This is a genomic window from Aliidiomarina soli, from assembly GCF_003986975.1.
Classification (GTDB): domain Bacteria; phylum Pseudomonadota; class Gammaproteobacteria; order Enterobacterales; family Alteromonadaceae; genus Aliidiomarina; species Aliidiomarina soli.
Window position 1 is genome coordinate 57,112 of the sequence record NZ_PIPO01000001.1, and the last position, 230,686, is coordinate 287,797.

General features: G+C 51.8%; 222 protein-coding genes and 8 tRNA genes (2 of these 230 running past the window's edge). 131 read left to right on the forward strand and 99 right to left on the reverse strand.

All coding sequences use genetic code 11. From position 1 onward, the window contains the following. Together CWE14_RS00295 and CWE14_RS00300 are read left to right on the forward strand one after the other, a co-directional pair. Nucleotides 1-195, forward strand: the final stretch of a protein-coding gene (locus CWE14_RS00295) for a trans-sulfuration enzyme family protein (protein WP_126797570.1). It extends 966 nt beyond the left edge of the window; only the last 195 of its 1,161 coding nucleotides appear in the window; its start codon lies beyond the left edge, outside the window; the stop codon is at nucleotides 193-195. Further along, nucleotides 185-808 carry a YigZ family protein gene (locus tag CWE14_RS00300; RefSeq protein WP_126797571.1) on the forward strand — a complete coding sequence of 208 codons (624 nt, stop codon included), beginning with the start codon at nucleotides 185-187 and terminating at the stop codon, nucleotides 806-808. Before CWE14_RS00295 ends, CWE14_RS00300 begins: the two co-directional genes overlap by 11 nt. Here CWE14_RS00300 and CWE14_RS00305 read toward each other — a convergent pair. From CWE14_RS00305 to CWE14_RS00330, 6 genes are read right to left on the reverse strand one after another with little or no spacing between them, the layout of a single operon-like run. Next, entirely contained in the window at nucleotides 752-1,390 is a 639-nt protein-coding gene (locus CWE14_RS00305; protein WP_198676499.1) for a gamma-glutamyl-gamma-aminobutyrate hydrolase family protein, read from the reverse strand. The two genes, CWE14_RS00300 and CWE14_RS00305, sit on opposite strands and share 57 nt — an antisense overlap. 59 nt (nucleotides 1,391-1,449) lie before the next feature. Further along, nucleotides 1,450-2,472 (reverse strand): amidoligase family protein, encoded by a 1,023-nt coding sequence (locus CWE14_RS00310; protein WP_126797573.1) that lies wholly within the window; start codon nucleotides 2,470-2,472, stop codon nucleotides 1,450-1,452. A gap of 20 nt (nucleotides 2,473-2,492) precedes the next feature. Next, nucleotides 2,493-3,206, reverse strand: a complete 714-nt coding sequence (locus tag CWE14_RS00315; RefSeq protein ID WP_126797574.1) for a hypothetical protein — start codon at nucleotides 3,204-3,206, stop codon at nucleotides 2,493-2,495. Nucleotides 3,207-3,236: 30 nt separating this feature from the next. Continuing rightward, nucleotides 3,237-4,637 carry a GTPase/DUF3482 domain-containing protein gene (locus CWE14_RS00320; RefSeq protein WP_126797575.1) on the reverse strand — a complete coding sequence of 467 codons (1,401 nt, stop codon included), beginning with the start codon at nucleotides 4,635-4,637 and terminating at the stop codon, nucleotides 3,237-3,239. Then, nucleotides 4,619-5,983, reverse strand: a complete 1,365-nt coding sequence (locus CWE14_RS00325) for a DUF2868 domain-containing protein (protein WP_157981755.1) — start codon at nucleotides 5,981-5,983, stop codon at nucleotides 4,619-4,621. Before CWE14_RS00325 ends, CWE14_RS00320 begins: the two co-directional genes overlap by 19 nt. Then, a complete protein-coding gene (locus CWE14_RS00330; RefSeq protein ID WP_126797577.1) occupies nucleotides 5,967-7,535 on the reverse strand; it encodes a GGDEF domain-containing protein in 1,569 nt (522 codons plus the stop codon). Before CWE14_RS00330 ends, CWE14_RS00325 begins: the two co-directional genes overlap by 17 nt. A 243-nt stretch (nucleotides 7,536-7,778) precedes the next feature. Between CWE14_RS00330 and tig the strand changes: the two genes are divergently transcribed. The 7 genes from tig (at nucleotide 7,779) to CWE14_RS00365 (ending at nucleotide 16,270) form a co-directional block, all read left to right on the forward strand. Further along, the gene (gene tig, locus CWE14_RS00335; RefSeq protein ID WP_126797578.1) at nucleotides 7,779-9,083 is read left to right on the forward strand and encodes a trigger factor; all 1,305 of its coding nucleotides are present in this window, start codon (nucleotides 7,779-7,781) and stop codon (nucleotides 9,081-9,083) included. A gap of 84 nt (nucleotides 9,084-9,167) precedes the next feature. Next, a complete protein-coding gene (gene clpP, locus CWE14_RS00340) occupies nucleotides 9,168-9,785 on the forward strand; it encodes an ATP-dependent Clp endopeptidase proteolytic subunit ClpP (RefSeq protein WP_126797579.1) in 618 nt (205 codons plus the stop codon). A gap of 45 nt (nucleotides 9,786-9,830) precedes the next feature. Then, a complete protein-coding gene (gene clpX, locus CWE14_RS00345; protein ID WP_126788403.1) occupies nucleotides 9,831-11,111 on the forward strand; it encodes an ATP-dependent protease ATP-binding subunit ClpX in 1,281 nt (426 codons plus the stop codon). A gap of 130 nt (nucleotides 11,112-11,241) precedes the next feature. Further along, a complete protein-coding gene (gene lon / locus CWE14_RS00350) occupies nucleotides 11,242-13,608 on the forward strand; it encodes an endopeptidase La (protein WP_126797580.1) in 2,367 nt (788 codons plus the stop codon). Nucleotides 13,609-13,857: 249 nt separating this feature from the next. Next, nucleotides 13,858-14,130 carry a nucleoid-associated protein HU-beta gene (hupB, locus tag CWE14_RS00355; protein WP_111569533.1) on the forward strand — a complete coding sequence of 91 codons (273 nt, stop codon included), beginning with the start codon at nucleotides 13,858-13,860 and terminating at the stop codon, nucleotides 14,128-14,130. A gap of 52 nt (nucleotides 14,131-14,182) precedes the next feature. After that, nucleotides 14,183-14,259: transfer RNA gene (locus tag CWE14_RS00360), tRNA-Asp, on the forward strand. Between the two features lie 151 nt (nucleotides 14,260-14,410). Beyond that, nucleotides 14,411-16,270: a SurA N-terminal domain-containing protein gene (locus tag CWE14_RS00365; protein ID WP_126797581.1), complete on the forward strand. Its 1,860-nt coding sequence runs from the start codon at nucleotides 14,411-14,413 to the stop codon at nucleotides 16,268-16,270. 82 nt (nucleotides 16,271-16,352) lie between these two features. Here the strand turns inward: CWE14_RS00365 and CWE14_RS00370 are convergent, their stop codons facing one another. The 6 genes from CWE14_RS00370 to CWE14_RS00395 are packed head-to-tail and all read right to left on the reverse strand — an operon-like array spanning nucleotide 16,353 to nucleotide 23,333. Next, nucleotides 16,353-18,113, reverse strand: a complete 1,761-nt coding sequence (locus tag CWE14_RS00370; RefSeq protein WP_126797582.1) for a BatD family protein — start codon at nucleotides 18,111-18,113, stop codon at nucleotides 16,353-16,355. Next, the gene (locus CWE14_RS00375; RefSeq protein WP_126797583.1) at nucleotides 18,110-19,939 is read right to left on the reverse strand and encodes a tetratricopeptide repeat protein; all 1,830 of its coding nucleotides are present in this window, start codon (nucleotides 19,937-19,939) and stop codon (nucleotides 18,110-18,112) included. The genes CWE14_RS00370 and CWE14_RS00375 overlap by 4 nt, the downstream gene beginning before the upstream one ends. Continuing rightward, nucleotides 19,939-20,949, reverse strand: coding sequence for a VWA domain-containing protein (locus tag CWE14_RS00380; protein ID WP_126797584.1), 1,011 nt, complete (start codon nucleotides 20,947-20,949; stop codon nucleotides 19,939-19,941). The genes CWE14_RS00375 and CWE14_RS00380 overlap by 1 nt, the downstream gene beginning before the upstream one ends. Beyond that, complete coding sequence (locus tag CWE14_RS00385) at nucleotides 20,949-21,416, reverse strand: DUF4381 domain-containing protein (protein WP_126797585.1); 468 nt, start codon at nucleotides 21,414-21,416, stop codon at nucleotides 20,949-20,951. Before CWE14_RS00385 ends, CWE14_RS00380 begins: the two co-directional genes overlap by 1 nt. After that, a complete protein-coding gene (locus CWE14_RS00390; RefSeq protein ID WP_126797586.1) occupies nucleotides 21,413-22,372 on the reverse strand; it encodes a DUF58 domain-containing protein in 960 nt (319 codons plus the stop codon). Before CWE14_RS00390 ends, CWE14_RS00385 begins: the two co-directional genes overlap by 4 nt. 4 nt (nucleotides 22,373-22,376) lie before the next feature. Beyond that, complete coding sequence (locus CWE14_RS00395) at nucleotides 22,377-23,333, reverse strand: AAA family ATPase (RefSeq protein WP_126797587.1); 957 nt, start codon at nucleotides 23,331-23,333, stop codon at nucleotides 22,377-22,379. Between the two features lie 187 nt (nucleotides 23,334-23,520). On the opposite strand from CWE14_RS00395, the gene fadI reads away from it, so the two are divergent. From fadI to CWE14_RS00410, 3 genes are all read left to right on the forward strand, one after another. Further along, nucleotides 23,521-24,834, forward strand: a complete 1,314-nt coding sequence (gene fadI, locus CWE14_RS00400; RefSeq protein ID WP_126797588.1) for an acetyl-CoA C-acyltransferase FadI — start codon at nucleotides 23,521-23,523, stop codon at nucleotides 24,832-24,834. 17 nt (nucleotides 24,835-24,851) lie between these two features. Further along, complete coding sequence (fadJ, locus tag CWE14_RS00405) at nucleotides 24,852-26,975, forward strand: fatty acid oxidation complex subunit alpha FadJ (RefSeq protein ID WP_126798129.1); 2,124 nt, start codon at nucleotides 24,852-24,854, stop codon at nucleotides 26,973-26,975. A gap of 130 nt (nucleotides 26,976-27,105) precedes the next feature. Beyond that, the gene (locus CWE14_RS00410) at nucleotides 27,106-27,312 is read left to right on the forward strand and encodes a hypothetical protein (RefSeq protein WP_126788393.1); all 207 of its coding nucleotides are present in this window, start codon (nucleotides 27,106-27,108) and stop codon (nucleotides 27,310-27,312) included. A 25-nt stretch (nucleotides 27,313-27,337) separates the two neighbouring features. Here CWE14_RS00410 and CWE14_RS00415 read toward each other — a convergent pair whose 3' ends face one another. The 4 genes from CWE14_RS00415 to nadK all read right to left on the reverse strand — a co-directional run bounded on the left by CWE14_RS00415 (nucleotide 27,338) and on the right by nadK (nucleotide 33,427). After that, nucleotides 27,338-30,100: an insulinase family protein gene (locus CWE14_RS00415; protein ID WP_126797589.1), complete on the reverse strand. Its 2,763-nt coding sequence runs from the start codon at nucleotides 30,098-30,100 to the stop codon at nucleotides 27,338-27,340. 129 nt (nucleotides 30,101-30,229) lie between these two features. Continuing rightward, nucleotides 30,230-30,577 (reverse strand): outer membrane protein assembly factor BamE, encoded by a 348-nt coding sequence (locus CWE14_RS00420; protein WP_198675679.1) that lies wholly within the window; start codon nucleotides 30,575-30,577, stop codon nucleotides 30,230-30,232. A 142-nt stretch (nucleotides 30,578-30,719) separates the two neighbouring features. After that, nucleotides 30,720-32,387, reverse strand: a complete 1,668-nt coding sequence (gene recN, locus CWE14_RS00425; protein WP_126797590.1) for a DNA repair protein RecN — start codon at nucleotides 32,385-32,387, stop codon at nucleotides 30,720-30,722. A gap of 149 nt (nucleotides 32,388-32,536) precedes the next feature. Next, nucleotides 32,537-33,427, reverse strand: coding sequence for an NAD(+) kinase (gene nadK, locus CWE14_RS00430; RefSeq protein ID WP_126788389.1), 891 nt, complete (start codon nucleotides 33,425-33,427; stop codon nucleotides 32,537-32,539). A 206-nt stretch (nucleotides 33,428-33,633) separates the two neighbouring features. Here nadK and grpE point away from each other — a divergent pair, with 206 nt between their 5' ends. The 10 genes from grpE to greA all read left to right on the forward strand — a co-directional run bounded on the left by grpE (nucleotide 33,634) and on the right by greA (nucleotide 48,380). Beyond that, entirely contained in the window at nucleotides 33,634-34,266 is a 633-nt protein-coding gene (gene grpE, locus CWE14_RS00435; protein WP_126797591.1) for a nucleotide exchange factor GrpE, read from the forward strand. 142 nt (nucleotides 34,267-34,408) lie between these two features. After that, nucleotides 34,409-36,334: a molecular chaperone DnaK gene (dnaK, locus tag CWE14_RS00440; RefSeq protein ID WP_126797592.1), complete on the forward strand. Its 1,926-nt coding sequence runs from the start codon at nucleotides 34,409-34,411 to the stop codon at nucleotides 36,332-36,334. Between the two features lie 93 nt (nucleotides 36,335-36,427). Continuing rightward, nucleotides 36,428-37,573 (forward strand): molecular chaperone DnaJ, encoded by a 1,146-nt coding sequence (gene dnaJ, locus CWE14_RS00445; protein ID WP_126788386.1) that lies wholly within the window; start codon nucleotides 36,428-36,430, stop codon nucleotides 37,571-37,573. 125 nt (nucleotides 37,574-37,698) lie between these two features. Beyond that, the gene (locus CWE14_RS00450) at nucleotides 37,699-38,541 is read left to right on the forward strand and encodes a M48 family metallopeptidase (RefSeq protein WP_126788385.1); all 843 of its coding nucleotides are present in this window, start codon (nucleotides 37,699-37,701) and stop codon (nucleotides 38,539-38,541) included. Nucleotides 38,542-38,640: 99 nt separating this feature from the next. Continuing rightward, the gene (locus CWE14_RS00455; RefSeq protein ID WP_126797593.1) at nucleotides 38,641-39,900 is read left to right on the forward strand and encodes a dicarboxylate/amino acid:cation symporter; all 1,260 of its coding nucleotides are present in this window, start codon (nucleotides 38,641-38,643) and stop codon (nucleotides 39,898-39,900) included. A 281-nt stretch (nucleotides 39,901-40,181) separates the two neighbouring features. After that, nucleotides 40,182-42,443 carry a TonB-dependent receptor gene (locus CWE14_RS00460; RefSeq protein ID WP_241972285.1) on the forward strand — a complete coding sequence of 754 codons (2,262 nt, stop codon included), beginning with the start codon at nucleotides 40,182-40,184 and terminating at the stop codon, nucleotides 42,441-42,443. A 103-nt stretch (nucleotides 42,444-42,546) separates the two neighbouring features. Further along, on the forward strand, nucleotides 42,547-43,362 hold the full coding sequence (gene dapB / locus CWE14_RS00465) for a 4-hydroxy-tetrahydrodipicolinate reductase (RefSeq protein ID WP_126797594.1): 816 nt from the start codon (nucleotides 42,547-42,549) through the stop codon (nucleotides 43,360-43,362). Between the two features lie 139 nt (nucleotides 43,363-43,501). Then, a complete protein-coding gene (carA, locus tag CWE14_RS00470; RefSeq protein WP_126797595.1) occupies nucleotides 43,502-44,668 on the forward strand; it encodes a glutamine-hydrolyzing carbamoyl-phosphate synthase small subunit in 1,167 nt (388 codons plus the stop codon). Nucleotides 44,669-44,679: 11 nt separating this feature from the next. Continuing rightward, nucleotides 44,680-47,907, forward strand: coding sequence for a carbamoyl-phosphate synthase large subunit (gene carB, locus CWE14_RS00475; RefSeq protein WP_126797596.1), 3,228 nt, complete (start codon nucleotides 44,680-44,682; stop codon nucleotides 47,905-47,907). After that, a complete protein-coding gene (greA, locus tag CWE14_RS00480; RefSeq protein WP_126797597.1) occupies nucleotides 47,904-48,380 on the forward strand; it encodes a transcription elongation factor GreA in 477 nt (158 codons plus the stop codon). The genes carB and greA overlap by 4 nt, the downstream gene beginning before the upstream one ends. A 53-nt stretch (nucleotides 48,381-48,433) precedes the next feature. Here greA and CWE14_RS00485 read toward each other — a convergent pair whose 3' ends face one another. Next, entirely contained in the window at nucleotides 48,434-48,709 is a 276-nt protein-coding gene (locus CWE14_RS00485) for a helix-turn-helix domain-containing protein (protein WP_126797598.1), read from the reverse strand. Between the two features lie 79 nt (nucleotides 48,710-48,788). On the opposite strand from CWE14_RS00485, the gene CWE14_RS00490 reads away from it, so the two are divergent. Further along, entirely contained in the window at nucleotides 48,789-49,319 is a 531-nt protein-coding gene (locus CWE14_RS00490) for a helix-turn-helix domain-containing protein (RefSeq protein ID WP_157981756.1), read from the forward strand. Nucleotides 49,320-49,403: 84 nt separating this feature from the next. Here the strand turns inward: CWE14_RS00490 and yhbY are convergent, their stop codons facing one another. Then, nucleotides 49,404-49,700: a ribosome assembly RNA-binding protein YhbY gene (gene yhbY / locus CWE14_RS00495; protein ID WP_126788377.1), complete on the reverse strand. Its 297-nt coding sequence runs from the start codon at nucleotides 49,698-49,700 to the stop codon at nucleotides 49,404-49,406. 126 nt (nucleotides 49,701-49,826) lie between these two features. Between yhbY and rlmE the strand changes: the two genes are divergently transcribed. The 18 genes from rlmE to CWE14_RS00585 all read left to right on the forward strand — a co-directional run bounded on the left by rlmE (nucleotide 49,827) and on the right by CWE14_RS00585 (nucleotide 69,085). Next, nucleotides 49,827-50,453 (forward strand): 23S rRNA (uridine(2552)-2'-O)-methyltransferase RlmE, encoded by a 627-nt coding sequence (gene rlmE, locus CWE14_RS00500; protein WP_126797600.1) that lies wholly within the window; start codon nucleotides 49,827-49,829, stop codon nucleotides 50,451-50,453. A gap of 54 nt (nucleotides 50,454-50,507) precedes the next feature. Further along, nucleotides 50,508-52,460: an ATP-dependent zinc metalloprotease FtsH gene (gene ftsH / locus CWE14_RS00505; RefSeq protein WP_126797601.1), complete on the forward strand. Its 1,953-nt coding sequence runs from the start codon at nucleotides 50,508-50,510 to the stop codon at nucleotides 52,458-52,460. A gap of 79 nt (nucleotides 52,461-52,539) precedes the next feature. Continuing rightward, nucleotides 52,540-53,352 carry a dihydropteroate synthase gene (gene folP, locus CWE14_RS00510; protein ID WP_126797602.1) on the forward strand — a complete coding sequence of 271 codons (813 nt, stop codon included), beginning with the start codon at nucleotides 52,540-52,542 and terminating at the stop codon, nucleotides 53,350-53,352. A 5-nt stretch (nucleotides 53,353-53,357) separates the two neighbouring features. After that, nucleotides 53,358-54,689 carry a phosphoglucosamine mutase gene (gene glmM / locus CWE14_RS00515; protein WP_126797603.1) on the forward strand — a complete coding sequence of 444 codons (1,332 nt, stop codon included), beginning with the start codon at nucleotides 53,358-53,360 and terminating at the stop codon, nucleotides 54,687-54,689. Between the two features lie 141 nt (nucleotides 54,690-54,830). Further along, nucleotides 54,831-55,571 carry a triose-phosphate isomerase gene (gene tpiA, locus CWE14_RS00520; protein ID WP_198676522.1) on the forward strand — a complete coding sequence of 247 codons (741 nt, stop codon included), beginning with the start codon at nucleotides 54,831-54,833 and terminating at the stop codon, nucleotides 55,569-55,571. 8 nt (nucleotides 55,572-55,579) lie between these two features. Beyond that, nucleotides 55,580-55,870 (forward strand): preprotein translocase subunit SecG, encoded by a 291-nt coding sequence (gene secG / locus CWE14_RS00525; protein WP_126797605.1) that lies wholly within the window; start codon nucleotides 55,580-55,582, stop codon nucleotides 55,868-55,870. Nucleotides 55,871-55,884: 14 nt separating this feature from the next. Continuing rightward, nucleotides 55,885-55,971, forward strand: a tRNA-Leu gene (locus CWE14_RS00530). Between the two features lie 61 nt (nucleotides 55,972-56,032). After that, nucleotides 56,033-56,109: transfer RNA gene (locus CWE14_RS00535), tRNA-Met, on the forward strand. A gap of 163 nt (nucleotides 56,110-56,272) precedes the next feature. Further along, nucleotides 56,273-56,701: a ribosome maturation factor RimP gene (gene rimP / locus CWE14_RS00540; protein WP_420836629.1), complete on the forward strand. Its 429-nt coding sequence runs from the start codon at nucleotides 56,273-56,275 to the stop codon at nucleotides 56,699-56,701. Nucleotides 56,702-56,725: 24 nt separating this feature from the next. Continuing rightward, a complete protein-coding gene (nusA, locus tag CWE14_RS00545; RefSeq protein WP_126797606.1) occupies nucleotides 56,726-58,231 on the forward strand; it encodes a transcription termination factor NusA in 1,506 nt (501 codons plus the stop codon). A gap of 12 nt (nucleotides 58,232-58,243) precedes the next feature. After that, the gene (gene infB, locus CWE14_RS00550; protein WP_126797607.1) at nucleotides 58,244-60,925 is read left to right on the forward strand and encodes a translation initiation factor IF-2; all 2,682 of its coding nucleotides are present in this window, start codon (nucleotides 58,244-58,246) and stop codon (nucleotides 60,923-60,925) included. Nucleotides 60,926-61,005: 80 nt separating this feature from the next. Next, complete coding sequence (gene rbfA, locus CWE14_RS00555) at nucleotides 61,006-61,401, forward strand: 30S ribosome-binding factor RbfA (RefSeq protein ID WP_126788367.1); 396 nt, start codon at nucleotides 61,006-61,008, stop codon at nucleotides 61,399-61,401. After that, on the forward strand, nucleotides 61,402-62,337 hold the full coding sequence (gene truB, locus CWE14_RS00560; protein ID WP_126797608.1) for a tRNA pseudouridine(55) synthase TruB: 936 nt from the start codon (nucleotides 61,402-61,404) through the stop codon (nucleotides 62,335-62,337). A gap of 87 nt (nucleotides 62,338-62,424) precedes the next feature. Beyond that, nucleotides 62,425-62,694: a 30S ribosomal protein S15 gene (gene rpsO, locus CWE14_RS00565; RefSeq protein ID WP_126788365.1), complete on the forward strand. Its 270-nt coding sequence runs from the start codon at nucleotides 62,425-62,427 to the stop codon at nucleotides 62,692-62,694. A gap of 150 nt (nucleotides 62,695-62,844) precedes the next feature. Continuing rightward, nucleotides 62,845-64,947, forward strand: a complete 2,103-nt coding sequence (gene pnp, locus CWE14_RS00570) for a polyribonucleotide nucleotidyltransferase (protein WP_126797609.1) — start codon at nucleotides 62,845-62,847, stop codon at nucleotides 64,945-64,947. 173 nt (nucleotides 64,948-65,120) lie between these two features. Beyond that, complete coding sequence (ggt, locus tag CWE14_RS00575) at nucleotides 65,121-66,797, forward strand: gamma-glutamyltransferase (protein ID WP_126798131.1); 1,677 nt, start codon at nucleotides 65,121-65,123, stop codon at nucleotides 66,795-66,797. 92 nt (nucleotides 66,798-66,889) lie between these two features. Then, nucleotides 66,890-67,816, forward strand: coding sequence for a lipoprotein NlpI (nlpI, locus tag CWE14_RS00580; RefSeq protein WP_157981757.1), 927 nt, complete (start codon nucleotides 66,890-66,892; stop codon nucleotides 67,814-67,816). 21 nt (nucleotides 67,817-67,837) lie between these two features. After that, complete coding sequence (locus CWE14_RS00585; RefSeq protein ID WP_126797611.1) at nucleotides 67,838-69,085, forward strand: hypothetical protein; 1,248 nt, start codon at nucleotides 67,838-67,840, stop codon at nucleotides 69,083-69,085. Nucleotides 69,086-69,154: 69 nt separating this feature from the next. On the opposite strand, the gene lipA is transcribed toward CWE14_RS00585, so the two are convergent. From lipA to CWE14_RS00690, 21 genes are all read right to left on the reverse strand, one after another. After that, on the reverse strand, nucleotides 69,155-70,120 hold the full coding sequence (gene lipA / locus CWE14_RS00590) for a lipoyl synthase (protein WP_126788361.1): 966 nt from the start codon (nucleotides 70,118-70,120) through the stop codon (nucleotides 69,155-69,157). Beyond that, nucleotides 70,104-70,766: a lipoyl(octanoyl) transferase LipB gene (gene lipB / locus CWE14_RS00595; RefSeq protein ID WP_126797612.1), complete on the reverse strand. Its 663-nt coding sequence runs from the start codon at nucleotides 70,764-70,766 to the stop codon at nucleotides 70,104-70,106. The genes lipA and lipB overlap by 17 nt, the downstream gene beginning before the upstream one ends. Nucleotides 70,767-70,856: 90 nt before the next feature. Beyond that, nucleotides 70,857-71,123 (reverse strand): DUF493 family protein YbeD, encoded by a 267-nt coding sequence (gene ybeD / locus CWE14_RS00600; RefSeq protein WP_198675691.1) that lies wholly within the window; start codon nucleotides 71,121-71,123, stop codon nucleotides 70,857-70,859. Between the two features lie 12 nt (nucleotides 71,124-71,135). Further along, nucleotides 71,136-72,302, reverse strand: coding sequence for a serine hydrolase (locus tag CWE14_RS00605; RefSeq protein ID WP_126797613.1), 1,167 nt, complete (start codon nucleotides 72,300-72,302; stop codon nucleotides 71,136-71,138). 96 nt (nucleotides 72,303-72,398) lie between these two features. After that, nucleotides 72,399-73,184 carry a septal ring lytic transglycosylase RlpA family protein gene (locus CWE14_RS00610; RefSeq protein WP_241972286.1) on the reverse strand — a complete coding sequence of 262 codons (786 nt, stop codon included), beginning with the start codon at nucleotides 73,182-73,184 and terminating at the stop codon, nucleotides 72,399-72,401. Continuing rightward, entirely contained in the window at nucleotides 73,168-74,214 is a 1,047-nt protein-coding gene (gene mltB, locus CWE14_RS00615; RefSeq protein WP_241972287.1) for a lytic murein transglycosylase B, read from the reverse strand. Before mltB ends, CWE14_RS00610 begins: the two co-directional genes overlap by 17 nt. A 31-nt stretch (nucleotides 74,215-74,245) precedes the next feature. Continuing rightward, nucleotides 74,246-75,361 carry a rod shape-determining protein RodA gene (gene rodA, locus CWE14_RS00620; protein ID WP_126798134.1) on the reverse strand — a complete coding sequence of 372 codons (1,116 nt, stop codon included), beginning with the start codon at nucleotides 75,359-75,361 and terminating at the stop codon, nucleotides 74,246-74,248. Continuing rightward, on the reverse strand, nucleotides 75,351-77,318 hold the full coding sequence (mrdA, locus tag CWE14_RS00625) for a penicillin-binding protein 2 (protein ID WP_126797614.1): 1,968 nt from the start codon (nucleotides 77,316-77,318) through the stop codon (nucleotides 75,351-75,353). Before mrdA ends, rodA begins: the two co-directional genes overlap by 11 nt. Beyond that, the gene (gene rlmH, locus CWE14_RS00630) at nucleotides 77,319-77,789 is read right to left on the reverse strand and encodes a 23S rRNA (pseudouridine(1915)-N(3))-methyltransferase RlmH (protein ID WP_126797615.1); all 471 of its coding nucleotides are present in this window, start codon (nucleotides 77,787-77,789) and stop codon (nucleotides 77,319-77,321) included. 4 nt (nucleotides 77,790-77,793) lie between these two features. Beyond that, a complete protein-coding gene (rsfS, locus tag CWE14_RS00635; protein ID WP_126788356.1) occupies nucleotides 77,794-78,114 on the reverse strand; it encodes a ribosome silencing factor in 321 nt (106 codons plus the stop codon). Nucleotides 78,115-78,196: 82 nt separating this feature from the next. After that, complete coding sequence (gene nadD, locus CWE14_RS00640; protein ID WP_126797616.1) at nucleotides 78,197-78,868, reverse strand: nicotinate-nucleotide adenylyltransferase; 672 nt, start codon at nucleotides 78,866-78,868, stop codon at nucleotides 78,197-78,199. Continuing rightward, nucleotides 78,846-79,967, reverse strand: coding sequence for a DNA polymerase III subunit delta (holA, locus tag CWE14_RS00645; RefSeq protein WP_126797617.1), 1,122 nt, complete (start codon nucleotides 79,965-79,967; stop codon nucleotides 78,846-78,848). Before holA ends, nadD begins: the two co-directional genes overlap by 23 nt. A 4-nt stretch (nucleotides 79,968-79,971) precedes the next feature. Then, the gene (locus CWE14_RS00650) at nucleotides 79,972-80,469 is read right to left on the reverse strand and encodes an LPS-assembly lipoprotein LptE (RefSeq protein WP_126797618.1); all 498 of its coding nucleotides are present in this window, start codon (nucleotides 80,467-80,469) and stop codon (nucleotides 79,972-79,974) included. A 3-nt stretch (nucleotides 80,470-80,472) separates the two neighbouring features. Continuing rightward, nucleotides 80,473-83,067, reverse strand: coding sequence for a leucine--tRNA ligase (gene leuS / locus CWE14_RS00655; RefSeq protein WP_420837087.1), 2,595 nt, complete (start codon nucleotides 83,065-83,067; stop codon nucleotides 80,473-80,475). Between the two features lie 83 nt (nucleotides 83,068-83,150). After that, nucleotides 83,151-83,354, reverse strand: coding sequence for a hypothetical protein (locus tag CWE14_RS00660; RefSeq protein WP_126797619.1), 204 nt, complete (start codon nucleotides 83,352-83,354; stop codon nucleotides 83,151-83,153). 93 nt (nucleotides 83,355-83,447) lie between these two features. Then, nucleotides 83,448-85,004 carry an apolipoprotein N-acyltransferase gene (gene lnt / locus CWE14_RS00665; RefSeq protein ID WP_126797620.1) on the reverse strand — a complete coding sequence of 519 codons (1,557 nt, stop codon included), beginning with the start codon at nucleotides 85,002-85,004 and terminating at the stop codon, nucleotides 83,448-83,450. Between the two features lie 6 nt (nucleotides 85,005-85,010). After that, nucleotides 85,011-85,889 (reverse strand): CNNM family magnesium/cobalt transport protein CorC, encoded by an 879-nt coding sequence (corC, locus tag CWE14_RS00670; RefSeq protein WP_126797621.1) that lies wholly within the window; start codon nucleotides 85,887-85,889, stop codon nucleotides 85,011-85,013. Further along, on the reverse strand, nucleotides 85,882-86,394 hold the full coding sequence (gene ybeY, locus CWE14_RS00675) for an rRNA maturation RNase YbeY (RefSeq protein WP_126797622.1): 513 nt from the start codon (nucleotides 86,392-86,394) through the stop codon (nucleotides 85,882-85,884). The genes corC and ybeY overlap by 8 nt, the downstream gene beginning before the upstream one ends. Beyond that, on the reverse strand, nucleotides 86,394-87,425 hold the full coding sequence (locus tag CWE14_RS00680) for a PhoH family protein (protein ID WP_126797623.1): 1,032 nt from the start codon (nucleotides 87,423-87,425) through the stop codon (nucleotides 86,394-86,396). The genes ybeY and CWE14_RS00680 overlap by 1 nt, the downstream gene beginning before the upstream one ends. Before the next feature lie 59 nt (nucleotides 87,426-87,484). Then, the gene (miaB, locus tag CWE14_RS00685) at nucleotides 87,485-88,930 is read right to left on the reverse strand and encodes a tRNA (N6-isopentenyl adenosine(37)-C2)-methylthiotransferase MiaB (protein WP_126797624.1); all 1,446 of its coding nucleotides are present in this window, start codon (nucleotides 88,928-88,930) and stop codon (nucleotides 87,485-87,487) included. Between the two features lie 84 nt (nucleotides 88,931-89,014). Beyond that, entirely contained in the window at nucleotides 89,015-89,872 is an 858-nt protein-coding gene (locus tag CWE14_RS00690) for a DMT family transporter (RefSeq protein WP_126797625.1), read from the reverse strand. Between the two features lie 223 nt (nucleotides 89,873-90,095). Here CWE14_RS00690 and CWE14_RS00695 point away from each other — a divergent pair, with 223 nt between their 5' ends. Continuing rightward, nucleotides 90,096-91,274, forward strand: a complete 1,179-nt coding sequence (locus tag CWE14_RS00695; protein WP_126797626.1) for an FAD-dependent oxidoreductase — start codon at nucleotides 90,096-90,098, stop codon at nucleotides 91,272-91,274. Between the two features lie 143 nt (nucleotides 91,275-91,417). Here the strand turns inward: CWE14_RS00695 and CWE14_RS00700 are convergent. The 7 genes from CWE14_RS00700 to CWE14_RS00730 all read right to left on the reverse strand — a co-directional run bounded on the left by CWE14_RS00700 (nucleotide 91,418) and on the right by CWE14_RS00730 (nucleotide 94,133). Then, nucleotides 91,418-91,504, reverse strand: a tRNA-Leu gene (locus CWE14_RS00700). 14 nt (nucleotides 91,505-91,518) lie between these two features. Continuing rightward, nucleotides 91,519-91,593: transfer RNA gene (locus tag CWE14_RS00705), tRNA-Gln, on the reverse strand. Between the two features lie 41 nt (nucleotides 91,594-91,634). Then, nucleotides 91,635-91,709, reverse strand: a tRNA-Gln gene (locus CWE14_RS00710). Between the two features lie 14 nt (nucleotides 91,710-91,723). Then, nucleotides 91,724-91,808, reverse strand: a tRNA-Leu gene (locus CWE14_RS00715). Nucleotides 91,809-91,816: 8 nt separating this feature from the next. Next, nucleotides 91,817-91,893, reverse strand: a tRNA-Met gene (locus CWE14_RS00720). A 145-nt stretch (nucleotides 91,894-92,038) separates the two neighbouring features. Continuing rightward, nucleotides 92,039-92,701: an SDR family oxidoreductase gene (locus CWE14_RS00725; RefSeq protein WP_126797627.1), complete on the reverse strand. Its 663-nt coding sequence runs from the start codon at nucleotides 92,699-92,701 to the stop codon at nucleotides 92,039-92,041. Nucleotides 92,702-92,750: 49 nt separating this feature from the next. After that, complete coding sequence (locus CWE14_RS00730; RefSeq protein WP_126797628.1) at nucleotides 92,751-94,133, reverse strand: class II fumarate hydratase; 1,383 nt, start codon at nucleotides 94,131-94,133, stop codon at nucleotides 92,751-92,753. A 224-nt stretch (nucleotides 94,134-94,357) separates the two neighbouring features. Between CWE14_RS00730 and CWE14_RS00735 the strand changes: the two genes are divergently transcribed. Then, the gene (locus CWE14_RS00735) at nucleotides 94,358-95,260 is read left to right on the forward strand and encodes an EAL domain-containing protein (protein WP_126797629.1); all 903 of its coding nucleotides are present in this window, start codon (nucleotides 94,358-94,360) and stop codon (nucleotides 95,258-95,260) included. 63 nt (nucleotides 95,261-95,323) lie between these two features. On the opposite strand, the gene ychF is transcribed toward CWE14_RS00735, so the two are convergent. The 3 genes from ychF to CWE14_RS00750 are packed head-to-tail and all read right to left on the reverse strand — an operon-like array spanning nucleotide 95,324 to nucleotide 97,691. After that, entirely contained in the window at nucleotides 95,324-96,415 is a 1,092-nt protein-coding gene (gene ychF, locus CWE14_RS00740) for a redox-regulated ATPase YchF (RefSeq protein WP_126797630.1), read from the reverse strand. 11 nt (nucleotides 96,416-96,426) lie between these two features. Beyond that, a complete protein-coding gene (pth, locus tag CWE14_RS00745) occupies nucleotides 96,427-97,020 on the reverse strand; it encodes an aminoacyl-tRNA hydrolase (protein ID WP_338022814.1) in 594 nt (197 codons plus the stop codon). Between the two features lie 20 nt (nucleotides 97,021-97,040). Then, nucleotides 97,041-97,691, reverse strand: coding sequence for a 50S ribosomal protein L25/general stress protein Ctc (locus tag CWE14_RS00750; RefSeq protein ID WP_126788341.1), 651 nt, complete (start codon nucleotides 97,689-97,691; stop codon nucleotides 97,041-97,043). Nucleotides 97,692-97,989: 298 nt separating this feature from the next. On the opposite strand from CWE14_RS00750, the gene CWE14_RS00755 reads away from it, so the two are divergent. Continuing rightward, the gene (locus CWE14_RS00755) at nucleotides 97,990-98,451 is read left to right on the forward strand and encodes a hypothetical protein (protein ID WP_126788340.1); all 462 of its coding nucleotides are present in this window, start codon (nucleotides 97,990-97,992) and stop codon (nucleotides 98,449-98,451) included. 60 nt (nucleotides 98,452-98,511) lie between these two features. Here the strand turns inward: CWE14_RS00755 and CWE14_RS00760 are convergent, their stop codons facing one another. Next, on the reverse strand, nucleotides 98,512-99,057 hold the full coding sequence (locus CWE14_RS00760) for a DUF2058 domain-containing protein (RefSeq protein ID WP_126797631.1): 546 nt from the start codon (nucleotides 99,055-99,057) through the stop codon (nucleotides 98,512-98,514). Nucleotides 99,058-99,156: 99 nt separating this feature from the next. Here CWE14_RS00760 and CWE14_RS00765 point away from each other — a divergent pair, with 99 nt between their 5' ends. Beyond that, nucleotides 99,157-100,236, forward strand: a complete 1,080-nt coding sequence (locus CWE14_RS00765; protein WP_198676502.1) for an endonuclease/exonuclease/phosphatase family protein — start codon at nucleotides 99,157-99,159, stop codon at nucleotides 100,234-100,236. A gap of 41 nt (nucleotides 100,237-100,277) precedes the next feature. Here CWE14_RS00765 and CWE14_RS00770 read toward each other — a convergent pair whose 3' ends face one another. Further along, nucleotides 100,278-101,732 carry a catalase gene (locus CWE14_RS00770; protein ID WP_126797632.1) on the reverse strand — a complete coding sequence of 485 codons (1,455 nt, stop codon included), beginning with the start codon at nucleotides 101,730-101,732 and terminating at the stop codon, nucleotides 100,278-100,280. Between the two features lie 140 nt (nucleotides 101,733-101,872). Between CWE14_RS00770 and CWE14_RS00775 the strand changes: the two genes are divergently transcribed. From CWE14_RS00775 to CWE14_RS00785, 3 genes are all read left to right on the forward strand, one after another. Further along, entirely contained in the window at nucleotides 101,873-102,298 is a 426-nt protein-coding gene (locus CWE14_RS00775; protein WP_198676503.1) for a secondary thiamine-phosphate synthase enzyme YjbQ, read from the forward strand. A gap of 69 nt (nucleotides 102,299-102,367) precedes the next feature. Beyond that, nucleotides 102,368-102,646 carry a peptidylprolyl isomerase PpiC gene (ppiC, locus tag CWE14_RS00780; protein WP_126797633.1) on the forward strand — a complete coding sequence of 93 codons (279 nt, stop codon included), beginning with the start codon at nucleotides 102,368-102,370 and terminating at the stop codon, nucleotides 102,644-102,646. Between the two features lie 79 nt (nucleotides 102,647-102,725). Next, the gene (locus tag CWE14_RS00785) at nucleotides 102,726-103,658 is read left to right on the forward strand and encodes a M14 family metallopeptidase (RefSeq protein WP_126797634.1); all 933 of its coding nucleotides are present in this window, start codon (nucleotides 102,726-102,728) and stop codon (nucleotides 103,656-103,658) included. Between the two features lie 74 nt (nucleotides 103,659-103,732). On the opposite strand, the gene CWE14_RS00790 is transcribed toward CWE14_RS00785, so the two are convergent. The 4 genes from CWE14_RS00790 to CWE14_RS00805 all read right to left on the reverse strand — a co-directional run bounded on the left by CWE14_RS00790 (nucleotide 103,733) and on the right by CWE14_RS00805 (nucleotide 106,207). Next, nucleotides 103,733-104,065, reverse strand: coding sequence for a hypothetical protein (locus CWE14_RS00790; RefSeq protein ID WP_126797635.1), 333 nt, complete (start codon nucleotides 104,063-104,065; stop codon nucleotides 103,733-103,735). Nucleotides 104,066-104,119: 54 nt separating this feature from the next. Further along, on the reverse strand, nucleotides 104,120-104,635 hold the full coding sequence (locus CWE14_RS00795) for a phage holin family protein (protein ID WP_126797636.1): 516 nt from the start codon (nucleotides 104,633-104,635) through the stop codon (nucleotides 104,120-104,122). 1 nt (nucleotide 104,636) lies between these two features. Then, nucleotides 104,637-104,957: a DUF883 family protein gene (locus CWE14_RS00800; RefSeq protein WP_126788332.1), complete on the reverse strand. Its 321-nt coding sequence runs from the start codon at nucleotides 104,955-104,957 to the stop codon at nucleotides 104,637-104,639. A gap of 200 nt (nucleotides 104,958-105,157) precedes the next feature. Then, complete coding sequence (locus CWE14_RS00805; RefSeq protein ID WP_420837093.1) at nucleotides 105,158-106,207, reverse strand: NAD(P)-dependent alcohol dehydrogenase; 1,050 nt, start codon at nucleotides 106,205-106,207, stop codon at nucleotides 105,158-105,160. 128 nt (nucleotides 106,208-106,335) lie between these two features. Here CWE14_RS00805 and CWE14_RS00810 point away from each other — a divergent pair, with 128 nt between their 5' ends. From CWE14_RS00810 to CWE14_RS00820, 3 genes are all read left to right on the forward strand, one after another. Then, nucleotides 106,336-107,343, forward strand: a complete 1,008-nt coding sequence (locus CWE14_RS00810) for an alpha/beta hydrolase (RefSeq protein WP_126797638.1) — start codon at nucleotides 106,336-106,338, stop codon at nucleotides 107,341-107,343. 112 nt (nucleotides 107,344-107,455) lie between these two features. Beyond that, a complete protein-coding gene (locus CWE14_RS00815) occupies nucleotides 107,456-107,872 on the forward strand; it encodes a hypothetical protein (RefSeq protein WP_126797639.1) in 417 nt (138 codons plus the stop codon). A gap of 31 nt (nucleotides 107,873-107,903) precedes the next feature. After that, nucleotides 107,904-109,106, forward strand: a complete 1,203-nt coding sequence (locus CWE14_RS00820) for a methyltransferase (protein WP_126797640.1) — start codon at nucleotides 107,904-107,906, stop codon at nucleotides 109,104-109,106. Between the two features lie 190 nt (nucleotides 109,107-109,296). On the opposite strand, the gene CWE14_RS00825 is transcribed toward CWE14_RS00820, so the two are convergent. The 6 genes from CWE14_RS00825 to lolB all read right to left on the reverse strand — a co-directional run bounded on the left by CWE14_RS00825 (nucleotide 109,297) and on the right by lolB (nucleotide 113,917). Further along, nucleotides 109,297-110,043 carry an NADPH-dependent F420 reductase gene (locus CWE14_RS00825; protein ID WP_126797641.1) on the reverse strand — a complete coding sequence of 249 codons (747 nt, stop codon included), beginning with the start codon at nucleotides 110,041-110,043 and terminating at the stop codon, nucleotides 109,297-109,299. A gap of 30 nt (nucleotides 110,044-110,073) precedes the next feature. Further along, nucleotides 110,074-110,916, reverse strand: coding sequence for an NADPH-dependent F420 reductase (locus CWE14_RS00830; protein WP_338022815.1), 843 nt, complete (start codon nucleotides 110,914-110,916; stop codon nucleotides 110,074-110,076). Beyond that, nucleotides 110,855-111,289 (reverse strand): MarR family winged helix-turn-helix transcriptional regulator, encoded by a 435-nt coding sequence (locus CWE14_RS00835; protein ID WP_126797643.1) that lies wholly within the window; start codon nucleotides 111,287-111,289, stop codon nucleotides 110,855-110,857. The genes CWE14_RS00830 and CWE14_RS00835 overlap by 62 nt, the downstream gene beginning before the upstream one ends. 132 nt (nucleotides 111,290-111,421) lie before the next feature. Further along, complete coding sequence (locus CWE14_RS00840; protein ID WP_126797644.1) at nucleotides 111,422-112,369, reverse strand: ribose-phosphate pyrophosphokinase; 948 nt, start codon at nucleotides 112,367-112,369, stop codon at nucleotides 111,422-111,424. A 33-nt stretch (nucleotides 112,370-112,402) separates the two neighbouring features. Further along, nucleotides 112,403-113,257, reverse strand: coding sequence for a 4-(cytidine 5'-diphospho)-2-C-methyl-D-erythritol kinase (gene ispE / locus CWE14_RS00845; protein ID WP_126797645.1), 855 nt, complete (start codon nucleotides 113,255-113,257; stop codon nucleotides 112,403-112,405). Between the two features lie 3 nt (nucleotides 113,258-113,260). Beyond that, nucleotides 113,261-113,917 carry a lipoprotein insertase outer membrane protein LolB gene (gene lolB, locus CWE14_RS00850; RefSeq protein WP_126797646.1) on the reverse strand — a complete coding sequence of 219 codons (657 nt, stop codon included), beginning with the start codon at nucleotides 113,915-113,917 and terminating at the stop codon, nucleotides 113,261-113,263. A 129-nt stretch (nucleotides 113,918-114,046) separates the two neighbouring features. On the opposite strand from lolB, the gene hemA reads away from it, so the two are divergent. From hemA to CWE14_RS00890, 8 genes are all read left to right on the forward strand, one after another. After that, a complete protein-coding gene (gene hemA, locus CWE14_RS00855; RefSeq protein WP_126797647.1) occupies nucleotides 114,047-115,294 on the forward strand; it encodes a glutamyl-tRNA reductase in 1,248 nt (415 codons plus the stop codon). Between the two features lie 62 nt (nucleotides 115,295-115,356). After that, nucleotides 115,357-116,442 carry a peptide chain release factor 1 gene (prfA, locus tag CWE14_RS00860; protein WP_126797648.1) on the forward strand — a complete coding sequence of 362 codons (1,086 nt, stop codon included), beginning with the start codon at nucleotides 115,357-115,359 and terminating at the stop codon, nucleotides 116,440-116,442. An 11-nt stretch (nucleotides 116,443-116,453) separates the two neighbouring features. Beyond that, entirely contained in the window at nucleotides 116,454-117,314 is an 861-nt protein-coding gene (prmC, locus tag CWE14_RS00865; RefSeq protein ID WP_126797649.1) for a peptide chain release factor N(5)-glutamine methyltransferase, read from the forward strand. Nucleotides 117,315-117,357: 43 nt separating this feature from the next. Next, complete coding sequence (locus CWE14_RS00870; protein ID WP_126797650.1) at nucleotides 117,358-118,851, forward strand: DUF3369 domain-containing protein; 1,494 nt, start codon at nucleotides 117,358-117,360, stop codon at nucleotides 118,849-118,851. 80 nt (nucleotides 118,852-118,931) lie between these two features. Beyond that, the gene (locus tag CWE14_RS00875) at nucleotides 118,932-119,315 is read left to right on the forward strand and encodes a SirB2 family protein (protein WP_126797651.1); all 384 of its coding nucleotides are present in this window, start codon (nucleotides 118,932-118,934) and stop codon (nucleotides 119,313-119,315) included. Between the two features lie 30 nt (nucleotides 119,316-119,345). Next, complete coding sequence (gene kdsA / locus CWE14_RS00880) at nucleotides 119,346-120,209, forward strand: 3-deoxy-8-phosphooctulonate synthase (RefSeq protein ID WP_126797652.1); 864 nt, start codon at nucleotides 119,346-119,348, stop codon at nucleotides 120,207-120,209. Nucleotides 120,210-120,321: 112 nt separating this feature from the next. After that, a complete protein-coding gene (locus CWE14_RS00885; protein WP_126797653.1) occupies nucleotides 120,322-120,972 on the forward strand; it encodes a TetR/AcrR family transcriptional regulator in 651 nt (216 codons plus the stop codon). Nucleotides 120,973-121,016: 44 nt separating this feature from the next. Then, nucleotides 121,017-123,326 carry an acyl-CoA dehydrogenase gene (locus CWE14_RS00890; RefSeq protein ID WP_126797654.1) on the forward strand — a complete coding sequence of 770 codons (2,310 nt, stop codon included), beginning with the start codon at nucleotides 121,017-121,019 and terminating at the stop codon, nucleotides 123,324-123,326. A 44-nt stretch (nucleotides 123,327-123,370) separates the two neighbouring features. Here CWE14_RS00890 and CWE14_RS00895 read toward each other — a convergent pair whose 3' ends face one another. Then, nucleotides 123,371-124,786 (reverse strand): S41 family peptidase, encoded by a 1,416-nt coding sequence (locus tag CWE14_RS00895; protein WP_126797655.1) that lies wholly within the window; start codon nucleotides 124,784-124,786, stop codon nucleotides 123,371-123,373. Nucleotides 124,787-124,910: 124 nt separating this feature from the next. Between CWE14_RS00895 and nagZ the strand changes: the two genes are divergently transcribed. Beyond that, nucleotides 124,911-125,924, forward strand: coding sequence for a beta-N-acetylhexosaminidase (nagZ, locus tag CWE14_RS00900; protein WP_126797656.1), 1,014 nt, complete (start codon nucleotides 124,911-124,913; stop codon nucleotides 125,922-125,924). Here nagZ and queC read toward each other — a convergent pair. Continuing rightward, on the reverse strand, nucleotides 125,899-126,588 hold the full coding sequence (gene queC / locus CWE14_RS00905) for a 7-cyano-7-deazaguanine synthase QueC (protein ID WP_198676523.1): 690 nt from the start codon (nucleotides 126,586-126,588) through the stop codon (nucleotides 125,899-125,901). The genes nagZ and queC overlap by 26 nt on opposite strands. 65 nt (nucleotides 126,589-126,653) lie before the next feature. Between queC and queE the strand changes: the two genes are divergently transcribed. From queE to CWE14_RS00965, 12 genes are all read left to right on the forward strand, one after another. Continuing rightward, nucleotides 126,654-127,322 (forward strand): 7-carboxy-7-deazaguanine synthase QueE, encoded by a 669-nt coding sequence (gene queE / locus CWE14_RS00910; protein WP_126797658.1) that lies wholly within the window; start codon nucleotides 126,654-126,656, stop codon nucleotides 127,320-127,322. 114 nt (nucleotides 127,323-127,436) lie between these two features. After that, nucleotides 127,437-127,697 carry a Flp family type IVb pilin gene (locus CWE14_RS00915; RefSeq protein WP_126788313.1) on the forward strand — a complete coding sequence of 87 codons (261 nt, stop codon included), beginning with the start codon at nucleotides 127,437-127,439 and terminating at the stop codon, nucleotides 127,695-127,697. Further along, nucleotides 127,687-128,904, forward strand: a complete 1,218-nt coding sequence (locus tag CWE14_RS00920; protein WP_126797659.1) for a hypothetical protein — start codon at nucleotides 127,687-127,689, stop codon at nucleotides 128,902-128,904. Before CWE14_RS00915 ends, CWE14_RS00920 begins: the two co-directional genes overlap by 11 nt. Next, nucleotides 128,901-129,560, forward strand: coding sequence for a hypothetical protein (locus CWE14_RS00925; protein WP_126797660.1), 660 nt, complete (start codon nucleotides 128,901-128,903; stop codon nucleotides 129,558-129,560). Before CWE14_RS00920 ends, CWE14_RS00925 begins: the two co-directional genes overlap by 4 nt. After that, nucleotides 129,548-130,129: a hypothetical protein gene (locus CWE14_RS00930; protein WP_126797661.1), complete on the forward strand. Its 582-nt coding sequence runs from the start codon at nucleotides 129,548-129,550 to the stop codon at nucleotides 130,127-130,129. The genes CWE14_RS00925 and CWE14_RS00930 overlap by 13 nt, the downstream gene beginning before the upstream one ends. Further along, complete coding sequence (gene cpaB, locus CWE14_RS00935; protein WP_126797662.1) at nucleotides 130,126-130,920, forward strand: Flp pilus assembly protein CpaB; 795 nt, start codon at nucleotides 130,126-130,128, stop codon at nucleotides 130,918-130,920. The genes CWE14_RS00930 and cpaB overlap by 4 nt, the downstream gene beginning before the upstream one ends. 5 nt (nucleotides 130,921-130,925) lie before the next feature. Further along, the gene (locus CWE14_RS00940; protein WP_198676504.1) at nucleotides 130,926-131,987 is read left to right on the forward strand and encodes a pilus assembly protein N-terminal domain-containing protein; all 1,062 of its coding nucleotides are present in this window, start codon (nucleotides 130,926-130,928) and stop codon (nucleotides 131,985-131,987) included. A gap of 32 nt (nucleotides 131,988-132,019) precedes the next feature. After that, nucleotides 132,020-133,306 carry a TadA family conjugal transfer-associated ATPase gene (locus CWE14_RS00945; RefSeq protein WP_198676505.1) on the forward strand — a complete coding sequence of 429 codons (1,287 nt, stop codon included), beginning with the start codon at nucleotides 132,020-132,022 and terminating at the stop codon, nucleotides 133,304-133,306. After that, nucleotides 133,296-133,955, forward strand: coding sequence for a type II secretion system F family protein (locus CWE14_RS00950; RefSeq protein WP_157981758.1), 660 nt, complete (start codon nucleotides 133,296-133,298; stop codon nucleotides 133,953-133,955). Before CWE14_RS00945 ends, CWE14_RS00950 begins: the two co-directional genes overlap by 11 nt. Then, nucleotides 133,952-134,716 carry a type II secretion system F family protein gene (locus CWE14_RS00955; RefSeq protein WP_126797666.1) on the forward strand — a complete coding sequence of 255 codons (765 nt, stop codon included), beginning with the start codon at nucleotides 133,952-133,954 and terminating at the stop codon, nucleotides 134,714-134,716. The genes CWE14_RS00950 and CWE14_RS00955 overlap by 4 nt, the downstream gene beginning before the upstream one ends. Then, entirely contained in the window at nucleotides 134,704-135,057 is a 354-nt protein-coding gene (locus tag CWE14_RS00960) for a DUF192 domain-containing protein (protein WP_126797667.1), read from the forward strand. The genes CWE14_RS00955 and CWE14_RS00960 overlap by 13 nt, the downstream gene beginning before the upstream one ends. A 5-nt stretch (nucleotides 135,058-135,062) precedes the next feature. After that, nucleotides 135,063-135,506, forward strand: a complete 444-nt coding sequence (locus tag CWE14_RS00965) for a tetratricopeptide repeat protein (RefSeq protein WP_157981759.1) — start codon at nucleotides 135,063-135,065, stop codon at nucleotides 135,504-135,506. Between the two features lie 8 nt (nucleotides 135,507-135,514). Here the strand turns inward: CWE14_RS00965 and smpB are convergent, their stop codons facing one another. Beyond that, nucleotides 135,515-135,991 carry an SsrA-binding protein SmpB gene (gene smpB / locus CWE14_RS00970; protein WP_126797669.1) on the reverse strand — a complete coding sequence of 159 codons (477 nt, stop codon included), beginning with the start codon at nucleotides 135,989-135,991 and terminating at the stop codon, nucleotides 135,515-135,517. 130 nt (nucleotides 135,992-136,121) lie between these two features. On the opposite strand from smpB, the gene CWE14_RS00975 reads away from it, so the two are divergent. Genes CWE14_RS00975 through sixA form a run of 3 tightly spaced genes read left to right on the forward strand, consistent with a single transcriptional unit; the run spans nucleotide 136,122 to nucleotide 137,424 of the window. Beyond that, a complete protein-coding gene (locus CWE14_RS00975) occupies nucleotides 136,122-136,556 on the forward strand; it encodes a type II toxin-antitoxin system RatA family toxin (protein ID WP_126788301.1) in 435 nt (144 codons plus the stop codon). Further along, nucleotides 136,556-136,897 (forward strand): RnfH family protein, encoded by a 342-nt coding sequence (locus CWE14_RS00980; RefSeq protein WP_126797670.1) that lies wholly within the window; start codon nucleotides 136,556-136,558, stop codon nucleotides 136,895-136,897. Before CWE14_RS00975 ends, CWE14_RS00980 begins: the two co-directional genes overlap by 1 nt. Before the next feature lie 11 nt (nucleotides 136,898-136,908). Further along, nucleotides 136,909-137,424, forward strand: coding sequence for a phosphohistidine phosphatase SixA (sixA, locus tag CWE14_RS00985; protein ID WP_126788299.1), 516 nt, complete (start codon nucleotides 136,909-136,911; stop codon nucleotides 137,422-137,424). A gap of 22 nt (nucleotides 137,425-137,446) precedes the next feature. Here sixA and smrB read toward each other — a convergent pair whose 3' ends face one another. Then, nucleotides 137,447-137,995: an endonuclease SmrB gene (gene smrB, locus CWE14_RS00990; RefSeq protein ID WP_157981760.1), complete on the reverse strand. Its 549-nt coding sequence runs from the start codon at nucleotides 137,993-137,995 to the stop codon at nucleotides 137,447-137,449. Between the two features lie 99 nt (nucleotides 137,996-138,094). Between smrB and prmB the strand changes: the two genes are divergently transcribed. The 6 genes from prmB to CWE14_RS01020 all read left to right on the forward strand — a co-directional run bounded on the left by prmB (nucleotide 138,095) and on the right by CWE14_RS01020 (nucleotide 145,943). Further along, the gene (gene prmB / locus CWE14_RS00995; RefSeq protein ID WP_126798138.1) at nucleotides 138,095-139,003 is read left to right on the forward strand and encodes a 50S ribosomal protein L3 N(5)-glutamine methyltransferase; all 909 of its coding nucleotides are present in this window, start codon (nucleotides 138,095-138,097) and stop codon (nucleotides 139,001-139,003) included. A gap of 30 nt (nucleotides 139,004-139,033) precedes the next feature. After that, complete coding sequence (gene aroC, locus CWE14_RS01000) at nucleotides 139,034-140,125, forward strand: chorismate synthase (RefSeq protein WP_126797671.1); 1,092 nt, start codon at nucleotides 139,034-139,036, stop codon at nucleotides 140,123-140,125. Beyond that, nucleotides 140,122-141,333, forward strand: a complete 1,212-nt coding sequence (locus tag CWE14_RS01005; RefSeq protein ID WP_126797672.1) for an MFS transporter — start codon at nucleotides 140,122-140,124, stop codon at nucleotides 141,331-141,333. The genes aroC and CWE14_RS01005 overlap by 4 nt, the downstream gene beginning before the upstream one ends. A gap of 75 nt (nucleotides 141,334-141,408) precedes the next feature. Beyond that, complete coding sequence (locus tag CWE14_RS01010; protein ID WP_126797673.1) at nucleotides 141,409-144,222, forward strand: S9 family peptidase; 2,814 nt, start codon at nucleotides 141,409-141,411, stop codon at nucleotides 144,220-144,222. Nucleotides 144,223-144,257: 35 nt separating this feature from the next. Then, complete coding sequence (locus CWE14_RS01015; RefSeq protein WP_126797674.1) at nucleotides 144,258-144,809, forward strand: elongation factor P hydroxylase; 552 nt, start codon at nucleotides 144,258-144,260, stop codon at nucleotides 144,807-144,809. Nucleotides 144,810-144,818: 9 nt separating this feature from the next. Then, entirely contained in the window at nucleotides 144,819-145,943 is a 1,125-nt protein-coding gene (locus CWE14_RS01020; RefSeq protein WP_198676525.1) for an ATP-NAD kinase family protein, read from the forward strand. Nucleotides 145,944-145,959: 16 nt separating this feature from the next. Here CWE14_RS01020 and CWE14_RS01025 read toward each other — a convergent pair whose 3' ends face one another. After that, complete coding sequence (locus tag CWE14_RS01025; protein WP_126788292.1) at nucleotides 145,960-146,280, reverse strand: 2Fe-2S iron-sulfur cluster-binding protein; 321 nt, start codon at nucleotides 146,278-146,280, stop codon at nucleotides 145,960-145,962. A gap of 94 nt (nucleotides 146,281-146,374) precedes the next feature. Here CWE14_RS01025 and gpt point away from each other — a divergent pair, with 94 nt between their 5' ends. Together gpt and CWE14_RS01035 are read left to right on the forward strand one after the other, a co-directional pair. Continuing rightward, complete coding sequence (gpt, locus tag CWE14_RS01030; RefSeq protein ID WP_126788291.1) at nucleotides 146,375-146,860, forward strand: xanthine phosphoribosyltransferase; 486 nt, start codon at nucleotides 146,375-146,377, stop codon at nucleotides 146,858-146,860. 16 nt (nucleotides 146,861-146,876) lie between these two features. Further along, on the forward strand, nucleotides 146,877-147,332 hold the full coding sequence (locus tag CWE14_RS01035; protein ID WP_157981761.1) for a thioredoxin family protein: 456 nt from the start codon (nucleotides 146,877-146,879) through the stop codon (nucleotides 147,330-147,332). Here the strand turns inward: CWE14_RS01035 and CWE14_RS01040 are convergent. The 4 genes from CWE14_RS01040 to tsaA form a co-directional block, all read right to left on the reverse strand. Continuing rightward, the gene (locus CWE14_RS01040) at nucleotides 147,329-148,819 is read right to left on the reverse strand and encodes an L-lactate permease (protein ID WP_126797677.1); all 1,491 of its coding nucleotides are present in this window, start codon (nucleotides 148,817-148,819) and stop codon (nucleotides 147,329-147,331) included. The genes CWE14_RS01035 and CWE14_RS01040 overlap by 4 nt on opposite strands. After that, a complete protein-coding gene (locus CWE14_RS01045) occupies nucleotides 148,816-149,823 on the reverse strand; it encodes a 2-hydroxyacid dehydrogenase (protein WP_126797678.1) in 1,008 nt (335 codons plus the stop codon). The genes CWE14_RS01040 and CWE14_RS01045 overlap by 4 nt, the downstream gene beginning before the upstream one ends. Nucleotides 149,824-149,948: 125 nt before the next feature. Beyond that, a complete protein-coding gene (locus CWE14_RS01050) occupies nucleotides 149,949-151,673 on the reverse strand; it encodes a proline--tRNA ligase (RefSeq protein ID WP_126797679.1) in 1,725 nt (574 codons plus the stop codon). Nucleotides 151,674-151,752: 79 nt separating this feature from the next. Continuing rightward, nucleotides 151,753-152,439 (reverse strand): tRNA (N6-threonylcarbamoyladenosine(37)-N6)-methyltransferase TrmO, encoded by a 687-nt coding sequence (gene tsaA / locus CWE14_RS01055; protein WP_126797680.1) that lies wholly within the window; start codon nucleotides 152,437-152,439, stop codon nucleotides 151,753-151,755. Between the two features lie 225 nt (nucleotides 152,440-152,664). On the opposite strand from tsaA, the gene CWE14_RS01060 reads away from it, so the two are divergent. Further along, entirely contained in the window at nucleotides 152,665-153,318 is a 654-nt protein-coding gene (locus CWE14_RS01060) for a hypothetical protein (protein WP_126797681.1), read from the forward strand. Nucleotides 153,319-153,393: 75 nt separating this feature from the next. Here CWE14_RS01060 and CWE14_RS01065 read toward each other — a convergent pair whose 3' ends face one another. From CWE14_RS01065 to CWE14_RS01110, 10 genes are all read right to left on the reverse strand, one after another. Beyond that, nucleotides 153,394-153,813, reverse strand: a complete 420-nt coding sequence (locus tag CWE14_RS01065; protein WP_126788284.1) for an H-NS family histone-like protein — start codon at nucleotides 153,811-153,813, stop codon at nucleotides 153,394-153,396. 159 nt (nucleotides 153,814-153,972) lie between these two features. Then, nucleotides 153,973-155,622, reverse strand: coding sequence for an electron transfer flavoprotein-ubiquinone oxidoreductase (locus CWE14_RS01070; protein WP_126797682.1), 1,650 nt, complete (start codon nucleotides 155,620-155,622; stop codon nucleotides 153,973-153,975). A 29-nt stretch (nucleotides 155,623-155,651) separates the two neighbouring features. Then, a complete protein-coding gene (locus CWE14_RS01075; protein WP_126797683.1) occupies nucleotides 155,652-157,868 on the reverse strand; it encodes a putative bifunctional diguanylate cyclase/phosphodiesterase in 2,217 nt (738 codons plus the stop codon). A gap of 139 nt (nucleotides 157,869-158,007) precedes the next feature. After that, the gene (locus tag CWE14_RS01080) at nucleotides 158,008-159,960 is read right to left on the reverse strand and encodes an acetoacetate--CoA ligase (RefSeq protein ID WP_126797684.1); all 1,953 of its coding nucleotides are present in this window, start codon (nucleotides 159,958-159,960) and stop codon (nucleotides 158,008-158,010) included. A gap of 123 nt (nucleotides 159,961-160,083) precedes the next feature. After that, the gene (locus CWE14_RS01085) at nucleotides 160,084-160,986 is read right to left on the reverse strand and encodes a hydroxymethylglutaryl-CoA lyase (protein WP_126797685.1); all 903 of its coding nucleotides are present in this window, start codon (nucleotides 160,984-160,986) and stop codon (nucleotides 160,084-160,086) included. Nucleotides 160,987-161,001: 15 nt separating this feature from the next. Beyond that, nucleotides 161,002-162,972 (reverse strand): acetyl/propionyl/methylcrotonyl-CoA carboxylase subunit alpha, encoded by a 1,971-nt coding sequence (locus tag CWE14_RS01090; protein WP_126797686.1) that lies wholly within the window; start codon nucleotides 162,970-162,972, stop codon nucleotides 161,002-161,004. 11 nt (nucleotides 162,973-162,983) lie between these two features. Continuing rightward, entirely contained in the window at nucleotides 162,984-163,769 is a 786-nt protein-coding gene (locus CWE14_RS01095) for an enoyl-CoA hydratase-related protein (protein ID WP_126797687.1), read from the reverse strand. Nucleotides 163,770-163,777: 8 nt separating this feature from the next. After that, nucleotides 163,778-165,385, reverse strand: a complete 1,608-nt coding sequence (locus tag CWE14_RS01100; protein WP_126797688.1) for a carboxyl transferase domain-containing protein — start codon at nucleotides 165,383-165,385, stop codon at nucleotides 163,778-163,780. A 12-nt stretch (nucleotides 165,386-165,397) separates the two neighbouring features. Continuing rightward, nucleotides 165,398-166,567, reverse strand: a complete 1,170-nt coding sequence (locus CWE14_RS01105; protein WP_126797689.1) for an isovaleryl-CoA dehydrogenase — start codon at nucleotides 166,565-166,567, stop codon at nucleotides 165,398-165,400. A gap of 53 nt (nucleotides 166,568-166,620) precedes the next feature. Then, nucleotides 166,621-167,064 carry a MerR family transcriptional regulator gene (locus CWE14_RS01110; RefSeq protein WP_126797690.1) on the reverse strand — a complete coding sequence of 148 codons (444 nt, stop codon included), beginning with the start codon at nucleotides 167,062-167,064 and terminating at the stop codon, nucleotides 166,621-166,623. A gap of 124 nt (nucleotides 167,065-167,188) precedes the next feature. Here CWE14_RS01110 and CWE14_RS01115 point away from each other — a divergent pair, with 124 nt between their 5' ends. Beyond that, nucleotides 167,189-168,370, forward strand: a complete 1,182-nt coding sequence (locus tag CWE14_RS01115) for a thiolase family protein (RefSeq protein WP_126797691.1) — start codon at nucleotides 167,189-167,191, stop codon at nucleotides 168,368-168,370. 21 nt (nucleotides 168,371-168,391) lie between these two features. Here CWE14_RS01115 and CWE14_RS01120 read toward each other — a convergent pair whose 3' ends face one another. The 5 genes from CWE14_RS01120 to CWE14_RS01140 form a co-directional block, all read right to left on the reverse strand. Then, entirely contained in the window at nucleotides 168,392-168,883 is a 492-nt protein-coding gene (locus tag CWE14_RS01120) for a hypothetical protein (RefSeq protein ID WP_126797692.1), read from the reverse strand. A 303-nt stretch (nucleotides 168,884-169,186) separates the two neighbouring features. Beyond that, the gene (locus tag CWE14_RS01125; RefSeq protein ID WP_126797693.1) at nucleotides 169,187-170,275 is read right to left on the reverse strand and encodes an OmpA family protein; all 1,089 of its coding nucleotides are present in this window, start codon (nucleotides 170,273-170,275) and stop codon (nucleotides 169,187-169,189) included. A gap of 248 nt (nucleotides 170,276-170,523) precedes the next feature. Then, nucleotides 170,524-171,387 (reverse strand): EamA family transporter, encoded by an 864-nt coding sequence (locus CWE14_RS01130; protein ID WP_126797694.1) that lies wholly within the window; start codon nucleotides 171,385-171,387, stop codon nucleotides 170,524-170,526. A gap of 5 nt (nucleotides 171,388-171,392) precedes the next feature. After that, nucleotides 171,393-171,659 (reverse strand): DUF1289 domain-containing protein, encoded by a 267-nt coding sequence (locus tag CWE14_RS01135; protein WP_126797695.1) that lies wholly within the window; start codon nucleotides 171,657-171,659, stop codon nucleotides 171,393-171,395. Between the two features lie 2 nt (nucleotides 171,660-171,661). Beyond that, nucleotides 171,662-172,567, reverse strand: coding sequence for a helix-turn-helix transcriptional regulator (locus CWE14_RS01140; protein ID WP_126797696.1), 906 nt, complete (start codon nucleotides 172,565-172,567; stop codon nucleotides 171,662-171,664). Between the two features lie 124 nt (nucleotides 172,568-172,691). Here CWE14_RS01140 and CWE14_RS01145 point away from each other — a divergent pair, with 124 nt between their 5' ends. The 9 genes from CWE14_RS01145 (at nucleotide 172,692) to rlmM (ending at nucleotide 181,428) form a co-directional block, all read left to right on the forward strand. Beyond that, nucleotides 172,692-174,185, forward strand: coding sequence for a CoA-acylating methylmalonate-semialdehyde dehydrogenase (locus CWE14_RS01145; RefSeq protein WP_126797697.1), 1,494 nt, complete (start codon nucleotides 172,692-172,694; stop codon nucleotides 174,183-174,185). Between the two features lie 14 nt (nucleotides 174,186-174,199). Then, a complete protein-coding gene (locus tag CWE14_RS01150; RefSeq protein ID WP_126797698.1) occupies nucleotides 174,200-175,357 on the forward strand; it encodes an acyl-CoA dehydrogenase family protein in 1,158 nt (385 codons plus the stop codon). A gap of 20 nt (nucleotides 175,358-175,377) precedes the next feature. Further along, nucleotides 175,378-176,502: an enoyl-CoA hydratase/isomerase family protein gene (locus CWE14_RS01155; protein ID WP_126797699.1), complete on the forward strand. Its 1,125-nt coding sequence runs from the start codon at nucleotides 175,378-175,380 to the stop codon at nucleotides 176,500-176,502. A 6-nt stretch (nucleotides 176,503-176,508) separates the two neighbouring features. Beyond that, nucleotides 176,509-177,405, forward strand: coding sequence for a 3-hydroxyisobutyrate dehydrogenase (gene mmsB / locus CWE14_RS01160; protein WP_126797700.1), 897 nt, complete (start codon nucleotides 176,509-176,511; stop codon nucleotides 177,403-177,405). 15 nt (nucleotides 177,406-177,420) lie between these two features. Then, nucleotides 177,421-178,185 carry an SDR family oxidoreductase gene (locus CWE14_RS01165; protein WP_126797701.1) on the forward strand — a complete coding sequence of 255 codons (765 nt, stop codon included), beginning with the start codon at nucleotides 177,421-177,423 and terminating at the stop codon, nucleotides 178,183-178,185. A 223-nt stretch (nucleotides 178,186-178,408) separates the two neighbouring features. After that, the gene (locus tag CWE14_RS01170; protein ID WP_126788263.1) at nucleotides 178,409-179,314 is read left to right on the forward strand and encodes a transcriptional regulator GcvA; all 906 of its coding nucleotides are present in this window, start codon (nucleotides 178,409-178,411) and stop codon (nucleotides 179,312-179,314) included. Further along, on the forward strand, nucleotides 179,304-179,954 hold the full coding sequence (locus CWE14_RS01175; protein ID WP_126797702.1) for an alpha/beta family hydrolase: 651 nt from the start codon (nucleotides 179,304-179,306) through the stop codon (nucleotides 179,952-179,954). Before CWE14_RS01170 ends, CWE14_RS01175 begins: the two co-directional genes overlap by 11 nt. After that, nucleotides 179,951-180,346, forward strand: coding sequence for a DUF423 domain-containing protein (locus CWE14_RS01180; protein ID WP_126797703.1), 396 nt, complete (start codon nucleotides 179,951-179,953; stop codon nucleotides 180,344-180,346). The genes CWE14_RS01175 and CWE14_RS01180 overlap by 4 nt, the downstream gene beginning before the upstream one ends. Before the next feature lie 2 nt (nucleotides 180,347-180,348). Next, the gene (gene rlmM / locus CWE14_RS01185) at nucleotides 180,349-181,428 is read left to right on the forward strand and encodes a 23S rRNA (cytidine(2498)-2'-O)-methyltransferase RlmM (protein WP_126797704.1); all 1,080 of its coding nucleotides are present in this window, start codon (nucleotides 180,349-180,351) and stop codon (nucleotides 181,426-181,428) included. A 90-nt stretch (nucleotides 181,429-181,518) separates the two neighbouring features. On the opposite strand, the gene CWE14_RS01190 is transcribed toward rlmM, so the two are convergent. From CWE14_RS01190 to queF, 6 genes are all read right to left on the reverse strand, one after another. After that, nucleotides 181,519-182,523, reverse strand: a complete 1,005-nt coding sequence (locus CWE14_RS01190; RefSeq protein WP_126788259.1) for an isocitrate dehydrogenase — start codon at nucleotides 182,521-182,523, stop codon at nucleotides 181,519-181,521. Between the two features lie 155 nt (nucleotides 182,524-182,678). Further along, nucleotides 182,679-183,857: a hypothetical protein gene (locus CWE14_RS01195; protein WP_126797705.1), complete on the reverse strand. Its 1,179-nt coding sequence runs from the start codon at nucleotides 183,855-183,857 to the stop codon at nucleotides 182,679-182,681. Nucleotides 183,858-183,908: 51 nt separating this feature from the next. Then, nucleotides 183,909-184,289: a DUF3192 domain-containing protein gene (locus CWE14_RS01200; RefSeq protein WP_126788257.1), complete on the reverse strand. Its 381-nt coding sequence runs from the start codon at nucleotides 184,287-184,289 to the stop codon at nucleotides 183,909-183,911. A 15-nt stretch (nucleotides 184,290-184,304) separates the two neighbouring features. Further along, nucleotides 184,305-185,663 carry a nucleotide 5'-monophosphate nucleosidase PpnN gene (gene ppnN / locus CWE14_RS01205; protein WP_126797706.1) on the reverse strand — a complete coding sequence of 453 codons (1,359 nt, stop codon included), beginning with the start codon at nucleotides 185,661-185,663 and terminating at the stop codon, nucleotides 184,305-184,307. Between the two features lie 21 nt (nucleotides 185,664-185,684). Then, on the reverse strand, nucleotides 185,685-187,178 hold the full coding sequence (locus CWE14_RS01210) for a GGDEF domain-containing protein (RefSeq protein WP_126797707.1): 1,494 nt from the start codon (nucleotides 187,176-187,178) through the stop codon (nucleotides 185,685-185,687). A gap of 83 nt (nucleotides 187,179-187,261) precedes the next feature. Further along, nucleotides 187,262-188,125, reverse strand: coding sequence for an NADPH-dependent 7-cyano-7-deazaguanine reductase QueF (gene queF / locus CWE14_RS01215; RefSeq protein WP_126797708.1), 864 nt, complete (start codon nucleotides 188,123-188,125; stop codon nucleotides 187,262-187,264). 60 nt (nucleotides 188,126-188,185) lie between these two features. Here queF and syd point away from each other — a divergent pair, with 60 nt between their 5' ends. The 4 genes from syd (at nucleotide 188,186) to CWE14_RS01235 (ending at nucleotide 190,425) form a co-directional block, all read left to right on the forward strand. Further along, nucleotides 188,186-188,764 (forward strand): SecY-interacting protein, encoded by a 579-nt coding sequence (gene syd / locus CWE14_RS01220; protein ID WP_157981762.1) that lies wholly within the window; start codon nucleotides 188,186-188,188, stop codon nucleotides 188,762-188,764. A gap of 207 nt (nucleotides 188,765-188,971) precedes the next feature. Next, entirely contained in the window at nucleotides 188,972-189,361 is a 390-nt protein-coding gene (locus CWE14_RS01225; RefSeq protein ID WP_126797710.1) for a DUF3192 domain-containing protein, read from the forward strand. Nucleotides 189,362-189,431: 70 nt separating this feature from the next. Next, entirely contained in the window at nucleotides 189,432-190,079 is a 648-nt protein-coding gene (locus tag CWE14_RS01230) for a GNAT family N-acetyltransferase (protein WP_126797711.1), read from the forward strand. Nucleotides 190,080-190,083: 4 nt separating this feature from the next. Continuing rightward, entirely contained in the window at nucleotides 190,084-190,425 is a 342-nt protein-coding gene (locus tag CWE14_RS01235) for an Mpo1-like protein (protein ID WP_126797712.1), read from the forward strand. A 22-nt stretch (nucleotides 190,426-190,447) separates the two neighbouring features. Here CWE14_RS01235 and CWE14_RS01240 read toward each other — a convergent pair whose 3' ends face one another. Then, nucleotides 190,448-190,780 (reverse strand): DUF3301 domain-containing protein, encoded by a 333-nt coding sequence (locus CWE14_RS01240; RefSeq protein WP_126797713.1) that lies wholly within the window; start codon nucleotides 190,778-190,780, stop codon nucleotides 190,448-190,450. After that, on the reverse strand, nucleotides 190,773-191,840 hold the full coding sequence (locus tag CWE14_RS01245; protein WP_126797714.1) for a DUF3549 family protein: 1,068 nt from the start codon (nucleotides 191,838-191,840) through the stop codon (nucleotides 190,773-190,775). Before CWE14_RS01245 ends, CWE14_RS01240 begins: the two co-directional genes overlap by 8 nt. A gap of 88 nt (nucleotides 191,841-191,928) precedes the next feature. Here CWE14_RS01245 and CWE14_RS01250 point away from each other — a divergent pair, with 88 nt between their 5' ends. Both CWE14_RS01250 and truC read left to right on the forward strand, forming a co-directional pair. Then, on the forward strand, nucleotides 191,929-192,273 hold the full coding sequence (locus tag CWE14_RS01250; protein WP_126797715.1) for a YqcC family protein: 345 nt from the start codon (nucleotides 191,929-191,931) through the stop codon (nucleotides 192,271-192,273). Further along, complete coding sequence (truC, locus tag CWE14_RS01255) at nucleotides 192,270-192,998, forward strand: tRNA pseudouridine(65) synthase TruC (protein ID WP_126797716.1); 729 nt, start codon at nucleotides 192,270-192,272, stop codon at nucleotides 192,996-192,998. The genes CWE14_RS01250 and truC overlap by 4 nt, the downstream gene beginning before the upstream one ends. Nucleotides 192,999-193,003: 5 nt before the next feature. Here the strand turns inward: truC and dapD are convergent, their stop codons facing one another. The 3 genes from dapD to map are packed head-to-tail and all read right to left on the reverse strand — an operon-like array spanning nucleotide 193,004 to nucleotide 197,298. Further along, a complete protein-coding gene (gene dapD / locus CWE14_RS01260) occupies nucleotides 193,004-193,828 on the reverse strand; it encodes a 2,3,4,5-tetrahydropyridine-2,6-dicarboxylate N-succinyltransferase (protein ID WP_126797717.1) in 825 nt (274 codons plus the stop codon). Nucleotides 193,829-193,857: 29 nt separating this feature from the next. Continuing rightward, nucleotides 193,858-196,503 carry a [protein-PII] uridylyltransferase gene (gene glnD / locus CWE14_RS01265; RefSeq protein ID WP_126797718.1) on the reverse strand — a complete coding sequence of 882 codons (2,646 nt, stop codon included), beginning with the start codon at nucleotides 196,501-196,503 and terminating at the stop codon, nucleotides 193,858-193,860. Between the two features lie 9 nt (nucleotides 196,504-196,512). Then, nucleotides 196,513-197,298, reverse strand: coding sequence for a type I methionyl aminopeptidase (map, locus tag CWE14_RS01270; protein WP_126797719.1), 786 nt, complete (start codon nucleotides 197,296-197,298; stop codon nucleotides 196,513-196,515). A 348-nt stretch (nucleotides 197,299-197,646) separates the two neighbouring features. On the opposite strand from map, the gene rpsB reads away from it, so the two are divergent. The 16 genes from rpsB (at nucleotide 197,647) to CWE14_RS01350 (ending at nucleotide 213,497) form a co-directional block, all read left to right on the forward strand. Beyond that, nucleotides 197,647-198,384: a 30S ribosomal protein S2 gene (gene rpsB / locus CWE14_RS01275; RefSeq protein WP_126788242.1), complete on the forward strand. Its 738-nt coding sequence runs from the start codon at nucleotides 197,647-197,649 to the stop codon at nucleotides 198,382-198,384. 80 nt (nucleotides 198,385-198,464) lie between these two features. Beyond that, entirely contained in the window at nucleotides 198,465-199,343 is an 879-nt protein-coding gene (gene tsf, locus CWE14_RS01280; protein ID WP_126788241.1) for a translation elongation factor Ts, read from the forward strand. 134 nt (nucleotides 199,344-199,477) lie between these two features. Then, nucleotides 199,478-200,203 (forward strand): UMP kinase, encoded by a 726-nt coding sequence (gene pyrH / locus CWE14_RS01285; protein WP_126797720.1) that lies wholly within the window; start codon nucleotides 199,478-199,480, stop codon nucleotides 200,201-200,203. A gap of 48 nt (nucleotides 200,204-200,251) precedes the next feature. Continuing rightward, on the forward strand, nucleotides 200,252-200,773 hold the full coding sequence (gene frr / locus CWE14_RS01290) for a ribosome recycling factor (RefSeq protein ID WP_420836627.1): 522 nt from the start codon (nucleotides 200,252-200,254) through the stop codon (nucleotides 200,771-200,773). Nucleotides 200,774-200,851: 78 nt separating this feature from the next. Continuing rightward, nucleotides 200,852-201,628 (forward strand): polyprenyl diphosphate synthase, encoded by a 777-nt coding sequence (uppS, locus tag CWE14_RS01295; RefSeq protein WP_126797721.1) that lies wholly within the window; start codon nucleotides 200,852-200,854, stop codon nucleotides 201,626-201,628. A 2-nt stretch (nucleotides 201,629-201,630) separates the two neighbouring features. Continuing rightward, nucleotides 201,631-202,509, forward strand: coding sequence for a phosphatidate cytidylyltransferase (locus tag CWE14_RS01300; protein ID WP_126797722.1), 879 nt, complete (start codon nucleotides 201,631-201,633; stop codon nucleotides 202,507-202,509). After that, nucleotides 202,506-203,702 (forward strand): 1-deoxy-D-xylulose-5-phosphate reductoisomerase, encoded by a 1,197-nt coding sequence (ispC, locus tag CWE14_RS01305; protein ID WP_126797723.1) that lies wholly within the window; start codon nucleotides 202,506-202,508, stop codon nucleotides 203,700-203,702. Before CWE14_RS01300 ends, ispC begins: the two co-directional genes overlap by 4 nt. A 2-nt stretch (nucleotides 203,703-203,704) precedes the next feature. Continuing rightward, nucleotides 203,705-205,048: a sigma E protease regulator RseP gene (gene rseP / locus CWE14_RS01310; protein WP_126797724.1), complete on the forward strand. Its 1,344-nt coding sequence runs from the start codon at nucleotides 203,705-203,707 to the stop codon at nucleotides 205,046-205,048. Nucleotides 205,049-205,080: 32 nt separating this feature from the next. Beyond that, nucleotides 205,081-207,558, forward strand: a complete 2,478-nt coding sequence (gene bamA, locus CWE14_RS01315; protein WP_126798139.1) for an outer membrane protein assembly factor BamA — start codon at nucleotides 205,081-205,083, stop codon at nucleotides 207,556-207,558. A gap of 42 nt (nucleotides 207,559-207,600) precedes the next feature. Continuing rightward, on the forward strand, nucleotides 207,601-208,107 hold the full coding sequence (locus tag CWE14_RS01320) for an OmpH/Skp family outer membrane protein (protein ID WP_241972308.1): 507 nt from the start codon (nucleotides 207,601-207,603) through the stop codon (nucleotides 208,105-208,107). Between the two features lie 3 nt (nucleotides 208,108-208,110). Continuing rightward, nucleotides 208,111-209,133, forward strand: coding sequence for a UDP-3-O-(3-hydroxymyristoyl)glucosamine N-acyltransferase (lpxD, locus tag CWE14_RS01325; protein ID WP_126797726.1), 1,023 nt, complete (start codon nucleotides 208,111-208,113; stop codon nucleotides 209,131-209,133). 54 nt (nucleotides 209,134-209,187) lie between these two features. Next, nucleotides 209,188-209,649, forward strand: coding sequence for a 3-hydroxyacyl-ACP dehydratase FabZ (gene fabZ, locus CWE14_RS01330; protein WP_126798140.1), 462 nt, complete (start codon nucleotides 209,188-209,190; stop codon nucleotides 209,647-209,649). Then, a complete protein-coding gene (gene lpxA / locus CWE14_RS01335; protein WP_126797727.1) occupies nucleotides 209,646-210,410 on the forward strand; it encodes an acyl-ACP--UDP-N-acetylglucosamine O-acyltransferase in 765 nt (254 codons plus the stop codon). Before fabZ ends, lpxA begins: the two co-directional genes overlap by 4 nt. After that, nucleotides 210,410-211,603 carry a lipid-A-disaccharide synthase gene (lpxB, locus tag CWE14_RS01340; protein WP_241972288.1) on the forward strand — a complete coding sequence of 398 codons (1,194 nt, stop codon included), beginning with the start codon at nucleotides 210,410-210,412 and terminating at the stop codon, nucleotides 211,601-211,603. The genes lpxA and lpxB overlap by 1 nt, the downstream gene beginning before the upstream one ends. A gap of 89 nt (nucleotides 211,604-211,692) precedes the next feature. Then, complete coding sequence (locus CWE14_RS01345) at nucleotides 211,693-212,667, forward strand: glutathione S-transferase family protein (RefSeq protein ID WP_126797728.1); 975 nt, start codon at nucleotides 211,693-211,695, stop codon at nucleotides 212,665-212,667. Further along, nucleotides 212,667-213,497 (forward strand): pirin family protein, encoded by an 831-nt coding sequence (locus tag CWE14_RS01350; RefSeq protein ID WP_126797729.1) that lies wholly within the window; start codon nucleotides 212,667-212,669, stop codon nucleotides 213,495-213,497. Before CWE14_RS01345 ends, CWE14_RS01350 begins: the two co-directional genes overlap by 1 nt. 31 nt (nucleotides 213,498-213,528) lie before the next feature. On the opposite strand, the gene CWE14_RS01355 is transcribed toward CWE14_RS01350, so the two are convergent. Beyond that, nucleotides 213,529-215,172, reverse strand: a complete 1,644-nt coding sequence (locus CWE14_RS01355) for a tetratricopeptide repeat-containing response regulator (protein ID WP_126797730.1) — start codon at nucleotides 215,170-215,172, stop codon at nucleotides 213,529-213,531. Nucleotides 215,173-215,403: 231 nt separating this feature from the next. Here CWE14_RS01355 and CWE14_RS01360 point away from each other — a divergent pair, with 231 nt between their 5' ends. The 7 genes from CWE14_RS01360 (at nucleotide 215,404) to lysS (ending at nucleotide 222,718) form a co-directional block, all read left to right on the forward strand. Continuing rightward, nucleotides 215,404-215,916 carry a VC2046/SO_2500 family protein gene (locus tag CWE14_RS01360; RefSeq protein WP_126797731.1) on the forward strand — a complete coding sequence of 171 codons (513 nt, stop codon included), beginning with the start codon at nucleotides 215,404-215,406 and terminating at the stop codon, nucleotides 215,914-215,916. Between the two features lie 32 nt (nucleotides 215,917-215,948). Further along, nucleotides 215,949-216,428: a methylated-DNA--[protein]-cysteine S-methyltransferase gene (locus CWE14_RS01365; protein ID WP_126797732.1), complete on the forward strand. Its 480-nt coding sequence runs from the start codon at nucleotides 215,949-215,951 to the stop codon at nucleotides 216,426-216,428. Beyond that, nucleotides 216,425-217,336, forward strand: coding sequence for a site-specific tyrosine recombinase XerD (gene xerD / locus CWE14_RS01370; protein ID WP_126797733.1), 912 nt, complete (start codon nucleotides 216,425-216,427; stop codon nucleotides 217,334-217,336). The genes CWE14_RS01365 and xerD overlap by 4 nt, the downstream gene beginning before the upstream one ends. Nucleotides 217,337-217,436: 100 nt before the next feature. Further along, the gene (gene dsbC / locus CWE14_RS01375) at nucleotides 217,437-218,189 is read left to right on the forward strand and encodes a bifunctional protein-disulfide isomerase/oxidoreductase DsbC (protein ID WP_198676506.1); all 753 of its coding nucleotides are present in this window, start codon (nucleotides 217,437-217,439) and stop codon (nucleotides 218,187-218,189) included. Between the two features lie 15 nt (nucleotides 218,190-218,204). After that, the gene (recJ, locus tag CWE14_RS01380; RefSeq protein ID WP_126797735.1) at nucleotides 218,205-219,938 is read left to right on the forward strand and encodes a single-stranded-DNA-specific exonuclease RecJ; all 1,734 of its coding nucleotides are present in this window, start codon (nucleotides 218,205-218,207) and stop codon (nucleotides 219,936-219,938) included. A gap of 108 nt (nucleotides 219,939-220,046) precedes the next feature. Beyond that, nucleotides 220,047-221,145, forward strand: a protein-coding gene (gene prfB, locus CWE14_RS01385) for a peptide chain release factor 2 (RefSeq protein WP_126788222.1) whose coding sequence is annotated in 2 segments (ribosomal slippage) — nucleotides 220,047-220,121 and nucleotides 220,123-221,145 — 1,098 coding nt in all. Because the reading frame shifts where the segments join, the coding sequence is not laid out codon by codon here. Between the two features lie 52 nt (nucleotides 221,146-221,197). Continuing rightward, nucleotides 221,198-222,718, forward strand: a complete 1,521-nt coding sequence (gene lysS / locus CWE14_RS01390) for a lysine--tRNA ligase (protein WP_126797736.1) — start codon at nucleotides 221,198-221,200, stop codon at nucleotides 222,716-222,718. Between the two features lie 62 nt (nucleotides 222,719-222,780). Here the strand turns inward: lysS and CWE14_RS01395 are convergent, their stop codons facing one another. Next, nucleotides 222,781-224,052: an APC family permease gene (locus tag CWE14_RS01395; protein WP_126797737.1), complete on the reverse strand. Its 1,272-nt coding sequence runs from the start codon at nucleotides 224,050-224,052 to the stop codon at nucleotides 222,781-222,783. A 63-nt stretch (nucleotides 224,053-224,115) separates the two neighbouring features. Between CWE14_RS01395 and CWE14_RS01400 the strand changes: the two genes are divergently transcribed. Both CWE14_RS01400 and CWE14_RS01405 read left to right on the forward strand, forming a co-directional pair. Further along, a complete protein-coding gene (locus CWE14_RS01400) occupies nucleotides 224,116-224,868 on the forward strand; it encodes an SGNH/GDSL hydrolase family protein (RefSeq protein WP_126797738.1) in 753 nt (250 codons plus the stop codon). Nucleotides 224,869-224,884: 16 nt separating this feature from the next. Then, nucleotides 224,885-225,799: a cation diffusion facilitator family transporter gene (locus CWE14_RS01405; protein ID WP_126797739.1), complete on the forward strand. Its 915-nt coding sequence runs from the start codon at nucleotides 224,885-224,887 to the stop codon at nucleotides 225,797-225,799. Here the strand turns inward: CWE14_RS01405 and CWE14_RS01410 are convergent. Continuing rightward, nucleotides 225,796-226,140, reverse strand: a complete 345-nt coding sequence (locus CWE14_RS01410) for a hypothetical protein (protein ID WP_126797740.1) — start codon at nucleotides 226,138-226,140, stop codon at nucleotides 225,796-225,798. The genes CWE14_RS01405 and CWE14_RS01410 overlap by 4 nt on opposite strands. Before the next feature lie 107 nt (nucleotides 226,141-226,247). On the opposite strand from CWE14_RS01410, the gene CWE14_RS01415 reads away from it, so the two are divergent. The 6 genes from CWE14_RS01415 to recC all read left to right on the forward strand — a co-directional run. After that, nucleotides 226,248-227,471, forward strand: a complete 1,224-nt coding sequence (locus CWE14_RS01415; protein WP_126797741.1) for a DUF418 domain-containing protein — start codon at nucleotides 226,248-226,250, stop codon at nucleotides 227,469-227,471. A 10-nt stretch (nucleotides 227,472-227,481) separates the two neighbouring features. Beyond that, nucleotides 227,482-228,009: a glutathione peroxidase gene (locus CWE14_RS01420; protein WP_198676507.1), complete on the forward strand. Its 528-nt coding sequence runs from the start codon at nucleotides 227,482-227,484 to the stop codon at nucleotides 228,007-228,009. Nucleotides 228,010-228,086: 77 nt separating this feature from the next. Continuing rightward, nucleotides 228,087-228,725: a hypothetical protein gene (locus CWE14_RS01425; RefSeq protein ID WP_241972289.1), complete on the forward strand. Its 639-nt coding sequence runs from the start codon at nucleotides 228,087-228,089 to the stop codon at nucleotides 228,723-228,725. 158 nt (nucleotides 228,726-228,883) lie between these two features. Further along, complete coding sequence (locus CWE14_RS01430; protein WP_126797743.1) at nucleotides 228,884-229,558, forward strand: hypothetical protein; 675 nt, start codon at nucleotides 228,884-228,886, stop codon at nucleotides 229,556-229,558. Next, the gene (locus CWE14_RS01435; RefSeq protein ID WP_126797744.1) at nucleotides 229,555-230,307 is read left to right on the forward strand and encodes a DUF3307 domain-containing protein; all 753 of its coding nucleotides are present in this window, start codon (nucleotides 229,555-229,557) and stop codon (nucleotides 230,305-230,307) included. Before CWE14_RS01430 ends, CWE14_RS01435 begins: the two co-directional genes overlap by 4 nt. A gap of 84 nt (nucleotides 230,308-230,391) precedes the next feature. After that, on the forward strand, nucleotides 230,392-230,686 hold the 5' end (the start) of the coding sequence (gene recC / locus CWE14_RS01440; protein WP_126797745.1) for an exodeoxyribonuclease V subunit gamma. It continues 3,233 nt past the right edge of the window; the window shows 295 of its 3,528 coding nt (coding positions 1-295); it begins with the start codon at nucleotides 230,392-230,394; its stop codon lies beyond the right edge, outside the window.

Consider the following 230,686-nt stretch of genomic DNA (forward strand, 5'->3'; position numbering starts at 1 on the left):
GCCGCACATACGCGGCTATGGAAGCGCGCCACGTCACTTGGCGGTGTTGAAAGTCTGATTGAACACCGGGCCAGTATCGAAGGCGAAAACACACCGGTACCGCTTGATTTGCTGCGTTTGTCGACAGGGATTGAGGATGCGCAGGAACTCCTGAACGACTTGCAACAGGCATTAGAAAAAGCGCATGACGTTTAAAACCGCGGCGGCATTTGTGGCTGACGAATTAGTGATTAAAAAGAGCCGCTTTATTGGTTGGGCAGCACCTGCTGCGACGCGGGAAGAAGCCTTGCAATGGGTTGCCAAAGCACAGCAGGACTATCCTGATGCGCGCCATCACTGCTGGGCTTACCTGTTGGGGCGGCCTGAGGTTGCAACGCATGCCGCTGCCAATGATGATGGTGAGCCATCGGGAACTGCCGGAAAACCGATGTTGAACGTCATTCAGCATAAGGGGATCGGCAATGTGGTGGTGATAGCGATTCGTTATTTCGGTGGTATTAAACTGGGAGCGGGCGGTTTGCTGCGGGCGTATTCGGGCACCGCGGAACGGGTGCTGTCTCAGTTACCAACTACTGAACAGCAGTCGATGACCGCGCTTGATGTTCGCTGCGATTTTGCCCACGAGCAGGTTGTGCGTCATTTTCTCGAGCAGCATCAGGGGCAACTCGTCGATATTCGATACAGCGATAGGGTGCAGATGCGGCTGGAAATACCGGATACCGCGCACCCAGCCTTTGTCGAGCTCACAGGATCACTGGGGGCGAGCATTGAGGCGCAACGTGGCGACCTTGACCAGTCGTTTGAATAAGTGCCGTTGACGGCGAATAAAAATCAGTAGTTCCGGATGCCACTGCACACCCATCAGAAAATCCTCGTCCGGGTCTTCGATAGCCTGAACGATGCCATCCAAATCACGGCCACTGACTTCAAACCCGGTGCCGACCTCGGCAATAGCCTGATTATGCAGACTGTTAATTTTACACGGACTGCAGCGGAGCAATTGATGCAGCTGGCTCGGAATACGCACAGATAAGGTTTTTAACGGCAGTATGGTCCAGCGATTCGACGTATGCTGGCGCCGGCTTTTCAGTTCCTGATGCAAACTTCCGCCGCGGCATATATTGAGCAACTGTGCACCGCGGCAAATACCGAGCAGTGGCAGGCGATGCTGTAACGCGTAGCGGATAACCTCGCCTTCGAAGGCATCACGTTCTTTGTCGTAGTTGGGGTGGACCTCAGGTTCGCCGGCGTACAGTACCGGGTCGATGTCATGTCCGCCCGTAATAACCAACCCATCTGGAGCAACCGTGGTTACATCATCACCGGGGCGCAACTGCAGCGGCTGGCCACCATAACGGCGCACAGCGAGTGCCACGCAGAATCGAGGCATCCATGCACCCCGACTGGGTCCGGTAATGGCGATAACGGGTTTGTTTGTTTTGGAAACCATCAGCAGTCAGAATTGCCCAAACTAACCAGCCACTTACGGTCTAACTGACGATGCCAGGCTCGGCCTTTTCCACTCAGTATGCGCCGCCACCATGGCGCGTTCAAAACGCGTGTGTAGGCTTTGGCACAGGCATTTAAGCGTCGTTTATCCTGAGCCAGTGCTTCGACCTGCAACCAACCGTCCCAGGCCAAATGGATCCCCCAGTCAGGTAAATGAATTTCGCAGTTTGGCAGTCGATAATGGAAAGCCGGACGCGACTTAATCAAAGGGTCGCAGGTGTATTCTTCGACCAGGTCTGCGTTGATATGAGAAAACAGCGGTAACATGTCCAGCGCCCGGTTGCGGGTTGGGTTGTCGACAAGATAATCGCGGATAAGGGTGTCGCAGTTCTCTGGCCAGTAGTCCGGCGCAAGGACTTTCTTTACGTACTTGCGGGGAAAGGGGTCGACATAGGTGGTGATGCGCCGCGTCATATTGATCGAGGCTTCTTCAAACAACCAGTCGTAGAGGCAAAGAAATGACTTAAGATAGGCTGTCAGCGTGGTCACGTCGAGCGCTGGCGTTTCCGGGTTCAATTGCATACTGAAGGCATTCAGCACCGATTCAGAGGTCCCCTTAGCGCCCGCTTTACGTAAGCGTTCAATCAGTACTTGAACTTCGGGGAGGCGTTTAATTTCTAATGGCGGACTGACCAGCTCATGGGGAACTAAAGGTTTGGAAACCATCTTAAGGAGGCTTTCGATGTCATTGCCGAAGTCCTTTTCATCTCGCTCTTCTTCGCCCATTTTTTTGAGCAGCTGAAAGTCGAGTTCAACCAGCCAGTCGCCGTCTTTATCTCCGCGCAGGTTATACTGGTAACGGCTGGTTTTTTCGATAGTGAGGTCTAGCTGAGTGGCGACTTCTTCTGCGAGCTGATCAATGGACAAACCGCTCATTTCAAGTTCAACACCGATATGACGGGGGCCACCTTCGTGGTTGACCATCACCTGCGGCATTCTGATACGTCTTTTATGAACCGCCATTAATACCTCACTCTATTGTTTTATATAGTAAAAACCTCTAGTTCAGAGCTTAGCTCAACTTTACAGTATTGCTCGGGATAATGTGCAAAAGCATCGCTCCAGTGAGCGTCTGTATAGATTTTGGTCACGCCCATGCGCAGTAAGTGAGGGACTGAGTAATAAAAGCCATTTTTTGCCTGTTGTTCACTGCACCCTGATCCGGGGTGGTGACCATAAATAGTAATTCTTTGGTCGACACCAGTGCGCTCAAAAAAACGAGCTTCGCGACGATAGAGGCGGTCGAGGTAGTTTTCCAAAATGTAACGTACCCCAGGCATCAGGTAGTTCTGATACTGTTGCGTCCAGGAGTCCTCAAGCGCACCACCGGACCATGCCACAATACTGCCCGGCCGCAAGTGTTTATCGTTGCCCGCAGTAAAAATGTAATTGGCACACGCACGCAGACATACGCCATCAACGGTCACATCCAAATCATTGCGATGAATCCAGTTACCCAGTTGCAGTGCTGCCAGGGGTTCGCCGTCCTCACTGTTAACACGCAGAGTGGTGAAGCGCTGCTGAGCGGTAAACTGTTTAATCTGGCTTATTGTATTCTGGCTAATAAAACCGTCGACGATCAGAGTATTACCGTCTGCAGCCACCGAGCTTCGCGGCGACGAGGAGGGAGTCGAGCTGCACGCCACTAATGTCAGCGACAGCATACTAAGTGAAAGTGTTGCTATCCAATTTGCCATACGCACTTTTATTATTATGATTGTGAACTCCTACTTTGACGGAATTTGCACCTTTGTCAACTGCTCGCTTAGTTTAGTGTGTAAATGCTGACGAGCTTCCGAATCGACAAAGGATGGCGCTAGCATGGCCGACCATTCCGGGTGGCTGCGGGCGCGCTGTATTAGTTCCCACAGCTGCTCCTGTTGTTGCAGACGGCTATAAAGCCGCTCACTGTCGACCGCGTCTGGCTGTGTGGCGGCATGGGCTCGCTGAGTGAGTACCTGCAACAGTTGAAGCTGGCGACTAAGCAATAATTTGAGCACTGCATCATCCACGGTGAGCTCACGATAGCCACGCCATTTCTGTTGCAGTCGTTTGCCCATATTGCGCCAACTTTGCCATAGCCCGCCGGCAGCGGCGCCAATCAGTGTCCCTGCACCCATGCTGCTACCCAGCAATAGCACGTCAATGCCAGCGCCGGCCGCAGCACCAGTGGCGGCACCACCACTGGCTTTAATACCGAATTGACGCAGGCTCTGTGGACTAAACAAGTCGAGTTCCCAGCGTCCGTTTTGAATCGCAATAGCGTCAATTTTGACACTTTCAGGAGTGAAATTATAAAGCTTCAATAAGCCGTGGACACAGCTCTGTTCACGCTGTCGCACGTGCTGCTGCAAGCTGTTGATATGCTGCTTTAAGGCGTCTTCTGCCTGCGGCGTGATACGCTCCCGCAAAGCGGCACAGTCAATCATTAACTCGGCGATAAGCTGGCAGGCATTGTGATAACGACGTGATTGAGTGCTGGCAAGGCCATGTATAAAGCGGTGCAGGTGATCGCGCCATGCAGGGAGCAGGGTTTGCAGACGCTGATAAATGGTTATTTCGCCATCCAGCTGGGGCGTTACACTATCAAATTCGACCCATGCATGCAGATTGACCCGCGCCAGGGCCTGATGCCAGGCTTCAGCGTTATGGGCTGTGCTGGCGGTAAAGTTAAGCACCGGCAGAATAGGGCGGGCACTTTTACTGAGAATGGCCAGTTCGTCCTGAAACTTGGGTAAAACCGGGTCACGGGCATCAATGACATAGAGTGCAGCATCGCTGGCTAACAGCTGAGCAATGACTTTGGCTTCCTGAGCATACTGGCCCTTTGCTTCCGGGCTGCTCAAAAATGCCTGCAACAGGGCAGGGCCGTCATGCCGGTTGGTGGCGGTTTGCAAACGTGACATATAATCAAATAAGCCAATTCCATCTTCCAGCCCCGGAGTGTCAAATAGTTCAACTTGTTCGCCATCGTCGGTACGAATGCGACCGGCCACCACCTGTTGAGTGGTGCTCGGGCTTGCTGCGACCACACCGACCAGACTGTCCCGCGCGAGCGTTCGCAGCAAAGAGGTTTTGCCCACGTTGGTGTGACCAACAATGGCTAATTTTAAAGGGTGCGAAGCCATGCTTCAGCCTCCTCTTTGTTTTGTAAGACTGGCAATTTAAGATGCTCGTCGAGACTGTCCCGCCATAGCTGAGTGCGTCCCCCCTGGGGTACAAATAACGCTAGCGGGCAGTGTGAACTGATCTCCGCCAGCAAGCGCAGACTCCCGCGGTCCGGGGTAAGGTCGGGGTTGATAGCTGCGATTATTTGGCGCGGGTGGCGGGCACTCCCGGTCAATAGCTGCTGGCGTTCTTCGCGTGAGCTGACGTTACCTAAAGGCGTTATCGGCAGTTCCGCCAGCGGTGTCTCCGGAGCCTCGTTGGCTGGCCATTCGAGGGTGAACCATGCCGGGTCGCTGTTGATTACAGAATGGTGATGAGTAGTTTGCGTTGGCAGTACCTTGATGCTGTTGTCACTGGTGTCCGTATCAGCTGACGGCACATTGGCGAGTTGCTCGCGCAGCTCACTGAAGCCAGCAAGCTGCCAGTTCACCTTTAAGTGGGCTAACCGGTAGCGGCGGTAGAGGTCGCAACCAATGAAGAGCAGGGCTCTTGGTACTATGGCGTAAAAGAACAGGCAGGCGAGTAACCAGATGGCGATTGCGCGCTGACTTGCTGCATCGCCAGTGGCGCCGAAGGTGACCAGAGGTTGCTCGAATGCAAAAAGCCCCGGCACAATATGAAGGACATCGACCAGGGTGGCCACGTTAGTTTCACTGAGTAAGGTGGTGCGCCATACAAACTGATAATCAAACCCAATAAAGCGAATCACCAGGGTGACAAAGGTGGTAGCGAGCAGCAGTAACCAGAAGCCATGAGTAACGGCCGATAAGGTGGGTCGCATCAACCCCTGGTGAAGTGCTAGACTGGTATGCGCCTGCATAATGGGAAGTAACGACGGACTACGCACCACACCAGGCAGATAGTGCAGTACCCAGGCGCCTATCCCGCCAGGCTTGCCGCGGATAAGTATGCCAGCTGCCCAGGCGATCATGAGCAGTGTATTAATTAGCAGTAAGGCTATCATCGCGTCTAATAAACTAATGGTGCGAGCGTGCTGGGGGCTGATGCTGCTGGCTAAGGTAATTCCGCTGATCACAGCGAGCAGGGCCAGAAGGCTTAGGGCTAACGCGAGTAGCCGACGATAGCGCTGAATGTCATTATCAAGAGCGAGGTCGTGGCAAAGTCGAGCCGCGCGGGTCAGTAATTTGTCATCCGGGTTGCTGCAGGTAGCCGCCATCCGTCGTGCGGCGTCGTCAGCCACGGGGCCCCAGTGCAGTTCACGCTGACGAATAATTTCAGCCTGCCAGTGGCGCAGAAACTGCCCCTCAGTGGTGGTTTGATGTGTGCGATTACTCATCTGAGTCATACAACGCCTGGCTCGGTTGCAACAGAGTACTGATAACGCAATTTCGTCCTTCCTTTTTCGCTTGGTAGAGAGCCTGGTCGGCTTGTTGTAAGAGGTTGTTAGCGAGAATCGCTGCCGATGCGGAGGGATCATCTCCGCAGTCTTCCGGTGCGCAGGCAATGCCAATACTCAGACTTAGCAAACCGCTTTCTGCAGCAGCGTGATGAATACCAAGCTGAGCCATCTTTTCCAGCAGGTGGCCGCCGCTTTCCACCGCCTGGCTTTTATTTGCGCCAGGTAATAATACAGCAAACTCTTCACCGCCAAAGCGGCAGACCAGTTCGCCACTGCGTTTAAAGTGGCTGTGTAATAAATTGGCGACGGTACGCAAGGCATCGTCACCATTTAAATGACCATAGGTGTCATTAAACGATTTAAAGTGGTCGATATCAATCATCAGCAGGCTTAGCGGTTGCTGCTGGCGCATCGAACGACGCATTTCGGTATCCAGTTCATGGTCGAACTGACGGCGGTTGGCTAAACCCGTCAGACTATCCTCACCGACCAGTTGATGTAATCGCTGGTTAGCTTCGATCAGTTGACGCTGGGTGGCGCTAAGCGCTTTCAGATATTGTTGGCTTTGCAATGCTTGGGCAATGATTTCACCCACAAGCTTAAGGCGGCGAATATCCGCTTCTGACCAATGGCGCTGGCGGGCGACCATATCGCAACCAACAAAGCCGATCAGCTGGCCGCCTGCCTGCATAGCCACACAGACGATTGAGCGAATATCTTCGCTGTCGAATAATTCACGTTCGTTGCTCGCTTCGGCTGACAATGTGGCGACATCGTGAACCACCATTAGCCCTTCTTCGCGCATGTTGGCAAAGAACCAGGGGAGATCCTCCTGCGCAATATGCTGTAGCTCGTCAAGATGGGCACTTACCCCTTCGCGGACCCATTCGTGGCTATTATGTATCTGGTCCAGGGTGGCGTTAAACTGAAAGACGTAGCAGCGGTCAGCCAGACCGAACTGGCCCATGGCTGCCAATGCGGCTTCTATATGCTGGTCGATTTGGCTGCCTTCAGCATTAATCAGCCGCGAAGAGAGTTCAGATATCAATTTATCGAATGCCAGGGTATCGCGCAGGGATAACTCAATACCTGACATGTCACCGGTTTCTGCAGACTCTATAAACAGGCGATGATCACGTGGCTGTATTAGAGCCGCGCAAACCTGCTGCTGGTTGACGCTGAAGCGAAGCGATTTCAAATGGAGCGGGAGCTGGCCGAACAGCAGATCCCGGCGGTCAATCAATTCCCCATCCAGAGCCTGTTGAATCGGGTTGGGTAACAAAGCTTCGCTGGTTTTTTTGATGCTAAGTTCAGTATCCATGGTTAGCGCCAGGGCGTTGATGTCAGCTATTGATAATTCGCCTGTATCAAGCTTCAGCAAACGCTGTGCGGCGGGGTTGCAATAAACGCGTTGGGTTGCCGTGTCAGGCTCGAGGTAGCGCCAGAGAACGCCTATGGGTAACTGCTCAATAAGGGCGTCTGAGAATGTGTTGTGCATGGTAATTGATTCCTGCTTTATGATTGTTATTGTTGACTCAGCTGTCCGAGCAGTCTGTTAAAACTACCTTAGTCCACTTCGTTGTCAATTAGCAGTATTTGTTGAGAAATTTGGCCGCAGTTCTCGACGTGAGCGGCGCAGCTGGCTATAATGTCGCGTCAATTTTTAACGTGAGCTCATCCAAGCGATTCAAATAAGCGACTCGATGAGCAGCCATCCAGGTGATGTTGAGGTAGGTTAGTAATGCAGGTTTCCGTAGAAACAACTCAAGGTTTAGAGCGCCGCGCAACGATTACAGTGCCGGCAGAAAAAATCGATAACGAAGTTAAGAAGCAGGTTCAACAAGAAGCTCGTCGTGCCCGTATCGATGGCTTCCGCCCGGGTAAAGTACCGGTAAGCGTGATTGAAAAGCGTTATGGCCAGGCCATTCGCCAGGATGTTGCGATGCAAACTATGCAGCAGCATTACGTTGAAGCGATGATTCAGGAAAAACTGAACCCAGCTGGCGCACCAAAATTTGAACCAAAAACCAACGAGAAAGGTAAAGACCTTGAGTTCGTTGCTATTTTTGAAGTGTATCCAGAAATTGAATTGAAAGATCTGGAAAAAGTTGAAGTTGAAAAGCCGGTCGCGGACGTGACTGACGCTGACGTCGACACCATGATGGATACGCTGCGTAAACAACACGCTGGCTGGAAAGAAGTGAAGCGGAAGTCAAAAGCAGATGACCGTGTCACTATCGACTTCGTGGGTAGCATTGACGGTGAAGAGTTCGAAGGCGGTAAAGCTGAAGACTTCGCACTGGAAATGGGCAAAGGCAGCATGATTCCAGGGTTTGAAGATGGCATCGTTGGCATGAAGACCGGCGAAGAAAAAACCATCGATGTAGCATTCCCGGATGACTACCACGCTGAAAACCTGAAAGGTAAGCAGGCTCAATTCGCGATTACCGTGAAGAAAGTTGAAGAGCAGGAATTGCCTGAACTGACTGACGAGTTTGTGGCTCAGTTTGGTATCACCGAAGGTGGTGTCGATGCGCTGCGCGCTGAAGTGAAGAAAAACATGGAGCGCGAACTGAAAAGCGCGGTCAATAACAAAGTTAAGCAACAGGTGATTAAAGGCTTGTTGGCTGCGAATAGCGACGTTGAAGTTCCGGCTGCACTGAAAGAGCAGGAAGTGAACACCTTACGTCAGCAGGCGCTGCAGCGTTTTGGCGACAACGCCAAGAACATGCCTGAACTGCCGGCTGAGCTATTTGAAGAGCAAGCGAAAGAACGCGCGCAGGTTGGTATTTTGCTAGGCGAAGTTATTCGCACCAACGAACTGAAAGTAGATGACGCTAAGGTCAAAGAACTGATCGAAACCACTGCGTCTGCGTATGAAGATCCGCAAGAAGTGATCGACTACTACAACACCAACGAACAGCTTATGCAGCAGGTTCGTAATATGGCGTTGGAAGAGCAGGCAGTTGAACTGATTCTGGAAAAAGCTCAGACCACTGAGAAGCAGATGAAGTTTGACGAGGTGATGAATCCGCCACAGCAATAAGCATTGCTGAATTAGTTCGGAATTGGTTTAATGGCTCGGGTGGGATTTCACTCGAGCCATTTTTATTAAGGAGCATTTCGTTTTATGCACAATTCTACCCCTGATCCAATGGGCGCATTGGTGCCTATGGTCATTGAGCAAACCTCGAAGGGTGAGCGCTCGTTTGACATTTATTCCCGGTTGCTGAAAGAGGGTGTTATTTTCCTTTGTGGCCAGGTTGAAGAACATATGGCCAACCTGATTGTGGCGCAAATGCTATTTCTGGAGTCTGAGAATCCGGAAAAAGACATTAATATCTATATTAATTCACCAGGTGGCTCGGTTACGGCCGGTATGGCGATTTATGACACCATGCAATTCATCAAAAATGATGTGAGCACTGTGTGTATGGGCCAGGCCGCCAGCATGGGCGCATTTTTACTGGCCGCAGGGACTAAAGGCAAACGCTATTGCCTGCCAAACTCGCGGGTGATGATCCACCAGCCTTTAGGCGGTTTCCAGGGCCAGGCATCGGACATAGAGATCCATGCCAGAGAAATTCTGTATATTAAAGATAAACTAAACCGTATTTTAGCTGAGCACACTGGTCAGGATGTTGAGCGGGTCGCTATGGATACCGACCGTGACAACTTTTTGAGTGCGCAGAGTGCGGTGGAATATGGTATTGTGGACTCTGTACTGACTCATCGAGGCAACAAATAGTAGTCAGGAGAATCAGTCAGCAGAGAATCAGCGCTGGAGAGTTAGATGACAGATAAAACAAGCGGCGACGGCGAGAAAGAAGGTAAAGCACTGTACTGTACCTTCTGTGGCAAAAGCCAACACGAAGTACGCAAGTTAATCGCCGGCCCTTCGGTGTTTATTTGCGACGAGTGTGTCGACCTGTGTAATGACATTCTGCGCGAGGAAATTAAAGAAATTTCTCCGCAGCGTGATGAAGATGACGTACCGACGCCGCATGACATCCGGAAGAACCTGGATGATTACGTAATTGGTCAGGACCGCGCGAAGCGAGTCCTGTCGGTGGCCGTTTATAATCACTATAAACGTTTGCTCAATTCTGGTGTGTACGAAAATGTAGAGCTTGGCAAAAGTAATATTTTGCTGATCGGGCCAACTGGTAGTGGTAAAACGCTGCTCGCAGAAACCTTAGCCCGTTTCCTCGATGTGCCTTTTACGATGGCGGATGCCACCACCCTGACCGAAGCCGGTTATGTGGGTGAGGACGTTGAGAATATTATTCAGAAGCTGCTGCAAAAATGCGATTACGACCCGAAAAAAGCGGAACGTGGTATCGTTTATATTGATGAAATCGATAAGATTTCACGCAAGTCAGATAACCCTTCGATTACCCGGGACGTATCAGGCGAAGGCGTGCAGCAGGCACTGCTTAAACTGATTGAAGGAACCATCGCATCGGTTCCTCCGCAGGGCGGACGTAAGCATCCACAACAGGAGTTCTTGCAGGTTGATACCTCTAAGATTCTGTTCGTCTGTGGTGGTGCCTTCTCAGGCCTGGACAAAGTGATCGAGCAACGTCTGGCGGTTGGTGCAGGTATTGGTTTCTCAGCGGAAGTTAAAGCGAAGAAGAGCAAACCGAGTGGCGATATTCTGGCTCAGGTTGAACCGGAAGATTTGGTCAAATACGGTCTGATTCCAGAGTTTATTGGGCGTCTGCCAGTGGTAGCCAGCCTCAATGAGCTAGATGAAGATGCGTTGGTGCAAATCTTAAAAGAGCCGAAGAACTCACTGACCAAGCAGTATGCAGCGTTGCTGGCCATGGAAGAGGTTGAACTGGAGTTTCGTGATGACGGTTTACGTGCGATAGCGCGTAAAGCATTGGCACGCAATACCGGTGCTCGTGGTCTGCGTTCTATCGTTGAGGATGTGTTGTTGGGAACCATGTATGACCTGCCATCTCAGGAAGATGTCAGTAAAGTGGTGATTGACGAAACGGTAATTAACGGTGAATCTGACCCGATTTTGATTTATGGCAACAAGAAAGATGCGAAGGCATCTGGCGAATAAGTTGAATAAATCAGCAGTTGAATGAAAAAAAGGGCCTTATTGGCCCTTTTTTTGTGCTAGCTATTGAACTTTATAGCCAAGACCTCATATTTAACATAGTAACTTTATTAGCGCCGAAATGGAGATAATGATGACAGATAAGAACAGCGAGCGCTTAAGCCTTCCTGTGCTGCCACTGCGTGATGTAGTGGTTTACCCGCATATGGTGATTCCGTTATTTGTCGGGCGGGAGAAATCGATTCGCTGCCTTGATGAAGCGATGGACCGTGATAAGCAGGTTTTCCTGGTCGCGCAAAAAGATGCCAGCGTCGATGAGCCACACGCTGAGGATATCTATCAGGTTGGTGCGGTTGCCACTATTTTACAGATGCTGAAATTACCCGATGGCACGGTAAAAGTGCTGGTTGAAGGTAAACAGCGCGGTAAAGTTGTTGAATTTGAAGACAGCGATGAGTTCTTTCAGGGTGACGTTGAACTGCTTGACGTTGCGCCTTTAGATGAGAAAGAAGAAGAAATTCTGGTCCGTTCAGCGATGAATCAGTTTGAAGGGTACGTCAAACTGAACAAGAAAATTCCTCCTGAAGTTATTACCTCGTTGCAGGGCATTGAGGATGCTGATCGCCTGGCCGATACGATGGCGGCACATATGCCATTAAAACTGGCTGACAAGCAGCATGCTCTGGAAATCATTGATGTACGCGAGCGCATTGAACATCTGATGGCGATGATGGAGGGTGAAATCGATATCCTCCAGGTGGAAAAGAAAATCCGCAGTCGTGTGAAGCAGCAGATGGAAAAGAGCCAGCGCGAGTACTACCTGAATGAGCAAATGAAAGCGATTCAGAAAGAGCTTGGTGAGAGCGAGGACGGTGTCGACGAATTTGAGCAGCTTGAACAGAAGATTGAAGATGCACAAATGCCGGAGGAAGCCCGCGACAAAACCAAAGCCGAGCTGCAGAAACTGAAAATGATGTCGCCGATGTCGGCAGAAGCGACAGTGGTGCGCGGTTATATTGACTGGATGGTATCGATTCCGTGGAAAAAACGTTCACGGGTGAAGAAAGACCTGGCCAAAGCCGAAGAAGTTCTGGATGCCGACCACTATGGTCTGGAGAAAGTTAAAGAGCGGATTATCGAGTACCTGGCGGTGCAGCAACGGACCAGTAAAGTGAAAGGGCCGATTCTATGTTTAGTCGGTCCTCCCGGCGTCGGTAAGACTTCGCTTGGCCAATCGATTGCTAAGGCGACGGGGCGCAAGTACATTCGTATGGCGCTCGGTGGGGTGCGCGATGAAGCTGAGATCCGTGGGCACCGTCGGACTTACATTGGTTCGATGCCGGGCAAACTGATCCAGAAAATGGCTAAAGTTGGGGTACGTAACCCGCTCTTCCTGTTGGATGAAATCGATAAGATGTCGTCCGATATGCGTGGCGACCCGGCTTCGGCGTTGCTTGAGGTCCTGGACCCGGAGCAAAATAGCAGCTTTAACGACCATTATCTGGAAGTTGATTACGATTTGTCTGACGTTATGTTCGTGGCCACATCAAACAGCATGAACATTCCAGCGCCATTGCTGGATCGGATGGAAGTTATCCGGCTATCCGGGTATACCGAAGATGAAAAGCTCAACATTGCCAAGCGTCATTTAGTTGAGAAACAGATGGAGCGAAATGGCTTACGCAAGAATGAACTGAAAATTGCGGATGACGCTATTACCGGAATTATTCGCTATTACACGCGTGAAGCCGGGGTGCGTAATCTGGAACGCGAAATTTCTAAACTATGCCGTAAAGCAGTTCGTAACATCTTGATTAAGAAAGATACCAAGTCGATAACCATTACCGGCAAAGAGCTTGAAGACTACCTTGGTGTGCAGCGTTTCGACTTTGGCAAAGCGGAAGAGAGCAACCAGATAGGTCAGGTGACTGGTCTTGCCTGGACCCAGGTTGGTGGTGATTTACTGACGATTGAAGCGACCAGCGTACCTGGGAAAGGCAAAACAACCTTCACCGGCTCGCTCGGCGATGTAATGAAAGAATCGATCAGCACTGCCATCACGGTGGTTCGTAGCCGTGCAGACAAGCTTGGCATCGCCGACGACTTTTATGAAAAACGTGACGTGCACGTGCATGTGCCTGAGGGCGCGACGCCGAAAGACGGACCCAGTGCCGGTATCGCTATGGTAACCGCGTTGGTGTCGTCATTGACGGCGAATCCGGTACGTTCAGATGTCGCTATGACGGGTGAAATTACCCTGCGTGGTGAAGTTCTTGCTATCGGCGGGCTGAAAGAGAAACTGCTGGCAGCCCACCGTGGTGGGATTACCCGCGTCCTGATCCCGAAGGATAATGAACGTGATTTAAAAGAAATTCCAGATAACATCAAGGGTGATTTAGACATTCACCCGGTGCAATGGATTGACCAGGTTTTACAGCTGGCATTGGAGAATAACCCGGTAAATGCAGTAAAAGTGGCGGGTGCAGGGAAGAAAAAATAGGCGAGAGGCACTTTTTTAACGAAAAACTTGTTAAAAATGCTGAAAAAGGCTTTTCATACGCAACGACTGTGATAGCCTTAGGAAAGTTACTCCAGCCCTTGCTGAGCAAGGTATAGAGGACTTTCGCAAATACTTTAGTAAAAGCACTAGTACCTTGAACTAAAGATATAAGCTTGTTATAAACTTTTCTGGCCCATTTTTTTGATGGTTCCAAGGAACTCCATAATAACAATGTAAGGGGATGATACTGTGAACAAGTCTCAGCTAATAGACAAAATTGCAGCAGATGCTGAACTCTCAAAAGCGGCTGCAGGTCGTGCTTTAGACTCGATGATCGATGCAGTAACAGAAGCTTTGAAAAATGACGACCAGGTTGCTCTGGTTGGCTTTGGTACTTTCAGCGTTCGTGAGCGTTCTGCGCGCACTGGCCGCAACCCGCAAACTGGCGAAACTATCCAGATCTCTGCTGCCAAAGTGCCTTCTTTTAAAGCTGGTAAAGCGTTAAAAGACGCCGTTAACTAAGCAAGGCAACAAAGAAATACATTAAAGGCACCCGCGAGGGTGCCTTTAATTTGGAGTGGTAGTTCAGTTGGTTAGAATACCGGCCTGTCACGCCGGGGGTCGCGGGTTCGAGTCCCGTCCACTCCGCCATTTTTGTTAGCGAAAACTGCACCCGCAGAGACTAATTGTGTTAGTATCTGGCGAGGTGACGACTTAAGAAGCGCACCGGATTCGGTGCGCTTTTTTTATAGTTAGTTTAACAAATAGCAGACAGTAATTAACCCGATAAAGAGATTGCATTATGCTCGATAGGATTCGTGAAGGTTCCAAGGGACCCGTCGCTAAAATTATCCTTTTCCTGATTATCCTTACCTTTGCCCTGACCGGGGTGAGTGGCTATTTGGGTGGAAGTGCCGACGACCATGTGGCCGAGGTGAATGGCGAAAAGATTTCACGTACGGATTTTGACCGTGCGTATCAGAATGAACGTGCTCAGATGGAAGAAGAACTTGGCGATTTTGTGGAAACGCTGTTCGCCGACGAAGCTTATATGCGCGAGTTCCGTCAGGGTGTGCTTGAACGTTTGATCGAAGAGCGTCTGGCGACTCAGTTTGCAAGTGAGCAGGGTTTTCGCCCTGGTCCACAGCAGATCCGTAATGCTATCCGCAACATGTCGGATTTTCAGATTAATGGTCAGTTCAACAATGACCGCTATGTAGCGTTGCTGACCAATGCTGGTTTTACGCCTGAGCAATTTCGCGATTACATGGTGCGCGAACTTGGCCGCACGACCTTCCTGCAAGGCGCGTTGATGTCCGAATTCATGCTCCCGAACGAGGCAGAAGCGTATCAGCGCCTTCAGAATCAACGTCGTAGCGGTGAGTACATCCGCGTACCCGCACAGAGCTACACCGATGTTGTGAGCGTTAGCGAAGATGAAATCGAAGCCTTTTATGCCGAGAACGAAGCGCGTTTTGAAACTGACGAGCGAGTTCGCGTTGACTATATTGTGCTCGAGTTTAACGACATGCTTGAGTCGGTCACGATTGATGATGCTCAGGCACGAGACTTCTATGAGCAGAATCCTGGCAATTTCCGAACGCCTGAACGTCGCGAGATTGCGCATATTCTGGTCGAAGGTAATGACGCCGATGCGCGTAGCCGGATTGAAGACATTGCCAGTCGCTTAGAGGCAGGTGAAGATTTTGCCGAGCTGGCAGCTGAGTATTCGGATGATACCTTTAGTGGACAGGATGGCGGACTGTTAGGACGCCTGGAACGCGGTATGATCGACCCCGATATCGAAGATGCAGGTTTTGCCCTGGACAATGAGGGTGATGTATCTGATATCGTTGAATCAGAGTTTGGTTTTCATTTGGTTAAATTGACCTCATTACGCCCAACTCAGCTTGACCCCTATGAAGAAGTCGCTGAAACCATTAAAGAAAATTTACGTCAGCAGGAAGCTGAGCAGCAGTACTTTACGCTGCAACAGACCCTATCACGAGTCAGCTTTGAAGCTCCTGAGAGCTTGCAGCCAGCCGCAGAAGAAACAGGCCTGGACATCCAGCGCAGCGAATGGATGGATCGTGAGGGCGTGAATGAATTTGCCGATCAGCGTTTACTAAATGCGATTTTCGATTCCGACGTGTTGCGCGACAACCTCAACAGTGAACTGGTTGAAGTCGATGAACGCAGCTACGTAGTACGTGTGAACGAGTATGAACCTGCGAGTCTGACGCCGTTGGATGACGTGCGCAGTGACATCGAACAAGCTCTGGTGATGCGTAAAGCGCGTGACGAAGCCCGTCGGGCAGCGAATGAGTTGCTGGCCCAATACCGTGCTAACGAACTGCCTGAGGGTGTTGAGGCTGAAAGCTTTAGCGACGTTTCGCGCAACGACGCAGAGTTACCAGCCGGCGTGGTTAGCCAGTTATTCCGGTTACCAGCGCCCTCTGACGATGCGGTTTCAGCAGACATCGCTGAGTTACGCGGTGGCGACTTAGCCATTGTCGCGCTGACTGACGTCATCGAAGGTGAAGTCAGTGACAATGGTGCGAGTGAACTGCGTCAGCGTTTTGAAAACCGTTACGCAGACGCTGCTTACCGTGCAATTATGGAAGCCTTGAAAGAAGACGCGAGTATTACCCGTAATCTTTAGTACTTAGTTTCTTCAGCAATAAATAAAAAAAGCTCGTGTCTTATGACACGAGCTTTTTTGTTTCCCTTGACTCCATCGTCTGCTATCGCCCGGTCGGATAAAGTGAGGGAAGGCGGTGGTTATCAGTTTGCTGTTTGTTGCGCCGGTGTAGCAGCTGAATGCTTTGCCATAGCGCATCACCCTGCTGCCACTGGCTTTGTGGCCGGTAGAGGGCCTCTTGCAAGGCGTTCAACTGGGCGGTTAGTGGCGTACTGGCGAAATAGTTGCTGACCTCATCGAGTGTTGCACAGTGACGCTCCGTGGTGCTGTTGACCCAGGCGAGTAGTGCCTGGCGTGCGGCCTGAGGCTGATTGGCACGGCAAGCAACTTTCAGTTGCTGCAGGGGCTTGCGGCTTGCAGCCGGAACCTTGTCACTGGCTTTCTGAGCCGACGGTGATGAAGGCTGACGATGTCGAGTACGCCAGTAGAACCAGGCAAAGATGAGCAGAGTCAGCAGCCATAGAATCAATAGTACGACACTGCTAATTTGCCATATAGCGTCTGCGCTAGTGCGGTCCGCATCTGGGCTGCTGACATCGGTAGAGTGCTCTGCTGCATTGTCAGTTGCACTACCAGTTGTAGAATCGGTTGCCGCGGGATCTTCAGTGGAGGAACCGTCGGCGGGCTGAGCTGAGGGAGAGGGCATTCCACCTGCCGGGGCGTGCACGGTAATTTCCCGACTTTCAATGCGCGCGGTGCGCACTTGCTCGTTGTCGACATCCCACCAGCTAACTTCGACCGCTGGCAATTCAAAGGTGCCAGCCTGTGACGGTAAAATCACCCCACGGAAGGTCGCCTGAGCGATACGTTCGCCATCGCGACTGTAGCTTTCCCGTTCGGTTCGCTCAGCGTAGTAACGCAGCCCTGTCGGATAGTCGGTGCTGATGTCGGGCAACTGCTCGTCGCGTACCCCTTGGGCTGTTAGCGTGATATGACGCGTTATGGGTTCACCAACGATGAAGCGCTGCTGGTCATTAAGCTCGTCATTCAGTACCACTTGTTTACTGGGTAACCAGCGACCATCGAAGCCGTCAACCTGCGGCTGCACATTGATTTCTATATCGGGCGCCAATGCAGTCACACTTTGTGGACGGCTAAACGAGGCAAAGCTACGTTCGCTACTGTCGCGAATTTGTCCGTCAAAGCGGCTACCACCGATGGTAATCGCACCACTACGGCGGGGGGTAATGAAATAGGTTCGTTCAATTACCCGGTAGCGTGTGCCATCGATTAACTGCTGAGTTTCTTCGTCATTACCACTTTGCTGAATATCGGCGTGTTCGATTTCCGGCGGGCTTATTGAACCGCTTTCGAGTACCTGTGCCAGGTGCAAACGAACGGTGTAACGGACTTGCTGCTGAATATAAGGATTGTCATCGTCGATGCGGGCGGTGACAAACACCGGGCCTCGCTCGTTCTCGCTCTCGCTGGCTTCAATGACCTCGAGCTGAATCGGTGAGGTGCGTTGGCCGTCTATATCGAATGCGGGGATCCGATAGCTGCCCGGGCGTCTGGCGACTAAGGTGACTTGCCAGCGTGTTTGCCGGCTCATTTGGCCCTGGATAAGTCGTGTCGAACGGTCAACTGAGGTGGCGCCGACGACGAAGTCACGCAGCAAGGTCTCATTGCGAAATGCGTTGCGTGGTAAATCATCGCTCGCGGTGATGGTCAGGGTGAATGACTCATTAACAATGACCGGATTTTTATCTACCTCAGCGTTGACGGTGAGCGCAAATGCAGAGCCGGAATGCAGCAGGGCGATCGCGAGCAGGGTTAGACTTAACCAGTATTTAGCGTGACTCACGGCTGACGGGCTCCTCTTGGTGGTTGATTATACTGGCGGCGCTCTGCCTCCAGCCGCATGCGGTTACGCAGTAGAATAGCAGGGTCGCTCTCCATCCGTCGTAACAGCTGTTCAAGCTCAGCACGCTCTTCATCGCTAAGATCATCCTCGTTTAGTCTCTCTTGATCTTCTGCAGTCGCTGGCGGCTGTCCGTCCAGCTCTGACTCATCGCTATCGCCGGGTTCGGATTCCGACGCTTGCTGCTGTTCTGACTGCTCGCTTTCTATTTCTTCTTCGGCTTCATTTTCAGGCTGCTCATCCGAAGGCGGAGACGGTGCGCTATCAGACCCTGTTTCCGGCTCATCAGATTGCTGCTGATCGTCAGACTGCCCCTGTTCGTTTTGAGCGGACTGTTCCCGCTCATCGGTTTCGCTCTGTTGCTCACCTTGCGACTCGTTTTGTTGCTGCTGTTCGCGCATTTGCTCCACGGCCGCTTTATTCTGCTCCGCTTCAGACCATCCGGGACGCTTTTCCAGGGCGCGCTGGTACGCTTCGATCGCCTCATCGAACTGACCAAGCTGGGCGAGGCTGTTGCCGCTGTTGTACCAGCGCTCGGCGCTATCGCCTGTCTCCGAATAAGCGCTTAAGGCCGCTGCGTAGTCACCTGCACGATACAGTGCATTGGCGCGCATCATGGGGTCGGGGAAAAGGGAGGCAGCCTTTTCATAATCGCCTTGCTGATAGGCTTCATCAGCACGTTGCTGTCGATTTTGAAAGGCGTTATCAAGCACGTCGCTTTGCGTCTGCTGTGCTGAGACCGGGCTGTGGAACGCTGCGAAAGGAAGGCAAAGCAGACATAGCAATGCCCCCCGACGTGCCATTAGTAAGGCGAGAGGAAGCAACAGCCAGGCCAGATAAGGGCCGCGGTCAATCCACTGGTCACTGCTCATATCATCAGCCTGCTCGCCGGCACGTTCATTCAGTGGCCCCTGGTCAACAACACGTTGAATGTCGTTGTCACCGGCTTCTACCCGCACACTCACACCTCCGGTGGCGACACTGACACGCTCAAAGAAGCGCGCGTTAAGCCGGGCCATGGTTATGCGGCCAAGGGTATCGCGAAGCATTTCGCCACTGCTTAAGCGAATGGGCGTGCTTTCGTCATCGCCGGCGATAATAGTGCTGACCCGATGCTGACGAGAGCGGAAAAACTGAGTGAGTTCCTGCAGATCATCCTGTTCCATCCCGGCTGCAAACCAATAAATTTCGCCCTGTTCAAATCCGGCATCGCGCAACATGCGGTCTGCTTCGCGCATTGCCAGTAGCGGATAATTGCCAGCCACTGGCATGATCTCTGGTGACATGGCGGGCAACATCGCCTGAATATTACCGTGGTCGTGGGTTAACGGAGATATTGCAAATGCATCGCCGGCATAGGCGATAAGGCCGATCTGTGCGTTGTCCAGCTCAGCGACAAGGTCCAAAGCCTTAAAGCGTAACCGGGTAAGCCGGTCAGGACTAATGTCGGTGGCCCGTGTATTCATGCTCATATCCATCACGATCACTGTGCCGCGTTCGGTTTGATATACCGGGGCTGGGGCTTTCTCCCATGCTGGGCCGGCCAGGGACAGGCTGGCAATCACCCAGGCGGCACAAAGTATCAGCAGTGACGCGGTGCGACGACTGCTTTCGCCGCTGGGAGCCAAAAGAACCGGCTGCAAATGAGTGGCAATGACTTTTTGCCAGCCACTGTTACGACCCAGTTGTGACCACAGCCAGGGGAGCAGGACAACAAGCCCGATTAGACTGAATAACCACCCGGGGCGGAGGAAGTGAAAGTCTTCCATTAGCGTCTCCTCGTTCGTGGCTGAGCGCGCAACTGGCGCAGGTGCAGGCCTCGTTGCAGCAGCAAGAACAGACTTAAGGTAAAAGCGACTGATAATGGCCAGTGGGCCAGAGCGGTGCGCGGGCGCATATACTGGTCGTCACCCAATACGGGTTCTAACTGGTCAATAATGTCATACGCGCGGCGCATTTCAGCCTCGTTGCGGGCCCGGAAATAGTCACCGCCAGAAACAGACGCAAGCTCATTGAGGAAGCCCTCGTCCAGTTCGGCACTGGGGTTGATGCGTCGCTCTCCAGACCAGCTTTGCACCACCATTTCGTCAGACCCGATACCAACGGTATGCACGCGGATGCCGCCATTGCGTGCGAGAGTCAGAGCTTCACGGGCATCGATAGCGCCTGAATTGATCATGCCATCGGTGAGCAGGAGGATAACGTTGTTCTCGGAATCACGTTCACGCAGGGTGCGGATGGCTAAACCTACCGCATCACCCAATGCGGTTCGCTGACCAGCCAGTCCCAGTTGAGCCTCGCGGGCGAGCTGAGCCAGCGCCGTCAGATCAGAGGTTAACGGCGAATAGACAAACGCATTGTCGGCATACACGATAAGGCCAATACGATCGCCATGGCGACGTTCGATGAATTCAGCAAGAATGTGGTGAGCGGCTTGTAAACGAGTGACCTGACGCCCATTAAGCGTCATATCGTCGGCCTGCATACTGCCCGACAAATCGAGTGCAATCATCATTTCACGCCGCTCTTGCTGCATAGGGACTGGTTCGCCAACCCATTGTGGTTGGGCGAGGGTGGCTACTAACGCAAGCCAAACCAGGCCTGGGAGCAACCAGAGACGAATTCTTCCGGGGTGCTGAACCTGCCGCGGCGAAATAAAACGCGCGGCCCTGGGCAGACTAAGCGGAATTTGTGACTGACGTTGCTCGGGGCTGACTTTACGAACTATCCAGGGTAACGGGAGCAAAAACCAGACCCACCAAAGGGCAAATTCAAACATTACGCAGCTCCTTGGCGATGCTTAGGTGGCCAGGCCGCATTCGCCCAGTCAGCAATTAGCTGCTGATACGCGGCAACCGTTGCTGCGTCGTGCGGTTGATACTGGAGTGCCTGAAACTGATTAAAGCGCGGCGCGAAAGCCGCGTGTTTTTGCGGCGGCAACTGTTCCAGCAGGAAAGCCTGCCATTGCTCAGAATGCAACGCCGCTATTTGCTGGCGTGGGTAATAGAGCAAGGCGGCCTGTTTGAGAGTCAGATTGACGGCCGACAACGAGGGTAAGGGGTGTTTAAGCTGCGCGCGCAACAGGCGCAAACCGCGACGCTGACGGGCTCGCTGTATAAGCCAGAAACACACACCGCCGAGAAGTACTATCAATAGAGTGATAAGTACCCACCAACCCCAGGCCAGAGGCCACCAACTGACGCTATAGGTATCGGCAATGTCATGTAAGCCGAGATCTGAACTCATCGCTGCAACTCCTGCCACTGCAGTGACAGTGGCTGGCTGGCATCGATCGAGGTGGTGCTGATACGCGCCTGCGCCAGAAGCTGGACCCGTTTGTCCAGCCAGGTACTGCTTTGCTGTTTATAGATAGCGTTGGTCCGTTTATCGCCTAGCCAGAACTCGCGGGTGAAGTCTTCATCTACTGCCTGAACCCTGGTTGCTTGGACCTGCGGTAATTCGTGTTCGAGCGGATCACTAAGCAAAATAGCCTGCACTGCATTGTGCTGACTAAGGGCTCGCAAGTCGCTGATCATGCTCTCGTTCAGTTGATGAAAGTCACTTAGCAAATAGACTTGAGCGCCGGTTTTAACCACCTGGCGTAAACGTTTCAGGTTGCTGGCAAACGTTCCGGCGACTGGCATTGGCCCGACTTCGTTATTCAGTTCGGTGACATGATGCAAAAAACGCAACACGCCCTTATCGCGCCCCAGTGGTTTGGCTTCGACATGGCGGCGTTGATTAAAGACCAGACCGCCGATGCGATCACCACGGTAGGCAGCTTGCCAGGCAAGCGCGGCACAGACGTGGGCGGCCTGTACCGATTTAAACAATAATTGGCTGCCAAACTGCATGCTGGGGCCTAAGTCGACAAAAAAGAACAAGGGGCGTTCTTTCTCTTCGCGGAATAACTTGGTGTGTGTTTTACCGGTGCGTGCGGTGACCCGCCAGTCGATGGCACGAATGTCATCGCCGCTTTGGTAGTGGCGCACTTCATCAAATTCCATGCCGCGGCCTTTCAGTTTACTCAGGCTACTGCCGCCACGGCCGCGGGCTGGTAGCCGGTTTTGCCGACCGAGCTGGACCGTACGCAACTGACGGTAGGCGAGAAGTTCGTCCAGACACAGGTTATGGCCGCTACTTTGTAACGCATTTAACCACTCTGTGCTGGTTTGTTGAGGCTGAATTCGCTGAATTGACATCGGTTTATGGCGCAGGCACTAATTGCAAAATGGTATCCAGAACCTTATCCGCGGTGACACCATCGGCTTCTGCCTGATAGCTAAGGATCAAGCGATGGCGCAGTACATTGTGAGCCACTGCCGCAACGTCATCAGGGGTGACAAAGTCCCGGCCCAGCAGCCAGGCACGCGCCCGGGCACAACGCTCAAGTGCTATTGAGGCACGTGGACTGACACCATACTCAATCCAGTTGGCCAGTTCGTCGCTGTATGCGGCGGGTCGGCGAGTGGCCATCACCAGCTGGACCAGATAGGTTTCTATCGATGTTTCCATGTGCAGACTCAGGGTGGCTTTACGTGCCGCGAAAATAGCATTCTGACTAAGCGGTTGCGGCATGCTGTGTTCGCCCTGAATTGATTCATTGCGGGTTAGCTGCAAAATACGCTGCTCGGTTTCTGCGTCCGGGTAATCAAGGACTAAATGCAATAAAAAACGGTCCAGTTGAGCCTCTGGTAACGGGTAGGTCCCTTCTTGCTCAATCGGGTTCTGCGTTGCCATAACGGTGAACAGGGGCGGTAACTTATAGGTTCGTTTGCCGACCGTGATTTGCCGTTCGGCCATTGCTTCAAGTAGTGCGGACTGAACTTTTGCCGGCGCCCGGTTAATTTCATCGGCCAGGATCAGGTTATGAAATAACGGACCGCGCTGGAACTTAAACTCACCAGTTTCAGGCCGGTAAATGTCGGTTCCGGTGAGGTCGGCCGGGAGTAAATCCGGGGTGAACTGGATGCGGTGGAAGTCACCTTCAATACCTTTGGCCAAAGCATTGACTGCTCGGGTTTTGGCCAGGCCTGGCGGGCCTTCAACCAATAAATGACCGTCCGCAAGGAGGGCAATGAGCAGGTGCTCAGTCAGCTCGGGCTGGCCGATAACCTGACTGTTGAGAAAGTCTCGTAATTGTCTAAAGGCGTGAACTGCCATGCTATGTCCTTCTCGTGATTGTTGCGTCTTCGTCTATTCTTATGCACACACTCTGATATTAAAGTGCCAGGATAGTTCGGGTAATAAGGTCAGTGTACCGAAAATCAATGGTTTAAATCTGCTAAATTTGACGTTAGAATCAGGGTAATAATTCGTGGTCTGACCAGTAACCGTATAGGGGAGTTCTATGTCAGCTTCAGCACAGTCGATTAAGACCGCGAACGGGGAGCGTATTGCCATCGTCGATGGTCTGCGTACACCGTTCGCAAAACAAGCCACTTATTTCCACGGCGTTCCAGCTTTGGACATGGGAAAAATGGTCGTTCAGGAGCTTATCAACCGTTCCGATTTAGATCCAGCGCTGGTTGAGCAAGTCGTATTTGGTCAGGTCGTGCAAATGCCGTCTGCGCCGAACATTGCACGGGAAATCGTGTTAGGTACCACGCTGCCGGTCACCACAGACGCGTATAGTGTTAGCCGGGCCTGCGCGACCAGTTTCCAGTCGACAGTGAATATTGCTGAAGCGATGATGGCCGGTAACATTTCGGTCGGTATTGCTGGTGGTGCAGACTCATCGTCGGTATTGCCAATTGGGGTATCCCGTAAACTGGCGCATGCGCTGGTCGACCTTAACAAAGCTCGCAGTCTGAGTGCGCGGCTGAAAATATTTAAGCGTCTGAGCTTTAAAGACCTGTTACCAGTCCCGCCTGCAATTGCTGAGTACTCAACGGGTCTGAGCATGGGCGAAACGGCTGAACAAATGGCGAAGAGCCATCAAATCAGTCGCGCGGATCAGGACAAGCTGGCTCACCGCTCGCATACCTTAGCCCACCAATCCTGGGAAGATGGCAAGCTGAGCAGAGAAGTGATGGCAGCCCATGTTGCGCCGTACACCGACTTCCTGGAGCGTGATAATACGGTTCGCTCAGACTCAAAAGAAGATGGCTATGCGAAGTTACGGCCGGTCTTTGATCGTAAACACGGGTCTGTCACAGCCGCCAATTCGACGGCTCTCACCGATGGTGCTTCAGCGGTTATCATGATGACTGAAAGCAAAGCAAAAGAGCTTGGCTACAAACCACTTGGCTATATTCGTAGCTATGCATTCAGTGCCATCGACGTTTGGGAAGACATGTTGATGGGGCCGTCGTACGCCACCCCGCTGGCACTGGAACGCGCCGGAATGCAGCTCAGTGACCTGGATTTAATTGAAATGCACGAAGCCTTCGCGGCGCAGACACTGGCCAACGTGAAAATGTTTGCCAGCAAGAAGTTCGCTGAAGAGAAGCTTGGCCGCAGTCAGGCGATTGGCGAAATTGATATGGACAAGTTCAATGTCATGGGCGGGTCACTGGCGTATGGTCATCCGTTTGCCGCGACCGGCACCCGTTTAATTACCCAAACGTTGAATGAACTGCAACGACGCGGTGGCGGCACCGCACTAACGACGGCCTGTGCAGCAGGTGGTCTGGGTGCAGCGATGATCCTGGAGACAGAATAATGAGTGAGTTAACGCAAATGGATACGCAGCAGGGCGCTTTTACTTTAACCAAGCGGGACGATGGTATCGCGATTATCACCATCGATGTGCCCGGAGAAAGTATGAACACGCTGAAGTCGAGCTTTGCAGATGAAGTAACGACGCTGCTGGATAAAATTGAAGACGACAGTGAAATAAAAGGGGTAGTCCTTATCAGCGGTAAGCCCGGGTCGTTTGTGGCGGGCGCTGATATTCGCATGATCAGTGAATGTGAGACGGCAGCCGATGCGGAGAGCCTGGCGCGCCAGGGGCAAGCGTTATTTGACCGTATCGAAGGACAGCGAATTCCGTTTATTGCCGCGGTTCATGGTGCCTGTCTCGGTGGTGGTCTTGAGCTGGCGATGGCCTGTCACGGCCGGGTTATTTCGGATTCAGCGAAGACGGTAATGGGGCTTCCAGAAGTGCAGTTGGGTCTGTTGCCAGGTTCTGGCGGCACCCAGCGGTTACCACGGATTGTCGGCGTCCAGCAGGGCTTAACGATGATGCTGACGGGTAAACAGTTGCGACCGAAGCAGGCGAAAAAGCTGGCGTTAGCGAATGACGTTGTGCCGGAGAGTATTCTTCTCGATGCGGCGATAGAGCTGGCCAAGAAAGGTAAGCCAAAGAAAGCCAAAGCGAAGCAGGGCACCATGCAAAAGGTGTTGGAAGGGCCTCTCAGTTCAGTGTTATTCAACAAAGCACGGGAACAGGCGCAGAAAAAAGCGCAGGGCAACTACCCGGCGATTGACCGCATTATCGATACCGTACGTCATGGTATGAGTAAAGGCTTCAAAGCAGGGCTTGAACTGGAAGCTAAGAACTTTGGCGAGCTCGCGATGACGGCACAGAGCAAGCAATTGCGTAATATCTTCTTTGCCACTACGGAAATGAAAAAAGAGACTGGTGCCGATGGCGTGCAGCCGGATAAAGTGAAGAAAGCTGCAGTGTTAGGTGGTGGTTTAATGGGTGGTGGTATTGCCCATGTCACGATTAGCAAAGGCAAACTGCCGGTACGACTAAAAGACATTGGTCAGGAAGGTATTAAGAACGCACTGAACTACCACTATAAGCTGCTCAAGCCTAAGGCGAAGCGCAAGATTATACGTCAGTCAGAGCTGGAAAAGCAGATGCTGATGCTGAGCGCGACGACGGATTACTCCGGTTTTAAAGATGTCGATCTGGTGGTTGAAGCGGTATTCGAGGATCTGGATCTGAAACAAAAAATGGTGGCAGACATTGAGCAGCATGCGAAGACGGAGACTATCTTTGCGACCAATACCTCGTCGTTGCCTATCACCAAGATTGCGGCGAAGGCAGAACGTCCTGAGCAGGTGATCGGTTTGCATTACTTCTCGCCGGTCGAGAAAATGCCATTGGCGGAAATTATTACCCACCCGGGAACCTCGGCGAAAACCATCGCCACTACGGTTGCGTTCGCCAAAGCACAGGGTAAAACACCTATCGTGGTGCAGGACGGTGCTGGTTTCTATGTCAACCGGATCCTGGCCCCGTATATGAACGAAGCGGCCCGTTTGCTGCTTGACGGAGAGCCGATCGAACATTTGGATAAATCGCTGGTTAAATTCGGCTTCCCGGTAGGCCCGATCACCTTGCTGGATGAGGTTGGTATTGACGTTGGAGCCAAGGTTGCGCCGATTCTGACGGACGAGTTAGGCGAACGTTTTGCCGCGCCAAATGCGTTTGATAAGTTACTGGAAGATGGTCGTAAGGGCCGTAAGACGAAGAAGGGCTTCTATAAATACGAGGGCGGCAAAAAAGGCAAGGAAGTCGACAGTAGCGTGTATCAGATACTGGGAATTTCGCCGCAGAAACGCTTGTCACAGGATGAAGTTGTTGAGCGTTGTATGTATCCGATGCTGAACGAGGCGGCCTGGTGTCTGCAGGAAGATATTATTCGCTCCCCACGGGACGGTGATATCGGCGCTATCTTTGGTATCGGCTTCCCGCCGTTCCTGGGTGGCCCATTCCGTTACATGGATAGCCTTGGTATCGAGCAGGTGGTTGAGACGTTACGCCGCCTGGAAAAAGAGCAGGGTAGCCGTTACGCGCCTTGTGAGCTGTTACAGCAGATGGCTAAGGACAAGACTCGCTTCTATGGCTAACAATGTGGGCTAACAATGTGGGCTAACATGTGAGCTAACAACACGGGTTAACAAATTAAGCGAATTGAAAAGGGCGGTGATTTCACCGCCCTTTTTTTGTACAATAAGGGCCTTAAGTAAAGGGGGTTGTATGTTAGTTCTACCCGTTATTAGTGTGTTATCCGCAGTTTACTTTTACATTCAGGCACTTAAAAACGCCATGGGTGCAAAACGCTGGTGTCTGTTAGGGCTCTTGCTGGGTCCTTTGCTACTGCCTATGTTCAATACGCATAAACGTCTACTGGGTTTGCGCGCATCCAACTGTGCCACCCCAAGCCCGGATAGCTTCCACGCCTGATTAACGTATCGGAGAAGCTAGCAGTTTATCGGTCCCGGCCTTCAGCCTGACTCTCTTCGCTTTCGCAAGTAAGCCACAGCGCAGCGGCCTGGGTAAGTAGCCGACTACTGGCAGACTCGACCAGCGTTGATAATTGCGTACTGCTCACTTTATCGGCCATAGCCTGAGCCAGGCTAAAGTCGGTATCATCAATATTAATGCTGGTCCACATCCGCTGCGCACGAACCCGTAAATTCGGGTCACGGTCTGTTAGCTGAGCAATGACGCTTTGCTTGGCGGATTGCCATACAGCATCCGGCACCTCGCTCAACTGCTCACAGAAACTGCGAATAAAATCCCGGATAGCAGTTTCCATGTCATCCAGACTGGCATGCGGGGACTGCACATAAAACAACAAGCCAGGGCGTCCATTCATAGGTACATAGCTGGTTCCTACCATGTAGCCCAGTTGCTGTTCAGTGCGCAGTTCAGAAAAGAAGCCCGGCGAGATCAGTTGATTTAACAGTAGGAAATGGGCTTTCTCATCGAGGTTGAGCGACTGCCCCTGACAGAAATAGGCAATGGCGTTGTCCGGGTGAGGCAGACGGCAATGAAACCGCTGATCACGGCCTGGCTCGAGTAGCCGCACTTCGCGCAATGGACCTTGCTGGGGACGGTTCTGTAAGCCCAGCCCCTGGGTAACCATGGTGGTTAGCTGCTGGGCGGTATCGATGGGCCAATCGCCGTGGATCAGCATAATCGCGTTCATTTGCCTGAAGATTTCCGGCATATGATGCTGAAACTTACTCGCGGTCATCGTTTTCAGCTCAGCGGCGAGGTCGGGACCAATATAGCAACCGCGCTGTAAGGTTTGGTTAAGAACCGTGAACAGATGGTTAATCGGCTTATGCCGATTGAGAGCGATCCAGTTGTGGTAGAGGTGCTGCTGAATGGCGCTGAAACGCTGTTCATCAAACTCGAAATCAGTCAGCGCTTTGATAATTTGCTGCAGCAACTCTGGTTGGCGCTGAGAAAAACCACTGACATGAATGCTGATCCCGGATTGCTGTGGATAGACATTAAACTGGATGCCAGCCACTTCTGCGTCGTAGCAGCGCTCATTTAGTTTATCCAGAACCAGTTCACACCATACCCGCGCGTGAGCGAATGCCAGGGTGTTATTTGTCGCTTCAGGCAGGACCAGTGACAGGTATATGTGTCCTTTGGGAACCCGGAAGTCAGCGTCCTGCAAGTGCCATGACTGCAATGCCGGGGCACTGGCTAAAAGTCGAGGTAATCGTGCACTTGGCTCACGCAGCGGCTGTGGTTCAACCTGTTGGGGGATAAACGGATTAGGCGAAGGGAACTGGCACAGCGGTTGGTCTGGCTCGTGATTGAGCGCGCGCAGCTGCTCGCTGCTGAACTTCTCAGCACGGTACGCTGTATCGTAGAGCGAGGTCGTCTGATTGACCGGCAGTGAATGATGAATAAGCATTAACCGGCATTGCTCAGGGCGCATGTAGTCGAGCAGGCTGGACAGCTTACTGTGGTTCATACCCTGCATCAGATAGTCGCCGGAAATAATATGCTCAGGGGCGTAATGCATCATGTTAATGGATAACTGCGACGCTAAATCAATGCTGCGGATAGCGTCTTGATAGCGATAAGACAGCGCCACCATTTGTTGCCGCTCGTGATAGTGAAAGTCTTCAATGCCTTGCTGGCGCAACGCATCGATCGCATTGAAGATAAAGTGCGCTACCTGCAAATAATTGTCTAAGCCACGCTGGGTAAGCTGAATATTAAAATTGAAGTCTTTGAAGTTACTGCCGCTGATGCCGCCTCCGGCAGACAGATCGGTAATCCAGCCCTTCGTTTTTAGCTCAGAACAGAGACTTCCAGGTCCCTCGTAGCCGAGCATATGAGCCAGTAAGCTTGTGCTTTTGAACGGGTAGTCGTCGTTGATGCCGGGCAGGGGCAAGGTGAGGATCATGCGACAGGCATTTTTTAATGGCCGCACATGTATAACGACCCCTTTTTGCGCCTCGGTGTAGAGCGGCTCACTGATGGATTCCGGCACTTGCGCGGTGTTATCCGGGGTAATCTCAGCAACGTCGCTAAAATAGGTGGAAGCCAGTTCATGAAGTTCATCTAACGATTGCGGCCCGACCAGAACCAGAGTCATGTTCGCGGCATGGTACCAGCGCTTAAAAAATGCCTGTAAATGCTGTTGCAGACTTCCATCCTGGTTTCCGACAAGAGTTTGCGCGTTGCCGACCGAGAACTTAGTAAATGGATGGTTTGGATTGGCGGTCTCTTTATGAACCTGATACAGACGGCGAAGCTCGTCATTCAGCTTCATCCGATACTCAGACTCAACCGCTTGCAGTTCTTTATCTATCCATTGTGGCGAAAAGCCGGGGGCAATGAATAAACGGGAAAAACGCTCAAGTGCCGGAGCAAAATGCTGCGGCCGAATATCAAAATGAAAGTTGCTATGTTCGGTTCCCGTCCAGGCGTTGTGCTGACCGCCATGCTGGTCAACAAAATCAGGATATTCATCAGGGTCGGGAAAAGCGTCTGTACCCATAAAGAGCATATGTTCAAGGAAGTGAGCCAGCCCCTGTACGTCTGGCGGGTCCTGAAAATGCCCCGCATTAATGGCAACAGAGGCGGCGCTGTGCAGGGCGTCAGCGTCGTGCACCAGTAATACGGACAGGCCATTGTCCAGTTCAGTAAGCTGATACTGGCGATGGTCGTTTGGACTCTTTTCTAACCTTGTGCTCGGAGAGCTATTTTCAGGCACCATAGTTTCCTTAACTAACTATCCTTGGTTAAGCCGCATTGCTCAGAAGTTGGGATCAGGCCTTTGGAAACGCTTGTGAAACCACTCTCGTACTATACGACAACAAGGTGCCTGCTGGATTTACTTTTTACATTAATCAATCAGGGGGACGTCAAACTGTTCCGGCTTGTCGAAATCACCACTGATATCAGCAAGCAGGTCATCGTCGAAGTGAACTCGGAATTCGCGCACAGTCACGTCGCCACGGCCGGGTTTCATCCGGTACATATAAACCCAGTCCTCGTTACGAAAACTATTGTCGACAACCGGAGTTCCGAGAACAAATTTAACCTGTTCACGGCTCATTCCTACACGCAGTTCATCGACGTCGCGTTGTTCAATAAAGTTTCCCTGAGGGATATTGATCTTATAGACCAAAGGGTCAATAAGCGAACATGCTGACAGACTAACAACAGCAATGGCTAGAATAAGTGCTTTCATGACGTACCACATTTTATAATGAATGGCTGGATGATAACGAAAGCGCCCGAGGTTTACTAGCCTAGCAATAGTGGCTGGCGAGATTCATCAGGCGCAATTAGATGGACTCTGCGGAAGGTAAAAAGTTCGCGCCAGTTTATGCTTAACTGGCTAAAAGTTCCTGGGCATTGGCGAGCGCTTTCTCACTCACTTCATCGCCCCCTAACAAGCGAGCAACTTCGATAATACGCTCATCCCCTTGTACCGGTACCATAATGGTTTCAGTTGAGTTTTTGCGATGGGTCTTCTCGACCCGCATTTGTTGGTGGGCCTTGGCCGCAACCTGAGGTAAGTGGGTTACACAGATAACCTGGTTTGTTTCGCCGAGACGACGTAGCAGTGAACCTACGGTGGCAGCGGTGGGGCCACTCACACCAACATCGACCTCGTCGAACATCAGCGTAGGCGTGTTGGCGCGGTGGGCGGTAATCACCTGAATAGCAAGGCTGATGCGTGACAATTCGCCGCCGGAGGCGACCTTCTGCAGTGGCTGCAATGGTTGCCCTGGGTTAGTACTGACATTAAACAGAACATGGTCAATACCTAATGTAGAGGCATGCTCAATACTGCTATCAACGCTGACCTTAAATTGGGCAGCCTTCATATTCAGCTGCTGCATGCTGTCTGTGATATTTTTAGCCAGTTTGGTGGCTGATTTTATACGTGACTGGGAAAGGCTGTTGGCCGCAGTTATGAAGGCTTGTTTGGCCTCGATCAGAGCTTCGTCAAGATGCTCGGCTTTATCGCTGCACTGTTCTATTTCAGCCAACTCCGCTTCGAGTTGCTGGCGCAGTTCAGGCAGTTGTTCAGCACTGATCTGATGTTTTTTCGCCAGTTGAATAGCGGATGTCATACGCTTCTCCAGCTGCACCAGTTCCTCTGAATCAACATCAATGTCGTCATGGTAATGACGCAACTCACGGACCGCTTCTTCAATTTGTACGCCAGCCTCAGCGAGTAAATCCACCACTGGCTGTAACGATGCGTCGACACTGGTTTGTTCGCTGAGCCGTTCGATCACCGTTTGCACCAGCGAAAAGGCATTATTGTGCTCACCGTCGAACATACAATTAATGGCAAATGCTGATTCGTCGCGCAGGGTGCTGGCGTGAGCCAGGCGCTGGTGGTCGGTTTCAATTTGCGTAAATTCGCCTTCCTGCAGGTTGAACTCCTGCAACTCTTTAACCTGGTAGCGAATCAATTGCTGACGTGCGCTCAGATGCTCAGAGCGCTCCATAATCTGTTTCTTTTCTTTGCGCAGTTGCTGCCATTCACGCCAATGTTTGCGCACTGTCTGCAGTAATGAGGAATGGTCAGCGTAGTGATCTAATAAGCGCAGCTGGTGGTCTGGCTGACTGAGCAACTGGTGCTCGTGCTGGCCGTGAATATTAACCAGTAACGGGGCCAGCCCTTTCAGCAGGCTAATAGGCGCGGGGGCTCCATTGATATAGCCTTTAGAGCGGCCTTCTTTACTCAAGGTGCGGCGTAAGATGCAGTCATGATTGTCGTCGACTTCAAGTTCATGCTCCTGCAGCCATTGTTGGGCAAGGAGATTGTTTCTGATATCAAAAACGGCACTGATTTCTGCTTTTTCGGCACCGGGTCGAACCATACTGGCTTCAGCTCTGTCACCCAGACACAAGCCAAGTGCATCAAGGGCAATGGATTTACCAGCGCCGGTTTCGCCGGTGATAGCAGTCATCCCAGCTTTTAATTCGATATTCAGGTCTTTAACTATCGCAAACTGACGAACCTGTAATTGCACTAACATAGATACGCCTCATATACGCAAAAATGAACTGTGTATTTATACAGTAACTATATACAGTGTTTATCCAGTAGTGCAAACTTTTTTCGCTGATTTCTTCAGCACTTTGCCGGCGAATCAGCGAAAGCGCACATCGAGCAGCACCTGTGGCGTCAGAAAAGACGGCTGCCCCATTTTAATTTGTTGCGCAGTACGTGGTAGTAGTTGTAACTTCGCGGATGGATCAGGCGCAGCTGACGGGGATGCTTTTCGATGACGACATCGTCGCCGGGGCGCACCGCCATGGTCACGTGGCCATCGCAGCTGACGTGCAAAGGGTCGTTGTCGTGGGCGATACGAATACGCACCTGACTGTTACCGTCGACCACAATCGGCCGACTGCTGAGAGTGTGTGGAAACATGGGGACCAGTGTCATAGCGTCCATATGAGGGGTCAGAATGGGACCGCCTGCCGACAGAGAATACGCAGTTGAACCGGTTGGCGTGGCGACGATTAGACCGTCTGAACGTTGTGAAAACATGAACTCGTCGTCAACGTACACTTCAAACTCGATCATGTGCGCAACTTTGTCGGAGTGCAATACCATTTCATTAATGGCGTTGTTGCGAGCTGCAGGCTGGCCGTCGTGACAGACACTGGCTGACAACAAATAACGAAACTCTGTTTTGTAGTCGCCTTTCAATACCTCGAGCAGTGGTTGCAGTGCATCGTCCGGATTGAGATCAGTCAGAAAGCCAAGGTTGCCGCGGTTGACGCCAATCACCCCAATTTCATACTGGCTAAGCACGCGTGCGGCCCCGAGCATATTGCCATCACCACCCACAACGACCGCCAGGTCAGCGCGTTGACCTATTTCATCAATGCTACAAAGTTCTGCGCCGGCCGGGTGGTCCAGCATTTCCCAGCTACTGTGTTCAAGCAGAATTTGGCAGCCATGTTCCAGTAGGCCATGGTAGAGCGCGATCAAGCTGTGCTGAGCCTCCGGCATGCTTGCTTTACCCATTAGACCGATACAGGTAAATGGTGGGGTAGTGACTGGCATTGGCGTCTCGCTCCTGAAGTTTGTTTCAAAGTACGTATTTTAACGGTTTAAATCAAGCATCTGCTGGTTGCGAGTGGAAAAGATGACAGTGAATATAAAAAATGGCTTGAATCGCTGCTAACTGCCCCCATTGTGTAGTTCATCCAACAACGAATAGCGTTTTAAAAATAGAGCGCCTTGTTAATCTGACGTTTAGGGAGTCATTCATGACCAAGCCAGATAATTCACAGTCAGCTGAATCGCATGATCAGCAGCAACCTCAGGATGCAGCGCCGTCATCGGAGCAGCAGGCCGATAACCAGCAGCCCAATGGTCAGGCTGATGAACAAAGCCAGCTGCAGCGCATTGGCGAACTGGAAGCGGCACTTGCTGCTGCCGAAGGCGAGGCGAGCGCACGTAAAGATGCAGCTTTGCGCGCGGCTGCCGAGGCGGAAAATGTTCGCCGTCGTGCAGCGCAGGACGTGCAAAAAGCACGTGACTTTGCGTTGGAGAAGTTTGCCGGCGAGTTACTGCCAGTGGTAGACAACCTTGAACGGGCGATGCAGTCAATGGATGCGGAAGAGGACGCGATTAAGAGTGTCCTCGAAGGCATCGATATGACTTACAAAAGTTTTCTTTCAACGCTGGAAAAGTTTGGCGTTGAAGTAGTTGACCCCGAGGGGCAACCGTTTAACCCGGAGCATCATGAGGCGATGGGCATGCAGGAAAGCGAAGAGCACGCACCGAATACAGTGATGGCGGTGATGCAAAAAGGCTACACCCTCAACGGGCGTTTATTACGTCCGGCAATGGTGATGGTGTCCCGGGCGCCAACGTCTGGTGTGAACACGACCGCCTGATCGCTGAATAAGGTCGAGAAATTTTTGTCACGGCCTTTAAAAATAAATAACCGCCCCCATTTTAAGGGTATTGAAATTTAGAGCCGTCACCCACAGTTAGGTGACAACTCAGTAGCAAATTGCAAATGAATTGGAGAACATCATGGGCAGAATTATCGGAATCGACTTAGGTACAACCAACTCGTGTGTGGCCGTACTTGATGGTGAAAAAGCGCGCGTGATTGAAAACGCGGAAGGTGATCGTACAACCCCGTCTATCGTGGCGTTTACCGAAGATGGCGAAACCCTGGTTGGCGCACCAGCGAAGCGTCAGGCTGTAACCAACCCGCAGAATACGTTGTTCGCGATTAAGCGACTGATTGGTCGTCGTTTCGAAGACGAAGAAGTCCAGCGCGATATCGGCATTATGCCGTTTGGTATTGTTAAAGCGGACAATGGCGATGCCTGGGTTGAGGTTAAGGGTGAAAAGAAAGCACCACCACAAATCTCAGCTGAAGTGCTGAAAAAAATGAAGAAGACCGCTGAGGACTACCTTGGCGAGAGCGTGACCGAAGCGGTTATTACAGTACCAGCCTACTTTAGTGACGCTCAGCGTCAGGCAACCAAAGATGCCGGCCGTATCGCAGGTCTTGATGTTAAGCGTATTATCAACGAGCCAACAGCGGCAGCGCTGGCATACGGCATGGACCGCAAGAAAGGCGACAACGTGATTGCGGTGTACGACTTAGGTGGTGGTACATTCGATATCTCAATCATCGAGATTGATGAAGTTGAAGGTGAACACACCTTTGAAGTACTGGCGACCAATGGTGATACTCACTTAGGTGGTGAAGACTTTGATAACCGCGTTATCAACTACCTGGTTGAGCAGTTCCAGAAAGATCAGGGCATTGACCTGCGTAAAGATCCACTGGCCATGCAGCGTTTGAAAGAAGCTGGTGAGAAAGCCAAAATTGAACTGTCCTCAGCCCAGCAGACTGAAGTAAATCTGCCTTATATTACGGCTGATGGAAGTGGTCCTAAGCATTTGGCTATCAAGCTGACTCGTTCGAAGCTGGAGTCACTGGTTGAAGATTTGATTAGCAAATCACTTGAGCCACTGAAGCAGGCCTTAGCGGATGCTGATCTTAAAGTAGGCGAAGTGGATGACATCATTCTGGTCGGTGGCCAGACACGGATGCCGAAAGTGCAGGAAGTGGTTACTGACTTCTTTGGTAAGTCGCCGCGTAAAGACGTTAACCCTGACGAAGCGGTAGCAGTTGGTGCTGCGATTCAGGCTGGCGTGCTGTCTGGTGAAGTGAAAGACGTACTGTTGCTGGACGTATGTCCGCTGTCGCTGGGTATCGAAACCATGGGCGGCGTGATGACCAAGCTGATTGAGAAGAACACAACGATTCCGACGAAGCAGTCGCAAACGTTCTCAACCGCGGAAGACAATCAGTCGGCAGTTACCATTCATGTGCTGCAGGGTGAACGTAAGCGCTCTGGCGATAACAAATCGTTAGGCCAGTTTAACCTGGAAGGTATTCGCTCAGCGATGCGTGGCCAACCTCAAATCGAAGTTACCTTCGATATCGACGCCGATGGTATTCTGAATGTGTCAGCGAAAGATAAAGACACTGGGAAAGAGCAGAAAATTACCATTAAGGCTTCGTCTGGTCTGAACGAAGACGAAGTTGAAAAAATGGTGCGTGACGCTGAAGCCCATGCGGAAGAAGATAAGAAATTCGAAGAAATGGTGCAGGTTCGTAACCAGGCTGACGGTCTTGTTCATGCAACCCGTAAGCAGATGGAAGAAGCTGGTGATGAGTTGTCGGAAGATGATAAAGCACCGATTGAAACTGCAATTAGTGAACTAGAAGACGCTATCAAGGAAGGCGATAAAGAGGCAATCGAAAGCAAGCAGCAAGCGCTGATTGAAGCCTCGGCCAAATTGATGGAAATCGCCCAGCAGAAAGCGCAGCAACAAGGCGCGGATGCGGGTGCCGATGCTGACGCTGCAAACAACGCTGCAGATGACGTAGTTGATGCAGAGTTCGAAGAAGTGAAAGACGACGACAAGAAATAAGCTTGTTGGCGAGGTAACTTCTGATGGCACGGGCGTTGGCGAAAGCGGCGCCCGTGTGTTTGTAAACAGCAAGGTGACAGAGAAGACGTAGTTATGGCAAAAGCGGATTATTATGAAATCCTTGGCGTAGGCAAAGACGCGAACGAACGTGATATTAAAAAAGCCTACAAGCGTATGGCAATGAAATATCATCCCGACCGCACCAAGGGTGACAAAGAGTTAGAGGCTAAATTCAAAGATGTGAAAGAAGCCTACGAAATACTGAGTGACTCTGCTAAGCGCCAGGCATATGACCAGTATGGCCATGCCGCGTTTGATCAGTCACGAGGTGGCGGCGCTGGCGCAGGTGCTGGTGGTGCTGACTTCTCAGATATCTTTGGCGATGTATTTGGCGACATTTTTGGTGGCGGACGGCGTGGCGGCGGTGGCCCCCGGGCTAGTCGTGGCGCAGACTTGCGCTACAACCTGGAAATGTCACTGGAAGAAGCGGTTCGCGGTAAAACCGTCGAACTGGAAATTCCAGCATTGACCGAATGTGGCGACTGCCACGGCAGTGGCGCGGCAAAAGGTTCTAAGGCTGAAACCTGTGATTACTGTCATGGTGCTGGCCAGATTCAGATGCGTCAGGGCTTTTTCGCAGTGCAACAAGCTTGCCCACAGTGTGGTGGCCGCGGAAAAGTCATTAAAAACCCGTGCCGCACATGCCATGGTGAAGGACGCGTTGAAAAAAGCAAAACGCTGAATGTGAAAATACCTGCCGGTGTTGATACCGGTGACCGGATTCGCTTGAGCGGTGAAGGGGAAGCGGGCGAGCATGGAGCGCCTGCGGGTGACCTGTACGTTCAGGTACACGTTCGCGAGCACAGTATTTTCAAGCGTGACGGTAGCAATTTATATTGCGAAGTTCCGATTAGCTTTACCCATGCGGCGATCGGTGGGGAAGTTGAAGTGCCGACTTTAGATGGCAAAGTTAAACTTAAAATCCCGACCGAAACCCAGACTGGACGTATGTTCCGTTTGCGTGGCAAAGGCGTTAAGTCAGTCCGCAATGGGGTCACTGGTGACTTGATCTGTAAAGCGGTAGTTGAAACGCCGGTCAATCTGTCAGAGAAACAAAAAGAGCTGTTGCGTAGCCTCGATGAGTCAATGGGTAAAGGCGATGAAGCCGCCCGTTACCGGCCAAAAGAGCGCGGTTTTTTTGATGGTGTAAAAAAGTTCTTTGATGACTTAACCAGTTAATCTAAGTGGTGAATGCCACGGTGATTATAAACCGGCAGTTTATAAAAGGAGCAGTTTACTGCTCCTTTTTACTTTTTAAGGGTTTATCATATACTTCAGACACGGCTTAAACGTGAAGGATTAGCATGAAATCTATTGTCTCTAAACTTACTGTTTCGGTGCTCGCGCTCGGTATTGTGGCAGCTTGCAGTACCTCACCGACCGGACGGTCACAGCTGAACCTGTTGTCGTCATCACAACTGAATCAAATGGGTGCTGACTCCTGGAATGAAATTCGCCAGCAGGAAGCGCTTTTGCAGGACGCCGAGGCCGACCGCTATATTCAGTGTATTACCGATGCCTTGGTCGAAGTCCTGCCAGAGGAGTACCAGATTGACAGCTGGGAAGTCGAGATCTTTGATTCGGAGATGGTCAATGCGTTTGCCTTGCCTGGTGGCTACATTGGAATGTATGTCGGCATGATGCGGCTGGCTGATAACCAGCATCAACTGGCTGCAGTCATGGGCCATGAAATCGGCCATGTGATGGCGGAGCACAGTAATGAGCGGGTGTCACAAAACCTGCTGGTTACCGCAGGCTTGCTGGGCGCTGATTTTGCCTTTGCTGACCGCTCTCCGCAGCAGCGCAGCCTCATTATGGCGGGGCTTGGTATTGGCGCCCAGGTCGGCTATATGCTGCCGTACAGCCGCCGGCACGAGTCTGAGGCCGACGAAATAGGTATGGAGCTAATGGCGGATGCAGGTTTTGACCCGAAGGAAGCGCCAAAACTGTGGCAAAACATGCAGGCGCTTGGTAGCGGAGGGACACCGGAAATGCTATCGACTCACCCATCGCCGGGCTCACGTATTGATGCCCTCAACGAACAGCTGCCCTCAGTGATGCCAGCTTATGAAGCTCGTCTGGCGGAGCGTGCGGCGCCGACCTGTAAGGCACCGGAGTGGGCCCACAAAGAAAAGCCTGAAGCCTGAACTTTTAGTTATATCAAAGAACAACACGTGCTTGTTGCAAAGCCGCCGCCTGACTTAAGGTGGCGGCTTTGTTGTGTTTGATAACTAAGGAAAAGGCTCATGTTAAAAGCCTGGTTGGCAATTCCATTCTGGCAGCGTGTGCTGGGCGGTTTTTTACTGGGTGCTGCACTGGGTGTTTTTAGTCCCGCCAGTGGCATCGCGATGCAGCCTTTTGGGCAGCTGTTTATACAGGCCATTCAGATGCTGGTGGTGCCGCTGATTTTTTGCGCCATTGTCAGCGCTATTACTAGCTTGCAGCAGCATCACAACATGGCACGGCTGGCCAGCAAAACGGTCTTTCTTTTTGTGCTGACCGCATTGATAGCCAGCATTATCGGTCTGGCGGTGGGAACCTGGGTCGATCTGGCACCGGCTATGGAACTGACTGCTAGTGAGGTGGTTGAGCGTGATATTCCTCCGTTTAGCCAGATCCTGCTGAATCTGGTACCGAGCAATCCGTTTGCGGCTATGGTGGAAGGAAAGGTACTGCAGATTATTGTGTTTGCAGTGCTGGTCGGCATCGCCATCAACCAGCTTGCAGAAAAGGCGGAGCCTGCGCGGGCCTTTTTCCAGTCGGGTGCAGAGATTATGTTTCAGATCACCCGTCTGGTACTGGAGTTAACCCCGCTGGGTGTCTTCGGGTTAATGGCCTGGGTGGTCGGCTCCTTTGGTTTGGAAACCCTGTTACCTTTGGGTAAGTTTATTTTTGCAATGTATCTGGCCTGCATCATTCATATCGTGCTGACGTATGGCTTGCTGGTGCGCTACGGGGCGAAACTCAAGCCGTGGCAGTTTCTGAAGGCGATTTTTCCGACTCAGGTGGTCGCCTATTCGACATCCAGTAGTTACGGGACGCTGCCTTCGACCCATAGCACCGTCACTGAACGCTTGGGTGTGGATAAACATTATGCGAGTTTTTCATTGCCGTTAGGGGCCACCATTAACATGGACGGGTGTGGCGGTATTTACCCGGCAATCGCCGCTATTTTCATTGCCCAGTTGTATGGGATCCCGCTGGGTGTGGTCGAATACGGAATTATTATGGTCACCGCTACGATTGCGGCCATCGGTACTGCGGGAGTACCTGGTTCGGCGATGGTTATGCTGACGGTTACCCTGACCGCGGTTGGCCTGCCACTGGAAGGAATTGCCTTTATAGCAGCGGTAGATCGTTTGATTGATATGATGCGAACCGCCACCAATGTGACTGGTGATATGGTGGTCACCAGCGTCGTTGCACGATCTGAAGGGTTGATTGATGACTCGGTTGAGCCCAATGCAAAGGCGTTGCAGTTAACAGCTGTCAAAGAAAGCAGCTAATTTATAAATCGTATATGGAAACCGAGCAACAAGGAGTCATGGAGCTCTGATAATCTTGTTGCAAATTGAAACCCGCGGTTTGAAGTGACCCCCAATAGTTGGACATTCCAATTACTGGGGGTTTTTTTATGTGAATTTTATCTACTGCAGGGTGACGTCTGTCACCGGTTACACGAGCCTTTTTACTTTGCTGATATTGATAATCATTATCATCTTGTGTATTGTATTTTTATTTTCAGAACTGGATCGAGAATAAAACCATGTCGCATTTAAGCTTAGTTATGAATGTATTAGCTGCCAGTAGTGGTGTGATGATGCTGATCAGTACCGTGTCGCTGGCCGACGAGCAAGAGCAAACGGAAAGAGAGAACACCACGATTGAAGTCATTACGGTACAAGGGGAAAAACGCAATCGCTCATTGCAGGAAACCACCAGTAGTGTTGCGGTAACCACTGCGCAGCGAATTGAACAGGAGAATTTGGTGGGGCTATCTGACGTACTTAGCCGCACGGTGAATGTCTCACAGATGTACGGTGAGCGTGGATACACGATTCGCGGAATCAGTGATGAATCGAGTTCGGCCAATCCACTGTCCACGATATACGTCGATGGTGCCGCTATTCCAGGTCAAATCAATGATGCGGGTCCGACTGATCTATGGGATATAGCGCAAGTGGAAGTTCTTCGTGGCCCACAATCGACAGTGCAGGGAGAAAATTCACTAGCTGGCGCGATTATTCTGCGTACTCAGGATCCGACCATGGATTGGTCGGGCAAAGTCCGCGGGCAATGGTCTGATCCCAGCGATCGGCGGATTGCATTTGCAGGAGGTGGTCCATTGCTGGATCAGCAGCTGGCATTTCGGGTGGCGGTCGAGAAACGTGATTTTGACGGCTTTATCTACAACCCAACCCGTGATACTCAAGAAGACCCCAAAGACTCTATAGTCAGCCGTTTTAAATTGTTGTGGACCCCTGATTTCCTGCCGGGATTAACCGCTCGTTTATCGCTGATGCGCGATGATCGTGAGGGTCCGTATATGTTTAATTATGCGCGCATTGATAGCGATGATTTTTATGATAACCGGATAAATACTTCTGACCGACCGAATACTTCCGATATTACGACCGATATTCAGACTCTGGAAGTCGACTATGTGATTAATCCACATTGGTCCTTGTCGTCGGTAAGTTCTGGAGCGGACTCTGAGGCACTGCGTTATTTTGATATTGATTTGACTGCAGAAGATATCTCTCACGGGATGTTCGATGAAGAATTTAGTAATCGCTCCCAAGAGTTCCGTCTGCACTTTGAATACCCCGCTGTCAGTGGCTTAATGGGGGCGTATTGGTCGTCCCGTGAAATTGACACTCATGCCGACCGAATGACTACTTTACCGACCCCAGTTAATACTATCGTTAATGTACTTGAGGGTGCTGGAGTTCCTCCCGCCACAGCGAATCAATTTGCAAATCAGTACGCTCAGGCACTTCCCGACATTCCGGTGGCTTACCTGAGTGACGGGGTTAGTGAATCGACGAACCGTTCTGTATTTGCAGATATTGAATATCGACTGGTTGATGATGTGGCGTTGCTGGCTGGTTTTCGTTATGACAATGAGGATTATGTTTTTCAGTCGACTACCACTGCGGACTTTGCGGGCGTTTTGCCTGACCCTGGTAGTTATGGCGCAACAGGCTCTTCTGCCTATGGTTTGATTACTGGTATTAATAATGCTGTTTTAGATATGGTGGATCGTGCGGGTAGCGAGACGCCCGTTAGTAAACGAGACTTCAGTGCTTTTTTACCTAAGTTGGGAATACGCTGGGATTACGCTGAGAATGACTCACTGGCATTGACTGTGCAACGTGCTTACCGGTCAGGTGGCAGTGCTTTCAACCTGGCACGTGGCGATGTGTTTGCCTATGAACCTGAGTTTACTACCAATTATGAAATGGCCTGGCGTAGTCGCTTAGAAAACAATCTGTTTATCAGTAGTAACCTGTACTACGTAGACTGGACGGATAAACAAGTGAACGCGCAATTTGGACTGAATGCCTATGATTCGCATACAGTAAACGCTGGTAAAGCGCATTTATATGGAATTGAATTGGAAGCTCGTCAATACGTTAATAAGTATCTCGACTGGTATGCATCTTACGCTTATTCGCGCACCCAATACGATGAATTTGAAACGGTAGCAGGCGCAACGATAACTGATCATGCAGGCACTGAATTTATCTTTGCACCTAAACATACAGCAGCGCTAGGACTAAATGCTTATTGGGGACAAAACTGGACGGTGAATGTGAACGCGAACTATCGCAGCGACGCATTGATGAACACGGGTGATGATCAGAGAGCCTCATCGCGGACTGTTTTTAATAGCAAGCTAAGCTACGAAACACTGGACTGGTCAGTGTATGTATTCGCTAATAATTTGTTCGATAAAGAATATATCGAGTATCAACGACTTAATATTCCATATGCTGTTCTCGGTGCTCCACGTGAAATAGGAATTGGTGCCCAGTACGAGTTTTAATATCGCGGCTCGACGGAGCGGTTGACCTATCCTGGGTTGTAGGTGCATAGCATCAGTCAGACTGGTAAACTAGCGCTCTTCAATATAATCAGGTGAAGTCATAGTGAGTAATAGCGTCAAGATAGCCGTTTTAGGTGCTTCCGGTCGAATGGGCCAGCAATTGATTAAAGCCATCCTGGCGGATGCAGAGTGTCAACTGGTAGCAGCAGTGACTCATCGTCAGTCATCGTCACTAGGGAAAGATGTAGGGAGTCTGATTGGTATGGCGGACGTTGGCCTCACCGTTACCCATGACCTGACGGCTGCCGCAACGGCAGCAGATGTCCTGGTGGATTTCTCATTGCCACAGGCGCTGGCAGATAATCTGACAGTAGCCAGGCAGAGTGGAACTCCGATTGTTGTTTGTACAACAGGTTTAAATGAGCAACAAAACCAGGATTTACAGCTGGCAGCCGAACAAACTGCGGTACTGTATGCGGCAAACACCAGTCTCGGTGTTAATTTATTACGTGAGTTAGTCCGCACTGCCAGCAAGGCCTTGGGGGCAAAAGCAGATATTGAAATCCTTGAGGCTCATCATACTGCCAAGCGCGATGCTCCCTCAGGCACTGCACTTGCGTTGGGAGTCGCGGCCGCTGAGGGTCGTAATCAGGTCTTCAGTGACGTCGCTGAATATCAGCGTAATTATAACGACCAGCCTCATCAACCGGGCAGTATTGGCTTTGCTACTTTACGCGCTGGCGACATTGTTGGTGAACACACGGTGTTCCTGGTTTTGGGAGGCGAACGACTGGAACTTACTCACCGCGTGGCAGATCGCAAAACTTTCGCCGAAGGGGCGCTGAACGCGGCAATCTGGTTAAAGGGGCAAAAGGCAGGCTTTTATAGCATGAACCACGTCCTTGGGCTGGACGCATAGCGCATAATTCTGTAGACTATTTACAATTTGTCGGGCGCATAAGAATTACGTGGTCGCGCAAAGAAACTTATGCATAGTTCATGCAAAACGGGGGAGTCAACTTATTGATTTACCCGTTTTTTTATGTTCGGAGGTTACCTTGAGCATTATTGCGAGAAAAGCCGCGCGGAAAGCGATTCTGGTTCTCGCTGACGGCTCCGTTTTCCATGGCACTGCCATTGGAGCGACGGGACAAGCCGTTGGTGAAGTAGTTTTTAATACGGCCATGAGTGGCTACCAAGAAATTTTAACAGACCCCTCCTACGCAGAACAGATCGTTACCCTGACTTATCCCCACATTGGCAATTACGGCACCAACGCCGAAGATATCGAATCTGACAAAGTATGGGCCAAAGCACTGGTCATCCGCGACCTTCCTCTTCTCGCCAGCAACTTCCGCTCTGAACAATCCTTAAGTGACTATTTAAAAGCGAATCAGGTGGTTGGTATTGCTGATATCGATACCCGTCGTTTAACCAACCTGTTGCGCTCAAAAGGCTCAATGAATGGTTGTGTGGTCGCTGTGGAGAGTGGTGCAGAGGCGGACGTAGAGCAGGCATTAGCGGCTGCAAAGAGCTTCCCGGGCTTAAAAGGCATGGATCTGGCGAAAGAAGCGAGCTGTAAAGCCGCGCACCCGTGGACCGAAACCAGTTGGAAGTTGGGCAGTGGTTACGGTAAGCAAACCAATACTGATTTCCATGTGGTCGCCTATGACTACGGGGTTAAGCTGAATATTCTGCGCATGCTGGCAGACCGTGGTTGTCGTGTCACCGTGGTACCGGCACAGACTTCTGCTGAAGATGTGCTGGCGATGAATCCGGACGGCGTGTTCTTGTCCAACGGCCCGGGTGACCCGTCGGCCTGTGACTACGCAGTGACTGCGATTAAAACCTTGCTAAGTAAAAACATTCCGTTATTTGGTATCTGCCTTGGCCATCAGTTGCTGGCGCTGGCAATGGGCGCTAAGACCGTCAAGATGCCGCATGGTCACCATGGTGCCAACCACCCGGTACTCGACATCGAGAAGGGCGTGGTTATGATCACCAGCCAGAACCATGGCTTCGCGGTTGACGAAGAGACGTTGCCGGCAACCTTAAAGGCGACTCATAAGTCGCTGTTTGATGGCACGCTGCAGGGGATTCAGGCAACAGACCAGCCCGCGTTTGGCTTCCAGGGACACCCGGAAGCGAGCCCGGGGCCGCATGATGCGGAGTCGTTGTTTGATAACTTCATTGATTTAATGCAGACCCACCAGGTTACCCAATAGGAGTTGCTGGCATGCCAAAACGTACAGATATAAAAAGTATCCTGATTATCGGTGCTGGCCCTATTGTGATTGGCCAGGCCTGTGAATTTGATTACTCCGGCGCGCAGGCATGTAAAGCCCTGCGTGAAGAGGGGTACCGGGTAATTCTGGTGAACTCGAACCCGGCTACGATCATGACTGACCCGGAAATGGCGGATGTAACCTACATCGAACCTATTCATTGGGAAGTGGTTGAGAAAATCATCCAGATTGAAAAGCCTGATGCGATTTTACCGACCATGGGTGGTCAGACAGCGTTGAACTGTGCGCTGGAGCTGGATGAAAACGGCGTGCTGGAAAAGTACGGCGTGGAAATGATTGGCGCGACTGCCGATGCGATAGATAAAGCAGAAGACCGTGACCGCTTTGATAAAGCAATGAAGTCGATTGGCTTAGAAACGCCGCAGGCAGAAATTGCGACCAGCATGGAACAGGCGTTCGATGTGCTGGAACGGGTTGGATTCCCAGCCATCATCCGTCCGTCGTTTACCATGGGCGGCAGTGGTGGCGGTATTGCCTATAACCGTGACGAATTTGAAGAAATCTGTTTGCGTGGCCTTAAGCTCTCGCGCACCAATGAGCTGCTGATCGATAAATCGCTGATTGGTTGGAAAGAGTACGAGATGGAAGTGGTTCGTGACAAAAATGATAATTGCATCATTGTGTGTACGATTGAGAACTTCGATCCTATGGGTGTGCATACTGGTGACTCTATTACAGTCGCACCGGCACAGACCCTGACCGATAAAGAATTTCAGATTATGCGTAATGCGGCGATGGCTGTATTGCGTGAGATCGGTGTCGAAACGGGCGGCTCCAATGTCCAGTTTGGGGTGAACCCGGATACTGGCGACATGGTCATTATTGAAATGAACCCACGGGTCAGCCGTTCCTCTGCGTTGGCCTCGAAAGCGACAGGTTTCCCAATTGCTAAAGTGGCGGCGAAACTGGCAGTTGGCTACACCCTGGATGAACTGGCGAACGAAATTACCGGTGGTGTAACGCCAGCCTCATTTGAACCGTCGATTGATTACGTTGTGACTAAAATTCCACGTTTCAACTTCGAAAAGTTTGCCGGCGCCAATGACCGTCTGAACACGCAAATGAAATCAGTGGGTGAGGTCATGGCGATTGGTCGTAACCAGCAAGAGTCGTTGCAAAAAGCCTTGCGTGGCCTTGAACTTGGCTACAGTGGCTTTGACTCACTGGTTGATCTGAAGGACCGTGACGCGTCCAGAGCGACGATTATCCGCGAACTGAAAGAACCGGGTGCTGAGCGTATCTGGTACATCGGTGATGCGTTCCGCTTCGGCATGAGCGTCGATGAGGTCTTTGAACTGACTAAAATTGACCGCTGGTACCTGGTTCAAATTGAAGAAATCATTCAACTTGAACAGGAAATCTCTGAGATCGGACTGTCAGCGCTGGATGCCGATAGTTTGCGTTTACTCAAACGCAAAGGTTTCGCTGACGAGCGCCTCGCCTATTTGCTGGGTGTCAGTGAACAGGAAGTGCGTAAGCGCCGTGAATACTTCAAGATTTTCCCAGTGTACAAGCGGGTTGATACCTGTGCGGCTGAATTTGCTTCAGAAACCGCGTATATGTACTCAACCTATGATGAAGAGTGCGAAGCGCGGCCCACTGACAGAGAGAAAATCATGGTCATTGGCGGTGGTCCGAACCGGATCGGCCAGGGCATCGAGTTTGACTACTGCTGTGTGCACGCAGCGTTGGCCATGCGTGAAGATGGTTATGAAACCATTATGGTCAACTGCAACCCGGAAACCGTGTCCACCGACTTCGATACCTCAGACCGTCTGTACTTTGAACCTATCACCCTCGAAGATGTGCTCGAAATCGTGCGTATCGAGAAGCCTAAGGGCGTTATCGTGCAGTATGGTGGGCAGACCCCTCTGAAGCTGGCGCGTGCGCTGGAAGCGAATGGGGTGCCAATCATTGGGACATCACCGGACTCGATTGACCGGGCAGAAGACCGTAAGCGGTTCCAGAGTGCGGTTGAACGTTTAGGCCTGAAGCAACCAGAAAACTCCACGGTGACGAATTTCGATGAAGCGATGACTGAGTCGCGTCGGATTGGATACCCATTGGTGGTGCGCCCATCCTATGTACTGGGTGGCCGGGCAATGGAAATTGTTTATGACGAGCAGGATCTGCGCCGTTATCTGACCGAAGCGGTGAAGGTATCAAATGACGCACCTGTACTGCTGGATCGCTTCCTTGATAACGCTGTCGAAGTTGATATCGACGCTATCTGTGATGGCGAAACCGTGCTGATTGGTGGCATTATGCAGCATATCGAAGAAGCTGGTGTGCACTCCGGTGACTCAGCCTGTTCGTTGCCACCGTATTCACTGAGTGATGTGATTCAGGCACGGCTTAGAGAACAGGTACGTAAACTGGCTTTTGAGCTGAATGTTCGTGGCTTGATGAACACTCAGTTTGCAGTTAAAGAAGATGATATTTACCTGATTGAAGTCAATCCGCGGGCGGCACGGACGGTGCCATTTGTATCGAAAGCCACCGGGGTGCCACTGGCCAAAGTTGCAGCGCGGGTCATGGCCGGTCAAAGCCTTAAACAACAGGGCTATACCAAAGAAGTGATTCCGCCGTACTACTCGGTCAAAGAAGTGGTGGTGCCGTTCGCTAAATTCCCGGGTGTGGATCCAATCCGCGGTCCGGAAATGCGCTCAACCGGCGAAGTTATGGGTGTCGGTGAGAGTTTTGAAGAAGCCTATGCCAAGGCGAACCTTGGTGCAGGGCAGGCATTACCGCGTAAAGGAAAAGCATTATTGTCAGTGCGCGAAGCTGATAAGAAACGGGTCTCTGATTTGGCCCGTGGCTTATTATCGCTCGGCTTTGATGTCGAAGCGACGCGGGGCACCGGCGCCTATTTGCAGGAACAGGGTATCAAGTGTTCCATTGTCAATAAGCTGCAGGAAGGACGCCCGAATATTGTCGATTCGATAAAGAATGGCGAATACAGCTATATCATTAATACGGTGGAAGGTCGTCAGGCAATTGCTGACTCTGTCTACATTCGACGTGAAGCACTATTGAATAATGTGATCTACACCACCACGTTGAATGCAGGCTTTGCTACAGTTAAGGCACACACCGTGAATGACAGAGCGCGGGTTAGCTCTGTTCAGGATTTACATAAGAGGGTTACGGAAGGATGAATCAGATCCCAATGACTGTGGACGGCGCGGAAGCGCTGCGCACTGAATTAAGACGTTTAAAACATGAGGACCGCCCACGCATTATTCAGGCGATAGCGGATGCCCGTGAGCACGGTGACTTAAAAGAGAATGCTGAATACCATGCTGCACGTGAACAGCAAGGGTTTTGTGAAGGACGGATTCAGGAAATTGAAGCCAAACTGTCCAATGCTCAGATCATCGATGTGAAGAAAATGCCAAATACCGGCAAGATCGTATTCGGCGTTACGGTGACACTCTACAACACCAGCACTGATAAAGAAGTGCGCTATAAAATAGTCGGTGACGATGAAGCAGATATTAAAAATAATCTGATTTCGGTCAACTCACCGCTGGCGCGCGCGATGATAGGTAAACAGGCTGACGACACCGCGGTGGTGACAACGCCCAGTGGTGAAGTAGAGTACGAAGTGGTTGCTGTTGAGTACCTGTAGACAATCATTGTAACCAAGTAAAAAACCCGCATATTGATGCGGGTTTTTTTGTTTTAGTCTTGCGCGAGTTTTGCTTTGAGTTCGGCACGCTTCGCCGCCCGTTGGTCAACGGACGGGTCAGTAACACCATGATAGGCGGGGATATCCGGGAATACCGTCTCTACAGGGATGCCGAGTGCTTTAGCAATAGCATGCGCCACCAGTGCCGAGCGAGCCTTGCGTGAAACCACCTTGGATACCAGAGACGGGCTCTTGCCAATGACTTCAGCGAGTAGACTGAAGTCATAACCTTTGTCCGCAAGTCCCTTTTTTATTTGATCTTTTTGCATTTATGTAATTACATATGAGTTCAAAGTGAGTTCACAAATGAATTCACTCGAATATAAAATAATGTTCAAACGAAAACTTATGACAAATAAAACACAAGCCCCCAGTAAAAGCAAGGTTGTCGAGCCGACACTGGACGAATACATGGAGCGTTTAAGCCGTTTGTCAGGTGAGAGCAAACCCGCAGCTATTCTTCGTTGGATGGGGGTGAGTGCGTCCAGTTACTCAAACTGGAAACGGCGGGGCACTATCCCGTATAAAACGCTGGTCAATGTGTTAATCGAACGGCGTATTTCGCTGAACTGGTTTTTTGCCCCCTATGCCAAGCTTGAAGTGCCGGTGATCAGGGATGCAACGCTACAGGAAGGTACTCAGACGTATCTGCAGCGGCAGCAGCTGGAAAAAGGCTCAGAACGCGAACAGGTGATTAAGGCGTACAGTGATTGTCGGGCTATTCTTCAGCGTAATAATGCGCAGCCGAGTGAAAACAATATGCGCCTGATGATCGACTTGTATCTTGCTGTCGGTGAACGAGTGGTGCAAAAAGAAATGGTACTGGAACAACTGGCGCAGAGCTTATCGACCATTGACAATAACGCGGATGACGCCTGATGGGTGCGCGGTAGAGCAGACTATGGGTGTAACGAAGAGATCGTAGCGAAGAAGCCCCAGACCTGAATCGGCCGGGGCAACAGACTAACCGCGTGGAAGTTTAATGACAGGCTCTTCTGCCGGGCGATAGAGGACCAGCGTCTTACCTATGGTCTGCACAAATGCAGCCTCAGTTTCACGACAAATTGCTTCAGCAACTGCGTTACGGGTCTCACGGTCATCGGCAGGTACTTTAACCTTGATCAGTTCATGATGCGCTAACGCACCGTCAATTTCAGCCACCACACCTTCGGTGAGGCCATTCGCACCCATCAATACCACTGGCTTCAATGGGTGGGCTAACCCCTTCAAATACTGTTTTTGCTTGTTGGATAAGTTCATGCAGTGTCGTTTCCTGTTAATTTACCTGGGAAATGGCCTGCGAATTACCGGTTTCCCTTGAATTTAAGGTATTCTAACGCCATCTAGTGATGTGAGCCAGCGATAGAAGAGGTCTTTAGTACCGAAATGGGAAAAAAACGGACAGCCAGCAGTCAACGCTGGCTAAAAGAGCACTTTGATGACAAGTATGTGCAGCAGGCGCAGAAGCGCGGGTTGCGTTCCCGTGCCGTGTTTAAACTGGAAGAAGTGCAGCAGCGCGACAAAGTATTAAAGCCAGGGCAGACCGTGGTTGACCTGGGCGCGGCGCCGGGTGGCTGGTCTCAGCTGGTGGTTGATGTGCAGCAAGGTAACGGTCAGGTGATTGCATGCGACATCCTGCCGATGGATCCGATTGCCGGCGTCGACTTTCTCGAAGGTGACTTTCGCGACGAACTGGTTTTGAATGCATTGTTAAACCGGATTGGCGGCGCTAACGTAGATGTATTGTTGTCTGATATGGCGCCCAATATGAGTGGCAACCAGACCGTTGATCAGGCCCGTTCGATGTATTTAGTAGAGCTGGCACTGGATATGTGTAAGCACGTGTTAAAACCGAATGGAAGTTTTGTGGTCAAAGTATTTCAAGGTGAAGGGTTCGATCCGTTTCTGGCCGATGTCAGAGCGGCTTTCAAGACTGTTAAAGTACGCAAACCAGATTCGTCACGGGCAAGGTCCCGCGAGGTCTTCCTGGTGGCGACAGGGTACAAATTATAGTAGGCTTGGCTACCAAGGCTATTTAAAAGCGAACAAGGTAATGAGGTAACAGCGTTGAGCGATATGGCGAAAAATTTAATCCTCTGGTTAGTCATCGCGGTGGTGCTAATGAGCGTCTTTCAGGGTTTCAGCCCAGGGACAGGTAGTACACCGACATATGACTACACCACATTCGTGCGTGAAGTAAACCAGGGCCAGATCCGTGAAGTGACGATTGATGGTCGGGTCATTACGGGCGTCGATAGCAGCAACCAGCCGTTTAAAACTGTTATGCCAATGCAGGATCAGAAGCTGGTTGATGAACTGATCGAACGTAATGTCACCATGAACGTGAAAGAGCCAGAGAGTCCAAGTATTCTTGGCACTATCTTTATTTCCTGGTTCCCGATGCTGTTACTGATCGGTGTGTGGATTTTCTTCATGCGTCAGATGCAAGGCGGTGGCGGTCGTGGGGCGATGTCCTTTGGCAAAAGCAAAGCCAAACTAATGGGCGAAGACCAGGTCAAAACCACGCTTGCTGACGTGGCAGGCTGTGACGAAGCGAAGGAAGAAGTCGGCGAACTGGTTGATTACCTGCGCGACCCGACCAAGTTCCAGAAACTTGGTGGCCGTATTCCGACCGGCGTACTTATGGTTGGTCCTCCGGGTACCGGTAAGACCTTGCTGGCGAAAGCAGTTGCCGGTGAAGCAAAAGTCCCATTCTTTACTATTTCAGGTTCTGATTTCGTAGAAATGTTTGTCGGTGTCGGTGCCTCTCGTGTCCGTGACATGTTTGAGCAGGCGAAGAAGTCAGCACCTTGTATTATCTTTATCGATGAAATTGACGCGGTTGGCCGTCAGCGTGGCGCAGGCCTGGGTGGCGGTCACGATGAGCGTGAGCAGACCCTGAACCAGATGCTGGTTGAGATGGATGGCTTCGAAGGCCATGAAGGCATTATCGTCATTGCTGCCACCAACCGTCCGGATGTGCTTGACCCTGCGTTATTACGACCTGGTCGTTTTGACCGTCAGGTGACCGTTGGACTGCCCGATATTCGCGGTCGTGAACATATTCTTAAAGTTCATATGCGTAAAGTCCCGCTTGGGGACGATGTTGAACCAGGGGTAATTGCCCGTGGTACACCAGGCTTTTCCGGGGCAGATCTGGCGAACCTGGTCAACGAAGCAGCTTTATTTGCTGCGCGTGAAGACAAACGCACCGTGAGTATGAGTGAGTTTGAGAAAGCTAAAGATAAGATTCTGATGGGCTCCGAGCGCAAGTCAATGGTGATGAGCGAGTCAGAAAAAGAAATGACTGCGTATCATGAAGCAGGCCACGCCATTGTTGGGCGTATGGTGCCAGAGCATGACCCTGTTTATAAAGTGTCTATTATTCCGCGTGGCAGAGCGTTGGGTGTGACCATGTACCTGCCTGAGCAGGACCGGGTCAGCCATAGTAAGCAACATCTGGAAAGTATGTTGTCGAGCCTGTTTGGTGGACGTATTGCGGAGCAGGTGATTTATGGCGATGACAGAGTCACCACCGGCGCGTCGAATGACATTGAACGGGCTACCGATATTGCCCGTAAAATGGTCACCCAGTGGGGCTTGTCGAGCAAGATGGGGCCGCTGTTGTACGCAGAAGAAGAAGGTCAGGTATTTCTTGGCCGCTCGGTTGCACAGAATAAGCAGATGTCCGATGAAACCATGCGTTCTATCGATGCTGAGATCCGCTCGGTTATTGACCGCAACTACTCTCGTGCGAAGCAGATCCTGGAAGAGAACGTGGATATTCTGCATGCAATGAAAGACGCATTGATGAAGTATGAAACCATTGATGCAGCGCAAATTGATGATCTGATGGCCCGTCGTGAAGTGCGTCAACCACAGGACTGGCAGGACGTTGATAGCGGAACACCGCCTTCAGGCCCGACCTCAAGCGATGGTAAAGAGAAGCCTCGCGGTAAGTCGGAACACCCCGATGGGTCGCTGGATTTAGATAATCCGGACGGCTCTCCGGCGAAATAATTATCAAGCCCCGTTTTGCGGGGCTTTTTTTTGACAGTTTTTTATAGTGATTGATGGTACTTCGACAACGAGATAGCGCATGCGAGATAAACAGACGTTAACAGCGGTAATGGGCATACTGAACGTGACCCCGGATTCATTTTCCGATGGTGGACAATTTAGTCATATCGACGACGCATTGCGGCGTACCGAGCGCATGCTCGATGAAGGGGCGAGCTGGATTGATGTCGGCGGAGAATCAACCCGACCGGGTGCGAAGGATGTCGAACTGAACCAGGAGCTGGACCGGGTAATTCCAGTTATAGACGCTATTCGGCAACGTTTTGATACCCGTATTTCCATTGATACCAGCAAAGCGGGTGTAATGCGCGAAGCGGTCAACGCGGGTGCAGCTATGATTAACGATATTCGTGCACTGCGCGAACCCGGCGCGCTGGAGGCGGCTGCCGAGAGTAAGGCACTGGTGTGCTTGATGCACATGCAGGGACAGCCGCGCAGCATGCAGGAGGCACCGGATTATGATGATGTGATGTGTGAGGTCAAAGACTTTTTGCAGCAACGTATGGAAGCCTGTCAGCAGCAGGGTATTGAGAAAGAGCGTCTGCTGCTTGACCCCGGCTTCGGTTTTGGTAAGACTGTGCGTCACAATTATCAACTGCTACAACGCCTACAGGCGTTCCACGAACTGAATGTGCCGCTGTTGATCGGCCTGTCGAGAAAGTCGATGCTTGGGGCAGTGACGGGTCGCAGCGTCGATGAGCGCCTCGCCGCGAGCATTGCCGGGGCGACCATTGCGTCGATGAAAGGGGCGCAGATTATTCGTGTACATGATGTAGCAGCCACCGTGGACGCCATTAAGGTGGTTCAGGCGACGTTAACCGGGGAGTATTAGTTACAATGGGGAAGTATTTTGGTACAGACGGGATCCGCGGCCGGGTCGGTAGCGAGCTGGTGGCACCGGATTTTGTCCTCAAATTAGGCTGGGCTGCCGGTAAGGTGCTGGCCGCCGAAGGGAACACCAAGGTGTTGATTGGGAAAGACACGCGGATTTCTGGTTATATGCTGGAGTCTGCGTTAGAAGCCGGTCTTGCAGCAGCAGGCGTCGATGTCGAGCTGTTAGGACCTATGCCAACGCCTGCAGTCGCGTATTTGACCCGTACATTTCGCGCCTCGGCGGGGATTGTGATCAGCGCTTCACACAATCCATATTACGACAACGGCATTAAATTTTTCTCCGATACCGGGCATAAGCTTTCCGACCAACTGGAAGCATCGATTGAGGCCATGATTGACCAGCCGATGGCCTGTGTCGACTCAGAACAGCTGGGCCGCGCGTCGCGTATTACCGATGCCCCGGGTCGCTATATTGAATTTTGTAAGAGCGTCTGTCCGGGTGATATTTCATTTACCGGGATCAAAATGGTGGTCGACTGCGCACATGGAGCGACCTATCACATTGCTGGCAATGTATTTCGTGAGCTAGGCGCTGAAGTAATTGAAATTGGGGCCAAGCCGGACGGGCTGAATATTAACCAGGACTGCGGTGCAACCAACTTAAAGGCACTTAGCGAAGCCGTTGTAAGCCACAAAGCACAGCTTGGTGTAGCGCTCGATGGGGATGGTGACCGGATTATGATGATTGACGCTCAGGGGCGAACCATCGACGGTGACGAGATTGTTTTTGCATTGGCGCGCGAAGCCATGCTGGCGGGCCACCTGGATGGCGGCGTGGTCGGCACGCTGATGAGCAATATGGGGCTGGAGCTGGCGCTGAAAGACCTGGGTATTCCTTTTGTCCGGGCCAAAGTTGGCGACCGCCATGTGATGGAAGCTTTGCGTGAAAATGGCTGGAGCATCGGCGGCGAGAATTCTGGCCACGTGATTAATTTACAGTACCACAGCACCGGCGATGGCATTATTGCCGGTGTGCAAATGCTCACCGCGATGGTACGCAAGAATTGCCAGCTGCGTGATTTACTTGAAGGCATGCACAAACTGCCGCAGCAGTTGGTGAACGTGAAGTACAGCGGCGACCAGGATCCATTGCAGGCTGATAATGTGAAATCTGCGGTGGAGGAAGTCGAGCAGGCATTAGCTGGTCAGGGACGGGTTTTATTGCGTAAATCCGGCACCGAGCCACTGATCCGGGTCATGGTCGAAGGCAACAATGAAAAAGCCGTTCGTGCCTTTGCCCAACAGATCGCTTCAGAAGTCAGTGCAGCGAGCTAAGTAGTTAATCGCAAAGTAGTTAACTATTTACTTGCCGGGTGATTAAAGCGTGTCCAAAGACACGCTTTTTTTAAGCGCGGTGCTTGTAACTTCTGGTGAGGTTAGGTACTATCAGCGCCGCTTTGAACAAGGGATGCGAAAATCATGCGACAGTCGTTAGTGATTGCAAACTGGAAGTTAAACGGCAACCTTAAGCTGGTCGATGACATGGTCTCGGCGCTTGCTTCGGCTCGCTGTTCAGCCGATGTGGTTATTTGCCCTCCAGCACCGTATCTGGCAGCCCTTGAAACAGCCACGCAGCGCCTCAATATTGAAGTTGGCGGACAAAACTGCAGTGTTTATAGCAACGGGGCGTATACCGGTGAAATCGCAGCTGAGATGCTGGCTGAAGTCGGTTGTAAATATGTCCTGCTAGGTCACTCAGAGCGTCGTGCTTTATTTGCTGAAGACGACACGCTGATAGCAAAAAAGGTTCAACTCGCTCAGCAGGCCGGTCTTACCGCTGTGTTGTGTGTCGGGGAAACTTTGCAGCAGCGTGAAGCGGGAAAGACGCTGGATGTGGTAAAAGCGCAGTTGAGTGCAGTACTCAACGATGTTGATTTTAATCGCCTGGTGGTGGCATACGAACCTGTATGGGCCATCGGCACTGGTGAAACAGCAACGCCTGAGCAAGCTCAGGAGGTCCATGCAGCCATTCGCCAGTATGTGGCAACCTTTAATACCGATGCGGCAAGCAAATTAGCCTTGCTGTACGGTGGTAGTGTTAAGCCTGAGAACGCCGAGATCCTGTTTGCACAGGATGATATTGATGGCGGCCTTATCGGTGGTGCCAGTCTGAATACAGACCAGTTCCTCGCTATTTGTAGCGCAGTGAAAGGATAACGAGACTTATGTACGAGATTTTTTTAGTATTGTATTTACTTTGTGCTATCGCGTTGATCGCTTTAATTCTGATGCAACGTGGTAAAGGCGCTGACATGGGGGCGTCCTTTGGCTCTGGTGGGTCGAACACCGTATTCGGTTCTGCTGGTTCGGGCAATTTTTTAACCCGCACTACAACTATTCTGGCAGTGGCTTTCTTCCTGCTTAGCCTGATCCTTGGCAACCTGGCTTCCGGAACGGGCCCAGTAGAAGAAGACTGGAACGATTTAAGTGTTCCAACATTGCCGGATGACATGTAAGTAAGAAAAAATTTGCCGAAGTGGTGGAATTGGTAGACACGCCATCTTGAGGGGGTGGTGCTCTTCTGAGCGTACGAGTTCAAGTCTCGTCTTCGGCACCAAATCAAATACCCTATGGTATTGAAGAAATATGCCATTTTAGTATAATGGTAAGTAATCGGACGCGGGGTGGAGCAGTCTGGTAGCTCGTCGGGCTCATAACCCGAAGGTCGTAGGTTCGAATCCTGCCCCCGCAACCAATTTACAGGGTCCCAGTTTGGTATGAAGCCCCGACAGAGCAAGCGGGGCTTTTTGCTATCTGCCCTGTGATGAAGAATATTATCGTCACCAAAAACTGGGCTTTAGGCCCTTTTTTTATTTCTGGAGGACGCCTTGGCGACCATTACTGAACGTTTGACTAACATGTTGGCACCGGCGGTTGAAGCGCTGGACTACGAGTTGGTTGGTATTGAATTTATCCGTGCAGGCAAGCATTCCACTTTGCGCGTGTATATAGACCATCCGCAAGGTATTTCGGTGGATGACTGCGCGCATGTTAGCCGTCAGGCGAGTGCCGTACTGGATGTAGAAGACCCGATTAATGTTGAATATAACCTGGAAGTGTCATCACCAGGTATGGACCGGCCATTGTTCACTGCCGCTCATTATGAGCAGTTTCAAGGTGAGATGGCCCAGGTGGTACTGAGTGTTCCAGTGGCAGGAAAACGTAAATTTACTGGCGTAATACGAACGGTAGTGGATAACACGGTGACTTTTGGTGTGGGTGAGGAAACCCTGGACGTAGAAGTTGCTACCATTAAGAAAGCAAATCTAGTCCCGAATTTTGATTAAGGATTTCGTTGGCGAGGCACGAACATGAATAAAGAAATTTTAATGGTCGCAGAGGCGGTGTCGAATGAGAAGGCCGTTCCTCGAGACAAAATCTTCGAAGCACTGGAATCAGCGCTTGCGACAGCAACAAAGAAAAAATATGACGGTGAAATTGAAGTTCGCGTAAACATCGATCGTCAAACGGGTGATTTTGATACCTTTCGTCGCTGGAAAATAGTCCCTGACGACGCGCAGATGGAAAATCCATATGCTGAGATCAGCTTATCGGCTGCTCAGTACGATGAACCAGAGCTGCAGTTAGGTGACTACGTCGAAGAGCAGGTTGAGTCGATTAAATTTGACCGCATCACAACCCAAACGGCGAAGCAGGTTATCGTACAGAAAGTGCGTGAAGCTGAACGGGCCATGGTGGTTGAAGAATATGAAGACCAGGTCGGCGAACTGATCAGCGGTATCGTCAAGAAAACCACCCGTGATAATATTATTCTGGATCTGGGTAACAATGCCGAGGCGGTTATTTTCCGTGAGGAAATGCTGCCACGGGAAATGGTACGACCCGGTGATCGGGTGCGTGGTTTGTTGTACGCAGTACGTCCTGAATCGCGTGGTGCGCAGTTATTTGTCAGCCGTACTAACCCGAACTTTCTAATCGAGCTGTTCCGCATTGAAGTGCCGGAAATTGGCGAAGAAATGATTGAGATCAAGGGCGCAGCTCGTGATCCAGGGCTGCGTGCTAAAATTGCGGTGAAAAGTAATGATCGCCGGATTGACCCGGTTGGAGCCTGCGTTGGTATGCGCGGTGCCCGTGTTCAGGCAGTCTCCGGAGAGCTGGGTGGCGAGCGGGTGGATATCGTCCTGTGGGACGAAAACCCGGCGCAGTTCGTGATCAATGCAATGTCCCCGGCGGAAGTGGCTTCTATCGTAATGGACGAAGAAACCAAAACCATGGAAATTGCAGTTGAAGCAGACAATCTCGCGCAAGCGATTGGTCGTAATGGTCAGAATATTCGTTTAGCCAGTCAGTTAACTGGCTGGGAACTGAATGTGATGACTGTTGAAGATTTCAACGTGCGCAATGAAGAAGAGTCATCACGATTAACCCAGCTGTTTACCGCGGGCCTCGACATTGATGAGGACTTTGCAGGGGTGTTGATTGACGAAGGGTTCTCTTCGTTGGAAGAAGTTGCCTATGTGCCAGTCGCTGAGTTACTGGCGATTGACGGCATGGACGAGGACACAGTTGAAGAACTGCGTACTCGAGCAAAAGATTATCTGACAACCAAAGCGTTGGCGACTGAAGAGTCGCTGGAAGGTGCTGAGCCTGAGCAAGCATTGCTTGATTTAGACGGCATGGACAAGCACCTGGCCTTTGAACTGGCAGCAATCGGAGTGAAAACTCTGGAAGATCTGGCAGAGCAAGGGATTGACGACTTGTCAGAGATAGAATCTTTAGGCGCTGAGAAGGCAGGCGAGCTGATTATGAAAGCTCGTAACATCTGCTGGTTCAGCGACGATGAAAATAGTCAGTGAGGTGGGAAATAAATGGCAGAAGTTAAAGTAGAAAAGCTCGCCAGCGATATTGGGACCTCCGTTGAACGGTTGTTAACGCAGTTTACTGAAGCCGGTATGAGCAAGAAAGCCGATGACAGTGTGACTGAAGATGAGAAGCAAAAGCTGCTTGCACACCTGAATAAGCAACATGGCGGAGCGGGTTCATCAGAGCCAGCACGGATGACGTTAAAACGTAAAACAAAGAGTACGTTAAGTGTTCCAGGTGGCGGTGGTAAGTCGAAAGCTGTGCAGGTGGAAGTACGCAAAAAGCGCACCTATGTAAAACGTCCGTCGGCGGAAGAGCTGGCTCGCGAAGAAGAAGAGCGTCTGGCTGCTGAACGTGAAGCGGAAGAGAAAGCACGTCTGGAAGCAGAAGCAGTGGCTAAGACCAAAGCCGAAGCAGAGCGCAAAGCGGCGGAAGAAAAAGCCAAAGCAGACGAGAAGCGTAAAGCAGAAAAACTACGCAAAGAGAAACAGCGTGAAGAAGCTGAGAAAGCTGCTCGTGCGGCGATGACGCCAGAAGAGCTGAAAAAAGCAGACGAAGCGAAAGCCGAGGAAGAAAAACTGCGTAAAGCTCAGGAAGAAGAAGCCAAGAAAAAAGCTGAAGCAGAAGCGATTAAGCAAGCTGAAGAAGCACGTCGCCTGGCTGAAGAAAACGAATCACGCTGGCAGGAAGAAGAAGCCAAACGCAAGCAAGCGGAACAGGAAGATGTTCACTTCACCACCTCTGAGACTGCGAAACAGGCAGAAGACCAGCAGGATACTGAAGAAGAGCGTCGCGCGCGCCGGGCGAAGAAAAAACGTAGCCGCAAAGACGAAGAGCGGGCGGAAGCTCCACGTCGTGAACGTCGCCGTAAAGGTGGCAAAATGCGCGCCCCGTCTACTATGCAGCATGGCTTCCAAAAGCCAGCATCGCCAGTTGAACGCGATGTGCGTATTACAGAAACCATCACCGTTGCTGAACTGGCAAACCGCATGGCAATTAAGGCCGGCGAAGTTATCAAGACGATGATGAAGATGGGCGAAATGGTGACCATCAATCAGGTTCTGGATCAGGAAACCGCCGTACTGGTGGTGGAAGAGCTGGGTCACAAAGCGGTATTGGTTAACGACAACGCGCTTGAACAATCGGTACTGGATGATCGCCAGGAAGCGGGCGAGATGAAGCCTCGTGCGCCGGTAGTGACTGTAATGGGCCACGTTGACCATGGTAAAACATCGCTGCTTGATTACATTCGTAAAGCCAAAGTAGCCGCCGGTGAAGCGGGTGGTATTACCCAGCATATCGGTGCCTACCACGTCGACACCGGTCATGGCATGATCACCTTCCTTGATACCCCGGGTCACGCGGCCTTTACCTCAATGCGTGCACGCGGAGCCGGAGCCACCGATGTGGTTATTCTGGTAGTGGCGGCCGATGACGGTGTGATGCCACAAACCATTGAAGGTATTCAGCATGCGAGAGCCGCTGGCGTACCACTGGTGGTTGCGGTGAATAAAATGGATAAGCCAGAAGCGGATCCGGATCGGGTTAAGTCCGAACTTTCTCAGCATAATGTTTTGTCTGAAGAATGGGGCGGCGACGTTCAGTTCGTACATGTTTCGGCGAAAGAAGGCCTGGGTATTGACGAACTGCTTGAAGCTATCCTGCTACAGTCTGAACTGCTTGACCTTAAAGCAGACGACTCAGGCATGGCGCAGGGTGTGGTGATTGAATCGCGTCTGGATAAAGGACGTGGCCCGGTTGCCTCAATTCTGGTTCAGAGCGGTACCTTGCATAAAGGTGACATCGTCCTATGTGGCCTGGAATACGGCCGTGTTCGTGCGATGCGTGATGAAATTGGTAAAGATGTCGATACTGCCGGCCCTTCGATTCCAGTTGAAATTCTGGGTCTTTCAGGTGTGCCGCAAGCTGGTGACGAAGTAACGGTCGTCCGTGACGAGAAGAAAGCACGCGAAGTGTCGAACTATCGTCAGGGTAAATACCGTGATGTGAAGTTGGCGCGTCAACAGAAAGCCAAGCTGGAGAATATGTTCAGCAACATGGCGGAAGGCGAAGTGTCTGAGCTGAATATTGTTCTTAAAGCTGATGTTCAGGGTTCACTGGAAGCTATTTCAGAGTCGTTGCAGAAGCTGTCGACCGACGAAGTTAAGGTCAATATTATCGGCAATGGTGTAGGTGGTATTACCGAAACTGATATTACTTTGGCTGGTGCTTCGAATGCGATTGTGATTGGTTTTAATGTGCGTGCAGACGCTACAGCGAAACGTGCAGTTGAGCGTGAGCAGGTGGATCTGCGTTACTACAGCATCATTTACGACGTAATTGACGAAATCAGACAAGCGATGACCGGCATGCTGGCTCCTGAGTTCAGACAGGAAATCATCGGCCTGGCGGAAGTACGTGATGTATTTAAGTCACCAAAACTGGGCGCGATTGCCGGTTGTATGGTAACTGAAGGTGTCATTAAGCGCTCAGCGCCTATTCGTGTACTGCGTGAGAACGTTGTTATTTACGAAGGTGAGCTGGAATCGCTGCGTCGCTTTAAAGACGATGTCCAGGAAGTCCGTAATGGGATGGAATGTGGTATCGGCGTGAAGAACTACAACGACGTTAAAGTTGGTGACCAGATTGAGGTCTTTGAAACGGTTCAGGTAGAGCGTACGCTCTAAGCTGAGACCCCGTTTACCGACAGTATCAAGATAACATGGGGGCCTCGTGCCCCCATGTGTGTATCTAACAGGAGCCGAAAATGCCCAAAGAATTTAGTCGTACGGACCGCTTTTCACAGCAGTTGCAGCGTGAAGTTGCGCAGATCCTGCAACGCGAAATAAAGGATCCGCGAGTTGTGATGCCGACCGTTTCAGATGTCGAGGTATCGCGTGATTTGGCCTATGCCAAGGTTTTTGTCACTTTCCTCAATGAGGATGAAGCGGGCACCAAAGAAGCACTCAAAGTGTTGAACGAAGCCACAGGCTATATTCGTTCGATTCTGGGTAAGCGTCTGAAAGCACGTATTACGCCTAATTTGCGCTTTGAATACGACCCGTCATTGAATGAGGGGATCCGCATGGCGAAGCTGGTGGGCGAAGCCACCAAACGCGATGCACAACGCAAAAAAGATGCTGGCGATACGGAAGGCGAGTAAGTGGCAAGACGAAGTAAAAAAGGTCGCCCGATAAATGGTGTCGTACTGGTTAATAAGCACCAGGGCGAGTCATCCAACCGGGTGCTGCAACAGGTAAAACGTTTATACAACGCGCAAAAAGCAGGCCACACTGGTGCGCTGGACCCCTTGGCGACCGGCATGTTGCCAGTCTGCCTTGGTGAAGCGACTAAGTTCTCTCAGTTTTTGCTGGATGCGGATAAAGTCTATCAGGTCCGGGCTCAGCTGGGCGTAAGGACGGATACCAGTGATGCTGATGGGACTGTGGTGGAAACCAAGCCGGTGGACGTGTCGGACGAGCAGTTAGCGGCAGCACTGGAGCAGTTTCGCGGTGATATAGAGCAGGTCCCATCGATGTTTTCGGCATTAAAGCACCAGGGAAAGCCATTGTACGAATATGCGCGCAATGGCATTACCATTGAGCGTCCGGCGCGACCGATACAAATATTCCGGCTTGAGCTACTGCAGCGGAACGATGATTTTATTGAGCTGGATGTGCACTGCAGTAAGGGTACCTACATTCGCTCGCTGGTCGATGATCTTGGTCAGTTACTTGGTTGCGGGGCCCACGTGCAGGCGCTTCATCGCAGTGCGGTTGCAGATTACCCGGCCGAAGCCATGTTGTCAGTGGATGAACTGGCTGAACTGGCTACGGCGAATGAAGCCGAGACCCCTGATTATACTGCCCTGGATGCTCAGCTATTGCCATTGGACAGTCCGGTAGCACGGCTACCGGTGATACTGGCAGCACTGGAGCAGGGTAATGCGTTTTTGCATGGTCAGCCAGTGACCGCTGACGTGTATCCGGCCGGAACCGCGGTGCGGGTCGAAAATGAGCATGGCTTGTTTTTGGGAGTTGGCGAATACCGCGAAGATAAAAGGGCCTGGCCGAAGCGGGTTGTTGTATTTGATACTTGAATAGGGCTTGGCGGATGCGTATAATCCGCGAAGATTTTAATCCCCGGCTGAATTAGTGATCGGTTGGGCTAATTTTTGGAGATAACTATGTCACTAAGTGCAGAAGTAAAAGCTCAGATCGTTAAAGATTATGGCCGTGTTGAAAATGATACAGGTTCACCTGAAGTGCAGGTAGCCTTGCTTACCGCTCAAATCAACCATCTACAAGGTCACTTTAAAGAGCACATCCATGACCACCATTCACGTCGTGGTTTGTTGCGTATGGTTAGCCAGCGTCGTAAATTGCTGGACTACCTGAAAGGCAAGAGCAACGAGCGTTATGCAGACCTGATCAAGCGTCTGGAACTGCGTCGTTAATCAGTTTGCTTAAAAAAAGGGGCCTTATGGCCCCTTTTTTTGTATTTCAGCTCTTATTTTATACGCGACTTCGTTATACTGTGTCGCGAGAAATAAGTGAAAGTAGGGCCTTGGACAAAAGGCCAACATAAAAGTAAAGGAAAAGACAACGTGAATCCTATAACTAAACAATTCCAGTACGGCCGTCACACCGTGACATTAGAAACTGGCGCCATTGCTCGTCAGGCTTCTGGTGCTGTATTGGCAAGCATTGATGACACTGCGGTTCTGGTAACCGTAGTGGGCAAAAAAGACGTGAACGAGGGAATGGACTTTTTCCCGTTGACGGTAAACTACCAGGAGCGTACCTACGCAGCCGGTAAAATTCCAGGCGGTTTCTTCAAGCGTGAAGGTCGCCCAACTGAAAACGAAACCTTAACCTCACGTCTGATTGACCGTCCAATTCGTCCATTATTCCCTGACGGGTTTAAAAACGAAGTACAGGTTATCGCCACTGTTGTTTCACTGAACCCTGAAATCGCGCCTGATATCGTTGCCTTGTTAGGTACGTCTGCGGCGTTAGCTGTATCAGGTTTGCCATTTAATGGCCCGATTGGTGCTGCTCGTGTTGGTGTGGTTAACAACGAATACGTTCTCAACCCAACCTCGACCGAACTGACCGAGTCGAACCTGGATCTGGTGGTAGCTGGTACTGAAGCGGCCGTATTGATGGTTGAATCAGAAGCCAACCTGCTGAGCGAAGAAGCGATGCTGGGTGCGGTGATGTATGGCCATGAGCAAATGCAAGCGGCAGTCACAGCAATTAAAGAATTTGCTGCGGAAGTAAACACCCCGTCGTGGGACTGGCAGCCACCTGCAGTTGACAACGAACTGAAAAGCGCAGTGAAAGAACTGGCTGAAGCTAAAATTGGCGAAGCGTACCTGGTAACTGACAAATCAGAGCGCCGTGACAAGCTGAACGTGGTACGTAGCGAGATGATGGAAGCACTGGCAGCGAAATTTGAAGAGCTGGACCAGAAAGCGGCCGGCAACTTCTTCCATGATCTGGAAAGTGACGTTGTACGCAGCCGTATCATTAAGGGCGAGCCGCGTATCGATGGCCGTGAACCAGATATGGTTCGTGCGCTGGATATGTCGACTGGTGTGTTACCGCGTACGCACGGCTCAGCGGTGTTCACCCGTGGTGAAACCCAGGCTCTGGTTGTAGCGACTTTGGGTACTGAGCGTGATGGTCAGAACATTGACGAAATCATGGGTGCGCGCACTGAACGCTTTATGTTGCACTATAACTTCCCTCCGTACAGCGTTGGTGAAACTGGCTTTGTCGGCTCACCTAAGCGTCGTGAAATCGGCCATGGTCGTTTGGCGAAACGCGGTGTGATGGCAGTTATGCCAAACTCGGATGAATTCCCGTACACCATTCGTGTGGTGTCTGAGATCACTGAATCAAATGGTTCAAGCTCAATGGCTTCAGTCTGTGGTACGTCACTGGCATTGATGGACGCTGGTGTGCCTATCAAAGCATCAGTGGCTGGTATTGCGATGGGTCTGGTGAAAGAAGGCGACGACTACGTGGTGCTTTCTGACATCCTTGGTGACGAAGATCATTTAGGTGATATGGATTTTAAAGTCGCTGGTAGCCGCGACGGTGTAACTGCACTGCAGATGGACATCAAAATCGAAGGCATTACCAAAGACATTATGGAAAAAGCGCTGGCTCAGGCCCGTGCTGCTCGCCTGCACATTCTGAATGTGATGGACGAAGCACTTAGTGGTGCACGTGATGAAGTATCAAGCTATGCGCCACGTTTCCATATGATGAAGATTAACCCTGAGAAAATCCGTGACGTGATTGGTAAAGGCGGTGCAGTGATTCGTGAACTGACTGAATCAACCAACACCAATATCGAAATTGATGACGACGGTATGATTAAAATCGCAGCTACGTCAGAAGAAGACGCAAAAGCAGCGGTTGCTCGTATTGAAGCGATCACGGCAGACGTTGAAGTCGGTCGTATCTACCAGGGTAAAGTGGCTCGAATCGTCGATTTCGGCGCGTTCGTGACTGTATTACCAGGTAAAGATGGTCTGGTTCATATCTCGCAAATCTCTGATGAGCGCGTTGAAAACGTGGCTGATCACATGAGTGTCGGTGATACCGTTGCGGTCAAGGTACTGGAAATTGACCGTCAGGGTCGTGTGCGTTTGAGCATGAAAGAAGCAGCTGAAAAAGCACCTTCAACTGAAGAATAAGCGACTAACGTAGTCTCTGATAAGGCCAGCGTGGGAAACCACGCTGGCTTTTTTTATGTCTGCTGGTTTATGCTGGGCAACGAGTTATACAACCAGCCTATTTTTTAAGGGGAACCAGCGTGCAATATCAGGATACTTTACCAAGGGTACCAGGCAAGCTATTAAAAGGGGCTTTGTGTGCCGTAGCGGTGGCAGTCAGTGTGCCAGCGCTCGCTTATGATCGGATTACCGGCCATCACTTCGCCTCACGTTCTGAGGTCATGGCACCAGAGGCAATGGCAGCCACCAGCCAACCGCTGGCGACTCAGGCCGCGCTTGAAGTCATGCGCAATGGCGGTAGCGCAGTAGATGCTGCTATCGCAGCCAACGCCTTACTGGGCCTTGTTGAGCCAACCGGCAACGGCATCGGTGGGGACCTCTATGCGATTATATGGGATGCAGAAAGTGAAACCTTACATGGCCTGAATGCTTCGGGACGTTCTCCGCAGAGTCTCACTCTTGAGCATTTTCAGCAGCAGGGTCTTGAGAAGATACCGGCACGAGGGGTGTTACCACTGTCAGTGCCAGGGGCAGTCGATGGCTGGTTTGAAATGCATCAACGCTTTGGTTCGTTACCAATGAGCGAGCTGCTTGCACCCGCTATTCACTATGCCGAAAACGGTTTTCCGGTAAGCGAAGTCATTGCTTACTACTTTGAGCGTAACGCCGAAGTGCTGCAGCAGTATCCGGGCTTTGCCGAGGTCTTCATGCAGGATGGCGAGCCGCCACAGGAAGGTGAACGCTTTAGCAATCCTGATCTGGCCTGGAGTTATCGTCAACTGGCCGAACACGGCCGCGAAGCTTTTTACGAGGGCGAAATCGCCCAGCGTATCAGCCGCTTTGTTAGTGAGCATGGTGGCTTCCTCACTGCCGATGATTTAGCTGCACATAGCTCAGAATGGGTTGACCCGGTGTCGACCAATTATCGTGGTTATGACCTGTGGGAACTACCGCCGAATACCCAGGGCATCGCTGCACTGCAAATTCTGAATATTCTTGAAGACTATGATCTGAGCGCTTGGGGGCATGACAGCCCTGAATATATTCATCACTTCGTCGAAGCGAAAAAGCTGGCGTTTGAAGACCGTGCACGGTTTTATTCAGATACTGCCTTCAACGAGATCCCAGTGGACTGGCTGATTTCCAAGGACTATGCCACTGAGCGACGTCAGCTGATTGATTCTGAACAGGCAGGGAATAGCTTTGAACCCGGTAACCCGCCAACCGAGGGGGACACAATTTACCTCACCACGGCGGACAAGGATGGCAATATGGTGTCCTTGATTCAGAGTAATTACCGTGGCATGGGTTCAGGTATTACGCCAGAGGGCACTGGTTTCGTACTGCAGAATCGCGGCGAGCTGTTTGCCCTGGAAGAGGGTCATATGAACCTCTATGAACCTGGTAAACGCCCCTTTCATACTATTATTCCGGCATTTGTAACCAAAGACGGTCAGCCTGTGATGAGTTACGGGGTGATGGGCGGTGCTACGCAGCCGCAAATGCATGCGCAAATCCTGATCAATATACTCGATTTCGGGATGAACCTGCAGGAAGCCGGTGATGCTCCGCGTATACTGCATACCGGCTCGAGTCAGCCTACTGGTGAGCAGATGACGGATGGCGGCGTGGTCAGCCTGGAAAATGGATTTTCGTCAGCAACGCGGCGTGAACTGGTGAAGATGGGACACCGTCTGCAGGAAGCTGTAGGCCCTTATGGCGGTTACCAGGCTATTTGGTATGATACTGAGCAAGAGGTCTATATTGGCGCCTCAGAAAGCCGTAAAGACGGGCACGCTGCAGGCTACTAATTAATGCCACCTACGGGTGGCATTTTTGTCCCTTGCTGGCTGCTGGTGTGCTATGGTCTACTATGTTGACTAAGCATAACGGAGCCAATAACTTGAATTTACGAGCTTTCTGTATTGTCACTTTATCTTTATTGCTGACAGCCTGCGCGGCAGGTCCGGAACGTCAAAGTGACCAGGGGCGTACCGCCACCATCAGTACTGAACAGCAAGTTCAGCCGTCTTCTCCTGACATCCGGGCGAATCAGTTCATCCTGGTAGAACCCCTGATGCCAAGCCCTCAGCGGCAACTGGAAATAGCGCAGATTACGCAGCTATTGCAGGAACAGGACCTCAACAACGAACAACGTGCAGTGTTACTGTACCGTCGCGGCGCCTTATACGATGCGCTGGGTATGACCACGCTGGCTCGGGTTGATTTTAACCAGTTGCTGGAATACCGCCCGGGAATGGCCGATGCCTATAATTACATTGGTATTCATGCCACTCAGGGAGGCGACTATGAGAGCGCGTTTGAAGCCTTTGACAGCGTCATTGAGCTCGACCCCGATCATCCATATGTGTTGCTCAATCGCGGCATTGCAGCCTATTACGCGGGGCAATATGAACTCGCACAGGTAGACTTCGCGGACCACCACTACCAGGGGCAGGGCGATGCCTATCGTGTTCTCTGGCTGTTTTTTGCAGACCGAGCGCTGAATGAAGAGCATGCTTATCAGCTTCTGGAACAACGCAAAGCAAAGCTGGATGAAAGTTGGGAAACCAACCTGGTGCGTTTGTTTACCGGAGAAATCAATGCTCAACAGCTGATGGCAAGTACGTTGCACGATGTCGAGGACCAGATAGTACTAATTGAGCGTCTCACGGAAGCCTATTTTTATCTGGGTAAATTCGAGCAACTGAATAACCAGAACGATGATGCAGCGAACTATTTCAAACTGGCGCTGGCGACCAACCTGTATGAGTTTGTGGAACACCGATATGCTCATCTCGAACTCGATAAATTACGTCAACAGGGCTAGGGCAATAGCTTGAGGACGTGGTTGTGTAAATTCAGTCTGTTTTTATTTTGCATTCTGGCGACCTTATCACTTCATGGCAGTCAGTTGCAGACCCTGGCCTATTGGAATCAGATGTTTGCCCAGGCACCCGTGCGCTTCGCCTACCCGGCGAGTTATTTCGGTGTGGGTGAAGCCAGTCATTATTTGGCCGAAAAGTACTGGCGCGAGCATCAACGTGCCCGGGCGTTGAGTTTTTATCAGCGAGCTGTGCGTCAGGGGGATGCGGGTGCTGCCTATGCGTTGTCCGTGCATGTACCGGCGAAGTCCGAGCAATGGCTGCAGGCTGCTGCAGAGCTGGGCGACCGCGAAGCCTCCTTAACCATCGCCCGGCGTATGCTTAATACGGATCCCAGACGCGCTTATGAGTTACTGCAAGCGCTTCAGCCTGACACGCAACGCGATACCCTGATGGCAAGGATTCTGCTCGCACGACCGGGCTTAGCTGCTGATACGCAGTGGCAGGATATTGCTCCGGATACCGAGCAGTGGTCTAAACGCCGGGACGTTGCACGGCGTTTAGATGAAAATCCGGTTCATTATGGCCAGCAGTGCCTGTATGGAGTGAATGTGTATCTGCAGGCGCGGCAAGCCAGAATTCGTTTATACGACTGGCTGGCTGAGTTTTATCAGCATCCATTTGCGCAACTCGACTTTTGTTTCACCCTGATCGACCGACCTGAGGCAGCAGAATGCCGCACTGACGATGCCCGGGTGGACTGCTGGGCTCGCGAAGCTACCAGTGAATACCGCTGGTTTGTAGCCGAGAAAGGACTTGCAAATGCACGTGCCAACGAGCTTCATTTGTCGATGAGTTCGAGCTTTGAAGTGCTTATCCATGAGCTGGGACACTGGTTTGGTCTTGCCGATGAGTACCCGATGCGGGAACCTATGGCGAGTGCATTTTGCGAAGGCCGTTTTCGCTTTGAAACGCAAAACCTGGTGGTCACATCGTCCTCTTTAGTGGATGCGAGAACCTTAAAAGAGCTCGAAGAGAGTTTACCCTGGCGCGACCAGATCAACCAGCCTATTGCGACTAAGATGAGCAGTGATCTATATCGGTTGGGCTCGGATGATAGCAGCCAGGCGGGACTATTTCGTGCCGCGACCTGTGAAGCTACCCGGTTTCAGGCTTGGAAACCGGTCGCCGAAGTCACCTTTATGGAACAGCATGATATTGGTGTGGTACCGCCGTTGTATCTGCGCCTGATTGAACAGACCACGACTCAGTAAGAGTTTGTTTGTAAACAATGGATATGAAAAAGCCGACGTGAACGTCGGCTTTTTACATTGGATTGGTTTCTAGGAGACTTCGATGCCCGCTGCCTGAAGGTCAGCATGGTAGGATGAACGTACCAGTGGCCCCGATGCAGCATGGGTGAAGCCCATTTTGTCAGCTTCGCGTTTGAGCATTGCAAAATCATCCGGGTGGACATAACGGTCTACCGCAATGTGGTGTCGGCTTGGTTGCAGATACTGGCCAATGGTTAGCATATCGACATCATGACGACGAAGATCTTCCATCACCTGCAAGATCTCATCATTGGTTTCCCCCAGACCTACCATCAGGCCAGATTTAGTCAGCACGTCTGGACGACGTTCTTTATATTGCTGCAACAAATCTAGTGACCACTGGTAGTTGGCACCGGGACGTGCCGCTTTATACATCCGCGGCACCGTTTCCAGGTTATGGTTGAAAACGTCTGGTGCTTCGCCCTGGAGAATATCGAGTGCCTTCTCCATCCGTCCACGGAAATCTGGAACCAGAATTTCTACTTTAATCTGTGGTGAGTGGTGGCGAATTTCTCGCACACAATCGGCAAAGTGCTGAGCACCGCCATCGCGCAGGTCATCACGGTCGACAGAGGTAATCACGACATACTTCACCCCCATGTCCGCAATCGTCTCGCCTAATTTAGCGGCTTCCTTTGGATCGGGTGGTAATGGACGACCATGGGCAACGTCGCAGAAAGGGCAACGTCGGGTGCAGATATCACCGAGGATCATAAAGGTCGCGGTGCCATGATTAAAACACTCAGGCAGGTTGGGGCAGGACGCCTCTTCGCAGACTGAATGCAGACCATGCTTACGCATAGCTTTCTTAATATGGTCAATTTTGTCCGTTGATGCGGGCAGCTTAACCTTGAGCCACTCTGGCTTACGCAGCATCTGCTCGCGTTCTGTCGGAATAATCTGTACTGGAATTAACGCCATTTTATCAGCGTCGCGCATTTTTACGCCTGGTTCTAATCTAACTGGCTTGCTCATAATCTTTATTCAGCCCCTTTACTTCGTGCACCTCGGCATAGCCTAGCTGCGAGATAAATGCGTTACTGACGGCCTTAGCCGCTTGTTCTATCGTCTCTGGTCCGCCATGGTCGCTGGTTTGGGTCATTTCCATTCCGGCGTACCCACATGGGTTAATGCGGCCGAAGGGTTCCATATCCATCTTCACGTTAAGCGCCAGGCCGTGAAAAGAACAGCCCCGGCGAATTCGCAAACCAAGCGAACATACTTTCTGCTGGCCAATATAGACACCCGGCGCGTCGGCACGGGGCGCCGATTCAATGGAATAGTTGCGTAAGGCTTCGACAACGGTCTGTTCGATCGCTGTCACCAGATTACGTACGCCCATTTTACGGCGGCGGATATCAATCAGAAAATAAATTACCAACTGTCCGGGACCATGGTAGGTGACCTGACCGCCGCGGTCCACCTGTACCACCGGAATTGTGCCCGGCGCCAGGATATGCTCCGCTTTACCTGCCTGGCCCTGAGTAAATACCGGCGGGTGCTCAACGATCCAGATTTCGTCGTCGGCCTCGGGACCCCGAATATTGGTGTAATGCTGCATGGCATGCCAGACCGGCTCATAGTCCATGCTCGCTAACTGGCGAATGATTAATTTGTTCATGGCGGCATTATACCTTGCCTGAGAAAAGGTTACACCTTATCGGGGATAGGGTTATTGCCAGTTTAGAACTGGCAATACCAGTGTTGGGTGTCAGAGTACGTAGCGTACGTCATCGATAGCCGATAACTCGCGGTACAGCAGTTCGACATGGTCTTTGCTGTGGACCACAACATTGATCGACACAGACGCATAGGTCCCTTTGCTGGACGGGCGCTGTTTGGGTTGATAGTCGCCCGGGGCGTGCTGCTGGACCACAGCGACGATTTGCTCTTCTAAAGAGTCGGTCGCTAACCCCATGACTTTAAAAGTGAAGTCACAGGGAAAATCAAGCAGTTGGTCAAATTTCGTTTGCATCAGAAAAGCCTCGTGTTATTCGTCAGCAAAGTTTTTACGAATGTTATCGATAATGCGCTTAAAGAAGCCACCAGCTTCTACTGAGTGCAGAGCCACCAGTGGATAAGACGCAATATCTTCACCATTCAGAGATAAGAATACATTGCCAACCTCGTCGCCTTCATTGATGGGGGCATCGAGTGCTTTATTCAAGACAAAATTAGCTTCCAGATTCTGGCGTTGACCGCGAGGCAAGGTGACAACAACATCGTCACGCACACCGAGTTCGACGTGGTCTGATTCACCACCCCAGATACGATGATTGACGAAGCTTTCACCGGCGTCGTAGGCATGCACGGTTTCGTAATAACGGAAGCCGTAGTTGAGTAGCTTTTTGCTTTCAGTGGCGCGTGCGCGTTCACTGTCGGTACCCATCACCACAGTGACTAAGCGGGTTTCACCTTCCACTGCCGAAGTAACCAGGCTATAACCTGAATCACTGGTATGTCCGGTTTTAATACCGTCGACGTTAAGTGAACGGTCCCATAGCAATGAATTTCTGTTGTACTGGCGAATGTCATTAAAGGTGAACTCGCGCTCTTTATACAGCGCGTATTCCTCTGGCACATCGCGGATTAACGCCTGACCAAGGAGCGCCATGTCGCGTGCCGTGGTCGCCTGACCTTCTGCGGTGAGACCGTGTGGATTCGCAAATACGGTGTTGCTCATACCAAGGCGTTCAGCATAGGCGTTCATTAGGTTAGCAAAGGCATCGACGCTACCGGCAATATGCTCAGCCATCGCGACCGCGGCGTCATTGCCTGAGGAAACAACCAGCCCTCTGTTTAAATCACGTACGGAGACCTGACGACCGACTTCGATAAACATCAGCGATGAACCAGGAAAATTTCGCGCCCAGGCATTTTCGCTGACGGTGACCATGTCGTCGTTGCTGATGGTGCCGCGTTCAAGTTCATGACCAATAATGTAGCTGGTCATCATTTTAGTCAGTGAGGCTGGGCCATGCAGTTCGTCTGCATTGCCTTCTGCAAGGACATGGCCTGTCTTATAGTCGAGCAAAATATACGACTTTGCATTGACCGAAGGAGGCTCTGGAACCACATTAGCGCTGACGGTGGCGCTGAAAAGGGCAACGGCTGCTACACACGTTATTGAAACTCGTCTGAAAAGAGGTTGGCTCATGATTATTTAGTTCTCTTTAATATTACTGAACATCAATACCCACAAGTGATGTTCGGGGGCGGATGGTGATTGTAACAAAATCGGCATGTGCTTACACTATTCAGCCACGCGAAATGCATTGTCGAAACCATCTTGACGTAATCTTTGCACCCACTGACTTGCCTGGCTTTCGTCAAAAGGCCCGAGTAACAGTCGATGTAGACCATCACGCTGGCGGGTAGTTGCATTTAATGCATACTTATCCTGCAACTCTTGCTGGACTTGCTCTACCCGGCTACTGTCGCTGAGCGCTACAATCTGAATAAAGACTGAAGAGGAATCAGCGACCACGGTAGGCGGGGGCATGTAGAGGGCTTCTACCTGCACTTCGGCCACTCCACTGTCGAGCATGTCAAGCTTATAGGCAGCTGCGTAGGATAAATCAATAATGCGCTCGGGGTGAAACGGACCCCGGTCATTGATACGGACAATAATTTCTTTACCGTTGCGAAGGTTGGTGACCTTGGCGTAGGTTGGTAACGGCAAATAACGGTGTGCGGCTGACAAGCCATACATGTCGTAGTACTCGCCGTTGGAGGTCAAGTGGCCGTGAAATTTCTTGCCATACCAGGAAGCAAGCCCTGTCGCACTATAGCCTTCGGCACTTGGTAATACTCGGTATGTTTCCCCAAGTACGGTGTAGCTGGACATATTACCTTGTCGGCTAAGTGGCTCATAGCGAGGTTCAAGCGGATTGATCTCAGCGACTGAAGGCAGCCGTTCCGGCGCCTCGTCATAGCGCATGCTATAGCGCCCCTGCTGGCTTGAACAAGCACTTAGCAGGGCAGCAGCCAGCAGGCTGAGAGAGATTAACCGTGGCTTAACTTTAGCGTTCATAGGCATGTCGGATTTCTTCACTTAACAGAAATACGGCCATTGCATACAACGGGCTGTGGTTATAACGGGTAATCGTGTAAAAATTTGGCAGGCCGACCCAGTAACTGTGCCCTTGTTCCTCTTCAAACTGGAACAGACGTGCTGGCGTGTCGCCGGGCATTTGGGTTACAAAGTCGACGCCTGCCTCACGCAGAGCCGTCACATCATGGGTCAGTGTCTGTCGGGGACCTGAGGTAAGGTCGGTCATGTCAGTAACGCGGTCGGTCCAGGCTGGAACTACCACGGGTTGGCCACGCTGCCAGTTATGGCGGGCGAAGTAATTGGCAACACTGCCGATGGCATCCGTTGGGTTGTTCAGTAAGTCGCGTACTCCATCGCCATCAAAATCGACTGCGTAGGCGCGATAGCTGGACGAAATAAATTGTCCATAGCCCATGGCACCCGCGTACGAACCTTGCAGTGAATTGATATCAAGCCCCTCGGCCCGGGCAAGACGAATAAATTCAGCCAGTTCGCTGCGGAAGAAACGGCTGCGCGGAGGGTAATAGAAGCCAAGAGAGTAGAGTGCATCGAGGACCGAATAATTGCCCAGGTACTCACCGTAAAAGGTTTCAACGCCAATGATTGCGACAATAATCTGTGGCGGCACACCATACTCGGCGTATGCCCGATCTAAGGTTTCCTGGTGGGTACGCCAGAAGTCGACACCTGAATTAACCCGTCGCTCGGTCAGGAAAATACCATGGTACTGATGCCACGGCCTTGCTTCCCAGGGGCGTTGAATGGCAGCCAGCACGTCGTCGTTACGTTGTGCGCCCTGGAGTAGCTGGCGTACTTCGCTGACTGGTATGTTTTGCTCAGTAGCAACCTGCTCGATAAAGGCGTCTTTTTCCGCTTCAACGGTTGCACTCGATTGAATTTCCTCCTGAGCATATAACGCAGGGGAAACAAGTAACGCGCTGCCAAGCAATGCCCGACGCAGGTAACGCAGGCCAGGCAGCGGACGCGCGCTGGATAAGGGGCGGAGAAATGTCACCGGGCTGTGTCCTTCTTATTTACGGTTATAGTCAGTCTCGTAGCACTAACCGACGGTGCGTTGCTATGGCCATCAGAATGCCAAACCCTGCCATAATAGTGACCATTGAGGTGCCACCATAACTTATTAAGGGTAAGGGTACACCGACCACGGGCAGTAAGCCGGAAACCATTCCGATATTTACCAGTGCATAAATAAACACGGTTAATGTGATGCTACCGGCCAGTAGTTTACTAAAGACTTGCTGTGCTCGTATAGCAATGGCCAGGCCACGATAGACAATAAAGCCGTAAAGAATAAGTAAAACACAAACCCCCATCAGACCGAACTCTTCACTGAAGACAGAGAAAATGAAATCGGTATGGCGTTCCGGAAGAAATTCTAACTGGGATTGAGTACCCTGCAGCCAGCCTTTACCCTCAAAACCGCCGGAGCCAATCGCGATTTTTGACTGAATAATATGATAGCCCGATCCAAGCGGGTCTGATTCCGGGTGCAAAAAGGTTAAAACACGCTGGCGCTGGTAATTGTGCATAAGGAAGAACCAGGCGACCGGCAGAAAGGCTGCCAGTGCAACTAAAGCGGCGCTAATCAGACGCCAGCTCATGCCAGCCAGAAAGAGTACAAACACGCCAGAGCTGAAGACCAACAGGGCGGTGCCGAGATCAGGCTGTTTTGCTATAAGTAACGTTGGCACGGCGATAAGCAACAGACCACCAAAGGCTTGCGTCCAACGCACTGGTAGTTGCTGTTGAGAGCAATACCAGGCCAGCATCATCGGCGTTGCAATCTTCATGATCTCAGAAGGCTGGATACGGGTAATGCCAATATCCAGCCAGCGCTGGGCGCCTTTACCAACCACACCAAAAAAGAGTACTGCTAGTAGCAGCGCAACGCCGACCACAAACATGGGGATAGCCAGCCGTTTGTAGGTTAACGGGGAGATTTGCGCAAGCACAATTAAGACGGTGAAGGCGATGCCAATGCGCACACTTTGTCGTTGGACCAGAGCAATATCCTGTCCGCCGGCACTGTATATTACCGCGAGGCTGATCACGGACAGGCAGGCCAGCGCCAGGAATAGTGGCAGGTCAATATGAAAGCGATAGAACAGGGTCAGACTGCCACGCTCTTGACTAGTTTGCATCATCACTTTGTTCCTCGCGTTGTTCTTTCAGGCGTTCTTCTTCGTCGCGTAGTTCGGCCTGTTCGACACTCTTTTGATAGTCGAAGTAGAAGTCGAGAATACGTCTGGCCACCGGGGCCGCGTTACGGCCACCACCACCGACGTTTTCGATTGCAATCGCCAGCGTTATCTGTGGGTCATCTGCGGGTGCGTAGCCAATGTAGGTGGCGTTATCGCGTAAGCGCTCATCGACTTCTACTGGCACTTGCTCACCGTCGACCAGGACTAGTTCAGGCTCTTGTTCAGCTTCAGCCCGACTGATAACCTGAGCGGTTCCTGTTTTTCCTGCTGCGCGGTATGGCGCGTCAACAAAGGCCGCGTGAGCAGTGCCGTCAGCGCGACTTACAGCACGTTCCATGCCTTCCATGATGGCACTGAAGAATATCGGATCACGTATATTCAAAGGGGGCAGTTCGAAGGGTTCCTGATAGGTCATTTGTTCGCCGTCCCGGGTTGCACGAAGCAGGCGTGGCTGGAAACGACGACCTTCAGTGACCAGAATATTGGTGGCGGTGGCCAGTTGCAACGGCGTGACCGTCCAGAAACTCTGGCCGATACCAACTGATAGTGTTTCGCCAGTGTACCAGGGCTCATTAAGGTTAGCCTGCTTCCAGCCCCGCGATGGCAACAGCGCCTGATTCTCTTCGTGAATATCCACCCCGGTCCGCTCGCCGAACCCCATGCTCAGCATGAAATCATGAATTCGGTCGATACCTGCTTCATGGGCGAGTTTATAAAAGTAGGTATTGTTTGATACCTGCAACGCCTTTCTTAAGTCAACCCAGCCATGGCCCCAGCTACGCCAGTTACGAAAACGGCGCTCGACGCCTGGTAGTTCATAGTAGCCCGGGTCCCAGATACTGGTATCCAGGTCAACCAAACCGTCTTCCAGCCCAAGGAGCGCCATGTGCGGTTTAATAGTCGAAGCAGGCGGATAGCGGCCCTGAGTCGCACGGTTAATCAGCGGGTTGTTCGAATTCTGCAACAGAGCCTGATAGGCGGTGGAGGATATGCCGCGGACAAACTGGTTGGCATCGTAACTGGGGTTAGAGTACATCGCCAGTAAGCCACCATTTTCGCTGTCCATGACCACGATAGCACCACGTCGGCCCTGCAATTGGTGGCGGGCGATTTTCTGCACCTGCACATCAACTTCAAGGTAGATATCCTGGCCCGGCACAGGCGGGGTAAATTCCAAGGTACGGACAACACGCCCGCGACTATTGACTTCGACAGTCTGAAAACCAGGCTTACCATGCAGCACGCTTTCGTAATAACGCTCAACCCCGAGCTTTCCAATGGTGCGGGTTGCTGCATACAGGTTATAGCTGTCATTTGCCTGTAAACGTTGAATATCCTGGCGATTAATGCGGCCAACGTAACCAATGACATGGGTAAAAAGATCGTCATAAGGGTAATGGCGCTGTAGCCGCGCTTCCACTGAAACCCCAGGGAAATGATGCTGATGCAGTGCAAACCGCGCAACCTGTTCTTCGCTTAGGTTGTCGGTAAAAGGAATCTGCGGGAAACGGCGGGCACGGCGCATTTGTGTTGTAAACTGGCTTATCACACTTTCATCGAGGTCCAGCAACTCAACTAAACGAGTCAGCGTATCGTCGAGGTCGTCGACTTCTTCGGGAATGATTTCAATGCTGTAAACGGCAATATTCTCGGCCAGAATTTCGCCGTTACGGTCGTATATGAGTCCGCGATTCGGCGGTACCGGCAGTACCGTAATACGGTTTGAATTTGAGCGGGTCTGAAATTCCTGAAAGCCCGTAACCTGAAGGTGGTACAGGTTACCCAGTAAAACCAGAAAGACAGTGGCAACCAGTCCCATACAAATCATCGCCCGGCTGGCAAAAAGGCCGGCTTCAGCTGTATAGTCCCGAAGTGCGTTGTGACGTCTTCTATTCATTTACTCTCGGTGGTACGGGTGATTGTTATTTAAACTCCAGGCTCTGAATAAGGCTTCTGCGACTATAATTCGGACCATGGGATGAGGAAGTGTAAGCGCTGACAACGACCATTTTTCTTCGCTGGCTTGCTGGCAGGCGCTGGATAACCCTTCCGGGCCGCCTATCAAAAAACTGACATCACGACCATCTAGCTGCCATTGCTGCATACGTTGTGCCAACTTTGCAGTTGTCCATGGCTTGCCTTCTACTTCAAGTGTCACGATGCGCGAACCTTTGTTCACCTGAGTGAGCATCTGCTCGCCCTCGTGCTCAGTAATACGGGCAATGTTGGCTTTTTTTCCGCGTTTCCCGGCGGCGATCTCAGTCAGTTGCAGAGGTGTATCAGGGGGCAGGCGGCGTGCATACTCCTCGTACCCCGTTGTAACCCATGACGGCATTTTATTGCCGACAGCAACTAACTGAAAACGCATGCTTTTAGTGTCCCCAAAGCTTTTCGAGCTGATAAAAGTCGCGGGTTGTATCCTGCATCACATGCAAAATCACATCACCGAAATCGACCAATACCCATTCTGAATCCAGTTCACCCTCGATACCGATGGCTGGAAAGCCACCATGCTTAGCTTCCAACGCCACATGATTGGCGATACCGCGGACATGTGTTTTAGAATTGCCTGAGCAGATAACCAGAAAATCGGCAACGTCTGACTTGCCGCTAACGTCTAAGACCTTGACATCACGTGCCTTGAGGTCGTCTACCTTGTCTACAATGAAATCTCTTAAATTTTGGCCCTGCAATCTCGTTCTCCCAAATAAGCCCTTGCTATGACCGCGTAGTTTACCATGAGTTCAGGACGGCGTGTAGCGCGTCGTTAAGGGGTTAGTGAGTACTCTGGTAGAGGTTGTGTGAGCGAATGTAGGCAAGCACCGCAGGGTCCAACAGCGGTATTCTGCTGGTGTCGGGGCTTTGCGCCAACTGGCGACGCAGGGCAGTGGCTGAAATATCCACCGTTGGCGTCTCTGCGAGGTAAATAAAACCGGCTCCCTGGCTGAATGATTCACTGTCACCACGCTGGCGCAGCTTGAGTTCGGCGGCAAGATCGGGCGGCAGTTGAGTTAACTGGTAGCCAGGGCGAGGCAGTACCACCAAGTGGGCCAGATCCAAAATTTGTTGCCAGTTGAGCCAGCTGGTGAACTGCAAAAAACTGTCCATCCCCATAATAAAACAAACACTGGCGTTGGGATGTTGCTGGCGCACATGGTGCAAGGTATGCACGGTGCGTGTTGGTTTACCCTGGCGTAGTTCAAAATCGTCGGCCAGTAGGCGACTGTCCTGCTGGCAGGCCAGCGTAACCATGGCTAAGCGCTGTTGGTCAGAGGCTTCGGGTTGCGGCCGGTGAGGGGGGGCAAAGCAGGGTTGTAAGTGAACATGCGACCAGCCAAATGTATCAGCCAGCTTCAGCACAGGTTCTATATGACCCTGGTGAATGGGATCGAAGGTGCCTCCCAGTAAGGCAATAGGTGCTGGCTTAGCTGTCAGTGGCGAGGTCATGATGGCGCAGGAAGTCGAATGTACCGGCGGGAGGCTCGATCAGTAGCAGCCCCAGATGAGCAAACAAGGTGGCCATATCTTCGCCTGAATCGCGTTTGAGGGCGAGTTCTGCGCGCCAGAGTAGATTAAACAGTGCTTCACTGCGGGCAGGTGACCAGTCCTTCAATAGTCGCAGATAGGCATGCTGCTGGCTCTTCCACACGCCATGGCGCTGTAATGCGCGGCTGGTGTCTTCGCCCTGAGTCTGCTGTTGATAGACGCTGTTCAGCGTATTGGTCTCGCGCTGCAACAGCCAGTGAATAATGGCGGGTTCACCGTCGGTTTCCAGCAAACGCTGTAAACGCTGCAAATAGACGTTGAACTGACCTTGTAAGATAGCATCCTGTAATGAAAAAACGTCAAAGCGACTTTGCAGGTCGGCGTCCTGCCTGACCATCTCGGCGCTGACCTGAAGGGGGGCGCGTCGGGTGTTTTCGACTGCAGAGCTTTCTGCTCCGGAATTCTTTACCTGAGAATTATTTACCTGAATATAGTGCAGGGCAATTTTATGCAACGCCTGATCTAAGGCGAGCAAATTGCCTTCAAACCAGTCACTGAGTAGCGCCGTCGCATCGCTGTCGAGCTGTAATCCATAACTTTGCGCCAACGGCTGGATGAATCCCGGCAACTGAGAACGTTGTGGTGTGTAGACAGGCACAAACACGCCCTGCTGGGTGAGCGCTTTAAACCACTTGGCTTTCTGTTGGTCGGCTTTCAGTTTAGGACCGTGGATTATTAATAGAGCGTCCTGTGCTGAATCAACCCACTGCTGCAACGCTTTACTACCATCCTGCCCGGGCGCTGCGGTCGGCATTTCTACTTCAATTAAGCGTAAATCACTGAACAGAGAAAGATTCTGGTTTTCATTGAGAAGGTCCTGCCAGCTAAAGTCCTGCTGTTGATTGAACTGGCTGCGCTCATTAAAGCCAAGTTCAGCTGCACGTTTGCGGATTGCGGCCAGCGCCCGCAAACGCAGAAAGTCATCGTCACCAAAAACCAGGTAGACAGGCTGCAGCGGTCCTTGCAGGTGGTTGTCGAGTTGGTTGGCGTAGACTTGCATGGTGCTACTCCCAGGTCAGTCGGGTTAATAGCATCATCAGTCGATAGACAGCATCATCACGCATTTCATTCAGTAGCAGCTCAAGTTCGCGGGTTTTTGCCAGGGCGAAATTCGGGTCTTCCTGATAGTCACGGAAAATCTGAATCTGATGGCTTTCCACCCGCCCGTCGCGAGTATGTACCTGCACCGGAACTGTGTAGATAAGCTCATATTCTGCCACCTGACCGGAAATTAACAGCGACAGCACCCGCCGGTCCAGGCTGTCTTCGAGTACTTCAATATGAGTAATGTCGCTATCTCGCTCAACGACCTCAATATTATGCTGGCGAAATTCAGCCAGCAGGCGGGCAGTAAATTCACTGCGTAACGGCGTTTCAACTGACACCTGCGACAATTGTGCAGGAACCTGGTAGGAGCCGCGCATCTGAAAGCCGCAGGCACTTAGCAGACTAAGTACCATCGCGACTGACAGCAGCAGGCGGGCAAGCTGACGGAATGGCATCAGTTAACCGACCACAATATTAAAGATTTTGCCCGGTACATAAATAACCTTACGCACTGTTTTGCCGTCAACAAAGCGCTGGACGTTCTCTTCGGCCAGGGCAGCTGCCTCAACGGTTGCTTTATCCGCGTCGGCGGGCACGGTAATTTTGGTCCGTACTTTGCCATTGACCTGCACCACCACCAGCTTTTCGTCCTCTTGCAGCGCACTTTCATCAACTTGCGGCCAGGCAGCGAAGTTAATGTCGCTGCTGTGACCCAGGGCCGACCATAGTTTGTCACAAACGTGCGGGGTGATGGGGGCTAACATGACGATCACAGCATCGAGGGCTTCCTGCATCAGCGAAAGATCGCTGTTACTGCTCAATGGCGCTTTTTGCAGGCTGTTCATGAGCTCCATGATAGCAGCGATGGCAGTGTTAAAATTCTGCCGGCGGCCCATGTCATCGCTGACCTTAGCGATGGTTTTATGCAGGTCACGACGTAAATTCTTTTGTTCAGGGCTTAACTCGGCCACTTTAACTGGGCCTGCGCCAGCATATTGCTGAAACTCAAAAACCAGTTTCCAGACCCGGCGAATAAAGCGATGCGCGCCTTCGACGCCGGAATCAGACCATTCCAGGGTCATTTCCGGCGGCGCTGCAAACATCATAAACAGGCGCACGGTATCGGCACCGTATTTATCAACCATGGTTTGCGGGTCGATGCCGTTGTTTTTTGATTTCGACATCTTGCTCATACCAGCATGCTGAACCGGCTTGCCATCGGCTGCCGTTGCCAGTTCAATACGGCCTTTTTCGTCGCGCTGAATGCGCACATCCTGCGGTGAGAACCAGGTCTTGGCACCTTTGTCGTCTTCGCGATAGAAACTGTCAGCCAGGACCATGCCCTGGCATAACAAGCGCTTGAACGGTTCGTCCGACTCGACCAGGCCAGTGTCCCGTAACAATTTATGGAAAAATCGGGCATAGAGCAGGTGCAAAATAGCATGCTCAATACCACCGATATACTGATCGACGGGCAGCCAGTAATTGGCTTTTTCCGGATCGAGCATGCCATCCGCGCGCGGTGAACAATAGCGGGCGTAATACCAGGATGACTCCATAAAGGTGTCAAAGGTATCGGTTTCGTGTTCAGCAGGAAGGCCGTTGTAGGTGGTTTTACGCCATTCAGGATCCGCTTTAATTGGCGAAGTCACGCCGTCCATGACGACGTCTTCAGGCAGGCGCACGGGTAACTGGTCTTCCGGCACAGGCACGGACTCACCGTTTTCCAGGTTGAGCATTGGGATCGGTGTGCCCCAGTAACGCTGGCGCGATACACCCCAGTCACGCAGACGATAATTGACCTGGCGCTCTCCGATGCCGTCAGCTTCCAGTTTAGCGGCAATCGCGGCAAAGGCTTCTTTGCTGCTGAGGCCATTGTAGGTGTCTGAATTTATGACAGTACCGTCGCCGGTATAGGCTTCTTTGCTGATGTCACATGGTGTCGTGTCGTCATGCGGCTCAATCACCTGGGTAATCGGCAGGCCGTACGCGGTGGCGAATTCCCAGTCGCGCTGATCATGAGCTGGTACGGCCATTACAGCACCGGTCCCGTAATCCATGAGCACGAAATTGGCGATATAGATCGGAATCGAATGGCCGGTCAATGGATGCTTGGCGGTAAATCCGGTATCAATGCCGCGTTTCTCCATGGTGGCGAGTTCTGCTTCAGCGACTTTCTGCTGCTTACAGCTTTCGACAAACTCAGCTGCCTCAGGGTTGCTGGCAGCTGCTTCCTGAGCGAGCGGGTGTTGCGCCGCAACGGCCATGTAGGTAGCGCCGAAAATAGTATCCGGGCGCGTGGTATAGACGGTCAGCGAACTGTCGTTTTGTTCTACCTGATAGGTAATTGCAACCCCTTCGGAGCGGCCAATCCAGTTGCGTTGCATGGCTTTGACCTGATCTGGCCAGTCTTCAAGCTGGTCTAAATCCTGCAGTAATTCGTCAGCGTAGTCGGTGATTTTGACGAACCATTGTGGGATTTCTTTCTGTTCTACCAACGCCCCTGAACGCCAGCCACGGCCATCAATAACCTGCTCGTTAGCGAGGACGGTCTGATCGACCGGATCCCAGTTGACGGTCGCATTCTTTTTATAAACCAGGCCTTTTTCATAGAGCTTGGTGAAGAACCATTGCTCCCAGCGATAATACTCAGGGTGGCAGGTTGCGATTTCCCGTTTCCAGTCATAGCCAAAGCCCAACCGGTTGAGCTGTTCACGCATATAACTGATGTTGTCATAGGTCCATGCGGCGGGCGCCGTGTTGTGCTGAATAGCAGCATTTTCCGCTGGCAGGCCAAAGGCATCCCAACCAATCGGCTGAAGCACGTTCTTGCCTTGTAAACGCTGATAACGGGCGACCACGTCACCGAGGGTGTAATTACGCACATGCCCCATATGCAGCTTGCCACTAGGGTAGGGGAACATGGAAAGACAGTAGAACTTCTCTTTGCTGGGGTCTTCGCTTACATCGAAGGTTTTTTCGCTCACCCAGCGCTGCTGTACCTGTTGTTCTACATCCTGATGTGCGTACTCTTGTTGGATTTTCTCTGCCATTACACCAATTACCAGCGGTTAATAAAAATGAAGAAGGCACCTGACGTTACCATCAGGTGCCCTGAATTTTGCCCTGAAGCCTCTTAAAATACCAGAGCGACCCACATAAGCAATGCGATAATGATGCCTGCGGCACCTAAAAAGATATTTTCGTACACGGCTTCGGCTCGGCGACCGCGTGTATCAGCCACAGTAGCCGGAAAAAAGGCCATTGCCAGATAAGCAAGGCCGAGGCCGAAGCCCGCCACTAAAATGGTGAAAAAGAAAGCGTCAATTAAGTTGGCCATGGTTTAATAAGTTCCTTTGTCCGATGTCTTACTAAAAATTGCAGCCAATTTTAATGGCTTTGCAATCGTTTGACCATGTTGCAGGTCATGTTTTTATTGATTTACATGCTTTGCTGTTACTCGTCGCCATCGTAATGCGGCTAATAACAGCAGCACGCTTGCAATCCAGGCAGGCCATTGACCAAGCACGCGGTACCAGGTGGTGCCTTCGACTAGTGCGACCCGACCGGTAGCGACAGTTGCCTGAAATGAATCCGCTTGCTTGATGAGTCGGCCCTGTTCATCGATGAGCGCAGTAACGCCACTATTGGTGGAGCGCAACATCGGACGACCCAGCTCCATTGCGCGCATACGGGCAATTTCAAGATGTTGATGGGGACCGTGAGAATCACCAAACCAGCTGTCATTGCTGACCGTCAGCAATAACTGGGTGTCATCAGTGACGGCGGCCGCTATCTGGCGGGGGAAGGCGACTTCATAGCAAATATTGGCTGCTATCTGGTAGCCATTGGCATTCAGATTGGGCTGCACATAGTTGCCTCGCGCAAACGACGACATGGGCAAATTGAAAAGCGGGGCGAGTGGTCGCAGAATACTTTCAAAAGGAACAAACTCTCCAATTGGCAGCAGTTGATGCTTTTCGTAACGGTTTTTATTGCCGTAATAGTACCCTTCAGGGTGTTCCTGCTCGCCCATTACTACAATTGAATTGAAGTAATTGCCTTGCGGGTTTTGCCGATCCACTTTTAAGTCAATGATGCCGCTGATAACGGCAGTGTCGTTGTATAACGCAGCCTGGTTAATTTGGTTCAGACTCGAGCCAGCGCGGTCTTCGATCGCGGTGACGGCCGATTCTGGCCACACAATTAAGTCGTAGTCGCCATAATAGGGGCGTGACATGTCCATGTATTTACGCAGGTTCGGCCATTGCTGATTCGGGTTCCATTTCACTTCCAGCTCAATGTTTCCCTGTACCAAGGCAACGTTGGCGCTTTCGCCCGTGGTTTGCATTGGGTTGAGATAGGGCGCAAGGACGCCGAGAGCGTACATGCTAAGTGGCAGCAAGAGCCAGCCAATGTGCTTGCGCAGCAGGGCGTAGGTGAAGCCCAATGCGCACAACAAAACGACAAGGGTAAGGCCGGTTTCACCAATATGTGGCGCCAGTTGGCCCAGGGTTTGACTGGTTTGGCTGTAACCAAGACTTAGCCAGGGAAAACCAGTAAAAAGCCAACCGCGCAGAAATTCCGCCAGCAGCCAGATGGCTGGTAAGGCAAACAATGAAAACCCGGAATACCAATGGCGGGTCTTAAACCAAAGGTAACTGGCGAGCATCGGGAACAATGCCAGATAGGCCCATAGAATGACCATAATGAGCAGGGAGAAAACCAGTGGCATGCCACCGAACTGGTCAATACTGACAAAGACCCAGCTGATTCCGGCACTGAACCAGCCAAAGCCAAATGAAAAACCGACGGCGAGTGCCTGACGTGGTGTTTGGCTACGCACCAGCAATAGCAGCCAGACTGCTACCAGAACAGGTGCCAGCCAACCCTGGTTGAATGGCGCGTAACTAAAGGTTAATAAAAATCCGCTAAAAAGCGCAAGCAAAGCCCGGTAGCCGGGCTTTGCAAAGATGGCAAGCCAATTCATGATGGTTTAATTGATATCCTTAGGTTTGGCAAAGCCGTCTAGGCTAACCTGCAATTGCTGAATACGACGCCGATCAGCAGCGGTCACTTTAAACGCCAGATCACCGACTTCCACCACTTCTCCGACCGTCGGCAAGTGGCCGAACGCGCTGGCGACAAGGCCGCCTACGGTATCGTACTCAGAGTCCGGAAATTCGGTACTAAAGAAGTCATTAAATTCGTCAATGGTGGTGAGTGCCTTGACCGAGAAGCGTGTCGCATTGACCCGCCGGATAGGGGCTTTCTCGTTGTCGCTGTCATCGGTTTCATCTTCGATTTCGCCGACGATCTCCTCAAGAATATCTTCGATCGTGACCAGCCCTGAAACCCCCCCGTATTCATCGACAACAATCGCCATGTGGTAGCGTTTGGAGCGGAACTCTTTGAGCAGGGCGTCAACCCGTTTACTCTCTGGCACAATCACCGCAGGGCGCATAACCGCCTGCAGCGAAAAGGGTTCATCAATTAGTTTGAAGCCGTAGGGGAGTAGATCTTTGGCCAGCAGAACGCCTTCAACCTGGTCTTTATTGTCGCTCACGACCGGGTAGCGAGAGTGGCCAGACTCAATCACCATGGCGAGGAACTCCTCCACGCTCTGGTTTTTGTCTATGGTCACCATTTGCGAGCGTGGGATCATGATATCGCGAACTTTCAGTTCAGCAACGTCGAGCACCCCCTCTATCATCTCTTTGGTGTCGGCATCGATCAGGTCACGCAGTTCAGCGTCCTGAATCAAATCAACCAGTTCTTCGCGAGTTGTCGGTTCTCCGCTGAAGCTTTGCAGTAAGCGTGCAGCCCAGGATTTACGCGGAGAACCGCTTCCAGACTGGGAATTGTCGTCACTCATGAGATTGGATTGGCTCCTTGGTATAGGGATCGGCAATATCAAACTGTGCCAGTAATTCGACTTCGAGACGTTCCATGCGGTCGGCCTCGTTGTCGTCAATATGGTCATAACCTAGCAAATGCAAGGTGCCATGAACAACTAAATGCGCCCAATGGTCGAGCGGATTTTTGCCTTGCTCAATGGCTTCCTGTTGCATCAGCGGCACGCAGATAACAAGATCGCCAAGCAGGCGAACGGGTAGCGGCATATCACTTTCAAATGGAAAGGAGAGTACATTGGTCGGCTTGTCCTTGCCGCGGTAGTCCCGATTAAGGCTCTGGCTCTCGTCGCTGTCGACGGTGCGGATAGTCAGCTCGGCGGCGGTTATCTGGTGAGCGCGCAGTACGGCGTCGATCCAGAGTTCAAACTGCTGCTGTTCGGGAACTGGAAAGCTTCCCTGATGCGCCAGTTGAAGGTCTACGGTAGCGGCCGGACTGGTCCGGCCGTTCGCGGGGGGAGGTTGCATTAGTGGCTCTCTTGTCTTTGGTTACGCGTTTTATTGCTGCGTTCTTCGTCCTGGCTACGTTCATGTTGTTCATAGGCCTGAACGACACGTTGTACCACTGGGTGGCGGACAACGTCAAAGGCATTGAAGAAATTAAAGCTGATCTCTTCAACGTCACTAAGTACTTCGATGGCATGGCGCAAACCGGATTTCTGACCACGGGGTAAATCGATTTGGGTAATATCCCCGGTAATCACCGCTTTGGAGTTAAAACCAATCCGGGTCAGGAACATTTTCATTTGTTCCGGCGTGGTATTCTGGCTTTCATCCAGAATAATAAAGGCATCGTTCAGAGTTCGTCCGCGCATGTACGCCAGTGGAGCGACTTCGATAACGCTGCGTTCGATCAGTTTTTCCACTTTCTCAAAGCCCAGCATTTCAAACAGGGCGTCGTACAATGGGCGTAAATAGGGGTCTACTTTTTGCGCCAGATCACCCGGCAGGAAGCCAAGTTTTTCACCAGCCTCAACCGCGGGACGGGTCAATAGAATGCGGCGGATTTCCTGTCGCTCAAAGGCATCGACGGCGGCGGCCACGGCGAGGTAGGTTTTACCCGTCCCGGCCGGTCCTACGCCGAAGTTGATATCGTGGCTAAGGATTGCTCTGACGTAGGCTTGTTGATTGCCATTGCGTGGCTTAATTAAGCCACGTTTGGTTTTAATAACGGTGTGTTTGTCGTCTTCCACGCCCTGATCTTGCTCCAGCGCGTTGCTTTGCTGAATGGCAAGGTGAACGCTGGCAGGTTCAACGGCCTGGATTTCACCTTTGACTGGAGCTGTCTCAATGTAGAGATCGCGCAGGATCTGGCTGCTGGCAACCAGGCCCTTAGGTGGCCCGATGATACGGAAATGATTATCCCGGTAGCTGATCTCAACACCTAAACGGCGTTCTATCTGCTTAATGTTGTCATCAAAAGGCCCACATAAATTAGCCAGGCGTTGGCTGTCTGCAGGTTCCAGATAAAGTTCAAAGCTGTCGATTTGTTTAGTCAATCTTTCCTCGATTCGTTAGTACCTGAATATAGTCAGGCCGTTAGTAGCACATATGCTAGCTAGTATGGTTGAAAGTGTACGACACCGCTGCTGTCTGCTTGTTCCGGTGCGGACTTTTTGCTGCTGTTGGCAAGAATGGAGGCGGGTGAAATAGCAACCCGCAGTCCCATCTCCGCTTCTTCGCGAATCACAGTTCCGCGCAATGAATTTGGCAATGCTTCGGTAATTTTGACGTCAACAAACTTACCGATCATGCCAGGATGGCCTTCAAAATTAACCACCCGGTTGTTCTCGGTGCGACCCGATAACTCCATTGGGTTTTTGCGTGACGGACCAATGACCAGAATACGCTGTTCGGTATCCAGCATACGACGGGCATGCTGCTGAGCCTGTTGATTAATGCGCTGTTGCAGCAGTTGCAAACGCTGCTTCTTGGTGTCTTCAGTGACATCGTCGGGTAAGTCGGCGGCTGGCGTGCCCGGGCGTGCACTGTAGATAAAGCTGAAACTGAGATCAAAGTCGATGGCCTGAATAAGATCCATGGTTTTTTCAAAATCCGCATCGGTTTCGCCAGGGAAACCAATGATAAAGTCGGATGACATAGCAATATTAGGACGCACTTTCTTCAGCTTACGAATTTGTGATTTATATTCGAGTGCCGTATGGCCCCGTTTCATCAGCGCCAGAACGCGGTCCGAGCCACTTTGCACCGGCAGGTGCAGGTGATCGACCAATTCAGGAATGCTTTCATAGGCCGCAATAATATCATCGGTAAATTCGACCGGATGCGAGGTGGTGTAACGGATGCGGTCGATACCGTCGATGCTGGCGACTAAGTCCAACAATTCAGCAAAAGAGCAGATGCTGCCGTCATACTGAGGTCCACGGAAGGCATTCACGTTCTGACCCAGCAGGTTCACTTCACGCACGCCTTGCTCAGCCAGCTGAGCTATTTCATACAGCACGTCGTCAACCGGGCGGCTGACTTCTTCGCCTCGGGTATAAGGCACAACGCAGAAGGTGCAGTACTTGCTACAGCCTTCCATAATCGAAACGAAGGCACTGGCACCGTCTGCTTTAGGCGCAGGTAAGCTGTCAAATTTTTCAATTTCCGGAAATGAAATGTCGACCACGGACTTCATGCCGCCTTGTACTTGCTTGACCATTTCTGGCAGGCGGTGCAGCGTCTGCGGGCCGAACACCAGATCGACAAAGGGCGCGCGCTGGCGAATGTGGTCACCTTCCTGTGAGGCAACACAGCCGCCGACACCGATGATCAAATCAGGTTTGTCGTTCTTCAGCAGCTTCCAGCGACCCAACTGATGAAACACCTTTTCCTGTGCTTTCTCACGAATGGAACAGGTATTCAGCAGGATCAGATCAGCATCTTCAGCAGTGTCTGTTGGCTCATAGCCCTGAGTCGCTTTCATCAGATCAACCATCTTGTCTGAATCGTACTCATTCATCTGGCAGCCCCAGGTTTTGATAAAGACCTTTTTACTCATGATGCTCGCTTACCCGCTTAAACTAAAGACTTCAAAAAAGGGCGCTTATTTTACCACCTAAGGTGGGGCGCTGACCAGTATCCTTTACTGGATCGGAGCACGCCGTGGCTGGCGCAGTGCATGGTAGCCCGCAATAAAGATAATCAGGGTACCTGCGACCATGTGCCAGGTGACGGGTTCATGCCAGAACCAGAAGCCCATGAACGCAGCAAAGATGACTGAACTGTAGGTGAAAACGCCGACCCGCGAGGGGCTGGCAATGCTGAATGCGCGGGTCATAGCCAGTTGCCCTATGACGGCCAGCAAGCCCATAGCAGCCACCAGCAACCAGCTTTCTGCGGGCAATGGTTGCCATTGGATTAGCAGCGGGAACGCGGAGAGTAATGAGGCAAAGAAGGAAAAATAAAACACGATCTTACTCGGCGATTCAGTTACCGATAGTTTACGAATAATGGTTTTGGTCCAGGCTGCCAGCAGTGCGGCTATTACGGCTACGATAACCATGGGTTGCAGACCGGTGGCAAAGGGGTTGAGGAAAATAAGCACACCGATGAAGCCAGTGGTAATAGTGAGGATCAGACGCACACTAATGTGTTCACCGAGCCAGAAATGGGATATCAGCGGAATAAAAAACGGAGCCATCAACAGAACCAGAGTGGCCTGGGCCAACGGAATAGATGCAATGACCATAAAGAATAAGAACATCGCGGCAACACCTGCCACGGCGCGCAGCAGGTGCAGGCCAAGGGCTTCGGTTTTAAACGCGGTGGCTCGCTTGCGGTACAACCAGGGGAGTAAAACCAGAAAGGCAAATAAGTTACGAAAGAAAACCAGATGCTGATAGGGCAAGGTTTCAGTCAGGTGCTTCACCAATGCACTGACGCCAGCAAAACAGAGTTCGGCCAGCAAGACCAACAATGAGGCGATAACAACCGCGGGCATGCGACTTCCTTAATGCTCGTTCCGAGGGCAACACAGTCAGGCCACAGGATACCATGAAGCATGACTGGGTGCAGGTCATTGGCGCTGAATCCGGCCTGGTGATGAGCTACTGAGGCATTTAAATCATGCGCAGGAACAAAAAAGAGGGCGGCTGGATTATAAAAATGGGGCGGCTTCGGGCATACTAAAAGGCTCAAAAACGTGCGGCATGTAAGGAAAAGGCATGACAAATCTACAAACTGATATTCTCGTCGTTGGGGCCGGTATGGTTGGCGCTTCTGCCGCCCTGGGCCTGGCCCAACAAGGGTATCATGTGTCTGTGTTGGAACCCTCACCGCAGCATGAGGTGGATTATCAGGGCGCTTATGACCTGCGTATTTCAGCGATTACCACAGACAACATCCGCATGCTTGATGAGCTGGGTGTATGGTCTGAGTTAAAGAGTTTACGCGTGCAGCCATTTAATCAGCTGGCGGTGCGTAAAGAAGGCCAGAACTGGCTGACCATGGGCAACGCGGACAAGCCTGCAGTTCTGGGGTACATGATTGAAAATAACGTGCTGCAGTATGCGCTGCTGAAAGCGCTGCAACGTCATCCGTTGATTGAAGTAATTGAGACCTCTGTTGACCGCTTGAACTCCGAGCAGGGCTGGGCGCTGACTGACTCCGGCCAGCGGATCGAGTTCTCCTGGGTACTTGGCTGTGATGGGGCACAATCCAAGGTGCGTCAGCAGTCAGGCATTGGTGTTGCTGGGCGCTGTTACGGCCAGAGCTGTTTGCTGACCATCGTTCAGTGTACTGACCCGGTCGCCGCAAAAACCTGGGAGAGTTTTGCCGGCAATGGTGAAATCCATGCGATGTTACCTTTGCAGGGCAATCAGGCGTGTTTGATTATGTATGGCAGTGGGCAACAGGTCGCAACCTGGCAGGCCAGCCAAGAGCAGCTGCAAGAGGCATTGAATGCACGTTTTAGTCGCGAAATTGGCGACTTTACGTTGCTTAGCCATGGCAGCTTCCCATTGACCCGGCAAACCGCGCTCAATTACGTTCGTCAGCGTACGATTTTACTTGGGGACGCGGCGCATACCATTCATCCAATGGCGGGTCAGGGGGTCAACCTCGGCTTTCGCGACGTGCGTAAGCTACTCGCGGTATTGCAAGGTATGGATATGGCGGACCCGGAGGCAGAGGTGGTCACGCGTCGTGCGTTAGGCCACTATGCAGTGGCACGACGTGCCGATAACGAATTGATGGCGCAGGCGATGGATAGCATTGCCTGGGGCTTTCAACGCAACACAGGGGCTGTTCCCACAGCCCGCAATCTGGTCCTTGCCGCGTTACAGCGATTTAAACCTGGCCGCACTATCCTCAGTGCTTATGCGTCCGGGGTGTGGAAAATTTAGGATTCAATCAATGCGAGCAAGGGGCTTGAACGTGGAATGTTCGGGCCTTGAACGTTGAATGTTTAAAAAGCGGGCACAAAAAAAGTCGCCGAAGCGACTATTTTTTGTTACTTAAGCAATTGGTTACCTAAGCAATTCTAAGTTGGTGCGGAGGGGGGGACTTGAACCCCCACGTCCTTTCGGACACTAGCACCTGAAGCTAGCGCGTCTACCAATTCCGCCACCACCGCAACTTAGAGTGATATGGCTGGGGTACCAGGATTCGAACCTGGGAATCGCGGGATCAAAACCCGCTGCCTTACCACTTGGCTATACCCCAACAGTATCTGGTCGGTATTCAGTTCGCAACGACATTGCAAGTGGCTGGGGTACCAGGATTCGAACCTGGGAATCGCGGGATCAAAACCCGCTGCCTTACCACTTGGCTATACCCCAACGGTATGCAACTTTGGTGCGGACGGAGAGACTCGAACTCTCACACCTTGCGGCACTGGAACCTAAATCCAGCGTGTCTACCAATTCCACCACGTCCGCAATTTGATTGGTGGCTACGGCGGGATTCGAACCTGCGACCCCATCATTATGAGTGATGTGCTCTAACCAACTGAGCTACGTAGCCTTAAATCAAGTTGTTGTCGTGCTCGCTGAGCAACGGCGCGTATTATGCGAATTAGGTGCGGGCGGGTCAACACCTTTCGCTAAAAAAAAGCTATTTTCACGTCTAACTGCTCAAAAAAGCACTGAACTGATGAAAAGAGCAACAGTTACCACGGCAAATCGTCCCCGTTGCTGTGTTTAAACTGTCCGCTGCTGCTTAACGACAAATCGTCCACTCGTTTGGCTAGTCGTTCTGCTGCCGTATCGGCTGATATATCCCCTTGATTTCCGACCATTTCGGTTTGCACGAACCCGGGGTGAAGCAAAGCGACGGCAATGCCCTGCGCGTTCAAATCACGCGCCAGTGAAACGCCAGCGGCGTTGAGCGCGGCTTTGGACATGCGGTAGCCGTAGTAACCGCCACTCCCGTTATCCGTCATTGAGCCCATTCTCGAGGTAATCATAATGACTTTGCTGCCCTTGTTTAAAAGCGGTAGCAGGGCCAGTGTGAGCTGCAGAGGTGCCAGTGCGTTGATCTGAAATTGGCGGGTGATATCGTCAGCTGGCGCATGTTGAAGATTTTCCCGGGTTAAGACGCCCGCATTGTTGATTAGAATATCGATCGGTGTATCGCCCAGTTGAGCTTTCAGCGAAAGTAGCTGGGAGGCGTCGGTGACATCGATTCCTTGAATGATATTCACCGCCAGCGCTTTGAGCTCATCTGACGGGGTACGACATACGGCGATGACCTGATAGCCCGCTTTCTTATAGTGTTTGCATAGGGCCAAACCAATTCCACGGTTGGCGCCGGTAATCAGAACATGACTCATAAAACTTCCTTAGGTTGGACTGCAAGCAGCCAGGTGTAGAGCAGACAAATTACTCTGCTAATCCACCGCTGGTCAGTTTCTTCGGGTCGAGCAAGCTGCTGAGTCGGTCACGGCCAAGGTCCGTCATTTCATCGGCAACGTCCAGCACTGGCCGTTTTTCCTGATAGGCCTTTTTGGCAATTTCAGCAGCTTTTTCATAGCCGATTTCCGGATTGAGGGCAGTGACCAGAATTGGATTCTTATCCAGCGCCTTCTGCACCTGTTGCTGGTTAGCAGTAAAACTCTGGATTGCCTGATCAGCCAGGGCATAACTGGCATTGGTCATGAGCTCTGTCGCTTGCAGTAAATTGTAAGCGATGACCGGCAACATCACATTGAGCTGAAAGTTGCCGGACTGAGCCGCGATACTAACCGTGGTTTGATTGCCAAATACCTGCGCGCAGGTCATTGCGACTGCTTCTGGTATCACCGGGTTTACTTTACCAGGCATAATACTGCTGCCGGGCTGCAATGCCTGCAGTTCAATTTCGCCCAATCCGGAGAGCGGGCCGCTATTCATCCAGCGTAAGTCATTGCTGATTTTCATCAGGCAGGAGGCGATCGAAGCCAGTTCGCCCATGGTCGCAACCGATAAGTCCTGCGACGCAATGCCGGCAAACTTGTTCTCACTTTCAACAAACTCCATTTCAGTAAAGCTGGTCAGGCTGGCGCAGAACCGTTCGGCAAACTGTGGATGTGAATTAATCCCCGTGCCGATTGCTGTCCCTCCCTGCGGCAGTGCCTGAAGCTGGGGCAGGAGGGCATCCAGTCGTTGCTGACACTGTTTGACCTGAAAGGCCCAGGTTTGTAATTCCTGTTGCATGGTCAGTGGCATGGCATCCATCAGGTGAGTTCGACCTGTCTTAACGATGTCATGCAATTGGTCAGCCTTGCTCAGAATAACGCTTTCCAGGTGGGAAAGGGCAGGCTGCAGTTTACGCGTGATACGTCGCGCTGCTGATATCTGAATCGCAGTAGGGATGACATCGTTGCTACTTTGTCCGAGGTTTACATCGTCGTTTGGATGGATGGTCAGGCCTGAGCCGCGGCTGGCTAGTTGAGCGAGCACTTCATTCACGTTCATATTGGTACTGGTGCCGGAACCAGTCTGAAAAATATCGACCGGGAACTGCTTCTGCCACTGGCCTTCAAAAACTTCTAATGCGGCCTGCTTAATTGCGTCAGCTTTGTCCGCACTTAGTAATTCAAGTTCAGCGTTGGCTTCCGCTGCACAGTATTTAATTAATGCAACGGCACGAATAAAAGCGAATGGCATGCGCAATTCGCTGAGCTTGAAGTTGTTGATGGCGCGCTGCGTCTGTGCCCCATACAGGGCATCTGCGGGGACGCTTACGTCCCCCATACTATCGTGTTCAAGGCGAGCTTCTTTCATTCTGACTTCCTTTTTTTGCGCAGTACCTGGATGTAACGAACCTGGTCGCAGAGTATCTGTCCCAGCCGATGGTCGAGAGGGGCAATGTTGTAGGACATTGACGCATCCTACCCTTACCAGCTGTTTTTAACCAGACGTTAGCAGTAAGCTTAGAGTTTATTTGACTGGCTTCAAGGCCTGCACTTTTATCTTTTAAATTCAGTCGCTAACGGGAGCATGCAAGGATGTATCGACGGTTGGTTGATAAGCAACGGTTAAAACGACAAGAGTGCATCGTATCAACATTGCGGCGCGCCGATTTCGATCAGGAATTCAGCCTGGTCTTTCAACCTCAGATGGATGGCCGAAATGGCAGGCTGTATGCAGTAGAAGCCTTGTTGCGCTGGTATAGCCCAGCGCTTGGCAATGTCAGTGCCGCTGAGTTTATTCCGTTGGCAGAGCAATATGGTGTTATTCACCGAATAACACTATGGGTCATTCGCCAGTCGGTCGCCTACCTGCTTAAATGGCGTCAACTGGGGTTTAGAGTGCAATTGGCAATTAATATTTCAGTGCTTGACCTCGAGCATCCCTACCTGTTGCGAGAATTGACCCGGGCGGCGGTGATGGACGGTCTTGAGCCTGCTCAACTGACGCTGGAAGTGACTGAAACGGCACCTATGCGCGATCCGGCCTTGGCAGCTCAACATGTGACAGAGTTGATTGCGGCGGGCTTTAAGGTCGCGCTGGATGACTTTGGCAGTGGCCATGCGCATTTGATGCAATTGGGTCAGTTGCCAGTCAGCGAAGTGAAGCTGGATCGAAGTCTGGTTCAGGCGCTGGAGGCAGAAGTAAAATCTGCTGCTGAAAGCGGCAACCGAAAGGACCAGGGTCGGGGGTGGTGGATGATGCTAAAGTCAGTTATTGAACTTGCTCATAGTCTGGGCTTACAGGTGGTAGCAGAGGGCGTCGAAGACGCTCAGACCAAGCGGCTTTTACAACAGGCGGGTTGTGATTATCTGCAAGGGTATTACTTTTCGAAACCGTTAACTGAAGCGGATTTTCTGCGCTGGCTGAGCCAGCAACGAGCGGACCCGGCGACTGATGATAGTGAGGAAGTTAAAGAGGAAATGACAACAGCCACCTGAGTGGTGGCTGTTGTATGCGCTGCTTTAAACATTCAGCTTAAACGTTCACCTTAAACATTTACTTTAAACATTAAAGCGGAAGTGAATAACATCACCATCTTTGACAATGTACTCTTTGCCTTCAAGACGCCATTTACCAGCGTCTTTTGCACCTTGTTCTCCATTATTATCAATGAAATCATCATAGCCAACAATTTCAGCGCGAATAAAGCCTTTTTCAAAATCGGTATGGATTTTACCGGCTGCTTGGGGAGCGGTACTATTGACCGGAATGGTCCAGGCACGCACTTCTTTGACGCCAGCGGTAAAGTACGTATGCAGGTTCAATAATTCATAGCCTGCACGGATAACACGATTCAAACCAGGCTCAGTTAAACCCATTTCACTGAGGAATTCTTCTTTGTCAGCGTCATCAAGCTCTGAAATTTCAGCTTCGATGGCCGCACAGACCGGAACCACAATCGCATTTTCGCGGCTGGCAATTTCCTGCACCTGCTCAAGCATCGGATTATCGCTAAAGCCGTCTTCAGCCACGTTGCAGATATACATGGTTGGCTTTAGGGTTAACAGGTTATGAGAGCGAATGGTGCGGCGCTCATCGTCGGTCAGAGTGACACTGCGCGCCATACTGCCTTCTTCCAGTGTAGGCAGTAGTTTTTCCAACACTGCAATTTCAGCTTTCGCCTGTTTGTCGCCGCCTTTTGCTTTCTTACCTAAGCGGTGAATCGATTTTTCTACTGAATCCAGGTCAGCCAGTGCCAGTTCGGTATTAATGGTATCAATGTCTTCCAACGGATCGACGCGTCCATTCACATGGACCACATTCTCATCGTTAAAACAACGAACGACATGACCGATGGCATCGGTTTCGCGGATGTTGGCAAGGAACTGATTACCCAGCCCTTCGCCTTTTGATGCCCCTTTGACCAATCCGGCGATATCCACAAATTCCATGGTGGTAGGAATGATTTTCTGTGGTTTTACGATCGCGGCCAGGGCGTCAAGACGTTCGTCTGGTACAGCGACGACCCCGGTATTGGGCTCGATGGTACAAAACGGGAAGTTTGCGGCATCGATGCCAGCCTTGGTCAGTGCATTAAAAAGGGTCGACTTACCAACGTTTGGTAAACCCACGATACCGCATTTAAAACCCATAATTGTTCCTGTTACTCTGCTTTGATCGAATGTAAATACTGTTTTGCCGCGGTATAACCGTCACGCAAAACAATTTCAATACTACGTGCGGCGTCATCGACAATACTGTCCATCAATTGCTGCTCGGACTGCGGCGCTTTGCCCAGTACATAGCCGGTCACTTTGTCTTTGTGTCCGGGATGTCCGATACCAATACGCAGCCGATGAAAACTATTGTCGCCACCCAGCGCGGAGATGATGTCTTTTAAGCCATTGTGACCACCATGACCGCCACCGGTTTTAAATTTCGCTACTCCAGGTGGCAAATCGAGCTCATCATGAACGACCAGAATGTCGTCTGCAGTGAGTTTAAAAAAGTTTGCCATGGCACCTACCGCTTTACCACTTCGGTTCATATAGGTGGTGGGGATCAGCAGGCGGGTATCAGCATAGGGCGCGCTCAGGCGTCCACTGAGACCGTAGAATTTACTATCGGGGGACAGGGTGGTGTTAAAGCGTCGGGCGACTGAGTCGACCAACCAGGCTCCGGCATTATGCCGTGTGTGTTGATATTCGGGGCCTGGATTCGCCAGGCCCACGATTAACTTCAGGTTTGCTGTCAACATACAGTCCTGATGTAAGAGGATTACTCTTTATCTGCGCTTTCGTCAGCGTCGCTTTCTTCGCTTGGAGCAGCGTCGTCAGCAGTCTCTTCCGCTTCAGTTTTCTTCGCAGAAACCGTCACTACTACCTGATCGTGGTCATCACCTTTAGTTAATTCAACTAAAGTAACACCTTTAGGCAGTTTCAGATCGGTCAGGTGGATGTTATCACCAACGTTCATGCCAGCCAGATCGATTTCGATATACTCAGGCAGATCTTTTGGCAATACAGTGATTTCCACTTCGTTCAGATGGTGAACGATAACACCGCCAGCTTTCTGTGCATCTTCTTCATTGAGGAAATGCAATGGAACGTTAGTGTGAAGTTCCTGTTTAGCATCAACGCGCTGGAAATCCAGGTGGAGGATTTTCAGTTTGAACGGGTGACGTTGCATATCTTTAACGATTGCTTCTACTTTCTTGCCATCGATAGTCAGGGTCAGAATGTGCGAGTAGAAACCTTCGTGATCAGCGGCATTGTTGACTTTATCGTGCTCTAAAGTCAGTGCTACGGCTTCTTTGCCTGCGCCATATAAAACTGCTGGAACTTTACCTTCGCGACGCAGGCGGCGGCTCGCACCTTTACCCATGTCGGTACGGATTTCAGCATTAAAAGCATAATTAGGTTGAGACATTTGAATTCTCCAAAAATGTGTATGTGCCGACAACCGCGACCAGAAGCCGGCTCGGTCCCCTATTTAAGGGGCGGCGAATAATACCACTGCGCAGATCCAAAGGCAATTGAGTTACCAGAGTCCGATCATGGGTTTTGCAAATGTCACCCAAAAGGGTGAGTTGGTTAAAAAATAATTCACGTGTTTGCAACAGCTTAGCAACCTTTACATTTCTAGCTATTGCAGCAGAGGCCTAGCTTCGATAAAACCGAAAGCGAAGAAGACATTATAATAAAGTAAGTAAAAAGGGTGTAGAACTATGAAAAAATCTCTTAACGCAACCGTGCTAGCACTATCAGTTGGAACTTTAATGGCCGTGGGGACGGCCTCAGCAGTGGAGGATTTAGGTCAGTGTGTCGAACTGCAGGATCGTCAGCCAGTAGAGCTGCAGCTTGATGAAAAAGGGCAGTGGGCAAACTGCTTTACGCTCAATGGCATCGCCGCTGGTAGCGAGGTCGAAATTACTGCCATGACTGAGCGCAATTTTGAACATAGCGTCAATGTGTATGAGGTCAATGGCGCCTCGTCGGCTGACCTGGTCGGTGAATACAACTCTGTACGCAGCCTGACTCAGGTTTCAGTACCACAGAATGGCAACGGACTGGCATTTGATGTCGTGCCTGGGGATGTTAGCAGTGCAAAAAACCTGAAAGTACAATATCTGATGATGGGCAGTAGTCCGCAAATCGTTATCGAAATGTACAATCAACCAGCGAGCTAACCGGTGAACTAGGTTAGGCAACACAACACAGGCGCTTTGAGCGCCTGTTTTTTTACCCAACTACCACATCAGGTCGTCTGGTACCTGGTAGTCTTTATAGGGATCATCTTCTGCTGGCTGCTCGCTATCTTGTGACGCTATAAAGATAACCGCTTCAGCAAAGCGTTCTGCTATTTTGTCTGCAATCGTTCGTGGAACCACTACAAACCCCTGCGTTCCCTCACATATAGCAAGGTTGCCTTTAGCCAGGTGGTTTTGTACCGATGAGCTGACCATCAGGTTGTGTACTTTACTGCTGCGCGGATCGGCAAAGTTGAAACGAATGTCGCCAGCGTAGGGTTGCTGGTGTTGCTGCAACATTTGCATGGCCTGGGCACGAAGTTCTTTGGCATGTTCAGCTTTCTTACGTTGCTGGTTAAGCTCGCGGTCCCGTTCCGCTTTTGCGGCTCGTTCAGCGGCGACACGCTCTGCCGTGTTGTCTTTTTCCACCGCAATACCACTGCGCTCAAGTTTTTTTGTTTTACGCTTTTCCTGCTTTACCTTCTTTAGTTTCTTGTCATCCACCAGGCCTGCACCAAGCAACTGATCTGCCAATGATTTACCCATAGTAAGTCGCACTCAAACTGTTTAGATTGGTACCATTGTATCAGTTGTTGGCCTATGCTGTAACGTTCACATTCTGGTCATTCATGGGGCACGCTTGTTTTGTATATTGCTATTTTAATTGCGGTAAATTTATTTCAGTTGGCGTTTGTGGTTATTCCTTTCAGTCGGCATGAAGCCTGGTGGATACGTGTTTTCGACTTTCCTCGTTTACAAACGTTTTGTTTAGGTTGCCTGCTACTTATCGTTGAGCTTTTCGTGCTCGATTTGACTCAGACTATTTCGTACTTGCCGCTTGCAATGACGGCGCTCTTTTTGCTGGCTCAGGGATGGTGGATTTACCCCTATACCAAACTGGCGTCAGCGGAAGTGAAGTGGGCTAAACCGGCTAAAGACAGTGCCCGGGTCAGTTTACTCTGCTGCAATGTGCTAACCCCGAACCGCGAGGCGAAACGGCTATTAAAACTGGTCGATGAATGGCAGCCAGATTTATTGGTGACACTCGAATCGGATGACTGGTGGGAAGAACAGCTGGAAAGCTTAACTGAACAATATCCGCACAGTGTGAAATGTCCACTGGATAACCTCTATGGCATGCATGTCTACTCCAGATTGCCCTTTGAAGATAGCCAGCTGCAGTTTCTGGTCGAGGACAATGTCCCCTCGATCCATGTCCTGGTTCGCCTGGCCGGACAGCCTGTGCGGATCCATTTTCTTCATCCCGCGCCACCGAGCCCGACTGAAAACGACGAATCGACTGAGCGTGATGGCGAGTTGATGCGGGTGGCAAAGTACATTCGTGAGCGGCAGCAGCAGAAGGATGTACCGACGATTGTCGCTGGCGATTTGAATGATGTTGCATGGTCGGCAACCACGCGTTTATTTCGCAAAGTCAGTGGCTTGCTTGATCCGCGGGTAGGGCGTGGGATGTGGAATAGCTTTCATGCTAAGTGGTGGTTTGCTCGTTGGCCGCTGGACCATATTTTTCATAGTGACCACTTTACCCTGGTTAAACTTTGCCGGTTACCGCCAATGGGGTCGGATCATTTTCCTATCTATACGCAGCTTCAGCTGGCACCTTCGCGTCGTAACGAACAGGATGGACTGGATTTAGAAGGTGACGAGAAAGCCTGGGCTGAAGAGAAGATAGAGCAGGTCGAAAATGGCAACGGCGCCTCCTGAGAGACGCCGTTCTGTTAGTAATAGTAGCGGAGGACCGCTATTTAGTCATTTTGACGATAGCCGTTCTCGATTCGTTCACCGACCTCAGTATCAATATTTCGCCAATACTCAAAGGCCCGGCTTAACACGGGTTCTTTCACATCCTTTTTCAGGTGCCCGATAACGTTATCAATCAGTCGTGAGCGTTCTTCTTCACTCATGACCTCACGAACGAGGGCGCGTGCCTGGCCCCAGTCATCATCATCCTGACGTAGGGTATATGCCTGACGCACCATGTCTCCGCTCGAATGCCAGGTATCATCATTCTGATTGCGTGACGGGTCGGCGTGTGGACCGCCTTTGGAATTAGGCGCGTAAACCGGATCGCTGACATTCTGAGTACGCATCGCCCCGTCTTTACTATAGCTATGCACGGGGGACCTGGGCTGATTCACCGGAATCTGCTTGTAGTTGACGCCGAGCCGGGCGCGATGGGCATCGGAATAGGAGAAGACCCTTGCCAGCAGCATTTTGTCGGGGCTGAGCCCAATCCCCGGGACCAGGCTACTAGGCTCAAATGCAGCCTGTTCTATTTCGGTGTGGAAATCAGTTGGGTTGCGGTTCAGTACAAATTTGCCCACTTCAATCAGTGGGTAGTCTTTGTGCGGCCATACTTTGGTTAAATCAAACGGATTAAAACGATAGTTTTCAGCCTCATGGAACGGCATGATCTGAACATGAAGGGTCCAGCTCGGACAGTCACCGCTGTCAATCGCCTCATACAGATCCTTGGTATGGTAGTCACTTTCGTCCCCGGCAATACGACCCGCTTCTTCCTCGGTCAGATTTTCTACCCCCTGATCGGTATGAAAGTGGTATTTGACCCAGAACTTTTCACCGTTGGCATTGACCCACATGTAGGTGTGGCTGCCATATCCATTCATGTGGCGCCAGGTTTTAGGAATACCACGGTCGCCCATTAAATAGGTGACCTGATGGGCTGATTCCGGTGACAGCGTCCAGAAGTCCCATTGCATATCGTGGTCACGCAGATTATTAGCAGCAAGACGTTTTTGTGAACGGATAAAATGCTGAAACTTCAGTGGGTCACGAACAAAGAAGATGGGCGTATTGTTGCCGACCAGGTCGTAGTTGCCTTCTTCGGTGTAGAATTTCAATGCAAATCCGCGTGGGTCACGCCAGGTATCAGGGCTGCCACGTTCGCCAGCTACCGTCGAAAAGCGTGCCAGCGTATCGGTGCGTTTACCTGGCTGCAGAAAGGCTGCCTTGGTGTATTGGCTAACATCATGGGTCACTTCAAAGTAGCCAAAGGCACCGGCCCCTTTGGCGTGAGGTTGCCGTTCGGGGATCCGTTCGCGGTTGAACTGGGCCATTTGCTCAATCAGATAATGATCATGCAGCACAATTGGTCCATCGGGACCAACCGTAAGCGAGTGTTCATCGCTATTAACCGGCATGCCGGAATCTGTGGTGGTGAATTTTTTGCTGTCTGTCATCGGGTGCTCCATTTGGATGAAAGTTGTCACTGTGAGCCTGAAACTAACTGTAGACAGCAGCTCGCTATCTCGCAAATAGCAGCAATTCCTTGTTACACTTAGGGTCATCAAAGCATTCCGATACGGGCAAAGGGGTTCAATTGATTTGGCAGCAAACTGATCTCAGGTTAGCGGCAAAACCGCGTGGTTTTCATCTCATTACCGACGCCATTGAAAAGGCACTGCGGGCGGTGACGATGCCACAGACAGGGTTATTGCATGTGTTTCTGCAACATACGTCGGCTTCGATCAGTATTAATGAGAATGCTGATCCCAGTGTACGCACAGACTTTGAAGCCTATATAAACCGGCTTGCTCCGGAGAATGAGCCCTATTATACCCACGTCTACGAAGGCGACGACGACATGCCTGCACACCTCAAATCTAGCTTACTGGGGTGTCAGGTCTCGATTCCCATTGTCGAGGGGCGTCTGGGCTTGGGGACCTGGCAAGGCATCTATCTGGGTGAACATCGGGACCATGCTGAGGGACGGTCGCTGATCTTAACTGTTCAAGGTACAAAGTAGATAGCGGGTAATCGGTCGGCGAACTGGATTGAGCTTTATTTGTAGCATCACTGAAGAAGGAACACGCTGATGGCGAAAGCCTGCGCACTGCATATTTTGGTAAAAACCGAGGCTGAAGCACAGCGGCTTAAAAAACAACTGGATGAAGGCGCCAATTTTAATCAGCTGGCGAAAAAACATTCTATTTGTCCGTCGGCGAAACGGGGCGGAGACCTCGGTGAGTTTCGCCGCGGTGAAATGGTAAAAGCATTTGATCAGGTGGTCTTTAGCAAACCGGTTTTAACCGTGCATGGTCCGCTTAAAACAAAGTTTGGCTACCATTTAATTAAGACTTTATACCGTAGTTAAGCCGCAGCTAAGCGACGGCAATCATTTAAAATTCATTACGCATAGACAATTCTATGCGACTACACAGCGAGCAAGAATAATGAGTACACAAATAACCAGCGAACAGAGATATGCAATTGGTACACCCGGGCAACCCTGGGGCGCACAGGAAAAAGCCGACTGGCTGGCTGCACAAGAGGTAAAACGCTCGTATCAGGACGAGGTGGTGAGTGAGATCGAGCGACTTGCCGGGCGCTTCGATGTGCACCAGTATGGCGAGCTGGATTATCAGGCACAAGGCGCAAGCTGCTATCCCTTGTACGCACTAACCACGGTTGACTTTGATTTAGACAAGCCGACGATTCTGGTCACCGGAGGCGTACACGGCTATGAAACCAGTGGCGTGCATGGAGCATTGCGCTTTCTGGAGCTGCATGCCGAAGACTATAGTGCTGACTTCAATATCATTGTGGCACCCTGTATTAGCCCATGGGGCTACGAAACCATTAATCGCTGGAACGTCTTCGCCGTTGACCCAAACCGCTCATTTATAGCCGACAGCCCGGCGCCGGAAGCGGCGCAAGTGATGGAATTTATTCAGTCATTGGACGTCGATTTGCTGGCGCATATTGATTTGCATGAGACCACCGACACCGACAACAGCGAATTCAGACCGGCTTTGGCGGCGCGCGACGGCAAGCTCAATACCAACTGGAACATCCCGGATGGATTTTATCTGGTCGGCAATAGCGCGCAATTACAGCCAGAGTTTCAAGCCGCCATTATTCGTTCAGTGGAGCAGGTGACACATATTGCAGAGCCGGATGAGGAAGGTCGTCTTATCGGAACGCCGATGGTACAACCTGGTGTAGTCGAATATGAGGCTAAGCCACTGGGCCTTTGTATGGGATTAAGTCAGGCTCAGTTCGTGACCACCACTGAAGTTTACCCTGACAGTGCAAACGCTACTCCAGAGCAGTGTGTGAATGCTCAGGTAGCCGCGGTGACAGGAGCGCTGGATTTTCTACGATAGGCTGTCATAGGTTAGCCGTCATACGTTAGTTAGGGCGGTCACTAACGGCTGGCGGACTGAATCATGATGGTATGTCAGTCATGAGTAAAAAAGTCGGCCAGCGAGTTAGCAGTTTGGGTCAGGGTATAAATTCTTAAACCCGTTCGCACTATCTGGCTGGCATCGACTGAGGTATGCGCTTTGCCGCAGTCTTTACAGTAGCGATTCTGACTTAGCTGGCCAATCATAAAACCAGAGGCACCAGCTACCCCGAGTGCCTTTTTTGAGGCCAGGGCGGAACGAATATGGCTGCGCAGCATGCGCCGGCGCGCACTAACCAGTTTCTTGCGCAAGTGCAACTCGCGCTTCGCGTCGCTGATTTCGAGGATAGTCCGCTTTGAAGTAAACAGTGTCAGCAAACCGGGCATGAGTATTTTCCTTTAAATGGCGCTGTAATAAGTTGCAATAATAAGTTGCAATAGCTAGCGTGTGGGATCCGAGTTAGCCTTTTGTTCAGCGTGCTTTCGCGCTGGTGTGGTCTGTGCTTCAGGTCGTTCTTCGTCAGCTTCACCGGTCAACCGCGGGTCCAGTTCCTGGACGAAGGCAGAAAATAGTAGCCCCCGACCTTGCTTACGGATAACAAAGGCCAGCATCACTACGACGACGGCATGCAACAGTCCTGTGATCAGCAAACAAGCACTGGCGCTGAGCCAGTCATTTTCTACCACAAAGGCAACGGCAGCTCCAACCAGTGCTATCCAGGTCATTGCTGCAACACCGCCGGCCACCATTCCGGTTACCACCATGCGGACTATACTTTCACCCGCCTGGCGAGTCTCCAGTGCCGCTAACCTGATATGGTCACGCGCTAATAAACGATATTCGTCAATAACGGCGCGGGCTTCTTTCAACAGACCATCACCGATGGCTGAATCTGGCGTCTGATTGGTTGAAGAAGCGGGCCCTTGCGGACCCGCCTGCTGTTTGTCCTGTTCCAACTTAACGGTTACTCAGAATACGGCTGATCAAGAAACCACCAGCGACGGCAATCCCCAGCGCTGTAACCGGGTTTTGCTGCACATATTGGTTTACTTTTGACACCCATTCTTCCTCTTTATGCTTAATTTGTTGCCCTTTACTGCTCAACGAATCGGCAGCATGGGTGGCATAATCAGCGGCGCGATCAACCCCTTCATGGGCTGCATCAGCAGCGCGACGAACAAAGTCATCTGCCGGTTTAGCCTTTTCAATCGCTTCATGCGCGCTTTCTGCGGCGTCATTGGCTTTATTACTTGCGGTACTTTCCTTTTTTGCTGCCATGGGAACTCCTCGTAACTGAAATTCAATGCAGTTATTTAGCATGCATCCCTTGGGGAGAGTGCTAAGTACTTGCAACGTAAATAAATTTTAACCTAGCGAGGCTCGGTAGTGCAGCCTCAGAATTCACTTTGAGTATAGTAACAGGGATCTAAAACGCAAAGCCTCAGACCAAAGCTTGTGTAAAGATCCCCGCTCCATTTTTATGCAGAAAGTGTTTCCATATCAATCACAAAGCGGTACTTTACGTCGCTTTTCAGCATACGTTCGTAGGCGTCATTGATGGTGCTGATGTCAATCATTTCGATATCTGCTGTGATCCCATGTTCGGCACAGAAGTCGAGCATTTCCTGGGTTTCGGCAATGCCTCCAATCAAGGAACCGGCGATGCTGCGACGTTTGCCAATCAATACCCCGACGGAAGGGGATGGGTGAGGTTCGGCAGGCAAGCCGACCAGGGTCATGTTGCCGTCACGACGTAACAGGTTGCTATAGTCGTCGAGATTGTGGGGCACCGCGACCGTGTTCAGAATAAAATCAAAGCGATTGCGTGCAGCTTTCATTTCATCTTCGTTTTTAGAAATAATGACGTGGTCTGCACCCAAGCGCTTGGCATCACTAACTTTAGAAGGGGAAGTCGTGATCATGGTGACTTCAGCGCCCATCGCTTTCGCCAGTTTGACCCCCATATGGCCGAGGCCGCCCAAACCCACGACTGCCACTTTATGCCCGGCTTTGACGCCCCAGTGGCGCAACGGGGAGTAGGTTGTGATACCTGCACACAGCAAGGGGGCAACGCCCGCTAAATCGAGACTGTCGTCAACCCGGAGGACGAAGTCCTCGGTCACTACGATATTATTGGAATAGCCGCCATAGGTCATTCCGCCAGTTTGCTTCTCTTCACTGTTATAGGTGGCAATAAAGCCATTATCACAATATTGCTCATAGCCGTCGTCGCAGTTCTCGCAGTGCTTGCAGGAGTCGACCATGCACCCGACGCCAACGGTATCGCCGACCTTAAACTTGGTTACCTTGCTGCCGACTTTGGCTACTTTACCGACAATTTCATGACCCGGTACCATAGGGAAGACGCTGCCGCCCCATTCGTTGCGGGCCAGATGGAGATCAGAATGGCAAACACCGCAGTATAAGATATCAATCTGCACATCTTGCTCGCCCGGTTCCCGGCGCTCAAAACTGAAGTGCTGGAGAGGTTTATCACTGGTTTGTGCGGCGTAGCCAACAGATTTCAACATAGTTATTCCTTCCTTGACCAAGGTCAGTGGTTGTAAATGATTGGTCAAGGATAGCCTGAATGGATGCCTGCGTCAGGCGTTCACTGCTATATTTTATCGAACATACAGATCGCCGGAGATGAAGAATGCGTGCTTTTAATAGCTTGTTGCTGCTTGTTTTTTTACTGATAGGCCTGAGCGGATGTGCTCAGCGGCCGGCCCCCGAAGAACCCGCCCCCGAAGTTATTGAGGAGGCTGAGGAGCCGGTTGAGATAACAGAGCCAGGTCCGGAAGCGCAGTTGCTGCAGGAACCGATCCGGTTTTACCTTGATATTGCATATGCTGGGACCAACAATCCGCGGCAACGCTTAGATATACTGGTTCCGGACGAGCCGAATTACGTCCCTATGCCAGCGGTGATCTATTTACATAGCGGCGACTGGCGTTCAGGCAACAAAAGTGAGGCGCAACAAGCGATGATGGCGCTGCTCCACCGTGGTGATTATGCGGTTATAGCGGTCGGTTACCGATTGACTGACGAGTCGATTTGGCCGGCCCAGCTGCATGACGTGAAGGCGGCTATCCGATGGGTGCGGGCCCGTGCTGACGACTATGGTATAGACCCGCAACGTCTTGCATTGTGGGGAGACGGTGCGGGAGGGCACTTGGCCTTAATGGCTGGAGTGACCAACCAGGCGCAGGACATGGCCGGCAATCTCGGTGCCTATACTCATATCCGTAGCGATGTTTTAGCGGTGGTGAACGAGGGGGGCGTGACGGATATCAATGCGCTGCTAAGCCAGTCCAGCGAGATTGACCGGGCCAGTGCGACTGCGCCGGAAGCGGGTTTGGTAGGAGGGCTATTACGCGAGAATGTGGATATAGCCAGCGCCGCTTCTCCAGTTCATTATGTGCGTGAGACAACCCCTCCGGTGCTAAGTGTATACCGGATGGAGGACACTATGGTTCCTCATCAGCAAGGCCCATTACTGCACGGTCGGCTGGATGATGCCGAGCAGGAACATTATTTGCTGACCGTGATCGGCGACGACAATGAAGCAAAAAGGACCGAGGTGAAAGAGCGTATTTATGCATTTTTGGACCGAATTCTGTTGGGGCGCAACCTGCGGGTTAATCCAGCTGTCATCGACTAACGCGCTGAATACATTGAATCAGTCACGTGAACTGCGTACACTTGTTACATCGATTTAACATGGCATGGCATGGATTGCCGAACAATGATTACGCAGAGGAAGGTGAAGGGTGGTGAAACAAGTGTTAACGGTGGATAGTGTGCTGCTGCATGGTCGTAAGTGGTCAGCATTTTATTTGGCGCCTGTGGTATTTATATTGCTGTATACCGTAATGTCGCTACTGACCGGAGAGCGGGACATTAGTGGTCCGATGGTCCTTACTGCGTATGCAATTGGCGTGGTGTTGGCTACTTTTGCACAACTTGTGGTATTTGCCAGCAGTACCTGGATGCGCCAAAATCGGGCATGGAGCGTGCTGATCGTGGCGGGGCCGGTTTTTGTCCTTGGCCTGTGGCTGAGTTTTAACGTTCATTCGGCGTTCGATGCAGGTTATATGGCCCTTATCGTCGGGGTTGTGATAGCCGAAGGACTGAAACAACGAGCACTTTCTTCAGTTCCGGCCGTATGTCGCCCTGGACGGTCATTGTAATTTCACTGCGCTGGTTTGTTGTGGGGCGTCTATGTCTTCAGTCTGTTTGTCACCCTATGCAGATCGTCTGGCCATCTATGCACAGCTTCTTGTAGCGTATCAGTCCTACTGGCGCTTCGAGCCCTTTGTGCAGACAAGCGGTGAGGGTGCGCCCTGGCAGCATGAGGCACTATTATCCCGTCTTAATGCCCTGGATGCTGCCCAAATCGACCAGATAGATGAGTCAGCAGTCGCCCAGCAGGCATTCTTTGCTGACTTTTTTGCTGAGATCTTCGCGTTGCCTCCCATCACTCAACCCAGTTCGGACCAGCAAAGCGGGTTCCCATTCTGGTTAACCAATGGCATTGGTGGTCGTAAGCTGTCACAAATCCAGGCGTTTCTGGCTGCTGTGCCGCCGCTTTCCGGCACGGCATTGGAGTGGTGTGCCGGCAAAGGTCATCTTGGCCGGTTGCTGAATTATAGTCAGGGTGTCGCGGTGCAGAGTGTGGAATGGCAAGCGTCATTATGTGCAGCAGGACAGGCACTGGCATTGCAGCATGATTGTCAGCAGCACTTTACTCAGCTCGATGTCTTGACTGAATCGGTGGATGACGTTGTTAATCGCGTTGACCATGCGCTCGCACTGCATGCATGCGGTGATCTGCATCGGCGGTTACTGGAGGCTGGCAGCTCGAGCGGGCTTGAGAGCTTGCATATTGCTCCCTGTTGTTATCATTTAACGGCGGCGGATGTTTACCAGCCTTTGTCTGCAACGGGTCAAAAAAACGACCTTGGATTATCGAAAAGCGAGCTAAAACTGGCAGTGCAGGGGCAGGTGACAGCAGGCGAACGAGTTCGTCGGCTGCGACACAGGGAAACCCTGTGGCGATTAATCTATCAGCTCGCCCGGGAGCGTTATTTGGGTGATCCTGAGTACCGCTCATTACCTTCGGTTAATAAGAAATGGTTTAGCGGGGAGATTGTCGATTTTCTGCAGTGGGCTTGCCAGCAGCACGGTTGGCAATGGCCGCAGCAGGCGACAATTGACCCCTTGTACACGGATGCCCGTCAGCGGCAACTTGGGATTCAGCGTCTTGAACTAGTGCGGCATGTATTCCGACGCCCGTTAGAAAAGTACCTGATACTCGATCGTGCGGCATTTTTAGAAGAGCAGGGCTATCAGGTTAAGGTGACAGAGTTCTGTGACTACCGTGTATCGCCGCGTAATTTTTTAATTCAGGCACGCAAATCCTGAAAGAAAGATATACCGATTAAATGATTGATGGAGCACTCTCACCCCACCAACCTGATACCATCTTCAGATCATGATCCACCAAGGTGCAGGGGGTGATTGAAGGATTCCTTTTTCACATACTCATGCAGCACTTCCCCATTGGCATTGTCCCTGCCTCATCTGCGGATATGCGAACAAGATGTAAGTCTAGTTACAAGTTGAGTAAGCGAGATAGTTGAACGATAAAGTCCCGACCTGGATTTATACCGGAGGTGCCAAACCGTTCCTCGTACACCGCGAAGGCGAGGTCCTGCCGCCTGCGTGAACGCTCCAGGTCTGCATTTGACAATGCCTCCGGCAGCTCTGAAAGCGTGACTTCGGTGCAGTAGCAGGGGGCACCGCATTGCTGGCGCCATGAGTCCGCTATCGTCCCGGCATCATAGGCATCAAAGCCCGACTCTTCGACCAGTGCCATTGCCACGTCCCGGTCACGTTCACGATCCGCCGCAACGGGAGCGGCGACACGTTCCGGGTGGTCTGCAGGCCGGTTCATCTCTTTGAGTGTTGCGGAATAAATCGAATTCCACGCCTTTGCGATAGGACGGCCTAGTTTTTCGGTCACCCAGACGCTATCAGGCTTACCTTTTTCGATCGCCTCAATCCTGTCATCGCGCATAGGAATGTAATTTGACGTATCTATCACCACCGTCTCAGCGGGAAGCTCGGCCAGCACCGGCGCGAGATCCGGAATCCGGATGAAAGGAATCGAGAGGATCAGCACGTCAATATCGGTTAAGGCTTCTTCCTTCGTAACTGCATGAGCACCCGTGGATAGCACGTCCGGGTCGATTGTTTCCGGCCCACGTGAGTTCGCTACCTTGACGGTATGGCCGCAAGCGCTGAAACGGCGAGCCAGAGTTCCGCCAATAAATCCACTGCCCAAAATTCCAATTTTCATAATGTAATCCTCAACGTTGGTTGTCTCGACTCAGTCATCGGAATGTACCGAACGATTCATGTTGATGATGTCGGCATGACTCGGCGTGGAGCCAAGCTGTCCGAAGCGCTTGAATACTTCTTGGAGGACACTGGGTGCCTTGCCGGGAACCGCTTCATTCAAAGCTTTGCGCATCATCTCCGCGTCATAATCACAGCAGTAGCTAGGGGTGCCGGGCTGCTGACGCCAGGATTCCGACAGCAAACCTCCGTCGACCGGGTCGAAGCCGATCTCGTTTACGATGTCCATGACCATCTGCTTGGATTGGGCGTCATCCCCGGCCACGGCCACAGCGATACGATCGGGCGATCCAGACGGACGGCCAAGTTCGGCGAGTGAATGGGCAAGAATGTTGTTAAAGGCTTTGATGATGGGGTGGCCGATCTGCTCGGAGACCCAGACGCTTTCGACTTTTCCGTCGTCGAGCTCGGAAATGTTGGGGTCCCGGAGGTCAGGATAGTAATTGCCCGTATCGATGATCGGGGCGTTCTTATCCAACTCATCGAACAGGTCCTTGGGGAGTTCCGCCACGGCAGAAAGCGGGATTGAGAGGATCACGAGTTCTGCACCCCTGACGGCCCCATGGGCATTCGCCGGAATGGCGCCAATTTCGTCGGCGAAGGGACGCACAGCCTCTGCTCCTTTTGAGTTGGCAACGCGAACTTCATGCCCTGACTCGCTGAGTTTGCGAGCAAGTGTGCCGCCGATACTACCAATGCCGATGATACCAATTTTCATATGTGCTCCTTTCAGTGTGATTTGATCGTATGTCTTAAGAGTCAGCCAACGGACGGCCGAGGCCATCAAGCGTAAGACGCAGCGTTTCGAGTTCATCTGCGGTTAGCTGGCAGGCCACTCTAATTTTGTCGGGTATACCGCGAAGTTCCTCTTCCATGCCTCTGCTATGCATGGAAAGATCGATTAAAACCCGACGTTCATCCGAAGGGTCACGCGTGCGGGTGAGCACACCAGCAGCTTGTAGTCGTTTGAGCAGCGGCGTCAGGGTGCCTGTTTCCATATCCAGGCGGGTACATAGCTCACCAACCGATAGTGGTGCACCATTCAGCAGCTCTAGTGTGACCAAATACTGCGAGAAAGTCAGACCCAGTGGTTCAAGAAAGGGTTTGTGCAATCGGACCATTCGGTTCGCGGCAGCGTGAAGGGCAAAGGAGAGCTCCGAGGCAACACTCCGTGGTATTTTTGTCATTTACGTAGCTCGCTATAATGTAGTGTGCTACATATATTGAGAGAGAGAAGGACTCATGTCAAATTTTTTCCGGATACAAAAAAAAGCAGCTCAGTTGAGCTGCTTCGTCGATAGAGCCTTGCCAGTTCCGCGCTAGTATTCGAACATCGCAGAAATGGACTCTTCATTGCTCACCCGGCGCAATGCTTCTGAGAGCATTCCACTGAGGGTAAGCTGAGTCACGATCCCGGTCTCCACCATGCGTGGGTCCAACGGAATAGAGTCAGTCACCACCACTTCATCGATATCGCAGTTGCTTAGGTTTTCAACCGCGTTGCCGGAGAATACCGGGTGGGTTGCATAGGCAAAAACCCGTTTAGCACCATGTTTTTTCAGTGCTTCGGCTGCTTTGCAAAGCGTGCCGCCGGTATCAATCATGTCGTCGACCATGATGCAGTCACGACCCGCGACATCACCAATAATGTGCATGACCTGCGATTCGTTTGCTTTTGGACGACGCTTATCAATGATCGCCAGATCGGCATCATTCATCAGTTTAGCCATCGCACGGGCGCGCACTACGCCACCGATATCCGGTGACACCATGACTGGATTATCAAACTGCTGTTGTTTCATATGTTCGAGTAAGACAGGGCTACCAAACACATTGTCGACTGGAACATCAAAGAAACCCTGAATCTGCTCAGCATGCAAGTCGACGGTCAGTACCCGGTCAACACCTACACTGGAGAGAAAGTCAGCAACTACTTTTGCGGTGATAGGAACCCGTGCAGAACGCACACGACGGTCCTGACGCGCATAGCCAAAGTAAGGCATAACGGCGGTGATACGTCCGGCAGAAGCACGACGAAGTGCGTCGACCATGACAATCAGTTCCATTAAATTATCGTTGGTAGGGTTGCAGGTGGACTGGACAATGAAAACGTCAGCACCACGAACATTTTCGTTGATTTGAACACTTATTTCACCGTCGCTGAAGCGGCCTACGTCCGCCTCCCCTAGTTTAATATAGAGTCTGTCGGCGATCTTTCGGGCTAACTCTGGTGTGGCATTACCAGCAAAAAGCTTCATGTCAGGCACGCATTACCTCGACCAAATTGTAGTGGGTTAAGTTTAACCAGTATGCAAAGCCTGCCACGCAGGGGAGGTGTTCAACCCTTGCGCAACAAAACCACTGAACTCGGCGGGAAGTTCAGCCAGAGCCTTTTGTGCAGCCGCTTGGTTTTCAAAACAACCAAATACACAGGCTCCGGTACCAGTCATTCGGGTCGGCGCGTATTCTAACAACCACTGCAGTGCTTTGGCAACCGGCGGGTAAAGTGTACTTACCAGTTGCTGACAGTCGTTGCGATACATTAGCCAATGCCGCGCCTGACGTTTGATTCTGCTACTATCACGCGGTAAATCAGGGTGTTGAAATATGTCTGCGGTGCTCACATGAACCCCAGGGTTGATTACCAGGTACCAGCTTTCTTTTGGCTGTGCAGGGTAGAGGTTTTCACCTATACCCTGCGCCAGTGCTGCGCGGCCAAATAAAAACACCGGCACGTCGGCGCCCAGTTGAAGGCCGATATCGGCGAGTTGCTGGGGCGTCAGGTTTAGTTGCCAGAGCCTGTTCAAGGCGAGCAAGGTCGTGGCTGCATCGGATGAACCGCCGCCGAGGCCTCCACCCATCGGAATCTTTTTGTCCAGCGTAATCTGCACACCAAGCGAGGTATCCTGGCGATGTGGCAAAAGTAAAAGCGCGGCACGGTAGACCAGGTTGTCGTCGGTGGTGACTTCTGTGAGCCCGCTGGTCAGACTAATAGTGCCGTCGTTGGTGAGGGTAAAGTGCAGTTCATCGCTAATTGAGAGGAACTGAAATAAGGTTTCCAATTCGTGATAGCCATCGTTACGACGGCCGACAATGTGTAAGAACAGATTTAATTTAGCTGGCGCGGGTAACGTCAACTCGGTGGAGGAATCCATGGGTTACTGCATCTCCGAAACGGATGGTGACTGAACGGTCCAACGCGAAATACTGAGGCGAATTTCATAATCCGCGGAGCGCATTTCCAGTTGGTGTGGCAATTGATAGGGAGCATTGCTGGCAGACTGATAACGGCGTAATTCAATTTCCCAACTGGTGGTTGCATAGGTATCGGTTATGTCCGCCTCGTACTGAGCCAGCGTGCCGTCTTCATAATAGCGCGGATTAATGATCCGGGCATCCGGAATGCGGCCCAGCAGAGCATCCTCTATTAACTCAATCGGTAAAACAACATTGAGATGAATGGCAAGCAGTGATTCAATGTCCGCCGCAACGAACTCGTTGCCCTGGTTATCGGTCAGGCGAGCTTCTCCGGAGGACTCTTCGACCCGCGCCAGGGTGCCGCGTAACGGGTGTGAAATACGAATAGCGCGACTGTCAGCCTGGTGTTGCCAGCGCATGCTGGCACTTTGTCTGTCATCTTCAAGATGATTAATAAATGCCATCCGCGACTGGAATTCCCAGCCTTCGATATGACTGAGCTGACGTTGATGGGCAGCAATGGTTGCTGCATCAATGTTGCTTTTATCAACTGAAGGCGGGGCACTGGCACAACCGCTGATAGTTACGAGTAGAATAAGGATTGCTAATGAGCGCATGAGTGTCCTTGCTGGTAGATGCCGGTAAAGTTGACCACGAAAGCGACCTTGCTTTCAATAGCCTGTGCTTTGCAATACAATACAGCCTTAATTTTTTTAATTAATCGAGCGTCGGTAACCGCCTCTTCTATGACCATCTTAGCACTCGGTGTAAACCATAAAACAGCAACCGTTGAAGTCCGCGAAAAAGTAGCCTTTGCTGCGGACCAACTGGAAGTTGCATTGCAGTCGTTAACACAGCTTGGTCACGTGTCTGAGAGCGTGATTGTGTCGACCTGCAATCGTACAGAGCTGTACTGCCATCTGGAGCAGGATGATCTGACGCCTGTTATTGAATGGCTGGCTGCGTTTCATCAGGTCCCGGTGAGCGAACTCAATCAATATCTCTACCAGCACGCCGATGAGCAGGCGGTAAACCATCTGATGGCGGTTGCGGCCGGTCTGGATTCGTTGGTTCTGGGTGAGCCGCAGATCCTTGGCCAGGTCAAGCAAGCCTACCAGCAGGCGAAAGAAGCGGGCACCGTAGGTACTATCTTTGAACGCCTGTTCCAGTCAACCTTTTCGGTCGCGAAAGATGTTCGTACCAACACTGAGGTGGGACAAAATGCGGTGTCGGTCGCCTTTGCTGCGGTTAATCTGGCGAAACATATTTTTTCCAGCCTGAGTAAAGCTACGGTGTTGCTGGTTGGTGCGGGTGAAACCGCTGAACTGGCGGCGCGCCACCTGAGCGAACAAGGGGTGGCTAAGATGCTGATCGCGAATCGCACGCGCTCACGAGGTGAAGCACTGGCGGCCACTGTGGGTGGCGAAGCCCATTCGCTCAGCGATCTGCATTCATTGTTGCCACAGGCTGATATCGTGATTTCTTCGACCGCCAGCCCATTGCCAATTGTCGGCAAGGGCCTGGTCGAAAGTGCAGTGAAAAAACGCCGTCACCGACCTATGCTATTGATTGATCTGGCAGTACCTCGGGACATCGAAGAGCAGGTCGGCGAGCTGGATGATGTTTTCCTGTACACGGTTGATGATTTACAGAGTATTGTCAGTGCAAATCGAAAACAACGGGAAACCGAAGCGGCCACCGCACGGGAGATGATCACCCAACAGGCTGCTGCATTCAGCGCCTGGCTACGCAGTCTGAACAGCGTTGATTTATTGCGTCGTTACCGACAAAGCAATGAGGCTGTTGCGGAACAGGTATTGCAGCGTGCGATGAGTTCACTGGCATCCGGCAAACGGCCTGAAGATGTATTGCAGGAACTCAGCACGCGGTTGACCAACACCTTAATGCATACGCCGACCCGCGCGATCCAGGAAGCTGGACGCCAGGGGGATGTCACGGCGTTGGCAGCGTACCAAAAATTAATTAAAAATTAGCAGGTGGCAGGCCGCAAAATGGTAGTGCCTGGCAAACCTCCGATCTCAGCACAGGAATCAGCATGAAAGAGTCAATTATCCGTAAACTGGAAGGTCTGGTTGAACGGTATGAAGAAGTCCAGGTTTTACTGGGGGATGCCCAGATTATCTCGGATCAGGACAAGTTTCGTGGCTTGTCAAAAGAATACGCGCAGCTTGAAGAAACGGTGCAGTGTTTTCAAAAATATCAGCAGGCGGTCGACGATGAAGCGGCCGCTATTGCCATGCAGCAGGATGATGATCCTGAGATGCGAGAGATGGCGACGGAAGAACTGGCAGACGCGAAAGCACGTCGCGAAGCACTGTCAGCTGAATTAGAAATTCTATTGCTACCCAAAGACCCAAATGACGATAACCCTTGCTACCTTGAAATTCGTGCTGGCGCCGGCGGTGATGAAGCGGCGATTTTTGCCGGTGATTTATACCGGATGTATAGTCGTTACGCGGAGAAACACGGCTGGCGCGTTAGTGTAGTCAGTGTCAATGAGGGTGAACACGGCGGATTTAAGGAGATGATCGCGCACGTGGTGGGTGACGGTGCTTACGGCAAAATGAAGTTTGAGTCCGGCGGACACCGGGTCCAGCGAGTGCCAGAAACCGAGTCACAGGGGCGGGTACATACCTCAGCCTGTACTGTTGCGGTGTTACCGGAAATCCCCGAAGCCGAGGCGATCGAAATTAATCCGGCCGACTTGCGGATCGATACCTATCGCGCGTCCGGTGCCGGTGGACAGCACGTTAACCGGACCGACTCTGCGGTTCGAATTACTCACTTGCCATCCGGAGTGGTAGTGGAGTGTCAGGATGAACGCTCGCAGCATAAGAACAAAGCGAAAGCGATGTCGGTGCTGAAGGCGCGCCTGCAGGCGGCTGAGGAAGAAAGACGCCGCGAGGCTGAACAATCGACCCGGCGTAGCCTGGTTGCCAGTGGCGACCGCTCAGAACGTATTCGAACGTACAATTATCCGCAGGGGCGGGTCAGCGATCACCGCATTAATTTAACTCTGTATCGTTTAGATGAAGTCCTGGCCGGGTCTCTCGACCTGATTCTGGATGCGATCGTGCAGGAGCACCAGGCTGACTTGCTGGCGGCGTTAGCTGAAGGCTAAGTTGACTAGGGATGAAAAGTTACTACGTGATTAGTCGGGCGATAAACTACGGAAAAACTCAGGTGGCATTGGGTGGCAGTGACTCAGCACTGCTTGACGCTCAATTGTTATTGCAGCATGTACTTGGCTGTGATCGCCAGTATCTGTATATGCATCCAGAGCAAGTACTTGAGGATCAGCAATGGCAGGACTACCGGACTTTAATCGAAAAACGGCGTGACGGCTATCCGGTGGCACATTTGGTCGGACATCGGGACTTCTGGGATCTGACCCTGGCGGTTAATGACAGCACCTTAATTCCGCGGCCGGACAGTGAGATCCTGGTTGAACGGGCATTACTTCTGGCGTTAAAAGACGATGCCAAGGTGCTGGAGCTGGGGACCGGTACTGGCGCCATTGCGCTGGCGCTCGCTAACGAAAGACCGCGCTGGCAGTTAACCGCGCTGGATAAATCTGCGGAGGCTGTGCAGTTGGCAACCACCAACCGCGATCGCAATGGCTTAACGGACCGGCTAACACTGTTGCAGAGCGACTGGTTTGCAGCGCTGAAAGCTGCTCAGCGTTTTGATTTAATCATTAGTAACCCGCCTTATATTGACCCGGATGATGCTCATCTGCAGCTGGGTGATGTTCGTTTTGAACCGCGCTCAGCCTTGGTTGCAGACGACCAGGGGTATGCGGACTTACGCTTTATTATTGAACAGGCGCCAGCGTACTTAAACCCGGGTGCCTGGGTTATGTTAGAACATGGCTTTGCACAAGGCCCTAAAGTTCGTGCGTTTTTTTCCGAAAAAGGTTATGAAAAGGTTAACACAGTGACGGATTATGCTAACTTGGACAGAGTAACCTTCGCCCAATGGATTAACGACTAGCGCCTCTATTGGCGCTGTCACTAGGGGAAAGCACATCGAATCTATGAGTAATCAATTTTTATTCGCTGACGAACCGGTTCAGCAGCAGGAGTTACCCCAGGACTACTGGAAAATTCTGATTGTTGACGATGAGCCTGAAGTTCATGCGGTGACCAAACTGGCTTTAAGTGATTTTAGCTTTCTTGGTCGTGGACTTGAATTTCATAGCGCTTTTTCTGGTGAAGAAGCACGCGAGCTAGCCACCAATCACCCGGATGCTGCAATTGTCTTGCTTGATGTGGTGATGGAAAGTGATGACGCTGGGCTGCATGTTGCTAAGTTTATTCGTGAAGAGCTCGGCAACCGTTTCACCCGCATCATTTTACGCACCGGCCAGCCTGGTCAGGCTCCGGAGCGCACAGTCATCGTCAATTACGACATTAACGACTACAAATCTAAAACTGAACTGACGGCGCAGAAGCTCTTTACTGCGGTTATGTCGAGCTTACGTTCCTACCGCGATATTATTTCCATTGACCATAGCCGCCGCGGCCTGGAAAAAGTTATCGCGTCATCCACCAACCTGTTTGCGTTGCAGTCGATGGAGCATTTTGTCGATGGCCTGGTGCAGCAATTGAGTTGGGTGATCGGAGGGGCGCGGCAAACCCTCTATGCAACGGCAGGGCGTTCACCAAACCCGGAACAGATGGTAATTCGGGCAGCATATGGGGAAGACGCCGATCAGTTAATGAATCAGCAGATCAAAGCGGCGTTACCGAAAAAAGTATTGCCCGAGGTGGACAAGGTGGTTCGCTCCCATGGCATCTATTACGGTGATGACTTCGTGCTCGCCTATTGTCCGAGCCAATGTCGCCCACAAGGGGCGCTGTTATGTATGACAGGTTTAACCCGGCCGCTCAGTGATAGTGAAAAAGAATTGCTGCAACTGTTTGCAGACAATGTTCAGCTGGCCCACGATAACGTGACGTGTTTGCAGGATACTGATGAGTTGTTGGCGCAATTGGTAGCTCGACTGATGGAGCTTGAGCAAACCCATGTTGCTGAACAGCTGGATAAGCAGTCGGCTTATGTGCGGATGACCCATGAACTGGCCCAGGCCACAGAGATGGGCGCTGCCAGGGTGCAGCAAACTGCGACAGCGGCGACCTTGTATGAACGTGCTGAGCGTTTATTTGCGGTGATGGATAATCAGCCAGCAACCAAAGTTTCCCCTTGTCAGGAGCGTTTAAAGCGTGCAGTCCGGCCCTTGCATATGGCAGAATCGGATGTGGCGCAAATTGCCTACCGGGCTTTAAACGAGCGCCTTGAGCGTTGGGACGGCCTGGGTTTGCCAGCAGGTAAACAAGGTGAAGCCATTGCCATGGAAAGCCAGGTGCTGGTGCTTGCATTTCATCTGTTCAAACTGGCGCAGGAGGACCTTACCGAAGCTGAATTATTGGCGCGGTTAGACGCTGAACGAAACCGGCATTTTGCTCCGCAGTTACTAAAAGCGGTGAAACAGAATTTGTCCTCACTGCTGCAAAAAGCGCGTCCCTGAACGCGCTTTTTTAGCCACTGACTCTTAGTTTTTTATAACTTACGTATTAACTTAATAACAATAATCAAAAGGTGTACCCGATGTTCGCTGCGTTTAAGCATTTACATATGACTATGGCCGTTCTTACTGTGTTGTTTCTGATCCTGCGTTTTGCCTATGGCATGCGAGGAGCGGCAAATTTGAATAAGAAATGGCTTAAAGCACTGCCACATGTAGTCGATTTTCTGTTGGTGGTGAGTATTTTGGGGATGCTTATTTCGTTAAGCATGTCGCCGTTTGCAGCTAGTTGGGTGACTGAGAAACTAGTTGTTTTCATCCTCTATATCGTATTTTCTGTGATCATGGTTTTATCGCTCCGTGGCAGAATGAGTCGCTCCCTTCGGGTGCCGGCGTTTGTGCTGGCACTGGCAAGCTGGTTGTGGTTGATTCATGTCGCTATGAGTAAATCAGCCGTGTTGTTGTAGGTTGTATTATTTTTAAGGACAGGCAAGTAAATGAATCAAACAATTATTCGGGTCGGCCAGGGCGATAACGCTGTTGAAGTTGCCAACCAGTTGCCGTTTGTGCTTTTTGGTGGGATGAATGTTCTGGAGTCACGTGATCTGGCGATGCGTATCGCTGAGCATTATGTTGAAGTGACGCGCGAGCTGAATATCCCTTATGTGTTTAAGGCGTCGTACGACAAAGCCAATCGCTCTTCCATTCATTCGTTTCGTGGTCCAGGGATAGACGAGGGATTAAAAATCCTGGAGGAAATAAAAAGTACCTTTCAGGTGCCGATTATTACTGACGTTCATGCGCCTGAACAGGCGGCTGCTGCGGCAGAAGTTGCTGATATTATTCAGCTACCGGCGTTTCTTGCACGACAGACTGACCTGGTTGTGGCAATGGCTGAGACCGGCGCGGTCATTAATGTGAAAAAGCCACAGTTTCTTGCTCCGCATGAAATGCGTCATATTCTCGGCAAGTTCAAAGAGGCCGGCAATGACCAGGTTATTTTATGTGAACGAGGTTCCTCCTTTGGTTACAACAACCTGGTGGTTGATATGCTGGGTATGGATGATATGAAGCAGTTTGCGCCGGTTATGTTTGATGCCACCCATGCGCTGCAGCGTCCAGGCGGGCGTGCGGACTCTGCAGACGGGCGCCGTGCCCAGGCTGCCGAGCTGGCTCGCAGCGGAATGGCACTGGGCATTGCCGGCTTGTTTATTGAAGCCCATCCGGATCCAAACCAGGCCAAATGCGATGGTCCCTGCGCGCTTCCATTGACTAAATTACGTGGCTATCTGCAACAAATGAAAGCCGTTGATGAGTTGGTAAAAAGCTTCCCACCGCTGGATACCTCCGCCAGTCGTTAATTGTCTAACTAAGGCAAGTGCTGTGCGCTTGCCTTGCTCTCTCTCCCGCTTTGGTTTAAATTAAACGCCTGTTTTAATCGGCGTAGTCCATCAAACATAGGGGCGCATAGCCATGGCGAAAGTGCTCAAAACCAAAGATAAAATACTCAACGCTGCTGAGCGCTTGTTTGCCGATCAGGGCTTTGAATTAACTTCCCTGCGCCAGATAACGGGTGCGGCGGATGTGAATTTGGCCTCAGTAAACTACCATTTCGGCTCCAAAAAAGCGCTTATCCAGGCGGTCATGGAACGTTACCACGCGCAATTTATGCCAGAGCTGGATGAGCGTCTTAAGACACTGGAAGAAGAAGGGATTAATTCGACTGAAGAAGTGCTGAGTTGTTTTGTTGGTCCCTTATTAAGTCTGCAACGTATCAATCCACTGGGTACGGAAATTTATCTCAGCTTACTGGGCCATGCTTACAGTGAAATTCAGGGCCATTTGCGTCGCTTTACGATGCAGAACTTTGGTCATGTAGTGCAGCGGTTTTTCCATTGCATGCAGCAGGCTAATCCGCACCTGAGTGTGGCAACCTTGTTCTGGCGTCTTCACTTTACTCTTGGGGCCACCGTTTTTGCTCAGGTTTCCGGACAGGCGTTAAGTGAAATTGCGCAAGCGGACTTTGGCGAGAGTGCCACCGCGGAAGATATTGTCGGTAAGCTTATTCCCTACCTTGCGGCTGGAATTGGGGCGGCAGAAGTATCTGCTTCAGCTAGACTTTAAACAGCCTCTGCGCAGAAAAGATAATTAACCAAAGGAGTGTCAGTATGTATGTACTGTTAATTTTAATTGCAGTGATAGCGATTGTGCTTGGCGTGCCCGATATTCGGCGAAGTTTGATATCGCGACCAGCATTTGCATTCTTTAAACGAGTGTTGCCTCCGTTATCAGCGACCGAACGAGACGCGATGGAAGCAGGGGATGTATGGTGGGATGGAGAGCTATTCTCCGGCAAGCCCGACTGGCACCGCTTGTTGCGAACCACCAATCCGAAATTTAGCGCAGATGAGCAGGCATTTATCGACAACCAGCTGGAAACTTTGCTGGCGATGATCGATGACTTCGACATTGTCATGCAACAGCGTGATTTACCGCCAGAAATTTGGGACTACCTGAAAAAAGAAGGCTTCTTTGCGATGATCATCGGCAAAGAATTTGGCGGACTGGCGTTTTCAGCGGCGGCGAACTCGCACATTGTTGGTCGCATCGCGACCCGCTCGCTGAGCGTGGCGGTGAGCGTAATGGTGCCGAACTCATTGGGTCCGGGAGAGCTTCTTACCCATTACGGCACGGATGAACAAAAGAACTACTGGCTTCCGCGACTGGCAAATGGCGACGCAGTGCCCTGTTTTGCTTTGACCGGCCCGGAAGCGGGCTCGGACGCAGGCAGCATTCCGGATCACGGGGTCATCTGCAAGGGTGAGCACGAAGGCAACGAAGTTCTCGGCATTAAGCTCAACTGGAACAAGCGTTACATTACGCTGGCACCAGTTGCTGATGTGCTGGGGCTGGCGTTTAAGCTGGATGATCCGGACGAGCATCTCGGCCGTGGCAAGCATTTGGGGATCACCTGTGCGCTGATCCCGACCTCGCATCCGGGGGTTAAAACCGGGGACCGTCATTTCCCGTTGGCGCAAGCCTTTATGAACGGAACCACCTACGGCAAGGATGTCTTTATTCCGCTGGACTGGATTATCGGTGGCCAGGACTATGCAGGTAAAGGCTGGCGCATGCTGGTTGAATGTCTATCCGCAGGACGCGGTATTTCATTGCCTGCACTGGCCACTGCATCAGGCCATGTCGCACAACGGATGACTGGCGCCTACGCCTACGTGCGCCATCAATTTGGTCTGCCAATTGGTAAATTCGAAGGGGTGCAGGCAGCGATGGGCCGGATTGGCGGCCTTAACTACAGTGTTGAGTCGATGCGGCGGCTGACCGTTGCGGCATTGTGTGAAGGGCAAAGCCCGTCCGTAGTGACGGCTATGACCAAATACCATATGACGGAAATGGGCCGTACCATTGGCAATGATGCACTGGATATTCATGCCGGCAAAGGCATCCAGATGGGGCCGCGTAACTACCTGGCCAGTAACTACATGGGCGTGCCAATTTCAATCACAGTGGAAGGGGCCAATATTCTGACCCGTAACCTGATGATCTTTGGCCAGGGCGCCACACGGTGTCATCCCTATGTAATGAAAGAGATGGCAGCGGCCGGTAACCCGGATGAAGAAGCCGGGTTACGGGAATTTGATCAGTTACTGATTAAGCATATAGGCTTTGCGGCCGGAAATACGCTGTCTGCATTCTGGCATGGTCTGACAGGCGCGCGTTTTGCTGACTCACCCGTCAGCGGAGAAACCGCTCGTTACTACCAGCATTTGTCACGGATGAGCCGCGGCCTGGCGCTGAGTGCTGATGTGGCGATGCTGACTCTGGGCGGCGATCTGAAGCGCAAAGAGATGATCTCGGCGCGTCTTGGTGATGTACTTAGCCATTTGTATATTGCCTCCGCCGTGCTTAAGCGGTTTGAAGATGATGGTCGCCAGCAGGCTGACCTGCCGTTCGTACGCTACTCACTTGAGCATCACCTGCATCAGATAGGGGTGGCGTTCGATGGTTTCCTGCAGAACTTTCCGCAACGCATTATGGCGGGTCTGCTACGGGTATTAATTTTCCCCTTTGGTATCCATTACAAAGCGCCCGCTGACATTCATGCTCAGTCAATCAGCGATGCAATGATGATCCCGGATGCAACCCGCGATCGGCATACCTTCCTCTGCTACTGGCGCGATGATGAAAACGATGTGACCGGGCATATGGAACTGGCTTTCCAGAAAATGTTTAAGCTGCAGGATGTCTACAAACGTCTGCGCAAAGCACAGAAAAAGGGCCAGATTGGTGCTGATCTTAACGGCGATGCGTTAGCCGATGCGGCGCTGCAGGCTGAGGTTATTGACCAAAGCACGGCGGCTGAGTTACGCCATTGTGAACGTCTGCGGATGAGCGCAATAGCGGTGGACAGCTTCAGCTTTGAAGGGGTTAAAGACGGAAAGTTTAAAGCCCTGGATTAACCAGGGCTTTATTGACCCACCTGATGCAGGAATGAATGGCGCCTCTATTGTTGTTGGCGCCATTTTTCTAACAAAGGATTACGACTGCGGTCGGTGATTGACTGCGGCGTTTGCGAGTCAGACTGAGCTGAATCACTTTGCGCCGCTCCCCAGTTATCGGCCGCTATATCTGCATCCGTGTTCTGAATACTTGTGGCGCTGGCGGAGCAACTACCAGTCTGCAAATAGTGATAGGCTTCGGCTAACAGCGGGTCTTCCAAATCGCCCCAATCTGTAATCGCTCGATCCTGTGCCGAACAGGTAGGGGCCAGGCCATCAAAGTAGTCGCCTTCACCTTCTGCATTGACAGTCTGAAAGTTGATCGCAAAGAGCATTTTGTCACAGATTTGGGTGGGGCTCTGTCCGACTGGCTTGCCGCAGGTCGGTTGTCCAACCGTTACCACGTCAACAAAGGGCTCCAGTGAATTAATAATAATCTCACTGGAAGAGCAACTTGCGCCTGTGGTTAGCACCACGACGCGAGGTAAATTAAGTCGCTCGATGCCGTCGCCGAGGTCAAACAGGTACTCTTCGTCTGCATAGTTATCATTGTAACTAAAGGTAAGGAAGGTTTCGTTTTCTACAAAGTCCCAGCTGGCCTGTGAGGCGATCTGATTTGCGATGCGAATCAATCCGCCGCCGTTGTAACGTAAATCAATAATCAGTTCATCGACGCCACCGGCGGCAACCAACTGGTCGATGGCTGTATTGATGTCCTGCGCGGAGCGGTCAATAAAGCTGTCGAAAACGAAATAGCCAGCATGGTCGCCGTTGTCGAGTTCATAGCGTTCGACTGCCATAATGGTATTGGTTTCAACTTCTTCACGTGCTAACACGCCATCGTCCAGGGTACCATCCGGGCGGCGCCATTCAATACTGACCTCTGCGCCTTCCTGATTGGGGCCAAAGACTTGATTCCAGGAAGCTTCACCACGCTCGATGCGGGCATATAAATCGGAACTGAAAAAGGTCGACATATCAATGTCATTGATTCGGGTCAGTAGCGCGCCTCGGGTAATACCCGCTCGTCCGGCAGGCGAATTCTCATATACATAGTTAATCCGAAGTTCTTCGCGTTCGGGGTCGACGGCGTAGCCAAAGCCAAGCCCGAAAAAGGTTGCGTTGACGTAACGGTCTTCATATTCCTGACGGGTTATCATAAAACTAAAGCGGTCAAGCGGCGGTACAACGTCAGCCAGAAGCGCATAAGGGCTGGCGTAGCTGGAAGCAGAAATCGAGTCAGGAAGCTGATCATTCCATAAATAATCGCGACGCAAATTGTCGATGAGTTGTTGATTCTGTCCTTCAACACTGCACTGGTCGGCCGTTGGGTTATTGGTCGGAGTAGGGGCCGGGCTGCTATCACTGCCACAGGCAGTTAAAGCCATCACAGTGGCGGCGATTACAGAGAGTTTTTTCATTGCAAAGAGTCCTTTTAAACAATTTCTTTACATCATACTTAAGGTTGATGACGCTGCCAAGCGTTGTGAAGTTCTGGCATACTAACGCCCTTTGCAACCACGATGCGATACACAAGGATTAACGATGAGCGCTGTTATGCTGGATATCCAGGGGCTTGAACTGGATGCTGAGGACAAAGAATTACTGCAACACCCGAGCGTGGGTGGGGTGATCCTGTTTAGTCGTAACTATGCAGAGCCCCGGCAGTTACAGGCGCTGTGTCAGAGCATTCGTGAACATGCGCGTAATCCGTTGGTGATAGCAATTGACCACGAAGGTGGCCGGGTGCAGCGTTGTCGTGAACAGTTCTCCGCTATTCCGGCGATGGCCAGCTTCGAGCGTTATGCGGAAAATGAGACAGAAGGCTGTCTGTGGGCAAAGCAAATGGGTTGGCTCATGGCGAGCGAAGTGCTCGCCTGTGGCATTGATTTCAGTTTTGCACCTGTGCTGGATGTAAATGGTGTCAGTGAAGTGATCGGTGATCGTGCATTTTCGGCCCGCCCTGAAGGTATCGAAACCTATGCGCGGGCGTTTATACAGGGAATGCAGCACGCGGGCATGGCGGCGACCGGTAAACACTTTCCTGGTCACGGCTCGGTACAGGCTGATTCTCATATAGCGGTGCCGATTGATGAGCGTGAACCTGACGCCATCGCGGTGCTTGATCTGATGCCGTTTAAAGGCTTACTCGCTGATATTCAGGCGGTGATGCCAGCGCATGTGATTTACAGTCAGGTCGACCCGCTGCCGGCAGGTTTCTCGCGCCACTGGTTACAGACCGTGTTGCGGCAACAACTGAAATTTGACGGGGTTATTTTCAGTGATGACCTGGCAATGGAGGGCGCGACCGTAGTGGGGAGTATGCAGGAGCGGGCGGAGCGTGCACTGGATGCGGGCTGCGATATGATCCTGGTGTGCAATGATCGCGCGGGGGCTATTGAGGTGCTGGACTCAGTACGGATACCAGCCCCGCAACGGGATTATCTGGGCATTATGCGCGGTCGCAGTGGGTTAAACTGGGACCAGCGACATAACAGCCCAAGCTGGCAGGAAGGCCAGCGGGTGATAGAGCTTATTCGTACTCGAGCGGATCAGTAATGCCATGCGCGGCAAATGCAGCCAGTCGTTCACGGCAGGCGCTGCATTTGCCACAGGCTTTGTCACGGCCGTTGTAACAGGTCCAGGTCTGGCTATAGTCAAGTCCCATGCGCAGGCCGTCGGCGAGAATATCCGCTTTGCTTTGCACCAGGTAAGGGCTGTGAATCTCTACCGGTTCATAGTTCGCCAGCTGACTCACGGCGTTCATTGCCTCGACAAACTCAGGGCGGCAATCCGGGTAGATGTCATGGTCGCCGGAATGGGCGCCGTAATACACTTTGCCTGCTTTTATTGACACCGCATAGCCAATTGCGAGCGACAGCAAGATCATATTGCGGTTCGGCACCACGGTGGAGGTCATATTACTGGTGGCATAGTCGCCTTCAGGAATGTCTATGTCATCGGTTAACGACGACCCTGCCAGCAGCGTATTGATGCTGCGAATATCTACGACTTTATGCGGCACCCCAAGCTGCGCACAGACCGTCTTAGCCGACTCGAGTTCACGGTGGTGGCGTTGACCATAGTGAAAGGACACCGCATGCACCTGATGACCGTCGGCAATCGCCCGGTTAAGGACGGTGAATGAGTCCATCCCGCCCGAATAAATAACCACTACGGTCTGCTGTTGCGGCTTAGTAGCCGGATTAGAATTTTGCGCCATCATGCCTTACTCAGGTAAAATACAAAGTTGAACCCATTCTACCGAATTTAGTGGCGCAAAACAGTATGCTGGCAGTGAACGAATTATTTGAAACGATTCAGGGCGAAGGGGTTTTTACCGGCGTCGCTGCAATATTTTTGCGCTTGCAGGGCTGCCCGGTGGGCTGTCCCTGGTGTGACACCCAGCATACCTGGGATAAAAACAACCAGGCTCAGGTGAAGCCGGAGCAGTTGATTATGAAAACCGGTGACAGCCCGAGCTGGGCCGGAATGAGTGAGCAGGCGGTGCTGGAGCTGATTGAACAGCAGGGTTTTACTGCGAAACACGTTGTGATTACCGGCGGTGAACCCTGCATGTATGATCTGAATGCGTTGACCGAATTGCTGCACGAGACCGGCTACCAGACCCAGATCGAAACCAGCGGCACCTTTGAAATTAAAACCAGTGCGCAGACCTGGGTTACGGTATCGCCGAAACTTGATATGCCGGGCGGCTACGAAGTGCGCGCTGATGCGATGGCGCGGGCGAACGAAATCAAGCACCCGATTGCAATGCAAAAACACATTGATGCTCTCGATGCCTTACTCGAACGCTGCCCCGTCGCTGCTGGTACCACCATCTGTCTGCAACCTATCAGCCAGCGGCCACGGGCTACCGAACTGGCGATCGAGACCTGCCGCAAGCGGAACTGGCGTTTGTCTGTGCAGCTGCATAAATACCTCGCTATTGAGTAACGGCTTTTCGCTTCTGTTTACGTCATAACGTACAACTTCCCCATCGCCTGAACACGGCTTCCTGACTATACCTATAGAGTCCATGGTGGACTCGGGTAACACAGGGAGCTTGTTATGAAACGTCTGCAACGCGGTCAGGGCATGACCGAATATATTATCGTACTAGCGCTGGTGGCTATCGCCGCTATCGGGGTGTACTCCTTCCTTGGCAAGTCAGTTCGTAATCAGGTCGCAGGTGTCGCGCAGGAAATCAGTGGTCGCTCAGCCAGTGCTGAGCTGAGCGCGGCGCAAGGCGCTGCTCAGCAGGCAAGTGAGCTGGCTGACGACGACTATCAGCTGGGCAATTATGATGAAGCAACCACTCATGGTAACTAGCGCGAACAAAGGGCAGGCCCTCATCGCATTATTACTATGCGTGATGGGCTTGTTCTTTGGTTTACTCGCGGTGACCGAACTGGGTCAGCGTGCTCAGCGACAAACTCATATTCAGCAGGTGGCCGATCATGCAACGGAGGCGTTTGCCATTGTGGTGGCAAGGGACCTGAACTTTAAAGCCGTAACCAACCGCGCCGCGCTGGCCAATCAGGTTGCCATAGCGCAACTGGTTGGCTTAAGCAGCTACCTGGCGATGCTAAACGAAACGACCCGAAACAGTGCCTTAGTTACCAGCTGGATACCTTATCTGAACGCCGTTATGACTCGACTTGCACAGACCTTACAGCAGATTCAGCAACCATTTAATCGAGCGGTGCAGGGGTTAATCCAGGCAGAAGTATTACTCATTCAGCTGTTAAGCAGCTCACAATTGCTTTTCCATGCCGCCGCTGCGGCAACCGCGCTACAGACCTCGCAGCAGATAGTTGAGGGCACAGATGAGCGGCTGCAACTGGTTTTACTCAATCACGCTACGCTGCCTGATTTTGCCTATAGCTGGGTAACGTACCAGCACCGTGATGCGCTGGCCTCTTACTATCAGCCGCTGCTGCAGCAAAGCCGGGATGGCTTTAGTGAACGGCGCAGCTATCGCTGGTTTGGGATCGGCGGCGCCGTCAGTGCCCGCTTTGATAAATGGGGCGGTACTGAACTGGTCGCAACGCATAACCTGCGTTTGCATGTGCAGGCTATCGACGTGGCGACATTGCGGGTTCGCTTAGGTCCCTTCCGTCGTTATACCGTGCCAGTCGGAACTGGTGGCAGCTATGCAGGCGCACGCCCCCCAGTGAGTGGGTATGTTGCACCCACTGCATTTGGAGGGGCTTATGCGGCTCGTGGAGCCTTGAGTCGTAATACTGCATTACGCAGCCGGCGCCTTTCCCAGTCATTGACGATGCCTGCGTTGTATCGTGTCCACAGCCACAATGACTGGCCTCGTATGACCCTGGTGGTGCGGGAAAGGGAGGCGTCGGATCCGTTACAGCCTTTCGCTATAGCGCGCGCTCAGGTCCGTTATCAGCGCCCGACAGAGTTATGGCCACGGCGTGATCGCTTAACCGAGCGTAGCAACCTGCTAAATGCGCTTTGGCAGGCACGACTGGTTCCAGTCAGCATTGCTGAGCAGTGGTTACTGGAGCAGCAGGTATGAACCAACGAGGGCAGGCGATGACTGAACTTGTAGTCGCGATGCCAGTGCTGGTGATGCTGCTATTCTGGGGAATGCCCCGGTTATGGCAGGCGCTGGAACAGCGAAGTATGGCTCAGCAGTTGGCTAACCTGGCGTTAGCTCAGGCGGAGGAGCGCAATGCAATGGCGCTGCCAGCGATGGACATGGCTTATTGGAACGACGAGTTGGATCTGTGGCTGAACTGGCGTAAATGGATGGTGTTGTACAACCGTAATGAATACCCGTTTGCTACTGCGACCAAGCCGTTTGAACTCATGGCACGTTACGAAAGTTCGCTGGGTATGGCCAATGACAATTTGTGGGATGTGGAAATTGCGGATGTTGGTTACTCACAGTGGGTTCGATATTTGCGCTTACGTGACGACTGGAGTCCTCGTAAGCTGGATGATTTGCGGCGTCGGCCTGCACTGCTAACAGGGTCTAATTTGCTTGATAACTATTGGCTGCGAACCCTGCAGTCAGGACTTTCCATGTTACCGTTGGCGAGGGAGCTGGGGCCCCAGCAACTTGTTCCGGGCCACGTTGATGTGGATGTTGTGCCAGCCGATGCACTCTGTCATCGAGACATTGGCGCCCCTTGTGTGACTGAACCGGGTGAGCGGTTATGGCCGCGTTGATACCCGCTGTTTGTTGGATGCTCAGCATCTATCCGGGCTTATCTGCGGACTGGGTAATAACACCTATGCTGAGGCAGGTTCAGGCGCAAGGCATGCAAATGGACATCTGGCAGTTGCAAATCAGCCAAACGGAAGCGTTCGAGTGGCGTACCAGCCATCGGCCCCGTTGCACTGTTATCAGTCCACCGCAGGCAATCGACTGGTACTGTCTGGACGAAAATAGTCTGTATAGCCTGATCCCGAATGAAGATACGTTTTTGTGGATACAAAGCGAACGCCGGATGGATCTGGCTAAACCTGAGCTTCCTTTTAGCGCTGAACTGTTTAGCCAATATCGGCAGGGCACCGACGAGGTCAGCCTGCTGCAGACCCGTCAGCCGCTTTATCGCTTGCAGGCTCAGTTATTGCGCAGGCAACGCGAGACCCAGGCGCTGTTAATGATGCATCAACAGCACGAGCACGGATTTGTGATGCAATGGCATGTTGACGCTGAGCGGTTCGTTGTGACAGCTCAGCGCGAACCGAGTGGGCTGGTTAACCTTGTTTATGTCAAAGGAAAGGTGCAATGAAATGGAAATTCAACGGCAGCTTCTGGCTACCACTGTGTTGCGGATTAGCTGCCGCTATTGCGGCTTTATACCTCCTGCAGCTTTATCTGCAACGTCAGTTGCAGCAGGCTCCGCTTCCTCTCGATTTACCAGCGGAGCAACTTGAGGTTGTGGTAGCGAACCGTCCACTTAGCGCAGGTAGCGAGTTGACGCCGGCATGGCTAAGCCTGCGCCGGGTAAATGCAGTTGGGCTTGCTAGTGACCATATCAGGGCAGAGCATGCGGCCAGCTTGTTTGGCCGTCTGCTTGAGCATCCTGTGGCTCAGGGCCAACCATTGCAATGGTTGCACCTGGCGCCGCAGCAACAGAATCGCTTTAGCGACCTGTTGCTGGAGGGGCAGCGGGCATTTACCTTGTTGCCGGGTATTGAACAAAGCCATGCTGGCTTACTGCGATTAGGCGATAAAGTCGATCTGGTTGCGCTGGAGGAACCCTCGTTGGAGGTGATTGAAAGTGGGGTCACTGTATTGGCCGTTGATGGTCAATGGGAGTTCTCCGATGCTGCAACAGAGCGTTCAGTGACCCTGGCTATTTCCGTCGAAAAAATGGCATTGGTAGAACGCGCTCAGCGCAGCGGGAAATTACAGCTGTGGCTGCGTTCCGCGGGAGATTCGAAGCCGTTGTCCGTGACTCGCAGACAAACGCAATGGATCGTGGGCGGTCGGATGGAGGAGGCTAATGAATGGCGTGGTTTTGAACCAAGCGTGGAGCCTCTGTCTCAGCGGGCGCTGACAGAAGGGGTCTGGCGGTGATGCTGATGGCAATACTAGCCAGCGTATTCTTACAGGTTGGCGAACTTGAGGTGTTCGACTTGCCCGATGATATCACCAGAGTGGCGGTCGCTAACGGTGAGGTTGTCGAGGCGCGTCAACTCGCCAGCAATGAACTGTTGCTGCTCGGCATCGCGCCCGGCCATAGCCAGATTATGGTTTGGCATGGCAGCGGGCATCTACGCTATCGGGTTGAAGTGGGTGCTCGAGACGAGGCAAGTGCTGCCGTGCCGGTTATTGAACTGGAAGTGCAGGTGATGGAGTTTAAGCAGCGTCAATTACAAAGCCTGGGCGTGCGTTGGCAGCAGGTAGTGAACGGACCCGCGTTGGCGATACTTAGCGACTGGGCGGGTGGTGATCACTTTCGCGCCGCGACACAAGGGGTGGATACGTCGCCTGCGTTGACCGACGTATCGCTGCCTCCCGGGCACTACGTCTCAGCAGGGTTGGCATTGTCGCTCAGCTCGCAGTTACATGCCCTGGCAGAACAGGGGGTCGCTCGAATGCTGGCTAGTCCGGTACTGCGAACCGAAAGTGGTGAGGAAGCTCATTTTCTGGCTGGGGGCGAAGTACCATTGCCACAAACCAACTTGCAGGGAGCGATGGATGTGGCATTTCGTCAGTACGGCATTCAACTCTCAATTGCGCCAGAGCAGTTGGATGATGGCAGCATTCGAACCGCGGTGACCACAGAAGTCAGTAATCTTGATGCCGCGGTAAGTGTTGCCGGTATTCCAGGTTTACTGACCCGACGGACTGAGTCGGTGGTAGCGGTGCAACCCGGGGAAAGCTTTGTTATTTCTGGATTGCGTAGTGAGCAAATGGACCATCAATGGCAGCAGTTGCCGGGAGCAGAACGGACGCCCTTACTCGGAGGCTTGTTTCGTCATCAACAGCAACAACAACAGCGGACTGAACTGGTCATTTTCATTACGCCGCGGGTGGTGACAGATGACGTTAGGCAACAACGCAGGCGAATCGAGTATGTGGAGGATATTGAAGAGCGCTTGCGACGAATCCCATGTCGAGGGATGCAGACGTATTTATAGATGCACCAATTAGCCGGGACAGGAGTGGTGGAATGGATAGCTACCAACAGTTACAGCAGCAAGTGCGTGATTTTATCAAGGCGCAACAGCTTGCCGTTGAAACACTGAGTGATGAACAGCTCAGCGATCTATTGAAAGCGGCGTTGCAACAGCTGATACAGCAACATCAGTTGTCGTCATCATTGACTGAAGAGGCGCGTAACGTGCTTCAACAGCGACTGCTGGATGACTTGATTGGGCTTGGGCCCCTTGAACCATTACTGCGGGACCCTGAGGTGTCGGAGATTATGGTCAACGGTCCATCGCAGGTTTATGTTGAGCGGCATGGACAGCTGAACCCAAGCGAGGTCGCGTTTGCTGATGAAGACGCCCTGCGGCGAGTGATCGAACGCATTGTCGCGGGCGTGGGCCGCCGCGTCGATCAAGCCAGCCCGATGACTGATGCCCGGTTGCGTTGTGGCGCCAGGGTCAATGTCATTATTCCGCCGCTGGCGGTGGACGGCAGTTGTATTACGATCCGTAAATTTTCGCGGCAGATACTAGGTGCCGGTGACTTGATTCAAAGTAAAAGCTGTAGCCGACAGCTCATCGAGTTCCTGCGCCTGGCTGTCGAGAGCAAACTGAATATCATCGTATGTGGTGGAACTGGCACCGGAAAAACCACCTTACTTAATATTCTGGCTAATTGGATAGCTGCAAATGAACGTGTGATTACTATCGAAGATTCCGCGGAATTGCAGCTCAATCATCACCATTTGGTGGCATTAGAGGCTCGTCCCGCTAACCAGGAGGGCCGTGGTGAAGTCAGTATTCGCCAGTTGGTTATTAACGCGTTAAGAATGCGGCCGGACCGAATTGTGGTCGGGGAGTGCCGTGGTGGCGAAAGCCTCGATATGTTGCAGGCGATGAATACCGGCCATGCCGGTTCGTTAACGACGCTCCACGCGAATACGCCCCGCGATGGTCTGCGTCGGCTGGAAATTATGGTAATGATGGCGGGAATGGATTTGCCGTTGCTGGCGATCCGGCAGCAGATCGCCAGTGCAATAGATATGGTTATTCAGATTTCAAGACTCAGTAGCGGGCAGCGCTTCATTAGTGCAGTGAGTGAAGTTCAGGGCTTAGAAGGCGAGGTGATTAGCCTGGCTGACATCTTCCTGGCTCCGCAATATAGGGGTCGACATGCTAATGAGGTCTCGAGCTGGCTGGCCCAGGCAACTGGCGATATTCCCGGCTTTTATGATCGCTTGTCTGGTGCTCAAAAGGTAGCAGCCATGGACTGCATCCTACCCCATGACGAATACGCTGATGTGGATTAAATGGTTGCTTAACGGTCTCTGCTTTATTGCCGCGGGTTCGCTGACAATCGCGATTGTGGAGGGCGCTCGTCAGCTCATTGCACGGGTGAGGTGGCGGCGTCGGTCACAGCAGTTTTTGCAGCAATTGCCGGACGCGCTGGTGTTGATAAAGGCGGGTCTGGAAAGTGGAAATGCCTTGCTGGCAAATTTGCAAATGGTGCAAAAAGAAAGTACTGCTCCGCTGCAGGATGAGATTGCCATGCTGCTGGCCCAGTTGCGGCTTGGTCACAGCATTGATGAGTGCATGCAGGACTGGCTCAAGCGAATGCCACTGGCAGATCTGGAGCGGGTTGTGGTCGCTCTGAAACTAGCGCAACAGCACGGTGGTCAGCAGGCGCGAGTGTTAAGGCAGTTGGCCGACAGTATGCAGGCGAAGCAAATCCTGCAGCGACGGGTGGCAGCACTGGCCAGTCAGGGAAAGATGCAGGCGAAGGTGATGACAGGGCTGCCGATCCTTATGCTTCTGGCGTTAGCAGCGCTGGAAACGCCAACAATGCTGGCGTTGAGTCGGCACCCGTTGGGTTGGCTCAGTTTTGCAGTTTTAATGCTGATGTTATCGACTGGCTATTGGCTGATTCGCAAACTAACCCGGTTGCAGGTGATTCTATGACGGTCGCTGGCGATCCCTTGCTGTGGTCAGGTGTGGTCTTGCTGGCGTTGAGTATAGTCATGCTGCCGTGGGCTCCGCTCTTGCGGCACCTCAGTAAACTACTGGTCTGGTTGGGTCAACTTGGTTCAGCCCCAGTGTCCACGGTCGACTTGCGAACTCTTTGCGTCACCGGGCTGGGTCGGCTCAGTTTGCTGCTGGGGGTGGCGAGCAGTGCTCTGGGCGCAGGGTATTATGGACTGCTGACAGCAATCCTAATCGCGCTTATTTGCCTACTATTGAAGCGTGACAGAGTACGCCGTCAGCGTCGCTACCAGGCGTTACTGGTGGCGCAGTTACCTAACCATCTTGAACTGATTGCGATGTTACTGGCCGCAGGCTTGCCGTTGTTAACCTGTTTACAGCGGGCGAGTGGGCAAAATCAGCGCACAGCGCTGACCGTGCAAATGCAACGCATTGTTAACCAGGTGAAAGCCGGCGACAGTTTGAATGCTGCGATGGTGGACTTTGCCAGTCGCTTTCCGGTGCGCGAGCTGCGCCTGTTCAGCAGTGCGGTGCAGCATGCACAACAAAGCGGTGCCGGATTGGCCGAGATTTTGTTCGCGCAAGCGGCGCAACGACGACAGGAATTGTTCCTGCGGGCAGAACAGCAGGCAATGGAAATACCGGTTAAGTTGATGCTGCCATTGATGCTTTTTATATTTCCCAGCACCTTGCTGGTATTGATCGTGGTTTTGGCAGGGAAGTTACTATGGCAATTGTGACCGTTGTCAGCCCTCTCGGTCTACCGACGCAACCCCTCCAAGGGGTTGTAGTGGCGGCTGGTGTTATCGCTCGGTTACGCGGCTGGTTTGGTTATCAGCAGCGGCAAGATATTAACGCCATCTGGCTGGCGCGAACCAGATGCATCCATACCATTGCGATGCGCATGCCGATTGATCTGGTTTGGATGGACAAAAACGGCGTTTGCATACGGGTCGAGCATAAGGTTAGCCCGGACAGCCTATGCTGGTGTGGCAAGGCTTGTCAGGTGCTTGAACTACGCTGTAAGCAGTTGACTGTGCAGCCGGGCGATCAATGTATAATCCACCACACTCAAGGATGAGACTGATGAAAACGAGAACTTTGGGGTATCTGATACTCTCAATGGTGCTGACTTTTTTAGCGGCCTGCCAGAGTATACCAAACGACAGGCGCGAAGCTGTGGACCCGGTGAGTTTACGTGTAAGTGCTCAACGGGCTTATCAAAGTGGTGATTTTATCAGTGCGGAGAGTATGCTGCGGCGTAATTTGAGTATTCACCAGCGTGACGCAGACAGCTGGTTTCTGCTGGCGAATATTCATCTGCGCAGCGGCCAGTATGCGGCGGCACAGCATGCTTATCAACAAGCGGCATTGTATAAGCCAGAGCAAGCTGCAATATGGCACAACCTGGCCCTGGTTCATATCAGGCTGGCGACGCAGACCTTATTACAAGGAATGCGACATCAGGATGATGACTTTGAGCCCCTGATTGGATGGTTACTGGAAGTTCAGGGGGTTGCTATGCAATAAGGGGCAGTTTAACGCACGTCGTGTTTCAGCATGCGCTCTTTCTGCCGGGCCCAGTCGCGGTCTTTGATACTATCGCGCTTGTCGTGGGACTTTTTACCTTTAGCCAGGTAAAACTCCAGTTTTACCCAACATTTTTTCCAGTACATGGCGGTTGCGACCAAAGTATAACCTTCCCGTTCGGTTTTCCCGATCAGGGTGGATAACTCTCTCTTTTTTAATAAAAGTTTACGCGTCCGCTCAGGGTCACAGACGACATGCGATGATGCCGTATTGAGAGGCTGGATCTGAGTGCCCAACAGGTAGGCTTCACCGTCTCTGATGATTACGTAACTGTCTGATAAATTTACTTTTCCATCGCGAATACTTTTGATTTCCCAGCCTTGCAGGGCAAGGCCAGCCTCAAATTTATCCTCAAGAAAATACTCGTGGCGCGCCTTCTTATTCAGCGCGATGGTATTGGATGCTGGTTTTTTCTTTTTACTCATGGGCGTATTATACCTATCCTTGGCGCACAGGGAAGAGAGCGGGGTGTGAAATTAACTCATCTCAGGTGTAGGCGATAGCCTACAAAACCGCTAAAATGCGCGCTTTATTTTCAGCTGCAAGGTAATCATTATGCCACAGATTGAACGGACCTCACTGGTTCCGTACAGTTGCAAGCAAATGTTCGACTTGGTGAACGACATTCCGGCGTATCCGGAATTCGTGCCGGGTTGTTCTGCTGCCCGCATTCTTGCTGAGCAGGACGCTCAGATTGACGCTGAACTGCAAATTAGCAAAGCTGGCATTCAACAGAGCTTCGCCACCCGAAACCAGCTACATGAGCCGCATCGCATTGATTTACAATTAATCAGTGGTCCCTTTAAAGCGCTGCAAGGGGCCTGGTACTTTGAATCGCTGGACAATGGCAAGGCCTGTAAAGTGATTTTGCGCCTTGATTTTGAATTCTCCAGTCGTATGTTGCAGTTCGCTTTTGGTAAAGTTTTTAACGAAGTGAACCGACGTATGGTAGATGCCTTTGCGAAACGCGCCAAAGTGGTTTACGGCTGATGAACGAACAACAGCTAACCATTGAGGTTGTGTATGGCTTACCTGAGCGGCAGAAAATTATGGTTGTTCAGGTTGCTGGGGGCACCACCGTGGAAGATGCCATTGTGCAAAGTGGCATAATGCAACATTTTGATGACATCGACCTGACAAAGAATGCGGTTGGTATTTGGAATAAAACGTGCAAACTTAGTGACCAACCGCGTAACGGTGACCGTATAGAAATATATCGTCCGTTGGTTGCTGATCCAAAAGAGATCCGTCGCCGTCGGGCTGAGAAAGCCAAACTAGAAGGTCGTGCAGATAAAGTTACCGGCGGACGTCCGGATGACAAGCGCAAATGAGGTAGTAGCATATGAAGCTGTTTATTATGCGCCATGGTGAAGCAGCACCACAGCAGGCTTCGGCATTGCTGGGTGGAGCGTCTTATACGTCGGACGAAGCTCGTGAGCTTACTTCCTACGGTGAAGATGAAGTCAGAGCGAGTACGCAGTGGCTGAGCGAACATTATCCGAAACTTGATCTGGCGATTGCCAGCCCGCTGGTGCGAGCGCAGCAGACGTTGGATCTGGTTAGCGATGAAATTCCGATTGAGCTGCGTGAAACGTCAGATGAAGTGACACCGTCGTCCGATCCGGAAGCATTCGCCAGCGCATTACTGGCCAGGTTGCAGGTTGAACCAGCCGAAACGGTCTTAGTGGTCTCGCACATGCCCTTTGTGTGTTATCTGGTTAGTTACCTTGACCAAAAAGTACAGGCACCGCTGTTTCCGACTGCCGGTATTGCGGTGTTGGATATCGAGCCATTGGCAATGCGTGGTGATCTGCAATCGATGACCGCTCCTCCGGAACCGACTATGAGCGGCGCTTAAACGGCCGCTCTTGCACCTCTTTCTAATTATCGGTTTTCAGTAATACCAGTAGCGCGCCCTGACCACCCCATTCCAGTGGAGCCTGATGGAACGCCAGCACTTCAGAGTGTTGCATCAGCCAGCCTGGTACCCGTTGGCGTAACACACCTGTGCCGACTCCGTGAATAACATTCAGACAATGAGCCTGGTCGCGTCGGCATTGAATAATCGCCGCTGCCAGGTCCCGTTGCGCCTGGATCTGGGTCAACCCATGTAAATCGACTACCAGTTCCGGGGCAAAATCGCCGCGCCGTAGTTGCTTGGCAAGATACGGATTGGCATCTGCAGCGGTATATTTCATGGTGCCTTCAGGAAGGGCTGGTTCAAACTGCGAGGAAAACGGATAACTTGCATGCTCCCGCGCCTGTTCTCCTGCAGCCCGTTTCGCGGCAGCTCGGGCGCGTTTACTGACAACTTGTGGCTGCGGTTTGGCCGGTGGGGTACGGTCATTGGTGGATAATTTTTGCACACCCACGACCGCCTGACGGAACAGATTACGCTCGTCATCGCTTAAGTTGGCATCGTCAGGCATGAATATCCCCTTGTTTTCAGGTAATCTTACAGACATTCATATAGTACTCGGGCATTGCCTGTGAGTAAAATTAGCTGGTAAGGAAATTCTGTGGAGTCAATGAACTTTAACGAGCTGGCCGCTGAGCTGAAAACCATCCGTGACTGGCAGCGCTATGCGGTGACGGAGATGAACCAGGCCGAGGTCTTTTTTGGTCATGGCGCAGCCGATGCCTGGGAAGAAGCGAATTTATTATTGGCCAGCGTCACCGCTTTGAATTTTGCAGAGCTGGCGCAGGTTATGGAGTGCCGCCTGACCGGTTTTGAAAAGCAGAGTCTGTGGCAGCTACTGCAAAAACGTATTGACCAGCGTGTGCCCGCTGCGTACCTGACCCATCAGGCGTGGTTTGCTGGGTTGCCGTTCTACGTCGATGAGCGGGTGCTGGTGCCACGTTCACCGATCGCTGAACTGATTGGGCAAGGCTTCCAGCCGTGGCTGACGACATCGCCGCAGCGTATTCTTGATCTCTGTACGGGGTCCGGCTGTATTGCTATTGCCTGCGCGTATGCCTTCCCGGAAGCGGACATCGATGCGGTTGATATTAGTGAGGACGCGCTGGTGGTCTGTGAACGTAATATTCAGCAGCACGGCCTGGAACACCAGGTCACGCCGTTGCGCTCAGACGGCTACGATGCGGTTAAAGACGAGCGTTATGACCTGATTATAACGAACCCCCCGTATGTTGATGCAGAAGACATGGCAGATCTGCCGGCTGAATACCACCACGAGCCCGAGCTTGGGCTGGCGGCGGGCGATGATGGTCTTGATTTGGTGCGCCGTATTCTGCGCGAAGGTGCGACCCAGCTGAATGAGGGCGGTATGCTAATTTGCGAGGTCGGTAACAGCCGGGTGCACATGGAAGCGTTATGGCCGCAGGTTCCCTTTACCTGGCTTGAGTTTGAACAGGGCGGCGAGGGCGTATTCCTGCTCACCCGCGACCAGTTAGTGGCGCACGCTGACGCATTTTAAATTCCTTTATGTATAGATTCGAGGGCTCCCATGGCGGGAAATAGTATTGGTCAATTGTTCAGGGTAACCACCTTTGGTGAAAGCCACGGTGTAGCTATCGGCGGTGTTATTGATGGCTGCCCGCCCGGAATTGAACTGTCGGAAGCGCATATTCAGGCGCAACTTGACCGTCGCCGGCCTGGCCAAAGTCGTTACACGACAGCCCGCCGGGAAGCCGATCAGATCCGTATTTTGTCCGGTGTCTTCGAGGGTAAAACCACAGGCACACCGATTGGCGTGCTGATCGAGAACACCGATCAGCGTTCGCGTGATTACAGTGATATTCAGGATACCTACCGTCCCGGACATGCGGATTACACCTATGATGCCAAGTACGGTTTTCGTGATTACCGTGGCGGTGGACGCTCATCGGCACGTGAAACCGCGATTCGCGTCGCGGCGGGCGCAATCGCGATGCAGGTCCTTGCCGGCCTCGGGGTTTCAGTTCGTGGTGCGATGGTGCAGATGGGCGATATCAATGCTGAACAGTTTGACTGGCAGCAGGTGAATCAGAATGCATTCTTTTTCGCGGATAGTAGCAAACTGGACTTATTAGATGAGAGCATTCGCCAGTTAAAAAAGGCAGGTGACTCGGTTGGGGCCAGAATCCGGGTGGAAGCCCATGGCGTGCCGGCGGGCTGGGGTGAACCGGTGTTTGACCGGCTCGATGCCGACCTGGCGCATAGCCTTATGAGCATTAACGCGGTAAAAGCCGTCGCCATTGGTGATGGGTTCGCGGTTGTCGAGCAGCGCGGCAGCGAGCATCGGGATGAAATGGATGCTTCCGGCTTTTTGTCCAACCACGCAGGCGGCGTGCTTGGCGGGATTAGCAGTGGACAGCCGGTGATTGCTGAAATTGCGCTTAAACCGACCTCCAGTATTACCATTCCGGGGCGCAGTATCCGCCGCGATGGCAGTGAATGTGAAGTGGTCACTAAAGGCCGCCATGACCCTTGTGTTGGGATACGCGCTGTCCCTATTGCAGAAGCGATGCTGGCTATAACGTTGCTTGATCATTATCTGCGTCATCGCGGGCAAAACTCAGTACTGACAGCGAACGGACAAGTGCCGACCGTCGAATGAGCTTTGCAGCACTAGAACCGCAGGCGCGCCGACAAAGCCGTCTGCTGACAGTTAGTTACTTTTGTTACTTTGCGGTATTGGCGGCGTTTGTGCCGTATCTGGCAGTGTACCTCGACGCCGTCGGTTTTAATTCACGCGAAATCGGCGAACTGATAGCGATCATTACGGCCTGCCGCATCTTCGGTCCGCCTGTATGGGCCACACTGGCCGACAAGACCGGCAAAACCTTACCCTTTATTCGCATCGGTGCCTGCGCGGGATTAGTGCTTTTTGTCGCGTTGCTATGGTCATCAAGTTTTTGGTGGGTAGCACTGACAATGGGCCTGATGAGCCTGTTCTGGGCTGCTATTTTGCCGCAGCTGGAAGTGCTCGCGTTGAGCACCTTAGGCCAGCAAAGCGAAATGTACTCACGAATCCGGGTTGGCGGTAGCCTCGGTTTTATTGCGGTATCGCTGGTTATCGGTGAATTGCTTGCCGCTACCGGTGCACACCGGTTCCCGATCTACAGCGCTATTCTGGTTGCACTGCTGTTACTCAGTGTGAGCCGTTTATATGAGCCTGCTAAGGCACAGCACGTCGATACCCGTCCTGAACATACTGGCTCTATCTGGAAGCGGATACGCCAACGTCCTTTCATCGCGTTCCTGTTTTCAACCACATTATTACAAGCCAGCTTCGCACCTTTTTATGCGTTCTTCGCCTTGTATCTGACCTACCTGGGCTATGCCCCGTATGCGGTCGGCTTGTTGATTGCCTTTGGGGTCGCAGTGGAAGTGGGGATGTTCCTGATTGCGGGAAAACTGGTCGTGCGCCATGGGGTGCGTCGCATTCTTATATTCTGCATGCTGGTAACCGCGCTGCGCTGGGGACTGATGTCGCAGCTTGCTGAAGTATTCTGGTGGTTGCTGTTTGCGCAAGGCCTGCATGCATTCAGTTTTGCTCTACACCATGCGGCGGCGATTCGCTTTATTCATCAGCACTTTCCGGCGAACGAACAAAGTCGTGGCCAGTCGTTTTATGTTGGTTTCGGATTTGGAGCCGGCGGTGCCTTGGGTGCCTGGGGCGCAGGTCTGGTCTGGCAGGAGCATGCAGGAGCCGAACTAGGTTTTATGCTGGCGGCGATGGCGGCGTTGCTTGGCGCTTGCCTGTGTTTGTTTATGCGCGCTGAGCGGGGCAATCGAGGCGTTGAGCACCAGACCAGGGTATAGCGACTGGGTGCTGTATCAGCGATAATCGTAGCCACCAATGTCATAACCAGATAATAAATACTAAGAGAGAATGCTATGAGCACATTGATGCGCAGACGAAGCCGATTATTGGCCTGCCTGACCTTAGCGGTTGCCGGCGCGAGCTTTTCACTGGCCCCCTCCGTCACCCTGGCGGAAAGCGAGAAGCGACCGTTGCAGTTAACGGATATTATGCAGTTTCGCGAAATCGAGCAGTCGGTGCTGAGCGACAATGGACGTTGGTTTGCCTACAGTGCTGTGCCGGACTACGGCGATCCGGTCGGTTATGTGGTCAATGTGCTGAGCGGCGAGCAGTTTGAGGCAGAACGTGCGGATCAGCCGCAGCTCAATGCAGATGGTCGCTATGTAGCCTTTCGTCAGCGACCGTCACTGTTAACCCGCGAACAGGCGGAGTTTGATGATGCGGATGATGAACTGAAAAAGCGGGCGAAAGAGACCGATTTAGTGTTGATCGATACCGAGAATGGCGAACAACAGGAGTTTTCGCGGGTGGCCCGCTTTGCCTTCACGGGTGATGGTGACTACCTGCTGATGTTATCGATGAACCATGATCAAGCCGCCACTGACGAAGCTGAGAATGCCGAAACAAAGAGTAACAAGGAAAAAAGCGCAGCCAGCACTCAGACCTTAACCCTGTTACGTTTGAGTGATGGTGAACAACAGCAGATAGAGCAGGTGAGTGCTTTTCAGGTGGCGCAAGCAGGGCCTCGTTTTGCCTACACCGTAAAGAACAATGACACCACCAGCCTCTGGGTGATGAATACCACCAACCACAGCCGCTTACAGCTAGCAGACGCCAGCGACATCGCGTTCAGCGGGCTGGCGTTCAACCATGCAGGCGATGCCCTGGCGTTTCTTCAGGGCGAAGCAGACCCTGAACAGGCGCCCGCAGCGCAAGAGTTGCAGCTATGGCAGTATGGTCAGCCAGGACTAACAAGGATTGAAAGTGAACGCGAAGGCTGGCTTCTGAGTGAGCATCAGTCGCCGAGCTGGAGTGAAGACGATGCGCGGATTTTCATCGGCTACCAGCCGTTACCTGCAGCATCTGCTGAACCTCTGGCAACGCCGACGAGTTATGATGAGCTGTACAGTCTGGACCGTTTACTGGACGACCGGCGTCTGCAGGTTTGGCATGGCGATGATGAGCGAGTTATTACTCACCAACGACAAAGCTACGAGAATAGCCAGAAAGCAACTACCCCTGCGGTGGTATGGGTTGAGCAGGGCCGGGTGGTGCTGCTGGGCGATGATATTGAGGACAACTGGCGTCAGACCGAGCACGCCACGGCACAGCTGGTCAGTAACTCGCGGCCGTATCTTCGTCAAATCAGCTGGGATGGTTTTTACCATGACATCGACCACGTAAACCTCGACAGTGGTGAGCGGCAGAGGGTGGTGTCGCAGGTGCGCAGCAACGAGCGCGGTAGCCTGTCACCGGACGGGCGCTATGTGGCGTATCAGAATGACGACGCCTACTACATTTTTGACAGCCAGGATGGTAGTCAGCAACAAGTCGCTACCGAGGTAACAGTATCCTGGGTTGATGAAGAAAATGATCGGCCGATGGAAGCCTCCAGTTACGGTGTTGCGGGCTGGCTTGATGATAGCAGTGCCTTCCTGGCTTATGACCGCTACGATATATGGAAGCTTTCGGTGGACGGCAACGCGGTTAAGCTAACCCCTAACGGGCGCGAACAGGAAATGCACTACCGGGTCAGAGCACTGAATGACGAACCCGGCTTCGCCAGCGACCAGCGGTTATTGATTGAAAGTTACAGTGACCGTGAAAAATACCATGGCTTCTATCAGCTTGATTTAGCGTCGGGCGCCTTCGAGGTCCTGCTGCAAGACAAAAAGCGCTATCGCTATGTGGATTACAGTGACGAGCAACAGCGGATTCTGTTTACTGAAGAAGATTTCCGCCAGTTTCCGGATGTCTGGTCGGCTACTCTGGATTTCGACCAACCCTTGCAACTGACCGAGGTAAACCCACAAATAGATCAGTTTAAGTGGGGTAACGCTGAGCTTATCGACTGGCAAATCGAGGATGGCGAAACCTTGCAGGGGATTGTTATCAAGCCGGATGACTATGACTCCTCACGCACCTACCCGGTGATGGTCTATTACTACGAGCAGTATTCACAGCGGCTCTACCACTTCAATCAGATGAAGGTAAATCATCGCCCGAACTTCCCGTTTTATGTTGGCCAGGACTATGTGGTCTTTTTACCGGATATTCGCTTCCGCATGGGCGCACCTGGACCAAGCGCAACCGAGTCACTGGTTCCCGGGGTAGAAAAGTTGATCGACATGGGTATTGCAGATCCGGAGGCAATAGGTTTGCATGGGCATAGTTGGTCAGGTTACCAGTCGGCATTTGTGGTCACCGAAACGGACATGTTTGCGGCTGCAGTCAGCGGCGCCCCGGTGTCGAATATGACCAGCGCCTATACCGGAATTCGCTGGCAGAGTGGCCTCGCCCGTCAGTTTCAGTATGAAACCGGACAGAGCCGGATCGGGCCCAGCATGTATGAGGATCTTGACCCCTATATTGAAAACTCACCGGTGTTTTTTGCCGATCAGATCAATACACCTATGCTGATCCAGTTTGGGGATGCCGATGGGGCCGTTCCATGGGAGCAGGGGATCGAGTATTATCTTGCATTGCGCCGTCTGGACAAAGAGGTGGTGATGTTGCATTACGAAGACGAACCGCACCATTTGCAACGTTACGCCAATAAAATTGATTACACGATTAAAATGCTCGAGTTCTTCGATCATTATCTGAAGGGCGAACCGGCACCTGAATGGTGGGTCGAAGGCATGCCATTTCAGCAGTATGCTGAGTGAACCGGGCAGGTTAACTAACTAGATGAGAGGGTTTTGTGACAGCAGGTCTAACGCATACAATAGAAGACGTGATTGATGTCTTTAATGCTACCTTTGCCGAGAGTCACAATACCCGCTTGATCAGCGGCTCGCACGAGCCGCTGTACCTGCCTTCCAGCAACCGTTGTAGCTACCACCGGATTGTGTTCGCCCACGGCTTTTACCGCTCCGCATTGCACGAAATTGCGCATTGGTGCGTTGCCGGCCGGGTGCGCCGTCATCTTGTTGATTATGGCTACTGGTACAAGCCGGACGGGCGCAATGGGGACGAACAGTGTCAGTTTGAGCAGGTAGAATGTAAGCCTCAGGCGCTGGAGCTTTTATTCTGCTTAAGTGCCGGACATGATTTTGAAGTCAGCTGTGACAACCTCGCCGCCGCTGATCCGGATGCTGTCAATGTAGCCGCTTTTGATCAGGCGGTGCGCGCGCAGTTAGCCGATTATCTGCAGACCGGACTACCACAGCGGGCAGCACGTTTTGCCACTGCATTGCAGCAATTTTACCGCACCCCTGAGATTGAAGTTGGGCGTTTGTATCACGCCGCGTAAGGAGTTGAACTGATGTTCCGAATTGGTCTGGTAGTAAATCCGTATTCCGGGATTGGCGGTGCAGTGGGTTTAAAAGGCAGCGACGGTGAAGCCACCCGCCAAGAGGCCCTTGCTAAAGGCGCTGAACTGAAAGCCAATCAACGGGTCGAGCAGGCATTGCAGTTACTGCAGCCGCATCAGTCCAGTATTCAATGGCTGACGGCCAGTGGCGCGATGGGGGCCGATGTGCTGCAACGTTTAGAGTTCGGCAGTGAAACACTGTACCAGACGCCGCAGCAGTCTGAAGCGGATGATACCAAAGCGGCTGTTAGTGCCTTGGTCGAGTCTGGGATTGATTTGCTGGTGTTCGCGGGTGGCGATGGTACTGCCCGTGATGTCTATGCTGTGATCGGAGATACCCTGCCAGTGGTGGGTATCCCGGCAGGTGTAAAAATTCATTCCGGGGTGTATGCGGTCTCACCCAAAGCGGCGGGCCGGGTGCTCGAGTTGTTGGTGAGCGGTCAGTTGACTACAGTGCGCCATGCAGATGTAATGGACATTGATGAAAACGCCTTCCGTCAGGGCAATGTGCGTGCGCGGCGTTACGGTGAAATGCTGGTGCCGGGTGAGCTTGAATACATGCAGGCGGTTAAAATGGGTGGCCGTGAAAGTGACGAACTGGTGCTGACGGACATCGCCGATGATGTGATTGAAAACATGGAAGACGATGCGCTGTACATAATGGGCTCTGGGTCGACCGTTGCGGCGCTGATGGAGCAGATGGACTTACCTAATACGCTGTTGGGCGTCGATGCCATTGTTAATCAGCAGTTGATTGGCAGCGACCTGACCGCGGCACAGCTCGAAGCCTTGTGCCGCGACTACACAAAACGTTATCTGGTGATTACCTTAATTGGCGGCCAGGGGCATATTTTCGGGCGTGGCAATCAGCAGCTCAGCCCGGCGGTTATTAAAGCGGTGGGGCGACCGAATATTATTGTTGTGGCCAGCAAAACTAAGCTTAAAGCACTGGAGGGGCGACCGCTGCGGGTTGATACCGGCGATGTTGAGCTGGATCAGGCGCTCACAGGCTTTATTCAGGTGACCACGGGCTACCACGACCAGACTATGGTCGCGGTGACCGCGGTGGACTAATTACGACCGATTCGTTTTAGAATTGCGAGGCAGGCAGGCGCAGGATAATACCGTCGAGCTCGTCGGTCATTTCTATCTGGCAGCTTAACCGGCTGTTGTCCTGTGGGTCGTTGGCCATGTCGAGCATACTTTCTTCCATATCGCCGACGGGGGCCAGTTTGTCTACCCAGGCCGGGTCGACATAAACGTGGCAGGTTGCGCATGAACAGACGCCACCACATTCACCAATAATACCGTCAATCATATTCTCTGTGGCGGCTTCCATCAGGCTCTGACCGACTTCAACGTCCACTTCGTACTGGCCACCATTGGCTTCGATGTAAATCGCTTTTGGCATAGTTGCTCTCGTGTCCTACTTGGCTAAAAGTGATATAGTTTAACGCATCTAATCATAGGTTTGGTGATTATTGGATTTTTTAACAGGATCTAAAATGACATTGCACAGTAATAAAGAATTTTTCGTTTCATGGGAAGAGCTGCACCGTGCTACCCGTGAGCTAGCCCGCCGTCAACTGCCTGCAGAGCAGTGGCGGGGGATTATCGCGGTGAGTCGGGGCGGGCTGGTACCGGCTGCGATTATTTCGCGTGAACTTAATATTCGTCTGGTTGACAGTATTTGTGTCAGTTCCTATGACCATACCTCGCAGCGCGAAGAAGCCATTGTGGTCAAAGACGTTTCATCCACCGAGGATGGCGAAGGTTTTCTGGTCGTTGATGATCTGGTCGATACCGGCAATACCCTGCGTCTGCTTAAAAAGCGCTTCCCGAAAGCACGGTTCATTACCGTGTACGGCAAGCCAGCCGGGCTTGAGCTGGTCGATGACTATGAAGCGGATTTAAGCCAGGATACCTGGATTCATTTCCCCTGGGATATGCATCTGCACTATGTCGACCCGCTGGCCGGGCATGAGTCTTAATTACACAGGAGTATCCATGAACTGGTTTAAAAGCATTATTGCCCTCATTATTGTCGCTGTAGTGGGGATCGGCTTCTGGTTAATGATATTCGGCGCACCCATTGATGACAGCGCACTGAACCGACGCATGGAAACTTTTAATGAAGAGGCGTTCCGTACTGCACAGGCTAATAACGATCTTATTTTGATCAACTTTCATCAACGCTGGTGCCCTGATTGTATCCAGCAAAAACGGGTCCTGGCACGCTACTTTATTGATTTTCCGCAGTCACCGGTAAAAGTATTTGAAGTGGACTTCGATGCAGAAGCGGAACTGGTAGAGCGTTTTCGTGCTGAAGATGCCACCAGCCTGGTTTTATATCGCGGCGAAGACCGGATCTGGTATGGCTATCAGCAAACCAATACCGCGAACATCTACAGCGCGTTGCAGGAAGCCGAATATCATTCGCGATTGTTTGCAGAGGACGACTAAAACGCTAGCCGGGTTAGCAGCAACGCGATAACGCCTCCGCAGGCGACCAGGAGAAGAGCGACAGGCAGCGTTGCGCGCAGTACCTGTCCTTCCATCCCTTTTAACTGCACCGTCGCCCCGGCGGCGATAATGTTGTGCGGACAGACCATGTTCCCCAGGGCGGCGCCATAGTTCTGCGCCCCTAGCATCGGCAGCCTGGCAACCGTAGCCTGATCCGCGGCAGCCATTTGAAATTCGCTGAAAAGCACATTGGAAGCAGTCGCTGAACCGGTAATGAAAGTGCCAATCAGGCCAACCAATGCAGCCCACACGACCCAACTTACCCCGCTCGCAGACGCTAACGCATAGCCCAAATCAATAATCAGCCCTGTGTGCACCATCAGTCTCGACAGGAACAGCATTAAAAGCAATGCAATGGCGACCGGAAGCAGACGCAAAGCGGCCTGCCGGATCGCATGCATAACATTGCGAAGCTGTTGTTGTTGGATCACGGCGGTCATTATAAAACTAATGAAAAGTAACGTTCCCGGATGATAGGCCGGTTGCATTGAGGCCTCGAATTCACCCCATTGCCATTGCCAGATAAAGCTTTGCAGTGCTTCACGCAGGTCCGGTTGGAGCCGTGTAATGAGTACCAGACAGATAAGGACTAAATAGGGTGCGTAGGGGCGCCACTTCATCTCGATCCCAAGTGGAACATTGTTGCCCGGGGTAAAAGCCGTGGGCCAGATGCGGGTTATCAGGGTAAATATCAGGGCCCCAGCTAACGCGCCCACTAAGGTGGGTAATTCCGGACCTGTCCACCAGGCCAGTGCGGCAAAGGGAACAAAGAAACTAAACCCGGTCAGCAGGGCAAGACCTGGGTTACGCACGCTGAGGGTACGGGTCATCGCGAGAGGCAGAATGAAGATGCCAGGCACGGCAAAGAGTACGCTGGCCTGAGCCAGAGCGGCGGGGGCAAATCCGGTAATGGTAGCCTGAGCGAGCACAGGGGTGCCCACAGCTCCAAACATGACGCCCACGGCATGACCAAACAAGGCCAGAATGACCGCCTGAACCCGGCCAAAACCAGCGCTAACCAGAAAGGGCGCGGTGAGCGCGGCAGAGGTTCCGAAACCAGCGGCCCCTTCCATAAAGAGAGAGAAAAACCAGCTAATAAAGAGCGCGCTGACCTTAGGATCAGGGTGCAGCCGGGCAAGTTGCTGCTGGATTGAAGCAAGTGCCCCTGAGCGTTGCTGCAACATATGGATCGCCAGCGCAGCAAATATAATCCAGAGAATGGTTAAACTCATGAGCCCGGCTTCAGCAGCGCTGCCGGGCAGCAGCGAAAGGAATAGCCCGGACGAGTTTTGCGGATAACGCCACCAGGCCACTGACAGTGCTATGGCAATAGCCAGTAATGCGGCGGTGGCGGCACGCCAGCGGAGCCAGGCCATAGTGAGCAGAATCGAGAGCAGTGGGAGCGCCAGTAATAGCGAATCTGTCATACGACTTTCTGGCTGGTGACCCGGTGCAGCTCGCCGCCTTTGCCTTCTACCGCGCTGGCGTTAAGTAACGTGGTTTCAGCAATGTTGCTAAGGGCTTCTTTGGTGAAGAACCCCTGATGGCCGGTAATTAATACGTTGGGAAAGGTCAGCAGACGCATAAAAGTGTCGTCCTGAATGACCTGGTTGGAAAGGTCGGTAAAGAACAGGTCGCTTTCCTCCTCATAAACGTCGAGGCCAAGACTGCCAATTTTGCCTGATTTTAATGCCTCAATAACCGCTTTGGTATCAATCATTGGGCCGCGGCTGGTGTTAATCAGGGTTACACCATCGCGCATTTTGCTGAGGGTATCCCGGTTAATAATGTGGTGGGTGTCTGGTGTTAATGGACAGTGCAGCGAAATAATATGCGATTCGCGGAGTAAGGTTTGCAGTTCCACCAGTTCAAAGGCTGCCAGTTCAGCCGGGTCGGCATACGGGTCTGTGATCAGGACCCGGCAGCCCATCGCCTGCATAATATGGGCAAAACGCTGACCTATTTTTCCTGCGCCCAGTAGCCCGACAGTTTTACCATGAATATCAAAGCCCATTAAGCCGTCGAGGGCAAAGTTGCCTTCGCGGACGCGATTAAAGGCACGGTGAATTTTGCGATTAAGGCTGAGTAATAGAGCCAGCGTCAGTTCAGCCACGGCATGGGGTGAGTAGGCGGGGACCCTGGCGACCGTGATATCAAGCTGTTCTGCGGTGGCCAGATCAACATTGTTAAATCCGGCGCAGCGTAACAGCACTAGATTCACTCCGGTGTTGTGTAGTTGCCGCAGAATAGTGGCATCGACTTTGTCATTGACGAAGACGCAGACGGCGTCGTGGCCGGCGGCGAGAGCAACGCTTTGCTCGCTTAACCCGGTGTCGAAGAAGGTTAACTGATGGTTACTTCCAAGTTCTTGATTGCGTTCAGTAAATGATTGTTTGTCGTAGGCTTTACTACTGAAAAATGCAATCTTCATGGAGCGCTCCTGGCCTGGTTACCGATAATTAGTATAAGTTCACTCTACTATCTCTACTGTGTAGCTGTTAAACGACAAAAAGCCAGTTCAATGAACTGGCTTTTTGTTTTTGCGCAATGTTGTGGCTAGCGGTTGTTGGTGGCTGTCAGTTGTTGCACCACATCAGCAATGGCAACTTTTTCCTTGTCACCGCTGCGGCGGTTTTTAAGTTCGATCATGCCTTCATCCAGGTTGCGTTCGCCAACGACGATAACATGAGGGATACCAATCAACTCAATATCAGCAAACATCACACCAGGACGCTCTTTACGGTCATCAAAGAGTACGTTCAGGCCAGCACCCTTACATTCTTCATAAAGTCTCTCAGCGACCTCCTGAACACGCGCTGACTTATGCATGTTCATCGGTAGAATACAGACTTCGAAGGGTGCCATCGCTTCTGGCCAGATAATGCCATTGGCGTCGTTGTTCTGTTCGATAGCCGCCGCTACTATGCGCGAGACACCGATACCATAACACCCCATCAGCAAGTTCTGGTGTTTACCACTTTCCGTCAGCACACCGACTTTCATCATGTCGCTGTATTTAGTGCCAAGTTGGAAAATATGGCCCACTTCGATACCGCGTTTGATATCCAGAGTACCCTTGCCACACGGGCTCGGGTCACCGGCTTTGACGTTGCGTAAGTCAGCCACAGCGGGCAGCTCGACATCGCGACCCCAGTTGATGTTCAGATAATGATAGCCATCCTTGTTGCTGCCAGCCGCAAAATCACTCATTACTGCCACTTCACGGTCTACCACCATAGGCAGTGGCAGCCCGACTGGCCCCAGTGACCCTGGACCGGCACCGACCGCCGCACGAATTTCATCGTCGTTGGCAAAGGTCAGCGGACTGGCTACCTGGGGCAGTTTCGAGGCTTTGATATCATTCAGCTCGTGGTCGCCGCGAACCATCAGGGCGATCAGTCCGGATGCGTCGCCGTTTTCGTTTACGCCATGCACAATAAGGGTTTTGGCGGTTTTCTCAATCGCCAGGCCAAATTGCTCAACCAATGCCTGGATGGTCTTCGCATTCGGCGTTTCGACTTCTTCCATGGTTGCAGTAGCCGGATCTGCTTTGTCTTTGCTGGGAATGGCTTCGGCCAGCTCGACGTTGGCAGCGTAATCTGAGCTGTCAGAAAAGGCGATGGCGTCCTCACCGGATTCAGCCAGCACATGGAACTCGTGGGATAGGTTGCCGCCAATCGAGCCTGTGTCGGCGATAACTGGACGGAAATCCAGCCCAAGGCGGCTAAATATAGTCTGATAGGCTTTAAACATAACCTGATAGGTTTGTTCCAGACTGGCTTCGTCAATATGGAACGAATACGCATCTTTCATAATGAATTCGCGTGAACGCATGACGCCAAACCGTGGCCGTATTTCGTCGCGGAACTTGGTCTGGATTTGGAACAGGTTCAGTGGCAGTTGCTTGTAACTGCTGACTTCTTTACGCACCAGTTCAGAAATGACTTCTTCATGGGTTGGGCCGAGTACAAAGTCGCGTTGATTACGATCCTGCAGGCGCAGTAACTCAGGGCCGTAGTCCTGCCAGCGTCCCGATTCCTGCCACAGATCGGCAGGCTGCACCATCGGCATCAGTGTTTCGATAGCACCGGCAGCTTCCATTTCTTCGCGAACGATACGTTCAACGTTACGTAAAACACGCAAGCCAGTCGGCGTCCAGGTATACAAACCTGAGGCGACTTTACGCACCATGCCTGCACGCATCATCAACTGGTGGCTGACGATTTCTGCATCGGAAGGGGTTTCTTTTAATGTGGCCAGTAAATAGTTGCTGCTGCGCATGAGTGGTTTTGCTCTCCCGGCGAAAATTATTTTGTTTTACGGTTCAAGGTTTTCGGTTCGAAATTCTGTGTGCTGCATTCTAGCAGTCGCTGACAGCAGTGACTACAGCAACCTCATTACGGACTATCCAGTTGATATTGTAGTCGCTTAATCGCACCCCATAAGTACGGTTGTCGCTCTGGCCGTGGCGATACGCAGGTCGTGGGTCCTGAGCTAATACTTCACGCACCAACTGTGCAAAATTCGGCTGGCGGGCGAAAAAGTCCTCCACCTCCGGGGCGAAGGTGACTGGCATCAGCTCTGGTGGCAACTGCGCAAAACCCGACTGACTATCATGCACAGCATCGCTGTAGTGTAAATAGGGCTTTATATCGACGATCGGTGTTTGGTCAAGTAAATCAAACCCACTAATTACCAGCTGCCACTGCCCGTTCCGACATTCGACTCGTTGCAGGCGAACCACCGACAGCCCCAGGGCATTGGGGCGGAATGTTGAACGCGATGCAAAGACACCCACTTTGCTATTGCCGCCCAGACGTGGCGGGCGAACCAATGGTTTCCAGCCTTGTGCCTGAGTCTGATGAAATATGAACTGCAGCCAGAGATGGGAGAATTGTTCAAGTCCCTGCAGGCACTGCGGGTTATTAAATGCGCCCTGAAGAACGACCCGACCTTCGGCAGAAGGCACCAGCCCCGGCTGACGCGGAATTGCAAACTTCTCTTTGTAAGGGGATTCGACAATGGCTATCGGTTCAAGCGTGTACATGAGAATTGCCCGGGAATTAATGACGGCTGACGTGAGCAGGCTATTTCACCACAACTTTGTGCTTTTCACCAAAAATTGGTGACGCGACTAAATTATATTTTTGGGTTTGGACTTAACTATATGATTTTTAAGGTTTAAAAAGTTGGCTTATAGATTGCAGATACACTGTTGTAAATCCCATATTAAGCGATGTGCCAGTGCTGCACAGGTAACAGGAGAACAACCATGACCTTAACAACAAAACAAATTCGCATTCGCGCGGTACTTGGCGCCTTTTGTATCACCTCAGCGTTACTCTTGGTATCGGTGTCCGCGCTGGCCGCTGATACCGTGGTTCGCAATCATCAAATTGACGGCTCAGAAACGCGTCGGTTAACGGTCGAAAACGCCGTTGGAACCATCCAGATTAAAGCGGCAGATGATGATCAGATCCGTGCCGAAGTCGAACTCGAAGGCCAGCGCCACGGCATTTTCCGCCGCAAGAAAGATGTCAGTGAGGTTGATATTGAGATTAATCAACGCGGTGACCAGCTGACCTTAGCGTTGCACGAAGACGACGTGCAGGGTAACTGGACACTTTATATCCCAGACGTTGAAGCGGTATCGGTTCAGCTTGGGGTAGGGAGCCTTGAAGTCGACCAGGTTAGTGCTGGTTTCTCAATTGAAGTGGGAGTTGGCAGTGTAGAACTTTCTATGCCGCAGCAAGCATTGGGTGCATTTGAAGGGAATGTTGGGGTTGGTGGTATTAGCCAGTCAGGATTGCAAAATTATTCATCGAATCGGGCCGTGGTGACAGAATCAGCAGAAGGTCATGGGCTCGGCAACTACTCTGTGACTATTGAAGTGGGTGTAGGCGATATTACTCTGAACGCGTATTAAAACTCGTTTGCTGGTTAACGATGTAAAAAAGGTAGCCATTTGGCTACCTTTTTTTATTGATGCTAAATTCAGGAATTACTTTTTTATTAAAAACTCTTTAACGCTACGACCTTTGTCGATCGCCTGTTGAATAACTTTAGGGGTGCGACCCTGACCGGTCCATGTCTTCTGCTCGCCGTTATCAACGTATTCATATTTAGCTGGTTTTGGTGTGCGCTTACGCCCTTTAGCTGCTGACGACTTGGTCGCAGAACTATTTAATTCAGAGGCTAAGTCTCCGATATCGAGACCTGCATCAAGCATTTGCTTTTTGATTTCTTCTATCCGTGCCCGTTTCGCTTCTTCTTCCTTGCGTAGCTCAGCTTCTTCCTCTTCACGAGAGGCAATAATACGGTCAAGCTTAGCTTTAACGTCTTCCAGCTCCGCTAAAGTTAATTCCTTGGTGTTAGCGCGTAGACGACGCTCATGGGTAAGGATATTTAAAAAATCAGACATAGAGGACCTTTCTTGTTAATAAATAGTTTGTTAATAAATAGTCGTTGAAGATAGATAAAACGAAAGCTTGCGCCTATTAAACACTAATAGTGTATTAAATGTAAAACATAATCCTGAAAATGGAAATAAAAAAGCTCCCGGAGGAGCTTTTTTATTTTTTTACATATTGGGGTAATTGGGACCGCCGGTTCCTTCCGGAGTCACCCAGCGAATATTCTGGCTTGGGTCTTTAATGTCGCAGGTTTTGCAATGGATGCAGTTTTGCGCATTAATCTGAAAGCGTGCTTCGCCGTTATCGGCTTGCACTATTTCATACACGCCAGCAGGGCAATAGCGCTGTGCCGGTTCATTGTATTTCGGCAGGTTAACCTCAATTGGGATACTGCTGTCTATTAATTGCAGATGACAAGGCTGGTCTTCTTCATGGTTGGTATTGGATAAATACACCGATGAATTACGGTCAAAGCTAAGTTGATTATCTGCTTTCGGATAGTCTATAGCAGCTGCCTTATCAACGGTTTGCATACCTTTATGGTCTGCCTGCCAGTCTTTCAGGGTGAAGGGTAAACGGCCGCCAAACCAGTTCTGATCCAGGGTGTTGTAGGCGCCACCTAACCAGGTACCCCATTTGTGCACGGCCGGACCAAAGTTACGAGACCGATAAAGTTCATCATAGACCCAGGACTTTTCAAAGGCGCTGGTGTAGTCAGTCAGTTCTGTATGTGACTGATCGGCTTTTAAGGCGGTAAAAATACTTTCGGCGGCGAGCATACCGCTTTTCATGGCAGTGTGGTTACCTTTGATCTTGGCAAAGTTCAGTGTGCCAGCGTTGCAACCGACCAATAGCGCACCGGGCATCGTCATTTTCGGTAACGAGTAATAACCGCCTTTGGCAATTGCGCGCGCACCATAGCTAACCCGTTTGCCACCCGCTAAATACTTTTTAATTTCAGGATGGTGCTTATATTGCTGAAACTCCATATACGGATTCAGGTTTGGATTGTCGTAATTAAGATCAATGATCAGACCGACAAAGACCTGGTTGTTTTCAGCATGATAGAGGTAACCGCCGCCTGAAGCATTGTCTTTCAAAGGCCAGCCTGTGCTGTGTACTACCAGGCCCGGTTTGTGTTGCTCTGCCGGAATATCCCAGATTTCTTTAAAACCAATCGCATAATGCTGTGGCGTTTTCCCTTCGTTGAGATTGAATTTCTCAATCAGTTCTTTGCCTAAATGACCACGACAGCCTTCTGCAAACACGGTGTATTTGGCACGCAGTTCCATACCAGGCATAAAACTGTCTTTTTCTTCACCACTGGCACTAACGCCCATATCACCGGTAATCACCCCGGCGACTTCACCAGCGTCGGTGTACAGCACCTGAGCCGCGCTAAAACCAGGAAACACTTCGACCCCAAGCGCTTCAGCCTGTTCGGCCAGCCAGCGGCAGATGTTACCCATGCTGACAATGTAATTACCGTCATTATGGAAAGTTTTTGGCACCATAAAATTAGCTAGTTTAGTGCCTTTCTCTGCATTATTGAGGAGCAGGATATCATCACCGCTTACCGCGGTATTCAGTGGCGCACCGCGCTCTTTCCAGTCTGGAAAAAGCTCGTTTAGGGCACGTGGCTCAAAGACCGCGCCGGACAGAATGTGGGCACCAACTTCTGAACCTTTTTCAACTACACAAATTTGCAGTTCCTGTTCGTTCTCTTTGGCTAGCTGAGCTAACCGACATGCTGTGCCGAGGCCCGCGGGGCCAGCGCCAACAATGAGCACGTCAAATTCCATGCTTTCGCGTTCCATGGGATACTCCTATGCAATGGCCAGACCATTCACATGATCTGGATTGGGATCTGGCCTTGGTAATCATCCAGTAATTGGGTAAATTCATGTGCAGGGATAGGGCGGCTAAACAAATAGCCCTGACCTACGCTGCAATCTCTATCCAGTAAAAAGTCGACTTGGGCTTCAGTTTCGACACCTTCTGCGACTAAATCAATTTCCAGGCTCTTCGCCAGATTAATGATGGTCTGAGTGAGTGTGGCATCATCTTTGTCATTTGGTAGATCTTGCACGAAAGAGCGGTCAATTTTAAGAGCTGTCACCGGAAAATGTTTTAAATATGACAAAGACGAGTAGCCAATACCAAAATCATCAATGGCCAGCGCAATGCCGCGGTCACGAACCGCATGCATAAAATTCGTGTGCGACTGAATATTTTCAATAAAAACCTGCTCGGTCAGTTCAAGCTCGAGCTTGTTCGGTGGAATCCCGCTTTCATTGACCACCTCCATGATATGTTCAATCAGGCCGGGTGACTGCAATTGCTTGCCGGATAAGTTCACGGCCATGGTCAGTTCAGTGAAGCCTAAAGTGTGCCAGGCTGCCAATTGCTTACAGGCGGTTTTCAATACGAACTCTGAAATAGGGATAATAAGTCCGGTGTCCTCGGCGATCGGTATAAACTGATCCGGTCCGATAATCTGACCATCCGACTCCTGCCAGCGTACCAGTGCTTCCGCTCCAATGATACGTCGACTTTGCATATCCACTTTGGGTTGATAGTAAACCCGAAGTTTATCGTGCTCGACGGCGTTACGTAACCGCTTCATCAGTTCCATGCGTTGATTCAGTTCATGGTGCAGTATTTCACTGTACAGATGGTAGCTGTTGCGACCTGATTCCTTAGCTCGGTACAGGGCCGTATCCGCATTACGGATCAGGCTTTCCGGGGTATCAATCTCGGGCTGACTGAGTGCTATCCCGATACTGGCGGAGATAAACATCTCGTAGTCATCGACATAAAAATGGGTATCCAGCGCACTAAGCACCTGGCGGGCGTAATTTTCCAGCTCTTCAGGGTCATTCAGGCAGGCGATAGCGAGCACATATTCATCGCCTCCCATTCTCGCCAGACAGGCGTGTTTGGGGGCGATTTTATTGAGTCGTGTAGCGACCCGTTTTAGAAGTTGGTCGCCGACCGAATGACCCAGTGCGTCGTTTACTTCTTTAAAGTTATCCAGGTCTATAAAAAGCGCGCCGACATGCTGCTGGGTTAACGCCGACTGGCTGAAAAACTCTTCAAGCCGCTCCATCAGCGCATTGCGATTCGCTAAATCGGTTAACCAGTCATGCTCTGCCAGGTAGGCCATTTTTTTCTCGACCCGTTCACGCTCTTCAATTTCGACGTACAGATCGATATTGGTGTCTGCCAGCTCCTGCGCCCGCACCCGGCTAATACCCAGCACGTAGAGAACAAAGGTGAGCAGGGCAGTGGTAATCAGCCCGGCCAGCATAATAAGCAAGGGAACCCAGCTGCGCATCGCCTGGAGTTGCTCCTGACCCGGCCATAGCTCCATCCGCCATTGTTCATCGAACAGGGTAAAATCAGAAAATCCACTCCAGCTCTGACTGGCATCATGGTTATTACCAAGTTCAAATACGGTGCTGTTGCTACTAACAGACGTCAGGCGGAAATAAACATGTCGTCCCATGTGTCGGGCGACCGTTGAACGCAGCAAGCCTTCGATGTCGATGATACCAAGGTAATAATCAGTGCCTTGAGTGGTGTTGAGCGGTGCAATCAGTGCCACGTCCGCTGAATTCAGGGCTAGTGGACCGGCTGGTAACATAACCCGCTGACCTGGCTCAAGTCCGCGCAGACTGTCGAGATAGTCCTGATCAGCTAAAAGTTGGTCGACGGAAGGTTGCGCAATAGTGCTGTAGAGGCTCTCCAGCTCAAATTGACTGTTGAGCCATAACAAACAGCGAAAGTGAGGATAGGAATTGATCACGATGGGGGCTTCGCGTTGCCACAAATCATGATCCCCCTGATTGCGGGTGGAATGACGAGCCATCCAGGTCAGACCAAACATATGAGTCTGCAGCTGACGGTTAACTTCCTGCTGCAGTTCGGTTACGTCATTGCTGAGCTGACTACGAATGCGCTGGTTGTCCTGAATATACAAAAAGGCACTAATGCCCAGGCTCAGTATAATGCCGACCAAAGCCGTTAAAATGGCTAGCCGAAAGTGAGAAAATCGTTGCATGTCGACTTATTATCGTTGTTTTACGTCTTTAGGACGATAATCGCCTAAGCAGTACTAAGAAGCAACCGCTTAGGCGTCAATTTACGTAATTGGTTAACGTATTGTTTACAAGTTACGCACCTTTAGCCTGGTGTTAGCTTTAACGTAGCGCTGCCAGATCGCGAAAGTTATCCAGTGCTTCAGGGTTAGCCAGGGCGTCGGTGTTTTTAACCGGCTCGCCATGAATAACCTGGCGTACCGCCAGTTCAGTGATTTTGCCGCTGATCGTACGCGGGATATCGGCGACCTGCTCAATGACCGCTGGCACATGCCGCGGGGTAGCGTTGGCGCGGATAGTTTTGCGGATCTCATCGCGCAGGCTATCGTCGAGCTGCACACCCTCGCGTAGCTTAACGAACAGGACCACGCGCTCGTCGTCCTGCCAGTGCTGGCCTACCGCAATACTTTCCAATACCGCCTCGACTTTCTCTACCTGACGATAGATTTCAGCCGTACCAATACGTACCCCACCCGGGTTAAGTACAGCATCTGAGCGACCATAAATAATGACGCCATTTTCGGCAGTCAGCTCTGCATAGTCGCCGTGTGCCCAGATATTGGTAAAGCGATCAAAATAGGCACTTTGGTAGCGTGAACCATCGTTATCGTTCCAAAATCCAATCGGCATACTGGGGAATGGCTTTTCACACACCAACTCGCCTTTTTCACTGCGCACGGGTTCGCCAGCATCGTTGTATATGTTGACTGCCAGGCCAAGGCCACGACACTGCAGCTGGCCGCGGTAGACCGGGAGTATCGGATTACCCAGTGCAAAGCAGGAAATAATATCGGTGCCGCCGGAAATCGATGATAAGCAGACGTCTTCTTTGATGTCGCGGTAGACATAATCGAAGCTTTCCGGGGGCAACACTGAGCCTGTGGTTAAAATAGCTTTCACAGACGTCAGCGAATGGCTCTGACGAGGTTTCACACCTGCTTTCTCAAGGGCAGAGAGGTACTTGGCGCTGGTTCCAAAAATGGTGATGGCTTCATCATCAATTAAGTCCATCATCCGCTTTGGTTCCGGGTAGAAAGGCGACCCGTCGAACAGGGTAAGCTGAGCACCTAGTGCCAGACCTGAGACCATCCAATTCCACATCATCCAGCCACAGGTGGTGAAGTAGAATAAATTATCCTCAGCAGTTAAATCGGTGTGCAGACCATGCTCTTTTAAATGCTGTAACAGGGTGCCGCCAATGCCGTGCACAATGCACTTAGGTACGCCGGTGGTGCCTGAACTGAACATGATATACAAGGGGTCGTTAAAAGCGCGTTGAACAAATTCAATCTCGCTGGCTGAGCTATCAAGATAGTCTGACCAGCGGATAGCGGAGGCGATATCGAGCGCAGCATCCTCACCAATGAAGTCGCAAACGACCAGTGCTTCAAGGGTATCCAGTTTACCAGCGATAGCATTGACCTTCTCCGCCAGTGGCAGACGCTTTCCGTTGTAATAGTAACCATCGACGGTAATCATGACTTTGGCTTCTATCTGGCCGAAACGGTCAAGTACACCCTGCACCCCAAAGTCCGGAGAACAGGAGGACCACACCGCACCTAGGCTGGCTGTGGCAAGCATAGCGACAATGGTTTCAATGCAGTTTGGCATCAGCCCGGCAACCCGGTCGCCAGCAACCACGCCTTGTTGTTTCAATGCGCTGGCCAATTGAGCGGTGCGGCTATACAACTCGGCGTAGCTTATGCTTTGTCGCTCTCCGAGCTCGTTGACAAACACCAGCGCGGTGCGCTCATCGCGGTGACGTAGCAGATTCTCAGCAAAATTCAGACGCGCCTGTGGAAACCAGCTGGCCCCCGGCATTTGCGTAGGGTTGGCGAGGATCTGATTGCCCCGCTGACTGGCTATAACGTCAAAATAGTCCCATACAGACGCCCAGAACGCCGGGCTCTCCTCGGTTGACCATTGATATAAGTCGTCATAACTGCTGAAACTGAGCCCTTGCTTGGCCAGAAAACGCATAAAGGCAGCCATCTGTGAGTTATCAATACGCTGCTGACTTGGTTGCCATAGCGGTGTTAGCTGTGTCTGTGACATATCAAAACCTTTCCTGATAATTCGTTTGTGGTTCAGCAAGGAATGCACTGCAAGGCATGCATCTCAATTCATGTTAAGCCAAGGCACGCCCTTGCAAGGCCGGGACTGCGGCAGTGTTTAAGGTTACTGACACTGTGCTGCAAGCGCCTGACTCACTAGTGAGCGGGGTGTAGTACCCAGCGCCTGACATATCTCAAAGCCCGCAGCGGCCAGTGTATCCAGCTCAACGCCGGTGGAAATGCCCATGCCGTTGAGCATGTAGAGCACATCTTCACTGGCTACATTGCCACTGGCCCCTTTGGCATAGGGGCAGCCGCCGAGTCCGGCAACTGCGCTGTCGATGGTCGCTACACCGAGGGGCAGGCAACTGGCAATGTTCGCCAGCGCCTGACCATAGGTGTTGTGAAAATGCAGCGCGAGGGCTTCGACAGGTACCTCTTCGGCGACTGCACTGAGCATTCGCTGCGCCGCCAAAGGAGTGCCCACACCTATGGTGTCACCAAGGGAGACTTCGTAACAGCCCATCTCATACAATGTTTTCGCGACGCGGACCACGTCACTGAGCGGTACCTCGCCCTGATAGGGGCAGCCAAGCACACAGGAGACATACCCGCGAACGCGAACGCCTTTCGCTTTTGCCTGCTCAAGGACGGGGGCAAAACGCTGCAGTGATTCACTGATCGAGCAATTAATGTTTTTCTGACTAAAGGCCTCCGAGGCTGCTCCGAAAATAGCCACTTCGTTCGCGTCGGCTTGCATGGCAAGCTCGAACCCTTTGCTATTTGGAGTCAGCGCGGCATAGGTAACGCCTGGCTTACGCTCAATCGCAGCCATGACCTCTGCACTATCGGCCATTTGTGGCACCCATTTCGGGCTGACAAAGCTGCCCGCTTCAATGTAGCTTAAGCCACTTGCGGTTAATGCGTTAATAAGGCTGACTTTGGCCTCCGTGGTGACCGGCTTTTCATTCTGCAGGCCGTCACGGGGACCCACTTCGACCATTTTTACCTGAGTTGGTAATGCCATCGGATACCTCGTTATTTATTCATCAGCAGCCAGCGCGATAAGTTCAGCGCCGTCGCTGACCAGTTCACCGGCCTGGAAAAATACCTGTTCAACGGTCCCATCGACAGTGGCTTTGATGGTGTATTCCATCTTCATCGCTTCCATCACCACCAGCGGCTGATCTTTCTCGACTTTATCGCCGACCTCGACATTGACGCTGACAATAGTGCCATTCATCGGCGCGGTCAGGGTGCCTGCATCTTCTTCCAGTCCGAATGCGCTGTCTTTATCGACCAGCTGATAATTAACCCGGCCGTGGCTTGAGAACAGAGTGTAATGGCGTTCACCCAAGGCCACCTTGAGGGTAAACTGGTGGTCCTGATGCGTGACTTCAAGGCGTTCGCCACTTAAGCGGGCGTGCAGCTCTACAGTCTGTGCGCCGGTTTTAACCATGAAAGTATCGCCGTTACTGGCTACTTCTAGGCGCAACAGTTCATCGTCATAGACCAGTTCAATGTGCTGCAGCGCTGGCTGGTTCAAGCGCCAGGCGCTGCCAGCCTGCCATGGGTTTGCGGACCCGGCCGGGCGTTGATGGAGCGCTATGGCGGCGCCTATGCAGGCGTGCGCAAGGCTGCTATCAAGCCCTTTTGCTGGTTTTAATAGGGCATCACCATGCTGCTCAATGAACTGCGTACTGAGATTGGCACGAACAAAGTCTTTATGGCTGGCTAAACGATGCAGGTAGTCGACATTAGTGGTCGGGCCAACCAGGTGATATTCACGTAATGCCCGTTGTAAACGGAGCAAAGCGCGGTCACGATCTTCATCCCATACAATCAGTTTGGCGATCATGGGGTCGTAGTAAGGACTAACCTCGTCGCCCTGGCGCACGCCTGAATCGATACGTACATGGCGGTCTTCGGCCGGTGTGCGTAAATACTCAATGCGGCCGGTACTTGGCAGAAAGTCCTGCTGTGGGTCTTCGGCATAGATACGTGCTTCAAATGCATGCCCGTGCAGGGTGACCTGATCCTGACTGAGTGGCAATACGCCACCGCTGGCGACAATCAGCTGCCATTCGACTAAGTCCTGGCCCGTGATCATTTCGGTGACCGGGTGCTCAACCTGCAGGCGGGTGTTCATTTCCATAAAGAAGAAATCGTTGTTGGCATCGAGCAGGAACTCGACAGTACCAGCACCGCGGTAATCGATGGCCTGGGCGGCACGCACTGCAGCGTCACCCATAGCGGCACGGGTTTCTTCACCGAGTGCCGGGGCAGGGGCCTCTTCCAGCACTTTCTGATGGCGCCGTTGTACCGAACAGTCACGTTCAGCGAGGTATACGGCATTACCATGCTCGTCACAGAAAACCTGGATCTCAACGTGACGTGGCTGGACGATAAACTTTTCCACCAGCATTTTATCGTTGCCAAAGGATGCATTGGCTTCGCGCTTCGCGGATGCCAGCGCGTCGCTAAACTGACTCGCCTTGTGCACTTCACGCATGCCTTTACCGCCGCCGCCGTAGGCCGCTTTTAGCAGTACCGGGTAACCAATACGCTCGGCTTCTTCGCGTAGCTTATCTTCAGCCTGTTCGCTGCCATGATAGCCCGGCACCAGTGGCACGCCTGCTTCATCCATAATGGATTTAGCCGCACTTTTCGAGCCCATCGCAGCAATTGCACTGGCTGGCGGTCCGACAAAAGCAATGTCATTGCTGGCACAGAGGTCAGCAAAGGCTTCGTTTTCGGATAAAAAGCCGTAGCCCGGGTGAATAGCCTGAGCGCCACTGCGTTGAGCAGCATCGATAATTTTCTCCATCACCAGATAGGATTCACTACTGGGTGATGCACCGATGTAATAGGCTTCATCAGCCATTTGCACATGCTCAGCATGGCGATCTGCGTCTGAGTACACGGCGACACATTGAATGCCCATACGCTGAGCGGTTCGAATAACACGGCAGGCAATTTCGCCGCGGTTTGCAATCAGAATTTTATTAAACATAACAACAACCGTTAGTTGGTGAGCCAGCCAGCTTTGCGTTTTTCCAGGAACGCTGACAACCCTTCCTGACCTTCGTCAGAAACGCGGATATCAGCGATGCGTTCAACCGTGGTACGCACAACGTCTTCATTAATAGGCCGCTGATGAATATCCAGCAGCAGCCGTTTGGCCGCCGCAACTGCAGCCGGACCATTGTTAACTATCGCCTGCAGCAGAGGTTTAGCAGCCTCTGTTAAGGGGTCTTCGGTGACTTCGGTGACCAGCCCGTGGCGCATGGCGTCGGCGGCGAAAAAGCGTTCTGCCGTTAACACATAACGTCGGGCAGCCCGCGCGCCCATATTACGGATCACGTAAGGGCAGATAACCGCTGGAATTAAGCCGATTTTAACTTCACTGAGGCAAAATGAGCTGCCGGGGTTGGCCAGCACCATATCGCAGCACGCTGCCAGACCAACCGCGCCGCCAAAGGCTGCGCCCTGGACCAAAGCAATGGTTGGCACCCGCAGGTTATCCAGCTCATACATAAGCTGGCCAAGTTCGCCCGCATCAGCAACATTTTGCTCACGGTTTTTGGCGGCCATCGAACGCATCCAGCCAAGGTCAGCACCGGCGCTAAAATTTTTGCCATTGGAGTTAAGCACTAAGGCGCGCACGCTGGTGTTGCCTTCGATATCGCGTAAATGGGCAAGCAACTGAGCGATAATCTGATCATCAAACGCATTATGAACTTCCGGCTTATTCAGCGTCAGCCAGGCAACCTGTTGTGCGTCTATATGGAAAAGTACGGTGTCAGTCATAGCATCTCCTACATGCGGAACACGCCAAAGCGTGTTTCTTCAATCGGTGCATTGAGTGATGCGGCAATACTTAAGCCAAGCACGGTACGGGTTTGCGCCGGGTCGATAATGCCATCGTCCCATAAGCGGCCTGACGCGTAGTAGGGGTGACCCTGCTGTTCGTATTGCTCGACGATGGGCTTTTTAAATTCAGCTTCCTCGGCATCGCTCCAGCTTTTGCCTTTGCGCTCCATGCCGTCACGGGTGACAGTGGCCATCACGCCCGCGGCCTGTTCGCCGCCCATCACTGAGATACGGGCGTTAGGCCACATGAACATCATGGTTGGGTCATAGGCGCGGCCACACATGCCATAGTTACCCGCGCCATAGCTGCCACCGATAAGAACGGTAAACTTAGGAACTTTAGCGCAGCTGACAGCCATGACCATTTTGGCACCGTGTTTGGCGATACCTTCGGCTTCGTATTTTTTTCCGACCATAAAGCCGGTGATGTTCTGCAAAAAGACCAGTGGGATCTTGCGCTGGGCACAGAGTTCGATAAAGTGCGCCCCTTTTTGCGCTGATTCCGAGAACAGAATACCGTTGTTGGCCACGATACCGACCGGGTAGCCGTGAATGCGGGCAAAACCGGTAACCAGCGTATTGCCGTAGTTCTGTTTAAATTCATCAAAGTCTGAGTCGTCCACCACCCGCGCAATCACTTCACGAACATCGTAGGGTTTACGCAGATCAGTACCGACAATGCCGTAAATTTCGTCGGCGGCATAGCGGGGGGCTTTGACGTCATTAATCACTGGTTGTTCTGGCAACTTGTGATTAAGGCGGGAAACTGAACGACGCGCCAGATCAAGTGCATGCTCGTCACTGACCGCGAAGTGGTCGGCAACCCCTGAAATACGGGTGTGAACATCGGCACCGCCAAGTTCTTCAGCACTGACTTCTTCACCAGTCGCCGCTTTTACCAACGGCGGCCCGGCGAGGAAAATGGTGCCTTGCTCTTTGACGATAATGCTTTCATCGGCCATTGCTGGCACATAGGCACCGCCAGCGGTACATAAGCCCATGACGACTGCTATTTGTGGAATGCCTTTGGCAGACATGGTGGCCTGGTTGAAGAAGATCCGGCCGAAATGATCACGGTCCGGGAATACTTCGTCCTGACGTGGCAGGTTAGCGCCACCAGAGTCAACCAGATAGATGCAGGGCAGGTGGCAGCGCTCAGCAATTTCCTGAGCTCGCAGATGTTTTTTGACCGTCAGTGGGTAATAGGTGCCGCCCTTAACGGTCGCGTCGTTGGCGACAATCATGCACTGCACACCTTCGACCTGACCGACGCCAGCAACCACGCCCGCCGCCGGAACATAGTCTTCATAGACTTCCCAGGCCGCGAACTGACCGATTTCAAGAAACGGCGAGCCAGGGTCGAGCAAGCGTTCAATACGGTCACGGGCAAGCAACTTACCACGCGACTTATGACGCTCCTGCAAGGCTTCACCGCCACCAAGCTTAATTTGTTCGACTTTACTGTTTAGCTCGCTGACCAGGTCTGCCATGGCCTGATGGTTGGCCTGGAAATTCTCATCACGAACATTAACTTTGCTAGTTAGCACTGCCACGCTGAGCTCTCCTTACTTAGATTCTGTGAACAACTCACGACCGATTAGCATCCGACGGATCTCGGAGGTACCGGCACCGATCTCATAGAGTTTTGCATCGCGCAATAAACGCCCGGTTGGGTACTCGTTAATATAGCCGTTGCCACCAAGCAGCTGAATTGCATCCAGCGCCATTTGTGTGGCCAGCTCTGCCGCATAAAGAATAACCGCTGCGGCGTCTTTGCGCGTGGTTTCACCACGGTCACAGGCTTTAGCTACGGTGTAAACATAGGCACGGGCCGCGTTCATGCGGGTGTACATGTCGGCAACTTTGCCCTGCACCAGTTGGAATTCACCAATTGATTTGCCGAACTGGGTACGTTCATGAACATAGGGCACAACCACGTCCAGACAAGCCTGCATGATACCTAGTGGGCCTGCTGCCAGTACCACACGCTCATAATCCAGGCCGGACATCAGTACTTCGACGCCTCGGTTCAGTTCGCCAAGAATATTTTCTTTCGGGATGCGCACGTCTTCGAACACCAGTTCACAGGTATTCGAACCACGCATGCCAAGTTTGTCCAGCTTTTGCGCCTGGCTAAAGCCAGGGGTGTCACGCTCGACAATAAAGGCGGTGATGCCACGTGAACCCGCATCTACATCGGTTTTCGCGTAAATAACATAGACGCTGGCTTCAGGACCATTGGTGATCCACATTTTGTTGCCATTAAGAACGTAATGATCGCCGTCTTCTTTCGCCCGCAATTTCATGCTGACTACGTCTGAACCGGCGTTGGGCTCACTCATTGCTAACGCGCCAACATGTTCACCAGTGACCAGTTTAGGCAGGTACTTCTCTTTCTGTGCCTGGTTACCGTTACGGCGGATTTGGTTGACGCAAAGGTTGGAATGGGCACCAAAGCTAAGACCAACAGACGCTGAAGCACGGCTGATTTCTTCCATCGCTACCACATGTTCGAGGTAGCCCATGCCGGAGCCACCAAATTCTTCTTCTACGGTAATACCAAGCAACCCCATGTCGCCCAGCTTAGGCCAGAGCTCTGCAGGAAAAACGTTCTCTTCATCGATCTGAGCGGCGCGTGGTGCAATTTCTTCCCGCGCGAACGCATTGACGTGCTCACGCAGCATGTCAGCAGTTTCGCCAAGGTCAAAGTTCAAAGTGGTGAATTGAGAGATCATAAGGGTTCCTCGTACTTCATCGGATAGCTAAATTAGCGAATAAGAGCAGGCAATCAGGCAACCTGGTCCGAATCATCTTTGTTTTGAATAGAGCCTTGCATGCTGTTGAGTTCAGCCCGGCAACGTTGCTCTACGGTCTTTAATTCATGCAGCAGCACATTAATGTCTTCCAGCTGCTGTTGTAGCGTTAGCTTCTTGTCATCGATCAGGTCAAGCATAGTGGCAAGCTGGTTCTCACTACTTTGGTCACGGTCATAGAGTTCAAATAAACGGCGGGTTTCGGCCAGGGTGAAACCGAGCCGCTTACCGCGTAGAATAAGTTTCAGCCGAACCTTATCTTTGACCCCATAGATGCGGGTTTGTCCCTGACGGCTAGGCGCTAATAACCCCTGATCCTCATAAAAACGAATACTGCGGGTCGTTATATCGAATTCCCGGGCAAGTTCGCCAATACTAAAGGTGCGTGCCGGAGTCGTGGTTTTGTTGGTTGTGCTCATAGTCGTTTACCAGCGTTTCTACTTGCAATTAAGCCTTATCGGGAGATAAGCTTAAGGGAAGTTGACGTTAACGTAAAGTGTCACCTGACATACACAAGCGGGTGGCTGTATCTGGAGGTTTACTGTGAAGTCTGACGATATCGTAATTGTATCTGCGGTGCGCACCCCGATGGGTGGTTTTCAAGGCGAACTAGCGCCGGTTAAAGCAACCGAGCTGGGTGCGACGGCTATTAAATCAGCGGTTTCCCGCGCTGGAATTGAGGGCAGCGACGTAGATGAAGTATTTATGGGCTGTGTTTTGCCTGCAGCATTAGGTCAGGCCCCGGCGCGGCAGGCAGCTCTGGCTGCCGGGTTGCCATTATCAGCGGGTGCAACCACAGTAAACAAAGTCTGTGGTTCAGGCTTAAAAACGGTCATGTTTGCCCACGATCTGCTTAAAGCAGGTAGCGCGAATGTGATGGTTGCCGGTGGTATGGAAAGTATGTCGAATGCCCCCTATGTATTACCGCAGGCCCGCCAGGGCTACCGTATGGGCCATGCAAAAATGCTCGATCATATGATGTTTGACGGCCTTGAAGATGCGTATGACAACAAAGCCATGGGCTGTTTTGCGCAATCGACTGCGGATGACTATGGCTTTAGCCGAGAGCAAATGGATGACTTTGCGATCCGTTCATTGCAGCGTGCTCAAAAAGCAATTGAAGAGGGTGCTTTTGACGCCGAAGTCGAAGCGGTCACTTACAGCACGCGCAAAGGCGATGTGACAGTTGCTATTGATGAGCAACCAGGCAAGGCACGACTGGATAAAATACCTCAGCTACGTCCTGCGTTTGCCAAAGACGGTACGGTGACAGCGGCGAATTCCAGCTCGATTTCAGACGGCGCAGCGGCCTTGGTGCTGATGCGAGCTGATGAAGCAGAAAAGCGCGGTCTGCAACCGCTCGCCCGGATTGCCAGCCATGCGACTTTTGCCCGCAAACCATCAGAGTTCACTATAGCGCCGGTAGGAGCGATGCAAGCGGCGCTGGAAAAAGCGGGCTGGACAAAAGATGACATCGATCTGTGGGAAATTAACGAAGCGTTTGCCATGGTCACTATGCTGGCAATTAAGGAAATGCAGCTGGATGACAGCAAAGTCAACGTTAATGGCGGTGCCTGTGCCCTGGGGCATCCAATTGGTGCCAGCGGTGCGCGTATTCTGGTTACCTTACTGCATGCATTAAAACAGCAAAATAAACGTCGTGGACTGGCCTCACTTTGTATTGGTGGTGGTGAGGCCGTTGCACTGACCGTTGAAGTTATCTAATCCGGATTTAGTAGCGGTTATTTATTGTGGTGGAGATGGATTTCCACCTGACGACTGCGCACGTCTGGCACGACGCTCTCTGAATTCACGCGGAAGCATCTGCTGCCGTGCATCGCGACCCAGATGGTAGTTCAGGGTCCAGCTAATTTGCTGGTCGGTGAAGTCGCTGTCGTGTTGAACGTTGTATTCAAGGGTCGTAAAGAAGCGATCTTTTAAGTCCATCCGATAGCCGAGCGTAGCGCGTGGCAGGGCATCCTTTTGCTTATTGCTGCGGGTACTATTGATACCAAGTCCTGCGTACAAGCCGTGCTGGCTTTGATAGATAAGATCCACCCCATAACTATGGCCTCTCGCCTCGGATTGACCGTCGCTTTCGCCGGCGCGAACATTCAGATTAAGACGGTCATAGTAACTGCGCAGTTGCCACTGGTTGGCAAAGGTATGCCCGAATTGAAGGCCGTAGGCCATATTGCCGAATTCATCACGATACTCATAAGGTTCCCCATTGCGCACGATCAACCTGTCTGCGCTAGGTTTGAATACACCTAATCTGACTCCGCCAAAAGTACCAGCGTCAACGGCTGAATAGGCAGGTGGGGTATAGGTCAGCAGGCCCGAAGCTATTGATGTAGCAACAGTTATTACTAGAAAGAGGGGTCTATTCCGCATCTTGATGTACCTTTTGTTATAGTAGATAGATACTAAGCTATTGATATATAAAGATATTTCAAAAATGCTAGCATAGTAACCCAGATAAAAAAAGCGAGGCCGGAGCCTCGCTTTTACAATCTTAGTTTCGCTATGAAGCGTGCGGGATTAGTAACCGCGACGTTGCATTTCTTCAGTCAGCGGTACTTCTTCAGTAGTCGATAAGGTCGCTTCAATGCGACGGTTGCGTGGGTTCGCTTCCAGGCTTATTTCATCTACTACCGGACGACGTTTGCCGTAACCTCGGGTTGAAATGCGGTTTGCACTGATATCAAAGCGTTCCACCAGGACCTGTTTTACGGCCTCAGCACGGCGCTCAGATAAGTCCTGGTTGTAATCGTCAGGACCAATTAAATCAGCGTGACCACCAATTTCAATGCTGACATCTTCGTGTTCGCGCATTAATGCGCCTAATTCTTCGATATCGCCGTAGAAGCGGCTACGTACATCGGCGGAATCAAACTCGAAGTTAACAATCAGTTCGTGGCGAATATTCTGCTCGACCATCACGCTACAACCTTCGTCGTCAACTACATGGCCACGAGGGGTGTTAGGGCACTGATCACGATTATCAGGGACACCATCACGGTCTGAATCACGACTGGTTTCCTGAGCTGGTGCCGGTTGTGCCGGGCGAGGCTCGGTGCGCTCAGCAGAGCGGAAACCGAAAGCGTAATTCATTGACAGGCCAAGATACTGGTCATCAAAGTCGCTGGCCGTTTGATAGGCATATTCGACCCGGGCGTTCCAGCGTTCAGCAATGGGCAATGAATAACCAAGCGTACCGCGAAGGAAGCGGTCACTGGCATCGTTAAAGCTGGTGTGGTTGGCACCAAGGCCCAGATAAATACCGCTACGGAAATTATACAGACCATCGACACCATAGCTGTGGCCATTGTCGTCTGAAGCGCCCACTACATCAGTGTTGAGGCGATCATAGTAGGAGCGAATTTCCCAGCCGTTGCCGAAGCGATGACCTAATTGCAGGCCGTAACCAAGGTGGCTGAAGCCATCGTCGTAATCAAAGCCGACATCATCAATATTAATGAAGCGGTCACTGTCCGAATTCATGAGTCCCAGACGCACACCAAAGTAGGTATGTTCGTCGCTTTGAGACTGACTTAAAGCAGCGGTACTAATTAACCCCATTAATACAGCAGCTGAAACGGCGGTGGTTTTTACAAAACAAGTACGCATTGGTCTTTTCCTTATGCTTTATTTCCGAACTAAATATTTAAAGGCATCGTTCTACCCCGGTGCTGAAATAATCATAGACCAGTTAATTAGAAATAAAAATTTGTTTGCATTATTTTTACTTGCTGTTTTTTCTTGTTTTTTACGTACTTATATTTGAGAGGTTTTCTGTCGAGGAACTTATATAAAATAAAGGGGTCACCCAAACCGGTGACCCCTTTATTTTGCAAATTTACCGTAAATTAAAGGCTTTATGCTTTACTAATAAGCTTAACTCTACTACCCGCCAGCAAGACACCTAGCCCGATAATAATACCACCGAGGAAAAGCTTAATCCAATTAATGTCCGATCCCCAAAAAATAAAGTTGATTAATAAACCAGCCGGAATTAGTACGTTGTTCATGGTGGCCAGTTGACCAGTATTTACCTGTTTGCTGGCAATGCTCCATGCCAGATAGCCTACGCCAGACGCAACCAGCCCGAGCCAGAAGAGCACGCCCCATTGCAAGGTAGTTTGCGGCGATCGCTCCCAATCGGCAAATAGCACGGCAGCAATAGCACTGACCAATAAAGCACCAAGGAAGAACAAGGCATACACCTGACGTTGCTCTTTATGGTCACCTAAAGGTAGCCGTTTGTAGCCAACCTGACCCAGTGCAAAACAAATATTTGCCCCTTGAATTAAAAGAAAACCATAAATAAATCCTTCACTTATGTTTTCGTAGCGAATAATTGCAGCGCCGCAAACGGCAAGCAGAGCAGCCCCCCACCATTGCCATGGCAAAGACTTTTTATTGATCAGAATTTCATCAATAAGGGTGATGTATAAGGGGGTGAAAACAGTAAATAAAAGAACCTCAGCGATGCTTATGTAATTAAATGCATGGTACAAAAGTATGTACATGATACCAATTTGAATGGCGCCCAGAAATGTCAGTGAAATAGCTTTTCGTTTAGTAATGTACGTGGTTCTTAAAAAAGGCAGTAAAAGTAAGAATGCCAATAACATTCGAATAAAAACAGCAATATAAGCATCAACATCGGCGGATAGATAAACCCCGATAAGAGAGAAACTAAATGCCCAAAGCAAAGTTACCAGTGATAGGGTGAGCATAGTGGTTAGAGATCCTTGTCAAATAAATCGGTTTGCTGAATGGGGCCCTGATCGTCTTGCGGGGATGCTTTATGCATCTGTTGCCGAAGTCGGGCGCGGCGCTGGGTTAGTTTATTCAGAATTAGCCGCTGTTCCTGCTCACTCTTTTGATGCCAGTTAAAACGTTCACTGCGCGAACGCAGACAGCCTTTGCAGTAGCCTTTACTGTTACTCTCGCAGACGCCGATGCAAGGGTTGGGTAGATGAAAAAGCTCCAGTTGGTTAGCGGCCATGGCTATTCTCCGCTGTCTGCGGGTTGATGGGTATGCTGGCGTCGGTATGCCAATGGCGACACCCCGGTCATTTTTTTAAACAAACGAGAGAAATAGTAAGCGTCGTCAAAGCCGAGTGTCTGTCCGATCTGGCGAATACTGTGATTACTATCCAGCAGCATGCGCTGGGCTTCGCGTACTTTCAACTGATTAAAGTAACGGAGTGGACTGGTTCCGGTCAGCTGGCGAAATTTTTTACTGAAATGGAAGGTGGAAAGGCCACTGAAATTGGCAAAATCCTTTAATTCCAGTGCACGATGGCTGTTGTCGTGCATAAAACGTTCTAAGGTGGTGATGGTGAAATTTGCGCCTTGTGGCTGTTCCAGGCGCCGTAAACTAGGTAACTGAACAATCAGTTTCTGCAGTAGTTTAGCGGCCAGCAATGCCCGTTCCAGATTCAGTCGCTGGTGCTGTAGGTTAAGTAGCTGGGTGACGTCCGGAAGCAGCGCACGCCAGTTGGACAGCGTGATGACCGGTGGTTGGTCATCGCGGTTGACGCCGACAAAGTCCATATATTGCTCCACCTGTTCACCAGCAAAATGCGCCCAGTAAATACTCCAGGGGGTATGCTGATCAGCCTGGTAAGAATGAGCCTGCCCGCGTTTTAAAAACAGCACCTGACCGGCTTCCAGGGTGCCGCTTTGGTGTTCAGTCTGGTAGCGTCCGCTACCTTGATGGCAGAATATAAGCAGGTGGTCGGTGTGCACAGAACGGCGTACACGGTGACCGACCGCATGCAAATAATGTCCATAAGCGATTGGATAGAGTTGGCGACTGAACGGATGCGCATGCAAACGGTCAATTGTTGTCTGTGGCAGCAGTAACCGGGAACTGCCTGCGGGCAAAGGCCAGCGAGAGGGTTGACTCATAAAACACCAGCGGTGACAATTTTGTCCATTATAAAGGCAATTTTATCGATTCTAAAGTGTAACCGCCTCTGCTTTAATGCAAGGCACACTAAATAACATACCATTGACAACGAGCAGGTAGATTATGGCTAAGCAAGTTCAACTGTACATTGGCGGCGAATTCGTAGATTCGGCCAGTACTAATATGATCCCGGTAACCAACCCGGCGACCCAGGAAGTGATCGCGCAGGTACCTTGTGCAACGAAAGACGAAGTAAATGCGGCTATTGCCAATGCAAAGGCGGTATTTGAAGAGTGGAAAGAAACCCCTGTTTCTGAGCGTGCCCGTGTCATGATGCGGTATCAAGCCTTGTTAAAAGAACACCACGACGAAATTGCGACCATTCTGGCCAGCGAAACCGGGAAAACCTTTGATGATGCGAAAGGCGACGTCTGGCGTGGTATTGAAGTGGTCGAACACGCAGCAAATGTGCCGTCATTGTTAATGGGTGAAACCGTTGAGAACGTTGCGCGTGGAATCGATACCTACAGCTACACCCAACCGCTAGGTGTCTGTGCAGGTATTACCCCATTTAACTTCCCGGCGATGATCCCATTGTGGATGTTCCCGCTTTCTATTGCCTGCGGTAACACCTTTATTTTGAAACCATCTGAACAGGACCCGCTGACACCAACCCGTCTGGTTGAGCTGTTTGAACAAGCGGGCGCGCCCAAAGGTGTGTTGCAGATGATTCATGGTGGCAAAGACCAGGTCGACATGCTGCTCGACCACCCGGATATACGGGCCCTGTCGTTTGTCGGTTCGGTCCCGGTTGGCCAGTATATTTACCGTCGTGGTACCGAGAACATGAAGCGTGTTCAGGCGTTTGCCGGGGCGAAAAACCATTGTGTCATCATGCCGGATGCGAACAAGCAGCAAGTGCTTAATAACCTGGTTGGTGCCTCAGTTGGTGCCGCTGGTCAGCGTTGCATGGCGATCTCCTGTGCGGTGTTTGTCGGTAAAGCGAAAGAGTGGATTCCTGAGCTTGCCGAAGCACTGGCCAAAGTTCGCCCGGGTGCCTGGGACGATAAAGATGCGGCTTATGGGCCGGTCATTAGCCCGCAAGCCAAAGAGCGGGTACTTAAAATGATTCAGCAGGGTAAAGACGAAGGCGCAGAATGTCTGGTCGATGGCTCTGAATGCACAGTTGAAGGCTTCCCCGACGGAAACTGGGTCGGCCCTACCTTCTTCGGCAAAGTAACTGCTGACATGGAAATCTATAAGCAGGAAATTTTCGGCCCGGTTCTATGTGGGATGGAAGCGGACAGCTTGCAGGAAGCAATTGCCCTGGTGAATGCGAACCCTTACGGCAACGGCACCTCAATCTTTACCGCCAGTGGCGCGGCAGCGCGTAAATATCAGCACGAAGTCGAAGTAGGTCAGGTTGGTATTAACGTGCCAATTCCAGTGCCACTGCCATTTTTCTCGTTTACTGGCTGGAAGAATTCATTCTTCGGCGACTTACATGCCTATGGCAAACAAGCGGTACGTTTCTACAGCGAAACCAAGACAATTACTGCTCGCTGGCCCGAGACTGACCTTGTCAGCGGCCCGAACATGACCATTGATCTTAAGTAAGCCGAGGAGTTGACGTGAATTATAATTTAACTGACGACCAGCAGGCGTTTGTTGATACAGCGCGCGCATTTGCTGAAAAAGAACTGGCGCCGAACGCGGCGCGCTGGGATGAAGAGCATCATTTCCCAATCGACGTGTTTCGTAAAGCCGGTGAAATGGGCTTTATGGGTATGTACACCCCGGAAAGTGCCGGTGGGTTCGGCATGAGCCGTCTTGACAGTGCGCTGATTTTCGAGCAACTGGCGATGGGCTGCACCGCAACCACAGCAATGATGACGATCCATAATATGGTGACCTGGATGATCGGCTCGTTTGCTAAGCCAGAGCTTATTGAAGAGTGGGTTGATGATCTTGTTGCGGGGCAAAAGCTGGGCTCTTACTGCCTGACGGAACCTGGTGCCGGCTCGGATGCGGCCAGCCTGCGTACCAGTGCAAAGAAAGACGGCGATGAGTACGTTCTCAATGGCTCCAAAATGTTTATCTCCGGTGCCGGTGAAACCGATGTGCTGGTAGTGATGGCGCGTACCGGTGGTGAGGGTGCTAGTGGTATCTCAGCGATTGTCGTACCAGCGGATGCCGACGGCATTCACTATGGTAAAGCCGAACAGAAAATGGGCTGGAACGCGCAGCCAACTCGTTTGGTTACCTTTGAAAACGTGCGGGTGCCGGTCAAAAATCTGCTTGGCGAAGAAGGTGAAGGCTTTAAGTTCGCAATGATGGGTTTGGACGGTGGTCGTATCAACATTGCAGTATGCTCGGTTGGTACTGCTCAGGCGGCACTAAATACCGCCCGTGATTACATGCACGAACGGAGTCAGTTTGGCAAGCCGTTGGCGGCTTTCCAGGCGTTGCAGTTCAAACTGGCTGACATGGCCACGGAACTGGTTGCAGCGCGTCAGATGGTCCGTCTGGCGGCCTTTAAAGTAGACAGTAACGACAGTGACAAGACGACTTACTGTGCCATGGCGAAACGTTTTGCCACCGATGTTGGCTTTAAAGTGTGTGATGAAGCACTGCAAATCCATGGTGGCTACGGGTATATCCGTGAATACCCGCTGGAACGTCACGTACGTGATGTGCGGGTGCATCAGATCCTCGAAGGTACCAATGAAATCATGCGCATCATTATCGCGCGCCGCTTGTTAGCGGATGGTGCCAGCGAACTTGTGTAAGCCAGTCTAAGGAGGCACGCATGGATGTAGTAACTTTTTCCACTCGCCCGGCGGCGAATGGCAAAACCATCGCAATTGCCACCTTAAACTCAGAGCGTTCATTGAACGCTCTGAGTTTACCTATGGTGGAATTACTTGAACCTAAATTAAAGGAGTGGCGTGACGACCCCAGTGTCGCTTGTGTCTGGCTTGAAGGGGCGGGCGAAAAAGCCTTTTGCGCCGGTGGTGACATTGTCGCCATGTACCAGGCAATGCAGGATCGGCCAGGTCAGGTGGTGAGTGAGGTCGAAGACTTCTTTACCCGCGAGTATCAGCTTGATTATTTAATCCAGACCTTCCCCAAGCCTTTTATTGTATGGGGCCACGGGATCGTGATGGGCGGCGGTATGGGACTGATGAACGGTGCGTCGCATCGGATCGTCACCGAAAGCACGCGCATGGCGATGCCTGAAGTCACTATTGGTTTGTATCCGGATGTTGGTGGCACCTATTTCCTCAACCGGATGCCGGACAAACTGGGTCTGTTTATGGGCCTGACCGGGGCGTCGATGAATGCCAGTGACGCGTTGTTCTTGAAACTGGCTGACCACTTTGTGCCATTTGCTGAAAAAGAAGCACTGCTGGAGAACCTGCAGGAAATAAGCTGGGGTGACACTGAGAGTCTTAATAAGCAAAAACTGACTGATACCCTGAGTGAACTGCAGCAACAGCATACGGATCTGTTACCGCGGGGCGCAGTAAAAGGACAGCTCGATAGCATCGGGCAGGCACTGAACGGCGATAGCATTGACCAGGTTGTGAGCAATATTCTCGCCATTGAAAGCGACGATAAGTGGTTAACTCGCGCCCAGGGCTCATTGCGTAACGGCTGTCCGATGACCGCTCATTTAGTTTGGAATCAGCTCCAACACGGCGCCAAGCTGAGTCTGGCTGAATGTTTTCAGCTTGAGCTGACACTATCGGTTAATTGCGCGGTGAAAGGTGATTTTTCGGAAGGTATTCGGGCATTATTAATAGATAAAGACAACCAGCCTAAGTGGAGCTACCCGTCGGTAGCAGAGGTTCCGGCAGAGGCGGTGGATGCAATGTTTATGTCACCATGGGGTGATAATGCGCATCCACTTAAAGACCTGGCAAAGGAGTAACGAATTATGGCAACAATCGGATTTATTGGTCTCGGTAACATGGGTGGGCCAATGGCGGCAAACCTGGTTAAGGCAGGTAACAAGGTCAAAGTATTTGACCTGTCAGACGATGCCGTGGCAGCGCTTGTGGCAGAGGGCGCTGAGCAGGCGAAGTCGGCAGCAGACGCAGTAGCGGATGTTGAGTTTGTGATTTCGATGCTACCGGCCTCGAAGCATGTGCGTAGTCTCTACCTTGAAGAGCAGGGCATTAAAGGTGCTATTCCGAAATCGGCGCTGGTGATTGATAGCAGTACCATTGATGCAGCCACTGCACGTGAGCTGGCAGTTGAATTGAATAAAGTGGGTGTACGCTTTATCGATGCACCCGTTTCCGGCGGTACTGCGGGAGCGAAATCTGGTACCTTAACCTTTATCTGTGGCGGCGATGAGGCCGATATTGAAGAAGCACGGGCGGTTCTCGGCCAGATGGGCAAAAACGTCTTTCGTGCTGGGGAACATGGTGCAGGCCAGGTCGCTAAAATCTGCAACAACATGCTGCTTGCAATCCTCATGGCAGGTACCTCAGAAGCGTTGCAGCTGGGTAAAGCCAATGGACTGGACCCGAAAGTATTATCGGAAATTATGCTGCAAAGCTCAGGTCGTAACTGGACGCTGGAAGTGTATAATCCGTGCCCGCACGTATTAGAAGGTGTGCCTTCCAGTAACAATTATCAGGGTGGCTTCCAGGTTGACCTGATGAAGAAAGATCTGGGACTGGCAATGGATACCGCAGAGCAGTCAGGGGCGGTCACCGCACTTGGCAAACTTGTGCAATCACTTTACAGCGAACACAGCAGCGAAGGTTCTGGTAAGAAAGACTTCTCAAGTATTTTTAACCATTTTGAACCAAAGCGCGACGCCTAGAATAAGGATTTAATAATGCAAGTTAACAACAGTGTGATTGTTATCACTGGGGGCGCCCAGGGATTAGGCCTGGCGATGGCGGAACATTTCGCCGCCCAGGGCGCTCGTCTGGCGCTGATCGACATGAATGATGATGCCTTGTCTGAGGCGGTTCAATCATGTCAGCAACAGGGCGCCAAAGACGTTCGCAGTTATATTATTAACGTGACGGATGAAGAAGCGGTCGAATCTGGTTTTGCCCAGATAGACAGGGACTTTGGTGGTATCAATGTATTGGTTAATAACGCCGGCGTATTACGCGATGGCATGCTGGTTAAGTACAAAAATGGTGAAGTGACTCATAAAATGCCATTGAGCCAATGGCAGTCAGTGATCGATGTGAACCTGACCGGGACCTTTTTGTGTGGTCGTGAAGCCGCTGCAGTGATGGCTAAACGCGAACAGGGCGGGGTGATCATCAATATCTCCAGTGTTGCTCGCGCCGGTAATATTGGCCAGACTAACTACTCTGCCACTAAAGCAGGCGTGGTCGCCATGACCGTCACCTGGGCTCGTGAACTGGGCCGTTTTGGTATTCGTTGTGGTGCTATTGCGCCAGGCTTTATTGAAACACCGATGACCCAGGCGATGAAGCCGGAGGCTGTGGAACGAGCGTTGGCAATGGTACCGCTTAAACGTTGGGGACAGCCCAGTGAAGTGGCGGATTCAGCGCGTTATATCATTGAAAACGACTTTTTCTCGGGTCGCGTGATTGAAATTGATGGTGGTGTTCGCCTTTAAATTTTTAGTGGTGAATATCCCCCAGTAATGCCTGTAATTAACGGGTAAAGGCGGCTTCGGCCGCCTTTTTTAATCCAGGCAATCGACATTTTCGGATTAACATAACTTTGCTAACTGGATTACTTTCTGTATCCTGATCAAGAGTCGGCACTGGTTCTGTGTTAATACCTGTATACCAGCGCCTTTACTGTGTTAAATAACGCCTCAGGCTAAGCAGTATTGTATGCGTAAATTACCGCCACTTAATGCGTTGAAGTCGTTTGAAGCAGCCGCCCGGCATTTAAGTTTCACCAAAGCCGCGGAAGAACTTTTTGTCACTCAGGCGGCCGTCAGCCACCAGGTAAAAGCCCTCGAAGATTACCTTGCGATGCCGCTCTTTTTGCGCCGCAACCGCAGCTTGTTGCTGACTGAGGCTGGGCAGAATTATTATCTGGACATCCGGTCCATCCTTGAGCAGCTTACCCAGGCAACCAATAAGCTGATGTTGTCCAGTGAACGTGGTTCTCTGACTATCAGTGTGCCGCCCAGCTTCGCAATTTTGTGGATGGTGCCGCGCTTAAGTGAGTTTCACGACAAGTTCCCGGATATTGATGTGCGGATTAAAGCGGTGGATGAAGTTGCTGGGTCGCTGACCGACAATGTCGATATTGCTATTTACTATGGCCGTGGCCACTGGCCGGGCCTTAAGTCATACAAACTGCATGATGAATACCTGCTTCCGGTGTGCTCGCCACGCTTATTAGATGGCCCCAAGCCGATAAAAACCGCTGACGACTTGCTAAAACATACACTGTTGCACGAAGAAACCCGTAATGCCTGGGTCGATTGGTTCGCGATGGTGGGTCTTGAGGTGCCAAGCCGGATCAGTGGTCCGGTATTCAGCCATTCGTCGTTGTCATTGAAAGCGGCAGTTCATGGTCAGGGCATTGCACTGGCCAACAGCGTACTGGCAAAGCCGGAGCTGGACAGTGGCCATCTGGTAAAACTGTTTGAAGAAGTGCTTCCTACCAGCGATGCCTTCCACCTGGTATGCCGGGAGTCACAGGCTGAAATTGGTAAAATTGCGACCTTCCGCAACTGGCTGCTGGAGGTGGTCGGGCAGGAAGAAGCGGAAAGTCATGGTAAGTAGTGAAATGCACTGGGATGGGGAAGACAATCCCATTGTGTTGGTTTTCGCTCATGGTGCCGGCGCTGGTCCGCAGAGCGAGTTCATGCACAGTATGGCAGCTAAGCTGGCGCACCAGGGCCTGGCCGTGCTGCGGTTTGAATTTCCCTACTGGACTCAGGTGCGCGAGACAGGGCGTAAACGACCACCGAATAAGCAGGATGTGTTGCAACAAGCAATGCAGGACGTTGTTAGCAAAGCCGCGAACGGCACTGCGCAAGGCAAACCACTATGGTTGATGGGAAAGTCGATGGGCGCACGGGTCGCTTTTCAGTCCTATGATCCACTGCACCGCGCGGGCTTCAATGTAAAAGGCTGCGTTGGCCTGGGCTTTCCGTTTCATCCGCCAGGTAAACAGGATAAGACCCGTACCCATGAACTGATTAATGGCGCGGCGAAAAACCTGGTGGTACACGGCAGCAAGGACCCCTTTGGTAAACAAAGCTGGATCGAAAGCCAGTCGTTAGCAGCGCAACTCATGGTAGAATGGGTAGCTGGCGGCAACCATGACCTGGTCCCGAATAAATCCACCGGGGTTAGTGCCAACGAGAGTTGGCAGCAGGTGGCCGAGCGGGTCGCAAGCTTTATTAAGGAGCATTCATGAGCCAGATTTTCATTGTTTTGGCCGGTTTACTGGGCGCGTTAAGTGTTGCACTTGGTGCATTCGCAGCGCATGGCTTACAAGCCAGCCTGTCTGAACGGTCGCTTGAGGTATTCAAGACCGCAGTTCACTACCAGTTCATGCATACAATTGCTTTGTTTGTGCTTGGCGTCTGGCTTAGTCAGCAGGCTCTTGGTAACTGGGGCACCGCAGTCGGTGTGAGCTGGTTGATTGGTATTCTGTTATTCAGTGGCAGTCTGTATTGGTTAAGCTTAGGCGGGCCGCGCTGGCTTGGGCCAGTGACGCCGCTGGGTGGATTAAGTTTTATTATTGGCTGGCTATTGCTGGCCGTCGCTGCCTGGCGTGTTGCCGGTAGCGCTACAAATTCAGGGTAATTATGAGCGCTGTTGTATTATATTGTCGCGCCGGATTTGAAGGCGAATGCGCCGCAGAAATTCAGGAAAAAGCGGGCGAGCTGGGTATTTACGGCTTCTGCAAAGCACAGGCCGACAGTGGCCTGGTAACCTATCACTGCATGGCTGAAGAAGCTGATCACATTGCGAAAAAAATAGCGGTACGGAGTCTAATTTTTGCCCGCCAGCTATTTGTTCGTGTTGCCGAATGCAATGAACTGGAAATACAGGATCGCATTGGCGGCATGCTGGCTACGTTGAAAGCACTGGATGAAGACACCTTGCCGTTATGTGGCGAGCTGCAGGTAGAAACAGCAGACACCAACGAAGGCCGTGCGCTCTCTGCGTTATGTAAAAGTATCAGTACGCCGCTGCGTAAAGCCTTGCGTGACGCTGGTCGCTTGACTGAGCGCGACAGTGACCGCCGCCCGGTGTTGCACGTACTGTTCCGCAGCACCCACTCGGCGATGCTTGGCTATGCCTATACCTACAACCACTCACCATATCCGATGGGCATTGCACGGGTGCGCACACCGAAAGGTGCACCGAGTCGCTCGGCGGCGAAGTTAGCCGAAGCCTTTAAGGTTATGATCCCGGCAAGTGATTTTGACAGCCGCGTCAGCTCCGGTATGAAAGCAGTGGATCTGGGGGCGAGCCCAGGCGGCTGGACCTCGGTATTGGTCTATCACGGAATGATGGTGGATGCGGTTGATAACGGCGCGATGGACGATGGGCTGATGCAAACGGGTCAGGTTAAGCACCGTCGTGAAGATGGCTTTATCTTTCGCCCCAAGCGCCGCAACGTTGAGTGGCTGGTCTGCGATATGGTGGAAAAACCAGTCAAGGTGGCACACTTAATGGCAGACTGGTTTATTGAAGAACAGTGCCGCCAGGCAATCTTCAACCTTAAACTGCCGATGAAAAAGCGCTACCCGTCCGTTCAGCAATACCTGCAGGCGATTCGCGATCGTTTCGCTGAAGCTGGCATGCGTCATTATGAACTTAGCGCAAAACACCTCTACCACGACCGTGAAGAAATCACCGTCTACCTGCGCCGTACCTAATCGAAGTCACCAGTATTTAAGACAATAAAAAAGGCATGCCGAAGCATGCCTTTTTAAACTTATCGTTTTGTTTATGCGCTGGCTGGGTTGTTACAGACGCTCAAGAATGGCCTGGGTAAACTCAGTGGTGCCGTGGCTGCCGCCAAGATCACGGGTGGTGCGGTCACCGCTTTCAATGACATCGCGCAGGGCATTACGGATTTTCTCAGCTTTGTCCTGCATTCCCAGATGCTCAAGCATTTGAATGGACGCCAGAATAACTGAACTTGGATTGGCCAGGTTTTGACCTGCGATGTCGGGTGCTGAACCGTGAACGGCTTCAAAAATTGCGCATTTTTCACCAATGTTAGCGCCCGGAGCCATGCCCAAACCGCCAACCAGGCCAGCACAAAGGTCAGAAATGATGTCGCCGAACAGGTTGGTGGTAACGATCACGTCAAACTGCGACGGGTCCATCACCAGCTTCATGCAGGTTGCATCGACGATCATTTCGTCGGATTCGATGTCGTCGTATTCTTTACCGATTTCACGCGCTACGCTGAGGAACAGGCCAGAGGTTGACTTGAGAATGTTTGCTTTGTGCACCGCGGTAACTTTCTTGCGGCCTTCACGGCGCGCCAGCTCGTAGGCATAACGGACAATGCGTTCACAACCTAAGCGGGTTACCCGACTCATAGCTTCGGCTTCACTGCCATCTTCTTTGGTTGTTTGGCCAAGCCCTGAGTACATCCCTTCGGTGTTTTCACGAATAGTGATGATATCGACGTTGTCGTAACGTGCCTGAGTGCCTTTGAACGAGTTCACCGGGCGTAAGTTAGCATACAGACCAAAGTGCTTACGTAGGGTGACGTTAATGGAGGTAAAACCGCCACCGACTGGTGTTGTTAACGGACCTTTCAGGGTGATGCCGTTATTCTCGATGGCTGCCAGGGTACTTTCAGGCAGCAGCTCTCCATGTTTTTCCAGAGCGATTAAACCCGCATCCGCATACTCGTACTCGAAGTCACAACCGACTTTGTCGAGGATCTGAGTGGCTGATTCAATGATATCCGGACCAATGCCATCGCCGGGAATTACGGTAATCTTTCTGCTCATGGGAGTTCCTTGTCAAATATACTACTGCCAGGCACCCAAAAGGACGCATGGGGAAATTGATAGAAGTTGAACCAACGGCGCTATTTATACCATATTTTGCACTGATTTGACCAGATTGCTTCGACTAAGGTCGCATGGTGCAGGGCGCAGAATCTTTATAAATCGCCTGTCGGACAATGGTAACCACAGGCCCAGGCTGCCTGGTGAACAAGCCGATGGTAGTCATGGTGGTCGAACTCATTCAACAGCGCCAGTGCCGGTTGCAACTCTCTGACTAACGACTGGTGTGAACTCTGTTCGGCTAGCAGTTCGAGCCATTCAACACTGGCGATACTGAGCGCCAGCGCTGCCTGCAATGAATTCGACGGCTTTTCGGTCAGTAGCAGTCCGGGCAGGGCGGATGGCAGTTGCCAGTACTGGCATAAGCGCGTTGCAACCCGATGGGAATAGGTTCGCGATGAGCGTAGCCAGCGTTGCAGACGCCAGGGTTTAGCACCACTGTCACGGCGCCAATGGCGGTGACCTGTCCAGGCCGGATTGCGCCATGCATCATACACGACCAGCCAGCTTAGCAGTTCAACCCGACAGGGGAATTCAATCTGCTGCTGCTCTTCAAACATGAACAGCATTTGGGTGATCAACTGGCGACGGGTAAGCAGGCTCTTGCGCAACGGAAACTGGGGGCGAGTAAGACTGCTTTCGAAGTGACTTAATAAGACTAATTCACGACTGCGCTGGGGGCCCGTCAGCAGTAAAGACTGCTTTAGGCCGAGCACATGGCCTTGAGGGGTATACGCAGTGGCGTAGCGGCAAAGCAGCTGACTTAGCGCGCTTTGCTGCTCCAGCATGGCGACGACCTGTTTAAATAATGCATCTTTTTGCGGCCAGTTAATCAGCGCCCGAACCAGGCTTGCTGGCATCGGTTTTACATCGTCGGTAAGAGAATAGGGAAGTTGTAGCGGCGGCAACTCATCTTCATCCTCGCTGGCCTCGCAGGCTGCGGTATAGTCATCGCTGTATTTATCGTTGAGGTAAGCACGGGCGATAAATTCGGCGGCAACCTGGTACTGAGTATGGCGGGCAAGCCGGGCCAGGACCTGCTCCGGATGAAACCCCTGTTCCGCTTTTTTCGCCATCAGCAGGCAGGCTTTAGCCAGGTGACTGAGCTGTTGCTGTTGGCGCCCCTGCTTTAGCCACTGTATTTGCTGACGTTTGTAAGGACTGGCCAGCGGCACCAGACAGGCGCAGTGCTCAAACAGAGCGACAGCGTAATCAACACCGGTCAAATTGCGCAGTGACGGCGGTAACCGGGAGGTCATGGTGTCATCTTGCATAGTTAGCTCGTACTCATCCGCTATATCCTTCAGCTAATAATCCAGCGGCGACTATCGCAACGGAGAGCCTGTGTGGCGGGTATACGCCGACTCTCCCCAGGCCAGTAAAACATCGTTGCGGAATAGCAGCGGGGTGGTTTCATCCCGCGTGGTTTGACCGTCAGAACGAACATGCTGGGTGCGGTAAAACAGAATCAGCAAATCTCCGTCATCGGTTTCATGGGCCTCACTAATGTCAGGCGGGCCTAACAGCCGCAACACGCCGTCTTTACCTTCGCCAAGCTCAAGGCGTGAGATGTATTTACGATTAAACACCTCACGCTCCTGCCAGGTCATGGTTTCGGGGTTGGCAGTGTAAAATTGCAACACAGCAAGAGCGATGACTAAGTAAATCGTAAAGCCCGCCAGCACAATCTTAAATGCTTTACCCATCTTAGCTTACCTTTCTCAGCTTACCACGACCCGGTAGCACGGCTCATAGGCGGTGCCACCTGGCAGTTTCATTCGGTGTTGTTCAACAAATGACTGCAACAGGGTGTCGAGTTCGGCCATCAGCTCGCGCTCGCCATTAATAATGTACGGACCATATTGTTTGATAGCCGCGACTCCGGGTGCCTTGACATTGCCTGCAACAATCGCCGAAAAAGCCCGGCGTAAATCTGCTGCCAGCTGTTCTTTGGGCTCGTCACGGTGCAATTTAAGTGCTGCCACGTTTTCATGGGTAGGCACAAACGGATGCTGGAACGGCTCTTCGATGTGCAGGGTCCAGTTAAAGTTGTAGGCGTCGCCACTTTCCCGGCGATAGCGTTTAACCGCAGTCATACCAGTCTGTAAGTGCTGTGCAACGTGCTCTGGATCATTGATAATAATTTCATACCAGTCGGTGGCTTCTTTGCCGAGGGTCATCCGAATGAAACGATCCATATCTTCAAAATACTGGCGGCTGCTCTCCGGGCCGGTAAGCACTATCGGCAGTTGCTGTTCGGCATTTTTGGGGTGCATCATAATGCCGAGCAGGTAGAGCAGTTCTTCGGCGGTCCCAGCACCACCCGGGAAGATAATAATGCTATGTGCACAGCGGACGAAGGCTTCCAGACGCTTCTCAATGTCTGGCATGATAACCAGTTCATTGACAATCGGGTTCGGTGGTTCAGCTGCAATAATGCCTGGTTCGGTCAGACCGAAGTAGCGGCCTTCGCTGTTGCGTTGCTTTGCATGCCCAATAGTGGCGCCTTTCATGGGCCCTTTCATCGCCCCCGGGCCGCAGCCGGTGCAGATGTTGAAACCGCGCAGTCCGAGCTGGTAACCGACTTCTTTGCTGTACTTGTACTCAGTGTCGTTGATCGAATGACCACCCCAGCAGACCACCATATCAGGAGCTGCAATTTGCTTCAGGGTTTGTGCGTTGCGGAGTACATCGAAAATGACATGCGTCAGATGCTGTGGGTTCATCGCTTCAAGGACTTCGGCCGGATAGCGTTCACCGACATACAAAATGTCACGTAATACGGCTTCAACATGCTCGCGAATACCGACAATCAGCTCACCATCGACAAAGGCTTTTGGCGGCGGGTTGATTAGCTCAAGCTTTACGCCCCGTTCACGGCGTAAAACGATGACTTCGAAGTCTTTGTACTGTTCAAAGATATCCGCGCTATTGTCAGTCAGGCTGCCGACATTGAGTACGGCTAATACGCAGTTGCGGAAAAGGGTATATAAAGGACTGTTTGAAGACTGTTGTAAGCGCTCAATTTCCAGTTGCGAAAGCAAGGACATACTGCCTTGTGGGGATAACGAAATTCTCATCGTGCCGTGTTTCTCCTGCGGCTATTGTTGACTAACCCGATCTCGGCCCTCATTTTTGGCCAGATAAAGGGCGCGGTCTGCTCGTTCGAAAACGCGCGCGGGGGTGTCCTGCGCGACAAAGCTTGAGACCCCAGCCGATATAGTGATCGAGATACTGGTGTTCTTAAATTTAAACGGGATACTTTTAATTCGGTGCCGGGCTTTTTCCAGCAGCTCAAAAGCAACCTCGGTTGTCGTTTGCGGGAAGACAATGACAAACTCTTCACCACCGTAACGACAGACAAAATCTGTATCGCGCAACGATTTTTTAAGCATGTTGGCGATCACTTGCAGGGTTTTATCGCCTGCGGTATGGCCGTAAGTGTCATTGATAACCTTGAAATGATCAATGTCAGCAATGGCAATGGCCAACGGAGCAGCATAACTTTGCCAGCGCTGATACTCAAGCTCTAAGCGTTCTTCAAATGCGGCTCGGTTCGGTAACCGGGTTAAACTGTCCTGCAGGCTTTTGAATTTTTGCTCGCTGAGCTTGCGCTTGTACATTTGTGCTTCGCTTTCAACGTCTTCCAGCCGTGCCTGCATGGTACTGAGCTGATTACGCAATGACTGACGCTCACTTTGCTCCATGGCCAGCTTATTAACCAGCAACTCGCTGATGTCGTTTACATGCCCCTGCACCTGATGTTTTAACTCTTGCAGGCTGGAAGCGTTATTCACTGAAGACGCCAGGTTTTGTACTCTGGCTTGCAGTTGCAGGCTCAGCTGAGCCTGTTCTTCACTGTTGTCGTCATGGGTCTGGACGGCCCGGGCCAGTGCTTTATTAACTGACGACAGAGCGTCGCTAAGTGAGAGTAAAAACTGTTGTGCCGACTGTCGTTCTTCGTTAATACCCTGAATAATCAGACGCAAGGCGTCCATGCAGGCATTTAACAGTTGTTCGCCATCGAGCATCTGCAGTAATCGTTGGCGCAGGCTTTGCAGGGTGTTGCTGGCAGTACTGCGGAAGTCGATGGTGGCGAGTAAATTAGTCAGCTCACCTTGCAAGGCCTGATAGTCGGCAGCGTTTGGTTTCTCGCCGAATGGGCGGACGCTGTTGCTCAACTCAGCCTGAAAACGCTCGATAACATTGAGCATTAACGGCAGCAGTTCACTGTAGCTGTGTAACGGCGCTTGCAGGCGTTGCAAGACATCTGCGGTTTGTTCTTTGCTGCCTGGCGCTAGCTTTTCATAATCAAGCAGGTGTCGCAGTGCGCTGATAGAACCCAGGTGGACCTCACGCATGGTGCGCTCGATCCGGGCCTGTTCACGCTGCAATGCTTGCATAACCGCATCAAAATGCGGCTTCAGGGCGTCGATGCTAAGCGTGTTGGTGTCGGTCAGGCTTTTAATTTTCGCCAGGTGTTTATCAATGTCGCCGCTGATGCCGCGGGATGCGTTGCCGAGTCGATTAATAAACTCCAGCAGGGTGTTGATTTCCCCTTGTCCCGGGTAGCCGTTGTACTGATTACTACTCACTCAGTGTCCCGCAGTGTCGTGCAATAATGCATATGTATTTGCCCCTCAAGTATACCGCAGAAGGCGTCTCCCTTCGATACGCTTTATTGGCGTACCCCACGCCTGGACTCTGGCCAGGTTTTGCTGGTGCTACGCAGCGGATTAATATCCAGGCCCCCACGGCGGGTATAGCGCGCCGTGATAGTGAGGTGCTGACACCGGCAGTGTTGCCGCAGGTCCTGAAATATCCGCTCCACGCATTGTTCATGAAACTCATTATGGCCACGGAACGACACCAGATAGCGTAATAAACTGGCGCGGTCGATTTGCGGGCCGCTATAGGCAATGCTGACCGACCCCCAGTCAGGCTGGTTGGTAATCAGGCAGTTTGACTTCAGCAGATCGCTGTACAGCACTTCGCTCACATCGGCTGTTTCGCCTTGCTCAGCGTGCCCGTTAACCAGTTGCAACAGCTCGGGTTGATACTGATAATGTTCGATCTCAATATCCTGCTGGTCGATCGATTGCCCTGCTAACGCTGCTATCGGCCGCGCCGCGAATTCCTCAAGGGAATAAAGCAAAACTTCCACAGGGGCTCCGGCGCAATGACCTAAATCGACGGCCATTGTTTGCTGCACCTGTTGCCAGTCGGCAAAGCGACTTTGATTAAAGCTGTTCAAATAAAGTTTGAATGACTTTGATTCAATCAGGTTGGGGCTGCTTACCGGAACCAAAAAACGCGCGATGGCTACCTGGGGGAGCCCCTTGCTGGTGAGCCACGAGAGTTCGTATCCGGTCCATTCGTCGACCCCATGGAATGGCAGGTCGTTATCGTCAATCCCGATAGGGAGCCGGTTAAGAGAACGCGGAACCGGTTGCAGCAAGCTGGCATCATACTGTTCGGGATACTCAGTCGTCTGGCCGAGGGTAAGGTTGGCCATGGCGTCATTCGGTTGCTTTGCTGGCATATGGATACTCCTGTCATTACAATGCTGGGCATTGTAATCCTTCACAAGGTGAACCGCTATATGTCCGACTCCACCGAACACAACGCCAGGCTACAACAGGCACTGGCTGACTTACAACAACGTTATCGTCAGGCCTATACAGAGGCAGGTATGGTGCCGCAAACCGAATACCTGGATGAGTGGCAGGCGCCTTGCTATGACGGCGAGGTGCGCTTCGGTCTGATCCCCTGGCGCGCGGTGGTGCAACAGCCAGTGACCAATTTTAGCGACGTTGAGCGCGGCCTGGAAAGCCATTTACACACGGATGTACAGCTGTTTTACGCGACGTATTTCGCGGCAGATCTGCACGTGGCTTTGGACGGGCATCCGATGACGCTGTCGCAGGTGATGTGCGTCGAAGATGTAGAGCGTCTGCACCGTAACCTGATTGCCCATGTATTGATGAAGCGCCAGTTGCAGCAGGATGTCACTCTGTTTATCGGCACCAGTGACGCCAGTGATGACTTAATTGTTTCGGTAAATAACTTAACTGGAGAAGTTGGCCTCGAGTATGCCGGAAAACCACAGCATGAAAAGCTGGCAGATAACCTGACAGAGTTTCTGCAACGACTCGATGTGCGAGTTGTAACGGATGCTTAATTTATCGCCAATTGTGGTGAAAGTGGCGAACAAAGCCCGATTAAAGAGCCTATTTTTTAGTAAAAGTGGCCAGCGGGCAAAGACTGGATTTTCATTAAGTTGCTGTTTATAAAGGATTTTTGTATCTGGCGCAAACTTTGCAGCATTGAAAGATGTTAGCCGAGTGTAAGAACACTACTTTTTAAAACTAAATAATAATGAGGCCGTATGAAATCTTTACTAGCAATGACCCTACTGGTGCCTTTGGCATTGTCAGCATCCGCCTGTGTAGTTGTTGTCGATGGTGATAAAAGCTCTGTTAATTCCCGTAGTCAGAGTGACTGGGAGCGACAGGAAGCGCGCAACCGTCAGGCTTTGAATGAGCTGCACACACAACAACCAATGGCCGAGGTTATCGAGCGCATGGGCAATCCGGATTTTGATGAACAACTTCGCATTGGCGAGCGTAGCTACCGGGTTCTTTATTACCGCACCCAACGCGTCGAGTCTGATGGCATGACCACGAAAGATGAGTGCACCCCGATTGTGTTTGAACGGGGGGAGTTGTATGGCTGGGGTGAAAACCAACTGAAAGTGTTGCTTTCATCCAGCAATTAGTTACTTTAATGTAAAGCTATTTAGTCTATCGTATTGTTTGGTAGTCAACAGGTTGAACAGAGGAGAGCCAATGTCGGGGCAAGCGCAAACGACGTCAGATAACCCGCAACTAACGGGGCAACTGAAGTACCTGAGTGGTGAAGATCTTAGTGTCGCTGCCTCGCTATTGTTGCAGGCGTACCAGGACGATCCGGTTTTTCAGCAAATTTTTAAAGCGGATAAAGAAGGCTATGCACAGCGTTTACGTGCAGCCATTCGCGAGGAACTCAATTCGTTCTGGCAAAATCGGCAACCGATGTTTGGGCTTTTTCACGGTGAAACGCTGGAAGGCGTGGTTTGCTTAACCCGTCCTGACCAGGGTTTTTCCTCGCAACGCTTCTGGCATTGGCGCTTACGTATGTTATTAACTGCAGGCTACGTTAGTACCCGTCAGTTGATCGAAAAAGAACGTTTAATTGAGCAGGCAGTGCCTTATCAAAGCTACTTTATGCTGACTTTTATTGCGGTGCATCCACGTTACCAGCAGCACGGCCTTGGCCAACTGCTGGTACAGGCGGTCGACTCGATGCTGACAGGCGATCCGGATGCGGAAGGTGTGGTCGCGCTGGCAACCCGGCCGGAGTATGAGCACTTTCTTAGTCAACACGGGTATCAGAAGCTTAGCAGCATCGAGGTTGGCGACATTAGTGGCGCACTGATGAGCCACGGGCGAGGTTGATAGTATGCAATTTAAATCGTTTAAAGAATTTTATCCGTATTACCTGGCTGAGCACAGCGATAAACGTTGCCGTGCGATGCATTATATCGGCAGTACGCTGGTACTGGCGGTAATTGTGCAGGCTCTGTTAAGCGGGCAGGCCTGGTGGCTGCTGTTAATGCCGGTCATCGGCTATGGCTTTGCCTGGCTTGGTCATTTCGGTTTTGAGCACAACAGGCCGGCTACCTTTAAACATCCCTGGTACAGCCTGCTCGGCGACTGGGTGATGTACAAGGACTTTTGGGTTGGGCTTTTCGGCGGCCCCTCGGTGGCTGATAAAATTAAACCACCAACCAACCCTTCCTGAAGTAGACGCTGCTAGCGCAGAACTATTCGAGGTGCTCTCCCTCGGTCGCAATGGTCCGGTAAACCGGCATCTCAATCTTCAGCAAGCGGCGGTTACTAAACTGCAGTTCACCCTCGTAGCGACTTTCGTGGTCGCTGCTAAAACCAAACCGATAGCGACTGTGCCAGTATGGACCGCGGCGACCGAGCCGCAATCGCATCTGGTAGAGCGCAATATCGAGATATTGCAACTGGTTCTGTTTGCAATAGTGAATCGCATAGCGCTGCGCCTGCTCGCCTAACTGACGAAACTGCCAGAACAGACCTGCGATGCAGGCAACTGCGGCCAGCATCATCACGGTTGATAAATCAAACATTGCGCTGAACCCTCGTTTTCATCGCTGTAATAGCACTCTGCAAGGCCTCACTTTGCTGGTCGGGAGAATGCAGTAGCAGCAACAGATGAGGGCGTAAGGCGGGCAAGGCAACCAAATCTGCAAACAGATGCGGGAACAGGTCCGGCTGGGTCGCTAACTGGTTCAGATAGGCGGTACGGATACCGTCATCTTCGAGTAACGGCCACAACCGGGCTGCCAGTATAACCAACAGATCAGGTTCACAGGAGGTATCGAGCAGGGCCCTAATTGCGCGCTGCAGCTCGCTGGTTATGCGACTGCCGGACTGAACTGAGCTACTCAGCGCACGAAGTAATGAAATATGCTGAGGCAGCGCTGCTTCGCCGCGTTGCTGTTGCAGGCGGGCGGTTAAATTATGTTGCAGACTGCTGGGTAGAGGGTGCTGCTCCAGGGTTTCACAAAGCACTTTCTGAAAAGGGGCAGGCCAGCTGTCAAAGTGCTGATGGATAGCAGTGGCCAGCTTGGGCTGTTGGTTGAGGCGTACGGCAACATCATGCAATCCTTGTAAGCCGAGTTGCTGCCAGTCAGCTGGCTGACTCTTACCAAGAATAAAAGCCTCGGCGTCTTCAAAATAAATGCTCGCTGGCTGCTCTAATAAGTAGCTTACTTTGGCATGAAAGGCGGCTCGTTTATCCTCAGCAGGGGTAAAAATATATGGGTTTTGTTTCAGGATCTCGTCCTGTTCAGCGCTGGTTGGCGCGGTAATATCGCGACCCAGTGCTTCGACTATAATTTGCAGATAATGCTGGCGTGCGCCATGGCTGATCAGGCCACGCTCATCCAGTGGAAACTTAGCGAACCAAATATAGGGGCTCTGCGCATTATTTTTATGCCAGAAAACAATCCCCAGCCAGGCGTGTTGTTGCAGCGGTGTGGGGTAGGGCTGCTGGCCAGCTTCTATCAATGCAAACTCAGTATTTGCAATTTGTTGAACAAGACGACCTAAGTCAAAAATGTAATAATGGGTGTCTCCGATAGTGAGAAACTCAGTTAAAGTATCAACGCTGTTCGCCTGGGTCATAGTTCGTTAACTCGTTACAGGTGGTGATGAATGTCAGTCGTATGGTGTTATATTTTGCTAATTCAATGCGGTAAGTAAGAGAACTCTAGTGCAATATCAGCAAGTCCAAATTTTATTAGTGCAGCTGCAAAACGAGCTGCAGGATCTTCAGTTATGGCAGTCGCAAGCTCCGTCTGCGGAGGCGTTGCAGAGCACCCAGCCATTTGCGGTGGACACCCTGGCGTTTCACCAGTGGTTGCAGTTTATAATGATACCACGAATGGAAAACCTGGTGCAGGCGCGTCGACCTTTACCAACGTCGATGGCGGTGAGCCCGATGGCGGTGCAGGTGTATTCCGGTCAGTTGAAACAGCATCGGATGCTTATTAATTGTCTGCGTGAGCTGGACCAGGCTGTTACCGGGCAGGACCCATTGCAACCGGACCAGGCATGAGCGAACTGTCGCTGCTGTTTCAGGATCGCTATTTCGTCGCCATCGATAAACCTGCCGGATTATTGGTGCATCGCTCCTGGATCGCGTCGGAGGCGAAAGAATTTGCGCTGCAGATGCTGCGTGACCAGATAGGGCAACGGGTGTATCCGGTGCACAGGCTGGATCGTCCCACCTCGGGTATTTTACTCTTCGCATTGGATAGTGACAGCGCGCGACAAATGGGAGAGTGTTTTGCCAACCGAGAGGTACATAAAATGTACCATGCGGTGGTGCGTGGCTATTTGCCCGAGCATGGTCAGATTAATTACCCGTTAACAGAGCAGTTGGATAAGATTGCCGATAAACAGGCATCGACGGATAAAGAGGCACAGTCAGCAGTGACCGATTACATGACACTGGAGCGGGTTGAATTGCCTTATGAAGTCAGTAAACAGCACACTACGGCGCGTTATTCACTGGTAAAGCTGTCACCGAAAACAGGTCGTAAGCACCAGTTGAGACGCCATATGGCACATCTGCGACATCCGATTATTGGTGATACCAGTCATGGTGACGGCCGCCAGAATCGTTTTTTTCGACAGCATTTTGACCTGCAGCGTTTGTTGTTAGCTGCGACCGGGATGGAATTTACCCACCCAATTACTAAGCAGAAAATTCATATTCAAAGTGAGGTTCCGGCAGAGTTCCGGCGCCCGTTTCAGGCGCCGGATGCAATACGGCCTTAACTGCGTTACTCAGCGGCCCGAAGTAGCTCGTTAATACCGACTTTAGCGCGGGTCTTCGCGTCTACTTTTTTGACGATAATGGCCGCATACAAGCTGTGGCTGCCATCTTTGGCGGGCAACGAACCAGGCACCACTACCGCACCAGCAGGTACACGACCGTAATGAACCTGACCGGTTTCGCGGTCAAAAATGCGAGTGCTCTGGCCGATATACACGCCCATCGAGATAACCGCACCTTCTTCAACGATGACCCCTTCGACAATTTCTGAACGGGCACCAATAAAGCAGTTGTCTTCGATAATGGTAGGGTTGGCCTGCAAAGGCTCCAGCACGCCGCCAATGCCGACACCACCAGACAGGTGAACGTTCTTACCAATTTGCGCACAGGAGCCAACGGTTGCCCAGGTGTCGATCATGCTGCCTTCATCGACGTAGGCGCCGAGGTTGACATAGCTTGGCATGACCACCACGTTGTTACCCACGAAAGAGCCCCGACGAACCATCGCCGGCGGCACCACACGGACACCGTCACGTTTAAAATCAGCCTCGCTGTAGTCAGCGTATTTACTTGGGACTTTGTCAAAAAAGCGGGTTTCACCGCCATCCATCAGTTCATTGTCATTGAGACGGAATGATAGTAACACCGCTTTTTTTACCCATTCGTTGACTACCCAGTCACCGTCTTTCTTCTCGGCTACCCGCAGGGTGCCTGAGTCGAGCCCGTCAAGGGCCTGGCGAACGGCGTCACGAATCTCAGCTGGCGCACTGGCCGGCGACAAGTCCGAACGCTTCTCAAAAGCGTCTTCGATAATCTGTTGTAGCTCTTGCATAACTTTCCTACTTCGTTATTTTCAGTTAATCAATTGGGATCAGGTTCATCGTTCAGGGTATCAATAATCGTCTTTTTAAGCTGTTCACACTGGCTTTCACTCAGTGCCTGCTGGTGCTCCGAGGTGACACTGAATAAATCCTCAGCTTGTTCACCAATGGTGGTTATCTTGGCTGCCTGCAAAGTGACATTCTGCGCTTGCAGAACCTTAGCCAACATCGCAATCAGGCCCGGGCGATCCAGCGTGACCAATTCAAACGTGGTGCGTTTCTTATTTTTCTGCGCCAGAAAGGTGACCTTTGTCGGCACATTGAAATTACGCATCCGCCGTGACAGATGACGTTTAGCTGAGGGGGGTGAACGTCGCTTACGCAGTACATCGTAGAGATGCTGTTTGACTTCCTCAATTCGCTGCGGGTCAACCAGTGGCTTGCCATCGGTCTGCAGCAGGACAAAAGTGTCCATTACATAGCCGTCACGGGTATTTAGGATCTGTGCATCATGAATGCTCAGCTGCTCACCATCGAGCACGGCCGCCACGTTGGCGAACAAGTGGCTTTCTTCATGATGGTAGATAAACAGCTCGGTGGTACCGTGATTATTTTCATCGCCAATCAGGATCAGCGGTAGCTGATGTTCCTGCAGATGGACAATGTGCTGCGTATGCCAGGCAATTTGTTCTGGGGTGTGGCGATTAAAGTAGTCCACGGTGAAGCGAGCCCACAATTGAGTGACCTCGTTGGCCGCATAGCCTGCGCTTAACAGCAGCCCCATTGCTCCGGCGCGATTGGCGTTGATCCGCTCACGAATGTCCATGCTGTGACTACCTTCCTGCTGCAATATATTAGCGGTGGCATGGTAGAGCTCTTCGAGTAAGGTCGCTTTCCAGTTATTCCACAGGTTGCTGTTGGTCGCACGGATGTCCGCGACGGTCAGGCAATAGAGGTATTGCAGCCGTTGCATGGTCTTTACTTCACGGGCGAATTTTTGCAGCACTTCAGGATCGTAAATATCACGTTTTTGCGCCGTCACCGACATCAGCAGATGCTGGCGAACCAGCCAGCCTACCAGTGCCGCATCGTCGTCGGGGTAGTCATGCTGTTGACAAAAATGGAGGGCGTCGACTTCGCCCAGCTCCGAATGGTCACCCCCGCGGCCTTTGGCAATATCATGGAAAATACCGGCGAGGAACAAGAGTTCGGGCTTGGTCATGCTTTGCACCAATTCACTGCAAAGCGGGAAGCGCTCACTTTGTTCTTCCAGGGTGAAATTGTAGAGGTTGCTAATCAGGCGAAAAGTATGTTCGTCCACGGTATAGGCGTGAAACAGGTCAAACTGCATCTGCCCGACAATATGCTGCCATTGGGGCAGGTATTGCGCCATGATGCCATGCTGGTGCATCAGCGCGAACGGCAAGCCGAAGCCCCGCGGGTGTTTCACAATGGCGTTAAAGTAGCGTCGGCAGTCAGCGTCGTAACTAAGGGGCTGCTGTAACTGCCCCCGCGCATTGCGCAGTAAGCGGATGGTATGCGAATGAATACCTTTAATATCACTGCGCTCTGTTATCAGCAGGAAAAATCGCATAATCGTCTGTGCTTGTTTAAACACATCATCATGGCGGGCGCTGATAAGTCCGCGCAAAATGACAAAGTCCGCATCCAGCACCAGCGGTGCAGGGGACGTATCACCGGTTAAAATGGCCTGCTCAAAGAACTGCAGCAGCATGCGGTTCAGTTCACACACCCGCAGCACCACTTTGAAGTAGTCTTTCATCATCTGTTCAACAGAGCTTTTGCCCTCACGGCCATAGCCAAGGCGCATCGCTACGCCGGGCTGATAGTCAAACAGTAAGCGGTCTTCGGCTTTGTCGGCTTCCAGGTGCAGGGCATAACGGACACGCCAGAGAAAACTGGTGCAGTCCTGTAGTTCTAGAAATTCATCGGCGCTGATGTAGTGATATTCGACCAGGCTTTCGTCATTCTTGGTGCGAAAATGGTGTTTGGCGATCCAGCCGATGGTCTGAATGTCGCGCAGACCGCCTGGTGAGGATTTGATATTCGGTTCCAGATTATACGAGGTGCCGTGGTAGCGTTGATGGCGCGAAGTCTGTTCATCTACTTTGGCTTGATAAAAGGCGCGGCTGGACCAGGGGAAATCGCGGTTAATACGTTGTTGTAAACGTTCAGTGAGTTGCTCATCACCACATAACAGGCGATTCTCAATCAGCGTGGTGGCAATGCTGATATCCTCATCTGCACCTTGCATACATTGCTCAACGGTGCGCACTGAATGGCCGACATCGAGGCGTAAATCCCACAACAGGGTAACCAGTTCACTGATTTTCTCCACATTTGGAGTGCTTAAATAGCCTTCGTGCAGAAACAGTAAATCAATATCCGACCAGGGATGCATGGTGCCGCGACCATAGCCACCGACGGCTAACAGCGCTAAATCGCCAGCCGGCAGTTGCAGCTGCGACCAAAGGTGACAGAGTAGTTGGTCAAAAAAATACGCCCGATGCTGCACCAGTATATCGATATCGGCACTGATAAACTGTTCGGCGGACCAGTCATTGTAGGCTTTTAGCTGCGCCTTAAAGCCCGCCAAATCAGTTAGAGAAGCGGGCCAGTGGGCGCTAAACAGTTGAGCAAATTCGGGGGCGGCGTGCTGGCGCATGGGTGGTTGTTAACTATGCTCAATGACGCGTTCGATGTCTTCATCGTCGCGCAGAGTAAGAATTTCGACGCCGGTTTCAGTCACCAGTAGGGTATGTTCCCACTGGGCACTTAAACTGCGGTCTTTGGTCAGCACTGTCCAGCCGTCTTTAAGGATTTTAGTGTAGCGTTTTCCAGCGTTAACCATCGGCTCAATGGTCAGGCACATGCCAGCTTTCAGTTCGACACCGGTGCCCGCGCGTCCATAATGCAGTACTTGCGGGTCTTCATGGAATTCATCGCCAATACCATGGCCGCAGAATTCACGCACGATGGAGTAGCCGAAACCTTCGGCATAGCTTTGAATTTCGTGGCCCAGGTCGCCCAGGCGAACACCAGGCTTAACCATACTGATCGCTTTATAAAGGGACTCCTGGGTCACCTGGGTTAAGCGCTTGGCCAGAATAGAGCCTTCACCAACGATAAACATTTTGCTGGTATCACCGTGATAGCCGTCTTTACGTACGGTGACATCAATATTAATAATGTCGCCTTTTTTGAGAGGCTTTTCGTTGGGTATACCATGGCAGACACAATGGTTAACCGAGGTGCAGATAGACTTAGGGAAACCGTGGTAGTTGAGTGGTGCCGGGTATGCGTCGTGAGCGACAATATAGTCGTGACAGATGGTGTTCAACTCATCTGTAGTGATGCCCGCTTTGACATGTGGGGTAATCATCTCCAGCACACTGGCGGCAAGACGGCCCGCGACACGCATTTTTTCAATTTCTTCAGCAGTTTTAATCTTAATCGACATACCAAGCACTCAATTGTTTGAAGTAACCCTGTGGACCTGTGGAGTCGGCCGCTTACGTCAGACAACGTCAGGGGTTGTTTGCAGCGGCCAATGGTAGCAGAAAGCAACCTTTTACGCACCTGCTGAACAGGGCGCCAACCAATAGAAAATTTTGAAATTAATGGTCAATTGTGGTATAAAACGCGCCGCAACCCCATGGGCTGCAAATTGAGCTTTAGAAACTAAACTTTTAATACTTAAATTACACACATATATCGACACATGCTCCGGGGTGCCTGACGGGTTTGACTCAACGGGTCGGTGGCATGGGATATATGGAGGCGTAACCCCTACTTGAGGAAATTTAAAATGGCTACAGTGTCAATGCGTGACATGCTGAAAGCGGGTGTCCACTTCGGTCACCAGACTCGTTATTGGAACCCTAAGATGAAGCCTTTCATCTTCGGCGCGCGTAACAAGATTCACATCATTAACCTGGAGCAAACCGTTCCAATGTTTAATGATGCACTGAGCTTCTTACAGCACACCGCGTCTAACAACGGTAAAATTCTGTTTGTTGGTACTAAGCGCGCAGCTGCTCAAACGGTTAAAGAAAGTGCATTGTCTTGCAACCAGTACTTCGTAAACCACCGCTGGTTGGGTGGTATGCTGACTAACTGGAAAACCGTTCGTCAGTCAATCAAACGTCTGAAAGACTTAGAAGCACAAAGCCAGGACGGTACTTTCGAAAAGCTGACCAAGAAAGAAGCGCTGGTTAACTCGCGTGAAATGGACAAGCTTGAGAAGAGCCTGGGCGGTATCAAAAACATGGGCGGCTTGCCAGACGTATTATTCGTCATCGATGCTGACCATGAACACATCGCGATTAAAGAAGCGAACAACCTGGGTATCCCGGTTGTATCTGTGGTTGATACCAACTCAAACCCAGACGGCGTTGATTACGTTATCCCTGGTAACGACGATGCTATTCGTGCCATTCAGTTGTACCTAGGCTCGGCCGCTGCGACCATCAATGAAGGTCGTCAGCAGTCAGGTGTAGCGGTTGCATCTGAAAAAGACGAGTTTGTTGAAGCAGACTCTGAATAAGTAAGACACTTGAATAGACTGCCCGGTGTCTGTCACAGGCACCGGGCATTATTTGAATTTGATTGGCTGAGGACAAGACAATGGCTGTAACTGCCGCAATGGTAAAAGAATTACGTGAGCGTACTGGCGCTGGCATGATGGATTGCAAAAAAGCACTGGAAGAAACCCAGGGCGATATCGAAACTGCAATCGACAACATGCGTAAGAGCGGCCAGGCGAAAGCTGCCAAGAAAGCAGGCCGTGTTGCTGCTGAAGGGATTATCCTGACTAAAGCAGAAGGCAACGTAGGTACCTTGGTTGAGCTGAACTGTGAAACTGATTTCGTATCACGTGACAAAAGCTTCCTGGCATTTGGCGACGAGGTTATTAACGCTGCATTTGCTAACCAGGAAAACGACATTGAAAGCCTGAACAACACCGACCTGGGTGAGAACACAGTTGAAGTAACTCGTGCTAACCTGGTTGCTAAAATCGGCGAAAACATGAATGTACGTCGCGTTCGCACCGTAACTGGTGGTGACCGTGTAGTGACTTACGTTCACGGTGGTCGTATTGGTGTTGCAGTAGTAATGACTGGCGGCTCTGATGAGCTGGCGAAAGACGTTGCCATGCACGTCGCTGCGAGCAACCCACAGTTCGTTAAGCCAGAAGACGTGGCTGAAGAAGTGGTTAACAAAGAGCGTGAAATCCAGGTTGATATCGCTATGCAATCTGGCAAGCCAAAAGAAATCGCTGAGAAAATGGTTGAAGGCCGGATGAAGAAATTCACTGGCGAAATCAGCCTGACTGGCCAGCCGTTCGTTAAGGACCCAGCTAAGTCTGTTGGCGAACTGCTGAAAGAAAATAGTGCTGATGTACTGGACTTCGTTCGTTTCGAAGTTGGTGAAGGTATTGAGAAGAAAGAAGAAGACTTCGCTTCTGAAGTTCAGGCTCAGGTTGCAGCAGCTAACAAAGGCTAAGTAACCGTGGCATTGACGCCGGAACTGAACTGACTCTAAACTAACCGCGCCTCGTTTTAACGGCAGGGCGCGGTTTTTTTTGACCTGAATTTATCAAGCTCTGATTGTATCAAGTAAATAAGGAAGCCATAGCCATGAGCACGAATCCAAAAGCGAGTTATCGCCGCGTCCTGTTAAAATTAAGCGGAGAAGCCCTGATGGGGGACGAGCCGTTTGGCATTGATGCCAAAATGCTGGACCGCATGGCGCAAGAAATTAAAGAAGTGGTGGAACTTGGAGTCCAGGTAGGTTTAGTGATTGGTGGTGGCAACCTGTTTCGTGGTGAAGGGCTGGCAAAAGCGGGTATGAACCGCGTTGTTGGTGACCACATGGGGATGCTGGCAACGGTTATGAATGGCCTCGCTATGCGCGACGCACTGCACCGTTCGTATGTGAACGCACGGCTGATGTCGGCGATTGAATTGACTGGGGTTTGTGACAGCTACAACTGGGCAGAAGCGATCAGTTTACTTAAGTCAGGGCGTGTCGTAATCTTCTCCGCAGGCACTGGTAACCCGTTTTTCACCACGGACTCTGCAGCTTGTTTACGCGGCATTGAAATCGAAGCAGAACTGGTTCTTAAAGGAACCAAAGTGGATGGGGTCTATTCGGCCGATCCAATGAAAGATGCAGACGCCACGTTGTACCAGCAGATAACGTATGACGAAGTGTTGAGCAACGAATTGAAAGTGATGGACCTGGCAGCATTTACGCTGGCGCGGGACCATAACTTACCGATCCAAGTTTTTAACATGAATAAACCGGGTGCCCTGAAAGCTGTTATTATGGGCGAACAGGAAGGCACACGGATTAGCAACTAAAGGTGAATCATCGTGATTAATGATGTGATTAAAGACGCTAAAGAGCGCATGGCAAAAAGTGTCGACGCACTAAAAAGTCAAATGTCTAAGGTTCGCACGGGACGTGCGCACCCGAGCATCCTGGATGGTGTTCGTGTACCTTATTATGGGGCCGAAACACCGCTTAACCAGTTAGCCAATATTACCGTGGAAGATTCGCGGACCCTGGCGATCACGGTATTTGATAAATCCACTACCGGCGCTGTTGAAAAAGCGATCATGACCTCGGATCTGGGTTTGAATCCAGCCTCAGCAGGGACTGTGATTCGGGTTCCTTTACCCCCGTTAACCGAAGAGCGGCGTAAAGAGCTGGTTAAAGTGGTTCGTTCAGAAGCAGAGCAGGGTCGTGTTGCAGTGCGCAATATTCGTCGTGACGCCAATGGCGACCTGAAAGAATTGCTGAAAGAAAAAGAAATCACCGAAGATGACGAGCACAAAGGTCAGGATGATATTCAAAAAATCACCGACGAAGCGATCAAGAAAATCGATGATGCGCTGACTGCGAAAGAAGCGGAACTGATGGAAGTTTAAGCGCTCATCCGCGAAGCCATTGGAGGCTGACGCCGTGTAAGGTATACTTGCGCGGCGTTTATTTTTTGTGAACTTGTGATGACGGCAATCAACCCAACTGCAATCGATCAGGCTGTTTTACCGCGCCATGTGGCTATTATTATGGATGGCAATGGGCGTTGGGCAGAACAGCGTGGAAAAGCCCGCACTAGCGGGCACAAAGAAGGTGCGTCTGCAGTACGCAGAGCAGTGGCGTTTGCCCGTCGCAATGGTATCGAAGCGCTGACCCTGTTTGCGTTCAGCAGTGAGAACTGGAAACGCCCGGCACTTGAAGTGAAAGTGCTGATGGAATTATTCGCCACCGTGCTGACCCGGGAAGTTGAAGAGCTGGATCAGCATGGGGTGCAATTGCGTATCGTAGGTGACACCAGCCAGTTTAGTAAACGTTTGCAGCAACGCATTGCCGCTGCAGAACAACAGACTGAAAAGAATGACAAACTGGTGCTGAACATTGCCGCTAATTATGGTGGCCGTTGGGATATTATGCAGGCGGCACAACGCTTTGCAGCCGACGTTGAAGCCGGGCTGCAAACCAGTGCAGATTTGACTGAGACCCTGTTGGGGCAATACATGTGCCTGGCAGACGGTCCACCACCAGATTTGCTGATACGAACAGGCGGAGACCTGCGGATTAGCAATTTTCTACTGTGGCAGCTCGCGTATGCAGAATTATATTTTTGCGATACGCTGTGGCCAGACTTTGATGATGCCGTCTTTGCGCAGGCAGTTAGTTGTTTCGTCGCGCGGGAACGTCGCTTTGGACTCACCAGCCAACAAATAAAAACATTAATGGCCGGTGACACACTTGAGGACTAATTTTGCTTAAACAACGTATTTTGACAGCGTTGGTACTGATTCCACTGGCACTGTACTGTATCTTCTTTCTTTCCTTGAATGGTTTTGCCATTTTTGCCCTGGCGGCTTTATCCATAGGTGCGTGGGAATGGTCCCCACTGATGGGAGTACGGCGGCTTTCCGGTCGTATCGCTTATACCGTTCTGGTGGCCGCTTTAATCGCGGTCCTTTATGTACTTGCCCCAATTAACTCACTATGGTCTGAACAAGGGCTGGCTCAACCTATGGTGGTGGCAATAAGCGCCGGCGTTATCTGGTGGCTGGCTGCGATTCTGATGGTGCTTAACTTTCCGGGTAGCCAGCGTCTGTGGCGCCGTAGTCGCGTCTACGTGGGTGTTTTTGGGGTCCTGGTCCTGGTGCCTGCATGGGCAGCGTTAATTAGTATTCGCGCGTTAAACTACGACCTCAATCCCTTGTTTGGCGCCTGGACCGTACTATTTATATTTGTCTTAGTATGGGCCGCTGATGTGGGTGCTTATGCCGCAGGGCGCGCCATGGGTAAACACAAGATGATTCCGGCAGTGAGCCCGAATAAAACCATTGAAGGGCTTTGTGGTGGGGTCGTACTGGCGTTCGTGATTATGGTGCTGGTCGCACAGCTGCTGCCCATTCCGCGCGAGCTTTATGTCGGTTTCTACAGTGTCGGCCTGGCAACTGTTATTGTCTCGGTGTTTGGTGATTTAAGCGAAAGTATGTTTAAACGTTGCGCTGGGGTAAAAGACAGTGGTTCCATTCTGCCGGGACACGGCGGCGTTCTTGACCGCATCGATAGTCTGACATCTGCGTTGCCGGTGTTCGTGCTTGGCTATTTAATGCTTATTCATCCTGCGCTGGCGTCATGAGTGGTCAACGACTTACTATTCTGGGGGCCACAGGCTCTATAGGCAGCAGTACACTCGATGTGATCGCGCAGCATCCTCAACGCTTTGAGCTGTTTGCAGTGACCGCACACTCCAACGTTACGGCGATGGAAGCGATATGTCAGCGTTTCACCCCAAGCTATGCGGTGATGGTGGATGAGCAGGCCGCAAATCGCTTACGCGAGGCGTTGGCTGACAAACCTGAAATTACTGTTTTGGCCGGCGCTCAGGCATTGCTTGAGGTCAGTGCTGCGAGTGAAGTGGATCAGGTGATGGCAGCTATTGTTGGAGCCGCAGGACTGGCCCCCACACTGGCTGCGGTAAAGGCCGGTAAACGGGTTCTGCTGGCGAACAAAGAAGCGCTGGTGATGAGCGGGCAGCTGTTTATGGACGCGGTCCAGCATTATGGTGCAGAGCTGCTGCCAGTCGACAGTGAACACAATGCTATTTTCCAGTGTCTGACCACGCATGCGCAGAGCACGCTCGGCCAGGTTGATTTGGAAGCTGAAGGGATCAGTAAGATTTTACTGACCGGTTCTGGCGGTCCATTCCTTAATTTGCCCGTTAACCAGCTTAATCAACAAACCCCTGCGGCGGCCTGTAAGCATCCAAACTGGTCGATGGGACAGAAAATATCAGTTGATTCTGCGACCATGCTCAACAAGGGACTGGAATATATTGAAGCGCGCTGGCTGTTTAATTGCCGCCGCGAGCAGCTGGACATCGTTATCCATCCGCAAAGTGTGATTCACTCGATGGTGCAATACAGCGATGGCTCGGTACTGGCTCAATTAGGTCAACCAGACATGAAAACACCGATTGCCCATTGCATGCACTATCCCCATCGGCGCAGCAGTGGAGTCAAGGCACTGGACTTTACTCAACTGGGGGCATTGACCTTTGTCACCGTGGATGAACAGCGTTACCCATGCCTGCGCTTGGCGCAGCAAGCTTGTTGGCAAGGTCAGGCGGCGACGACTGCATTAAATGCAAGCAACGAAATAGCGGTAGAAAACTTTCTCGCTGAACGGATTCAGTTTGGTCAAATCAGCGAAGTCTGTGATAGGGTGCTGCAACAATTGCAGATGCCTGCATTAGGCAGTATTGACGACGTGGTGGCCTTCGACCAAAAGGTGCGCCGGGTCGCTTTTGAATGTGTGGAGGCTCTGACCTAGTCATGGGACAAATTGTTTGGACGCTGGGTGCGTTCTTGTTGGCTATCGGGCTGGTCGTGACCTTTCACGAATTCGGTCACTATTGGGTTGCTCGCCGTTGCGGCGTTCGGGTACTCACGTTTTCGGTAGGCTTTGGTCGTCCACTGTGGTCGCGAGTTGCTAAAGACGGCACACGGTATCAGGTGGCCATGGTGCCATTAGGTGGCTATGTGCGTATGCTCGATGGTCGGGTTGACGAAGTGTCAGCAGAGCAGGAGCATGAAAGCTTTAGCCATCAGCCAGTACTTAAGCGGATTGCCATTGTGCTGGCTGGTCCTGTTTTTAATTTTATTTTCGCCCTTGTTGCTCTCTGGTTGATGTTGATGATCGGGGTTGCTTCGTATCGCCCGGTGGTGGGTGACGTCACAGCCGGTAGTATCGCAGCCGAGGCAGGTTTACAGCGTGGCGACGAGATTGTTCGTGTAGACGGACGACGGACCGAAGAATGGCAGGCCGTTAACCTGGCCCTGGTGGAGCGTATTGGCGACAGCCAAACGGAATGGGTGGTTGAGAATAGCCGTGGTGAACAGCGTCAGTTAGCGTTCGATCTTAATGCCTGGGCGTTTGATCCGGATCGAGAATCGACTATCGCCAGCCTTGGTTTACGCCCGTTTCAACCGCAAATTTATACCAGCCTGGCGCAGGTCATGGATGATTCACCCGCAGCACAGGCTGGTTTGCGCACAGGTGACAAAATTCTTGGCATTGATGGAACTATGCCAATGGATTGGGAACAAATAAGGAGCTTTATTGCAGCGAACCCGAGCCACCAGGCAGAGATGCTGGTTGAGCGGGGCGGCGAGCAGTTCAGCATGCAGGTCGTATTCGGGGAGCAACAGGGACAGGGCTTTTTAGGCGTGGTGCCGGAAATGGAACCTTATCCTTCAGAATACCAGTTCACAATGCAGTATGGACCGCTTGGCGCGGTGCCGCAAAGCATTGACCGCACTTGGCAACTGATGACGCTGAGTGTAAGTATGATAAAAAAACTCATCACTGGCGATGTGTCAGTGAAAAACTTGAGTGGCCCGATTGGGATCGCGGTAGGGGCAGGGGACCACGCCAGCTATGGTCTGGTGTATTTCCTTAGCTTTTTGGCACTTATCAGTGTCAGCCTGGGTATCCTTAATCTATTGCCAATTCCCGTGCTGGACGGCGGTCATCTGGTTTATTACATCATCGAGTGGGTGCGCGGGAAACCGGTCCCTGAGCATATTCAGGAAATCGGTTTTCGGGTGGGAATGCTATTACTATTCGCACTGATGGCGCTGGCGCTGTTTAACGATATTTCGCGCCTGGTACCCTAAATTTGAATTCGCAATTAAATAAGTATGACTACATGACGTTGAAGAAGCTGTTATTTGGAGCGGTATTTCTGGGAACAGGGACGAGTGCGTACGCCGCCGATCCTTTTGTTGTTGAAGATATCCAGGTAGAAGGTTTACAACGGGTTGCCTTAGGTGCTGCGTTGACATACATCCCGGTGCAGGTAGGCGATGAAATCGATGCCTCGCTGGTAGCTGAAACCATACGGGAACTGTACGCGTCATCGCACTTTGATGATGTGGAAGTGCTACGTGACGAAGGCGTCTTATTGATTCGGGTCACCGAGCGTCCGACCATCAGTGATATCACCTTTGAGGGCAACGAAGATCTCGAAGATGAGCAGTTACAGGACAGTTTACGTAACAGCGGGGTCGTCGTCGGTGAGCAGCTTGACCGCACCATGATCCGTGATATCGAAGGCGGTCTTGAAGAATTCTATCAAAGCGTTGGTAAATACAATGCCAATGTAAGTGTCAGCGTCATTAACCTGCCGCGCAACCGGGTGGAGCTGCGCTTCAACTTTTCCGAAGGCGCTGCTGCTGAAGTGAAGCAGATTAACTTCATCGGCAATGATAGCTTTACCCGTGAAGAACTGATGGCTCAGTTTGAACTACGTGATGAGCTGCCCTGGTGGAACTTCTTTGGTAAGCGTCAGTACCAGCAGCAACAGCTCGGTGGCGATTTGGAGACTCTGGAGTCGTTCTATCGTAATCGTGGCTATGCCCGTTTTCAGGTGCAGTCGGTGCAGGTGGCAATGACCCCGGAAAAAGACGGTATCTACATTACTGTGAATGTCGACGAAGGTGAGCAGTATCAGGTCAATGAAGTGACCGTACTGGGTGATTTACGTGGGCATGATAACTTTATTACTGCGGTGGCTGAAAGTGCTGAAGGGCGACGCTATAACGCCTCGTACATGACCAATATCGAAGAATCGATAAAGGGATATTTCGGGCGTTTTGGTTATGCTTATCCTGAAGTCCGAGCTGTCCCTGAGATGAACGATGATGACCTGACTGTCGATTTGACCTTCGTGGTTGAACCGGGCAACCGTGCCTATGTGCGACGGGTCGAGTTTGTCGGCAATGATGCCACTAAAGATGAAGTGTTACGTCGCGAGATGCGGCAACTGGAAGGCGCCTGGTTGAACCAGCAGCAAGTCGAAGGCGGTAAAGTTCGGCTTGAGCGGTTGGGCTATTTTGCCAGCGTTGAAGTTGAGACGGTGCGGGTACCGGGTGAAGACGATCAGGTCGATTTGATTTACCGGGTCGAAGAACAACCGTCGGGCTCGATCCAGGCTGGTATCGGCTATGGCGGTTTTAGTGGGCTGAGCCTGAACGCAGGTATTTCCCAGGAAAACTTCTTTGGTACTGGTAACCGGGCGGGTATTCAGCTTAATACCAACCGCTACCAGAAAGATGCCCAAGTCACGTACCGTGATAACTACTTTACCGATGACGGTGTGAGTTTGGGCGGCAGTATTTTCTATCGGGATTTTGATGGTAGTCGCGCTAACCTGGCTCAGTTTAGTCAGAAAAGTTATGGTATCTCCAGCGATTTAGGGTTCCCAATTAACGAGTACCAGCGGATTAACTTTGGTGTAGGCTTTACCAATACCGGGATTAGCCAGTACCAACAAATTGATCAGATGACTCAATTTCTTAACCGCTATGCAGATCCACAAAATCCGGAAGGGTCGGTTAACTTTAAAACCTATGACCTGAGCCTGGGGTGGCAACGGGTGACGTTGAACCGTGGTGTGTTCCCAACCGCGGGTACTCAGAACGTAGTTTCTTTGAAAATGACAACGCCAAACAGTGACGTTCAATTTTTCAAAGCCAACTACCGTTTCCGTCATTACCTGCCGATTGACAGCAATCATAAGTTTGTCTTCCTGACGCGCTTAAATGCGGGTTACGGTAATGGTTATGGTAGTAGCAATGGCGTTGAGAATACGCTGCCATTCTGGGAGAATTTCTATGGTGGCGGTCAGGATTCATTACGCGGCTTCGAAACCAACCGAATCGGTCCACGGGGTATCCTTCGTCAGCCGACCTATGTTCAGGGGCCACCGGATGCCAATGGTAATCCGACCCGGGTTGCTTTGGGACCTGAGTATGATACCTATGAGGTAGCTGCGTTCCGGGGTGTCGGTGGTAACGCCATGATAAGCGGTGGATTTGAACTTATCGTACCCACTCCGTTTGCTGGCGAAGACGCGGCAAATACGGTTCGTACCAGCCTGTTTGTGGATGCTGGTGTGGTATGGGACACTGAGTTTGATTATGCTTCATACGCTGATTTGCGTAATGTAGGTACAAAAGAGCTGTGGGATTACAGCAGCGCAAGTAATTACCAGGCGTCCTATGGTGCATCGGTTCAATGGCTGTCGCCGATGGGGGCTCTGACCTTCAGTTTAGGCTTCCCGATCCGCTCTTTGGATCCATCGGTTGAAGAACGCTTTACGTTTAACTTAGGTACGACATTTTAAATTAGCAACAACACATTTTAAGAGGATAGAACTTTGAAAAATATGATGAAGTCTGTATTAGTCGCGACCGCTTTCATGGCTATGACGCTGGGTGCAACTGCCAGTGCCCAGGATGCTAAATTTGCAGTGGTCGATGTCGGCGCTGTATTCCAGCAGTTACCAGAGCGTGAGCAAATCTCACAAAGCTTGCAGCGCGAGTTCAGCGACCGAATCGAAAATATGCAGCAACGTGAGCAGGAAATTGGTCAGCTGCAGGAACGTATTCAGCGCGATGAAGAAATCATGAGCGAAGACGAATACAACCAGGCAATGATGGACTTCCAGCAACGTGTGCAGGAAGCTCAGCAAGCTGGTCAGCAGTTAAACGAAGAAATGCGTCGCCGTCAGGGCGAAGAGCGTGACCGTGTTTTACGCCGGATGCAGGAAGTGATTGCTGACATCGCTGAAGAAGAAGGCTATGACGTCGTATTAGAAGCAAATGGCATTGCCTATGCTCGTGACGGTTTCGATATTTCTTCACGTGTTCTTGATGCGATGGGCAACGACTAAGTAATGAAGAGTATGACATTGCAGCAGTTGGCTGACGCGACCGGATGTCAGGTTCGTGGTGATGCCAGCTTCCAGGTGAAAGGCCTGGCGACCTTGCGCTCAGCTTCGGCTGAGCACATTTCGTTTCTGGCCAATGAAAGATACCGCGAACTGCTGGTCAGCACAGGTGCCGGTGCCGTTATTATGCGTCCTGCGGATGACGATGGGCACGTGGCGAATGCGTTGCTAACGGACAACCCTTATCTGACTTATGCGCGGGTAGCCCAGTTACTCGATAGTACGCCAGTCATGCAGCCAGTGGTCCACCCGACAGCGGTTATCGCAGAGGGCGTAGAGCTCGGAGCCAACGTCGCAGTGGGGCCTTATGCTGTGCTGGAGGCCGGTGTGAAGCTCGCTGACGGGGTCCAGATTGGCGCCCATTGTTACCTTGGCGAGAACGTCAGTATCGGTGAGAACAGCCGCTTGTGGCCGAACACGACTATTTATCACGGCGTCCGCATTGGCAAGCACTGTACCGTCCATTCCGCTAGCGTAATTGGCAGTGATGGCTTTGGTTGGGCCACTGAAAACGGAAAATGGGTTAAAATTCCTCAGTTGGGCGCGGTTGTGCTCGGTGACCATGTTGATATTGGCTCCGGCACGACCATTGATCGGGGTGCGCTGGATGACACCATTGTGGAAGACAACTGTATTATTGATAATCAGGTACATGTCGGTCACAACGTGGTGATTGGTGCAGGCACCGCTATCGCTGGACAGGCCGGTATTGCTGGCAGTACCCAGGTTGGTCGCAACTGTTTGATTGGCGGTCAGGCTGGGTTAGCCGGACATATTAAGATTGCTGACGGGGTGCAGATGCATGGTCAGGCGATGGTGACTAAATCCATTAGTCAACCAGGCGTTTATGCATCAGGCAATCCTGCGGTCGCTCAAGGTGAGTGGGCCCGTGTTGGTGTTCGGTATAAGCAATTACCGGAGCTGTTTAAGCGAGTCAAAGCGCTGGAATCTAAACTAAAAGACGATTAAATCGTCGAGGAGCATCTTTTGACTGAGCAAGTATCTGGCGACGTAGCGGAAACAATAAATGGTGAAGAAGCAGGGTTTGATATCCGTGAAATCCAGAAAATTTTACCGCATCGTTATCCGTTTGCGTTGATTGACCGTGTGATTAGTTATCGCAAAGGCGAATCGCTGCATGCGATTAAAAATATCACCATGAATGAACCGGTATTTACCGGCCATTTTCCTGGCGAACCAATTTTCCCCGGTGTACTGTTGCTTGAAGCGATGGCGCAAGCGACCGGGTTGCTTGGTTTTAAAATGATGGAAAATGAAGTCGGCGCCGACGAAATGTATTTGTTTGCCGGTATCGATAATGCACGCTTTAAGCGTCAGGTGATCCCTGGTGACCGGGTCGATTTTCATGTTACCTTTGTTAAAGAAAAACGTGGGATCTGGAAATTTTCAGGTGTTGCAAAAGTCGATGGAAAATTGGCGGCTACCGCTGATCTGATGTGTGCTAGAAGGAAAATACCAGCTTGATACACCCAACCGCTATTATTGAATCCGGTGCCAGGCTAGGGGCGAACGTACGTGTTGGCCCCTGGACTTATATAGGCAACGACGTCGAAATTGGCGACAACTGTGAAATTTCCTCGCATGTGGTTGTTCGTGGGCCGACTAGAATCGGCTCGGGCAACCGGATTTTCCAGTTTTCATCGATCGGTGAGGAATGCCAGGACAAGAAATACGCTGGTGAGCCAACTGAGCTGGTGATCGGCGATAACAATATCTTTCGTGAATGCACCACGGTCCATCGAGGCACAGTTCAGGACAACAGCCTGACTCAAATTGGCAGCGACAATCTGCTGATGGCCTATGTTCACGTCGCTCACGACTGTATAATCGGTGACCACAATATCCTCGCCAATGCGACTACGCTGGCAGGTCACGTCCATGTCGGTGATTATGTCATTCTGGGTGGCTTCACCGGGGTTCATCAATTCTGCAAAATAGGCTCGCATGCCTTTACCGCGGTTAATTCTGTGGTGGTGCAGGATGTCCCTCCGTATGTCATGGCTCAGGGTCATAATGCGGTTCCGCGAACTATTAATTCCGAAGGCCTTAAACGGCGCGGTTTCAGTAGTGAACAGATCAGCAATATTAAACGCGCTTATAAGTTGCTTTACCGTCAGGGGTTAACCCTGGATACGGCAGTCGCCGAAATTGAGGCGATGGATGCAGATGAAGTGCGGCTGATGACGGATTTTATTGCGAACTCGGCGCGAGGCATTATTCGTTAGTGGACGTGCAAGCCGACGCCGCATTGTTGATACCGGGGACACCGCAGACGATCGCGCTGGTAGCCGGAGAACCCTCGGGCGACATTTTAGGTGCCAGCCTGATGCGTGCTTTGAAGGCTCGCTGTCCCGGCCTTACCTTTGTTGGTGTCGGCGGTCCGCTGATGGAAGCCGAAGGCTTGCAGTCGCTATTTCCCCTCGACCGCTTAGCGGTCATGGGTATTGTCGACGTGATCAAAAACTTACCGGATTTACTGGCGGCGCGGAAGCAAGTGGTGCAAGCCATGTTGAGCGAACGGCCGGATATCTTTGTCGGCATTGATGCGCCTGACTTTACCATCCCGATTGAAGCGAAACTTAAAAAGGCAGGCATGATTACGGTTCATTATGTGAGCCCGTCGGTCTGGGCCTGGCGCCAGAAGCGCGTGTTTAAGATAGCCGCCGCCACTCATAATGTACTCTGCCTGCTGCCCTTTGAGAAACAGTTTTACGACCGCTTTGAGGTGCCCGCAACCTTTGTAGGCCATACTCTGGCGGACGAAATACCATTGCAGAGCAGTCGAGATGAGGCGATTGCACGGCTTCAGCTTGATCCAGCAATACGCTATGTCGGGCTGCTGCCGGGCAGCCGACGCACTGAAGTGGGTATGCTGGCCCCCACCTTTTTGCAAGCGGCAAAGCGTTTGCACGCGCAACATCCACAGCTCGAGTTTCTTATTCCTGTGGTTAATGACGCACGCAAAGCGCAATTGCGAGAGGCAATGGCTGAACAAGGCGTGAAGGATTTGCCAATTCATATCTATGACGGCCAGTCACGCGATGTAATGCTAGCCAGTGAGGCACTTATTCTTGCCTCTGGCACGGTCGCCCTTGAGGCTATGCTGCTGAAACGGCCGATGGTGGTGGCATACAAGTTCAGTCGGATGAATTACCAATTACTGCGCTGGCTGGTGAAACTGGACCACTTCTCATTGCCGAACCTGCTTGCAGGCGAGCCGCTGGTCCCTGAGCTGTTACAGGACGAGGTTACTGGCGATAACCTGGCCCGTATTACCAGCGAGTTCCTGCAACACCCCCCGCATGCACTCATCGAGCGTTTTAAGCAATTACACCGTGCTATTCAGCTGAATGCGGCAGAGACTGCCGCAGAGGCTGTCCTGACGACCTACCATGAAATTCTACTAAATCGAAAATAAACGGCTAAATTTAGCGGTTATCATCTCATAATTTAGGCTCTATACTCATGTTCTACACTAGATGACAGGATCAACGTCAGGAGAGCAGCATGGGATTATTAGTTGACGGTCAGTGGCATGACCAATGGTATGACACATCGAAAACTGGTGGCCGTTTCGTCCGCACTGAAGCACAGTTCCGCAACTGGATAACCGCGGATGGCAGCGCAGGACCATCCGGTGAAGGTGGCTTTGAAGCTGAAACAGGGCGTTACCACCTGTATGTATCCTATGCCTGCCCTTGGGCTCACCGCACATTGATTTTTCGTCAGTTAAAAGGTTTGCAAGATCATATCAGTTTCTCCGCCGTGGAGCCGCTGATGTTAAAGAATGGCTGGGAATTTGGAGCCGGTGATTTGGCCGACCCGTTGTACGGTTTTAACTTCATGCATCAGGTTTATACTAAAACCAGGCCTGAGTATAGTGGCCGGGTAACGGTCCCCGTGCTGTGGGACAAAAAACGCGAAACCATCGTCAGTAATGAATCAGCTGAAATTATCCGTATGCTGAATAGCGCCTTTAACGAGTTAACTGACAATCGTCTTGATTTTTATCCTGACTCGTTGCACGGCGCGATTGATGAGATCAATGAGTTTGTCTATGACCGGATTAACAATGGGGTCTATAAGTGTGGTTTTGCCACCACCCAGGATGCCTATGAAGAAGCCTTCGCCGATTTGTTTGATGCGTTGGATACCTTAGAGCAACGGCTGGCAGGTCAGCGCTATCTGGTCGGTGCTGAACTGACCGAAGCGGACTGGCGTTTGTTTACCACACTGGTTCGATTTGACCCCGTCTATGTAGGCCACTTTAAAACCAACCTGAAACGAATTGCCGATTATCCGAATCTGAGTAATTATTTGCGTGACTTATATCAGCAGTCCGGGGTGCAGGAGACGGTCAACCTGGAACATATCAAAAAACACTATTATGGCAGCCATGACACCATTAACCCGACAGGCGTAGTGCCGGTAGGGCCGGCGGTGGATTACACGGCGCCGCACGATCGGAGGAAGTTTTCCTGATGAGTACTACTATGGTTCGTAAACGAGTTCGTGGCATGCCTGCGCAGGATGGGGCAGGTGTGAAGCTAAGTCGGGTGATTAATCAACCGTCGTATAAGCATCAGGACCCGTTCCTGATGCTGGATGAATTCAAATCCGATGACCCGAATGACTACATCGCTGGGTTTCCGCCTCATCCGCACCGTGGTTTTTGTACCTTAACCTACATGCTGGCGGGTTGCATGGAGCATCAGGACTCACGAGGCAATAGCGGGGAAATTAACGCTGGCGGATTGCAGTGGATGAAAGCAGCCCGGGGCATGATTCACTCTGAAATGCCTAAGCAGGAAGATGGCCTGATGTGGGGTTTTCAACTGTGGATAAACCTGCCTGCTGATGAGAAAATGAGTGATCCCGATTATGCCGATATCATGGGTGACGAAGTGCCGGAGGTTGCACTCAACAGCGCCTCGGTGCGGGTGTTGTCCGGCGATTTCGGTGGCGCAGAAGGGCCGGTTAAAGCCCCGGGTCGCGATTTCCTTTATCTGGATCTGCGTTTTGAGCAAGCTGACCAGGCTGAAATTGAGTCACAAGGCCAACAGACGCGGCTGATGTATGTCTATAAAGGTGAGCTGCGTATTAATGGTGAAACCGTGCGTGCAGGTGAACTGGCCGATCTGAATCCGGACGGGACTTTGCAATTGTCTGCAACCGCTGACACTGGGGTTTTACTCTTGGCGGCTAAGCCAATTGGCGAGCCGATTGCTCAATACGGGCCGTTTGTGATGAACACAGAAGACGAGCTACGCCAGGCGTTTAGTGATTATCAGCAGGGCACACTGACAAACTAAGCAATGCTATCCGGTGACTCAGGCGCAGACGTTATGTCTGCGCCTGCAAGCTTTCGAATTCTGATTTAAGCGTGGTTAAACGTTCTTTATGTTTAGCTGGCAGAGTTAAACCGTCAAGCACTCGCAGACAGCCCTTGCAGCCTTCCACCAGGTACTTCAGTGGTTCATCACTGGTCCCGAGAATCTTCAATGCGGCCTGAATATAATTCAGTGCCACGCCACTGTTCATGGGCGCCAGTTCCAGCGCTTTTTCGAATTCGCTGATAGCGGCACCGAAGTCACCTTCGGTATACAGGCTGATTCCTTTCTTATTATGCTCCGAATAGGCCTGCTGCTGAGACTCTTTGCCTTTAATCCGGCGATCCAGCATCTGAATATTGTAACGGTCCAGTTGTTTGTCTGATTTTTGCTTACGGATCAAGGTGTTGGCACGCTCAAACTCGCCAATGTCGAGAAAGGCAATGGCTACATCCGGGGCAATGTCTTTGTTTATTTCGGCGTTGTTCTCAATGAACTCTTTGGCCACGATATTGAGATGGACCTGAGCCTGACGGTAGCGGCCGTTAAAGGCTTCAATCCGTGCCATGACCGCATTTTCCAGTTGCGGATAGTCCAGTTTGCCGCCAAATAACGACTCATCGCTGCGCGCCCGTTGTAAGGCGAGAGATGCTTCCTGATGGTATTTATTTATTTCCAGCTTGGATTCGCACTGCTCCGCGGCATCGAGAATGCTGCGAATGTAATTGCACAAATGACGAGGGTTGCGATACACCGACTTGCGGCTGATATCGAGTACGTTCTGCATCGCCTGCTTAGCCAGTTCGAACTGTTCACCGTCCCGGGCTAATTCACTCATATAGAGCTGACGGGTAATCGAAAATGGGGCCAGGGTCACTGCTTTGCGGCCAGCTTCGAGCGCTTTTACCGGCTGTTCGTCACCTTGCAACGAGCGCGCCAGTACGTCATAGGCTTCGACTGCATTGGGTGTGGAACGAATAACTTCATGACAGAGTTCTACTGAGGTATTGAAATCGCTTTGTGCATATTTAATTTTTGCCAGGGCCAGTACACCCCAGCTGAAGCGTTGTTCGCGCAGCAATTCGTTGATAGTTTCTTCTGCCTGATTGAGTTGCCCTTTTTTCAGGTAGAGCTCGCACAATAGTTGACGGCAATAGTTGCGGTAGCGACCGTTTTCATCGACGTGCTCGATGCATTCATCAATGCAGGCGTCATAATCCTTTTCGAACAGCGTCTGGTAAACGCGGTGCAATGAATGGCGTTTTTGAAAGCTGCGTTTCAGACGGCTGCGCAATACACCAATCGAAAATGGTTTCATCAGATAATCATCGGGCTGCAATTCAATCGCGCTTAGCACCATCGGTCGGGTGCTTTCGCCGGTAATGATAAAAAACAGTCCGTTGGGACGAAGCAGTTCGCGGACTTTCATTTCTTCGAGGACCTGGCGTCCGTTTTTGCCGCGGCCGAGGTTGTAGTCAACCAATAAAATGTCGTACGCGTCGCGGTTGTGTGCGGCAATTCCCGCTTCGCCTGAGCCGACGGCGGTCACATCACGGGCTCCAAGCTGAGATAACAGGCCTTTGAGCATGACCTGAAAGGGTTTTTGGTCGTCGATAATCAGGATTTTCTTATCCGCAATCTGGATTGAGTCGCTCATTGGCTATCGGGTCTCTTGGTTCGAAAAGGCTACTTCAGACAGGCTACTATACCTTTGCATAGTCCACTATCCTCATGCTATCGGCAAGTCGGCGTAAGTATTTACTATAAATCTCAGAGAAACCTTAAGTTTTAAGCTGGTCAGACGATAGGTAATACAGCAGGCTCATTGCGGGCTTGCTGGATAACTCAGTTTGCCCCAGTCCATTGAACCAGGAGCGCCAGCAGCACAATGCAAGCGGCCGAGCACAGTCAGACAGAAATGCACAGCATGCAGCCTCGCTGGATAAGCGATGAGTTGGCGCTGGGTGACAAGCTCAATCAGGCTATTCAGCAGAATAAGCGTGCTGATTTTGGCTACCTGCTGGCGATGCTTAGTGACAACGTGCTGGAACAGGGGTTCGCCCGCCTACAACGGGTCGCCGCAGACGCACCTGAATGGAAGCCTCCGTTTGCCTATGGGCCGGCCATTCCACTAGCGGCTAGTGCCAGCGATTACGCGCATAATCCGGCTGCGCTGTATGAAAAAAGTGCAGTGAGTTGGCGGCTACAGAATGCCCTGCGCCCTGAAGCACTGAATCCGGTCAACGATGCCAAACATATTCCTGCAGAAGTAAAAAATAACTGCTCTCATTTCGTCCAGTTGCGAATGCGTTCTGAAGCCTACCAGCAAGTGCAGGGCACGGAAGCAGATCTGATTGACGTGATTGATAATATTCGTGGTGTCGATCGCTACGCAGCTTGATATAGTATGCACTCCAGGTCGCGGAGGTTCGCATGCAACGCTGCAGTCATTTTTCGGTTGGTCCTTTTACCTTGCTGGTATGGCATGACGAGCAGGCTATTTTTCAAAGCCGTCTTAGCGCTGAGCCGCAATCCGTTCCCACTCAGGAGAGCAGTCACTTTGCGCTAGCAAAGCAAATTCAAAATCAGCTTGATGACTACCTTGCTGGTCAGCGAAGGTCGTTTGAGTTGCCCCTGCAGGCACAGGGTACCCCATTTCAAAAACAGGTCTGGCAGCTCATGCAGAGCATTCCCTGTGGCCAGACGCTAACCTACGGCGACGCCGCCAAACATCTGCAAAGTGCAGCTCAGCCGGTGGGCGGTGCCTGTCGTGCGAACCCCATTGCATTTTTTATTCCTTGCCACCGTATTGTTAGCCGCCAGGGCATCGGAGGCTATGCAGGGCAGTGGGGACAGGGAGAACGTGTAGATATGAAAAGCTGGCTGTTGGCCCATGAGCGGTCTATCGCATGAGCGCCGACGACGATCTGATATTGATTGAACAGTTTTTGGATGACCTTTGGCTGCAGCAGGGCGTAAGCAAGAATACGCTGGCGGCATACCGTACCGACTTAAAGCAGTTTAGTCAGTTACTGCAGAGCCAAATTGGTCGTCCTATTCATCAGATAACCCGGGACGATCTCGATATCGCGATGCTGGCCATGCAACGTGCGGGCAAAAGCTCGCGCAGCAGCGCCCGCTTTCTTAGTGCGGCACGAAAATTTTACCGCTATTTATTGCATACCGAGCAACGCGCGGATGATCCCACCAGCAATATGCGTACGCCCAAACAAGCGCTGAACCTGCCCAAAAGCTTAAGTGAAAGCGATGTCGAGGCATTGCTCGAAGCAGCCGATACTAGCTCTGCGCTGGGCTTGCGCGACCGTTGTATGCTCGAAGTTCTGTATGCTACAGGTTTACGGGTGAGTGAACTGGTCGGGTTGCAGGTGAGTGAAGTAAATCTGCGCCAGGGCGTTATTAGGGTCACCGGTAAAGGCGACAAAGAGCGTCTGGTCCCCATGGGTGAAGAAGCGATGGATTGGCTGCAACGGTATCTGAAAACCAGCCGACCCGAGTTACTGGCCAGCGGGAAGAAAGGTCCCACCGATGTGGTGTTTTTATCGCTGCGCGGACAGCAGATGACCCGGCAAACCTTTTGGCACCGGATCAAGCAACTGGCCGCACAGGCAGGACTGAATGCTGACTTATCGCCGCACACGCTGCGCCATGCATTTGCTACCCACTTACTTAACCATGGTGCTGACCTGCGTGCGTTGCAAATGCTGTTGGGCCATTCGGATATTGCGACTACGCAAATCTATACCCATGTCGCCCGGGCGCGTTTACAGGCGCTGCATAAAACCCATCATCCACGCGGTTAGCGGCGAATTACAGGCTGAAAATGAACGCCTGAAAAGGTATAATCCGCGACCAGTACTCTGGCTCGGTTCGAGTCCGCAACATAACCTCAAGGGGATCGCTTTGAACTATCTGCAACTAAGCGGCGTATCGGCGCTGCTCGTGCTCAGCAGCTGGGCTTGGTCCGCTGCCGCACAGGCGACTGAAAATGATACCACGGACGCCTTGCATGAACGCCTTGCTAAGATCGGGCTGCGTGTGCAAACGCTGCAGCCAGCGCCAATTGACGGCTGGTATCAGGTGGTAACCGAGCAGGGGCTGCTGTATGTCAGTGACGATGGACAGCATATGATTACCGGGCATCTGTATAGCCTGGGCGGCGCCGAGGAACCTGTGGTTGAAAACCTGACGGAACAGGCCAACGGCCGTTTGCGTTTGCAGGCGATAGCTGAGCGCGACGATGAACTCATTCGGTACCCGGCAGCCGAGGTAAAGTATGAAGTAACGGTTTTTACCGATCACACCTGTGGGTATTGCCGTACGCTGCATAACAATCTTGACCAGTTTCATCAGTTAGGTATCAGTGTGAATTATCTGGCCTTCCCGCGTGGTGGTGCTGATTCCCGTGGCGCGCGCGAAATTCAGTCGATCTGGTGTGCCGACGACCCGCAACAGGCACTGAATAACGCCAAAGCAGGTCAGCGACCAGCTGCTGCTGAGTGTGATATTTCCACCAACGAGCACTTACAGTTAGGGCGTCAGCTTGGTGTCAATGGCACCCCAGCGATGATTTTACCCGATGGGCGTTTGCTCGCTGGGTATCGCGCAGCCCCTTTGATTCTGGCTGAGATTGAAGCCGCCAACGAGTCCCGTTAACGGAGTAGCAGTACCTTGAGTTCATTAAAAACCCAACGTCGCGCGCCGGTTGATGATAGTCATCTACCTCAGCATTTATCCCCTGTGCTGCGCCAGTTGTTAGCGCAACGAGGCGTTGCCAGTGAACAGGAACTGCTGCTCAATGCAAAAGGTTTGCTTCATTTCTCTGCATTAACTGACAGTGAGCGCGCGGCTCAACGTATTGCCCGCGCTATAGCTGAACAACAGGGGATCTGCATTGTCGGCGATTTCGATGCAGACGGCGCTACCAGTACTGCACTGTTAATGCTGGCGTTACCCGAATTTGGCGCGCAGAAGCTGCATTACCTGGTCCCCAATCGCTTTACTGATGGCTATGGCCTGACACCGAAACTGGTCGATGCGGCGCACGCTGAAGGAAGTCAGCTGATCATTACGGTGGACAATGGTATTGCTGCTCACGCTGGTGTCGAGCGAGCCAATCAACTGGGTATGGATGTCATTATTACCGACCATCATTTACCCGGTAGCAGCATGCCACCCGCCTATGCAATTGTGAATCCGACCCGTTCTGACTGCGCCTTTGCCAGCCCGAATTTAGCTGGGGTTGGCGTGGCCTTCTATCTGTTATTAGCGTTACGCGCCTGGTATCGCCAGCAGCAACATCCTGCAGCCGGGGTCAATGTAGCCCAGTGGCTGGACCTGGTGGCTCTGGGCACTGTGGCTGACGTGGTGTCGCTGGATTACAATAACCGCATTCTGGTGCAGCAAGGATTGGCGCGGATCCGTGCCGGTCAGTGCCGACCAGGCATTCTCGCATTGTTAAAAGCCAGCGGACGTGATCCGGCGAAGCTGCAGGCGACCGATCTGGGCTTTACCGTGGCACCGCGAATTAATGCGGCGGGGCGGCTGGATGACATTCAGATTGGAATTGAATGCTTGCTTAGCAATGACTGGCAAAAGGTCGAACGCCTGGCTGGCCAACTGGACGGACTAAACCGTGAACGGAGACAAACCGAGCAGGGCATGCGCGAAGACGCGGCAGCCTACCTAGCTGAGCTGAGCTTCGCTGAACAAAAATTACCACCAGTACTTAGCCTGCATCAAAGTGGCTGGCATCAGGGGGTAATCGGTATTCTTGCCGGACGGGTGAAAGAACAGGTTTACCGGCCGGTGATTGCCTTTGCTGATGCCGATCAGGGGTTGCTTAAAGGATCGGCCCGTTCAGTGCCCGGGGTGCATATTCGCGATTTGCTGGAGCGAGTGTATACGCTGGCACCACATACGATTCAGGCGTTTGGCGGGCATGCGATGGCGGCTGGCTTAACCATCGAAAAAATCCATTACGATGAGTTCACCCAGGTGCTGCAGGACGTCGCCCGCGACTGGATAGATGACGATATTCTGCAGCAGGTGGTGTGGAGTGACGGTGAATTAACTGCCGCAGAGCTGAGTTTATCCTTTGCTGAACAACTGGCGGCGCTTGGCCCCTGGGGGCAAAGTTTCAGCGAGCCTGTGTTTGACGGGGTATTTCGCGTCGCACAGCAGCGCATTGTCGGTGAGAAGCATCTCAAATTGGTGGTCCAGCCCCAGTTTTCAAATGAGGGTGGCAGCGGACAAACGGTGGATGCTATCGCCTTCAATGTCGACACCACGCGCTGGCCGGATCCGCAGTGCAATTATCTGCGACTGGCCTATAAACTGCAGCTCAATGAGTTCCGCGGTAAGACTTCGCTGCAGCTGTTGGTGGAGCATCTGGAGCCGTTGTAGTGACAGGCCAATTTGCTCGCCATGCTGTTGTTTGGCGGCGAAATTCGCTACACTATCGACCGTTTTCCGAGCCTGTTTATTAGCTAACTTAACGAAAAAAGGGTTTTCATGTTAGAAACCAATGCTGTCTACGCCCAGATTAAAGACATGAAGCTGCGAACTGAGCAGCTTAGGGGGTATCTTTGACTTCGATATCAGGGTTGAACGTTTAGAAGAAGTTGAACGGGAACTGGAAGATCCGGAGGTCTGGAATAACCCCGAAAAAGCACAGGCATTGGGTAAAGAGCGGGTGTCTCTGGAACAGGTGGTAAACACTATTCGTGACCTTGATCAGGGCCTCGACGACAGCGAAGCCTTCGTTGCCATGGCGGAAGAGGCGGATGACGAAGACACCCTCGACGAAGCCCGTGCAGAAATCGCTAACCTGGAAGCTAAGCTGGATAAACTTGAGTTCCAGCGCATGTTCTCTGGGGCAAATGATACCAGTGATTGCTACCTTGATTTGCAGTCCGGCTCTGGCGGCACGGAAGCACAGGACTGGTGCAGTATGTTGCTGCGTATGTACCTGCGCTGGGGTGAAGCCCACGGCATGAAAACCGAAATTATTGAACTCTCAGAAGGAGATGTGGCGGGTATTAAATCCGTCACTATCAAATTCAGCGGCGACTATGCATTTGGTTGGTTACGCACCGAAACAGGTGTTCACCGGCTGGTGCGTAAGTCGCCGTTTGACTCCGGCAATCGCCGCCATACGTCGTTTGCATCGGCGTTTGTTTATCCGGAAGTGGATGACAACATCGACATCGAAATTAATCCAGCCGATTTGCGCATCGATACCTATCGCGCCTCCGGTGCTGGTGGTCAGCACGTTAACCGGACCGACTCTGCGGTACGTATTACTCACGAACCGACCGGTGTGGTAGTGCAGTGTCAGAATGACCGTTCGCAGCATAAAAACAAAGATCAGGCGATGAAACAGCTGCGTGCCAAGTTGTACGAGCTTGAACTTAAAAAGCAGAACGAAGAGCGCCAGGCCCTGGAAGATACCAAATCGGACATTGGCTGGGGCAGTCAGATTCGCTCCTACGTGCTGGATGACTCGCGAATTAAAGATCTGCGTACCGGAGTAGAGACACGCAATACCCAAGCCGTGCTGGATGGCGATTTGGACAAATTTATTGAAGCCAGCCTGAAATCAGGCCTGTAAAGCAGCACAGTCTGCTTTTCTATGACATCAGAGACGAATTGAAGGAAACATCATGAGCGAGCACACGCAAGGCAACGACGCGCCATCCCATGAAGAGCTGCAGGGTGAAATCGCCCAGCGTAAAGCAAAATTAAAAGTTCTGCGCGAACGGGGCAACGCCTTTCCGAATGACTTTCGCCGTGACTCGGTAGCCAAAGAGCTGCATGAGAAGTATGGCGAGACTGAAGGCGAGGCTCTCAAAGAGCAGGGCGTTCGGGTTAAAATCGCTGGGCGTATGATGACTCGTCGAATTATGGGCAAGGCTAGCTTTGCCACCTTGCAGGACATGAGCGGTCGCATCCAGATTTATGTGGCGCGCGACAACCTGGCTGAAGGCATTTACAACGAAGAATTCAAAAAGTGGGATTTAGGCGACATTTTGGGTGCCAGTGGTACTTTGTTTGTGACCAAAACCGGTGAACTGACGATCCAGGTCGACGATGTACGTTTGCTGACCAAAGCATTGCGCCCGTTACCGGATAAGTTCCACGGCCTGGCTGATCAGGAAACCCGTTATCGTCAGCGTTACCTTGACCTGATTGCGAACCAGGAAAGTCGCAATACCTTCCTGGTGCGGTCAAAAGTGGTTGATTACATTCGCCGCTATTTGGCTGATCGCGACTTCCTTGAAGTAGAAACGCCGATGATGCATGTGATCCCTGGCGGTGCTGCGGCAAAACCCTTTGTCACCCATCATAATGCGCTGGATATGAACCTGTTTCTGCGGATTGCCCCGGAGCTTTACCTCAAGCGCCTGGTGGTGGGTGGTTTTGAGAAAGTATTCGAAATCAATCGCAGCTTCCGCAACGAAGGTCTGTCGACCCGGCACAACCCGGAATTCACCATGCTTGAATTCTATTGGGGGTATGCGGATTACAATGACCTGATGGATCTAACTGAAGAGTTGCTGCGTGGCTTGGTTGAACGTGTGCATGGCAGCAGTGAAGTACCCTATCAGGGCGATGTCTATGAGTTTGGTAAGCCGTTTGACCGGTTAAGCGTACTGGATGCGATCATCAAGTACAACGAGGGTGTGACCGAAGCGCAACTGAATAACCTGGACAGCGCCAAAGCACTGGCAAAAGAACTGGGTATCGAAGTGAAGCCGTCCTGGGGTCTGGGTAAAATCCAGATCGAGATCTTTGAAGAAACGGCTGAACATCGTCTGATGCAACCGACTTTTATTACCGCCTACCCAGCGGAAGTGTCACCACTGGCACGTCGCAATGATGACAACCCATTTGTAACTGACCGCTTTGAATTCTTTGTTGGTGGCCGGGAGCTGGCCAATGGGTTCTCGGAGTTGAATGATGCGGAAGATCAGGCTGAGCGTTTCCAGCAACAGGTACAGCAAAAAGAAGCTGGTGACGATGAAGCCATGTTCTACGACGAGGACTACGTGACTGCACTGGAGCATGGTATGCCGCCGACTGCAGGCCAGGGCATTGGTATTGACCGACTGGTGATGTTGTTAACTGACTCGCCGTCGATCCGTGATGTGCTGTTGTTCCCGCACATGCGTCCGCAAAAGTAAGCCGATCAAGTAAGACATTAAAAAATAGCAGGCTCTGAGCCTGCTATTTTTTTATCTGCTGTTTAGGGTTTTCGTTGCAAGAAGTGCCAGAGCAGACCAACTGCAATAAACAGGCAACCCGCGGCGAAGACATACCAGTCGATAAAGAAGACCAGACCGACACAGCTAATCAGACCAAGTAGCGAGACCAGTTTTGGAATAAAACGTTGCTCTTTGGCGACCTGCAAGGCGGCGAGGTTGGTAATGCCATAGTAAGTCAGCACTGTGAAAGCACTGAACGACCAGGCTAGCTGGACATCACCCAGTAAGGCCAACACCATCATCACCGCGCTGGCAGCATAGACAGAGTTAGGGGCTGAGGTGTTGTGTTGGTTTAATTTGGCTGTAGCAGCCGGTAAATCGCCGCGGCGGCCCATTGCCAGGATTACTCTGGAGACCCCCAGGATCAGATTGAGGATAACACCCAGTAAGGCCACGGCGGCACCCACTAATACGACGATACGCAGCCAGCCTTGCTCGGTCAGTGCAACCAGTGCGAGTTCCTGTTCGCCGCCGCCCAGCCCCTGAGCGAACAGGTCTGTGTGCAATAGCGCATAGCCGACCAGGACGTAGAGCGCCGTCGTGACTACCAGAGTTGCCACTATAGCAAGTGGAATGGTGCGTTTCGGGTTGCTGACTTCCTCCCCCATGGTCGCAATACGCCCATAGCCGGTATAGGCAACAAAGAGCAGAGCCGCTGAGCCCAAAAACTCCCGCCAGCCGATACTCTCCGCAATGCTCGAATCAAAATTAAGCACCTGCTCGCGCTGTGTGCTGTCTGCCGCTCCAATGGCGTGCAGGGAAAACACCACAAGCGCACTGATGCCGATAACGACGAGAACCAGGTTTGCTTTATTAGAGCGCCGCATACCGCCATTCACCAGCACCATCAGTAGCAGCAGAACCAACAGGGCCAACGGGATCTGCAAGCCAGTTGGCAGCCCGAAGGCGGGCAACAGATAAAGGCCAAAGGCTAGCGCGGCGGTTGCTGCAGATGCACTTTTCGCGGCAACAAAAAGCCAGCCGGCGGTAAAACCGGCCCAGTGGTTTAAGAATTGATAGCCGTATTCATAGGTACCGCCGCTGACCGGATGAACCGCGGCCAGCTGGGCACTGGAGAGGCCATTGCAGGCGGCGACGAAGGCCGCAATCAGAATCGCAAATAATACCCAGGAGCCGGAGATTTCGGTGGCAAGCGCGATCGATACATAGGCGCCGGTGCCGACAATGGCACCTAAACCAAGCAAAACCGCCCCTGGCAATGACGTATGTCGAACAAGTTGGCTGTGGGCCATGAGAGTTCCTTAAATTTGGTCTATGTTACTGTCACCACGAAGATTTACAGCTAAACTATCATAATGCAAATTGCTCTGCTTCATCCGACTTTGACCATCCTGCTACTACCTGTACTTATCTGGCAGGGACGTAAAGTACGCAAAGAGGTGCCGCGCTTGCCCGAGGCATCTGGTCCGCGTCAGGGTAGCAGCCGGTCAAAAGAAAAGGCAACAAACCAGCCCACAACTCCGCCACTGCGCATTCTAATCCTCGGTGACTCCGCCGCAGCAGGTGTTGGCGTCGATGCTCAGGCAGACGCCTTGGCAGGGCAGCTGGTAAGCCATTTGCCGGATGACCTGGCCATTGAATGGAGACTTGAAGCCAGCAATGGGGATAAACTAGATGACCTGATTGAACGGGTCAAACGGCTCGAGGGCGAGTTTGATATTGCGTTAATTTCAGCCGGTGTGAATGATGTCACCGGGCGCACCAAGCGACATCAGTTTTTATGTCAATTGCAGACGCTAAGTTATCAGCTGCAACGACGGCTTAAGGTACAACGTGTTTTTTATACTGCAGTGCCACCGATGCATGTGTTTCCGGCTCTGCCGCAACCGCTTCGATGGTACCTGGGCCAGCAAGCCAAGGGCTTGAATTCAGTAATGAGAGCGCATTGTCAGCAGGACAATATTGCTCATATGATGGTGGTCGATTTCCCCTTTACTCCTGACTACATGGCCAGTGACGGCTTTCACCCTAGCGCGCATGGTTACCGGTTATGGGGAGGTCGCGCCGCGGCGTTGATCAAAGAGTGGCAGGCAAACAACCGGGTTTAACCTGTGGTAACTAGCAATGTTGCACCGTTTTAGCAGTGAAGATCGACTGATTTTTATTTCCGCGATGATGTCGCTGGCATTTGCTGTGGCCGGCACGGCGATTGGTTTGTGGCTGCAGTCGTCGATTATTATTTTCGATGGGCTGTATAGTTTTATCAGTCTTGGCTTGTCGCTAATTTCCCTGGTCGCCGGACGCTATGTCCGGCGCATCAATGAGGCCAGGTATCCGTTTGGTAAAAGCATTATTCAGCCGATTACGCTGGTATTTAAATACCTCGCTATCTTTGGACTCTGTGTCTTGTCCATTGTTGAGGGGGTGGAAACCTTAGCGAGTGGTGGTCGTTTTCTGGATTTCAATCAGGCGTTTGTGTACTCAGCGGTGGCAGCCGTATTGTGCCTGTTTGCCTTTCGTTTTATTCGCAAACGTACCCAGCCTGAGCATTCAGACTTGCTTATTGCCGAGCAGCGGGAATGGCTTCTGGACACCGGGTTAAGCGTCATGCTGACGCTTGGTTTCGCCTTGGCCATTATCGCGATGTGGTTGGGTTTTGAGCGATTTGCCTTGTATATCGATCCGCTGATGCTGGTACTGGCCGCCTTGTTTTTTATTCGTATACCGATACGGGGGATGCTTGAGGCAGGTAAAGAAGTGCTGGGTCTGAAAGTGGCCGATGATCTTGAACTGGATGTGCGGATCCATGTTGAGGACATCGTGCTACGTTATGCGTTTAAAGATTATTACCTGCGTTTACAGAAAGTGGGTAGTACGGTTTATCTGGAAATAGACTTTATCGTCGAGCCTTCACAGAGCAACCTGTCTATTCACCAGCAGGATGACATTCGCGCTGAGTTGTACCGCGACATTCGGGTCTTTCCTTACCGTTGGTGGTACACAGTGTCATTTACCGCTGATGAGCAATGGGCACGCTAAGGTGGACTGTCGCACACGCCTTTAAGGAGCAGCGGCAGTTGGCGGAATTTACGCCCTTCATAGCTGTCCTCAAGGATCCAGCGACGCATTTCCAGTGGGTCTTCGGTTACGCTCAGTAGATACTGAAAGCGCTTAATGGCGGCTTTTGCTGACTTCGGCAAGTGGCTTTGGCGCTCGTAGTGGGCGAGGTTTGCCTTAACAATAGCAATCCGTTCGGGGGCTTGCTGCAGCTGGTCGAGGGCGCGCTCAAAGTACGCCAGTTCGGCAGCCGGTTGCGGTTGCTGCCGGCTGAGCGGACGAGGTGAGCGATAGGCAGTGAAATAAGGCTTGCGCGAGTTCATCGGGGTAGTCTAACCAGACTGAGTGAAGCTGCAACAGGATTTACCAGCGAAAAACAGGTATAAAGGCGTAACTAACCAGGAATTATAAGAAAAAAGGAGAGTCATCGATGATGACAACAAATGGAACTGCCATGCCTGGCGAACATGCGCCGCGTATTCAGCAGCTTGATTTTATTCGCGGTATAGCTGTGCTCGGTATCTTTTTGATGAACATCGTCGCCCTTGGTTTACCAGCGGCGGTCATTGACAACCCTGTTGCTATGGACCCGGTCAGTAGTGCCGACTTATGGGTCTGGGGCCTGAGTCAGGTGTTCGCTGAGCAGAAGTTTATCGCCATGTTCGGAATGCTTTTCGGGGCTGGTATTCTGTTGTTTGCGGAGCGCGCTGAGGCGCGTCAGCTACCGCCGCGCGCGCTGCATTTTCGCCGGATGGGCTGGCTGGCGTTGTTCGGCCTGCTGCATGCGTGGTTACTCTGGTACGGTGATATTCTTTTCCCGTATGCGGTAGCGGGCTGTTTAGCTTGGTTGTGGCGGGCGAAACCCGTCGCCAGCTTGATCCGCTGGGGGGTTGCGCTGTATTTAATTCCAGCCCTGTTACTTTATCTGGTACACCTGTCACTGCCACAGATGGACCCGGCGGATTTAGCCGACCTGGCAGCGTTTTGGAGCCCGGAAGCAGAGCAGTTGGCGGCTGAAATAGCGGCCTTGCAGGGTGGTCTTGCCGAACGGATTGCCTATCGACATGAGTTTATTTTGTCGTTGCAAACCAGCGGGATGGTGTTTGGCACCTTGTGGTTAGTGCTCGGTTACATGCTGTTGGGGATGGCGCTGTTCAAACTGGGCGTGTTAAGCCTGCAAGTGCCACGGACTACTTATTATAAGCTGCTTGGCTGGCTGCTGCCGGGCCTGGCGCTGTCAGCGTACGGTGTTTATTATCAAGTGGAAGCCGAATTTTCAGTGTTGGTGAGTTTTGCCGGGCCGCTATGGAATTACCTTGGGTCACTGATGACGGCACTGGGTTATATTGGCATCCTCGGACTGGTCGCATTGCGTATGGCGAATGCTGCCTGGGTGCAACGGGTGAAAGCGGTTGGTCGGATGGCGTTTAGCGCGTATATTATGCAGACCCTGATTGGAGTGATTCTGTTTCAATATATTGGTCTTTTTGGCCTGTTGCAACGTTCTCATCTTATACTGATTGTGATGCTCGTCTGGGCAGTTCAGTTGGTGTTTTTACCGTTATACTTACAACATTATCGTCAGGGGCCGCTGGAATGGGTATGGCGGCGTCTGACTTATGCCGGCACACGCCGAGTGGATACATCAGTTTAGGAGTATCATTATGTTTACATCTTTATTATTTGCGTTGGCGATGAATGATGCCGTGGCTCAGGGGTGCGAAGGCCCTCTGCAGGGCGAGCAGCGCCTGTTGCGCTCGGAAGAGACCGTTGACTTATGTGAATTGGGTCGCGATAAAGTGACGTTGGTGGTTAATACTGCCAGTGAATGTGGCTTTACCGGTCAGTTTGAAGGCCTGCAGGCGTTGTATGAAGATTACAACGAGCAAGGCTTTCAGGTTGTCGGGTTTCCGTCAGATAGTTTCCGTCAGGAGCATGGCGACGAAGAAGAAACCGCTGAGGTCTGTTTCATTAACTACGGTGTGACCTTCCCGATGATGGCCACCTCAAATGTGCGCGGTAAGGATGTTAACCCGGTGTTTGCGGAATTGATTACGGCGACTGGGCAAACCCCACGCTGGAATTTCTATAAGTATCTGGTCGGCCGCGATGGTGAAGTGCTGGGAGTCTACCCAAGCACCACACGTCCGGATGACCAAAGCCTGTTGCGTGATATAGCCCAGGCTTTGTAAAGCTTAATTATGCTCTTTGCTAGTCGCCCCTCAGCCAGCATGCTAGGCTGGGGGTTGACTAACAGGAGACTAACATCATGCACCTACCTTCATTATTAAAGACCCCGTTGCTGGCACTTAGCGCGGCGGCCGTACTAACCACTGGCCTTATCGCCAGCCCAAGCGCCAATGCGCAGATCGTTAAACCAGCGCCGGTGGTTTCTATTCCAAGCCATGATGCATTTTTTGAGCATCTTGCTGCCCTTTGTGGCCAGGCCTTTGAAGGCCAGATAGCGGTTAATAATCCAGCAGCTGAAGGCTTTGAAGGGCGCCTGATTATGCACGTACGGGTGTGTGAAGAAAATCGCCTGGAAATTCCGTTCCATGTGGGGGACAACCACTCACGAACCTGGATCCTGACCAAGACAGGCTCGGGTATAAGCCTAAAGCATGACCATCGTATGGCGGACGGCAGCTACGACGAGCAGACCATGTATGGTGGTCATACGGTGGATGCAGGATATGAGCGGGCGCAGTCTTTTCCGGTTGACCAGTATTCAAAAGAGTTGTTTTTCGCCCAGGGCATTCCGGCTTCTAACACCAATATCTGGCAAATGTATATTTATCCGGAGCAGTTTAGCTATCGCCTGATCCGCGAAGGCCGTGAGTTCCGGGTTGATTTTGACCTGACCAATCCGGTTGATTTGCCGCCGGTTCCCTGGGGCTATGAAGACTAAAACGCAGCGGATACCAGGCAACCTATTCAGGTTGCCTTTTTAAAAGCAAGCTTTAAAGCTTTCATATTCAAAAGCAAGCCTAAAAGCTTGCTTTTTTGCGTTTGTGCAGTATCTTTATCAGAGTACGGTGTATAACCCCCAATCTAAAAGGATCGCCCATGATTGCCGTGTTAACCGGTGACCTGGTTCACTCCAGTAAACTATCTGAGCAACAACTGAACCAGGCTCAACAGCTTCTCCAGCAGCAGATTAACCGCCATAGCCAGTCCGGAGGGCGCGGCGAGCTCTATCGGGGCGATGCCTTTCAGCTGGCTTTGCCTGATGCCCGGCACGCTATTAAAGCCGCACTGCTTGCGGTTTGTACTCTGCGTGCGAACGGGGTCGCATTGACGTTATCGGTGGGGATTGGTGGCGGGCCGGTGGCTAAGCGCTCAGCGACTGCGCAACAGCAGGCGTATGTGCTGTCAGGGCGGGGACTTGAGCTAACCAGCCGCGGCGAACTAACTGTGCATAGCGGCAATTCAGCGGCCAACCACTCATTGCAGCTAAATACGGCGTTTTTAAGCTTTCTTTTACAGAACCTGACGCGGAAACAAGCCGAAGTTCTGTATGATTGGGTTAACCACGATTTCTGTGAGCATCACCTGGTTGCTGAGCGACTACAAACCAGCCGGCAAAATGTCAGTTTACACTTACGCAAACTGGGCGGGCATCTGGTTGAATCCTATTGCCAGACCTTTGCCCAGTGGCTGACTGACTTGCCTTCAGCTCAGAACGGAGAGCCTTCAGCTCAGGATGGAGAGCCCTCAGCTCAGGATGGAGAGAAAAAATGACGGTACTGGTATGGTTACTGCTGGCTCATGTGCTGGCTGATTTTTATCTGCAGCCTAAGGCCTGGGTCGATCAACGAGAGCAAGGGCAAGCCGGTGGGCTTTGGTCAGCGCTGATTAAACACACACTGGTGCACGCGCTTTGCACGGCTCTGGCATTACTCGCAGCGATGGCGATGAAGCAGTTGTCAGTTGCCTGGCCTGCGGTGATGGCTTGGGCGGTTATTGTGTGCAGTCATTTGCTTATCGACTGGCTGAAATCACGTTTTGCTCCTTCAACGACGGCATTCCTGCTTGATCAATTGGCGCATGGGTTAATTATTGTCGCGGTGTGGGCCTGGCTTACCGGGTTCACTCCCTTTGTGATGGCATGGAGCCTGGGCGTCTTGTTGCAGCGTGAGATGCTTGTCATTCTGATTATTTATCTGCTGGCAGGGCGTCCGGCGTCGTTCTTTACCGCCATGGTACTGCGTCGTCAGGCTCAGGCACTGGCAGAACAGAGTCAAAGCCAGGGGCTGGTCGAAGCAGGGCGGTTAATTGGTTATGTTGAACGTTGGCTGATTGTCAGCTTCGTGCTCAGCGGGCAATTTATCGGTATTGGCTTTTTACTGGCGGCGAAAAGCATTTTCCGCTTTGGCGACTTAAGCCAGGCTCACGAACGGCGGCTTACCGAGTATATGTTGCTCGGAACCCTGGTCAGCTTTGCCACTGCTATTGCACTCGGTGGCCTGGCAATGTATTTAACCGGATAGTGAGCGAGATAAAGGGCTGACTGCGGCACACGTGAGGTCGAACTTGAGACAACTAGCAACGAAAAAGAACAGGCAAGGACACGCATGCACAGCTTAACGCCCGGGTTTATCGCGGCTCACAGCCATCGTTTAGAAGATCTGACTGAAGTCGCAGTTAAGCTGATGGCTGCCTATCCGCTGGCGCCTTTACAGGAAGAAGCCATTCTGGTGCAATCCAATGGTATCGCCCAATGGCTTAAAACAGAGCTGGCGACGACGACCGGCATCGCTACCATGCTCGATGTAACCCTGCCTGCGCGGTTCGTCTGGCGTGCCTACCGTGCGGTACTTGGTGACGATATTCCACGTCATTCGCCGTATGACAAAGACCGCTTGCGCT

Coding starts and splice junctions, on each gene's coding strand:
- CWE14_RS00820 (WP_126797640.1), top strand. CDS start 107,904: ATGTCTTCAGTCTGTTTGTCACCCTATGCAGATCGTCTGGCCATCTAT.
- infB (WP_126797607.1), top strand. CDS start 58,244: ATGGCAGAAGTTAAAGTAGAAAAGCTCGCCAGCGATATTGGGACCTCC.
- yhbY (WP_126788377.1), bottom strand. CDS start 49,700: ATGAACTTATCCAACAAGCAAAAACAGTATTTGAAGGGGTTAGCCCAC.
- ispC (WP_126797723.1), top strand. CDS start 202,506: ATGAGTGGTCAACGACTTACTATTCTGGGGGCCACAGGCTCTATAGGC.
- CWE14_RS01145 (WP_126797697.1), top strand. CDS start 172,692: ATGGCTAAGCAAGTTCAACTGTACATTGGCGGCGAATTCGTAGATTCG.
- CWE14_RS00750 (WP_126788341.1), bottom strand. CDS start 97,691: ATGTCTCAACCTAATTATGCTTTTAATGCTGAAATCCGTACCGACATG.
- CWE14_RS01365 (WP_126797732.1), top strand. CDS start 215,949: ATGCAACGCTGCAGTCATTTTTCGGTTGGTCCTTTTACCTTGCTGGTA.
- CWE14_RS00785 (WP_126797634.1), top strand. CDS start 102,726: ATGAGTACACAAATAACCAGCGAACAGAGATATGCAATTGGTACACCC.
- CWE14_RS00800 (WP_126788332.1), bottom strand. CDS start 104,957: ATGGCAGCAAAAAAGGAAAGTACCGCAAGTAATAAAGCCAATGACGCC.
- uppS (WP_126797721.1), top strand. CDS start 200,852: ATGACGGCAATCAACCCAACTGCAATCGATCAGGCTGTTTTACCGCGC.
- CWE14_RS01245 (WP_126797714.1), bottom strand. CDS start 191,840: ATGACCCAGGCGAACAGCGTTGATACTTTAACTGAGTTTCTCACTATC.
- syd (WP_157981762.1), top strand. CDS start 188,186: ATGTCCGACTCCACCGAACACAACGCCAGGCTACAACAGGCACTGGCT.
- CWE14_RS01090 (WP_126797686.1), bottom strand. CDS start 162,972: ATGTTTAATAAAATTCTGATTGCAAACCGCGGCGAAATTGCCTGCCGT.
- CWE14_RS01435 (WP_126797744.1), top strand. CDS start 229,555: ATGACGGTACTGGTATGGTTACTGCTGGCTCATGTGCTGGCTGATTTT.
- rodA (WP_126798134.1), bottom strand. CDS start 75,361: ATGCAAACTAGTCAAGAGCGTGGCAGTCTGACCCTGTTCTATCGCTTT.
- CWE14_RS01355 (WP_126797730.1), bottom strand. CDS start 215,172: ATGAGCGACTCAATCCAGATTGCGGATAAGAAAATCCTGATTATCGAC.
- CWE14_RS01095 (WP_126797687.1), bottom strand. CDS start 163,769: ATGACTGACACCGTACTTTTCCATATAGACGCACAACAGGTTGCCTGG.
- CWE14_RS01040 (WP_126797677.1), bottom strand. CDS start 148,819: ATGACAGATTCGCTATTACTGGCGCTCCCACTGCTCTCGATTCTGCTC.
- rseP (WP_126797724.1), top strand. CDS start 203,705: ATGGGACAAATTGTTTGGACGCTGGGTGCGTTCTTGTTGGCTATCGGG.
- ppiC (WP_126797633.1), top strand. CDS start 102,368: ATGGCGAAAGCCTGCGCACTGCATATTTTGGTAAAAACCGAGGCTGAA.
- pyrH (WP_126797720.1), top strand. CDS start 199,478: ATGAGCACGAATCCAAAAGCGAGTTATCGCCGCGTCCTGTTAAAATTA.
- CWE14_RS00610 (WP_241972286.1), bottom strand. CDS start 73,184: ATGCCTATGAACGCTAAAGTTAAGCCACGGTTAATCTCTCTCAGCCTG.
- tsaA (WP_126797680.1), bottom strand. CDS start 152,439: ATGTACACGCTTGAACCGATAGCCATTGTCGAATCCCCTTACAAAGAG.
- CWE14_RS00980 (WP_126797670.1), top strand. CDS start 136,556: ATGAACGAACAACAGCTAACCATTGAGGTTGTGTATGGCTTACCTGAG.
- CWE14_RS00945 (WP_198676505.1), top strand. CDS start 132,020: ATGGATAGCTACCAACAGTTACAGCAGCAAGTGCGTGATTTTATCAAG.
- CWE14_RS01045 (WP_126797678.1), bottom strand. CDS start 149,823: ATGAAGATTGCATTTTTCAGTAGTAAAGCCTACGACAAACAATCATTT.
- sixA (WP_126788299.1), top strand. CDS start 136,909: ATGAAGCTGTTTATTATGCGCCATGGTGAAGCAGCACCACAGCAGGCT.
- CWE14_RS00730 (WP_126797628.1), bottom strand. CDS start 94,133: ATGAAAGAAGCTCGCCTTGAACACGATAGTATGGGGGACGTAAGCGTC.
- CWE14_RS00915 (WP_126788313.1), top strand. CDS start 127,437: ATGAAACGTCTGCAACGCGGTCAGGGCATGACCGAATATATTATCGTA.
- CWE14_RS00460 (WP_241972285.1), top strand. CDS start 40,182: ATGAATGTATTAGCTGCCAGTAGTGGTGTGATGATGCTGATCAGTACC.
- CWE14_RS01230 (WP_126797711.1), top strand. CDS start 189,432: ATGTCGGGGCAAGCGCAAACGACGTCAGATAACCCGCAACTAACGGGG.
- CWE14_RS01235 (WP_126797712.1), top strand. CDS start 190,084: ATGCAATTTAAATCGTTTAAAGAATTTTATCCGTATTACCTGGCTGAG.
- CWE14_RS00940 (WP_198676504.1), top strand. CDS start 130,926: ATGGCAATACTAGCCAGCGTATTCTTACAGGTTGGCGAACTTGAGGTG.
- CWE14_RS00305 (WP_198676499.1), bottom strand. CDS start 1,390: ATGCCTCGATTCTGCGTGGCACTCGCTGTGCGCCGTTATGGTGGCCAG.
- CWE14_RS00950 (WP_157981758.1), top strand. CDS start 133,296: ATGTGGATTAAATGGTTGCTTAACGGTCTCTGCTTTATTGCCGCGGGT.
- secG (WP_126797605.1), top strand. CDS start 55,580: ATGTACGAGATTTTTTTAGTATTGTATTTACTTTGTGCTATCGCGTTG.
- CWE14_RS00835 (WP_126797643.1), bottom strand. CDS start 111,289: ATGACAAAAATACCACGGAGTGTTGCCTCGGAGCTCTCCTTTGCCCTT.
- CWE14_RS00690 (WP_126797625.1), bottom strand. CDS start 89,872: ATGCCCGCGGTTGTTATCGCCTCATTGTTGGTCTTGCTGGCCGAACTC.
- mrdA (WP_126797614.1), bottom strand. CDS start 77,318: ATGAATAGAAGACGTCACAACGCACTTCGGGACTATACAGCTGAAGCC.
- smpB (WP_126797669.1), bottom strand. CDS start 135,991: ATGAGTAAAAAGAAAAAACCAGCATCCAATACCATCGCGCTGAATAAG.
- gpt (WP_126788291.1), top strand. CDS start 146,375: ATGACATTGCACAGTAATAAAGAATTTTTCGTTTCATGGGAAGAGCTG.
- rlmM (WP_126797704.1), top strand. CDS start 180,349: ATGAGCGCTGTTGTATTATATTGTCGCGCCGGATTTGAAGGCGAATGC.
- folP (WP_126797602.1), top strand. CDS start 52,540: ATGCGAGATAAACAGACGTTAACAGCGGTAATGGGCATACTGAACGTG.
- CWE14_RS00395 (WP_126797587.1), bottom strand. CDS start 23,333: ATGGCAGTTCACGCCTTTAGACAATTACGAGACTTTCTCAACAGTCAG.
- carB (WP_126797596.1), top strand. CDS start 44,680: ATGCCAAAACGTACAGATATAAAAAGTATCCTGATTATCGGTGCTGGC.
- CWE14_RS00450 (WP_126788385.1), top strand. CDS start 37,699: ATGAAATCTATTGTCTCTAAACTTACTGTTTCGGTGCTCGCGCTCGGT.
- fadI (WP_126797588.1), top strand. CDS start 23,521: ATGTCAGCTTCAGCACAGTCGATTAAGACCGCGAACGGGGAGCGTATT.
- CWE14_RS00975 (WP_126788301.1), top strand. CDS start 136,122: ATGCCACAGATTGAACGGACCTCACTGGTTCCGTACAGTTGCAAGCAA.
- CWE14_RS01200 (WP_126788257.1), bottom strand. CDS start 184,289: ATGGGTAAAGCATTTAAGATTGTGCTGGCGGGCTTTACGATTTACTTA.
- CWE14_RS01190 (WP_126788259.1), bottom strand. CDS start 182,523: ATGAGCAGAAAGATTACCGTAATTCCCGGCGATGGCATTGGTCCGGAT.
- CWE14_RS00830 (WP_338022815.1), bottom strand. CDS start 110,916: ATGAACTCGAAACGCTGCGTCTTACGCTTGATGGCCTCGGCCGTCCGT.
- clpX (WP_126788403.1), top strand. CDS start 9,831: ATGACAGATAAAACAAGCGGCGACGGCGAGAAAGAAGGTAAAGCACTG.
- CWE14_RS00660 (WP_126797619.1), bottom strand. CDS start 83,354: ATGGCCAACTTAATTGACGCTTTCTTTTTCACCATTTTAGTGGCGGGC.
- CWE14_RS01175 (WP_126797702.1), top strand. CDS start 179,304: ATGGTAAGTAGTGAAATGCACTGGGATGGGGAAGACAATCCCATTGTG.
- CWE14_RS00885 (WP_126797653.1), top strand. CDS start 120,322: ATGGCGAAAGTGCTCAAAACCAAAGATAAAATACTCAACGCTGCTGAG.
- cpaB (WP_126797662.1), top strand. CDS start 130,126: ATGAAATGGAAATTCAACGGCAGCTTCTGGCTACCACTGTGTTGCGGA.
- CWE14_RS01360 (WP_126797731.1), top strand. CDS start 215,404: ATGCAAGCGGCCGAGCACAGTCAGACAGAAATGCACAGCATGCAGCCT.
- CWE14_RS01005 (WP_126797672.1), top strand. CDS start 140,122: ATGAGCTTTGCAGCACTAGAACCGCAGGCGCGCCGACAAAGCCGTCTG.
- CWE14_RS00960 (WP_126797667.1), top strand. CDS start 134,704: ATGGCAATTGTGACCGTTGTCAGCCCTCTCGGTCTACCGACGCAACCC.
- CWE14_RS00300 (WP_126797571.1), top strand. CDS start 185: ATGACGTTTAAAACCGCGGCGGCATTTGTGGCTGACGAATTAGTGATT.
- CWE14_RS01110 (WP_126797690.1), bottom strand. CDS start 167,064: ATGAGCACAACCAACAAAACCACGACTCCGGCACGCACCTTTAGTATT.
- CWE14_RS00875 (WP_126797651.1), top strand. CDS start 118,932: ATGTTCGCTGCGTTTAAGCATTTACATATGACTATGGCCGTTCTTACT.
- hemA (WP_126797647.1), top strand. CDS start 114,047: ATGACCATCTTAGCACTCGGTGTAAACCATAAAACAGCAACCGTTGAA.
- aroC (WP_126797671.1), top strand. CDS start 139,034: ATGGCGGGAAATAGTATTGGTCAATTGTTCAGGGTAACCACCTTTGGT.
- CWE14_RS00390 (WP_126797586.1), bottom strand. CDS start 22,372: ATGTCAATTCAGCGAATTCAGCCTCAACAAACCAGCACAGAGTGGTTA.
- dnaK (WP_126797592.1), top strand. CDS start 34,409: ATGGGCAGAATTATCGGAATCGACTTAGGTACAACCAACTCGTGTGTG.
- CWE14_RS00365 (WP_126797581.1), top strand. CDS start 14,411: ATGCTCGATAGGATTCGTGAAGGTTCCAAGGGACCCGTCGCTAAAATT.
- kdsA (WP_126797652.1), top strand. CDS start 119,346: ATGAATCAAACAATTATTCGGGTCGGCCAGGGCGATAACGCTGTTGAA.
- CWE14_RS01320 (WP_241972308.1), top strand. CDS start 207,601: ATGATGAAGTCTGTATTAGTCGCGACCGCTTTCATGGCTATGACGCTG.
- CWE14_RS01345 (WP_126797728.1), top strand. CDS start 211,693: ATGGGATTATTAGTTGACGGTCAGTGGCATGACCAATGGTATGACACA.
- CWE14_RS00490 (WP_157981756.1), top strand. CDS start 48,789: ATGACAAATAAAACACAAGCCCCCAGTAAAAGCAAGGTTGTCGAGCCG.
- rlmE (WP_126797600.1), top strand. CDS start 49,827: ATGGGAAAAAAACGGACAGCCAGCAGTCAACGCTGGCTAAAAGAGCAC.
- corC (WP_126797621.1), bottom strand. CDS start 85,889: ATGAGTGACGACAATTCCCAGTCTGGAAGCGGTTCTCCGCGTAAATCC.
- prfA (WP_126797648.1), top strand. CDS start 115,357: ATGAAAGAGTCAATTATCCGTAAACTGGAAGGTCTGGTTGAACGGTAT.
- queF (WP_126797708.1), bottom strand. CDS start 188,125: ATGCCAGCAAAGCAACCGAATGACGCCATGGCCAACCTTACCCTCGGC.
- greA (WP_126797597.1), top strand. CDS start 47,904: ATGAATCAGATCCCAATGACTGTGGACGGCGCGGAAGCGCTGCGCACT.
- xerD (WP_126797733.1), top strand. CDS start 216,425: ATGAGCGCCGACGACGATCTGATATTGATTGAACAGTTTTTGGATGAC.
- CWE14_RS01165 (WP_126797701.1), top strand. CDS start 177,421: ATGCAAGTTAACAACAGTGTGATTGTTATCACTGGGGGCGCCCAGGGA.
- CWE14_RS00310 (WP_126797573.1), bottom strand. CDS start 2,472: ATGGCGGTTCATAAAAGACGTATCAGAATGCCGCAGGTGATGGTCAAC.
- lolB (WP_126797646.1), bottom strand. CDS start 113,917: ATGCGCTCATTAGCAATCCTTATTCTACTCGTAACTATCAGCGGTTGT.
- truC (WP_126797716.1), top strand. CDS start 192,270: ATGAGCGAACTGTCGCTGCTGTTTCAGGATCGCTATTTCGTCGCCATC.
- CWE14_RS01415 (WP_126797741.1), top strand. CDS start 226,248: ATGATGACAACAAATGGAACTGCCATGCCTGGCGAACATGCGCCGCGT.
- frr (WP_420836627.1), top strand. CDS start 200,252: ATGGCAAAAAGTGTCGACGCACTAAAAAGTCAAATGTCTAAGGTTCGC.
- CWE14_RS01420 (WP_198676507.1), top strand. CDS start 227,482: ATGTTTACATCTTTATTATTTGCGTTGGCGATGAATGATGCCGTGGCT.
- tsf (WP_126788241.1), top strand. CDS start 198,465: ATGGCTGTAACTGCCGCAATGGTAAAAGAATTACGTGAGCGTACTGGC.
- CWE14_RS00410 (WP_126788393.1), top strand. CDS start 27,106: ATGTTAGTTCTACCCGTTATTAGTGTGTTATCCGCAGTTTACTTTTAC.
- CWE14_RS01155 (WP_126797699.1), top strand. CDS start 175,378: ATGGATGTAGTAACTTTTTCCACTCGCCCGGCGGCGAATGGCAAAACC.
- nadK (WP_126788389.1), bottom strand. CDS start 33,427: ATGCCAGTCACTACCCCACCATTTACCTGTATCGGTCTAATGGGTAAA.
- CWE14_RS01225 (WP_126797710.1), top strand. CDS start 188,972: ATGAAATCTTTACTAGCAATGACCCTACTGGTGCCTTTGGCATTGTCA.
- CWE14_RS01085 (WP_126797685.1), bottom strand. CDS start 160,986: ATGGCATTACCAACTCAGGTAAAAATGGTCGAAGTGGGTCCCCGTGAC.
- CWE14_RS01130 (WP_126797694.1), bottom strand. CDS start 171,387: ATGCTCACCCTATCACTGGTAACTTTGCTTTGGGCATTTAGTTTCTCT.
- CWE14_RS00920 (WP_126797659.1), top strand. CDS start 127,687: ATGGTAACTAGCGCGAACAAAGGGCAGGCCCTCATCGCATTATTACTA.
- CWE14_RS01105 (WP_126797689.1), bottom strand. CDS start 166,567: ATGATCTCTCAATTCACCACTTTGAACTTTGACCTTGGCGAAACTGCT.
- CWE14_RS01010 (WP_126797673.1), top strand. CDS start 141,409: ATGAGCACATTGATGCGCAGACGAAGCCGATTATTGGCCTGCCTGACC.
- CWE14_RS01035 (WP_157981761.1), top strand. CDS start 146,877: ATGAACTGGTTTAAAAGCATTATTGCCCTCATTATTGTCGCTGTAGTG.
- glmM (WP_126797603.1), top strand. CDS start 53,358: ATGGGGAAGTATTTTGGTACAGACGGGATCCGCGGCCGGGTCGGTAGC.
- CWE14_RS00790 (WP_126797635.1), bottom strand. CDS start 104,065: ATGCCCGGTTTGCTGACACTGTTTACTTCAAAGCGGACTATCCTCGAA.
- CWE14_RS00735 (WP_126797629.1), top strand. CDS start 94,358: ATGTATCGACGGTTGGTTGATAAGCAACGGTTAAAACGACAAGAGTGC.
- CWE14_RS00650 (WP_126797618.1), bottom strand. CDS start 80,469: ATGCCATTCCGTCAGCTTGCCCGCCTGCTGCTGTCAGTCGCGATGGTA.
- fadJ (WP_126798129.1), top strand. CDS start 24,852: ATGGATACGCAGCAGGGCGCTTTTACTTTAACCAAGCGGGACGATGGT.
- prmC (WP_126797649.1), top strand. CDS start 116,454: ATGAAAAGTTACTACGTGATTAGTCGGGCGATAAACTACGGAAAAACT.
- nadD (WP_126797616.1), bottom strand. CDS start 78,868: ATGACCTCGCCACTGACAGCTAAGCCAGCACCTATTGCCTTACTGGGA.
- leuS (WP_420837087.1), bottom strand. CDS start 83,067: ATGGCAGAGAAAATCCAACAAGAGTACGCACATCAGGATGTAGAACAA.
- CWE14_RS00380 (WP_126797584.1), bottom strand. CDS start 20,949: ATGTTTGAATTTGCCCTTTGGTGGGTCTGGTTTTTGCTCCCGTTACCC.
- CWE14_RS01125 (WP_126797693.1), bottom strand. CDS start 170,275: ATGCGTACTTGTTTTGTAAAAACCACCGCCGTTTCAGCTGCTGTATTA.
- nusA (WP_126797606.1), top strand. CDS start 56,726: ATGAATAAAGAAATTTTAATGGTCGCAGAGGCGGTGTCGAATGAGAAG.
- map (WP_126797719.1), bottom strand. CDS start 197,298: ATGTCGATTAAGATTAAAACTGCTGAAGAAATTGAAAAAATGCGTGTC.
- CWE14_RS01425 (WP_241972289.1), top strand. CDS start 228,087: ATGCACCTACCTTCATTATTAAAGACCCCGTTGCTGGCACTTAGCGCG.
- tig (WP_126797578.1), top strand. CDS start 7,779: ATGCAGGTTTCCGTAGAAACAACTCAAGGTTTAGAGCGCCGCGCAACG.
- CWE14_RS01410 (WP_126797740.1), bottom strand. CDS start 226,140: ATGAACTCGCGCAAGCCTTATTTCACTGCCTATCGCTCACCTCGTCCG.
- clpP (WP_126797579.1), top strand. CDS start 9,168: ATGCACAATTCTACCCCTGATCCAATGGGCGCATTGGTGCCTATGGTC.
- CWE14_RS00385 (WP_126797585.1), bottom strand. CDS start 21,416: ATGAGTTCAGATCTCGGCTTACATGACATTGCCGATACCTATAGCGTC.
- CWE14_RS00485 (WP_126797598.1), bottom strand. CDS start 48,709: ATGCAAAAAGATCAAATAAAAAAGGGACTTGCGGACAAAGGTTATGAC.
- lnt (WP_126797620.1), bottom strand. CDS start 85,004: ATGAATTGGCTTGCCATCTTTGCAAAGCCCGGCTACCGGGCTTTGCTT.
- lysS (WP_126797736.1), top strand. CDS start 221,198: ATGAGCGAGCACACGCAAGGCAACGACGCGCCATCCCATGAAGAGCTG.
- CWE14_RS01140 (WP_126797696.1), bottom strand. CDS start 172,567: ATGAGTCAACCCTCTCGCTGGCCTTTGCCCGCAGGCAGTTCCCGGTTA.
- CWE14_RS00320 (WP_126797575.1), bottom strand. CDS start 4,637: ATGGCTTCGCACCCTTTAAAATTAGCCATTGTTGGTCACACCAACGTG.
- rbfA (WP_126788367.1), top strand. CDS start 61,006: ATGCCCAAAGAATTTAGTCGTACGGACCGCTTTTCACAGCAGTTGCAG.
- holA (WP_126797617.1), bottom strand. CDS start 79,967: ATGCAAGTCTACGCCAACCAACTCGACAACCACCTGCAAGGACCGCTG.
- ispE (WP_126797645.1), bottom strand. CDS start 113,257: ATGGATTCCTCCACCGAGTTGACGTTACCCGCGCCAGCTAAATTAAAT.
- CWE14_RS01075 (WP_126797683.1), bottom strand. CDS start 157,868: ATGCAACGATTTTCTCACTTTCGGCTAGCCATTTTAACGGCTTTGGTC.
- CWE14_RS00760 (WP_126797631.1), bottom strand. CDS start 99,057: ATGGGTAAATCATTGGCAGATCAGTTGCTTGGTGCAGGCCTGGTGGAT.
- CWE14_RS00955 (WP_126797666.1), top strand. CDS start 133,952: ATGACGGTCGCTGGCGATCCCTTGCTGTGGTCAGGTGTGGTCTTGCTG.
- CWE14_RS00825 (WP_126797641.1), bottom strand. CDS start 110,043: ATGAAAATTGGAATTTTGGGCAGTGGATTTATTGGCGGAACTCTGGCT.
- CWE14_RS00925 (WP_126797660.1), top strand. CDS start 128,901: ATGAACCAACGAGGGCAGGCGATGACTGAACTTGTAGTCGCGATGCCA.
- CWE14_RS00930 (WP_126797661.1), top strand. CDS start 129,548: ATGGCCGCGTTGATACCCGCTGTTTGTTGGATGCTCAGCATCTATCCG.
- queC (WP_198676523.1), bottom strand. CDS start 126,588: ATGGCGCAAAATTCTAATCCGGCTACTAAGCCGCAACAGCAGACCGTA.
- CWE14_RS00315 (WP_126797574.1), bottom strand. CDS start 3,206: ATGGCAAATTGGATAGCAACACTTTCACTTAGTATGCTGTCGCTGACA.
- CWE14_RS01050 (WP_126797679.1), bottom strand. CDS start 151,673: ATGCGCAGCAGCAACTATTTACTGGCCACATTAAAAGAAACCCCTTCC.
- lon (WP_126797580.1), top strand. CDS start 11,242: ATGACAGATAAGAACAGCGAGCGCTTAAGCCTTCCTGTGCTGCCACTG.
- ybeY (WP_126797622.1), bottom strand. CDS start 86,394: ATGCAACCTCCCCCCGCGAACGGCCGGACCAGTCCGGCCGCTACCGTA.
- CWE14_RS00325 (WP_157981755.1), bottom strand. CDS start 5,983: ATGACTCAGATGAGTAATCGCACACATCAAACCACCACTGAGGGGCAG.
- rpsO (WP_126788365.1), top strand. CDS start 62,425: ATGTCACTAAGTGCAGAAGTAAAAGCTCAGATCGTTAAAGATTATGGC.
- lpxD (WP_126797726.1), top strand. CDS start 208,111: ATGAAGAGTATGACATTGCAGCAGTTGGCTGACGCGACCGGATGTCAG.
- dnaJ (WP_126788386.1), top strand. CDS start 36,428: ATGGCAAAAGCGGATTATTATGAAATCCTTGGCGTAGGCAAAGACGCG.
- rimP (WP_420836629.1), top strand. CDS start 56,273: ATGTTGGCACCGGCGGTTGAAGCGCTGGACTACGAGTTGGTTGGTATT.
- CWE14_RS01170 (WP_126788263.1), top strand. CDS start 178,409: ATGCGTAAATTACCGCCACTTAATGCGTTGAAGTCGTTTGAAGCAGCC.
- prmB (WP_126798138.1), top strand. CDS start 138,095: ATGAACTTTAACGAGCTGGCCGCTGAGCTGAAAACCATCCGTGACTGG.
- CWE14_RS00415 (WP_126797589.1), bottom strand. CDS start 30,100: ATGGTGCCTGAAAATAGCTCTCCGAGCACAAGGTTAGAAAAGAGTCCA.
- CWE14_RS00375 (WP_126797583.1), bottom strand. CDS start 19,939: ATGGAAGACTTTCACTTCCTCCGCCCCGGGTGGTTATTCAGTCTAATC.
- CWE14_RS00455 (WP_126797593.1), top strand. CDS start 38,641: ATGTTAAAAGCCTGGTTGGCAATTCCATTCTGGCAGCGTGTGCTGGGC.
- CWE14_RS01400 (WP_126797738.1), top strand. CDS start 224,116: ATGCAAATTGCTCTGCTTCATCCGACTTTGACCATCCTGCTACTACCT.
- CWE14_RS00755 (WP_126788340.1), top strand. CDS start 97,990: ATGAAAAAATCTCTTAACGCAACCGTGCTAGCACTATCAGTTGGAACT.
- CWE14_RS01195 (WP_126797705.1), bottom strand. CDS start 183,857: ATGCAAGATGACACCATGACCTCCCGGTTACCGCCGTCACTGCGCAAT.
- queE (WP_126797658.1), top strand. CDS start 126,654: ATGCTGGCAGTGAACGAATTATTTGAAACGATTCAGGGCGAAGGGGTT.
- bamA (WP_126798139.1), top strand. CDS start 205,081: ATGACGTTGAAGAAGCTGTTATTTGGAGCGGTATTTCTGGGAACAGGG.
- CWE14_RS01065 (WP_126788284.1), bottom strand. CDS start 153,813: ATGTCTGATTTTTTAAATATCCTTACCCATGAGCGTCGTCTACGCGCT.
- nagZ (WP_126797656.1), top strand. CDS start 124,911: ATGAGCGCTGTTATGCTGGATATCCAGGGGCTTGAACTGGATGCTGAG.
- CWE14_RS01135 (WP_126797695.1), bottom strand. CDS start 171,659: ATGGCCGCTAACCAACTGGAGCTTTTTCATCTACCCAACCCTTGCATC.
- CWE14_RS01180 (WP_126797703.1), top strand. CDS start 179,951: ATGAGCCAGATTTTCATTGTTTTGGCCGGTTTACTGGGCGCGTTAAGT.
- CWE14_RS01060 (WP_126797681.1), top strand. CDS start 152,665: ATGACCTTAACAACAAAACAAATTCGCATTCGCGCGGTACTTGGCGCC.
- CWE14_RS01350 (WP_126797729.1), top strand. CDS start 212,667: ATGAGTACTACTATGGTTCGTAAACGAGTTCGTGGCATGCCTGCGCAG.
- CWE14_RS01025 (WP_126788292.1), bottom strand. CDS start 146,280: ATGCCAAAAGCGATTTACATCGAAGCCAATGGTGGCCAGTACGAAGTG.
- CWE14_RS01080 (WP_126797684.1), bottom strand. CDS start 159,960: ATGTCACAGACACAGCTAACACCGCTATGGCAACCAAGTCAGCAGCGT.
- CWE14_RS01430 (WP_126797743.1), top strand. CDS start 228,884: ATGATTGCCGTGTTAACCGGTGACCTGGTTCACTCCAGTAAACTATCT.
- CWE14_RS01395 (WP_126797737.1), bottom strand. CDS start 224,052: ATGGCCCACAGCCAACTTGTTCGACATACGTCATTGCCAGGGGCGGTT.
- glnD (WP_126797718.1), bottom strand. CDS start 196,503: ATGCGCCAGCACGCCGCCCCCGAATTTGCTCAACTGTTTAGCGCCCAC.
- CWE14_RS01070 (WP_126797682.1), bottom strand. CDS start 155,622: ATGGAACGCGAAAGCATGGAATTTGACGTGCTCATTGTTGGCGCTGGC.
- CWE14_RS00890 (WP_126797654.1), top strand. CDS start 121,017: ATGTATGTACTGTTAATTTTAATTGCAGTGATAGCGATTGTGCTTGGC.
- CWE14_RS01240 (WP_126797713.1), bottom strand. CDS start 190,780: ATGTTTGATTTATCAACCGTGATGATGCTGGCCGCAGTTGCCTGCATC.
- CWE14_RS01405 (WP_126797739.1), top strand. CDS start 224,885: ATGTTGCACCGTTTTAGCAGTGAAGATCGACTGATTTTTATTTCCGCG.
- grpE (WP_126797591.1), top strand. CDS start 33,634: ATGACCAAGCCAGATAATTCACAGTCAGCTGAATCGCATGATCAGCAG.
- ychF (WP_126797630.1), bottom strand. CDS start 96,415: ATGGGTTTTAAATGCGGTATCGTGGGTTTACCAAACGTTGGTAAGTCG.
- miaB (WP_126797624.1), bottom strand. CDS start 88,930: ATGAGTAAAAAGGTCTTTATCAAAACCTGGGGCTGCCAGATGAATGAG.
- rpsB (WP_126788242.1), top strand. CDS start 197,647: ATGGCTACAGTGTCAATGCGTGACATGCTGAAAGCGGGTGTCCACTTC.
- CWE14_RS00965 (WP_157981759.1), top strand. CDS start 135,063: ATGAAAACGAGAACTTTGGGGTATCTGATACTCTCAATGGTGCTGACT.
- CWE14_RS00770 (WP_126797632.1), bottom strand. CDS start 101,732: ATGACAGACAGCAAAAAATTCACCACCACAGATTCCGGCATGCCGGTT.
- CWE14_RS00420 (WP_198675679.1), bottom strand. CDS start 30,577: ATGAAAGCACTTATTCTAGCCATTGCTGTTGTTAGTCTGTCAGCATGT.
- mmsB (WP_126797700.1), top strand. CDS start 176,509: ATGGCAACAATCGGATTTATTGGTCTCGGTAACATGGGTGGGCCAATG.
- dapD (WP_126797717.1), bottom strand. CDS start 193,828: ATGCAAGAGCTACAACAGATTATCGAAGACGCTTTTGAGAAGCGTTCG.
- CWE14_RS00605 (WP_126797613.1), bottom strand. CDS start 72,302: ATGAGCCAACCTCTTTTCAGACGAGTTTCAATAACGTGTGTAGCAGCC.
- CWE14_RS00725 (WP_126797627.1), bottom strand. CDS start 92,701: ATGAGTCATGTTCTGATTACCGGCGCCAACCGTGGAATTGGTTTGGCC.
- CWE14_RS00895 (WP_126797655.1), bottom strand. CDS start 124,786: ATGAAAAAACTCTCTGTAATCGCCGCCACTGTGATGGCTTTAACTGCC.
- CWE14_RS00810 (WP_126797638.1), top strand. CDS start 106,336: ATGCGTGCTTTTAATAGCTTGTTGCTGCTTGTTTTTTTACTGATAGGC.
- smrB (WP_157981760.1), bottom strand. CDS start 137,995: ATGCCTGACGATGCCAACTTAAGCGATGACGAGCGTAATCTGTTCCGT.
- ppnN (WP_126797706.1), bottom strand. CDS start 185,663: ATGAGAATTTCGTTATCCCCACAAGGCAGTATGTCCTTGCTTTCGCAA.
- CWE14_RS00695 (WP_126797626.1), top strand. CDS start 90,096: ATGACAAATCTACAAACTGATATTCTCGTCGTTGGGGCCGGTATGGTT.
- lipA (WP_126788361.1), bottom strand. CDS start 70,120: ATGAGCAAGCCAGTTAGATTAGAACCAGGCGTAAAAATGCGCGACGCT.
- recN (WP_126797590.1), bottom strand. CDS start 32,387: ATGTTAGTGCAATTACAGGTTCGTCAGTTTGCGATAGTTAAAGACCTG.
- CWE14_RS00330 (WP_126797577.1), bottom strand. CDS start 7,535: ATGCACAACACATTCTCAGACGCCCTTATTGAGCAGTTACCCATAGGC.
- CWE14_RS00870 (WP_126797650.1), top strand. CDS start 117,358: ATGAGTAATCAATTTTTATTCGCTGACGAACCGGTTCAGCAGCAGGAG.
- lipB (WP_126797612.1), bottom strand. CDS start 70,766: ATGAACAAATTAATCATTCGCCAGTTAGCGAGCATGGACTATGAGCCG.
- rlmH (WP_126797615.1), bottom strand. CDS start 77,789: ATGCGTTTTCAGTTAGTTGCTGTCGGCAATAAAATGCCGTCATGGGTT.
- pth (WP_338022814.1), bottom strand. CDS start 97,020: ATGTTGACAGCAAACCTGAAGTTAATCGTGGGCCTGGCGAATCCAGGC.